Here is a 230,686-nt window from a genome sequence, read left to right on the forward strand (position 1 = left end):
GCAAAATCTACCAATGCCCCAATATTGGTAGTCAAAAGCAATATTCGCTTTTGGCTGGGCAGTGGTTATTGTACAGTGCGTATGATGTGTTCAATATTTTTACCAAACCTTAAGTTTCACGCCCAGACTATAAGAAAAGGATGACTATGGCCAACCTCAGTAAATCTCAAGCGCAGTCGCGGGCTGATCAGGTCCAGGCTTTTCGTGCAGAGCAAGAGTTTTTGAAAAACCAAGGCTTATTGCAGCTACCAGAGAGTACTGCTAACACTATTCGTCAATATCATGATGAGCTGCTTGACGAGTTGCAGCAGTCACAGGATGTTGATTTAAGTGATGGCGCTAAAAGCTTGTCTCTGGGTATGCAGATTGTGTCTTTTTTAGGCGCATCGGCATTGGCGGCGAGTTTGTTTTTTCTGTTTTATCAATACTGGGGTTACTTTTCTACTGCATCACAAGTGGCAGTTTTAGTTTCGGCGCCTTTGTTAAGCTTGGCTCTAGCACTGTGGGTGCGACGTTTGGATTCGTCAGGTTATTACGCTAAATTAGCCGCTTTGGTGTCTTTTTCGAGCTGGGTGTTAAACATTGTGATGCTCGGTAGCATTTTTAATATGACGCCATCGCCCAATGCTTTAGCGGTATTTGCACTTTATGGGTTTTTGCTCGCTTACCTCTTGCAGGTACGCTTATTGTTGGCCGCTGCGATGTTTTGTAGCTTTATTTTTATTGGGGCGCAGTTTGGAACCTGGATGGGCAGTTATTGGGTCTATGTTGGCGAGTTTCCTGAGCATATTTTTCTTCCTGCATTTTTGTTTTTTATTGTTCCTATTTTGATAAATCAAGATCGATTTCATGGGTTTTCGTCCATTTATCAAATCCTTTCGACCATTGCCTTTTTTATTGCATTACTTATTTTGGCCAATTGGGGTAGGGCTAGTTATTTACCTTGGTCGAACTCTGCTATTGAGGGAAGCTACCAATTATTGGGGTTTGTCGCGAGTGCGCTGTTGGTCATTTACGGTATACGTACTAATGCCACAAAACTGATGCTTACCGGAAATGTATTTTTCGCCTTATTCCTTTACACCAAGTTTTTTGATTGGTGGTGGGGTTGGCTGCCAAAGTATGTCTTCTTTTTATTGATTGGGTTAACGGCTATTTTAGCTATGGTGGTGTTTAATCGTTTGCGCAAATTACAGCAGCAGGGAGGCAGGTATGAAAACTAAAAAGATACTTGTTTTACTTAGTTTTGGCGTCATTATCTTGGTGAATGGCATTATTTTAGCTAAGGTGATTTTCAATCGCTCTGAGGTTGTCACTCAAATATCATTGTCTGAGCGGGAGCTTGAACTTCCATATCGTTATGGCTTTAAATCAGAGGATTCAAGCTTACGCTTATCTTTACAGTGGCGTACGCCAGCAGCAGAGCCTTTATCCTCTGATGTTAAATACTATGGTTGGCACTCTGATCGGGCACTGACTTTATCGGATGTTCATTTTTTCAGCTTTCAATTCCCTAGTTGCAGCAACGATAATCATCGTCGCCATAAAAAATCTGCTTGGGTTTTAGCCGAGTTTAACGGCCCGAGTTATGCTCGCCATGTTCAGCGCGTAGAGCAATATCATGCGCTAATCCATTCTCTTGTGGCAGAAGAAAACACCGAATCCTCTCAAAAGGAGCTGAACAACAAGCGTAAATACGCAGCCGACATGTTTAACGCTGCGAAAAACACCGATTCACGTTTATTTATTATTGATGCCGCCGCTGAGCGAGAACTGTTAGAGGCCGCACTGGAAGAGCTCAAGCCTGTAGGCACTGCAACGTATATGATTATTCCGGCAGAAGTGCAAAATGGATATTACCGCTGTGATAACAAACCACAAAAGGCCAATTCAATCCGGGTGAATAAACTTGCTGTAAATTCGCTTTATGTCCCTAAAGATTTAGCAGTAACTTTGGCACCAAGTAAAGACTCCAGTAAGGTTAATTTTGAAGCGATGATTAATTATGGTCGCCTGTATGAACCTTGGTTAAGTAAGCTCGAGCAATAACCGCAGCCTTGTAAGGACAGAAACTATCAGTTAATAAAATTTTGAATTTTACGCACATAGACTATGTAAAATGAGTGTATTGTGCGTGGAGGGCTTTCTAACAGCGAGATCCATTTAATAACTTTTGTCTGAAAGTAGAATTTTCCTATAATAATTTTTATAACAAACTCTACATAGTACTTCCTTGTGATTCCAACAAAATAGCTGCCACCATTCTCAAACATGCTAAATCAGCATTCTGTTTCCGATCTCATCGAGAAAAGAACATAAGCTCTGTTAACTCTCTCACATAATGAAAAAATAATTGGATTATATGGATGCCTTGGGTGATGTAACAACTCCTTCAAAAAGGAAATAGAAGAGGTATCGCTTCATTCAAAAATAGTATTTTGATCACCACCTTGTCGCAGCTACCATATAGTCACAGTGACCATATATGGAGGTTTATGGCTTGCTGGGGCGCATTAGGGTATTCGAACTAGATTTTAGCTGATCAGAAAAATAATCGAATTCGATTATTCTAAAACGCAAAACAACAGGCTAAAGGAGTAAAAGCCGACAACTGTCATCATCCGCGATACTGCGGATGTGATTCCCGAAAAAGGTACTATTATGAAAATTAACAATAAAAATAACGTTATCGCAATGGGTCTCGCCACCACGCTTCTGGCGTTATCTTCCACTGCCAACGCAGAGTTCATTAATACGAAATACGCTGGTTATCCTAGTGAAGGCGGCTATTTTGTCAGTCATTATGAGCAATATAACGACCAATGGGCTTGGGTTGACACCTCCGGTTACACTGAATCACACGTCAATTTCACAATAGCGGCTAATAATGTTGTGACTGGCCGGGGCTGGGAAACCGGCCAACGTAATCGCAAGATTAACTTTGTGATAAACGACTACCAACCTTGGTGGAATGAGCAGAAAATAGTGTTCGCGGTTTATGGTTGGACGCGCCAAGACCCCGCCAGCTATAACAGTACCAATGACCCTCATCGTAACGTGGTGGAATACTATGTGGTGGAAAATAATAAAGATTGGAATCCGTCTCATCAGGGTACCGACGGCAAGGGTGCTATTCATCTGAAAACGGCCACCGTAGATGGTGCGGAGTATAAATATTATTACTCCTTGCGAGAGAATCAACCCCATTATTATCAAAACAGCGAAAGTGATTTTGCCACCTTTAGGCAGTACTGGGCGATTCGCCAAAACTCGCGCAACTCGGGAGAAGTGGATATGGCGAAACACTTTAGTAACTGGGAAAACCCCAAAGCCGCTCAATCGGCCAATGCTTACCCCTACACCAATGACTGGGGCTATCAAATCTTCATGGTCGAGAGCTATCAAGTAGGTGGCTCGGTACGATTAAACGCTTGGGAATAAGCTGAGCCGTTCAAATTATATTAGACAATATCATTAACTAAAGGACGACTGGATCGTCCTTTTTATTGTTATTTGATGTGATCTTTTAACGCAATAACTGGGAAGGCTCCGATTAAAGGTGCCATTGGGTAACAGTGACATTGTTTCTAATTAGATGTATTTTTGTTGGGGCTGCATCTTAAAAAAAGGCCGGCTTCTAGGTAAGAAGCCGGCCCAAGGTTGCAAGGATAAATCGGATTAGTTTTCTAGCAATGATTGCGCGGCATGGGTTAAAAACAAATACCGGCTACCCATGGGGATAACGTATTCATTTTGTCCCCAAAAGAATGGCCAATTACTTTTGTTCTCTGGTAAGTCGGGCGCCAATACTAGAACACCCGGCACAACACCTCCTGGAATGTACGAGAAGTCTGCGCGGTTGTTACCGTAAGCGGCGGTTTGCGATTTTGCGCCGATGCCAGAGGCAAACGAGTAGTTGGAGTCTGGGTGGGTGCCGAAGATGTAATTTAGACTGCGGTACACCAACTCTTTTTCAACAATGTCAGGGAAAGCTTTGTGTAACCAGTAGTTGGTTATACCAAAACCCATAACTGAACCATTGCCAGCCCAGCCGCCACGAGTGATGGGCACACCATAGGGGTTCTCTTGTTCAATGGTGTTAATCTCATCGCGGTAGCTGCGGGTTAGCGCGGCCAATGCATCGGCGTAGGCGTCATCCATATAAGGCATTGCCAGTACTAACATGGCGACATTCTCACCACGGAAGTTATCTTTAACCGAATCGAACAGTTCACTAACAGCTTCTGCGTAACGCTTATCTTGAGTGCTTATCAGCAGTTCAACAGCGGTTTTAAGTTTCTCTTCCTCTAATTTACCGCCGGTGGTGTTGCCAAAGCGGTAAGTGTTGGGCTCACGATTGGCCTCGTACTGCCAAACTCTTTTTGCGGTGGCAAGACTTTCATCGGCAAGTTGTTGGTTGATGGGCCCCAATACTCGGCTAGCAGCGGCTAAAGCCGCGGCCGAACCGTAGTTAAGCGCGCTGGTGTTACTGGTAAACGCCCAACGATCATCAAAACGGCCACTGTGTGTGCCATTCTCAGGCATTAGGTCTTCACCAGCCGTTGGGTCTACCGTGGACGGCTCATACATTTTTCCCACGCTGCGCTCTTTTGCGTGTGGGTCCATGGATGCGTCGTAGACCATGTTGTCGGTTTTGGTTGAACCATCACCCAAGTGTGGGTACTGATACAAACGGCCCGCAACGATACCGGGAATAGCGTGGCCGATGGCGCGGTGCTGAGCGATCAGAGCTAAAGTACCGTGCTCGATTTGCTGCAACATATCTTGCTTGCCATCGGGACGATTGATCTGAGTAAACTTTTTCTCTTGGCTGACGGTGGTGTTGTCGCGCTCTACACCAAACTCTTCTACTGCGTGTACCAGTCCCTCGATGGTGTGGTACTGAGACTGGGTGCGAATATCGTAGTCGCCGGCATCGTACCAACCGCCGTAGTCTAAACCGTCAATATGCTGGAAGGGTTTAAAGTCGGTATCAAGCTCTTCACCGTGAGCGTAGAGGTCGAAGTGTTCGTAATTGGGCGGTGCTTGTAAAGCATCGTCCATGTGCGAGCGACCATGCCAAACGCGGTAGGCTTCGCGCACTTGCATGTGGTCCATTTGCACCGGAAAGAAAAAATCCAGTGTAGGTTGCCATACTTTGGCTAGCACTTCTTTGTCGATAGGGAAGGTGTCAGTAGTTTGATTACCGTAACGCAATTGGTATAAGCCGGGTTCATTCACGTCAGAGAAATCAAAGGTAACGTACTCGTAACGTAAATATTCGCCCCACGCTTTGGGCTTACCTGAGTGTGCCACCGTGGTGCTGCCATCGGCGTGTATCTTAAGTAGCTCTACGTTCGACTCCGGGGTATCGTTTGGATCTAATTCGATGACGGCACGTTTCGGTTGAGCTGGGTGGTAACCTACTTGCGAATAACCAATCACTGGCTCGCGAACCCAGCCGGGGATGGCACTGATGTCAAGTTTCCACTCCACGACTTTGCCTGTACGGCCGGCGGGAATCATATCGCGTACAACGTACCAACCATTTTGCGCTTTGGTGCGGCCATCAAACAACATCAGTTCGCCATCGCCTAAAGTTTCGCTAATTGTAACGCGTCGCTCGGGATCTGCTGGCGCCAGCACCAAGGTTTTACCTTGAGCAAAGGCCGTGGGCTCAGTTAGCCCTTGGTCATTCATAACCATGCCGTGGGTGGTCGAGGCCGAGCGGGGGAATTGCCCTGGCTTGCCATCCGCTAAGTAAGCTTTGTCCCAGTATTCGGCGGGTACAAACTCCATATTAAAGCCGGCCTTGCCTTCAAGCGCTTTAGGCAGCGGGCTGTCTAGATGCACACTGATCACCACGCCTTGATCGCTAGCGGTGGTTTTTACGCTGTAAGAGAAATCTAGCTCAGGGTAGGCGAGCTGGGTGGTGATGGTGCCGGTCTGTTTGTCCACTTCGCGAGCGACGAACTGGCCCATGCCGTCCCACTGTTCGGGGGTGTGTAATAGTCTTACATCGCCGTTGGTGGCGGTACGCTCACCGTGCTGCACAATCTCAATACCGGCGGTTTTTGAGTCAAAAAACAGTCCTCCAGGCTTACTGGAGAAGGCGAATACGTCCACAGCCGCCGAGTCGAAGTATTCTTTATCGTTTAGGACGAGTGCGTTTTGCGCGGTATTGTTAGGGGTGTTGACACAGGCAGCAAGCATTGTTGCTCCTGCTATGGCAGCCGCTAGTGGACGCCAGTTAAATGGGACGGACATGGGTTATTCCTTTGTTATGCTTAGGGCTCTAGTACTAAATATCTTATATTCAGAATGACCATTAGGTATGGTAACGATAACGCAAAATGAAAGAGTTTGCGATAGCTTGCTTAATTACAATAAAAAAACCACAGAGGCCCCATTAGTAAAGGGAGGCGGTGATGTTTTGTCGTCAGATGGAGGCTTTAGGTTTTGTAAATTTTTGTCACGCAAACGTAAGGGAGCTGTGATCAGAACGAAAAAGGCAAACCGTACTCTGGGCTGTAATAGGCCATAAACAGCTGTTACGGTCATTTATGGCAGCGCCTTTACTTTGCTATACTGCGCTCTCTCTCGATCTCGCATTACTTGGTTTTACACTGCCGTTTAAATCACCTACAGGTAAAAAGTCGACATTTATGCCTAATACGTCTTTAACTCGCCTAAATAAATACATTAGTGAAAGTGGTATTTGCTCGCGCAGAGATGCCGACCGCTTTGTTGAGCAAGGCAATGTATACCTAAACGGTAAGCGCGCCCAGGTGGGGGACCGAGTAGCGCCGGGTGATGTGGTTAGGGTAAATGGCCAGCTTATTGAGCCACAAGAAGCCGAAGATTTGATTTTTATCGCACTGAATAAACCCGTGGGTATTGTTAGCACTACCGAGAGCAGTGAGCGAGATAACATTGTCAGCTTTGTCCGTCACAGTACCCGAATCTTTCCTATTGGGCGCTTAGATAAAGATTCGCAGGGTTTGATTTTTTTAACCAACAATGGCGATTTGGTTAATAAGATACTGCGTGCAGGCAACAACCATGAAAAAGAGTATTTGGTCACGGTTAACAAACCGATTCGGGCTGATTTTATTGAAGGGATGAGTCAAGGCGTGCCAATACTCGGCACCATGACAAAAAAATGTAAAGTCAGTAAAGAGGCACCTACGGTATTTAAAATTACCTTGGTGCAGGGGCTAAACCGCCAGATTCGCCGTATGTGTGAGCACTTTGGCTACGAGGTGGTGCAGCTTGAACGTGTAAAAATTATGAACATCGGCATTAAAGGACTGCCGGTTGGTGAATGGCGAGACCTTACTGAAAAAGAGTTAAAAGTGTTGCTGACCTCCATCGAGGGCTCTTCGTCGGAAGCACCTGCTGGGCGTAAAAACTCACAGAAAAGTGCGCCTAAAAAATCGCCCAGTAATGGAGCAAAAAAACGCGGCACCCGCACAACTAAAGCCGGCGCTAAAGAATTTTCTACGACAAAGAAAAAACCCGCTGCAGCAGGCAGAAATAAACCCGCCGCCAAATCACCACATCATAAAAGTGGCCCTCAGGCGCGGGGCGCAGGTAAAAATAAGCCCGCAGCTAGCGCTAAACCGGGAGTGCGATCTAAACAGAAATCTGGCCGCTCCTCGGTACCTAAGAAGGGCCGTCGTTAAGCCGTGCGTTAGCCTTTAAAGCCTTTGGCGACAAAGTAAACTTCACGCGATCTAGGGCGTGAAGCGTCCGGCTTGCGAATCATCACTTTATCAAACGATGAGCGTACATCTTTTAAGTATTCATCTGAGCCTTCGCCCTGAAACACCTTGGTGACAAAACAGCCTTTAGGTTTGAGTACTTGGCGGGCCATGTCGAGTGCCAGTTCTATCAGGTACATCGACGAAGCTTGATCGGCAGCATTCACACCACTTATGTTGGGTGCCATATCTGAAATAACCAGATCCACTGGTGTGTCACCTACGGCGGCCATAATTTGTTCAAATACGGCATCCTCGGTGAAATCCCCCTGGATAAAGTCGACATCGGCCATAGAGTCCATTGGTAAGATATCAGACGCGATAACACGCCCGTTGACGCCGACTATAGGCGCTACAACTTGCGACCAGCCGCCTGGAGCACTGCCTAAGTCCATTACCATCATGCCAGGACGTACCAGCTTGTCTTTTTTGATTATTTCCAGCAACTTGTAGCTGGCACGTGAACGGTAGCCATCGACTTGGGCACGTTTTACATATGGGTCATTAACGTGCTCGCTAAGCCACTGATTACTGCTTTTAGATCTTGCCATGGTGCGCCTGCGCTGTGCCTAGTAAATAATAACCGCATTATACGCATTATGGGGCAGGCTCGTAACAGGGGTGCTGCTATCAGTACGATTGCTGCTAGCCGTTAATATAGCCTGTAAGCTTTCGAGAGTTAGCTTCGCATGCACATATTTCAAAGGTACAATAAGCCTATTGGGCGCCTCTGGCGTTTTTTTTAGCCCCTTTGCCGGAGACACCGGCCAGGTCTACTTTTTATGATCCGAATTACCGAGCTCGCCTTACCCCTTGATCACTCCGCCGAGGCTCTGCCTCAAGCTGTGGCTAAACGCCTTGGGGTGGCAGAACCCCAGCTGCAAAACCTAACCGTATTTAAGCGCAGCTACGATGCCCGCAAGAAAAACACCGAAATTAAGTTTATTTACATTATTGATGTGGCGGTTGTTAACGAAGATGCCGTGTTGCAGCGTCTTGCCGCTGACCGCCACATCCGACCGTCGCCCGACACTCAGTATTACCCTGTGGCCAAAGCCCCCGCTGAGTTGACAGAGCGCCCTGTGGTGATTGGCTTTGGTCCCTGTGGTTTGTACGCGGCGTTAATATTAGCGCAAATGGGTTTTAAGCCCATTGTGCTAGAGCGCGGTCGCGATGTGCGTACCCGTACCAAAGATACCTGGGCGCTGTGGCGCCACAACGTGCTTACGCCAGAATCGAATGTGCAATTTGGTGAGGGCGGCGCGGGCTTGTTTTCCGATGGTAAGCTTTACAGTCAAATTAAAGACCCTAAGTTTTACGGCCGTAAAGTCATGTACGAGTTTGTCCGCGCCGGTGCTCCAGAAGAAATCATGTTTGTGAGCAAGCCACATATTGGCACCTTTAGACTTACAGGTGTGGTGGCAGCTATGCGCGAAGAGATAATTGCGCTTGGCGGCGAAGTGCGCTTTGAAAGTAAAGTGGCCACTCTTGATGTGGTCGACAACAATGGGCAGGGCAAGCGTGTTAGCGGTGTTACTTTGGCTAATGGTGGGCAGATAAAGAGCCGCTATGTGGTATTGGCTGTTGGGCATAGCGCCCGCGATACGTTTCGCATGCTGCACGATGTAGGTGTGTATTTAGAGGCAAAACCTTTTGCAATTGGATTTCGGATCGAGCACCCACAATCATTGATTGATCATGCACGCCTGGGCAAATATGCCGGCCACCCTGACTTAGGCGCGGCCGATTACAAAGTTGTACATCACGCCAAAAATGGCCGAGCGGTGTACAGTTTTTGTATGTGCCCTGGTGGTACGGTGGTGGCGGCAACCTCGGAGGAGGGCCGTGTAGTCACCAACGGTATGAGTCAGTATTCACGCAATGAGCGCAACGCCAATGCCGGTATTGTTGTGAGCATTAACCCCGAGCAAGACTTCCCTGGAGGGCCTCTAGCAGGTATTGATTTGCAAGAAGCGCTGGAGGCTCACGCCTACGTTGCCGGTGGTGAAAATTATTGCGCGCCAGGACAGTTAGTCGGCGACTTCTTAAAAGCAAAACCTTCTACTAAATTTGGTGAGGTCGAGCCTTCTTACAAACCCGGCGTTACTTTGGGTGATTTATCATCAACCTTACCGAGCTACGCAATTGAAGCGATTCGTGAAGCACTGCCAGCTTTTGGCAAGCAGATTCGGGGCTTTGATCGCGCCGATGCGGTATTAACCGGCATAGAAACCCGCACCTCATCGCCGGTGCGTATCAGTCGTGATAGAGACACATTGCAAAGTGTTAATACCCAAGGTTTATATCCAGCAGGTGAGGGCGCAGGTTACGCCGGAGGTATTTTGTCGGCCGGTGTTGATGGGGTGAAAATTGCCGAACAACTCGCCAAAGCGATGCTGGATGATTTTGCGAGTGAGGCACAATGAAGCTCGACGACATAAAGAAACTGCATCAAAAAAAATACCGCGCCGAACTGGGCTGCTTTTTAGTCGAGGGCGAGCACCTTATTTTAGAGTTGCAAAAAGCCGCCAAAACAAACCCTTTACTCGCAGCGGCGACACTTTATGCCAGTGACAGTTATGGCGAGGTAGAAACAGATTTTGAGTTGCTGCGAATCTCTGACAAGCACATGCAAAAAATATCCGACACCAAATCGCCTCAAGGTATTGTTGCTGTAGTGCCTATGAGTGCTGTTGCGGCGCCGTTAAAAACCGCTGATGAAAAACACACAATTTATCTGCATGAGATACAAGATCCGGGCAACCTTGGCACTATCTTACGTACGCTTGCTTGGTTTGGTGGTTTTAAATGCGTACTTAGTCCCAGCAGTGTAGACCCCTACAACCCGAAAGTGGTACGCGCTAGCATGGGGGCGATTTTTCATGTCCCCATAGAGTTAGATATCTCGCTTCCTACATTACAGACACGCTTCGATGCATTCGCCTGTCTAGATACTGCCGGTACCGCGTTATCGGCCCCGCAATTTAGTCGCCACCAGTGTTTTGTGTTTGGCAACGAGGCTCGAGGCGTTCCCCGAGAACAGTTAGCCGAATTAGGCGCTGAATCTTTTTCTATTCAGGGTAACGGCGTTTTAGAGTCTCTTAATTTGGCTACTGCCGTTAATATGTGCGCCTATGAACTGAACCGTTCGCTCAACCTATAACTAAGGCCGCAACGTGGGTGAACCTTAGACAACACCCCAAGAGCCTGCGGTGACCCGAGTAAAGCAGGCAGATATCTCTCATCTAATACTTGGAAATGCATCAATAATACTGTATTTATAAGGTTGCCCACAGCTATATAACCCTATACTTCAGGGGATAATCATAAAAACTATAGTGAGTACCTGTATATGGAGCGCAATCTGCTACGCACTTTAGGCGATAACTCACATGATGTGATTTTTGCTAAGGATCGAGACGGGCGTTTTATTTTTGTTAGCAAAAGATTGGCCCGCTTAGCTGGTTTCTCTTCTGCCGATGATGTGCTTGGAAAAACCGATTTTGACCTTTTTCCCGCCGATTTGGCGCAAGGCTATCATGATGCAGACCAAGAAATCATGTTGTCCGGAAAAGGCTTGGTCGATTTTGAAGAGCTTTTGCTAGACGCAGAAACTAAAAAGACTCGCTGGCACTCTACGACTAAAATACCGCTTCACGACGAAAGCGGTAAGATAGTTGGCATTATCGGTATTACCCGCGATATAACTTTAACGAAAGATGCGGAAAAAAAAGCTCGCGAGTTAAACGTAGAGTTAGAAAAGCGTGTGGCCGAACGCACCCAAGAGCTAGCAGCAGCTAGTGATGCGCTGTCTAACGAGCGCAACTTAATGCGCAGCCTAGTAGATCTACTGCCCGATAATATTTTTGCTAAAGACACCCAAAGTAGATTTTTATTGGCTAATCAGGCTGTAGCACGCGGCATGGGTTCTACCGTCGACGAATTGCTGGGTAAAAATGATTTTGATTTTTTTCCCAAAGAAATGGCTCAAGGCTTTTTTGATGCAGAGCAAAAAGTTATTCGTGATGGAAAGCCAGTACACTTAGAGGAGCCCTACCTAAATCGAGAAAAAAACCAAGTTATTTGGCTTATGACCAGTAAGGTGCCGGTGCATGATAACAACGGAAAGGTTGTAGGAATTGTTGGTATTGGTCGTGACATCACCGAGCGGCGCGCCACTGAGAAAGCTCTGCGCGAAGGCGAAGAACGCTTTCGCAACCTCACCGAGCTCTCATCCGACTGGTATTGGGAGCAAAATAAAGATCTTGTTTTTATTAACTTAACCGACCCTAACGGAAAATCTGGATTTAGCGGTACTCAAGTGCAGGGTAAAACGATTAAACAATTGCCCAACACTGAAATCCTTAATAATGACTGGAGCGCACACGAACAGTGCGTTAACGCACACTTACCTTTTCGTGATCTAGAGCTTCGAGTGAGCCGAAGTCAGGATAAAACCTGCTATTTAAGCTTAAGTGGTTTACCTATTTTTGACAGTGCTGGAGTGTTTTCTGGTTATCAAGGCATTGGACGCGACATTACCGAACGGAAAACCGCTGAGGCTCACACGCATCACTTAGCCACACACGACAGTTTAACTGACCTGCCAAATCGGACAATGTTTTTTGATGTATTGGATGTAGCCATCGAATCAGCGCACCGTAACAAACGAAAGTTAGCGGTATTGTTTGTAGACTTAGATCGCTTTAAAAACATTAACGACACGCTAGGGCATGATGCCGGTGACGAATTACTGACTCAAATATCTGTCCGACTTTCCCATAGTTTACGTTCATGCGATGTGGTGGCACGATTAGGCGGCGATGAATTTGCTATATTAGTGCAAGAAATAAATGAACCAGAGCAGGCCGCTACCGTCGCACAAAAAATACTGAGCGCCGCCGTTAGTCCGGTAATGGTGTTGGGGCAAGAGTGTAGGGTGACGGCCAGTATTGGGGTTAGTGTTTTCCCGGACGATGCCGGCGACGCACAAACTTTAATGAAGAACGCCGATATCGCCATGTATCGCGCTAAGGATGAAGGAAAGAATACCTACCAGTTTTTCTCGGCCGATATAAAGTCTCGCTCTCTTGAACGACTGATGCTAGAAAATAATCTTCGGCTGGCGCTAGAGCGTAATGAGTTTTTTTTACAGTATCAAGCCAAGCGTGATCTGAAAACCGGAAAAATTGCCGGGGCCGAAGCACTAATACGTTGGCAGCACCCAGAGCTGGGGATCGTGCCGCCAGATCAATTTATACCACTGGCCGAAGAGACCGGTCTTATTGTCGCTATTGGTCGCTGGGTGCTAAAAACAGCATGCTGCCAAAGTATGGCTTGGCAAAAACAGGGCTTTGCACCAATTTGTATGGCCGTTAATTTATCGGTTAGACAGTTTTTTGACGAGAATTTGGTCGCCGATGTAACCACTGAGCTAGCTGAGTCAGGCCTGCGGCCAGAATTATTAGAGATGGAGATTACCGAAGGCATGGTCATGCAAAATGCCGAGCGAGCCATTAATATTTTACAGTCCATAAAAGGTCTTGGCGTACGCCTTGCTATTGACGATTTTGGTGTTGGTTACTCGTCGCTGGCGCAAATTAAACGCTTTCCCATTGATACGCTTAAAATTGATAGTTCATTTATTCACGAGTTGCCGAAAAACGCCGAGGATTGTGCAATTGCCGAGGCGATTATTGCCATGGGTAGAACCCTAAGTTTAACCGTGATTGCCGAAGGGGTAGAAACCGTAGAGCAGGAGAGCTTCTTGCGCGATCACGCGTGCGACCAATCGCAAGGGTTTTATTTTAGCCGGCCAATCTCTTCTAATGATTTCTCAAATTTAATGCGTGAACAAAGAGATAATCCGAGAGACTACCCTCAATAAAAACGTCTAAGCTGTAGCGCGAGGCTACTTTTATTAGTGAGACGAAATGCCACTTAAACACCTAATAATATCTAAGTAAAGGTGGCTACATTAAAGCGTTCAAAACGTTTTAAGTAAGAAACCTTCATACGCTGAAGCGTGGCAGGATTAATAGCTATCTGTTTTAAACTCTATAAGTGGCTAATTGCGTTTGTAAGCGTTTTGCGAGGGCAATAAGACTCTCACTGGCTTTGCGGGCCAAGTCAGCTTGACTGGAGGTTTCTTGTGCGCTGCTGCGTATTCGTTCGAGTGTGGTGTTAATTTCATCGGATACCTGACTTTGCTCTTCTGCAGCACCGGCAATGTCGGTGTTACGAGCGGCGATGTCAGTCATGGCGGCGGTCACGGCATTTATAGCAATACCCGATTCGGTAGCTTTATTCGATAAGTTTTCAGCTAGCGAACGATTAAGCTCCATTTTACGTGATGCGTCCTTAGATCCATTTTGCAAGCGTTCAATTTGTTCTCGAATATCACTAATAGAATTTTGCGTACGTGTGGCCAGCATACGCACTTCATCTGAAACAACAGCAAAGCCTCGGCCATGCTCACCAGCTCTGGCGGCCTCAATTGCCGCGTTTAATGCGAGTAAGTTGGTTTGTTCTGCTATTGCGTTAATCACATCAAGTACACCGCTAATGGCATCACTGTGTTTTTCTAACTCAAGCACTGTTTCTGCACATTCAAGCGTGCTTTGACTTAATTGACTGATGATGTCGATGGTGACGACCAGTGAAGTATGGCCCGTGCGTGCTTGTTCCGTGGCATCTTTAGCAGATTGGTCGGCGTTGGTTGCGCTCTCGGCGACACTTTGCGCGGTGAGCATCATCTGGTGCATGGCAGTTGCCACTTGCTCGGTATGTTCAGCTTGCTGATCGGTGTAGAGGCTGGATTGCTCTGCCGAGGCGACCATAGATTCTGCTGAATGGAGTAGCTCTAATGAGGATTTCCCAACTTCCTGAATGGTTGTTTGTACTTTTTCTAACAAACGGTTAAAGCCGTTCGCCACCTGACCAAATTCGTCTTTACTGGTGTTATTAAGCCTTACCGTAAGATCTCCTTCGCCTTCGGTAATATTGTTTATAGCGTTTATTAAGCGCGTCATTGGTTTTGCAATTACCAGGGTCACTAAGGTACTAACGGCTAAAATAATTAATCCACCTACGGCAGCAATAATGCCAGCGGTTGTAACTGTTTGTTGTGTAATTAGGGTTCCCAATTCATCTTCTGAGTATGCTGTCATTACTCTGTAACCCCACGGAGAAAATGAGGTTTCAGATAGAGTCCAACCAGGTTCTGAGCCATCGAGAACTCGTTGGATATAGTCGGCTGACTGATTGTTTGAATGCATGCGAATACGATTTTTGTTGTCTACAAGGGCGGTAAACCCTTGCGTAAAAACTTTCGATTGACTGACAGACTCCTCTAAGGCCGATAGATCTGCGGAATAACCTACATACCAAATACCCAGAATATTGCCGTTATGATCGCGCATTGGCTCATAGCCGGTCAGGTACGGAGAGCCTAATATATCCACTTGGCCATAATAAGCCTGACCTGCCTCGATGGCTTTAAAGGCTGCGCCTTGAGGGTTTAGAAGAGTGCCTGTAGCTCGTTCACCGGCTTTTTTAACATTGGTAGAAACGCGTACATAGTTTCGGTCGTCATACACAAATAGTGTGGCAGTGCCTGCTAGATCTTGCGTCAGTTCATCAACCAATTGGTAATCGTTACTTTGTTCTAACTCCCCTAAGTACAGCGAGGGCACTGTGTATTGGCCTACCTGTGTCGGTTGTCGTTGTTCTGGCGGCCCAAGTCTCTCCCCGCGTTTTATAAGCACTTTCATAGCGCCCTTTACCCGATCCATCATGAGTGAGTCGGTAACGGATAGTAAGTGTATGACTTCGACACTTTGGCTTTTTGCAAGCGAATCAGCCTCTTGCTGCAATTGCTTAGTGGCAGTCATGCTGGTGATTAATGTTCCCAGAATGACCATTACAATAATCACTGACAGTACGGAGAGAAAAAACTTCTTGTTCACGGACATAGTGTTAAGGCCAAAGAGAGACGAATTGATTACATATCTTTAGCTTATCGGCAGGGATAGAGATAGTTAAAGGGCTTTTAGGGCAGAAGGCGCAGAGAAAGGTGTTTATTTACGTTAAGACGGAGAGGGTTACGTAGGAAAAAGTGAATCTTTTGAATATTGCTCGTAGTGTCTTTATACCTTAGCCAACTCGTATTAGCACTTTCCTGAGCACTCCCTCCGCTTTTTAACCCCATGGAGATGCTATTTTTAGAGTCTGTCAGGGACGGGCTGTGTGCGCGACGGCCCATACGCTGGGGCCGTCGCGGTAAGGTATGTTAACGCAAGGGGACGATCTGTAGCTTTGATTCGGGCTTTACTGGATTCGCAAACATAGATAGGTCTTCGTCTGTTGCCGTTTCAGTACACTCGCCGTGAATAGTGACTCGATTTTTTTCCGGTTGCTCTTTAAGTGTCATATAACCTTCCCGGCAGTAGCCTGTGGCAGCAAGTTTTGCCTCTAGCATTTCGGTGGCTTGTTCCTGTACTTTATTAGATCGATCACGGTTGCCTTCAGGTGATTTTCCTCCGCCTTTTCGGCCTTCCCCTCTAGGTGACCGGCCACCACCTCTTTTACCTTTAGAGCTTTGACCTTCGGCACGTATAAAGCCGACCTCGTAGACAAATAGTTTAGAGCCATTAGCGGTTATTTCAGTTGAAAAATGTTCTACGGTATTCACATTACGCTCTGGCGCGCTGCTACAAGCGGTTAATAGCGCCGGTAAAAGAAGCATTAAGTAAGGTTTCATGACAAAAAGTTCGCCTAAGTGGAAGTAAGTTTAGTCGTTTAAGCCAAACACGGCCATCGCGAGTAATACCATGGCGCAACAGTTCTTTGCTGATAGCCGTGGCAACACAGCCTTAGCGTCTTGGTTCTGGCCGATCATTTGGCACGGCAACCAAAGCGCCATCTACCATTTGGCATGTGGCTTCTAAGGTATGGCCGTGGGGTGTTTCGATTGTAACGGCTTGGTTAAGTTCCGCATCAGCACAAGCTTTAATGGCTTCAGGTGGCGGGCCTTGTCTGTCTGAGTGTGATGGTGGTGCGGCAAATGCGCTAGAGATCATGGCGCTAAGTAACAGGGTAAGCATAATCTTGGTTGTGGCTGTCATTTGATTTCTCCCAGTAAGTTGAAACCTATATGGATTAAATGGCTATCGGTTTGATACAACAAGGATAGGTTATCAAGCGAATGTGCAGAACCGGTGCAATTTACAAGGAGAAGCCAGTCATTTTTTACAACCTTGTGGAGCTGTTCGTTATTGGCGGTATACTGCCAATATGAAGATTACACGCAAATTATTTTTTACCTTATTGGGCGTAACAACCTGTGTGGTTGTTGCCAACTTAGCCCTGGCTCGCTGGAGCTTTCAGCAAGGCTTTTTAGATTTTATTGGAGGTATAGAACAGCAACGCCTGAGCGAGCTCGGTGAACAGCTTACCCGTGAGTACGAATGGTCTGATAATAATTGGAAGTTTGTCGAAACGCTCGACTTTGAACAACTGTTACGCGAGCAGGCCCGAGCAGGAATGCGGCCATTGCCGCCTCACGGAGCGTCTGGTTCGCAAAGGGCTTTTAAGGGGCGCCCGCCAGGGAGTCCCGCTAGAGTAAAGCTGAGAACAATGGGGCCGCCCACGGTTTTATACGACCAAGTGGGGCAGCTGATCGCAGGTATCCCGCCAAACAATCAAGACTCTCCCAGTATCCGCGTGCCATTGTTGTCCAATGATATCCAGGTGGGTGAGTTACGAAGTTGGCCAGCTGGACCGTCTTATACGCCATTGGCAAGCCAATTTTCACGGCAACAGCTATGGGCCAGCTTGATGATTGGCTTGCTTAGCTTGGCCGCTGCAAGTGCAATCTCTTGGTTGGTCGCCAAAGCGTTATTGCGACCGGTTAAAGAAGTCTTGCGTGGCGTATCGGAATTATCTAAAGGAAATTATCAAGTCAGCTTTACTGAGTCGCGCCATGATGAACTGGGGCAGCTCATGAGTAATATTGCCGCATTAAGTAAAACACTCGATAAAAATCGCACGGCTAAGCAGCGCTGGTTTGCTGACATCTCCCATGAACTACGAACACCACTAACTGTTTTAAAAGGCGAAATAGATGTTCTTAAGGCCGGCATACGCCCCTTTGATGCCAAGCAACTAGCCTCCTTTGAGCAAGAAATCGACCTCCTTGCCCACCTTATTGATGATCTTTATCAACTCTCGTTATCTGACATGGGCGCATTGCGTTATCGCTTTGAAAAACAAAGCTTAACGGATATTGTAGCCGGCGTAACGGGTAGCATTAAGCGGCAAGTGGCGAATAAAGGCCTCACTTTTAGCCTAAATTGTAAGGAGGACATTTGGGCTAGCGTCGACAAACCTCGTATAGAGCAGTTGTTTTTAAATCTGTTTGCTAATTCTATGGCTTACACTGATTCACCAGGAACCATTCAGCTGGAAGTGTCTACACTGGATAATCTAGTTCAAATAACCATCGATGACTCGTCCCCTGGAGTGCCCGTGGCGGAATGTGATCTCCTGTTTGATCCGTTGTATCGTCAGGATTCCTCTCGAGAGCGGCGCTCTTCGGGGGCAGGCTTGGGCTTAACTATTTGCAAAAATATAGTTGAGGCCCACGGCGGGCGAATTGTCGCGGCGCCCTCTAAACTTGGAGGAGTGCAGATGTCGATACTAATCAACGCTTATCAAGGAAACCAGCCATGAGCGATCAGCCTTTGATTATAATTGTTGAAGATGAGCCTAAAATTGCTCAGATTTTGGTCGACTTCCTCTCGATGGATGGTTTTCAAACATTGGTATTACATGACGGCAAAGACGCGGTTGAAACCATTCAAAACAAAGCTCCAAGTGCGGTGATATTAGATTTAATGTTGCCTCATAAAAGCGGCTTGGTTATTTGTGAAGAGCTGAGACAGTTTTCTGATGTTCCTATTTTAATGTTGACCGCTCGTGTCGATGAGATCGATCGCTTAATGGGACTTAATATTGGTGCCGACGATTATGTTTGCAAGCCGTTTTCGGTAAGAGAGGTGGTCGCTCGCATTAAAGTTATTTTGCGGCGTCAAAACACTAACAACCACTCTCAGGGGCGCATATTACAATACAAAAAAGTATGCCTTGATCTTGAGAAACACACCTGCACACTAGCGGGTGAAATCATTGAATTAACCCCAGTGGAGTTTCGTTTGTTAACGGCTTTTATTAATAAGCCCGGTGCAGTATTTACCCGCGCAACACTTATGAGCTCTTGCTACGAAGATGATCGTATTGTCAGTGCCCGAACCATTGACAGTCATATGAAAAACCTCCGTGCCAAGTTGACCGATGCCGATAACGGCGAGTCTATATTCCAATCGGTTTATGGGGTCGGCTACAAAATCGGTTAAACCTCTGTATTTTCTAAATTGCGCAGCATCACCTTGGAATCTGCACAAGTCCTGCACGATGTTTGGTTAACATTACAATATCCAACACAGCAAGGGTGCAACTATCATGAAGTTTAACTATTTATTATTAAAGCCTAGCGTCATCTGTATGCTATGTGTGTTTCTAGGCGCCTGTGGTTCAGGCTCATCTAACGACTCAACAACCCCCCTTGATGATGACATTACCGATGAGCCGGTTAATACCGCACCCGTGGTAGTCGCAGGGGACGATGTATCGACCTCTGCCGGCGAGCTTGTAACGCTAACAGCCGTTGTAACAGATGATGACAATGTAACTATTAGCTGGAGCCAAACCAATGGCGAGACAGTAGAGCTAACTGACAGCACTGCCCGTTGTTAGTTTTATCGCCCCCTCCGCGACAGAAGATCAAACTTTAACCTTTAGTGTTAGCGTCAGTGATGGGGTCAACGACGCTGTTAGCGATACGGTATCGATTACCGTTAGCGCGGTGGCAGAGGAGCCGACGTTGAGTAACAATGTATGGCTGATCAACACAGATAACACTCGAGCGGCTCATATTTTAGAGTCGGATTCTGGCCTTGGCGTTTTGGTTAATGTGCAATCGGTATCGGAGCAAGCAGTCAGTGGTGAGGTTTTTACTGTTGTCACCTCCGAAGGTGTACCCGATTACAGCGTAACTATTACCGATGAGATGCTAGCACAACTGAATAATCGCCCCCGCGCTGCAACAGACTTTGCCGCAGGCGAAGCCGTAATTAACGTGGGAGACACTGTTGGGTTCGGCCAAGATATTGGTTACAACAGCAACTCTAATTGCGGCATGAATGCCGGTTTTGGTTATTGGCCGCCAGGACCAGAATGCCCAAGCCAAGCCACCCGCGAAGGGTATTTCACGCAATCGCCACAAAAGGCCGAAGACACCTGTGCCAATGGATTAGGCAAGGTCGGGCTTTGGGTTAACGGCTCCTCGGTATACAACTGGGGTGATGGCATGAGCTACAACAATGAAGGCGCATGGCAAAACCTAGCCCCCATTGCCGAGCAGTATGATGTTGATGTGTGTGGCGGTCACGCTGCCATGGGTGATTATCATCACCATTTTTACTCCACCTGTTTAGCCGACATGGTCGGTGATAAAGCAGACGGTCACTCACCACTGTACGGTTACGCCGCCGATGGTTATCCAATTTACGGGCCTTGGCAAGCTGAAGGCGAATTGGCGGCCAGCGCTTGGGCTGTGCGTGATTATTCTGCAGACTCAGCTACAGGCTGCTCAGATGGGACCCGTAGCTGTACTTTAGTAGATCCTTTTGATGTGAGCTTAGGCACCGAGTTTGTCGCATCTGGCCCAAGCTTTGACGATGTTGTTAGCACTTTATCGGGCAATCAATTAACCGCCTATAACGGTTACTACTACGAAGATTACTATTGGGATAGCAGCTTAACCGAACAAGGCGGCGCGTACCTTGATCAGTACAATGGTCATACAGATGAACAGCGGGGCTATCATTATCACATCACCGTAAGCGAGCAAGATGGGCAATTAACGCCGTCATTTCCATACATTATTGGAACTCGATTTGCCGGTGAGTTACCGGACAATTCTCTGGCGCAGTGCAGCACTGGTGCAGCCCCATCAGGACCACCTCCTGGCGCTGGTGGACCACCTCAAGCTGCCGCTAGTCCAGCACTTGATGCCGATAGCAATATTGTTGTGGCGCTAGAGGAATAAAGCGTGCGATTAAGTGCAATGGTGTTGTTGGTCATGATGGTGCTGGCAACGAGTGGTACAGCCGCAAGCGTTGAGATTCACGAGCACAAAACTAAAAGTATTGGCGAGTATCCAACACCAAAAATACACTTATCAGTATTCCGCGATGCCATGGACGGCATCAACATAAACGTAAAGGTTGAGAATTATCACCTCAACGCACCGAACTCGATAGCCTCAAGTGACTCGGCAACGGCGGCAACGCTGCAAGGCCATGCCCACGTTTTTGTTAATGGCATTAAACGCCAACGGCTGTACGGCAATGATTTACATATCCCAAATGAATGGTTGCAGTCAGGTGTAAATCAAATTGCTATTTCACTTAATAGTCACCAGCATGAAAATTGGATCGCCGCTGGACAAACCATTGTTGGCTCGGTGTTTGTCGATCTATCTCGCCAGCCTATCGTGCTGCATAATTTTAGCTCGCAACCTATTAACCATATACACGGTAAACACTAGTTGCTCAGTCAATATTACAACAGATTTAACCTAGGAAAACTTTGGTGACGATAAATCCCAGCAGGGCAGTCAGTCCTTCTCGTTGTTAGTATTCTCGCCCTCAAACCTAAAAAGCTACAGATTTTAAGTTTTCATATTATTTTTTGCGCCATTATGTTCGATACCACTAAATATGTCGCTCAAGTCTACACCTCTTGTTTGACAGGCTAGCTGCTCTCGGTGATTATCTAACACGAAAGTGTCAGCCTTACTCTACTATGCTTTCGCTCAACTTTTTAATCTAACGCTAACATCCGCAAAAGGATTTTTGTCATGGTACACAGCAGTTGCGATTTTGAATTTGAAGACGATTACAAACCCAGTGGTAAAGTCATGAAGTTTGACAACAAACCACTGGTATTACGATTTCCTCCTACCGCTTACCGCACAATAGAACCCGATGAAATAGAAGAATGGCGCAAAGAGGTCGCCGAGCGCCTTGGCTTAGACTTTGACATTGGACCAAATTCAGGCGGGACAGTATCTTTTTGCCAGCGTGGCGGGAGCGGTGCAGCTTACCGCTGCGATTCGGACCTTTCTCAGTCGAGTGATATTTACGGAGAAAGAGTACCTAAAGGTCGACTTGTGCCTTGGAACTCTACCCCCGTGGTGCTTAACTTTCCACCAACAGCCTATGAAGTTGTCACCCCCGAAAGAATGAAGGGTTGGCATGCTGACTTAAAAGAACGTTTTGGTCACAACTTTGATATTGGCGGCAGCTCTGGTGGCACAATATCTTTTTGTCGGCGCGGAGGTTCTGGGGCGGCTTATCGGTGCGACTCTGACATCAGTTAGTTAAATGCCAATGAGTATAGCTATTTTCACTTTCAGTGAAGACCTTCACGGGCATTTGGTGGCCGAGCAAATTGCACAGCTAGGTCATCGATGCCATTTGGTTTTTACCGATCAACTGGCTTTTAAGCCTTGGCTACAATGGCGCGGTTCGTCACCTGACGCGAGTTTGGTTGACCATAACAACACATTGTTTAATTGCTCCGAATTAACCACGATTTGGTGGCGAAGAGTTAACGCCCCACTCAGTAACAATTATAACTTGGCCGACGATGCCGCTTATAAACTTATTCCAGGCGAATGCAGGGCAGCCTTGCTAGGCGCTATGTTTACCGCTTTTACGGGGCGCTGGGTCAACGACCCTAGTGCAGAGCTGCGTGCGGACAATAAGCTGGTTCAGCTGCAAGCGGCGGCTCAAATAGGCTTTGAAGTTCCGAGTACATTAGTCAGTTGTATTCCAGATGCCATAAGAGAGTTTGTAGCCGAGCAGGGTGGCCAAGTAGTCGTTAAAGTCATCAGAGGGCTAGCTGAATTTTCGGTTCCGGCGCGAGTTATAACCGCCGATGAGATAACTGATATCGAGGCTCTTACTGCGTGTCCATCCATTTGGCAAGCGATTGTAGTTGGTGATACACACTTAAGAGTTCATGTGTTTGGCAGGCAAGTTATCGCAGTACAGATCACCTCAGAAAAACTTGATTGGCGACCAGACCTTTGCTCACCGATGACAGAATACCCGCTAAATAATTCGCTTAAAGCTCAGTGCCAGCAGTTAATAAAAGTACTGCAATTAACAATGGGAATTATCGATATAAAACTTAAGCCAGACGGCACTCCTGTGTTTTTAGAAGTTAATCCACAAGGTCAGTTTGCTTTTGTTGAAGCGATAACCGGCTTACCTTTAAGTCGCTATATGGCTGAGTTTTTAATTGATCGTTAGAGCTTATCTACACTTGATCCATCAAGTACATATAAATTACGCCCAGCACCCACGCCCGCCATCAACGCCACCAAACCAATCAAACCCAGAAAAACACCTGTAATGCTCCAACCATGAAATACATCGTGCAAAACACCGGTCAATAACGGGCCAAAGGCGGCGAGGGTATAGCCCACTCCTTGCGCCATACCTGATAAACGCGCGGCCGTATCAGCATCGCGCGCTCGTACCGCTAATAGCGTTAATGCCATGCTAAAAGTACCGCCTTGGCCCAAGCCAAGTACGATGGCCGACAACCAAACGAGATGAATCGGAGCGTAAATGCAGCCCGCCAAACCCAGCAACGTCAGCGATACCACCAGCGTGATCATAAATCGCTGATCACGCTGGTGGCTGGCAATCCAAGGCGCGGCAATGGCGGTAATAACTTGAACCATAATAGATGCCGACAACACCAAACCTGCGGTAACCGCATCGACGCCTCGGTCTTGTAAAATTGAGGGTAGCCAGCCAAATACGGTGTACGCCAATGCCGATTGCAGGCCCATATAAATGGTAACTTGCCACGCCAGTGCGTCGCGATACAGCGATTTTTTAGGGGCACTAACCGGCTTGGGAAAGTGCTTGGCGTTTAGTTGTGACCACCACACAAGTGCGGCAATAATGGCGGGCACCAACCAGAAGCCCAGAGCAGGGCGCCAATCATTGCCAAACAATAGGCGTAGTGGTTCGGTAGCGCCCGCCGCAATCGATGCACCAAAACACAGTACCGCTGTATAAAGCCCCGTGAGTAAGCTTACCGAATTAGGGAAGTCGCGTTTGACGAGGCCAGGTAAAAGAACCCCCATGACACCAATACAGGCACCGGCTGCGGCCGAGCCGATAAATAAACCGGCAGCGCCCATGTGTGGACGAGCCATAAGTGACAGTGCCAATAAGGCCACGGCGAGTAATACCGTACGCTCCATGCCCACTCTGCGCGCCACAATAGGTGCTAAGGGTGCCGCCAAGCCCAAAAACAACACCGGTAGAGTGGTGAGCACCCCTTGGCTGGTGGTGCTTAAGGCTAAATCCTCACCAATACGGCGCAGTACAGGTGAAACACTGGTTAACGCCGGGCGTAAGTTCAGCGCAACCAGCATTAAACCAAATAGTGTTAATACGGCATGCCGTAAAGGCACTGCTGTAGAGGTAAAGGCCATACGAAGGGGCACCTGTTAAGAGCAACCAAGGTAGCAAACGAGTAGAGCACACCATTGGTGGCGTGCTCTGTATTACATGAGGTTGTTCGATGTCATGCGGAGTTGTGATTATACCGGAGATTAACACCTCGGTGAGCTTGTCTGTGAGTAATAAAAAGCAAACCTCCGGCTAGCTTGCAGCCTTAATCATAAGCTCCAGCCGAGTAAGTTAGCTCGTAGCTATGGCTGTAAATTTCTAAAATATTGCCAAACGGATCTTCCATGTACACCATGCGGTAGGGCTTTTCACCGGGAAAGTACTCGCGTACAGGCATCCGTTGTTTACCTCCGGCGGCAACAATTTTTTCTGCCAGACCTTCTACGTCTGGATCTTGCACGCAAAAATGAAAGACGCCCGTTTTCCAGTATTCAAAATTATCGGCAGGTTTTTCGGCGTTTTTAAATTCAAAAATCTCGACCCCAATACGGTCGCCGGTCGACAGGTGAGCGATACGGAATGATCCCCAACCGGCACTAAACACATCGGTACACATTATGCCGATGGGACTGTTATCCTCTTCAATAGTGGTGGGTGGCATAATCAAATACCAGCCTAATACCTCGGTGTAAAATTTAACCGCTGCCTCTAAGTCTGTGACAGATAAGCCGATATGCGAAAAACTGCGGGGGTAAGTCATATTGTGTTGCCTTAAGTTGTTTCAGTTACCCCAGCGTAAACGCAATAAGCTATAATAAGAACCACTACCCACTTATGCCCTTGATAAGAATACCTTATGATTAATCCCCAATGGCTGCGCTCTTTTACTGTATTGGCCGAGGTTGGCAACTTTACCCGTACCGCAAACCGGCTTGGCGTAACTCAAGCGGCAATCAGTCAGCATATTGGCCATTTAGAGGAGCAGCTAGGGCCGCTATTAATTCGTCGTTCGCGGCAGATGGATCTAACCCCAGCGGGACATTCGTTGCTGGCCTACTGCCATGAGCTAGAGCAAGCACAAAAGCGGTTGCAGTTACGCCTATCCGAGGGCGAAAAAACCAAAGGTGAAGTGAGTTTAATTACCCCCGGAAGCAGCGGTTTGTTTTTGTACCCGCTGTTACTGAGTTTGCAGCAAGCGCATCCAGAGTTGGCGATGCGTCACCGTTTTGCTCCTAATGCAGATATCTTACAAGCGGTTTTGGATAACCACTACGAAATGGGATTAGTCAGCATTAAACCCGACAGCACACACTTAGTGGCTGAGCATTTTGCAGAAGAGCCGCTAGAGTTGATTGTACCTGCGGGCCACAACCCTCAAAGCTGGCAAGACTTACAGCAGCTTGGGTTTATCGATCATCCCGACGGCCACAATATGGCAACACGTTTATTAACCAGAGCTTACCCGGGCTTCCGCAGTATCTTAGATATCCCAACTCGCGGCTTTACTAATCAAGTAGGTTTGATCCTTGAGCCCGTGGCTCGGGGGCTGGGGTTTACAGTGTTACCTCGTTACGCGCGCAAAGCGTTTGCCCATAGCAGTGCAATAAAAGTGATAACACTTGAGTACAATACAATGGATAGCTTGTGGCTTATTTACCGAGCAGAATGGCCGTTATCGGCAAGAGCTAAATACGCAGTGGAGTATCTTAAGCAACAACTTGCGGCGATGGCTTTGGTTTAATAAGACAGGCTGGCGCACCGGCTATACGATAAAATATAAGTAGGGGTACAGGTGATAATAAAATTTATGATTAAGGCAGGGTGCACGCAATGAAGTTTATCCATACATCCGACTGGCATATAGGGCGACAGTTTCACAATGTCTCATTGTTGGATGATCAGCGTCATGTGCTTGATCAACTATTAGCCTATATTCAGCAAGAGCAAGTCGATGCACTGGTGATTGCCGGGGATATTTACGATCGCTCCGTTCCGCCGGCCACTGCCGTTGAATTATTAGATGACCTGCTTAATAAAATCTGCCTAGAAATGAAAGTTCCGGTCATATTGATTCCAGGTAATCACGATAGTGCGCAACGATTAGGCTTTGGTTCACGACAGTTAAGCCAGGCGGGCTTACATATTTTAAGTGATTTAAAAAAAATCACAGAGCCGGTAGTCATAAAGCATAAAGATGGCGATGTCGCCTTTTACGGCGTGCCCTATAACGATCCAGAAACCGTGCGCAACGTATTTTCTGAGCCCGTATCTACTTACGATCAAGCGCATACTTATTTAGTCGAGAAAATACTCGCCAATAAAATCTCTGGCGTTAGCAATGTATTAATCAGTCATTGCTTTATCGATGGGGCAGCGGAGTCCGACTCCGAGCGACCGCTGTCCATTGGCGGCTCGGATCGGGTTAGCTATCAGCCCTGCATCCCGTTTGACTATGTTGCTTTGGGCCACTTGCACAGCCCTCAGTACAAAGGCCGTGAGCATATTCGCTACAGTGGCTCGATTTTAAAATACAGCTTTTCTGAGCAACATCAAAAAAAGGGCGTATACCTTGTCGAGCTGGACGCAAGCGGTTTGCAAAACGTTAAACACTTACCGCTTAAACCGCTGCGCAATATGCGTGTTATTGAGGGAGAGCTAAATCGCATTATCGAGCAGGGTAAAACAGACCCACACAGCGACGATTACCTACTGGTAAGATTGACCGACCGCCACGCGATTTTAGAACCTATGAACAAATTACGCGCAGTTTACCCCAACGTATTGCAGCTAGAAAAGCCCGGTATGTTAGAGGTGGGCGAGCAACACATGAGCCGCGAAAAACTAAAACGTAATGAGTTGGACATGTTTTGTGACTTTTTTATGCAGATATCAGGGCAAGAACTAACCGATGATCAGCACACAGAAATCAAGCAAACCATAACTGAGATCCACAAGCAGGAACAGCCACTATGAAGCCACTAAAGCTGATCCTTCAAGCCTTTGGGCCTTTTGCAGGTTGTGAGCTAATCGATTTTACCCAGCTTGGGAAAAACCCATTGTTTTTAATCAACGGCCCAACCGGGGCCGGCAAAAGTTCTATCTTAGACGCTATTTGCTTTGCCTTGTATGGCCAAACCACCGGAGCCGAGCGTGACGCCACCCAAATGCGCTGCGACCACGCCGATGCCTCTGTGTTAACCGAGGTGATATTAGATTTTGCTTTGGGCGAGGCGCATTACCGTATTCGCCGTGTGCCACAACAAGAGCGCGCCAAATTAAGCGGGGAGGGCACCACCCGACAAACCCCAGAGGCGCAGCTGTGGTTGCTGGACGGTAGTACTGAAAGCCGACTGTTGGTCTCTAAAAGCGTTACCGAGGCCAGCGCTCAAATAAAAAACTTAATAGGCTTAGACGTTGAGCAATTTAGGCAGGTCATGGTATTGCCCCAGGGCAAGTTTCGTGAGCTGTTAATGGCCGATTCGAAAGAGCGCGAAAAGATATTTGGTCAGTTGTTTCAAACCAACATCTATCGGCGCATAGAAGATAAACTAAAAGACAAGGCCAGTGGCATTAAACGGGAGATGGAGGCTCATAACAACATAATTAAAGGCATTTTAGAACCCGCCGATGCCAGCAGCGAGGCCGAAATAAGCCAAGAGTTAGAATACTTACAGCCGCAAATAGACAGCGCTACACATAATAAAACCGCTGCCGATAAAAAGCTAAAACTGGCCACCAGCAATAAAGATAAAGCGCTTGATTTAAAAAATCGTTTTTCAGACTTGGCGTTACAGCGCACCGCTTTAACGTCGCTTAACGACCAACAGTCGTTAATGAACAGTCAAACAAAACGCTTGCAGCAAGCGCGGCAGGCGCAAAACATTCAGCACCACTTTGACAACCAAACCACACAACAGGCGCAGCTTAAACAGCTAGAGCAGCAGCTGGAGCAAAGCCGACAACAACTGGCCCAGGCAAAAGATGCCTACCAAAATGCCCATCAAGAGAGCGCGAACGCAAAACTAGCCCTACAGGGATTGGATGAGCTGAAACAACAACAAAATGATTTGCAGCGTTTTCAGCAGCAATTAACCAACCTAGTAAATGCCCGGGCAAGCAAGCAAGCCGCTGAGAAAAAATATCAAGCCAGTAGCCAAGCCTTGGAGGATAAAGCCCAGCATTATAAAAACCTACAGGCCGAACAAAGCTCAACTCAGGCCAAAGTGACGGCCTTAGCCGTGGCACTTGAGGCGTTACCAAGCCTGCAATCAAAGCTCGAAAACCTAAAGCACAAACAGCCAATGCGGGTACAACTTGAATCCTTAAGGCAAACCGCCAGGCGGCTAGACTCGCAGTTGCGCCAAGCTGAGCTGGAACAGCAGCAACAGCAAACCCAGTACGATCAAACTCGCGATAACGCCAACCGGCTAGAGCTGCAGTGGCACACAGGGCAAGCGGCTTTGCTCGCACAAGAGTTGCAACAAGGCGAGCCCTGCCCAGTGTGCGGAAGCGCTGAGCACCCAAAGCCCGCAGCGCCACAAGAGGGCGGGCAACTGATCAGCAAAGAGCGGGTAGACCAAGCTCGCACGGCACAGCAACACGCCTACGATGCATTAACCGCTGGTAACGACAAACTGCAACAGGTAAAAAACCAAACAGAATTAAACAAAAAAGAAGGGCAACAATTAAATGCCGCGTTAAGCGAGTATGCGCAAGTAACCCTCGATGCCATGGCGGCAGAGCTAGAGCAAGCCCATCAGCAAGTACAAAGCCTTTTGCAACAGCAGCGCGAGCGACAAAGATTAAACGCCCGTATGGTCGAGATCGAGCAAGAGTTGACCCTTACCCAAACGGCCATAACCCAGTGCGAGGCAATCGCCAAAACAGATCACCATCAAGTTACAAAAGTAGCCGCCGAGGTAGAACAACTAGAAACACAAATCCCCGAAGATTACCGCCAAGCCGACGTATTAACGTTGCAGTTAACAAAGCTGGCAGAGCAAATTCAAACCATCACGACACGGGCCGATACCGCAGAGCAAACGCTTAACGCTTGTCAATCGGCCTTAGATCGCGCCGACTCGACGTTAGCGGCACAAACACAACAGTTGCAAGACAACCAAATCAAATTACAAACGGCAACCGCCATCTGGCAACAAGCACTGACCAACAGCGACTTTGCCGATCAGCAAACGTTTAACAATGCCCAGTTAAGCGATGCCGAGCAACAGATCATCAGCGAAGAAATTGACGGCTTTAAAACGCGGCTAAGTAATATTCAGGCGGTTATCAAACAGCTAGAACAAGACTTAGCAGAACAACCGCTACCCGATATGGCAGCATTAGAGGCAACTTTAGCCGAGGCCACAGAGCAATTCCAGCAAGCCGATACTAGATTACAACAGTTAACAGAGCGGTTTAATTTACTTAAAAACGTACAAGACAGATTGCAAAAAGCACGCGATAAAAACACCTTGCTCGATCAGCAATACGCGGTTATCGGCACGTTAAGCGATGTTGCCAACGGCCAAACCGGCGATAAAATTAGCCTTAACCGGTTTGTCCTTAGTGTGCTGCTAGATGATGTACTGATTCAAGCCTCCCATCGCTTACATATCATGAGCAAAGGGCGCTACCGTTTAATACGTAAAGAAGATCGCGCCAAAGGCAACAAAGCCTCGGGCCTAGAGCTTGAAGTAGAAGACGGCAATACAGGGAAAACCCGCGCTGTGGCAACGCTATCGGGAGGCGAATCGTTTATGGCCGCGCTGTCGTTAGCGCTGGGGTTATCCGATGTTGTGCAGTCTTACGCCGGCGGCATTACGTTAGATGCCTTGTTTATCGACGAGGGCTTTGGCAGCTTAGACGCCGAATCCCTAGATGCCGCGATCCGTGTATTAATCGACTTACAACAAACCGGCCGAATGATCGGCATCATATCCCATGTCAGCGAGCTTAAAGAGCAAATGGCACTGCGGTTGGATGTGATTAGCGGCCAGTCGGGCAGCAGGGTGTTAATGAAGGTGTCATGATAAAAAGCCTGTATCCTGAGTCTTAATTGTTTGGCTAACATCTGTAAAACGTAACATTGGTGGGCGGTTAGCGCCTCCACCTTAAGTGGTGTCAATGCTCAAGAGCTCCATGCAACCATTGTAAAAACTGCGGGTAAGGTAGGGCGCCCGCTTGCTGAGCTACGCTTACTCCATTGCGAAAAAGCATTAAGGTGGGAATACTGCGAATCGAGAATTGTGCTGAAGCTTGTGGAGCTTGCTCGGTGTTGACCTTAATAAACCGTGCGATAGGCTCAAGCTCATTTGCTGCACGTACATAACTTGGCGCAAAAGTTTTGCAGGGGCCACACCAGTCAGCCCAAAAATCCACAACCATCGGTAGCTGCTCCTTACCTAGCCAATGTGCAAGCTGGCTATCATTGGCAGTAATTGGTTGACCTGAAAATATAGCCTTGTGACATTTTCCGCACTTGGGGTTATCGCTCAAACGATGTTCATCTACACGATTGGCGGTTAAACAGTGCGAGCAAAGTGTTTGAATAATTGACATAAGAATTTCCAGCAATATAAAGACGCGGTTAGTATAACAAGAATAGTCGATTGTTTTGGCTCAGAGAGCAGCGCATGGCCCATCCGCCAGTGCAGGGCTGTACCACCTGCGTATAATTCTTGAGCTGGGTTAACTCCAAGGTAGCCATAATAAAGCCCCTTTATACTATCTCGAAGCCCAAATTAGGCCATCATTCAGTCATATTTAGACATCAGCACATGTATTTTAAGCTCTATTCATAAGTTGTTATTTCAAGAGCAGAGGTGTAGATTTATGCCAGCAACGGTTTCAGTTGTGTACCTATACCAAAGGATTTGGAGCATAGCACATGAAATATCTATAAACTTACCCAGATATATCTTAGCCAGCACAAATAAAGTATAAAAATTAAGGTGACAGAAACTAGATGTTTTAAAAACAGCTAGATTTTTCACCCTAATAAGCGTTAAACACACACTTAAATCAAGGAAGAGATCATGAAAATATTACTGAAAAGTTTTCTTTTTATTACGCTCATCGTGAGCATAACAACTGTACAGGCATCTCAGTACCTTAGAAAAAATGCATCAACCGATGCGGCGAAAGAAGACCTTAAAGCTTTAGATGTTGCCTTAAAAAAGATGAAAGCGATGGGCTGTAGTGAGCCATTCAGCTGGTACTATCAAGGCGCAACTCATTCCATTCCTGATAAAATAGACAAAAATCCATTATGCCCGTCTTATACTAATAAGAAGGATCTAAAGTGGGCTTGGGATACATGCACCCACCAAGACGGCTCTGAAATTCACTTTCTTTTATGGCACCGGCTTTACATTGCACACTTCGAGAAAATTGTAAGAAAACTATCGGGAAAGTCGGACTTTGCTTTGCCTTACTGGAACTATATCGACCCTAGCAACAGAGTTATGCCTGCAGATTTTCGAGAAAGCAGCACGGCTCTATTTGAAACGTCTAGACTCCCATCGTTAAATAATGGAAACAAAATTGAATCGTTCATGGATAATAACTTGAACATTAATAATTTGATGAAAAATCGAGTTTTTTCAGTGTTTAACCGAAACATTGATTCAGCTCCTCATGGAGCAATGCATGCGTATATCGGGGGGGATTATGAAGGAAAAGAGATGTGGAACCCAATATTCCAAAGTGACAAAAACTATGGCTTGATGGCTCATGTACCATCGGCAGGTTTTGATCCAATATTTTGGTTGCATCACTCAAACATAGATTTTCTATGGCAAGCCTGGGAGTTGAGCCCAAATGGAAAAAGACCCTCTTTAGACGAGTTAAAAGCGGCACCGTGGCCCTATAAATTTTTCGATGAAAATGGTGTCAAAGTAGAATATACAATTGAAGAGGCGTACCAAGCAGCTTTCAAAATAGACTACCAATACGATCAACTACAATCGGCAATTGAAGCTTTCGACTCAGGGGAGCATAAATTACTCGTCTCAGAGAACACCCAGCAAGTTAAAAAGCTTATTTGGCAACAAAGCATTGAAAAGGCAACTAAAAATAACAAGTTAGTTATTGATACTCCAAAAATCCAAAACCAGAAAAACATGGAGCTAATGTTACTTGATCGTCCAGAAGCACTTGTAATAGAGGTGACTGTTAGCTTTGAGAGTCAACCCAAAGATACTTACAACGTATTTATAGTGGATGGTAGTGGAAACAAAACGCTAACAGGAGTTATGACATTCTTTGGTGCCGACCATCATATGCAAGGGCATAAAAACCATCAATCTTTGGGGAAAAAAAATTCACCTATGATATAAGCTCCGAAATCCCTGCCAGTGGTGACTATGATCTTGTGATAGAAAGTCAGCGAGAAAAAGGCGAATCACTGACCGTGCAAAGCATGGCACTTTATCGATACTAACCCGTAACAAAGCTAGCCAGTAGGGTACAGTAAACCTGAACCTTACTGGCTAGCGTCAGTGGTATTGAGTTAAAGATTCAATCATCTTACTTGGATCTGGTTATAGGGGTTACACCAATTGTCCCTTGAGTCGGGACCGTAAGCTCACACTCAAACTTGCATAAGGATAATACGACAATCCAAGTCAGACGATTGCATTTATAAACTAATGGCCGTCTCACATATTCAAAACCTTTTCTACACAGCCGGAAGTCTTGAAACATCCAGGTAGGTGGTCGAAATCCTCTGTTTAAGAAATTCCACACTTTAGCTGTAAACCGCCGATAAATTTCACACTTTGGTTGTAGGAATTTTCACTTTTGGTTGTTCAAACATCCAGTGGCTTATGCTCTGATCTGCCTCACCTTTTGGGTGCGCATAATGTATATTATGTTAAATTTGGTATTATGGCGGTACGCTAGTACCCTCAAGGTGGACAATGCTCTAAAGCCTTCGGTGTGGATGTAATTCTGTACGCGTACCAAAGCCCTCATAAGGGCTCATCTTTAGGAAGTACTTTATGCTTTACGATCGTTACAAGAAGGTCGACAAACCTCGCGTCACTTCTAAGTTCAGCTACCCATCAATGAATGCAAACCCTATCAACATCACAATCAGTGCCAATTGCAGCCCACCCGCACGAACACAAATATCTCTATCTTTTTCTGAAAACATATTTGTTTTAAAAAACCAAAATGGATTTGTGTGTAGATATTTAGCATGCTCAGATTTTTCAATTCTTCCTAAAGCTGTCGACCAACAAGCAATATACATCATCACTACGACACCAAAAGCTAGCATATAAATTATTTTAATCATGTAACCACTTTCAATATGGTAGGAGAATATTCGTCACCCGAAAACGTTCATTATACATGCCCGTAAAAGAGTGTCGAAAGATGTGGGCGATGACGGAGAAAATTTCGCCCGCTGATTCGTGCGAAATTGCGCCTAACCTCAAAAATAAATCTCAAGATCGGGATGGACTCGTTCTGTTTGACCGAGCGATGCAAGTCCCGTTTCGATGGGCTCGATAGGCATAAAAGCCGCTCACGACGAGGGGAAGTTGTATCTAATCCGGTGTTTTGCAGCATTCCCCCAGTTCCTTGGGTACGGGTGGCCTCGGGTTTATTCTGGCCGTTTGGCACAAATTTACACCCAAACGCCCCGCGACGCAAACCCCAGCAGCGCCCTGCCCGGTTGCCCCAAAATAGCGATAGCCGCGTTGCACATAAAGCTGCGGGTCAAGCTTTATACTTAAGGCCATAGTGTTAAGTCGGAGTCATACGGACGGAAATCGTCAAGCCGGATAGGCGAGCCAAAAAGCTACATTTATCAGCTACTCAGACACTGTTTTGGTCGCAAAAAATCATGACTCCTATAGCTGCGGATACAGCGGAGATTAAAGTAGAGCTTGGCAAGATTGATCACTTTCACTTTCTCGACTGTACTTTACTAAACTTTAAAAGGTGGCAATTAAATTATATTTCCCTCAATGTTTTTAAGGTGTTTTGAGTTGAATCACGGTAATGCTCGAGCTATCGCGTTTTCCACGATGCCTTCTGTAAGTAGCTGGGGCAATAATTCAGGCTCGCCGCCACCGACGGGATACATTAAATAAAGAGGTATTCCACTACGCTTGTACTGCGTTAAAAGTTTAGTTATTTCTGGATTTTTATTGGTCCAGTCACCCACCAACACAGTAATATCGTGCTGTTGGAATTGAGCTTTAATACTAGCGGTTAAAGCTATCTTCTCATTGACTTTACAGGTTAAACACCAATCTGCCGTGAGATCAACAAACACAGGCTTACCCTGCACTCTATAGCTTTCTAATCGCGCTTCGGTGTAGGTTTCATTCGTGTTGATCGAGCGATCATGCGGGCTCGAGCTCATACTAGCTGCAATCCATACTGCAGGTATTAATACGGTCAGAGCCATCCCGTTTTTTATTAGTTGAAAGCGTCGGCTATTGGGAGAGATGCCAAGCACCCAAAGCGCCAAAACGATTAGTAACATCCCCGTTAACGTTAAAATAACCATTTCATTGCTGGTTTGATGAGATAACACCCAAAGCAGCCAAATAACCGTTAAATACATGGGGAACGATAAGGCTTGTTTAAAATTTTCCATCCAGATCCCGGGTTTTGGTAGCCATTGCGACAGTGCCGGGCTGTAGCTCAGTGCGAGAAATGGCAGCGCCATACCAAAACCTAATGCAGAGAATATGACTAACGCGACTGGCGCCGATTGAGTGAGTGCCACACCTAGAGCTGTTGCCATAAACGGCGCTGTACAGGGGCTGGCAACGAGCGCAGCCAAAACACCAGTAAAAAATGATGACTTAAGCGAATTGCCCGAGGTCAGTTGTTGACCAAGCCCCATAAACGCCCCACCAAACTCGAATGCGCCTGAAAGTAACAAGCCCATCACGAAGAATAGATACGCCATCAAAGTGATAAAAATCGGGTGCTGCAGCTGAAAGCCCCACCCCAGCGACTGTCCAGTAGATCGAGCTACGAGGATAAAAATTGCTGCAAGAAGAAAAGAAGAAAGCACGCCTAAAGTGTAACTCCAACCATGACGACGATGTGCTTTTTTTGATTCATGCCCGCTGGCAAAGCTTAATGCTTTTAGCGATAAAACAGGAAAAACACATGGCATCAAGTTAAGAATCAAACCGCCCAAAAGAGCTCCTAGGATAGTAATACCAAGGTTGTAAGCTGTCGGTGAGCTGGAGTCTTTCTCTACTCGATCAGGTTGCGCTAAATCAATATTTTTAGTCCCACTACTCGTCATTACGCTATTTTTTTTGTCGATATTAAAATGATACGTCGTTGGCGGAAAACAAAGTCCTTTGTCTGCACACCCTTGTGATGTAAGCGTCAGATCAAAGGGCTTGCCCGCATATGCGCTGATATCGGAAATCAAGTTTACGGAGTCATGGTATGTCTCAACGTCAAGCTCGAAGAACAGATCATATTTTTTTTCACCGACGGGAATACGGTACTCAATTTTAGAGACATTGCCATTTTCAAATGTTGCTTCCACGGCAAACCCATGACGATATAAAAAGTAGTCTTTTGCAATGTACCAGTCCATCTGTAATTGATCGTCAACGATGGTAACGGATGGAATGAATGCCTCCTCTGAATCTAAAAAAGACTCTTTCGTATTCGCAAAGCTACTTGAAGATATGCAGATAAAGGCTGTGATAAGCCAAAAAGATAAGACGCAACGGGATAAAAAATTCACGGGGTGCTCCAATAAAGTACGCTTTGGTTGTAGCTTGGCATAACAACCTTACAGCAACCTTACGGGTGTCATAACGGTCATAAAAGAAGGTTAGCCAGCAATGATTATTGAGTAGTTAAATTTTATTAGTCTTGTAAGGTTTTGGTAAGGTTCGAATGCCATACTGTTCTCAATCAACAGCATTTTCGGTAGGAATTCACTATTCGACCGTGTGAATTAATTTAGAGGGCAGTAAATGTTCAAAAAATCCAGTTTTTCGTTATTCCTCTTACTTTTTAGTTTCTATGGGTGGGCAGATAACATATTGCCTCAAGAGACTTTCAGTGAAATCAAGCAATCTGCGGGGATGAAAGATGGCGATATTGTTTACGTTGATTTTTGGGCGTCTTGGTGCAACCCCTGCCGAAAGTCCTTCCCTTGGATGAACAAAATGGTCGATAAGTACGAAAGCCAAGGCTTTAAAATTCTTGCTATTAATGTGGACAAAGATCGGGCACTAGCAGAAAAGTTTTTAGCGAGTGTAGATATCACCTTCCCCATTTATTACGACCCTGAAGGAAACTTCGCCAAAACATTTAAATTAAAAGGCATGCCGTCGAGTTTTATCTTGGATTCTAATGGCGCGGTATTACAAACGCACAAAGGTTTTTTCGAGAATCAAGTGGACACCTATGAGAATGAAATTCAATCCCTACTCAAACACTAGTCTTGAGGACGTTTTAATGAAAAAGATAATCATGTTGTTTGCCGCCGTGGCAATACTAGGCGTTACCGGCTGCAGTTCACTCGGAGTTCAGCCTTGGGAGCGAGACTTATTGGCGACCGACGAAATGTCTTTAAGTGCTGGAGCGACCGATCTCGCCCTGGATGATCACATTTATTTCAGTAAAGAAGGTACCAGTGGTGGACGTGGATTTGCCGGAGGTGGCTGCGGATGCAACTAAATAAGACTGACCTAAAAAAAGCTTTATTTGCGGCATCATGCACCCTGCTTGCAGGCAACTCGGTGGCCCAAGATTGGGATTTTGATACCGCTATCATGTATTACGGTGAGGCCGATCGTGTTCAGGCTCTTGAAGGAATCTTTCAGGCTAAAAAGACACTTAAGGATGACAAAGAATTTAGCGCTAAGTTGGTCGTTGATTCACTAACCGGAGCGTCGGCCAATGGTGCCGTACAACAGGCCACCGCTCAAACGTTTACAACGCCCTCTGGCAATGGCCAATATACCGCTAACACGAGTGAAACCCCTTTAGACGATACTTTTTTAGACACCCGTGTTCAAATTTCTGCCCAGTGGTCACAACCTTTAGCTGAAAACTATGTGGTATCGACAGGCGCCAATGTGTCTAACGAATACGATTACCAATCTATCGCATTCAACGGCGTGTTAGGACGCTATTTCAACAACAAAAACACCACCGCTTCATTGGGCTTATCCTATGCGTTGGATTCCGTTGACCCAGTAGGAGGCCGCCCCGTCGGGTTATCCACTATGGTGGTGGATAATGGTCAATTTTCCGATGAAGCAGCGTATAGGTCCGCATTCGATGCCACTCGACAGACTGGCGGGGAAGATGGTAAAAATACAGTTGATGTTATATTGGGATTAACCCAAGTTATCAACCGACAATGGATTACGCAATTTAACGTAAGTCTCTCCGAAGTTGATGGTTACCTAACTGACCCTTATAAGGTGGTCAGTGAAGTTGACGCATCCGGTATGGCAACCCAGCAACGGTATGAAAACAGACCCGGATCACGCTCCAAACAAGCTTTTTTTGCGCAGTCCAAGTATCGCTTTGAGAGCTCAGTGTGGGATATTTCTTACAGGCTGACTAATGATGACTGGGGTATAAATAGTCATACCATTGAGTCCCGCTATCGTTTTTTGTTTGACAACAATAGCTACCTAGAGCCTCATATACGTTTGTATCAGCAAGGTGAAGCAGATTTTTATACGCCATTTTTACGCGAAGGCGACGCTGTACCTGAGTTTGCGAGTGCAGACTATAGAATTGGTAAGTTGAATGCTTATACCTTTGGTATTAAGTATGGCAAAAAACTGAAAAGTGGGCGTGAATATGGTGTTCGGTTAGAATACTACAACCAAGCGTCTCAGGATGTGGGCGTGGAGGCCCCCGGAGGGTTGAATTCGCTTGATCTCTACCCAAGCCTTGATGCCGTGATTTTGCAGTTTGACTATAAGTTTTAACGCTCGCTGCAATTAAGAGATTGTAGCTCAACGTACTGTAGGAGAATATCGTGGCAACTCTGGCGCAACAACATTATGAGCTCAGTGGCCACGATTCCTATATATCTGCTCGTTTCCAGGCGATGGCGAGTCCTTGCGAGTTTTTGTTCGATACCTTAGACAAATCGCTCGCGGATTCGCTTGCCCAGAAAGGTGTCGCGCAAGCGCGACGAATAGAGCAAAAATTCAGTCGTTACGCAAAAGATAACCTCTGTTTTGCCATTAATAATGCTGAGGGAGCTTCAGTCAAAATAGATGATGAGTGTTACCGCCTTCTGGCATTTGCTCAAACCTGTTTTGAGCTTTCCGATGGCATGTTTGATTTGACGTCTGGTGTTTTGCGCCGCGCATGGAAGTTTGACTGTAGCAGTCACATCCCCCAGCAACGACAGATTGATGCTTTACTACCTTTGGTAGGATGGGAAAAAGTTACCTTCGACCAGCACTCTATTCAAATGAAACCTGGTATGGAAATCGACTTTGGCGGCATTGGTAAAGAGTATGCTGTAAGCGCCATCGCCGATATCTATCGTATTCACGCGCCCGACATGTCAGTGTTGATTAATCTCGGCGGTGATATCCAGATCACCAAACCTCGGCAACACAAACTTCCATGGCGTGTGGGAATCGAAAACCATGAGCATGTGATTTCTATTGTTCAGGGTGCACTCGCCACAAGCGGTGACGCCAAGCGATTCATTCTAAGAGATGGTAAGCGTTACAGCCATATACTCAACCCCAAAACCGGTTGGCCAGTCGCGAACGCACCTTCGTCTGTTACAACACATGCACCATTGTGCGTTCAGGCAGGTTGCTTAGCGACCCTCTCTCTGCTCAACGGAAAGGATGCCGAACGTTTTCTACAGAATCAAGACGTGAAATATTGGTGCACACGCGTATGAGAATCTTATTGGTGGAAGACGATGAGCTGCTTGCCGAGGGTATTATGACAGCCCTGAGGCACTTTCAATATAACGTCGATTGGTTGTCGACAGGTGCAGCGGCTGTCAAGATGCTTAAACGAGCAGATCACGCACTGCTTATTTTGGATCTTGGGTTACCCGATATGGATGGCTTACAGGTCTTAAAACAAGCTCGTGAAAGCAAGTTTGATTTACCGGTACTTGTACTGACGGCAAGAGACCAGATCGATGAAAAAATCGCTGGACTCAATGCTGGCGCGGATGACTATATGGTGAAGCCTTTCGATATCAATGAGCTTGAGGCAAGAATACGATCATTAACACGTCGCGCAAATGGCCGTCGCACCGACCTGCTTGAAGTGGGCCGTGCAAGTCTGAACCTGAATGAGCGTGTAATGTTATTTAACGACACCTCGATCACTTTCTCGCGACGTGAGTTTTCATTAGTTCAAGCATTTTTCGAGCGACCACGGCAGGTATTTACGCGTGAAGTACTAGAGAGTTTGTCTTATAGCTGGGACGAAGAAATCGACAGTAATTCACTGGAGGTACATATTCACCGTCTTCGAAAGAAACTGGGTAATAACGGAATTAAAACGGTACGTGGCGTTGGGTATATGTTAGTTGAAGAGCATTTCTCATGAAATCTATTCGCTACAGAACTATCAGTTTTTTATTGGTTTCATTATTTTTTATTAACATTGTGTCAGGTTATTACATCTATCGTGATACCCAGGATGAGGTCGAAGAGCTATTTGATGCACAGCAAGCGCAGATAGCACGAACCATTGATCAGCTTATTACCGATACCGAGATATCAGATCGACAAACCACCTCCATAATCAAGGTCCCTAACATTGTAGAACAAAAAGATCACAACACGTTGGGGCATCATTATGAAAAAAAAATCGCCTATCAGATTTGGGATTTACAAGGCAATCTTTTACTTATGTCTGAGAACGCACCACTTCACCCGTTATCGGCTACAGCGCCGGGGTACAGCCGTACCGAATACGGCAATGAGAGTTGGTATATCTTTGCTTTGTATTCAAACTCCACCAAAAATTGGATATACACGGCACAAAAATCGGAAGTGCGCGATGAGCTAATCGAATTAATTACGCGGGACCAACTTATAAGTATGCTGGCGGTCAGCGTACTTATTATTTTAGTGGTTATTATCGGGGTTATGTTAGGCACAAGGCCGATCACAATATTAAGCAGAGAAATTGCGAGTCGTGATGGGAATAATCTTGAAGTCATTGCTATTTCAATGAGCAAGGAGCTTCTGCCAATTCAGCGAGGTGTAAATCGTTTACTCGAACGTATTGATGCTACGTTAAAACAAGAAAAGAGTTTTAACGCTGATCTTTCCCATGAGCTTCGAACACCACTGGCCAGTATAAAGGTACACGCACAAAACATTGAGCTTAAAGAGAGCTTGAGTGATGAGGGGCGCCTTTCAATAACACGAATGAGTCGCGGCATTGACAATATGTCAAAAACAATTGAACAACTCCTATTACTCAATAGTATCGATGCCAATAAGCGTGATCTCCTGCAAGAAGAGATAGGATTGTATGATTTAGCAAAAGAGGTGATCACCCTATTGCCTGTTGATATTCATAAAAAAAATGATATCGAACTGACGGGCAAAAACACTTTTACCGTGGGCAACCGCGCCCTGATGAGCACGTTATTAAGAAACTTAATAGAAAATGCATCAAAGTACAGCGAGAAAGGCTCGCCTATCGTCGTCAACACAGCTGAAACTGAAAAAAACGCGGTTATCGAAGTCATCGACAGCGGGCCGGGTATGACGCAAGAGCAAAAAGAAAATTCTGTGACACGGCATTATCGTGTGTCTGACACACAAAACTATGGCAGCGGAATTGGCCTTTCAATCGTAAAAAAAATTGTAGATTTACATTCCGGCTCGTTTGCCTTTGTAGACAAAGAGGACGTCGCGGGTTTAATTGCAAGGGTTTACATGGAAAAAATAAACACCACGGCGTAAGTGACCTTTTCTACAAGAGAAGATAACCCCTTCACATTCAATTTCATAGGGTTTTCTACCGACGATTATCGATCATTATCCTCTATGTCGCGACCGACTGAAGGCTTTACTTCAGCTTTAAATAACCGCAAACATTGGCCAACGACTTCTAGCTGGTTACAATGCTCGCCTTTAGCCACTCGCAATTACGGCCTGCTGTATGCACGACCAACCTCAAGTAATAGAACTTTTGTATCAGCGTGACAGCGTCGTGTATTTTATGGCACTTAAACAGCTGCCGTATCCGATATGGCTAGATAGCTGCCAACCTATGAGCCAGCAAGGCCGTTACGATATTATTGCCGCCGAGCCTAACTCCCGGATCATTACCTGCGGTAAAACAACCGTTATTGAGTGCGGCAACTCGACAACCGAGAGCTTAGAAGATCCGTTTGTTTTGTTGCAGCAGCAGCTTCCGAGCACTTGCACTAACGCTGTTTTGGATGGCGAGCCATTGCCGTTTTGCGGCGGCCTTTTGGGTTATTTTGGATACGACTTAGGCCGCCGTCTGGAGTCTCTGCCGTCTTGTGCTACAGTCGATATGACCCTGCCGGACATGCATTTTGGCTTTTATCCTTGGGCAATTGTTACTGATCACCAGCGCCAAAAAAGCGTTTTAGTAGCCCAGCCAGGCGTGGATACCGACCGTATCGTCAGCCTGATTAACGCCCGGCAGGAGTTAAAGTCAAATCTAGAAAAGGATGGAATTTCCTTTGAAATCAGTAAGTTTAAAGGTAATTCTAACAAACAGCATTACTTCCAAAAATTCGATCTGATCCAAAAACACATATTGGAGGGTGACTGCTATCAAATTAATTTTGCACAGCGGTTTAGCGCCCTTTACCGTGGTGATCCACTTGCAGGGTATTTAGCGCTAAGGGCGCAACTGCCCTCTCCTTTTGCCGGCTACATACCTTTAGATGAGGGTGCTTTACTGTGTATATCGCCCGAGCGTTTTATCGCCTGTGCGGACGGCAAAGCCACCACCAGCCCCATTAAAGGGACTATCGCACGAGGCGAAACGCTCGAGCAAGATCAGCACAATCGCGCAATATTGCAAAGTAGCGCCAAAGATCGCGCCGAAAACCTAATGATTGTCGATCTATTACGCAACGATTTGAGCAAAACTTGCCGCAAAGTAGCAACGCCCACCCTGTTTGAACTGCAAAGTTTTGCCAATGTGCACCATTTGGTCAGCACCGTAACCGGACATGTACGACCCAACACTGGCGCGCTAGACGTGCTGCGTGCTGCGTTTCCCGGCGGCTCTATTACCGGTGCACCTAAGGTGCGAGCCATGGCGATCATTGACGAGCTAGAGCCTTACCGGCGAGGCCCCTATTGCGGGAGTTTAGGCTACATTAGTGCCTGTGGCCGAATGGATACTAATATCGCGATACGCACGGTTATTTGCAATAAAGGGCAACTGCACTGTTACGGCGGCGGCGGCATTGTTGCCGATTCTGTTGCCGAGAGTGAGTATCAGGAGAGCATTACCAAGGTGGCGTTATTGTTGCGCACCTTGGAGAGTGAGTTCGGCACAGGCTGCAATCTACCAAATGGCGTAAGCGATCAGTAACAGCAATATGCCGATCACGATCCATTTACCCAAATAATAAGCCGTGCGGTTTTTGTGCTTGATGGATTTAAGTAACTTTTGATAAGCCAATAAGCCCTTGCCAAGCTTATTGCCAATGCCAGTATTGCTGGCGTCGACGTTATCGATTTTAAACAGACCGTTAAAAAAGCGTCCAAAGTACCAATAGCCCTTTTGCACAAAGCCAATTTTTAACGGACGATCAATGTCGGTCATTAAAATAATACGCGGAGTATCGGTGTCATTGTAGGCCGAGTGCAGGTAGGTCTCATCAAAAATGATGCTGTCGCCATCGCGCCAAGTGTACTTAAAGTCGTCGATCTGGAGGCCGCACTTCTCGTCGTTAGGCGTGCTTAAACCCAGTGAATAGCGCAGCGTATAAGCGAACGGGTCGTGATGCTGGTTGAGCTTTTTTCCTGGATTGAGTACGGCAAACAAAGCTAAATTGAGGTACGGCACTTGCTCTAATAGCGCCATAGTTTTGGGGGCTAGCTCGTAAGCTGAAGGTATTTGGTGATCGTAGAGTTTTAGGTAGAAGCTCGTCCAGCGATTATCTTTATAGAAACTACTGGCGGGCAAGTCGTCTTTAGCGGTGATATTGCCCGCTTGGTATAAGGCTAGCGCCTCGTCGCGAATAACTTCCCAGTTATCTTGAATAAGCGCCAACTCAGGAAAGTGTTCAATGCCAACGCGAGGGGTCGTTGGTACTTTAGACAAACCGTAGGCCGGTAGGTTAAAAGGCACCATAAAGGTCGAGAAATCGGATAACTGCCGAATCAGAGGGAAGGTTACTCGGTTGCGTATACGCACAAACACAATACATAAAATATAAACAACGATTAACCCAATAATTACCGCCATACCGACCTCGTAGTTGACCGCCGTTTAATGCTATTAACGGCTAAGGTTGCGTATCATACTTAAAACCTTAGCTACGACCAAATCTATTCGTCAGGCTCACTCTCAAGTAGCTCCTGTCGCTTTTTTGTATACTCTTCATAACTTATTGAGCTTTGCTCAAGGCATTCGCGTTGCTGCGTGAGTGGTAGTCTACGACAATCCCACTCTGTGTCTTGAGCTTGCTTGTAAACATACTGCTGGGTAAAGCACGACTGCAGCGCCATAACGACGGGCAGCAACAGAAATAATGCCCCTAGTTTCATCATCAATCTCACTTACGTTCCCAAATATGTGGCCTGTTAAGTTTGAGACAAAGGCTTTACCTCAAGTTTAGCCACTATCGATTTTATATAAAGCGACTCTGACATCACCCAGCCTTTATCTAATGCTGGCTAGTATACCAGTAGCGCGCCCCGTTAAGCATGGCGCGGCGCGGGCGGATGCTGTAATATGCGCGGCCACTCTTTATTTCACGCAGTTGCCAATATTTGCGGCTGCGCACCGGTCATACCACAGGATTTACCCTCTATGAGTTTTACCCAGCTGGGCCTATCAGCCCCGATCCTCAAAGCTATTGAAGAAAAAGGCTATACCGAGCCCTCGCCTATTCAGGCACAAGCAATACCGGCGGTATTGTCGGGCCGTGATGTTATGGCTGCAGCGCAGACAGGAACGGGTAAAACCGCAGGCTTTACTTTGCCGATCTTAGAGAAGCTAAGCAAAGGCACCCGCGCCGGCCCAAATCAGGCTCGTGTATTGGTGCTTACCCCAACTCGAGAACTGGCGGCACAAGTAGGCGAGAGCGTCGCTACTTACGGCAAGCACCTACAAATGCGCTCTACTATCGTTTTTGGCGGGGTGAAAATTAATCCGCAAATGATGAAGTTGCGTGGCGGCGTCGATGTGCTGGTTGCCACCCCTGGCCGATTGCTCGATTTATACAATCAACGTGCGGTTAGATTTGACCACCTTGAAGTGTTGGTCTTGGACGAGGCCGATCGCATGCTGGACATGGGCTTTATTCACGACATTAAAAAAATCATTGCGGCACTGCCTAAACAGCGTCAAAACCTGTTGTTTTCGGCCACGTTCTCGGACGAGATTCGCGCCTTAGCGAAAGGCTTGGTAAATGATCCTGTCGAGATTTCGGTTACCCCGCGCAACAAAGCGGCGCCTACGGTTAAGCAATGGATTTGCCCGGTTGATAAAAAGCAAAAAGCCGACTTATTAATCCGTTTAATTATGGATAACCAGTGGGAGCAAGTATTGGTATTTAGCCGCACTAAACACGGCGCCAATAAGCTTACCAAGCAGCTTGAGCTGGCCGGTATACGTGCTGCGGCAATTCATGGCAACAAAAGTCAGGGCGCGCGCACTAAAGCCTTGGCCGATTTTAAAGCCGGCGCAATAAGAGTATTGGTGGCCACTGATATTGCCGCACGCGGGCTAGATATCGATCAGTTGCCACAAGTGGTTAACTTTGACCTACCCAACGTACCGGAAGATTACGTTCATCGCATTGGCCGTACTGGGCGTGCGGGCTCGACCGGTCAAGCCGTATCACTGGTCAGTGCCGATGAATTTAAGCAGTTAAGCGATATCGAGCACCTGACTAAAACGCTGCTGGACCGGCAGATTGTTGCAGGTTTTGAGCCGATCCACGACGTACCAGAGTCAAGCCTAACGCGCCGCGCGCCAAAGCCTAAAAAATCCCCCCAGGGTGCAGCACCTAAGCGCCCCGGCGGTGGTCGTCAGCGCCGCGACGGATCTTCGCGCAGCGGCAAGCCTGCCGCTGTAGAAGCCAAAAGTGGACCTTTCGCCAAAAAAAGTGCACCAGCCAACCGCAGTCGTCGCCCTAACGGCAACCGTTAAACAGATTAGCCCCGCTGGCCGTCACACTTTGTGACGGCCAGCGGGGCTAATGATGGCTCGCGCCTACTACCTATTTACTGCTACCGTTTACTTACTCACTATACGCGCTCTAAAACTGCGCCCTTTTAGTTTGCCGACCGATAACTTTCGCAGCGCTTCATCGCTTACTTTACGCTTCACCGCGACAAATGCACTCTGGTCAAACATTTGGATCTTGCCAACGTCGGTACCGGCAATACCATCGGCACCGGTAAGCGCCCCTAAAATATCTCCAGGTCGTACTTTTTGCTTTTTACCGCCGTCAATTTGCAGCGTTATCATTGGCGGCAAATAGCTCGAGCTATCACGGCCGGCCTCAGGTAGCGCCTCGCAGCTGTATTCTTGCCCGGCATATTGGCCGATACGCTGTACTTTAAACGTCTCGTTTTCACCCACTAGGGTAACGGCGACCCCACTATTACCTGCCCGTCCGGTGCGGCCAATACGGTGTACATGAACTTCGCTGTCACGCGCGGGCTGATAGTTAATCACCGCATCCAGCGCTTCGATATCCAATCCTCGTGCGGCAACATCTGTGGCAACCAAAACAGTAAGGCTTTTGTTGGCAAACATCACCAGCGTTCGGTCGCGGTCTCGCTGCTCTAAATCGCCGTTTAAAGCCAGCGCGCTAAAACCTTTATCACGCAACAGTCCCGCCAGGGCGGTTGTTTCGCGCTTAGTATTGCAAAAAATAACGGCCGAATCAGGCCTATGATCACGCAGTAACTGAACAACCGCCTGATCGCGAGTTGAAGCGGTTACTTTGTAAAAGTGCTGCTCGATACTGGGGGTATCGTGTGTGCTCTCGACTTTTATCATAACTGGGTCGCGCATAACCCGACCGGCGACCTTGGCAATGCTATCGGGGTAGGTGGCGCTAAACAGTAATGTTTGGCGGTTTTCTGGTATTTCGGCAACGATCTCGTCTAAGGTCTCGGAAAAGCCCATATCCAACATGCGGTCGGCTTCATCGAGCACCAATGAGTGAACGTTAGACAGGATCAGGTTGCCTTTGCGTAAGTGGTCCGAGATACGCCCTGGGGTGCCCACCACAATATGTGCGCCATGGGCCAATGAGCCTACTTGAGGCCCAAATGGCATGCCGCCACACAGGGTTAATACTTTAATGTTGTGAATGCTGCGCGCCAGCTTACGGATCTCTTTGGCAACCTGATCGGCCAGCTCGCGCGTTGGGCATAGCACTAACGATTGCACGGCAAAGCGCTTAACATTGAGTCGCTCTAACAGACCTAAGGCAAATGCTACAGTTTTACCCGAGCCGGTCTTACCTTGGGCGATAACATCTTTACCGGCCAACGCCGCAGGCAGGCTCTCGGCCTGAATTACCGTCATGGCGGTGTAGCCCAGCGATGATACGGTTTGGAGTAACTCTGGACGAAGCGCCAAGGTGGAAAATTTCAATTCTTGCAATGCACAATACCTACTAATTGACTTACGTCAGCGATTAAAACAGACCGACAATAAAAAAAGGGTAGGACAAATGCCCTACCCTTTTTTTTAACCCACCCATAATGGCTGGGTTGCCGCCTAGGCGGCGAGTCTTGTTAAAGACTTAGATTACAGACCTACGATGTTTTCAGCCTGTGGACCTTTTTGGCCTTGAGTTACGGTGAACTCAACTTTTTGGCCTTCGGTCAAGGTTTTAAAACCTGAACCAACGATGGCGCTGAAGTGTGCAAACACGTCTGGGCCTGATTCTTGCTCGATAAAGCCAAAACCTTTTGCTTCGTTAAACCACTTTACGGTACCGGTAGTAGTAGACATAGTGTCAATCCTGTTCAATCAATGAGTAAGCCTCTTGATGAGGCGGTTGTGCGCTAAAAGTGTTGCTATTACTTATGACTAAACGGACCAGAACTAAAGGCGTACCAATACTTTGGTGTGGCATAAATATAAGACTTACTTTCAAGCAATGTCGAGTATACCCACCTCTTAATCCTTGTCAACTATAAATTATGCGTAGAATTAAAGGAGCCCGCATGCTCAGAAAACTGTTCCGCCACAGCTATTAAGTTGGCCGTGGTTTGTCTCGTCGAGCCTGTAACACGTAATAAATTCCACCTATCACTAAGGCACTACTAATAACCAAGCGAGTACTTAAATCTTCACTGACAAACAACACCCCGCCAATGGCAGCCAGCACCGGAACAGACAGCTGCACGGCCCCCGCCTGGGTGGCCTCGAGCCCAGTTAGTGCACGGTACCAAATGGCGTAACCAAGCGCCGAGGTAATGCTGCCTGAGATTAGCGCCAAGCAAGCGCCGGCCATATTGATTTGTATCGACTGCCCCGGAAGCAGCAGCGGAACGGCCAGCAGTAGGATAAGAAAGGGGGTGGCTTTTATAAAATTTCCACACGTGGTTAATAGCGCTGTTGTCGTATTGCGTGCCGCCAGGCTGTACAAGCCCCACCCTACGCCCGACAAGCACATTAATAGCACCCCAATAAGGTTGGGCCTGGCCGCGCCTGGCAGTAGCAATAGCAACAACCCAGCTAACGCCAGTAATAAACCTACAATTTCTTGTGTTTTTAATCGCTGCCCTGCCCTTAACGCGGCAAGCAACATAACCAGTTGCACAACACCAAATAAAATAAGAGCACCAACGCCAGTATCTAACTGAACATAAGCAAAAGAAAACGCCACAAGGTAGATAAGTAGCGTTGCAGCTCCATACCAAGAACCGGCCGACAGAGATAACCGATGCCCGCGCCACAAAACAATGAGCGCCAAGCTTATTGCGCCACTTAGCAACCGGATGACACTAAAGCTGGTTGGGTCCACCAGCGCTGCACTGTCTGGCGATAGTGCCAGCCGGCACAATACTGAGTTGCCGGCAAAGGCTAACATCGCTATTGCTGTAGTGAGCATTATTGAGGGCTGCAACATAAAATCGACTCTAGATAGTAGGTGGCTCGCGCAAAACGATTTAGGCAACACTAGGCGGGTTTAAGCAAAGTTAAAAAAAGGCCAAGCCTCAATGAGGTTGGCCTTTTTTAACTCACAGCTCGGGTTTATTATTTTAGCAACTTGCTAAGATCACGAGCTTGCCAGTGTGGAAAATGCTTACGCACCAATGCATTTAATTCCACTTCGAAATCGCTGTAATTTACATTTTGCGAATCGTCATTGTAATCCAGCGCATCAATTACCATGCCCGCGCCTACGGTGATATTGGTAAGTCGATCGATAACAATAAACGCCCCGGTTGCACGGTTATGATGATAGTTATCGACAATAACATTTTGACTTAAAGACACATTCGCCACGGCAATATCATTAAGCTCTAATGCCGTTGTTGGACGATGCTCTTGAGTATTTACATCTATTTGATAGTCGAGGCCGTCAAAATGACCGCTGATTGTGCGGCTGGCAAACTTAAACAAATACTCATCGCCAATTCTAGCGGCATTGGCATTCATCCAAACCACATGTGCTTTAAGGTTGTTGGTTTGCTTTACGTCATCTTGCGCCAGCACCAGCATGTCGCCACGACTAACATCAATTTCATCTTCAAGCGTTAGCGTGACTGCTTGGCCGGCAAACGCCTCGGTCAGGCTTTGATCGTGAATAATAATCGACTTAACCGTGCTGCTGGTGCCATTAGGCAATACCTTTACCGCGTCGCCAACCTTTACAACACCCGAGGCAACGGTGCCGCAGAAACCGCGAAAATCTAGGTTGGGACGGTTAACGTACTGCACCGGAAAACGGAAATCATCAAAGTTTTTATCGGCAGTAACTGGCACTGACTCTAAAATCTCCATTAAGGTCGGGCCGGCATACCAAGCAGAGCGTTCTGAGGCATTAACAACGTTATCGCCATCGAGTGCTGAGATAGGCACAAACTGTACATCTTGCATGCCGAGTTTATGGGCAAACGCTAAATAATCAGATTTGATTTTAATAAACGCCTGCTCATCAAAATCGAGCAAATCCATTTTATTGACGGCAACCACAATATTTTTAACGCCCAGTAATGAGGCAATATAGCTGTGCCTGCGTGTTTGCGTTACAACACCGTAACGGGCGTCGATTAAAATCACGGCCAAATCACAGGTCGAAGCACCGGTTGCCATGTTGCGCGTGTACTGCTCGTGGCCTGGGGTGTCGGCGATAATAAATTTGCGTTTTGCCGTCGAGAAATAGCGGTACGCCACATCAATAGTGATGCCCTGCTCGCGCTCGGCTTGCAGGCCATCTACCAGCAACGCCAAATCAATGGTATTACCGGTAGTGCCGTGTTTGGTGCTGGCTGAGCGCACGGCATCAAGCTGATCTTCGTAGATCATTTTTGAGTCGTGCAGCAAGCGGCCGATCAGTGTGCTTTTACCGTCATCTACGCTACCGCAAGTCAGTAGTCGTAAAAGTTCTTTGCGCTCGTGCTGAGCAAGATACTCATCAATATCGCTCGCGATAAGATCTGATTGGTGGGACATAAACTTTTAGCCTTTGGCGTTTTCGCAGCCTAACAAATTGGCAGCGCACAGCGCTGCCGATTTAATACAAATACTCTGGCGATGGTTTAGAAATAACCTTCTTGTTTTTTCTTTTCCATCGAGCCTGAGCTGTCATGATCAATTACACGCCCTTGGCGCTCAGACGTCGTGGTCAACAACATTTCCTGAATGATTTCGGGTAATGTGGTTGCGTCGGACTCGACTGCGCCCGTTAACGGGTAGCAGCCCAAGGTACGGAAACGCACCATTTTTTCTTGTATTTCTTCGTCGGGATCAATCGGCATACGATCGTCATCGACCATAATTAAAGTGCCGTCGCGCTCGACCACTGGACGCTTTGCCGCAAAATACAAAGGCACAATAGGAATGCCTTCTAAATGGATGTACTGCCAGATATCCAGTTCAGTCCAGTTAGACAAAGGGAACACACGAATACTCTCGCCTTGATCTACTCGGCCGTTATAAATATTCCACAATTCTGGGCGTTGGTTTTTTGGGTCCCAACGGTGATTGCGATCGCGGAACGAGTAGACTCGCTCTTTGGCCCGTGATTTCTCTTCATCGCGGCGAGCACCACCAAACGCGGCATCAAATTTGTATTTGTTGAGCGCTTGCTTCAAACCTTGGGTTTTCATGATGTCGGTGTGCTTGGCACTGCCGTGGGTGAATGGGCCAACGCCCATATCCACACCTTCTTGATTGATGTGCACCAGCAGATCCCAACCGAGATCTTTAATGCGCTGGTCACGAAACTCAATCATTTCGCGGAACTTCCAGGTGGTATCCACGTGCATTAATGGGAACGGCGGTTTGCCAGGAGCAAAGGCTTTCATCGCCAAATGCATCATAACCGCCGAATCTTTGCCTACCGAATAGAGCATAACGGGGTTATCAAACTCGGCCGCCACTTCGCGGATGATATGAATACTTTCAGCTTCAAGCTGTTTTAGGTGCGTCTGGGTGTATTGCTCGGACATGCCACTCACAATTTGTTGGTCAATTTGGGGGCCGATCTATTATCGGCGGCGCGTATTATAGGTGATCTGGAAACATTTCACTAATGCGTCCCGTCGGCCCTGCTATGCAGCTCATAGTTATGTAGCTGATAGTGCGGTGGCAACGGTAACGTTTTTCTATCTATTTGTTAAGAATCAATTACTTCTATGGATATACCCAACTGTTTGGCCTGGGTAACAAAATCGGGAAATGATGAGGCAATACACTCGGCATTATTCACAATAACGGCACCATCGGTGCGTAACCCGGCCAGCGCTAAAGCCATAGCAACTCGATGATCTCCCGCCGAATCGACCTCCGCACCACGCAATGGTGAGCCGGTAATGTGTAACCCGTCAGCACGGATGTCCACATTAACACCTAAAGCCGTGAGACCGGCCGCCATATTGGCCAGTCGATCGCTTTCTTTGACCCTAAGCTCGGCCGCACCAGATAGCTCGGTACAACCTTGAGCGCAAGCGGCAGCAATAAACAGCGCCGGAAACTCGTCAATCGATCGCGACACCAATTCTGTGGGAATGGTAATGCCCTGCAGCTCACTGTAGCGTACTCGAATATCGGCAACGGGTTCACCGCCTGCGGTGCCGAGATTTAACAGCTCTATATTGGCACCCATCAGCTTAAGGATATCCAGCGCACCGGTGCGTGAAGGGTTTACGCCAACATGCTCAAGTAGAATGTCGGAGCCGGGGGTAATACTTGCGGCGACAATAAAGAATGCCGCCGACGAGAAGTCACCTGGTACATCAACACGACAGCCTTGCAGCTCGGTGCCGCCGGTTACCGCCAGCCAGCCATCTTGACCACTGCGTACAGGGCAGCCAAAGCCACCCAGCATGCGCTCGGTATGGTCGCGGGTTATCTGTGTCTGGCGTACTCGGGTTATGCCATTGGCGTACAAGCCTGCCAACAACAAGCAGGATTTCACTTGAGCACTTGCCAACGGCAGCGGGTAGTCGATAGCAGAGAAACGTTTGGCCGAGCTAAAAGTTAACGGCAGGTTATCCGATTCGGAATGGATGCTAGCTCCCATCGCACGCAAGGGCTCAATAATACGCCCCATAGGCCGCGCCGATAGTGAGGCATCACCGGTGATTGTGGTGCTAAAGGTTTGCGCGGCTAAAATTCCGGACAACAACCGAGCGCTGGTGCCCGCGTTACCTAAATATAAAGGTTTTTGTGGCGCGCTAAGACCGCGCAACCCTACTCCGTAAATCGTCACGTGACCGTTAGCCGGACCGTCGATAACAACCCCCATATCGCGAAACGCTTGCAAGGTTGCCAGTGAGTCTTCGCTTTCAAGCAGGCCATCAATGACGGTCTTACCTTGAGCGATGGAGCCGAGCATAATAGCGCGATGTGAAATAGATTTATCACCCGGCACGCGCAAATGGTTTTGCAATGCCGCCCCGGGTTTAACGCAAATTTTACTCGCACTTAATGCGATGCTGTCTTTTAATGTGCTGCCTGCCAACATGCGGGTAAAGTGATCGCGCGCAGCTTTTGCGCGAGTAAACACACCGAGTAAATATTCGCCATCTTCGCGTTCAATGCCGTCACGTAAACGCAATAAATTGTCGACAAATTTATCCAGCGAATGCAATACCGCGCCCCGATTAGCGCGCATAATATCGTGCCACATAGTCGGGTCACTTGACGCGATCCGAGTGAAGTCGCGAAACCCGCCGGCGGCATAGCGAAAAATATTGGGGTTGCCAATATCATGCGCCAAGGTGTCAACCAGCGAATAAGCAATGGCATGAGGCAGATGACTGGTCGCGCCCAGTACCTCATCGTGCTCACTGACCGACATGGATAAAACTTCTGCCCCCAACGCTTGCCACATGGCTGTGACCCGGGCGATATGCTGCGCTCCAGTAGAGGTTTCTGGCGTTAAAATAACGCGGTGTTTTTGATATAAAGAGGGATTTGCGGCAGCCACACCGCTTTGTTCTGAGCCTGCAATTGGGTGGCCCAAAACAATATTGCTAGGAACCTCGCCAAAAGCGGCAATCACAGCATCGCGAACGCTGCCTTTTACACTGGCGCCATCAGTGACGGTAACAGCCGCGCTCACTTGGGCGCGAATATCGTGTAAAACAGACTCAACCGCCAAGGTGGGCACGGCAATAAAAATCACATCGCCCTCACCCAACTCTGCCGCCACCTCATTAAGAGATAGATAAGCCCGGTCTACAACTCCACGTTCAAGTGCCAAACTTGCAGTGACTTGATCGCGCACAATACCAATTGCCTCTTGGCATGCGTGCCGCTGCCGCAAGCCGGCACTGACACTGCCGCCAATAAGTCCAAGCCCGATAACAACGAGTTTGCGTACAGGTTGCTGACTAAACTCAGGCTCCGATATTGACGACATTCTTAGAGTACAGCCTTAGGGTAAGAGCCCATAACTTTTAGATCCGAAACTCGCGCCGCCACCTCATCCAAGGTCGTGCGAATAACGGGATCGTCGATGTGTCCGGTAAAGTCGACAAAAAATACATAAGTCCAAACCCCGGAGCGCGATGGCCGAGTTTCTACGCGAGTTAAATCAATGTTGTGGGCGTGGAACGGAGCTAACAAATTATGCAGCGCACCCGGTTGGTTACGCATGGCGATCAACAGAGAGGTTTTATCAATGCCACTGGCGGGCACCTCTTGCGTGCCGATAATTAAAAAGCGAGTGCTGTTGTCCGGCTGATCTTCAATTTTTTCGGCGACTATTTGCAGGTCATACAGCTCGGCGGCTTTTTCTGGTGCAATTGCGGCCGCATTCCACTCGCCTTTTAAGCGACGTGCCGCCTCGGCATTACTAGAGACAGCAATTCGCTCCGCCTTGGGGTAATGTGCATCTAGCCATTTACGGCATTGGGCCAATGACTGACCGTGCGAGTAAATACGCGAAATATTATTAACATCGGTTACCGATGACACCATTAAATTGTGGTGTACGCGCAACTCTACTTCGCCGCAAATTTTGAGGTTTGAGCTAATAAAATTATCAAGCGTGTGACTTACCACCCCTTCGGTAGAGTTCTCGACCGGCACCACACCGTAATTGACCGCGCCGGCTTCAACTTCACGAAAAACTTCATCGATGGCTGAGAACGGCATGACAACGGCGGAAGCACCAAAGTGTTTAAGTGCCGCCTGCTGGGTAAATGTGCCCTCTGGCCCCAGATAAGCCACTTTTATAGGGCGCTCCAATGCTAAGCAAGCCGACATAATCTCGCGAAAAAGGCGCGCCATCTCTTCGTCGCTTAACGGCCCGGCATTACGCGCCATAGCTTTGCGCAATACCTGAGCCTCGCGCTCGGGACGATAAAACAACACTTCTTCATCGGTTTTGGCTGATTTAACCTCGGCCACTTTTTGTGCGCAACGAGCGCGCTCAGAAATAAGCTCACCGATGTTTGCGTCGATCTCATCAATGCGATCACGCAGCGCTAGCAGTTGCTCGCGCTCGTTGTTGGTATCGCTCATAACGCCTTATTCCTCAGAATCTGATGTATCCGGTGTATCGGCAGCTGTATCGTCGCCGACACCTTCGAACTCATCTTCATCCGTCTCTTCGATGCGCGCCATGCCACTCATGTGCTCGCCTTTACGCAGTTTAATAAGACGTACACCCTGAGTATTACGGCTTAATACAGACACTTCATCAACCCGAGTACGCACCATAGTGCCTTGATCAGAGATCAACATAAGTTCTTCGCCATCAAGCACTTGTACCGCACCGACCAAGGCACCATTGCGCTCACTCGCGGTCATCGCAATAACACCCTGGCCACCGCGACCTTTGGCGGTAAACTCTTCGACGTCGGTACGCTTACCGTAGCCGTGTTCACTCACAGTCAGCACCTTGCCGTGTTCAACAGGTACGACCATACCAATGACCGACTGCCCTTCGTGCATACGAATACCACGTACACCGCGACTAATTCGGCCCATACTGCGAACCGCCGTTTCATTAAAGCGTGCCGCCTTACCATTGGAGGCAAACAAAATAATATCGCGTTCACCGTTGGTAATAGCCGTATACACTAGGCTGTCACCTTCATCCAAGGCAATTGCGCGCAAGCCCACGCTACGAGGACGTGAGAATTGATCCAGCGGTGTCTTTTTAACAGTGCCGTTTGCAGTCGCCATAAAGACAAACTGATCGGCGCCAAACTCTTTAACCGGGAGTATAGAGGTGACACGTTCGCCCTCCTCTAGCGGCATTAAATTCACCACAGGTCGGCCACGCGCTTGACGCCCAGCCACCGGGATTTGATACACCTTAAGCCAAAATACTTTGCCGGCACTGGTGAAACACAAAATGGTGTCGTGGGTGCTGGCGATTAACAAATGCTCGACAAAATCTTCGTCTTTAACCGCCGTTGCCGACTTGCCCATACCGCCGCGTTTTTGTGCTTGGTAATCGGCCAGTGGCTGGCTCTTGGCATAACCGCCGTGAGACAAAGTAACAACACGCTGCTCTTCGCTAATTAAATCTTCTTCGTTTAGGTCTAAAGTCGAGGCTACTATTTCGGTACGGCGCTCATCGCCGTAATCTTTAACGATAACTTCCAGCTCTTCACGAATCACTTCCATTAGGCGCACAAAGTTACCTAGGATTTCTAAGTACTCAGCAATCTGCAGCAGCTTCTCGTTGTATTCGGTGAGTAGCTTTTCGTGCTCCATGCCCGTTAGACGGTGCAGACGCAACTCCAAAATAGCTTGCGCTTGTGCGGGCGACAAATAGTATTTGCCGTCGCGCGCGCCATAGGTGTCGGCTAAGTCTTCTGGACGACAAGCATCTTCGCCTGCACGCTCTAAAAACGGCGCCATCTCGGCGGCATCCCAGCCTTTGGCAATCAAACCTTCTTTTGCATCGGCGGGCGATGGCGAGCTTTTAATAAGCTCAATGACTTCATCGATGTTAGCGATGGCAACGGCTAAACCTTCTAGGATATGACCGCGCTCGCGAGCTTTGCGCAACAAATAGACAGTACGACGCGTTACGACTTCACGACGGTGACGTACAAACGCCTCTAGCATTTGCTTTAGGTTTAGCACTTTTGGCTGACCATCAACCAGCGCAACAACGTTAATGCCAAAGACATTTTGCAATTGTGTTTGGCTGTAGAGGTTGTTGAGCAGAACCTCGCCGGACTCGTTGCGCTTTACTTCGATAACGACTCGCAGCCCGTCTTTATCAGACTCATCCCGCAGTTCGCTGATGCCTTCGATTTTTTTCTCTTTTACCAGTTCGGCGATCCGCTCTATTAAGCGCGCTTTATTAAGCTGGTAAGGGATTTCATGAATAATGATGGTTTCGCGGCCGGTTTTACTGTTGATCTCAACTTCGGCTTTGGCACGGATATAAATGCGACCACGACCCGTACGGTAGGCCTGCAAGATGCCAGCGCGGCCATTAATAATGGCGCCAGTGGGGAAGTCTGGCCCCGGAATGATTTCCATCAGCTCATCAATGGTGATGTCTTCGTTATCGATTAACGCCAAGCAACCCTTCACAACTTCGGTTAGGTTGTGCGGCGGAATATTGGTTGCCATGCCCACCGCAATACCGGATGAACCGTTAACCAATAAGTTCGGCACTCGGGTCGGCAATACTTCGGGGATTTGCTCTGTACCGTCGTAGTTAGGAATAAAATCGACGGTCTCTTTGTCTAGGTCGGCAAGCAATTCGTGCGAGATTTTTGCCATGCGAATTTCGGTGTACCGCATGGCCGCAGCGCTATCACCATCGACCGAACCAAAGTTACCTTGACCATCAACCAGCATATAACGCAATGAGAATGGCTGCGCCATACGTACAATTGTGTCGTATACCGCTGAGTCGCCGTGCGGATGGTATTTACCGATAACGTCACCGACAACACGAGCCGACTTTTTGTAAGCCTTGTTCCAGTCGTTATTCAACTCGTTCATGGCAAACAGGACGCGCCGGTGGACTGGCTTAAGGCCATCTCGCACATCGGGCAGTGCTCGGCCAACGATGACGCTCATGGCGTAATCTAGGTAAGATTGCTTAAGCTCATCTTCGATACTGACGGGTATTACTTCTTTCGCTAAATCGACCATGGATTAACGCTTTCCTTATTGTGTTGACTGCTGCCAGAGCCGGGGTGGCGCCCGCGACACACATATATCCCGCGACTGCGTATCGCGCGGGCTTAAAGGGCGCAATATTACCATAAAATCTAGCCTATAGGTGTGCTGAGAACGTTGTGTTTAACTAAGCGGCAAGCCTCACGCCAAATGTTAGGTTTGCGTTATACTGCGCGCCAATAGGCCGTATTGATCAATCAAGACCGTGTTATCGCCAAGGAGTCACTATGCCTGACCAGCAAGCCGTTCAATTAATGATCAAAGCCCGCTGGATAATCCCGATCGTACCCGCCGGGCGCGTGTATGAAGATTGCGCGATAATCGTTAACCAGCAAAAGATTGTAGCGCTATTGCCGGTCGCCGAAGCCGAGAAAAGCTATCGCGCAGAGCAGACCGTGTGTTTAGGGCGGCATGTGCTTATGCCTGGTCTGATTAACTCACACGGCCATGCGGCGATGTCTTTGCTGCGCGGCTTTGCTGACGATCAACCACTGGAAACATGGCTTAACGAGCATATATGGCCCGCCGAGGAGCGCTTTGTTGACGCTGACTTTGTGCGCGACGGCACCGAGCTGGCCGTGGCTGAAATGATCAAATCTGGCACCAGCTGCTTTGCCGACATGTACTTTTACCCAGAACAAACTGCCAAAGTTGCTCGCCGCGCCCATATGCGGGCACAAATTGCGTTTCCGGTAATTGATGTTGCGACCAACTGGGGCGATGGGCCGGATGATTACATCAATAAAGGTTTGGCGCTCCACGATGAGTATCGCGACGACGATCTCATTCGTATTGCCTTTGGCCCACACGCGCCCTACACGGTGTCGAACGACTCTCTGCAGCGCATTGGTGTATTAGCGCAAGAGCTCGAAGCCCCTATTCATATTCATCTGCACGAGACCGCCAACGAAATTGCCGACTCTATCGGGCAGCACGGTAAACGGCCGCTCGAGCGCTTACGCGAGCTCGGCGTGTTATCACCGCTGACCCAATGTGTACATATGACGGAGCTCGATGACAGCGATATTGCGACCCTAGCCAGTACCGGCAGCCATGTTATTCACTGCCCCGAGTCTAACCTCAAACTGACTAGCGGCTTTTCACCGGTAGCCAGGCTGTCGGCTGCCGGAGTGAATGTGGCTATTGGTACCGATGGCGCGGCCAGTAATAACGATTTATCTATGCTTGGAGAGCTCCAAACAGCTTCGCTACTGGCGAAAAACGTGGCGCAAGATGCCGCCGCCCTGAATGCACACCAAACGCTAATGATGGCAACGCTTAACGGTGCACGATCACTGGGAATTGACGATATCACCGGCTCTTTGGAACTTGGCAAAGCCGCGGATATTGTCGCCTTTGAGTTAGACGAGCTGTGCGCCGAACCTATTTATGACATTGCCTCAACGCTGGTTTACAACAATCGCGCGGTTAAGGCCACACACCTTTGGGTGGCAGGCAAAGCACTTATGTTATCGGGCCACCTGCAAACGCTCAATGAACGAGACATTGCCGCCAAAGCACGCCAGTGGGGTAAAAAAATCGTTCAAGAGTACCCACGGCCTAGCTGATCCTTAAACGCACCCAATAATTTGGAGCACATATGACACGACCTCATGGTGACAGCGCCGCAGTTAATGCTGATGCTGCCGAAATCGCCAAATTTGAACAACTGGCTGATAAGTGGTGGGATCTTGACGGAGAGTTTCAGCCTTTACATGGGATGAACCCGCTCCGGGCTAACTACATCGACCAACACTCGCCAGTGGCTGAGCGCGAGGTGTTGGACGTAGGTTGTGGTGGCGGTATTTTAGCCGAGGCCTTGGCCCAGCGTGGCGCGCGAGTAACCGGTCTTGATATGGGCGAAGCCCCGCTTGCCGTGGCTCGTAAACACGCCACCCAAAACGACTTAAATATTGATTACCGGCACGGCACCGCAGAGCAGCTGGCAGCCGAACAGCCCGGCCGCTACGATATTGTTACCTGCTTGGAAATGCTAGAGCACGTGCCTAACCCCGCCTCGGTTATTAGCGCTTGCGCGACACTGGTCAAACCCGGCGGAACAGTTTACTTTTCTACCATTAACCGCACCGCCAAAGCATGGGGGTTAGCCGTGGTTGGGGCCGAGTATGTATTGCGGCTATTACCCAAAGGCACCCACGACTACAAAAAATTTATTCGCCCATCCGAACTTGCCAGCTACGCTCGCAGCGCTGAATTACAACCTGAAGAGATAATCGGGGTTTGTTACAACCCTTTCACTAAGCGGTTTTCTTTGGCTGCCCACGATGTTGATGTCAACTACATCGCTCGTACTCGTAAAGCCCTCGATCTGCCCCAAACCTAACAAGCAGGAGATACTGTGAGCCAAAGCCCACTACCGATCCGCGCCATCGTGTTTGATCTTGACGGCACACTGCTCGATACCGCAGGCGACTTTATTGTCGCGCTCAATCATCTACGTCGCGAACACGACCTACCGGCATTAGCCGACGATATTATTCGTCGAACGGTATCAAACGGTGCCCGCGCGTTAATTGAATTAGGTTTTAAGGTCAAAGAGGGGGAGCCTGAATTTGACGCATTACGCAACCGCCTACTTGAATTGTATGCTCAACATATTGCCGTTTACACCCTGCCCTTTAATGGCATCATTGAGTTGCTACACGACATAAAGCGTTGCGGCTTAGGCTGGGGAATTGCCACCAACAAGCCCGAACTATACACCCATGCGCTGCTTGACCAGCTCGCATTAAAGCCGGCCCCCGACATTGTTATTTGCCCCGATAACGTCACCCACCGCAAGCCCGATCCAGAATCATTATTTTTAGCCGCACGTCACTTCAACTGCGAGCCCAGCCAAATTATTTATCTGGGTGATCATGTTCGTGATATCGACTGCGGCCGCCGTGCCGGCGCGATTACCATCGGCTGTGCTTACGGTTATATTGATGCCGATGACAATCCCGAGAATTGGCAAGCCGATCACTTAGTCAGTCACAGTTTTGAGCTAGCACCACTAATTGCCAATCTGATTCAACAGCGACAACCCATAGAGCAAGCACCATGAGCAACCCCACTGTAAATTCTGACACGCCATCTACACTGCCAACAGATTATCAGCCACCGGCTGATGCACTAGCCGATAAAATTATTTTGGTAACCGGTGCTGGCGATGGTATTGGCCGCACCGCGGCCATGACCTACGCCGCTTATGGCGCAACGGTTATATTACTGGGCCGCACTTTAAGTAAGCTCGAGCTTGTCTACGACGCCATCGAGGCGGCCGGACACAAGCAGCCGGCCATTTACCCAATGAACCTTGAAGGCGCAACTGAGAAAGATTACCGTGACATGTGTAATACGCTACACGATGAGTTTGGCAGGCTCGATGGCATACTACACAATGCATCGATACTTGGAGATCGAACTGGGATTCGCAATTATGCCGCCGACACTTGGCAGCGAGTGATGCAGATAAACGTTAACGCCCCCTTTATGATGACTCAGGCGTTACTACCGCTACTAGAAAAGCCCGAACACGCTGCCATAGTTTTTACCGGATCAAGTGTTGGCCGACACGGGCGCGCCTACTGGGGCGCCTACGCGGCCAGCAAAGCGGCGACAGAAAACATGATGCAAACATTGGCCGATGAGCTAGAAGAGATTACGACCATTCGTGTTAACAGCATTAACCCCGGGGCTACTCGCACGGCGATGCGAGCCGTCGCCTATCCCGCCGAAAACCCCAGCGAACTAAAAACGCCTGAAGATCATATGCCACTTTATGTATATTTAATGGGGCAAGATAGCCTCAAGATAACCGGGCAATGTTTTAACGCCCAGTAACACGGCTAATTTTTTATGCAGTGGTTACTCGCGACCAACAAGCATAGGTTGTCGTGAGTAATACCAGCTTATTAATGAGTTGTTATTGTTTTTGGCTCCGCAAGGCATCAAGCAAAGAGGTTTCGGCGCGTGACAAACCGCAGCGATTGGCGACCTCATCACGATCAACGCCGAGAGATAATAAATGCGTTGCCTCCGAGTAAGGCTTAAGTCGGGCCTCGCTACTGGGGGAGCCTGCTCGGGTATTTTTTGCTTCCATCGTGAGGATTCGCTGGCCCATGCCTTGAGCCCCGCTTTGCAGTAATACCAGCTCGCGCTCTAACCTTGTTAATCGTTGCTGCGTCTGCTCACTGTTGCGCGCCACTTTCTTTAAGACCCCGATTGACAAAACAAGTGCAAGCAGCGCTACGGCCAATCCAACACCGATTATTATCAAAATTTCATAAGGAGCCTCAGCAAGGGCGCTCATAGTAATCATTGGTGTACTCTAAATATCTTCGAGATCAGACCACTCTTCATTGGTCAGCAATTTATTCAGCTCAATCAAGATCAGTAGCTCGTCATTTTTATGACACACCCCCTGAATAAACTTAGCGCTCTCTTCATTGCCAACGTTGGGGGCCGTTTCGATCTCTGACTCGCGCAGATAAACCACCTCAGCTACGCTATCGACCAACATACCAATAACGTGGTTATCGGTCTCGATGATAACGATTCGGGTGTTGTCGGTAACCTCGCCTGCGGGCAGTGCAAAACGATGGCGAGTATCTATTACCGTAACCACGTTACCGCGCAAATTAATAATACCTAGTACATAGCTAGGCGCGCCCGGCACAGGGGCGATCTCGGAGTAACGCAGCACTTCTTGAACCTGCATAACGTTAATACCGTAGGTTTCACCATCCAGCCGAAAGGTTACCCACTGTAAAACCGCATCCTCGGCGTTTTGATGTTTATTGGCATTGTTTGCCATGGTCGCTCCTCGCACAAAATATTAGGCACTTGCCCAATATGCCACAATAATAAGCGGCACAGGTTAATTGGTTGCACATTACTTTATCTGCTGTAGTAAAGCGTATCGGCCATACTGCATATTTCTTCAGTGTAGGTTAAAAGATTCGCCACTGGGCCATCGCAAGACGCTGTTTCGCCTAAGTTTACTACAGCCTACCCAAACCACCTCGATTATAACGGCTCTATTTACGACTATTACGGTCGGCATCGGTTAACAACTTGCCCATCATCGGAATATCAAGCAACGCACACATGTGCTCTTTAACCGTTCCGGCCAACCAAGCCCGCTTAGAGCGTGAGCTACGCCATTTCACATCGTCGGGGGCGAGCCGCATGGGCTGCTCGACCTTGTCGACCGCCAGCCCCCACGGCACGCCATTAATGGAGACCACATATTGAGCTGTATCTACAAAGCTTGGATCATAACGTTCAGGCATAACAAATTTTGCGGTGTTAATGGTACGCACCTTACCCGAAGGGGTTGGCTGTAACCCCATAAACCAGTCGGCCTGACCAAACAATGGGGTCAGCTCATCGGTTAACGGTTGAATTTGTCCTAGCGTTATCAGCGGCACCGCTAAGGTTAAGCCGCTGACGGTAAAAAGGAGCACCTCAAAAGGCTCCTGCGCCCACACAGGCCGGCCATTTTCATGCCATTGCAACGCTTCGTCGAGGGCGGACTGATGCTCCGTTAGTGCTGTATCGCTAGCTGTATCTGCGATTAGATCGTTTGTCTCTGGCACATCGGACTTAACGCTAGGCGCGACAGCCGTTGCTGTTTTAACCGACGGCGCCACGACTTTAGGCGCGGTCTCGGGCTCGGCATGCTGCGCTACAGTTGCACGAGCACTGTACAGCAGCTGTTGTAATTGGTCGCGACGCTCGTTGTCATCTAGCAGTTGAGTTTTAGATTCAACAATTGGCGGCGTGTCCGGCGCTGCCTGCAGGGGTTTCTCTGCAGCCGCTTGCAATGGTTTCTGAGCGCGTCCGGTATGCGCGGGTACCGGCGGCTCGCTAAGCAGCTCATTGAGATAATCTTGTAAAATCCCACTGCTCACGGTGCAACTCCTGCCGCTTGTTTGGCGGCCGATGCTTGCCGCAATCTCAACCATTTATACAGTGAGCGATACGCTTCGACCCCACGACTTTGCGGCTCATAGATATTGGGGGGAACTCCCGCTTTGCTGGCATCGCGAAACTTAGTATCGATCGGGATCTTACCCGGCCAGGTGTGCTCGGGGTAATCATGCCGAATCGTGCGCATCGTGCTAACCGAGGCTTGAGTGCGCCGGTCAAACAGTGCTGGGACAATCGTATAGTTAAGTGTTTGACGTCTAGATTTACCCATCATATTTAAAGTGTTAACCATTCGCTCTAAGCCTTTCAGAGCCAAAAACTCGGTTTGCACCGGAATCAACAGCTCATCGCAGGCGGCCAGAGCGTTAACCATGAGTACGCCCAATAACGGTGGGGTATCAATAATCACTACATCGTAATCATCGATCAATAATTCTAGCGCACGCTTCACCACCAAGCCTAAGCCATCGGGGCCTAGCGCCCGCCGCTCTAATGTGGCTAACGCTGTGGATGCTGGCAACACGTCAATGTTGGGGTAATCGGTTGAGAAGATCAGTGATTTTACAAAACGGTGAGCATTAACTGGCGCATCGCTTAAACACTCGCGCTCCGCAAACAAGGTAAAAGCACTGCGAGTTAAAGTGTCGGGGTCTTGACGAAAATAACTGGTTAAAGAGCCGTGCGGGTCGAGATCGAGCAGCAGGACACGCACTTGCTCGGCAGCCAAGCCGCCGAGTGCCACGCTGGTGGTTGTTTTACCTACCCCACCTTTTTGGTTAGCGATTGTCCAGACTTTCACAACACCCCTCACAAATGCATTTAAAACGTCAATCTAACGTCATCTTAACGTTGATCGACACCGAGTATTTAACCTAGAGCAAAGATCGTGCCGCGTAGTAATAACGACGCCGAGAACTAGTTTATTGGCCGTTATTAGTACGCGGTAGGTCAGGGTCGCTACTGTAGAGCAACGCACCGCCGTCAAGTTCTACCGGCTTAATGTCGGCACTGGGCAAGGTCGGCTTGGGGTTGTCAGCGCTGTTAATGTTAGTGGTTATCGCTTGCGGTCGAACCCGGTGATCACGCGCAATCATAATGGCGACACGGCGGTTTTTCGTGCGTCCATCAGCGGTGTCATTACTGGCGACAGGTTGATACTTACCGTACCCTACAGCCGCTAAACGTGCTGGCCCTACTCCTGCGTCAATAAGCCATTTGACGATAGCCGCTGCCCGCGCCGCCGACAACTCCCAATTGCTTGGATAGCGACTAGTTTGAATTGGCACATTGTCAGTAAACCCTTCAATTTGCACAGGGTTATCCACGCTGGAGATAATCTCGGCAACACGAGTGAAGATTTCCCGCGCGGCATTACTTACATCGGCACTGCCGGATGAAAATAAAATACTATCGCGCAACTCCACCTGCAACCACATCTCATTGCTTGAAACCTGCATTAACTGGTCGTCGATCAGCTCAGCGAATTCTGATTTAAATGCCGCCTCAAGCTGATCAAGGTTACCTTTATGATCGCCTAATGGCGTGTTCGGAATTGGAGGTACTGCGGTGTTGTGCTGCCCTGTACCGAGTTTGGAGTGTGCCGTCCGCGGCGACGAATCAAACGCATCGGTTAAAGTGGATGACAATACCCGATATTTGCTTTCATTGACTTGTGAAATTGAGTACATCACCACAAAAAAAGCAAACAGCAACGTAATAAAGTCGGCATAACTCACCAGCCAGCGCTCGTGGTTGACGGTTAAGTCACGCGGGCGACGCCTAGGCATAACAACGCCTATTAATCGAGATAGCCACTCAATCGAACCTCTATAGCGCGGGGGTTTTCACCGTTGGCAATACCTAGCACACCCTCGATAAACATTTCACCATAACGGATCTCGCGATCAACACACATTCGCAATTTATTGGCGATTGGTAAAAACAGTAAATTTGCCAGTGCCACACCATAAATTGTTGCAACAAAAGCAACGGCAATGCCTGGGCCTAGTTGTTCGGGATCGGCAAGATTGCGCATGACGTGAATTAACCCCATCACCGCTCCCAAAATACCTATTGTGGGAGCGTAGCCGCCCATACTTTCGTAAAATTTTACGGCATCCAAATGATTTTGTTCCGAGAGTATTAAGTCACCCTCCATAACGCGACGAATGGTGTCAGGCTCATTACCGTCAACCAGAAGAGTCAACGCTTTTTGCGCTACAGGATCGGTTTCGTTATCGGCCAGCTTTTCTAACCCCAGCAACCCTTCTTTACGCGCGGTTATCGACCAAGCGGTGATTTTATCCATGCCTTGCTGATAATCCCACTGCGGTGGGCGAAACACCCAGATGATCATCCGTAAGGCACGCATCAAACACGTTTTGGGCGTTTGCAGCATAGCGGCACCAGCGGTTCCGCCAATAACAATAAATGCAGCGGGGAAATTACTCAGCGAGGCCAAGGTGCCGCCCTCGATAAAATTACCACCGATAATAGCGGCAAAACCAAGCAATACACCTACAATACTCAGTATATCCATCAGCGCACCTCAGCAGCCAATGCCGGCCCGATCTCTTTTAAACTTAACACTCGATCGGTTAGATTTTCGCGAGCAACTGCCATAGGCATACCGTAAATAACACAGCTGTCTTTATCTTGCCCCCAGATTTGTGCGCCGCGTTGTTTTAGCAGCCCGGCCCCTTTGCAACCGTCTGAGCCCATGCCGGTTAATACCACACCCAACACTCTGTCAGCGTAAGTATTGGCGGCAGATCCAAAAGTGATGTCTAGGCTTGGCTTGTAATTAACCCGCGCGTCATCGGCTAAAATTTTAACCACACCGCGACGATCAATCATCATTTGTTTGCCACCAGGAGCTAACAGTGCCAAGCCAGGCTTTATATGATCGCCATCGACAGCTTCTCGGACTTCAATAGCGCACTGTTTGTTTAAACGTTCGGAAAATGCACGAGTAAAATTTTCTGGCATGTGCTGCACCAATAAAATCGGTACATTAAAACTTGCCGGCAAACACGACAGCACCTCCATCAAAGCCACTGGGCCACCAGTAGATGCGCCAATCACCACTAAGTTAGGCTTTGGGTAGCTAACACGAGCTCGGGGATTTGAGTCTCTGGATGCCACTTTTTGAGTAAAATCAATCTCAGGGTATTGTATGGAGTCGGGAGTTTTTGGCGCACTATTAATTGCTTTAGTGCTGCCGCCAGACAATGCCAACAAACGTTCATGCAACTTTTGTTTTAGCACTATCGAGTTGCGCGACACCTCGGCAAAATCTTTTGGCAAAAAATCGACTGCACCAGCCGCCAAAGCATCAAGAGTGATGCGCGCACCTTCATAGGTTAATGATGAAAACATCAAAATTGGCACTGACCGCTCTGCCATAATTGTGCGCACAGCAGTAACACCATCCATCACCGGCATTTCAAAATCCATGGTAATGACATCAGGCTTTAACGATCGCGCCAACTCAACGCCCTGTTGGCCGTTACTTGCAATGCCAACCACTTCAAGCTGGGGATTTTGATTGATAATATCTTTAAGACGAGATTGAAAAAACTGTGAATCGTCTACGATTAATACCCGTACGGGCATGCGAGGTACTCCATCCGTTTTAAATTATCAATCAACCCGCAACCGCCAATTACACCATTGGTTGTTACGAATTAGAGTAGCGTGCAAGCAAGCTTGGAACATCCAATATTAACGCAATAGTACCATCGCCGGTAATCGTCGCACCGGCCATGCCGGGTGTTCCCTGTAGCATTTTACCCAAAGGTTTAATAACCACCTCTTCTTGACCCACAAGCTGATCGACGACAAAACCTATGCGTCGGGTGCCAACAGTAACGATAACAACATGCCCCTCACCCATCGAGCGCGCATCAACTTTAGGCCCGCGGACAAGCCAATTTTTTAAGTAAAAAATGGGAATGGCCTGATCGCGCACCGCTACACACTCTTGCCCATCCACGACGTGAGATTTGCGTAAGTTCATATGAAATATCTCATTCACACTTACCAACGGCAACGCAAAAGTTTGGTTTTCGAGCATAACCATAAGCGTCGGCATAATCGCTAGCGTTAGCGGCACTTTGATATTAATACGCGTGCCCTTACCCAGCGTCGATTGAATTTCAATAGAGCCGTTTAGCTGATTAATTTTTGTTTTGACAACGTCCATGCCTACGCCACGGCCGGAGACATCGGATATTTCAACTTTAGTTGAAAAGCCCGGTGCAAAAATCAAATCAAAAGCTTCAGCATCAGATAAACGCTGCACGGCATCTTGGTCATACAAACCTTTGTTAACCGCAATCTGACGTAATTTATCGGGGTCCATACCTGCGCCGTCATCGGTGATCGACAGCAGGATATGATCACCTTCTTGCTCAGCAGCCAATATAACGCTGCCCTGACGAGGCTTGCCGTTTGCTTCACGCACATCAGGTAATTCGATACCATGATCAACCGAGTTGCGTACCAAATGGACCAGCGGATCGGCTAGTGCTTCAACTAAGTTTTTATCTAAATCGGTATCTTCACCCATTAAATCTAGGCTAATTTCTTTTTTCAAACTACGAGCCAAATCGCGCACAACTCGAGGGAATCGCCCAAAAACCTTTTTAATAGGCTGCATCCGAGTTTTCATAACCGATGACTGTAAATCGGCGGTAACTACATCGAGGTTGGCGACGGCTTTACTTAACGGTTCATTCTGTGCGCTATCGCCAAGCCGAACTAAGCGATTGCGCACCAACACCAGCTCACCCACCATGTTCATAATTTCATCCAACCGCTGGGTATCTACCCGCACAGTGGTTTCGGCTTGCGCAGGGCTTTTTGAGTTGGAGTCTTGTGCTTGCATTTTTTCTGCCGGCTGCCGAGCTTGTGGTTTGGCTTGCGCGACAGGCTGGGCAGCCGGTGCGGCTTTTTGTTCCGGCTCTTTTTTGCTAACCGCTGGTGTCGAGGGTTTCGACGCAGGTTTGTCAGTGGCAGCAGTCACTGCAGGCGCATTACCTTTACCATGCAGCTGATCGAGTAACGACTCAAATTCATCGTCTGTTATTTCATCGCTTGTGCTGGCCGATGCCGTAGAAGATGTATTTGCTTGGCTTACGCCAACCGCTGGAGCTTTGCCTTTGCCGTGCAGCTCATCAAGCAACGCTTCGAACTCATCATCGCTGATATTGTCGTTCGTGCTGGCTGGCACTGGCGCAGCAACACCAGGCCCTTGGCCTTTGCCGTGCAACTGATCGAGTAGAGCATCAAATTCATCCTCGCTCATATCGGCACTCGATTCGGAGTCGTTTTCTGCACTGCCCTCACTGGTAGTGCTAGATTCCCCGTTCAGGGCATCGAGTAATGTTTCGAACTCATCGTCGGTAATATCATTGCCGGCACGAACAGTATTATTAGCGCTAGCATTAGCTGTGGTGTTGCTGGCATCGGCAATCTGTGTCGCAGCTGCGCTAGCTTCGTGCAGATCTTCACAGGCAACCAGACGCTCTAAGGTGGCAATCAACTCTGGAGCTGGAGCGGTAAGCGACTCACCTTTAGAGACGTTATCGAATTGTCGATTAATAACATCAAGAGCTTCCAGCACAACGTCCATCAGCTCTGAGGTTACGCTGCGTTTACCATTTCTTAGAATATCAAATAAGTTTTCTGTGACATGGCAGCATTCAACCATTTCTGTGAGCTGTAAAAAACCTGCACCTCCTTTTACCGTATGAAAGCCACGGAAAATAGCGTTGAGGAGCTCGGAGTCGTCGGGCTGACGCTCAAGCTGAACCAACTGCTCAGAGAGGTTTTCAAGTATTTCTCCCGCCTCGACTAAAAAGTCTTGGAGAATCTCTTCGTCTTCACCAAACCCCATTTATGAACCCCTCAAAAGCCGAGACTGGAAAGCAAGTCATCCACATCATCTTGACTGGAAACCACATCATTTTTACTGGTATCTATTTGCGGGCCTTCGCCATTAGGGCGATCGGTTACGCGAGCCTTACCTTCGTTATCGGCGTCTACTTGCAGACCTGTAATTTCTTCTACTTGTCCAGCAATTCGCACTAGGCTCACCAAGTCTTGTTCGACTTCGGCAATCAGTGCCATAACTCTTTTAAGAACTTGCCCGGTTAAATCCTGAAAACCTTGCTCTAGAATAATTTCTTGTAAATTGCGTCCCAGCAGTTCGGTGCCTGAGTCCATTTGCCCAAGAAAATCATCCATCCTCGAATACAGTGAGCGAAACTCTTCCGCATTCATATCGCCGCCTTTTAAGCGAACCCATTCTGTGCGCAAGGACTTGGCTTCCTGGCCAAGATTCATAGCAATAGGAGCAGCTTCTTCCACCATGTCCATGGTTTTGTCGGCAGCTTTTTGAGTCAGTTCGATAACATATTTTAAACGATCAGAAGCATCTCGGATTTCGGAGGTCTCAGCTGAAGGCTCACCATTAATATCACCATCGACATTAAAATTGACTATGGCACTGTGCAGTCCGCGAGTTAAACGGCCAACCGACTGATATAAATGTTTATTGCGAGATTCTGTAATGGATTCGATTAAACGCGAGGCCTCATCAAAGTCATTGCCTTGCAGTTTTTCGACTAACAGGCTGGCACTTTCTTTGATCTCTTTGACAAAAAACTCATTGTCCTTTTCTTGTGTATCAGAAGTCATCGCTGTGCCTTATTGTTGACAACGTAGCGGGTCGGATATTAACCAACTCGCTCGAAGATTTTTTCAATCTTTTCTTTTAGAGCCGCAGCTGTAAAAGGTTTTACCACATAGCCATTCACACCCGCTTGGGCGGCCTCAACGATCTGATCGCGTTTGGCCTCGGCGGTCACCATAAGTACAGGTAACGAGCCGAGCTTTTCATCGGCGCGCACTGCACGCAGCAGATCGATACCGCTCATGCCTGGCATGTTCCAATCGGTGATTAAAAAATCAAATCCACCACTTTTCAGCATAGGCAGCCCGGTAAGGCCATCATCTGCTTCTTGAGTATTGGTGAAGCCTAAGTCGCGCAATAAGTTTTTAATGATCCGTCGCATTGTCGAAAAGTCATCGACAATGAGAATCTTCATGTTTTTATCCAATGCATCCTCCGTCTACCCGCCCCGGGAGTGTATTTAACACAAGTTCGATGATACGCCGACACCGGCTCCGTAATGCTTTTACTAAAAACGGCTGCCTTATGTGCCAGCGAGCCGAGAAATTACTGGGAATTTGTCTATTGGTCAATCAGTTCTCCCCCAATCTGATAATCTTGCTCGCAGCCGCGCTGCTGCCTGAGAGTGTATCTGACTTACCCGCGACTCGCTAACGCCTAAAATTTGACCAATTTCTTTTAGGTTCAATTCTTGATCGTAATAAAGTGCCAGCACCATTTTTTCTCGTTCGGGCAATAAGGTTATCGCCTGCGCAAGCGATTGCTTTAGGCTTGATGAGGTAAAAGTTTCTTGTGGGTTGGCAAACTCACTGGTGGTGGCAATGTCGACGGCGTTGGCGTCATCGTCAAAGGTCTCTTCGTAGCTAAACAATCGGCTGGCATTGGTGTCGTTAATAATACTGTAGTATTCATCCAGCTCGACACCAAGTTCGGCAGCCACTTCGGCATCTTCGGCATCACGCCCTTCGCGGCCTTCTACTCGGCTAATAGCGTCAGAAACTCGACGGCTATTGCGATGTACCGAACGAGGAGCCCAATCTCCTCGGCGCATCTCGTCAATAATGGCGCCGCGAATACGAATACCTGCGTAGGTTTCAAAGCTTGCGCCTTTACTGCCATCGTACTTCTGCGCCGCCTCTAATAACCCGATCATTCCAGCTTGGATTAAATCATCCAGTTGTACGCTGGCCGGCATTCGCGCCATCATATGATAGGCAATTCGTTTAACGAGGTCCGCGTAGTCTTCAACGCGAATCGCACTTTCACGCTTTTCTGTCTCCGTGTACATAGCTAACCCGCTTGCTGCGTTCATGGACTAATACTCCGGGGTTGTTACCTGTAACAACCGTTCGACAAAAAACTCTAACCGGCCCGATGGACCGCTTGGCAAAGGCCAATTGTCGACTCTCTCGGCTAGCAATTTTATGGCTTGCGATACCTTGGAGTGTGGTGCGTACTCCAGTACAGCCTGCTGTCGCTGCACCGCTTTACGTACGGATTCATCAAAAGGCACCTGCCCTACGTACTGCAATGCGACATCCAAGAACCTCTCGCAAACACCGCTGAGTTTATTGTATAAATGCTGTCCTTCGACGCTGGTTCGCGTCATATTGGCCACCACTCGAAAGCGCTGCACACCGTATTCTTTATTGAGCAACTTGATCAAAGCGTAAGCATCTGTAATCGATGATGGCTCATCACACACGACGACTAAAATTTCATTGGCGGCGCGCGCAAAACTCACCACGGAATCAGATATGCCCGCCGCGGTGTCGATAATAAGTACATCTATTTGACTGCTTAGCTCGCTAAAAGCGGTGATCAACCCCGCGTGTTCGGCCTCGCTCAAATGAGCCATACGTTGCACACCTGAGGCTGCTGGGACAATTTTGACACCGCTGGGACCGGTGACCATCACCTCTTCTAATGAATGGGTGCCTGCAAGTACATCAGCCAGAGTAAATTTAGGGCTAATGCCTAATAGGACATCGACATTTGCCAGCCCCAAGTCAGCATCCATTAATACCACCCGACGACGTAATTGTGCCAGCGCAATACTCAGGTTTACCGATATATTGCTTTTCCCGACACCGCCTTTTCCACCGCTTACGGCGATGACTTGAACTGGGCGACTTTGGCTCATGTTATAGATCTCTTTGTCTGCTTAGGCCATACCATTACACCGACGGCCACTTTCGGCAAGTATTATGCGATAAAACGATTAGCTTTTTTAACCACGCGCTTGCGCACCATGTTGATTTTGTTGCGCCAATTGCACGGCCGCTGCGACGAGTTGATGACCTCGCGCAGGCGAAATGTCAGCCGGAATTTCTTGCCCGTTGGTAGTATAGGCGATCGGTAAGTTTGACCCTATTGCACAGCTCACCGCCTCTCCTAGGCTGGCAGTCTCATCCAGCTTGGTCAAAATACAACCACTTAATCCCGCGGCACTATAAGCATGACGCGATGCTTGCAGCATTTGCGCCTGACTGTTAGCCGGTAACACTAATAAGCTTTTGATTTTTGCAATTTCGGCCAGCTGCGCCATTTGTTGCTTCAGCTCGGGCGCGCCGTGGCGTAAACCAGGGGTGTCAATCAACACTAGTTCGCAGCGCCGTACAGAACGCAGCACACTCGATAGCGAGTTGTTCTCATCAACCACCCTGACCGGCACTTGTAAAATACTTGCCAGTGAGCGCAGCTGGTCGTGCCCAGCCAAGCGATAAGTATCAGTTGTTACCAGCGCCACTTTGTCGGCACCGTGCTCGAGCACATAACGTGCAGCAAGCTTGGCAATGGTCGTGGTTTTGCCAGCGCCGGTAGGACCAACCAAGGCGAACACACCACCTTGTGCGGTTAAATCTTGCTCTATGATCGGTACCGCTTTAGCCAAACGCGCCATGGCTTCGGGCCAGGCTTTTGCCAGCACTCGGCTTTTAAATGGTTGCTTTAGTAGCGACTCACAAACGCCAGCGGAAAATCCCATACGCTCAAAACGGCGGGTCAAGCTCGCAACTTGGCCACTGTTTGGGCCCGATGGAGGCGCACCAGCAAAACGGCTAAGCTGTTCTTCTAACAGCTCGCGCATCTGGGCGATCTCTTCGTGTAACTGGCCAATCTCATCATCGTCAGTTTTTGTTTTAGCACGGTGCGGAGCTTCATCAAGCAGGCCGTAACGCTCGGCCGCCGTTTGAATACGGGTAGGCGTAGCAGCTGGCTGAACGGCTTCGGGCGTTTCGCGTCGAGCGATACCCGCATTGATGACCTGGTTACTACCAAGGTATTCATCGGCCGATGCCGCCGCCTGTTGGCGGGCTATCCGTTGACGGTTAGCCATAGCAATTTCATCGTGAATCTCTTGCGCGCTAAGCGCCGATTTATGGCCACCGACACCAGCAAATACACTGCTGTCGGGAGCTGTAGGTTCTTGAGGGGAAGACGCTGCAGACATCGAGGTGGCCGTTGTTTGAGGGGCATCGGCTTGGGCCGCACTGGTCAAAATTTCTACGCCTTCGCGCACCCGGCGGCTCGACAAAATAATAGCATCGGAGCCCAGTTCCTGGCGCACCAGCTCAAGGGCGCGTCGCATATCTGTCGCAACAAAACGTTTAACTTGCATGTTATACCCTCTTCCCGCACTCAGCGATCGGCGGTTACCGACGCTTCAATCGAAATTTGTTTGTTGTCCGGTATCTCTGTGTAAGCCAGTACCGGCATATCTGGCAAGCTGTGGCGACAAAAGCGCGAAAGCATAGAGCGCAACGGTGCGGCGACTAATAATACCGCGGGCTTACCAGCAGCTTCTTGCTTGTGTGACGCCTCTTGCAAAGAACGCTGTAGCTTTTCGGCCAGAGCGGGTTCCACATACGCACCGTCATCCGCGCCAGCTTTTTGTGCCTGCACAACGGTATTCAGCAATAACTGTTCCAGTTCGGGACTTAAAGTGATAACTGGCACGCTAGGCGCCGTCCCCACTATGTTCTGGACGATTTGACGCCCGAGTGCGGCCCGCGCAGCGGCACTCAAAGCGGCGGGATCTTGACTCTTACTGGGATGGGCCGCCAATGCTTCGGCGATTGATCGCATATCCCGAATGGCGACTTTTTCACGTAATAGGTTTTGCAATACTTTAAGCAACGTATTCAGGCTTAGGGTGTTAGGCACCAGCTCCTCAACTAATTTGGGCGACGATTTAGCCAGCATATCCAATAACTTTTGAACGTCTTCGTGACCCAGCAGCTCGTGTACATGCTGTTGGAGAATTTGGTTTAAGTGAGTTGCCACCACGGTACTGGCGTCGACCACCGTATAGCCTAGGGTTTGGGCTTGTTCTTTTTGCGAGCTGGCAATCCACACCGCATCTAAGCCAAACGCAGGATCCTGGGTTTTAATGCCTTCAAGTTCGCCAAATACTTGACCCGGGTTAATCGCCAACTCCCGATCTGGATGCACTTCAGCCTCGGCGGCGGTAACTCCCATTAGCGTTAAGCGATAGCCGTTGGGCACCAGCTCTAGGTTGTCGCGGATGTGCACCGTGGGCACCAAAAAGCCCATGTCTTGCGAGAGCTTTTTACGCACGCCTTTAATCCGCCCAAGCAAAGCCCCGCCCTGACTTTTATCCACCATAGGAATTAGGCGGTAGCCCACCTCCAGGCCAATAATATCCACCGGCTGAACATCGTCCCAGTTAAGCTCTACCGATTGCTCACCGGGTGGCAAGGCTTTAGCGTGTTCCGCGATCTGAGCTTGCCCCCCCGCAGCAGGTGCATGAGCTGGGCGGCGGTCGTGACCTTTGGGAATATAATCTTCATCCAAGGCTTCTGGTTGGCCCTTACGCCAGTGAATATAGTAGGCCAAGGCACCGCATATGGCCGCAAGCCCCAAAAAAGCCACATGCGGCATACCGGGAATTATGCCCATAATAAACAAGATTGCCGCGGCTATTATCAGCGCCTTGGGCGAGTCAAACATTTGCGTCAGCACTTGGCTACGCATGTCCTGCGAGCTATTTACCCGAGTCACCAAAATGGCCGTTGCCGTTGACAGTAATAGCGAGGGTATCTGTGCAACCAAGCCATCACCAATAGTCAGTAACACGTATTTCTCTAGAGCATCAGAAAACTCTAGACTGTGCTGTACCATACCAATGCCGATACCGCCGATAATGTTAATCGCCAAAATCATAATGCCGGCAATCGCATCACCACGCACAAATTTACTGGCGCCATCCATTGCACCGTAAAAATCGGCCTCGCTGGCTACGTCTTCCCGGCGACGGCGGGCTTCTTCTTGCTCGATAAGCCCTGCGTTTAAGTCAGCATCAATCGCCATCTGTTTACCGGGCATTGCATCCAAGGTAAAACGTGCGCTTACCTCGGAGATCCGCCCTGCACCTTTAGTCACCACCACAAAGTTGATGATCATCAGGATTAAAAATACGACCAAACCTACGGCGAAATTACCACCAATAACCACCTCACCAAACGATTGAATCACCTTACCGGCGGCATCACCTCCCTCATGTCCCTTTAAAAGCACCACGCGGGTAGACGCCACGTTGAGCGCCAAACGCATCAAGGTGGCACCCAGCAAAATCGTTGGGAAAGCGGCAAAGTCCAGCGGCCGCATGGCGTAAATACCCACCAACAACACGACTATAGAAAGCGCAATATTGAATGAGAAGAAGGCGTCCAACAGAAATGCTGGGACAGGTAAAATCATCATGCCTAGTAGCATGATCAACAATATGGGGATACCGATATTGCCTTGACCAATGCCGCGCAATTGCAGCAAGGCATTCTTGCCGTTTTTTTTGTTAAATTGTCCGAGTGAAATGGCCATGTGTACGGTTTCTTGACGCCCCAAGTGATTTACACCTGGGGTATCGCAAGATCCGTACCCGTTTTAGCAAATAACCGTAAACTTTCGAATAACAGCTTATTTATTAATCGTATTGTAAGTCGCGCGGTACGTTAATCCGAGGGTACTGCGGCCGCTCACCACGGCCCCGGCGGTAATTACGCAAACCAAATACATAAGCCAACACTTGGGCAACCGCGACGTACAGGCCGGTAGGAATCGTTTCGTCGATATCTGTGGTGTGAAAAATCGAGCGTGCTAACATCGGCGACTCGATAATTTCAATCCCGTGTGCCTTGGCTATTTCGCGTATTTTAAAAGCGGTTTGATCCCCACCCTTTGCCACCATAATCGGCGTGGCCATTTTTTCGGGATCATATTTAAGGGCCACCGCATAGTGCGTCGGGTTAGTTATCACCACGTCAGCCTCGGGCACTTGCGACATCATTCGGCGCTGCGCCATTTCGCGCTGTAACTGCCTAATCCGGCCTTTAACTTCAGGCTTACCTTCACTGTCTTTACTCTCGTCTTTTATTTCCTGACGCGACATTTTTAATTTTTTACTGTGATCGGCAATCTGAAACGGCACATCAATTAATGCGATTATGATGGTTGCCGCCGCCATAATAATTGTGGTGACGCCACTAATATGTAACGACTCAGCCACTCCCATGCGCGTTTCTTCGCCAGCCAGCTGTAAAATGTCTTGCTGCCACACTTTAAGTGCAAAAATAGCAGCAAACATAATCGTAATGACTTTGCCCAAAGCTTTAAGCAGCTCGACCAGCGCCTTAAAAGCAAACATTCGCTTAAGGCCTGCGCCAAGACTCATGCGGCTCATTTTGGGCGCCATAGCTTTAGCGCTTAGCAGCCAACCACCCAACGCAATAGGCCCCACAACAGAGGCAATTAACAGCACCAAAAATAACGGGATAAGTGAGAATAGTCCCTCGGCAAAAGAGCTGGCTAGATGAGCAATCATCGCTTCGGGGTCGAACACTTCGGTACGACTAAGAGTGAAGTTGTGTCGTGTGAGCCCCATAATGCTGCCAGAGATCGACTCGGCAAAGGTATAAAGGCCAATGCTTCCTGCGAGTAAAATAAAGCTTGACGTCAAATCACGCGAGCGCGGTATTTGACCGTCCTCCCGTGCTTTCTCAAGTTTTCGCGGGGTTGCCTCTTCTGTCTTTTCCTGACTGCTCTCACCAGCTTCGGCCATTAGGGGAGCCTCAAAAGCTGTTCAGAAAAAATGGCCGCAGCGTTAAAAATAGAGCGGAAGTACGGCACAAACGCGGTTAGGCTCAGCCACATAAAAATTAAACCAAACACTAACGCGATCGGAAACCCGACGGTAAAAACATTAATTTGCGGTGCCGATCGATTCATGGTCCCAAATGCCATATTGATAACTAACAAGGCAGTAAACAGCGGCAGAACAAACACCAAGGCTGCGCTAAACATCCACGAGCCCATACCTACAATCATCCAAATGGCGTCATACCCTAATCCGGTACCGATGGGGATACTGGTAAAGCTGCGCACCACTAGGTCGATCACCAACAAATGGCCGTTAAAGATTAAAAATAATACGGTCGATAACAGCAAATAAAATTGCGATAACACCGTAACAGAAATGCCGTTACTCGGATCGTTCATCGAAGCGAAGCCCAAGCCCATTTTCATCGCCACCAGCTGCCCGGACAACACAAAAATATGCAGCACCACCTGAAAAACAAACCCCAACGACAACCCCACCAACACTTCTTGCATCACACGCAACATGGCCGGAACACCCAGCAGCTCAATCGCGGGGGCCGAAGCTAACATAGGACTTACGAGCATTGTAACCAACAGCGCCAACAGTATCCTCACTCGCGCCGGCACGGTGCGAGCGCCAATAATGGGTACCGCCATAAACATCGCGCCAATGCGAATAAACGGCCACAGATATTGACCAATAAATTGATAAAGCGCTGTCTCACTGAGTGCCAGAGGCTCCATTGTGCTAGCCTATTAACTGCGGTATGGCGTTGAAGAGACGATTAAATAAATCGCTAAGGCGAATTACCATCCAAGGCCCGGCCACCATAATGGTAATTAACATCACAATAAGGCGCGGCAAAAAACTCAAGGTTTGCTCGTTAATTTGTGTCGCGGCCTGAAACATACTCACAACCAAACCAACCATCAAGCTTGGCCCGACAATAACCAATACGATTAAAATCGTTAAGTACAAACCATCGGCAAACAAGCTAAGTGCTATCTCGGGCGTCATGTGTCCTCCTACACCCCAAAGCTTGCGGCCAAGGTGCCAATAATCATGGCCCAGCCATCGACTAACACAAACAGCATGATTTTAAACGGCAATGAAACAATTAACGGCGACAGCATCATCATCCCCATCGCCATCAAGACGCTGGCTACAACAATATCGATTACTAAAAAAGGAATAAATATAATAAAACCAATTTGAAATGCGGTTTTTAATTCACTGGTTACAAAAGCCGGCACCAGTATTGAAAACGGAGTATCTTGCGGCGTGGCAATCGGCTCGTTGCCGGCAATGCCGACAAACAACGCAATATCGCTTTCACGGGTTTGCGCCAACATAAAACTGTGGAATGGCTCGGCAGCCGAGGCCAGCGCCTGTTGTGCATTAACTTGCCCGTTAATGTAAGGCTGCAAGGCATTAGCGTTAACTTGCTCAAATACCGGCTTCATAATAAAGATTGTTAAAAATAACGACAGGCCTATTAGTATCTGATTAGACGGCGACTGCTGCAACCCGAGCGCTTGACGTAAAATTGAAAACACAATAATAATTCGAGTGAATGATGTCACCATCATTAACAATGCAGGCAAAAAAGTCAGCATCGTCATGATGCCAAGAATTTGTAGGGTTACCGAATACTCTTCGCTGCCATCGGCATTGGTTAACACCGTAAAAGCTGGCAAGCCAGGGATCGCTGGCAATGCACTAGCGGCAATATCGGTAGGTTGCGCAGGTGTTGGCTCCAGAGTGCTGGCTTGTTGCGCTTGCACTTGGGTGCTTATCAATAATGGCGCAAGGAGCAAAAACAACAACGCCTGACGACAAAAAAAGCGTAAAGAAAACAATCTTAGCAACCAACTAACGCTCATGGTCATGCCCTTGTTTATCATTATTACTGGCATATTTTGAATCTGTCTTTACGCCTGACTCAGGATCCAAGCTGGCCCCCTGCCCCCGCATAATACGCATAAGTTTTTGACTAAAATCCGAGCTCGCGCTGCCATCGACTTTGATAGCAGGTTCATCAAACACATGCAGCTGATTAATACTTTGTGCGGTCACACCCAACAAAATTTGGGTGTTGGCTATATCGACTACCAATAGGCGCTCGCGGGTGCCTAATGCCAAAGAAGCGACAACCTTCATATCGCCAGTGCGCGACCAACCACTTGCACCTGCGCGTTTTGCAAACCAAGCAAGGCCTAAAATTAACGCAATTATACCCAGCAAACCAAGCAGTACAGACAATATGGTTTCTGGGCCAACTGGGTTGATCGCAGCGCTCGAGGCAATGGTTGTTGCAACGGGTGAGGTGCTCGCCGTTAATGCCGCGTCATCAACCGAGTTGGCAGCCGCGACAAGTGTTAACGGCATGCTGCCGGCCAAAAACAAACCGACTCCGGCGGTTAAAAATAATATTTTTTTTTGCCTCATACTAACGCAACTTTTTAATACGTTCAGAGGGGCTAATGACATCGGTCATACGGATGCCAAACTTTTCATTTACCACCACCACTTCACCGTGGGCAATCAAAGTGCCATTGACTTTGACGTCCAACGGCTCCCCGGCCAAACGGTCGAGTTCGATAACCGAGCCTTGGTTTAATTGCAGCAAATTACGAATTGTAATAGCGGTGCTGCCTACCTCCATAGAGATATTTACCGGAATATCCAAGATTAAATCTAGTTCAGGTCCAAGCTCTCGGGGCGAACCCTCACTCTCTAATTCATCAAGGGCTAATGCACCACTGTCAGAGGCGGTAGAATCGACAATATCATCCACGGTTTCTTGCTCTTCCATGGCAGCAGCCCACTCATCGGCCATCGCCTGTTGGTCTAGCTCTTCACTGCCTTCTGTTTCGATATCATCTGCCATTGGGGCCTCCTTCGGCGACACTAACATTGTGTGCACTGCTATGATCAATAAATTCTTTAACTTTTAGTGCCAGATTGCCTTTATGCTGACCCAGCTCGGTTCGAAACACCGGCACCCCGTTAGCGGTGAGCACTTGATGAGGCGGAAACTCAACCGGAATAATGTCTCCTGCTTCTAGATCAACAATATCGCGCAAGGTGATCTCGCGGTTAACCACTTCACACTCAAGCTCAACCTTTGCCGACAACACATCTTCGCGCAGCGCCTTGACCCAGCGGTCATCTTTTTCATCTGAGTCACTCTGCAAACCCGCGTCAAGCACCTCGCGGATTGGCTCAATCATTGAGTACGGAATGGTTAAGTGCATTTCACCACCACCGCCATCCAGCTCGATATGAAAGGTGCTCACCACTACCACTTCACTGGGGCTCACGATATTTGCAAGCGATGGGTTAACCTCAGAATTAATGTATTCAAATTCAATCGGCATAACGGCTTTCCAAGCTTCGCTTAAATCGATAAACACTTGGTTCAGCACCATCTGCACAACACGTAACTCAGTTGGCGTAAACTCGCGCCCTTCAATTTTTGCATGGCGACCGTCACCACCAAAAAAATTATCTACCAACTTAAAGACTAAACGAGCATCTAGTATGATCAGTGCTGTGCCTCGTAACGGCCGAAACTTGACCATATTGAGGCTGGTGGGCACATACAAGGTGTGAACGTATTCCCCAAACTTTTGGATATTGATTCCGCCTACGGATACATCAGCCGTGCGCCGTAGCATGTTAAACATGCTAATGCGGGTGTAACGAGCAAAGCGCTCATTAATCATTTCGAGTGTTGGCATCCGACCGCGAACGATCCGATCTTGGCTGGTTAGATCGTACGATCGGACCTCACCGGGCTCTAAGTCATTATCGGTATCTATTTCGCCATCATCGACGCCATGCAACAACGCATCGATTTCATCTTGTGTCAGTAAGTCTTGCACCTGGCTCGCCTCTATTGCAGCACTAAATTAGTAAACAATACCTGCTCGATGACCGGCTCTCCGGTTTCCGCTTGCAGTACTTCGCGCACCGTATTTAAAGCTTGTTGGCGCAGTAACTCTTTGCCTTCTGGGGTTTGCAGCTCGGGGTAGATTTGGCCGCGCAGCAAAATCACCAACGAGTTTCTAATAGCTGGCATGTGCAGCTCTATATCGCCGATGGCACTGTTGTCGCGCAGCATTAAGCTCATTTCGACCTGCATAAAACGCTGCCGACCACGAACTTCAAAGCTGGTAACAAATTCGGGTTTGAGCGGAAAGTAAATCGCGGCCTCACGGGCAGGCTCTTCCGCCTCTGAGCCCTCATCGGCAGTTATCGCCGCATCCGGGCCACTCTCGGTATCGGTATCTGAACCCGACAACACCCACAGTGTGGCCGCCACGGAAACGCCCACCAACACCAGTAGCGCTAGCGCTAGCGCTAAAATGATCCACTTTTTTTTATTTTTCGCCGGTGCTGCCGCCTCGTCTTGCTCGCCGTCTGCTTCGGTGTTTTCGAGATCGTTTTCTGCCATGTCAAATATCCGTCATCTGCGTTGTTCTGTAAGGCTACGAGCAATAGCCGTGCCATGCAAGATAACACAGCTTGAGCCGCTAGAGATCAATGCCCAAAGCGATCATTACAAGTAGATCAAGTAAGTTCAAGCAGACAAGATAGATCACACGCAAAAACGGGTAGCTAGGCTACCCGTTTAGGAAGGACAAGCTAAGATGCTTATCGCGAGAAAATAGGGCTACCGACGTTAGGCATACTGATCTATTAACGACACAACCCCTAGCTGACCAACACTACCGGCCAAAGATCGCTCATCATCAGACATATCAGTAGTGCCTGCCTGCCCGCCGCTCGAGTGACCAGAGCCGCCCTCATCGCCAGCCCGAGAATCAGACTCTGCAAATGAACGCTGGTCAGACACATCAACATCCACTTGAGTCATACCCTGCTCAGCGAGCATTTCACGCAGCCGCGCCGAGTGCTGATCCAGTGCTTCGCGCACCACCGGCTGAGCGCTAGCGAAACTAACGTGGGCCTGATCGTTTTGGATTGTCACCCGTACATGAATCTTCCCTAGATCAGGTGGGTCGAGACGCAAATCGGCACTGGTAATGTTTTGCTTGGCCATCCAAAGTACTTTCTGGCCTACCGCATCGCCCCACCCGTTTTGATTAAAACCCGGCAACATCTGCGAGGCTACCCGTGGCGCCGATGGTGAAGCTAAAGTGCGGTTCGCCAACCCTAATGATTCTGTTAACGAGGTGATACTACTCGCGGTGGGGCGCTCGACCGACTCGGAGCGGCCCGCCAGCAAATTGTGCAGCTTGGCCGTCTCTAATAGCGCGCCCTGCTCACGTTGGCCGTCTAAACTTAATGGGGTATCTTTAGTCGCCATCAACTGAGGTTGGGCTGGCTCCATTAAACCCAATGTGGCGGCACTGTCTTTACTGCCATCGGCACTCACAGTGGCCGAGCTTGTGGCCGAATTAACCGCCGTTAATGCCTGTTTCAAGCTCGTTTGCAGCCCATCCAGACGACCAGCCAGCGACTCAGCGCTTGGGCCCGCGGTTTTTGCTCCCACGTTAAGCTGATCACTCAGCCAAGCCGCCAACTCAGGTGGAACCTGCCCAGACTCCACAGCTTGCTCAACCTGGGCCATTATCGATTCAACACTGGCGCCCGCCTGAGCTTGGTCAGTTAACGATTGCAACAGCGCCATCAACTGCTCTCGCAGCTGCGGGTCAAGTCGCTCCATAATCGCACTTAAGGACTCATCGCCAAGTCCGCTGTCGGCGCGATCGGCCAATTCGTCTAACACCTGAGCTTGAGTTGCCGTGGGCAGCGCCTCAATCACTTCACGCTGTTCTGGCTCTAAGCTCTCTAGTGTGTCTTGTTGGCGCGGACTTAAATTTGCCTGAGACTCATGCCGAGCCGCACGAGTATCGGCCAATTGCGCAGCACGTTCCTGAGCATTCGCCCTACTCTCCAGCTGGCGGGCTTGCCGATCATCATTCGTTGCCATCTGTTGCTGATTGCGATCTACACGAGAGTCAGCTAGCTCGCTAGTATCCGGCCGGTTACTGCGTATATCTTTATAGGCGGTATTGAGCGATTCGCTAAACAGCTGCGCGTCGCGACTGGCATCTACCCGCGTCTGAGTACTCTGTACTGCGCCTTGCGGACGTAACAGCATGCTGAGAAGTGTCGGTTCATTCGTTGCCATGAGTGCTCCTGTAAGCCATGGGCGGCAAGCATTTGCCGCTTGCGAACAAAATTTTTACTACAGGGTGTGAATAGCAAACACAGTGCCAAATCTGTGTTTAAGAGAAAAGTGGAGTAAAAAGAGGTTATACGAGGGCGATTACCATCCCCAAAATAGCGCCATACTGGCGCTAAACTTACCGCGTAGTACACAGAGGACCCTTTTGTGAGCTACTGATACCCAGCTAGCTGCCGGCGAACTTGACTGAACTCGCTGTGCAGCGTGACCAGCGACGTCTCCAGACCGATTAGCTGTTTATTAAGCGCGGCCTGCTCGATAAGCTGACACTGGGCGGCCAAAGTAGTCGCGCCAACGTTACTGCAGCTACCTTTAAAGCTATGAGCTGCACACCGCAATGCTTCTGCATCGCCACTGGCCAAGGCTTTTTGCATGGCGCTTAAACGGCCTTCCGAATCACTTAAGTAAGTTTCAATAAGCAACCCAAAATCATCGCCCATAACGTCTTGCAGGGTCGACAATATCTCGTGATCGATTAAATGATTATCGCTCATAGTCTCGTCCTAATGAGAGGATCATAGTGCAGTTTGCCTAGCAACCGGCAATCAATCATCGGTATGCCAGCAAAAAGTGGCCGCTACTATGTTTCCGTCGCCACGCACTTCCAATGTATCGCACAAAGATTGCACCAATTTTAAACCTCGGCCACTATAGTGTTTGTCATTTTTCTGAGTGTAATCTGCCAAGCTAAAACCACTACCACTATCAGCTACGATGATGGTCAAAGAGCCTCCATCGGCTTGCATCTTATGTGCGAGATCAATTTTTACAAAACCGTTTTGGATGGTTTGGGTTTTATCCCGTCGCAATTGATAGTAACGATCAAAACCATCGGGAGCATCTTTAATTGATGAATCTAAACCTAGCACTCCGTGTTCTAACGCATTAGTGTATAGCTCCGATATGACGGTATATAAGGTTCCACTGTGGTTACGTAGCCCCGGCACCTCAAGCAATACACTCAAAAGTAAAGGCAGAGGATCGAATATCGCAAAGCTCGACGGCTTAATCTCAAACGTCAAACCCCACTCGGCCAACTGCGACTGTGTGGTGACCACTTGGGAGTCGGGATTAACGTCTGCAATATCAACCGGCGCCATGAGCAACTCGACCAATGACAAGTCATCACTTTTCTCACTCAACCCAACAAAATGTTTAACGCTTTTAAGTAGGTCATCAAACAGCTCATCCGGCTGTTGATTGTTAGCAAATTCGGCCAACAGACGATCATCGCCATACATCTCGCCATCGAGATCACGGGCTTCATGAATACCATCGGACCACAGGTACAGCCGCTCGCCGTGCGCCATACTAATTAAGGCTGGATCTGATTTAAATTTTTTGTTGCTTAGCACCCCAAGCGGTAGATGTGATGATTTTATTTGCTCCACCTGTCCATCGTTACGGTGCAAATACGCCGCTGGCAAACCGCCATTCCAAATGCGTACTGTATTTTTACGAAAGTTCATTTCTACCATTGAGGCACAACAAAACAGTCCGACCGGCAAAATACTTTTTAATTTACTGTTAATTTCCGCCAAGATATCCGACATGGCGAAGCCTTTCTCGACCATGCCGTAAAACGTCGTCGCTAATGGCATTGCGCCAATAGCGGCGGGTAAACCATGGCCGGTAAAGTCGCCCAACAACAGCATTAAATTCCCTGCAGGTGTGGTAGAGGCTACCATAACATCACCATTAAACACCGCCAGCGGCGATAGGTAATAACGTAGGTGTTTACTGTCGACTTGACCGCCGCTGGTGATGTTATCGAACACCTGTTTGGCAACGGTTTGCTCTTGCAAGAAGTGCTCGTTGTGTCGGGCAATCTGATCGCGCTGCTCCAGCATAGTGCGCTGCATAGCGCGCATCCGAAAAAACGATCGAATCTTAGCTTGTAAAATAACTGGGTTGTAAGGCTTAGATAAAAAATCATCGCCACCGGCGTCTAGGCATTTAACCAGTGAGTCAGCGTCGGTCAGTGAGGTGAGAAATAAGATGGGAACCAGCTCTTCGCCAGCTAAGGTTTTGATTTGTCGCGCCGCAGCAAAGCCATCTAACTTCGGCATTAATGCATCCAGCAAAACAATATCAGGTCGCTCGGCCGAGTAAACCGCAACCGCTTGCTCACCGTCTTCGGCGCTCAGCACACGATGCCCCTGCTTGCGTAAAATAGCTTCGAGAATGAGACGGTCGGTGCTGGTGTCATCTGCCACCAAGACCGTGATTAAACGCTCGTCTTTACGAGATCCCATAGACTATTCGTTATTTTCGATGGTAAATAGCTGCTCGAAATTAGAGATGGCCAGTATTCGTTTAACATCACTACTGGCATTTTTAATGCTAATTTTTGCGGCATCGCCACCGGCGTAATCGCGTAATAATAACAACATGCCAAGAGCCGAACTATCTAAGTAGGCGGTGTCGGTCATATCAAGAATAAATTGCTCAGGCTTGCTGCTAAGTGTCTCGTAACTGCCGCGAAAATCCTGGTGTACGCTAAAGTCAAACCGCCCTTTAATCACAATGGTCAGTTCGCTTCCATCGTCACTTGCCATTGACGTTACTGTCATAATTCGCCTCGTTTATTTAACGGTAATCCATGCTTAGGTCAGTGTTATAAGAGTGCCACGCAACGGGCATAAAAACCATGCCGGTAACGATTGATTGACTTAGAGAATAGACTATTTTGCGCGTTAACAATAGCGGCTTTAATGATAGGGCGGGCTTTGGCGATTAAGGCCGGCTAACTCATCCAGCTCTTTTTGCAGCTTGTACTCTAGCTCAGAGTTCTCGGTTGCTCGTAAACGTTCGATCAATGACTCTAACGACTTGCGCTTTTGGCGCCGTTGTTGCCAATATTGCTGAACCTTATCGCACTGCTCGCGGGCGCTGGCGACTTTGCGTACTTGCTCGTCAATAGCCCCCACTAAACGGCGGATAAAATCGCTATAGCGGGTCATATCGGCCGCGGTATGCACCGCCGAGATATCACCATACTCACGCAAGTAATTACCGCGATACTCTTCTAGCTGCTCTAACTGTAAACGTTCGGCGGCCAGCTGTTGCTGGTATTTAGCCAAGTACCCCGCCGCCTCGCGCTCGTGGTGTTCGGCTACTTTAAGGACCACATTAAGTCGCTCAGAGCGTCGTTTCGCCATCTATCAGCCATCAACTCGGCCATGTTCGGCCGCCAGTGGACTTTTTCGGCCCGCCGGAGCCGTCGGTTGCAGTAAATCGGCTAAACCTTTGTGGGCCTCGGTTAGGCTCACAGCTTCGGTAAGTGATTGTTGGACAAATTGGCGTAACTTGGGGAATTTTTCGATCGCTTCATCGGTTTGCGGGTCGGAGCCGGCGTTGTAGGCGCCAATCGCCACTAGATCGCGGTTTTGCTCATAGCGTGCCAATAACTGTTTAAATTTTTGCATGCGCGTCAGGTGGTTCGCCGACACAATCTGCGGCATTGCCCGGCTAATGGACGCCTCTACATCAATAGCGGGATAAACCCCCTCTTCGGCCAGTTGCCGTGAGAGCACGATATGGCCATCTAAAATAGCTCGGGCAGCATCGGCAATAGGGTCTTGCAGATCATCACCTTCAGTCAACACGGTATAAAATGCCGTAATCGAGCCCTCGCCCTCGGCCGCATTACCAGCCCGTTCAACCAGCTCGGGAATACGAGCAAATACTGACGGCGGATAGCCTTTAGTCGCCGGTGGCTCACCAATCGCTAACGATATCTCCCGTTGCGCTTGGGCAAATCGAGTCAGAGAATCCATTAACAGTAAAACGTTTAGGCCTTGATCGCGATAGTACTCGGCGATCCGACTACACAATTGTGCGGCACGTAAACGCATCAGCGGCGCATCATCGGCCGGCGAGGCCACAACAACAGCGCGCGCCATGCCTTCTGGGCCTAAAATTTGATCGATAAACTCTTTAACTTCGCGACCGCGCTCACCCACCAAGCCCACCACCACGACATCGGCGGTGGTGTATTTTGTCATCATCCCCATCAATACGCTCTTACCGACACCACTGCCGGCAAATAAACCCATCCGCTGACCGCGCCCTACGGTAATAAGACCATTGATGGCACGAATACCAACATCTAATGGCTCATGAATGGGATGACGTTTTAAAGGATTAATTTCACTGGGGGCAAAATCAAGAAAGTCACTACCTTGCAGCGCGCCTTTGCCATCGAGCGGTTGCCCTAAGCCATTGATAACTCGCCCTAATGTTTGCAGACCGACTCGCATCGCCGCACTGTGGGCCAGCGGTACGACGCGCGCGCCAGGCTCTAGACCCTCGACACGCTTTACCGGCATTAAAAATACGCTTTTACCAGAAAATCCGACCACTTCGGCTTCGATCCGACGCCCATCACGGGATAACAATACGCATTGACGACCGACAGAAAGGTTTAGCCCAACAGCCTCTAACGTCAATCCGACCGAGCGCACCAAACGCCCTTCGGCCTCCGGCACAATGGGCACAGGATCGGGTAAATAAGGACGTAGCCGGTACCAGAGGTCACGACGCTCAGACACTTGGATTGCCCTCAATATCAACGCTGTTATGGTCGGTAGAATCAAATGCGTCGGGCGTGCTATCGAGAGCGGCATTAAGCTCGGCTTCAGGGGTTGTTCCAGACGCTAGCTCGTCCGGCGCAAACGCTTCTTCACTTACGTTCTTGTCGCTCAGAGGTTGAGGGGCATCCCCTGCCGCTGGTTCGACAGGATGTTCGCGCGCTAGTAATTGTTCGTCACTTGTCGTTTCGTCTAAATCTTGGCGTTGGGCAAAGCGTTCGATAGTTTCATCGAAACGCCGCTCAACAGTGTTATCAACCACACTATCTTCGGTGCTAACACGTACACCACCGGCACTGATATCGGGGGTGACCTGCAGTTTCCAATCGTGACCGTGCTCTGCCGCGTAGCGTTGTACACAATCGTGATCGGCCAAATTTAAATGTAACGTAACATTATTGCCGGGGGTCGGCAGTGCGGCAATAGATTGGCGAATTAACGGAATAATATCAACCGGCTGGGTGATCAAATCGCGCTCGATTACAGCTCGGCTAATGCGCTCGACAATAGTCAGCAGTAACATTTCGAGCTTCTCATCTTGCTCATCTACCGGCTCTTTTAACGCTTGAACTAAGCTGGCAAACGTTTGTTGCTCGGTACTCAACAGTTGTCGAATATCCTCTGCACCACGCTCTTGGCCTTGTTGGTAACCTTCTTCATAGCCCTTCTTCTGTGCTTGTTCAAACCCTTGGGCATAACCTTCTTGTTCGGCCGCCTGGACAATCTCAGACATTTGCTCGGCAGTTAAACCCGTGCCGGTTAAACCCTCGACCTCGATATCTTCTATTGTTTCGCCACTCTCGGGAGCACCTTTAGCGGCCGATTTTGATTGGCTTTTACCTTTAATAATACCATCGCCCCGACCAACACTGGGTAGCGCCCAAGATTGCCAAGCATCACTTTGGTCGGCGGGAATACGATTAGCACTAGCTTTGGGTTTATCTACCATAATTACTCAGCGTAAAAAGCCACTTTACAGTAGCTGCTCGCCAGTGCCCCCAAGAATAATTTCGCCGGCATCAGCCATGCGCCGCGCGGTAGTAAGAATTTCTTTTTGCGCCTGCTCCACTTCAGACACACGCACCGGACCTTTCACCTCTAAGTCGTCGCGCAGTAGCTCGGCGGCGCGCTTAGACATATTGGTAAATATTTTTTCTTGTAATGTCGCATCGGCGCCTTTAAGTGCAACAATCAACACCTCAGAGGACACTTCACGTAATAGCATTTGAATTCCGCGATCATCCACATCTTTAAGGTTTTCAAACACAAACATCAGATCTTGGATCTGATTGCCCATATCCTCGTCGACCTCTTTAATAGAATCCATCAGCTCAGATTCAATACTGCCGTCAAGGTTGTTCATGATCTCGGCCGCGACTTTGTAACCGCCCATCGCTTTATTTTGTGATCCGGTTTTACCCGAGAATTGTTTTTCTAGAATATCGTTTAGCTCTTGCAAGGCACTGGGTTGAACCATATCCAGCGAGGCTACGCGCATCATAATATCGATACGTACTTTTTCGGTAAAATAACCTAAAATTTCGGCAGACTGATCGGCATCTAAATAAGCGATAACAATCGCCTGAATTTGCGGGTGCTCGTTACGAATAATGTCAGCCACCGACCGCGGATCCATCCACTTAAGGGTATCGAGCCCGGTGGTGTTTCCGCCCAGCAAAATACGGTCGACTAATGAGCTGGCTTTATCTTCACCTAATGCAGTAATCAGCATATTGCGAATGTAACTATCGGCGCCCATACCTAGGCCCGTTAAAGTGCGCGCTTCATCCAAAAAGTTTTGCATCACCATTTGCACGTCGCTTTGCTGCACATTCGCTAAGGTTGCCATGGCGGCGCCAATGCGCTGTACCTCTTTTGGCCCCATGTGCTTTAGCACCTCGGCCGCATCTTGCTCACCCAACGACATCAACAAAACAGCCGCCTGATCAACAGCGCTCATTTCGATAGTAGATACTGTTTTTTGCTCGGCCACGGCAGTTTACTCGTCTTTGTTGATCCAGGATTTTACGACTTGCGCCACCCGACCTGGGTCTTCTGCTACCAGGCCTTTAATCGCATTTAATTGTTGCTCATACCCCTCTTCAGGGCCCGGCAACGCAACTGCACCGCCGGTTAAAGTGACCGAGTTGGCTGAATCGCCGCCGAGTCCCGCAGCCTCAAGTGCCGCCAACTGGCGCGCCTCCTCTTCATCGGCTGAGCGCGAACCTGTGCGGGCGATGGTTTTTAACACCGGCCGCAGCAAGCCAAAGATAAGCGCCATAATCAGTAAAAAACCCACCATCGGTTTAATGTAAGGGGTTAACCAAGGTTGCTGCCACCAAGGAACTTCCAGCGTATCAAATTCAGTCGGTTCGCGCTCAATAAATGCCGAATTAATCACATTAACACTATCGCCCCGCGCGGCCGAAAAGCCCACTGCATCGCGCACCAAAATACCAAAGCGCTCTAGCTCCGCATCGCTCCAAGGCTCGCTTGTGGTCTCACCCTCGGCATTAATGGCCCGCTTATTATCGAGAACCACCGCAACACTTAGTCGCTCTATGTTGCCCTGTTGCCGACGAGTGTAGCTAATAGTGCGATCTACTTCGTAATTGCGGGTAATATTCTCGCGATTATGTTGTGGCACGATCGTACCACCATCGGCCGTTGTTGCAGGTTCAGCCACTTGAGGCGCTTGACCATCAACCGGCGGCTGGTTACTTAGCGCTCCAGGGATACCCCCTATTGAGCTATCACCTAAACGAGTTTCATTTTGAGTTTGCTCACTCCGCAGTACCGGCTCGGCGTTATCAAACGCCTCCGCTGCCTGCTCTACGGCGGTAAAATCGACATCGGCACTGACTTCGGCATGAAAATTACCAGCGCCAACCACAGGCGCTAAAATACTGCTAACTCGGTTTGCCAGTTTATCTTCTAAGTTTAAAGTGTACTGACGCTGTTTGTCCGCCAAAATTAATTCTGGTGACTCTTCACCCACCGAAAGCAAATTACCATACTGATCAACCACGGTAACGTCTTCGCTTTGCAGTTCGCTAATACTGGAGGCCACCATATTGGCGATAGCTTTTACTTGTTTGGGGTCAACATCACGCCCAGGAAACACCTCTAAAAATACCGAAGCGGTAGGTTTTCTGGCATCGCGGACAAACACAGAGCGTTTAGGTGTCGCCAAGTGAACCCGTGCGGAGCGCACCGAGTGAATGCTGGTGATGGTACGAGCTAACTCACCCTCTAGGCTACGTTGATAGCGAGCGTTCTCGATAAACTGACTGGTGCCCAATGCCTGCTCTTTTTCGAGCAACTCAAAGCCCACCGATTGGTTCTGGCCAATACCTACCTCAGCCAACTTTAAACGCGCCGTATGGATATTGTCGCTGGTCACCAGCAATGCGCCCGTGGAGGGTTCAATTTTATAGGGTATTTGGTTTTGCTCTAATATCGATACCACTTCGGCCGAGTCTAAACGGTCAAGGCTGCCATACAGTGGGCGATAGTCCTCACCTTGGCTCCAAAGTACAATATAAAAACCAATTGCCACAGAGGCCGCCAAACCTAGCATCAGGCCAACTTGGCGCAATAGCGTTAAACCGCCAAAACCTTCAATTAAGTCGCCACCGCGCGAGGCTTTATCTTTGCCGCCGGTTTTGAATTCGGGGTCCATTGTTGCCGTATCTGTTTGTGCCATAGCTTATTACCCGCCCTTATTATTAAATGGGCATGTTCATGATATCGCGGTAGGCTTCTACCAATTTATTACGTACCTGCACCGCCGCCTCAAACGAGACACTGGCCTTTTGCGAGGCGATCATCACATCGGTGATGTCGACGTTAGCGTCGCCACGCTGAAAAGACTCAGCCATGGTACCCGCTTGCTTCTGCAAACCGTTAACCTTATTCACCGCCTCGCTCATCACATCGGCAAAACCCGGCACTTTGGTGGTCGATTGAACCTCGCCCAATTTAACGGGACGATTAATATCATTGAGCGCCTCAGGCTTCTGAAAGGCATTGGTTTGCGCTTTAAGCGTTCGCATCTCGGTCAGTAAATTACTGATATCGACCCGGTTACTCATGCTCTTACTCGCTATTTGGGTTGATGAACAAGCGACAAGTTTTTGGCGTTTTTCACTTTTCAGTCGCGTTTATAACGATTAGTGCACAAAGTGGGCCAAAAAGCCTATACGGTTATTGGCCGCATTAACGTGGCAGCACTTAGGTCCGTCCCCAACCATATACCCCAGAAACAAAACTGGCCGCAGAGTCACCCCGGCGGCCAGTAGTAAAAAGCAGTTAACACCTAAATGTTTAGGGCAAAACCCTCGTCTTTAAAGCGCGCAAGTTTATAGCGCAATGTTCGAGCACTGATACCCAAGCGCTCGGCGGTGTTTTTACGGCTACCACGCTCGGCGCGCAAAGCCTCGGCGATAATCTCAAACTCATGACGCCGCAAATCACTGCCAAGCTCGGCTGGAGCTGACTCAGCTAATGACTCATCAAGCACACGGGGCTCTGAGTGATGCATTTGAGCATTCAGCGGCGTGCTGGATGCGCTAACCACTGTCGACTCACCAGGTGCTACTGAGCTGTCCAATAAGCTGGGCTTGTCGCTGTACTGCGAGCTGGTGTGCAAACCCAAGTCCGCCGCACAAATAGTTGGCCCCGCCTGTAAAATAAGTGCGCGCTGCATAATGTTGTCAAGCTCGCGCACATTACCCGGCCAACGGTATGCCCGCAGTGCTTGCTTAGCAGAGGCATCGAGTACTACTCGGCCGCGTTTTTGTTTGCGCGCGTGGCGCTCAAGCAGTTTAAGCGCCAGAGGCTCAATATCCTCTACCCGATCACGCAATGGCGCCCACTCAAGTGGCAGCACACTTAAACGAAAGTACAAATCTTCGCGAAAACGCCCCGCTACAACTTCGGCGCGCATATCACGGTTTGATGTGGCGATAACTCGCACATCTAAAGCGATCGTTTTACGCCCACCCACACGCTCGACCTCGCGCTCTTGCAAAACTCGCAACAGCTTGGCCTGTAAACCCACATCCATTTCTGATAGCTCATCTAACAGTAAGGTGCCGCCATTGGCTTGCTCAAACTTACCTGGAGCGCTTGTGTGGGCGCCGGTATAGGCGCCTTTTTCATGACCAAACAGGGTCGCCTCTAGCATGTTCTCGGGAATCGCCGCACAGTTAATCGCGACAAAAGGCTTGTCGGCGCGCGGTGAGTGGTCGTGTACGTAGCGGGCCAACACCTCTTTACCGGTACCTGATTCGCCGATAATTAGCACGGTAGATTCTGACTGAGCGACTCGCTGTGCCAATTGCAGCAGTTGCTTGCTGCCTGGCGCCTCAGCTACCGGCTGATCTTTAACACTGACAATACCACCCACATGGCGTGCCACGGTTTCCAACAAAGCCTCTGGCTCAAAGGGTTTAACCAGATAATCTACCGCCCCCTCTTTAATCGCACAGACTGAGTCAGCAATACTGGCATAGGCCGTTATCAACAACATAGGAATCTGTGGGTAATCGGTCTTCACCTGCTTGAGTAAATCGTAACCACTCATTACGCCCATATTAACGTCCGAGACAATCATACCTACCTGAGCGCCGGCTTTTAATTGCGCGATAGCAGATTCCGCGCTATCGGCCTCGACTACGGGGTAATTGGATAACACTAAAGTGTCTACGAGTGCTTCACGCAGGTTTGGGTCGTCTTCAACCACCATAACGGCGGGAGCAGTCGCTTGATTAAGTCGCATGGCTGTATTGGACATAGTGCAGTCTCCGATGGACTTTAAATAAGAGTAAGGCGAGTCGGCGCAATAGCCGGCAATAACATAAGCGCTTGAGCGCCCTCACCTTTGATAGAACGTAAATTAAAACGCCCCGCGTGGGCACGCGCTACCGCATGCACCACCGCCAAGCCCAAGCCGGTACCTTGGGCTTTGGTAGTCACAAACAGTTCGCCTAACGTGGGCAACAACTCGGCGTCTATGCCGGGGCCGTGGTCACAAACTTCAATCGCTAACCAGTGGTCTTCAGCAAGCTGCTGCGGGCTGATAGTGATATCAATAGTGGCATCGCGCCCAGATGCCTGAATCGCGTTATTGACCAAATTTAATAAGGCGCTAACCAACGCATCACGATTACACGACAGCTGATAATCGCCCCCTGTGACATTCCAATTAACAGTGCTATTTGAGGTGAGCACCATCGCCTCCATCGCCTCGGCCAACTCGTTGTGTAGCTCTGCCACACAGAGGTTGTCACTAATCGGTAAGTCGCCTTTCACAAACAGCAACATGTCTTGTATTTGCCGCTCCATGTGATTGAGTCGACTAGAGACTTTCTCGGCAAATTGACGGCGCTGCTCTAGTGGTAGCTGCTCTTTACGCAAGTGACCGCAGTACAACATAGCGGCCGACAGAGGGGTACGAATTTGATGCGCCAGCGCCGACACCATTTTACCCAAGGCTGATAACCGTTCGTGCTTACTCAGCTCGCTCTGCAAACGGCGAGTTTCGGTCTGATCTGTTAATAAGATAATTTGTCCGTCACTGCCTTGGTTGCGTGTAGCGATGCTGATACGCCGACCATCGTGCAGAGAAATTTCATGACCGTCGTCTTGACGCGGTGCAAAGGAGCGCTCAATAACGTCGCGCCACAACTCCCCCTCTAATGGCTCGCCGAGTAAATCCAACGCCGCAGGATTGCAATCACGTACTCGGCCTTTATTGTCTAACACCACAACCCCGCCCGGCAGCACACTTAACAAACTCTCAAGTCGATTAGCAATGTGCTCTTTTTCGGCAAGTTCATCCAAGCGCTGCTGGGTAACCTCGGTTAACTCATCGTTTAAATCAGCTACTTGGCGTTCGAGGGCACGGTACGAGGTGGTCAGCTGGTCAGACATCTGTGAAAAAGCTTCAAATGCATCGGCCAAGGCGGCGGCTTTATCGGGTGCGGCTTTGCCTTTACCTATTTGCTCTATATTTAAGACGTCAGCTTTGAGCGTCATAACAGTACCTTTTAGCTCGGTTCGGTGTTGTTGTGTAAACAATCTAAACAACAGAAACCCATCGTTTAAGCTTACTTACATAGGCTAATTGCAATCTCAATGCCAAAATAATTATTCAATATAAATCAAAGACTTAGAAAACAAAAAAAAGGGGGGAGTCAAATCTTTGGCATATAATCAACTATTGCGCGTTAACCGAGCATAAACGACAACAAATTAAACCAACGGAGATAAGGACACAAAAGGCGGGGAATATAGACAAGGCAGGATATTGAACAGCACAGTAAACAACATTCAAGGCCGGCAAACACCGGCCCGTAAATCACTAGCGCTGCAAATCGTATTTGCGCATTTTTTCGACTAGCGTGGTACGTCTAATCGATAATTTATCAGCGGCGCGCGCAACTACACCACCGCAATCATTTAAGGCCTGCTGGATAAGGTCACGCTCTAAATTGGTCAAGTACTCACGTAAATCAATGCCCTGCTCTGGCAGCAGTGCGGTATCGTGCAAACTGACAACTGCGGTACCTGGGGCCGAGTCATCAAGGGTAAAGGATTCATCACCGACCTCTACATGACGATATTTTGCCGGTAAGTCTTGCACCCCTACCACACCTTGCGGGTGCATAATGGCCATACGTTCAACTAGGTTGGCCAACTCGCGAATATTGCCCGACCACGTATGCGTACATAACGATAAAATAGCGGCTGAATTGAATCGAATCGAGCCTCGCTTTTCGTTCTCCATGCGCGACACCAGCTCATTTATAAGCAAAGGGATGTCTTCAGAGCGATCTTTTAACGATGGCAGCTCAATAGGAAACACATTGAGTCGATAATATAAGTCTTCGCGAAAACTGCCCTCCTCAATCATTGACTCAAGGTTACGGTGAGTGGCCGCGATAATACGCACATTGGTATCTACTGTACGGTTGCTGCCCACGCGCTCGTAACATTTCTCTTGTAAAACACGCAAGATTTTAACTTGCATATTAAGTGGCATATCACCGATTTCATCCAAAAACAAGGTGCCGCCTTCGGCCAACTCAAAACGTCCTGCTCGGGCCGATATAGCACCAGTGAAGGCGCCTTTCTCGTGGCCAAACAGTTCGCTCTCTAGCAGCTCGGCCGGGATCGCACCGCAGTTAACTGGGACGAACGGTTTGTCGCGTCGATCCGAGTGGTAATGCAAGTTACGAGCAACTACCTCTTTACCGGTACCGGACTCACCCGTAATAAGTACCGACACCTCTTTGTCGGCTACCTGAGTCATCATGTCACGTACCGTCTGTACCTCGCGACTGGTGCCAACCAAAGAGCGAAACAAATGCACGGGACGGCGTTGCGCTCGCTGTTTGTTAGCTTGCTGAGCGTCACCAAACAGACGCGCGCGATGTAAAAGGTTGATTAGCGGCGAGTAGCTGATGGGATTGGAAACTGCTCCCACCACTTTAATGCGCAGCTTAGGAGCGTAATCATCAAGCAGTGGTAAACGTGCTTTACCCACTAACATCACCGCCACTTCGTCGTTCCACTGCTCTAACCTCTCTAGCAGTGGCTCGCCCCAGCTATGGCATTGTTCACCAATCACCACCAACATAAATGACTTGGCCTGAGGGGCATCGGCCAATATGGCCTCTAAACCATCCGAGTTGGTACTGCAGGTTACTTCTTCTAGAAAGGTGAGAATCGTCGCCAAATCAGCGCGGCTTGCATCGTTATCATCAACGATTAAAATTTTATTGTTTTCGCACATAACCCAACCTTAAAGCACTCATTCGGTAGCTTGCGCTAAGAGCGGCTCAGCACAGATAGAGCCACATAACGCATAATGGTATATAGATAACGGGTTTAATGGCATTAGTCAAACATTTGACGCCAGTATTTACAAAACCAGATAAAACAACGTCTTATAGCAAGCACTTAATGCAACAGATTAGCCATAAAAAAAGCCTATAAATCTATCACTATAGATTTATAGGCTTTTTAACGCAGCTAGAGTAAAGAGGCTAGCGATACATGGAGTGTATTAACACACCTGCGCTGGACGCATCTGGCACTCAGATAGAAGATCTGCGTACAGTTGTTTTACATCTTGCATCATTTGCAGTAATGCACCGGGACGCTGATTATTCAGCGCTATTAACTTATCCAGCATTACTGCACAGGTATTATCCAGTTGGCGTACCCGCGCGTAATCGCAACGACTTAGAGCATCGCGCATATCGGCTTGTAACTGATGCAGCTGGCTGACGCCGCCCTCACCGGCCAAACTTGGCGGCTGAGTGCTTGTTAAGTTGGCAGCTGGCAGCCGAGCGGTTGGCTTCACAGGTAAGCTCCGGCCATTGGTGCAGGGCTTGTATGACTTAGCATTTGGTCCCAGCCCATTTTAACTTCACCTAACAAGCGGGCACATTCATCAAGCTTGGCAATGCTGTTACTTTGGTTGGCTTGAATCAAGGTGCGTACCACATAGTCATACAGCTCATCTAGATTGGCCGTTAATTCGCCACCTTCTGTATCACTCAGACTGCCCTGCAGGCCTTGAACAATATTAACCGCCTTGGTGATACGCTCAGACTTTTGCACAAAGCTACCGCGTGCCAATGCTCCTTTTGCTTGAGCAATACGCTCTAACGCGCCCTCAAACAACATCTGAATAAGCCTATGAGGAGAAGCGTCAACAACACTCGATTGAACATTCACTTGCTGGTAATTCTGAATGGCGCTAAAAGATTTCATAAATAGGTCCCGATCGCTAACTCAGATTATCTTAAGGCGTTACCGCCTGCGTTAATAAGCTGTCGGCCTTGCGGCTCGAAACTTTACCTAAACTCGGCACTTTTTTACGGAATATGCGAGATATCATAGATTGCCAACTAAACTACAGCAAACCAAAACTATCACCCTATCAAACAAAAACCCCATGCAATTAAGTATTACATGGGGTTAAGTAGCTGACGTAACTAACAGACTTCATTTGCCATAAAACAATTAATTTTGAGACGTAAACGGCAGACGATCATTAATGCCATCCAAAAACGATTTGGTATTGTTTAAGTTATTAACGATAAGCTCCATTGCTAAAAACTGGCTTTCTAAGCGTGCCCGGTATGCATCAGAACGGCGCTCAACCTCGGTACGATCATCAGCAATATCAACACGATCGGTCTCAAACTTAGTCTCTCGCTCAGCAATCAGCCCCTTAGTGTCCAAATAGTTATTAATCAGGCTGGACATACCACCGGCAAAACCGCGCGAGAAGTTTATATTGGCTGTGGTGGCGCCGTCCTTGATAATAAATTTCAGCCCCTCTGCATTGGTGTTAATGGCCGGCAACAGTACATTACCAAACCCGAATGCTGCCACACCATCGACTGTTCCTGCCACATCTAAGCCGTTAGTGCCAGTTGCGACTTGCAAGCCTAAATCAGCGGTATCGGCACCCACGGCTTTAATCGCAATTTTACTGTCTTTGCCGTAAGTGTCAGAGACAAAACTAAGCGCCCCACCATCTACCGTTACACTTACCAAAGAGCGACTTTGCTGGATATTAGCATCAAGGTTAATCAGCGATTGGATCTCTGTGGCAACATCGGCCAGTGAGTTATAAATCACCCCGTCCGGCAAGGTGATACTAGCATCAACCCCGTTAACCGCGATATCAAAGCTGTAATCCTTACCCGTGGTATCAAGTGGGAATCCCGCTGCGGCGGTACCTGTAAGCTCGCCTTTAGTGGCATGCTGGGTGATTACCACCTCGTAATCGCCGGGGGAGGTTTGCGCACTAAAACCCGTCACCTCGATCTTACTGCTGTCCGAGCTAACACTTGGTGTAAATAACGCTTTAACTAGATCAAAGTTAGCACCCATTGCCGCGGTAAAGTTGGTGTTAGCGCGTTCAGGGTCTTCGTTAATTTCCAAAGTGCCATCTAGCTTAGTTTGTATTCCTAGGTTAGCCAAGTTGGTAAAGCCGTCCCCAATGCCAGGCACGGCAGCGCCAATAAAATTACGTACAGAATCGACCAGATTATTAGCCAGCGAATCATTGCGTAACGAGCCGTACTCGGCAGAATCTTCGTTGTAACCAACAAGCTTTTCAGTTTCAGCCAAAAAGGTGTTATAAGCGGCTACAAAATCTCGCACGCCTGTTTCGGCCAAGCTGCGGTCAGCGCTAATCGAAATACTCACTGTCTCGGTGACTGAAGCGCTAAAAATATCAAACTCCAATCCTTGAATCACATCATTAATATTGTTGCTGTCGCGCTCGACCTGCAACCCATTCACACGTAAACGAGCGTTTAAGCCTTCTTGCTGCTGAGTTAAGGACTGGCTTACTTCGGTAAAAGCGAAATCACTAAGTCCTGCTATATTGCCATCTTCGGCGACACTAATTTCCAGCTCATTGGTTGCGCCGCTAGGACTGGTGAGCAATAAACGGTATTGTCCACCATCACTCACAACTGAGGCCTGCACACCTATGTCGGCACCGTTTATAGCGTCTCGCAAACCTGCCAAGGTGTTGTTTGTTTCGTCAATAATAATACTGGCGCCGGTTTTTTCGGCATCTACCGCAAAGGTATCTAATGCCCCGTTCCAAGCGCCAAAACGCAAGGTTAACTCGCCCGTGCCGATTTCTGCATCGGCGGTAGCATAACCGGCACTACTAAGTGATTGCGATTGCGCAACCTGCTCGACTTTAATTTGATAGTTACCGGCTGCGGCACTCGACTCAAGCTTGGTGAGCGCTAGTAAAGAGGTATCTGGAACAGACACAGCCTTAGCGTCAAAAGTATCGGGGCTAGAGAGCTGGGCAATAGAAGACTCTAATGTGCTCAATGCGCTGCGCAACAAGCCATAATCGGAGATTTGCGCGTCCAGTAGAGCCTCGCGGCTATCTAAGCGCTGCTCTTGGGGCAAATCATTGATTGTCACCAAATCATTAATCAGTTGCGAGCTATTAATACCCGAACCCGAACCAATGGTGTTGATGATATCGTTGCCAATCATAGCTGCTCCACCTAATTGATGATCTAAAAGCCAAAGTATCCGTATATCTATCTAGCTATCGGCAGTGTTAGGTTAAACTTTAGTCGCCTAAGTCACAATACTCAGCACAAAAAAGGGGCGCCTTAACTGGCGCCCCTTTATCTGTTTGCGTCGGCCTAGTAATTAGGCTTGAGCAGACAATAGCTGTACCGGTTCATCTGCATTCAATTTGCGGGCCAACTGTAAGAAAATCTCATCGGGGATTTGGCGTATTACCTCTTGTGTGGCGCTATCCAAAACTCTCACTATCGTGTCACCCGTGTCACTATCGTAGCTGAACTGTAAGTCGCGCTGACTAGCCTGTATGAACTTATTCATGTGGGCTACTGCTTCTTGGACACTACTTTGAAAATCTTTCCCTCTTGGGGTTTTCTGCGAGGCCGGTTCAGACACCTCAGAGATTGCCGATGGCAAACTCTTGCCGTCTGTACGTGTTTCGCTGTTGGCGGTTGCTGATGAAGCCGTCACCGATGTAACAGGGATACTAGCCCCTTTGGTGCTTGCATTTACGTCAATCATCGCTTGACCCTCAATCAGAAAATCCCGCCGGTTACCCGGCGGGATGACTTAGCCCTTACTGCAGCAAAGATAACACTTGCTGTGGACGCGAGTTGGCCTGAGCCAGCATCGCAGTAGCAGCCTGTTGTAACACCTGAGAGCGGCTCAAGCTAGCTGTTTCAGCCGCGAAGTCAGCATCGGTGATCCGTGAACGGGCCGCCGAGGTTTTTTCGCTGACGTTTGACAGGTTAGATACGGTGAAGTCAAGACGGTTGTTAACCGCACCTAGGTCTGCACGAGTGTCACTCACCTGGCTAATCGCTTTGTCGATAATGCCGATAGCTTTTTGTGCGCCTGCGGCAGTTGAGATATCAATACTAGCAACTGAACCAGAGCTGCCTGCAGCATTACGCTCCTGCAAGCCAATAGCGGCTAGAAGATCCGCTGCAGTAGCAGAGTCGCCAGCTTCGATTGAAATTTCTTCGCCGTTGGTTGAGCGCAAAGCCAAGTTACTGGTACCGTTGCCAGCAAAGGCTACAACACCTGTCTCAGCTGATGATTCGTTGATTACCTTGATGGCCTCTGCCAATTGGGTTGCCGCTGTTGCAGTACCCGCTTGGTCATTGATCTCACCGATAGCAACGCCGTTGATGATTAAATCGCCTTCAGCCAATATGGTGCCGGTAGCAACAGTATTACCTTGAAGGTTACCGTTATCGTCTTGAGCGTCAATACCCAATGCTTGCAGTTCAGCAATGGTGGCTGTGCCCTGCTCGATTTTTACGCCACGACCATCAGCGGAGGTGTCGTTAAATACCATTGAGAAGTTAGTTGTAGTCGCAGCCAAACCAGAGTTGGTTAAAGCATCACCTGTGCCTGCAACTGCAACAGAGGTAGCACCTTCACCGCTAATTTCTAAACGGCCTGCATCGTTAATACGAGCATCCAAAGAGGTTTCGTCGTTAATTTTAGCAGCTAACTCCTCAAGGGTTTTAGTGCCACTGATTTCAGTCGCTTGAGTTTCGCCGTTACCATCGGTAACTGTAAGAGTCAGCTTGTCAGTACCAGTCACCAATGTGCCGGAGCCAACGCTAGTGCCTTCGACGTTAACGATGGCAGATGCTTCTGCACCCTTGCCGTCTAGATCAGCATTGATAGTTGCTAAGGCTTCATTCAAAGTGGTTGCTGCATCTAGTGCGCTGATATCGGTATCGTTAATTACCAAATCACCTGCAGTATCCAAGGCAGTCAAATCTGTCAAACCACCAGCGGATGCTTCACCAACGATATCTCCAGATGCGCCACCGAGTGAGCTAGTGCTGAATGAACCTACCGAGATAGTAATAATTTGGTTTTGCTCTGACCCTACTTGTAGGTCAGCGGCTTTCAAGCTGCCATCCAACAGGTTTTGACCGTTGAAGGTAGTCTCTTGAGAGATACGGTTCAATTCGGCTTTTAGCTGTTGTGACTCAGCATCTAGGGTGTTGCGGTCGGCGTCGGAGTAAATTCCGTTAGCAGACTGTACCGATAGTTCACGCATACGTTGCAGAATGTTGGTGGCCTCTTGCAAGGCGCCCTCTGCGGTTTGAATCATCGACACACCGTCGTTGGCGTTACGTACGGCTTGGTCTAGACCACGAATTTGCGAGGTCATGCGGTTAGAAATCGCAAGGCCAGCCGCATCATCTTTGGCCGAGTTAATACGGTTACCGGACGACAGACGTTCGGTGGCTTGATCGAGCGCATTGCCTGATTGCAACAGCTGGCGCTGTGTATTCAGGGAGGCAACGTTGGTATTAATTACTAGAGCCATGAGTAATCTCCTAAGTTTTATTCCTGTTCACAGTCTTGCCAGATGTGATCAGCCGGTTATTGAAGTTGCGCATTTGCAGCACTTCTGTGTAGGTTATCGTCCGGTGGTTTGATTGCTTTAGGCTTTTTTTACAATATCCGCCAACAAAATTATTATTTTTATATATTTCATAGACTTACAAAAACTTAGGTTAATCTTTAATCTGACAATATGAACTACTTCAGGGGGGTAATTGCGCCAACCAGCTGTTGTTACGAACTGAAAAGTCGTAAACCCGACACTAATCGAGCATATTTTATCTTTCAGCCACCTTTTTTAACGCAACAATTCTATATCTAACTTGCGACTAGCCTCATACCTCAGCATGTTGGGCTCTTGGCGAAAGCTAACGGTATACCTCATAACCAACCAAGGTACGCATTGGCAGCCCAGCAAAAATAGATAAAAGTTAAGTTGTACTGAAACGAGGCGACGAATATAACCGCGCTAGGGTTTGCTGTAGGCATTAACGGCTTTACGCGCGCCACGCTCTTTTGCCAAGTCGGCGACTGTAGCGTTTTTACGGGATTCTGCAATAGTTAATAGCTGATCATTTAGCTCGCGTAGCTGCTGTAGTTTGCCACCAATTAATTTGGCATCCTCACCTGATAGCGGCAACAGGCGTGTCACCTCGGCATCTATAGCGTGCAATAAGCTATCGCGCTGACGAAACTGCCTCTCGAAATCTTGCCAATGATCGGCCTCGGCCAATACTTGCAGCTCTTGCGAAGCTTTAATAGCCAGTGACAGCTGCTTAGCAAGCTCAGTACCTGGGGCAGATTGAATACTCATAAAGATGACTCATTAACGGGAGGCGTCGTAAGCTATAACTATTAAGTGTAGCCACTGTGTGCGGCTATAGGTACAAATGATCCATGTTAACGATTAAGCTATAAGAGGAACATTATAAATAATTAAACAATGACAGCTGACTGACTTTAGAAAAACTCTGTTGCGCCGCACTAAGCACTAGCTCTTGCATTTTTAATCGCGTCGTTGCTTCAGCGTAATCCAAGCCTTGCAGTGAGCCTAGCACCTCTTCGGTATAAAGTGCGCTATCGGCATTTAAATTACGTGTTGAATCAAGTGTGTTTAATCTAGCCCCCACCTCACTTTGCACCTCACCAATCCGAGTTACTGCATTGTCTAGCGTCCCCAATGTTTTGGCCACAACATCAGCCAATGCAGCTTTGCTTTCAGTGCTATCGGTTACACTCAGCATCGCATCGCGGAAATCGGTAAGGGTTTGTAAAATGCTGGACTCTTCCGGGGTTATATTCAGAGCAATATCATCCCCGTCATTAATGACAAAGCTAATCCCGGCAACATCCACCGTATCTGTTGGTGATGCATAGGTTATTGAACTTGGCACCGGAGGCACTGGATCCCCGTTAATGTCAGTGACGGATAAAACACCTGCAGCCGCATTCAAATAGAGGGTATTACCTCCAACTTGATCCAACTCATGCTGGTTTGTCACGGTAAAAGTGGTTATCGGGTTATCTGCCACTAAATCGTAAGCGGTAAATGTGTTGTGTGAGGTGCTGATACCTTCAAATATTTTACGCCCTGGATCGGTCGCCTGGATTGTGACACTCTCAGACACTTGCAGTGATATCGAGCCATCATCACCTTGGTAAACAACACCTCCGCCCTGCTCAGCATAAGCCGCTTGCGAGCTTTGGTAGCCGGCAAAAATATACTGGCCCGATGAGTCTTTAGTGTTTTGCAGATTAAGCAGCTCTTTAATACGGCTGTCTACCACCGAAGCCATAATTTTATATTCGGATTGCGTTAACGTCGCGGTGTTACCCGCACTTACCGCCAACTCTTGCATGCCCTGCACTAGCGAGGTCACACCTTTTAGGGCGACCTCCTCTAACGATAATTTGTTCTCGGCAACATCGATATTTTTATTAAACTGCTCAAGTCTACTAAGCTGCTCGGTAAGTTGTAGTATTTGAGTCGCAGCCACTGGATCATCGGCAGGGGTTAACACTCGCTGGCCCGAGGCCATTTGCGCGCTGGTGTTATTAATCGCGGCTTGCGCATTGCGCATACCGATATTGGCGATGGTATATATTTGTGAGGTTGATACTCGCATTTAGGCTACCTGCTTTACGCTAAACAGCGTTTAAAAGCGTGTCAAAAAGATCTCGGGCAATGCTTATCACCTGAGAGTTGGCATTATAGACTTGCTCAAACTTGATCAAGTTGGCCGCCTCTTCATCGAGGTTAACCCCCGAGATACTGTCGCGTAACGATTGAGTTTGCTCTAAAACACTCTGCGCCGCATCGGTGTTCATACGCGCCAGATTTGCCTTAGCCCCAATTTGCTCAACCATTTGGCCATAAGCTTCATTAATACTTAAACCACCCGAAAAGGTAATAGCCGAATCGAGCGCTGCCATTTTAAGCGCGGTACGGTTGTCGTTAACCGCATCTTGGTTAAAGCTAATAGTAAAGGTATCGCCCGGTGCCGGATTTCCTTGAATAGTAAATTCATACGCCGTGCCAGCGGGCCCCACAGGGGCCTCAAGGTAGATCGATGACCCCGCAGTATAAGGATAAACAGGCCCTGGCGCCGGTGTCGCCAAATCATTACCAGCGCTATCGACAAACTTATACTGAGTTGACGAAATAAACTCTATGCTAACGTCATTATAGGTTGCCGGGGGTGTCGCGGGAGAATCGATAATTAACGGAACCACAGGAGTGCCCGGGTTTAGCTGTACATTGCCCGCACTAATAACGCCACTACCGGCATTGGTAGCGACAGCTTCGGTACGCACTGGTCCTGCCAACGCTAAATCTTGTGGCGTTAATTGATTAACCGCAATGCTGCTGGCGTTAAGAGCCAAATTAGTATCGAGCCGAAAGCTATCGCCGTTAGCAGAACCTGTAGCATCAAAGCTAATACCGTCAACGACATGAGGCCCCAGCCCCACAAGTGCAGATGCAGCGCCGTCGGATAGGCGTGTAATAGTAACATTACCGCCCGCCACAACGACGTCATAATCACTAGCAACCAACTCGCCTGCATCTGTTACGTCTACGGTGAAATTACCAGCACCAACAACATTGGTTAGAGCTCCGGCACTAACGGGGGTAAAAATGTTTTTACCGTACTCACCATTAAGATCAACCCCTTGCGCTTGCAAGCTGTTAATCTCAAACGATACCACGGCCGCTAGCTTGCCTAACTGCTCTTGTGCCGGCTGCAACACATCTGTATTAAATTTTAGCAAACCACCCAATTTACCGCCCGAAACTTGTGCAGTTACATTGGTAAGGCCCGCAGTGGAGCCCAAAAACACATCGCCCTGGCCGTTGCTACTAACCTCGGCAGCGCTGTTACCCACCACCAACGGTTGGCCACTGCCCATGTAAACATTCATCTCACCGCCATCTTGCGTCACAACACTGATCGACACCAACTCGGACAATTGCCGAAGTGCTTCGTCGCGCTGATCGAGCAAATCATTAGGCTCTGCGCCATTGGCGCCACGCAACTGAATGATGGCTTTGTTAAGCTCGGCAACACTATTAGCTAAGCCGTTAATTTGCTCGGCAATGGTGTTAATTTCACCCTCTACGCCGTTTTCTATCGAAGTAAAACGATCGTATAAATTATTGAAACGCGACGCCAAACCTTTGGCCTGTTCTATTACAAGCTGTCGAGCCGGTGTTGACGATGGATCATCGGCGGCGCTTTGCAATGCCGCATAAAAACTTTCGAGGCCGCCAGACAACCCTGTATTGGAGTTAGCGAGTAAGCTATCGATTTTTCCGGTGTTAAGGTTAAAAGTATCAAGCTGATTAAAAGTCGCCGTGTCGAGCCTTAATTGCGTTAATATAAATTGATCAACGGTGCGTGAGATTGCCTCGGTGCTAACCCCACTCCCGATGTAACCGGCACTGCCAATATTTTGTGGCGGCCGAGTACCAAACGATACATTTTGCCGACTGTAACCGTCAGTATTGGCGTTGGATATATTATGCCCTGTTGTGCGCAGTGCATTCTGGCTTGCCTGCAAGCCAGAGATAGCGTTAGATAATAAACCGGCCATTATGGATTACCCACATGTTGTTGATAGGCGGCAAGAGCCGTACTGCTTGCAAAATTTTCACGCTGCATAATAGCTTTGATTTTATCGGCATAGTGTGGGTCGGTGGCGTAACCGGCTTTTTGTAATTGCTCTACATAGCCGTGCGCATCCGTCCCCTGCGCTAGGGCTTTTTGGTAACGTGGTTTTTGCATCAAAGCAACGTAATCGGCAAAGCTGTCCTGCAAAGATCCGTAACGTCTAAAAGGGGCATCCACACTTTGTGCTTCACCCTCTATATACTCGGTAGTATTCACAGTAACCGACTCGCCAGCCCAGCCCTTACCCGCTTTAATATTAAATAAATTAAAACTGCTACCAGTCTCATCGCGCACTAAGTGTTTACCCCAGCCGGTCTCTAACGCCGCTTGCGCCATAAGGGCCTCGGGGGCAACGCCTAATGTTTGTGCCGCCCAAGTAGCGTAGGGTTTAATTGCATCGATAAAGCCTGCCGCCCCATTACTGGCCAACGAGGTAGGTGCAACTGCTGCCGAGACATTAGCGAGCGTCTCTGTTGGTGTTACTGTCTGTGTTACGCGCGAGCTAACTCTGCGTTGATCAAAATCTAACGTCGCCTCTTGCAGTTTGCTATCTAACGTAGGCTGATCATCGGCGCTATCTTCGCCCGGCAAATATTGGCCGTAACTTTTCAACAACTGCTGGTACAAAGTATCGGCTAAGCCCATGCCCTTACCTTTAGTTAGCTCTAGCGACCATTGCTGATCGAGCATATCGCTATAAAACTGGGTGTCGGAGCTGTTCATATAACTGTCTTCCGAGAACGACTCGGACGCAGCTCGCATACTTTTAAGCATTTGCTGTACGAACAGCGATTCAAACTGACGAGCCATTTGGCGCAAGGCTTCTGGGTCTTTATCGCGACCCATTTTTTTCACCGCTTCAAGCCCTTTACTGCTTAAGTAGGTATCTTGGGCAATACTAGCGCCAGGGTTTGTGTCAAATCCATTCATTAGATCACCAACAGCTCAGCTTTAAGGGCGCCTGATTGTTTTAGCGCTTCGAGAATCGCCATTAAATCAGAGGGGGAAGCCCCCACATTATTTACCGAACGCACGATATCTTCTAACGTAGTGCCTGGTGCAAACTTAAACATCGGGTTAGTTTCTTGCTCGATATCAATATTGCTATTCGCGGCAACCACCGTTTGACCATTGGCAAATGCACCAGGCTGACTTACATCGTAATCTTCCGAAACCGACACAGTCAGACTACCGTGGGTAATGGCTACAGGCGATACGCGTACATGTTGCCCCACCACGATAGTGCCGGTGCGCGAGTTAATCACCACTCGAGCGGCCGCCTCACCAGGATTAACCTGAATATTTTCGAGCAACGCCATAAAATCAACTCGATGCGCTGGATCTTGTGGCGCCTTAACCGCAACGGATACAGCATCTATCGCCGACGCGACATCGGGGCCAAGCATGTCATTAATCGCCGTTGCCAAACGATTAGCCGTGGTAAAGTCGGCTCGATTAAGATTAAAGACAATGGGCTGATTACCCGAGAAATTATTAGGCACACTTCGCTCTACAGTAGCCCCATTAGGAATACGTCCGACGCTGGGTATGTTAACGGTAATGTTAGAGCCATCGCCTGCGTTTACGCCAAAACCACCTACCACTAAGCTGCCCTGTGCAATCGCATAAGTATTGCCGTCTATGCCTTTTAGTTTTGACATCAACAAAGTGCCACCACGTAAGCTTTTAGCATTACTGACTGACGATACGGTAATATCTATGGCTTGCCCAGGCTTGGCAAAAGCAGGAAGCTCTGCGTGAATCATAACAGCGGCGACGTTTTTCATTTGCATGCGAGTGCCCTCTGGTACGTTAATACCAAACTGCTTAAGCATGTTGCTAAATGACTGAGTCGTAAACGGGCTTTGGGTAGTTTGGTCACCTGTGCCATCTAGCCCCACCACCAAACCGTAGCCAATAAGTTGGTTAGAACGCACCCCCGCAACCGAAGCGAGATCTTTAACACGCTCAGCACTGGCAGTGACACTAAACAAAAGCGCGGTAAATAATGCCACCAACAATAAACCTGGTATCTTTTTCATATCATTCCCTTAAAAGGGCCAATAGGCGCTGTTAAAAAAGCGCGATAGCCAACCCATAGATTGCGAGTTGGCAAGTTCACCTGTACCACCGTAAGAGATTCGGGCGTTGGCAAGCTTGGTTGATGCTGCAATGTTTTGAGGCGAGATATCATCGGGACGTAAGATTCCGCTAATGCGAATGTATTCGTCACCGCGATTTAATGTCATCCATTTTTCACCTCGTACAATTAAGTTACCGTTAGGTAAAACATCGGCCACAGTAACTGCAATAGAGCCACTTAAGCTATTGCTTTGATCGGCGCCGGCGTCGCCTTTAAATTCACGTTCTTGGCTAATATTGGTATCAAAAGCCACGCCATTTAACGTCGGGGTCATGCCTAATATAGAGCCGCCGGGCAAGCTGGTTTCACTGTCTTTGCTGACGTTAACACCCGAACTTTTACTCGATACTGTGCGCTCGGTTAGCATGATGGTAATAATATCGCCCACATTACGTGCCTTCGAGTCTGTAAATAAACTCATACCACGCTCGTGATACAAAGAACCCTGAGTTTGCACCGGCTGCTGATAAGCAGTCGAGGTCACTGGCGCATAATGCGGATCACCTGGTGCCGGTGGCGTTAGTGCAACGCAACCGGTCAACCACAGCAGTGCCACGGCCCAAGCTATGTGTTTGATATTGTTCATCATGAGCTTACCTATTGCCTTTAACCGTTGATTTTTATTACAACGTTTGCGTTATGTATTGCAGCATTTGGTCGGCTGTCGACACCACTTTAGAGTTAAGCTCGTAAGCGCGCTGAGTGCTAATCATATCGACCATCTCTTGCACAATTTCGACGTTTGAACTCTCAAGCATGCCCTGTTGCAAACTGCCTAAACCATTTTCAGAGGGCGCGCCCACTAACGGATTACCGCTGGCAACCGACTCTAAAAATAAATTACCGCCTACCGCTTGTAAGCCTGCTGGGTTAACAAAATCGGCCAGCATAATATCACCCAACTGTTGCGGATCGACCTCACCTTCAACGTAAGCGTTAACCACACCATCTTTACTGATAGTAATGTTGCTAGCATTCTCTGGCACGTTAATAGCCGGCTCCAACAAAAAACCATCGGCATTAACCAACTGCCCTTCGCCATTAATTTGCAGTTGGCCATTACGGGTATACGATACCGAGCCATCGGGCCGTAGAATTTGCAAAAAACCTCGCCCATTAATAGCAACATCTAACGCTTGATCGGTTACCTCAAGGTTGCCCTCGGTAAATTGTTTTTGTGTACCCACAACTCGCACACCCGTACCCAGCTGCAAACCCGATGGTAGCTGCGTATCTTGGGTCGATTGTGCACCGGGCTGACGCTGTGTTTGATAAAGTAGATCTTCAAACGTTACTCGGTCACGCTTAAAGCCCACCGTGCCAACGTTAGCAAGGTTGTTTGAAATGGTGGTCAGTTGTTTGTCCTGCGCCGTAAGGCCGGTTTTACTGACATAAAGTGCCGCGTGCATGGCGTTATCCTCTAGTCTTTAGCGAACGGATCAAGACATCTGCATCAGGCGTGCAGAGCTTTCGGAATTTTGCTCTAAGGTTTTCATCAGTTTCACCTGCATTTCATACTGGCGAGATAAACTTAAAATATCGGTAAATGCGTCGACAGCATTGACGTTACTACCTTCCAATGCACCGGAGGTAACGCGAACATCCGCATCGGCAACAAGGGGGGCGCCGTTTAATTGGCGAAATAAACCATCAGCCGATTTTTCCAGCGAACCGTACTCAGGCTTAACCAGCTTTAAGCGATCTATCTCGACTAAGGTTTCTGGACCGTCACCCTGCCCTTGTATCGAAATGCTACCGTCATCGCCAATACTGATTTTGCTAGATGGCGGCAAGGCGATGGGGCCATTATTACCCATCACAGCTAAACCCTCGGCGCTGCGCAATATGCCATTGGCATCCAAGCTTAAATTGCCTGCGCGGGTATAAGCTTCGGTACCGGTAGGTGACTGCACCGCCAAAAAGCCATCACCATTAATGGCAACATCTAAATCGCGACCAGTTTGCTGAATTGGGCCGGAGCTGAAATCGGAAGCGGGAGACTCAGTCATGGCGTAGGCACGCGTTGGCTGGCCGTCGCCGTAATACACGCCCATGCTGCGGGCTACCGCGTAATCGGCTCTAAAACCGGTGGTATTGATGTTAGCCATATTGTTCGCGTGACTGGTCTGCGCGATCATGTTGTGCTTGGCACCGGTCATTGCGATATAGAGAGCTTTATCCACAACAGACTCCGTTGGTTTATTGGCAGTTGAACTTACTTAGCAGAAGTATTGCAACCGTTGTGCCAACATCAAACACCCTGCTATAGCTGGGCTACAAGACACTTTCAAGAAACGGCAAATAACACGCACAAAAAAGCGGCAAACCGCTTCCGCCGTTTGCCGCCGCAAAAAAATGCTGTTTGCACCCGCAGGTGCAACTTGTTAACGCAGATTAATAATGGTTTGCGTGGTCTGGTTAGCCGTCTCAATAGTCTTAGAGTTAGCCTGAAAGTTACGCTGAGCAATAATCAAGTTAACCAACTGTTCAGACAAATCAACGTTGGACTCCTCCAACGCGCCAGCTTGAATATCACCAAACGAAGCCGAACCTGGAGCACCAACAATTAACTCACCGCTGTCGGCAGTTTGCCCCCAGAGGGTTGAGCCGACAGGCTTAAGCGCCTCTAAATTATTAAAATTAGCCAACGCTACCTGACCAATAACTTGTGCTTCGCCGTTGGTGAAACGAGCAAAAATAAGACCTTGCTCATCGATATCAATACCGGCTAAGCGACCCGTGGTGTAGCCATCTTGACTGAGGGTTTCAACCGAGAAGCCACTACCGTATTGAGTAGAGCTGGCAAGATCAACGTTTATGTTCATAGGCGCCGCGCCGTTAGTGGGCGTCCAAGCAATATCAAACACATCACCCGCCACTAATGCGCCCACGCTATCAAACGTTACATTCCGTGCAGAGGGGTTCGCAGGAACCGTCGGCACACCATTGGTTATAGCAACATCTTCGCCGTCAATCTGCACATAAACATCCCACTCATTCGCCTCGGCAGGTGTAGGAGCAGGGTTAAGATCGTCGTAACGTTTTACAAAATACTGACTGAGTGTATGCGGGTTACCCAAACTATCGTAGACAGTCGCCGATGTGGCATTGTTATAACTGGCCGGATCATCTGGATCAAAAGGCGTCACCAAGGGCACAGCTTTACGGGCATCCAAATTAAAGGAGATATCCAGTTCAGTAGTCACATTTGGCGGCTGATTATCAACCTCCACTTGTAAATCCTCGAGAATGCCGCCAACATTACCCGCATCATCGGCAACAAATCCTTGCAAGTTAGAGCCGGTGTTATTGACGATATAGCCGTCCTTATCCAAGCCAAAGGTACCATCGCGACCGTAAAGTTTATCGCCAGCGTTATCGAGAATAAACATCCCCGCCCCATTGATAGCCAGATCCAGTTGGTTTTCAGTGAAGTTCAGGTTGCCCTGGCTAAACTGTTGGCGAATTTTTTGTAAGTTGACCCCCGAGCCCGGTGTGTTAGAGCCGCTGCCAAGCAATGAGCTAGCGTATACATCACCAAATTCAGCACGCGAATTTTTAAAGCCGGTAGTGCTGGCATTGGCAATGTTATTACCAGTCACCTTTAGATCAGTATTGGCGGCGCGAATGCCGCTAAGAGCAGTATTAAAAGGCATTGTTCGCTTCTCCTGTTAATGCATACCGGCTGTCGGCGTGCAATTTTTTTAATTAATTAAATTGTTTAATTTCAGAAATATTAACCGCACCAACCCCGGCTAGGTTTAGAACAATACCTCCGTCATCGGCAAGCGTCACACTGTTTACATTCGCACTTAGTGAGGTTGCAAGCGATTCAGTTTTACCGTCGATACTGGCGTTAACTGTAAATGTATAATCGCCTGGCGCAAATGGCTCCTCACCGGCGGTCCAATTTGTTAACTCGCCGTCGACCTCCATATACATGCCATCAAAACGAAACACCGCCTCGCCTGCCTCGCGTGCCCCAAGTGGGATTTGTCCCACCAAAGCGCCACTGGTGTCGTAAATACTCACCTGCACATTGGCGCTTGCCTGCGGTAGATCAACCGAACCGGCAACAATACCGCCCTCGGCTAAGTAGGTTGTATCGGTTGGTACTGTCACCGAGCGGCCTACCAGCGATGAAGCTTGCAGTGCTTGGTTAGACATAAAGCTACCGCTAAAATCTTCAAAGCTGGTGTTTAAACGCTCCAGCCCCTCTACCGAGCTAAACTGCGCCAACTGGGCAATAAATTCGGTGTTATCCTGTGGGCTTAACGGGTCTTGGTTATTCATTTGAGTAATCATCAACTCTAAAAATGCCGTTTGCCCCAGCTCATTGGTCTTAGTCTCGGGCTCTTTTTTGTTGATGCTCAGGTTGCTCAAAATATTGCTCGTCGAGCTTGTTTCATTGACTGCTGTCATGGCGTTACCCTACTGTCCCAGCGTTAATACACGTTGCGCCATTTGCTTGGCGGCATTCATTACTTCAACATTTACCTGAAACGAGCGCGAGGCCGAGATCATATTGGTCATCTCTTCAACCACGTTAACGTTGGGGTAGTAGACATAACCGTCTTCGTCAGCGAGTGGATGGGTGGGTTCAAAACGTTGCTGATACGGCGCATCACTCTCAACCACCCCTAACACCTGCACTCCAGCGCTGGCATCTTGGTCGTTGCCATCCATTGCCGTTGCGCCAAACGCCATCGCATCACGAGCCATAGCGGCAAATACTGGCTGACGAGCGCGATACACATCGCCCGCGCTAGATGAAGCTGACTGCGCGTTTGCCAAATTACTGGCCGTGGTATTTAGGCGTAAACTTTGCGCGTTCATGCCCGAGCCTGCTACGTCAAATATGTTTCCAATCGCCATGGGGTATCTCCAACGTCGAATTTGTTATTACCGGTTTACTGGCCAGTAATGGCGCTAGATAAACCTTTAAATTTTTTGTTCAACAGCATAAAGCTGGCCTGAAAATCTAATGCGTTTTTCATAAAGGCCGCGTGCTCTACTTGGTCTTCAACAGTGTTGCCGTCAATAGAGCTTTGATTCGGAATTCGAAAACCCAGCGCTACATCGCCACCAGCTAAGCCGTTGCCATCTAAGTGGCCCGATTGGGTCTTGCTGAGACTTACATTTGACGAGCTACCCGCAGGGCGAGCAATACGGTCAAGTTCGGCCTTAAAATCCATATCGCGAGCTTTAAAGCCTGGGGTGTCGGCATTTGCTAGATTGTTGGCCAACACCTCAGCGCGACGTGACCTTAGCTGTAGCGCTGGTTCATGAATGCCTAATGCGTCGGAAAAGGAAATGGCCATTTTCAATTGCTCGCTGTGCGTAATTAATTGCGTTACAAGCAATAAAGCACAGGCCGTGCCAAAAACAAGAGAAAAACATAACTAATTGTTTTTATTATTGTTTTTTTTAAATAAACTCTGATTGCAAGCGAACAAAGAGGAAAACACTAAGGGCAAGGCGGCAAGGCGTTACCGCTGCCAGTTGCCGCTTGCCTGCCGCAATTAAAGAGGTAATAAAGAAGAATGAACAGAGAGGTTTAAGCTCGAAGCTTACAGCGCGCGATATAAAATACCCGGCTCGCAACGAATCATCTCAAACAAATGGGAGGCGCCAGCAACCCCTTCGGATGAGCCTAGGAACACGATGCCTCCAGGCTTGAGACTGGCGTGGATTTTTTCTAGGATCCGTGTTTTAAGCGCTGCGTCAAAATAAATAAGCACATTGCGACAAAAGACTATATCGAAGCGTCCAAGTGCTGCGTATGAATCCAGCAGATTAATAGCTTTAAACTCGATGCATTCACGCAACTTAGGCTTTACTTGCCAGCGGTCACCATCGAGTGGCTCGAAGTAAGCGTCGCGCCGCTCTTGCGATAGGCCGCGCATCACCGAAAGCTTATCGTAAATACCTTGGCGCGCTTGCTCGAGCACGATGGACGATAAATCGGTTGCCACGATTTGCACCGGTCGCGCTAACGCCCCCATAGCGCGTCGCCGATACTCATCAACTGTCATACTTAAAGAGTACGGCTCTTGCCCTGATGAGCACGCCGCCGACCAAACCCTAATTGGCCCAAACATACGTTTCGATGGCTGCATTAAGTCAGGTAATATAGTCGATTTAAGATATTCAAACGGATAGTTATCGCGAAACCAGAATGTTTCGTTGGTAGTCATTACATCGATAACTTGATCGCGCAAGCGACGGTTTGAATTACGCTTTAAGACCCCGACCAACTCAGAGAACGACTCTAAGTTGTGCTCTTCTAGCAAACGCCGCACACGATTAGTTACCAGATATTGCTTGTTCTCCCCTAGTGAGATACCACAGGCGTCCTGCAAAAACTCGCGAAAGTGATCAAACTCGACTTGCGCCAGTGTTCCGCCTTGGGCGGTACGGTCAGTTGTCATACCCGTCCTTTCATTGTGCCGTTACGGCAAAAGCCTGATCTCAACAAGTGCATTAAATACTCATAGTATCATATTGATTTTACTCGAGTTTATCTAGCAGGTTCTCGCCTGATATAGCCAGTACCCGATCGTTAACCCGCTGCGCCAACTCATCGGGATGGAACTTCGCCAAAAAGTCATCGGCACCCACTTTTTTAACCATCGCGGCGTTGAAAACACCGCTAAGCGAGGTGTGCAACACAATATACATTTTATTTAGCGTACTATTTGCTCGAACCTCGGCGGTAAATGTGTAACCGTCCATCTCGGGCATTTCGATATCCGAGATAATCATAATAAGCTCTTCTAGCGGATTTAAGCCCTCTTTCTCCATATCGAGCAAATAGTTCATCGCCTCTCGGCCATCTTTTTTAAGTGTAGTGCGAATCCCCATGGACTCGACTACGCGCTGAATTTGCTTGCGTGCAATATTTGAGTCATCAACGATCAATACATGTTTTTGCACGACTCGCTCGGCAATACCGTCATCGACAACACCGGCGCTAACTTGCTCATTAACAGGCGCCACTTCAGCTAAGATTTTTTCTACATCAACAATCTCGACAAGCTTTTCGTCAACCTCTGTCACCGCAGTTAAGTAGTGCGCCTTACCGGCCCCTGATGGTGGCGGATGGATATCGCTCCAGTTCATATTCACAATGCGGTCTACACCACTCACCAAAAAGCCCTGTTGTGTGCGGTTATATTCGGTAATGATCACAAAACAATCTGCGAGATTATCCAGTGGCTTACGGCCGATAGCTAGGTTCATATCAAGAATAGGAATGGTGCCACCACGAATATGTGCCACCCCGCGTACCACGGCGCTTCGCCCTGGTATTTCATTAAGTGGTGGGCACTGCAGCACCTCTTTCACTTTAAAGACGTTTATGCCGTACAGCTGTTGGCCGCGAAGCCGAAACAGCAATAGCTCGAGCCGATTTTGCCCGACCAATTGTGTTCTTTGATTGACACCGTCTAACACGCCGGCCATAGATACCTCTCCAATCAAGCGCAAGTTGAATCTAGCGCGATATTATCAATACTTTACGCCAAGTATTTAAATTAAAACACTGGACGCCAGCCTATAGCCATTACTTCTGCCAGCTTAAGCTTAGAAGTAACCGCAGGCCTGGCCGTCACCCGCTATATACTTTGTTGCACTGCTCGCTGCCGGCACGGTCTTTGCTCTGTTAGCTCTATACTAGGTTAACGGCTGATTTTTGACGCACTTTAATCACCGACTTAAATATAGTCTAAACGGCGGCCTTATGACGCGTGTTTTATTGAGCCGCCCTAAAAAACCTTAACCGCTCTTAACAGGAAGTATACACATGACCCGAGCACGCTTGCTCCTCACAAACCTGACATTAGCGCTTGCATTGCTCGCAGCTGGTGCCGTGGTTGCTGCCACCGAGCAGCAGGATTTAAGCGAGCTAAAAACTCAAGCAACGCTGTTTCTACAGGAGCGTTACGCCCAGCAGCTACAAGCATCAACCGATACTAGCGAAGTCACAGTGGCCGCCCCAGACCCGCGTCTACGGCTGGCTAAATGCAGCCAAGCATTAACCTTTAGTGCTAGAGATATGGGCAACGACGGCGGGGCCATTAGTGTTAAAGCCATATGTGACGGGGAACAGCCTTGGTCACTTTATTTAAGCGCGCAAGTCGATGTTTATCGTAATGTGCTGGTAACCGCCATCCCGCTAGCGCGTGGAGCCGTAATAGATATGGCCGCCATTAGTCAGCAACGGCTGAATACTAGCAGCCTGCGCCAAGGTTATCTTACCCTGCCCGATCAAGCCTTAGGGCTATTGGTGCGCCGCTCACTGGACGTAGGTGAGCCACTACGCACTGGCGTGCTAGAGCAGCCTTTAGCGGTTAAACGCGGTGATATCGTGACACTTGAGTCTACTAATGGCGCGATTATAGTAGCCACCCAAGCGGAAGCACTTAGCAACGGCCGTGTGGGGGAACAAATTCGCGTAAAAAACACCAGTTCGAAACGTGTCGTTAGAGCTAATATCTTGGGCGAAGGTCGCGTTGGCGCCAATTTTTAGACGGTTTGTGGCTCAATGTGAACTAAATCGCAAAAAAGTGACAGAAAATACTAAAGTTGTACGCCTGCCCGCCGAAAGCGGATGTAGACGAGTTGCATGTAACGCTACGGCGAGCACGCACTCTGTGTATTGGCAAGTACCGAGGCTACCTCGGCATCAGGCAACGTTGGGAACATACTATGGTTATTGATACTTCAAATACAGTAAAAACAAATACGGCCAACAGCGGACGTACAACGGCTACCGCCGGTAATGCACGGGCGGATAAAACTAGCCCGCAAGCTCAAGGACAAGCGAGCAGTGGCGCTGACAGCGTCGCACTAAGCCCGGAGGCGCAAACCATTAGCCATTTACGTGAGGCGATAGACAATGCCTCAGGCGTAGACAGCGAACGCGTTAATAGCATTAAGCTGGCGATTGCAGAGGGACGATTTGAAATCAACCCAGAGCGCTTAGCTCAAGCCATGCTGGCGCAAGACGATTTATTAAGCTGATACAGCTTTAAGACTTAAACTGGTGTCGAGTCCATTTGCCTGAGCTCGTCATCGGCTACTGCCCTGCCGATTAATGCATTGACTGGCAGGGTGCTGGGTTTACCCCTAGCATTGCCAATACACACTCATACAGAGGTTTGTCATGTCCGCCAATCCACAGCTGGTACGTGAAATGCTCAACCGCGATTTACACGCGGCGCAACGGCTACAAGAACTACTAATCGAAGAGCGTGGATTACTGCAAACACGTAATCACGAAGCCCTAGTCACGCTTATCAGCGAGAAAAACTCCCACCTCACCTTACTTGAAGGCCACGCAAAAGAACGCGCAGCGCTATTACAAGCATTACAGCTAGATGACAACCCTCAAAGCTGGCAGGAATTTTTAGCCTCTGATGCACACTTAACTGAGCTGATTCCTTTGTGGCAGCAGCTGCACAACGAAGTGAGCCAATGTAATGAGCTTAATAACCTTAATGGCAAATTAGTGGCCCGCTCGCAGCAAACCCTTAAACGGCTACTCGATCTAGTCCGCGGTAAAACATCCACCGCGGGCTTATACGATGCCAGCGGCAGCGCCACCAACAGCTCATCAAGCAACACACTAACTCGCGCATAACGGATCTGGGAATTTAATACACTCTTTTCTTGGATTATTGCAGTAAAGTTTCTACAATGGCGCCTCGCAAAAGCCCCGGTAGCTCAGCTGGATAGAGCAGCCGCCTCCTAAGCGGCAGGTCGGACGTTCGAATCGTCTCCGGGGCGCCATTTATTACAGCCTATTTATGAACCTAATCCTATTATTTGCCGACGATTTTGACTCTCACGGTTTTGCCGTACTACGCGACCCTCGCCGTATAGAACATATTTGTCAGGTTCACCGCGCCAAACTGGGTGACACGTTACGTGTCGGTCAAGTAGATGGATTAATGGGCAACGGTAAAATAGTACAACTACAATCGCAGCAAATCACTTTAGAGCTCAACCTAACCGAGCCACCGCCACCGCCGTCTAATATTCACCTGATTCTTGCTTTGCCGCGTCCGCCAATGCTTAAACGGACGCTGCAAACCATCGCCACACTTGGTGTAAAGCAACTCACATTGCTACAAAGCGCACGGGTCGAGAAAAGCTATTGGCAATCGCCACAACTGCAACCACAAAAAATACACTCCGAGTTGCTGCTTGGGCTTGAGCAGGGTTGCGACACTCAGTTTCCGGTTATTCATACCGCCAAACGTTTTCGACCGTTTGTCGAAGATCAGCTGCCTGAACTAATACGCGACCACGACGCCATACTGGCACACCCTTACGTAGATGCCCCCTGCCCCACAACCACCAGCCGGCCAACATTACTCGCGATTGGCCCAGAGGGCGGCTTTATTGATAACGAAATCAATATGCTAACTAAGGCTGGGTTTAAAGGTGTGACACTGGGACGGCGCATTATGCGAGTAGAAACTGTGGTGCCCTATTTACTGGGGCACCTTGGTGGCTAAAAGACAAGGCATCTAAACTTAGCTTTTGGGCTTTAAGAAAGCTTCAAACTGAACCGCCGGCACGGCCGGGCTGAAGTAAAATCCTTGGTAGGTGTGGCAATTATAAATATTCAGTATTTCCAATTGCTCGGCCGTTTCAACGCCTTCAGCCACCACATTTAAATCAAGCAAACGGGCCATGGTAATAATCGTTTCCACCAGCACTCTATCGTTGCGGTCATGGCTTAAATCTTGGACAAAGCTTTTATCTATTTTTAAGGTCGATACCGGCAGGCGCTTTAAGTAACTAATAGATGAATAACCGGTACCAAAATCATCCAACGAAAAGCTCACATGATGCGCAGCTAAGGTCGACATAATATCAATCGCCTCATCAACACGCTGAATAATAATACCTTCTGTAATTTCAATATCGAGTGCACCGGCAGGCACATCATAACGCTGCAAAGCGCTTATGACGTCGGGCACAAAGCTCGCACCGCGAAATTGACGCGGGCTAACATTAACACTCAACGTCATCGCAGGCCCCCACAAACCTTTAGCGGTCCAGTCTTTTAAACTTTGACACGCCTGTTCGATAACCCACCGGCCGACTTCAATGATTAACCCCGATGTTTCTAGCACAGGAATAAAATCCATCGGCGAAACCTGCCCTTTTTCTGGGTGCATCCAGCGCAACAATGCCTCAGCCCCCACAACTTCACCGCTAGCGACATCAAGTTTTGGCTGGTAATACAGCACAAATTGTTGCTGCTCTAATGCCTTGTGTAAATCAGCCTCCATTATCAGCTGTGCACTAACCTTGTCGGCCATATCTTTATTAAAAAACTCGATAGAATCTCGACCTTTCTCTTTTACGTGGTACATGGCCGTATCGGCATAACGTAACAATTCGTCTACGATATTATTTTTATCGGGATAAACCACCACACCAACACTACAGGTAATACGCAACTCCATTTTATCGTGCTTAATTGGCTGCGATACCACCGTGCGTATTTTTTCTCCCACTTCCCCGGCTTTAAGTGCCGCCACATCAAGGGTGTGGTCAAGCACCGTGAGCACCACAATGAATTCATCACCACTTAACCTTGCCACTAAGTCTTCTTCGCGCACCGTGTGCTTCAAACGTCGAGCAACTTCTTGCAAGACTAAGTCGCCCACTGGGTGACCAAGTGAATCATTAATATTTTTGAATTTATCAAGATCAATAAACAATACGGCACCAAAGTAGCCATGGCGCTTGGCGCGGCGCACCTCGTGCTCTAACCGCTCGACCAACTGGAGCCGGTTGGGCAAACTAGTTAAGGCGTCGTGATGTGCCATATACTGCATTTTTTCTTGAGCGGTTTTACGCTCAGTAACATCAACAGACAGAACTAACGACACCACCTCGTCATAATAATCCAGTGGAATCATATGAGTTTGTAAAAACAGCTGATTACCATCGGCACGCACAAAACCCTCTTCAATCAGATCCAACTCTTCACAGTTATCGATTACCCGCGCATCGTTGGCAAGTACTTGATCAATATTATCAACTGAGTGTTTTAGTAAACTGCGCACATGAGTAGTACACATTTGCTCTGGGGTATAACCTAACGCATCGGCCAATGCATGATTGGCAAACAGGTAATAGCCCTGTTTATTACGGGCACCAATAAGTACTGGCAGGCTATCGACAATTTGTCGCAAATGTTCTTCACTTTTACGTAATGTCAGCTCTATCGCGCGGCGCTTGGTCAAAGACAATTCGACAACATCAAGCAACTGGTTGGCACTACTGATAACCCTAGCCAGCTCATCTTTACGCGGCCCGGGTAATGGCGTTAAACGTTTTACGCCAGGTTGGTCAGGGTCGATTGTATTAATTTCTTGAGATAGACGAGCAAGAGGCTTAGTAAGCTTTACGTAAAAAGCAATAAACAATAAAACAACCAGCGCCAAATTGCGCAGCACCCCCGTCACTAAGTTCAGCTCTGAGCGGCTGTAAAAGCTCTGCAATGCCTGACGCTTATCAACCCGCAACGATATCTTACCCGTAGAGTATTGTATCCCCCCCGGAACGACTAGCTCTGCAGTATATTGAAGTAGGTTGTTATCGATGGTTTTGATAAGCCAGCCAGATGTATGCTCGATAGGGGTTCGTATCGATTCGGCTAAAATATTGCCTCGCTCATCGTGAATGGCTACCTCGTAGATAAAGTCGTAATTGAACAAGCCATTTACCACCTCGGCTGCTAGATCATCATCAAGAGTGTGTACTGCACGTGCAGCCGGAGGAGTGGCGACTTGAATCACACGATCAACAAGCTTATCAAACTCACGCGATTGGGCATGATAATCAAGGTAAATCTGCCCTAAGCTCATGGAGAAGCTTAATACAAATACGAGAATAATCCCGATCTTTGCAAGCTGGAATGAAATCCCTTCGGAGAAGGTTGGTCCTTTATTATGCATTCGTCGATAATTCCCCAGCGGGGTTTTTATTATCACTCGATAAAATAGGCGCATCACGCTTGCAGTGCGTCATTTAACCGACCACCCTTTCAACTACTGTAGTGCTTTTTGGCTGATGCCGCCACCGCTAGATGTATAATTTTAAGGCTATTTTGCACAAGAAAATGGCTCTGATGCCTCCATTGGCATCAACACCTCTGCCGCCGAGCGCTGACGAATAACATCTGTATTTAACGTAGCATTAGTACTTTCAGGCTCCGCCAAACTAAACCAAGCTTAAATGTAAGAGCTAAACTGAACGTTAAATCTCGTAAGCTTGAATCGTATTGTTAGAGTTTTGCGTTTCTAGTTTGGGGGTTAGCGCCATAAAATCGAACAAATTTCGATCAGCCAATTGCGAAGGGGCAACATTACAAATAGCCGAGAAAATAGTCTCTAAGCGACCCGGATGTGATTGATCCCACCCCTGTAGCATATCTTTAATAACCTGGCGTTGGAGGTTATCTTGCGAGCCGCATAAATTACACGGAATAATAGGAAAGCCGCGGTGTTCAGCATACGCCGCTAAGTCTTTTTCTTTGCAATAAGCCATTGGCCGGATAAGTACATTACGGCCATTATCGGCCAGTAATTTAGGTGGCATCGCTTTGAGCTTGCCGCCATAGAACATATTAAGAAACAAAGTTTCAATAATGTCGTCGCGATGATGACCCAAGGCGATTTTAGTGGCTCCAATTTCGTCGGCAAAACTGTAGAGCGTGCCGCGCCGTAGACGTGAGCAAAGCCCGCAGGTGGTTTTCCCCTCAGGGACTAACTCAGTGACAATGCTGTAGGTGTCTTTTTCGACAACATGATACGCGACACCAAGCTTCTCCAAGTACTCTGGCAACACATGCTCAGGAAACCCAGGTTGCTTCTGATCCATATTTACTGCGACTAGATCAAACTTAATAGGGGCCGTTTTTTGCAAACCCAGTAAAACATCAAGCATACCGTAAGAATCTTTACCGCCCGATAGGCACACCATGACCTTATCGCCTTCGACAATCATATCGAAATCGGCAATCGCAGTCCCCACTTGACGACGCAGCCTTTTTTGCAGTTTATTCAACTCCAACTTTTGCTTGCGTGCGGGGGTTATATCTTGCTCACCAGTTACCTGCTTTACAGTGCTCGTCGCTGTGCCGGGGTAAATAGATACCGAATCATTCATGCTTACAACCTACCAATTATGACTTGAGCCCAACGAATTTATTTTTCATTCAATATAGCGCCCATTAAAAGAACCAAGGCCGACACACACAAGGCCTAGATAACCGTTAGCTAATCGGGCGCTATTGTACGGATATTAAGCAGCTATGCGAAGTCTTTTGCCGTTTACCGGCAGTGCTTTGCCGCTCGTCAACAGAAGCTGCCACGGCAGTACCCTAGCCTTTCGATAGAGACCTCGTATTTAAAGGGTTAGCCGACAACACTAGTAGTGGCACGAGGATTGCTCTGATCACGATGAAAACTGAATTTTATAACTACTTTTAGAGGATGATATCGTGAAGCAGAACTTATGGCGCCAGCTCACTCGCCCGTTCAAGGAGCTTACGCGTAAATCACCTCTCTCTGCCCCCCACGAGCCCACTCAAAATCAGGCGAGTGCAGCCTGCATTGAAACCCTCGCGCAATGGCAGCAAGCACGTCGCATCTTAAATGTAGAATCCAACCAGTGGCCGAATTTAGGGCAAAGTTTAATCTTAGCCATAGACGCCAAACGTGAACTGCTTTGGTTGGATGATGTATTCCCCGCACAGGATTCATTAGCTGAAGGGCAATCACTGCGCGTCAGCTTACGTCAAGGCTTTGAGCGCTGCTATTTTACCTCTACGGTTATCGCTATTGTCCACAAAACCCAAGGACGTATGATTGCCCTGTATATACCTGCTGAAATACATCGCGCCCCGCGACGTATTCAACCGCGATTTATTCTGCCGGGTCCAACCCTCAACGCTAAAATTCGCGCCGCCGGTTTGCACCCAGAAAGCTGTCAGGTAATTAATATTAGTGCAGGAGGAATGCGCGTCGCCCTTAATGGCAATTTACTTAAGCATTACCGACCAGGCAGCGTATTACCTTATTGTCATTTTGCCTTAAGTCCCGATATTATAATTACCTGTAGCGGTATCATAAAAGCCGCCACTCTCGATAAAAGCATAGGACGTAAGACTAAAGTTAGCCTTAGTTTTGCCGATATAACTTTTGGACAACGTCAACAAATTACTGCCTACCTGCATAAGCTACAAATACTTGATGACTACCGCGAGGTTGCCATCGGCGCTTAAGCTCGGCAGCAAAGCCTAAGAGATCTTTTAAATGCGCAATAATGGTCACGTCACCAATAGGGAAGTCCCAGTTCAGCCAAAGGAAGAAATCGTTTCATCAACTGACACCCAAGGTAAACTGACATATTGCAATGAAACCTTTTGTAAAATATCAGGCTATTCACTTGATGAGTTAATTGGCCAGCCTCATAACATCCTGCGCCACCCCGACATGCCCGCCGAAGCGTTTGCACAGCTTTGGCAAGCGCTAAAGCAAGGTAAACCTTGGTTAGGAATGGTTAAAAATCGCTGCAAAAATGGCGATTATTATTGGGTTAGCGCTTACGTCACCCCAGTAGGTAAACATGGCACGACTCACGGCTATGAATCAGTCCGAGTACGCGCCGATGCAGAAGTGACCAAACGTGCTGAGGCTGCTTATAAGCGCTTAAATGCAGGAAAGTCTGCTTGCCCTCCGCTTACTGCATTGTATCAACGCAATCAAACTGCATTATTTATCACCTTGGCATTGTTGCTGGTAACAACCATTTATGGTTTGCTGACAGCACATCAATTACAGAGTTACATTGCCGGTGGTGTGTTATCCGTTTTTGCTGGCGCGCTCGCGCAATGGGGCCACAAAATAACACTAAAATCAGCTCTTGAGCGAGCTCATGCCAGCCATTATGACCCAGTGGCAACTTATATATATACCGGACGAGCAGATGACACCGGAGATGTGGAGCTAGCGCAAATAGCATTAGCAGCACGTTTGCGCACAGCGTTAGGGCGTTTTCAGGAGTCGGCAGCAGACCTTAAAAGTCAGGCGATTTCCGCGCAGCAGCAAGCTGACACTACACTGCACCGAATGGCCAAACAGCAAACAGAAACAACTCACGTTGCTCATGCAATGAGCCAAATGTCACAGGCGGTACAAGAGATCGCACAAGGGGCGAGCGATACATCGATCAGCACCCAAGAAGCCATAAAAGAAGTAGACCGCGGCAATCAGGTGATCGAGCATGCCAACAATGCTATCAATGAACTATCAAGCACGGTCACCTCACTTAATAATGTAATGACACGTTTAACCGAAGGCAGCGGTAAAATTGCCAACGTTGCCGAAGTCATCCGAGCCGTTGCCGAACAAACCAACTTACTTGCCCTCAATGCGGCCATCGAAGCCGCTCGTGCTGGCGAGCAAGGACGAGGTTTTGCGGTAGTTGCCGATGAGGTTAGAACCCTCGCACAGCGCACCCAGCATTCGACCGAGGACATTCAAGCCATTATTGGCGAGCTATCGCAGAGCACACAACTTGCCGGCGACAATATGACACGTTGCCAAAATCTTGTGGATCGCAGTGTTAGCGAAATGGTTAATGTCAGCGATGCCTTGGCGGCCATCACCGGCGCCGTTAACGCCATCGATAGCTTATCGCAGCAAATAGCCGCAGCGGCAGAAGAACAATCGGTCACCGCTGCCGACATTGATAACAACACCCGCACTATTATTCAGATCAGCGACGAAACCAAGTCTGTCACCGAGGCAACCAGTCGTGCAAATAAAAGCATGGCCGAGAGCGCCGGACAGCAATTTGAGCTGGTGGAGCGGTTTAGCTAATCACACCTATAAATTGCCAAATTTAATGCTGCGTTGGCTGATATTCATCTGCGCATAAGCCTCAAGACTTGCTAAAAGTGATCAAAACCCGTAGCTTTGGCCGCTTTTAGCAAGTACAGACAAGGGGTACAACATGGCGCTTAGCAACGATGATATTTTGGCCGGTGATCGCGCTCACGTTTGGCACCCCTACTCTTCGTTTTTAACACCATCACCCATTTACGCTGTGCGCAGCGCCAAGGGCGTAACCATCACCCTTGCCGATGGGCGTGAGTTGCTCGATGGCATGTCATCTTGGTGGAGTGTCTTACACGGCTACAATCACCCGCGCATGAATGCCGCACTTATGGCACAAGCCGAGCAAGTCAGTCATGTTATGTTCGGCGGTTTAACCCATGAGCCCGCAGTGACTTTATGTCAAAAACTGGTCGAGTTAACACCGGCAGGACTCAACAAAGTCTTTTTATCCGATTCGGGCTCTGTCAGTGTCGAAGTGGCCATGAAAATGGCACTGCAATACTGGCACTCGCAAGGACGGCCAGAAAAGCATCAGTTTTTAGCGTTAAAAAAAGGCTATCACGGTGACACTTTTGGGGCGATGAGTGTATGTGACCCGGTCACCGGCATGCACCATTTATTTCGTGATAATTTAATGCAGCAGCGCTTTGCTGAGCCGCCCAATAGCGATTTTTTTGGTGAGTTTAAGGAATCAGACTTAGACAGCATAACCGCACACCTACAACACCACGAGCAACTGGCGGCGATTATCTTAGAGCCGATTGTCCAAGGCACCGGCGGCATGCGCTTTTACTCACCGGTGTACTTACAAAAAGTACGCGAGCTGTGCGACGAGTACAATGTGCTGCTGATCGCCGATGAAATCGCCACCGGCTTTGGTCGCACCGGAAAACTGTTTGCCTGTGAGCACGCCGGCATCAGTCCAGATATTTTATGCTTAGGTAAAACCCTCACCGGCGGCTATATGACGCTCGCCGCCACTTTGTGTAATGACAAAATTAGCAACGGCATTTGTCAGGGCGAAGCCGGTGTTTTTATGCACGGCCCAACCTTTATGGGCAACCCACTAGCGTGCGCTATGGCCAACACCAGTATCGACTTACTGCTGGAAAACAACTGGCAACAACAAGTCGCGGCACTAGAGATAGGTCTAACACAAGGGCTTGAGCCCTGCCGTCAACTGCCCGCGGTAGCCGACGTAAGAGTGCTTGGCGGTATTGGTGTAGTTGAGCTGCATAAAGCGCAAACACTCGATGATTTACAACCGGCCTTTGTCGCCGAAGGTATTTGGGTGCGGCCGTTTGGTAAGCTCGTGTATGTGATGCCGCCGTATATTATGTCAGCGGCCGAGCTGAAAAAGCTCACCCAAGGGATTTTTAATGTGGTCGCGGGACTGTCGTAAAACGGGACGAATTTAACCTAACTGACTTACGCAACAGCCGGCGCATCATCGACACCGGCTGTTGCGCTTACTTACTTTCAAATAAGTTTTAACTCATAGGTTTTAACCCATAAGTTTTAACCCATGGCCTTTAAGCCAACGGCCGAGCGCAACTGCTCGATAGCAGGTTTGCTATACTCCCGCGCACGACTTGCGCCCTGCTGTAGAATCTCTTCGATATCCGCAGGCCGCGCCATTAAATCCTCATAGGATTCACGCGCCTCTCCAAGCTGGCCGTTAACCAACTCAAACAATTGACGCTTAGCCTCGCCCCAAGCGATACCTTCGGCAAATTGACTGCGCATGGTTTCGACTTGCTCTTTAGAGGCAAACGCTTCCCATATTTGAAACACAGTCGAGGTGTCGGGATCTTTTGGCTCGCCCGGCTCTAACAAATTTGTTTTGATTTTATTGATGTGTTTTTTTAATTGTTTTTCGGGCAAAAATAACGGGATAGTATTGTTGTAACTCTTGCTCATTTTACGACCATCAAGGCCCTGCAATACGGCAACTTTGTCATCCACTTGTGCCTTTGGTAAAACAAAGTGCTCGCCATAATGATGATTAAAGCGGCCAGCAATATCGCGCGCCATCTCGACGTGTTGAATCTGATCTTTACCGACCGGAACGATATTCGCGTTAAACATAAGGATATCGGCAGCCATCAGCACCGGATAACCATACAAACCCATGGTTACTCCGTAATCCGCGTCTTCACCGGCTTCGATGTTCGCTGCGACCGCCGCTTTATAAGCGTGGGCTCGATTCATTAGCCCTTTGGCCGCCATACAGGTAAGCAACCAACATAGCTCCGGTATTTCGGGGATATCCGATTGACGATAAAACACTGCTTTATCGGTATCGAGCCCCAAAGCTAGCCAAGTGGCGGCGATTTCACGGCGGGATTGTTCTATGCGCGCGGGATCATCGCACTTTATCAGCGCGTGGTAATCGGCCAAAAAGTAAAACGATTGCAGCTCGGGATCTTGACTTGCGGCAATAGCTGGCCGAATCGCGCCGACATAATTACCCAAATGGGGCGTTCCAGTGGTGGTAATACCGGTTAAAACACGTTGTTTGCTCATGGATACTGGCTCATGAAGGATTCTTTAATGTTAATACTGAGAGGTGCTTAGGTGCCTATGATACAGGTTCACTTAATGCCTGTGTAGCGCGCTAAGCTCACGCAATAGTTGTTGGTATTGCGAGCCACCTGCGGCCCACTGCAAAGCAGACAAATCTACTGTCGCTGGTCTTTTGATTGGATCTAGGCGTGCTTTGATCGCTGTCGCAAACGCTTCGGCATCAGCATTCAGCTCACCGCTTAGCGGATAACAAGCCGATGCACCAAACCACTCGGGATACGCCTGGTGATTAGGCACCACCGGCACAGCGCCGGCAGCCACAGCTTCGAGTACCGAGAGTCCCTGAAAATCGTGGTTAGCGCTGGAGAGCACGAGATCACAACTTGCGAGTAGCTGACGATATTCTGTACCGGATAAATACCCCCACTGCCCTAGCCCACCGGCATCGGACAACAGTTGTTTTATCGCCGCGAACTCGACCGGCACCTGACGAAATGATTGCCCCACCACGTGCAGGGTAAACGGCAACTCAGCACCATACTCGGCACACAACAACTGTAGCGCGCGCAATAAAAGTGCAGGGTTTTTATCGTACTCCCAGCGATGATTCCAGATTAATTGCGCGCGTCCATTACACTTAGGCACCGCCTCGCGAGGTAAAAAACAGGTGTCTTCCAACAGTACTGGAATCACACTCGCGCGGCTTTGTAGTTGTTTAATGATTCCCGCTGGCACTAAGTCCGGCAGCTTGCGCAGTAATTGCTCTGCTCCGGTAAAAAACGAATCGTGATTGAACGCTGTATTAAACACCAACCGATCGGCGCATAGCGCGCTGTAAAGCGTTACAATTTGTGGCTCAACCGAGGCATACGCGGTGCGACTTTTAGGGTAGGAAAATTGGTTTTCATGAAAATATAATACCGTGGGCAAGCGCGCTAACGCCGGCACCATACCGCGCAGGGCTGACAAATCCACCATGCTAGTCGCCAGCAATACATCGTAGTCCGCCTCAAGCGTCTCGCGATGCAACCCAGCAAAACTTAAACTATTGCCCCGAATACGCCAGCTAAAGTGTCGCGGCGGCAGTGCTAACTGAGTAAAGTCAAACTCTGACAAATGCTCGGCCAGTCCTTTGCGCCAGCGCTGGTGGCTGGCGGCATCGTAACCGGACAAGAGTAAAACACGGTGGTTCAAACGCTACTGCCAAGACGCAATGGGCGGCGATAAAAAAGCTCTAACACTTGTTTTAACGCAACAGCATCATCACTACCAGCCAGCTCGCGAATAGAGTGCATAGCAAACGTCGGCACGCCAACATCAATAGTGCGCACACCCACTTCAGCGGCACTAATAGGGCCGATAGTGCTACCGCACTCCATGTCCGTGCGCGAAACAAAACTCTGCACCGCAACACCGGCCTCCTCACATAACAATCGAAACATGCCACTGGTTTCGCTGTTGGTGGCGTAGCGCTGATTGGCATTCACTTTAATCACCGGGCCGCCGTTTAACATCGGGCGATGCTGCGCATCGTGCTTTTGTACAAAATTTGGATGAACACCATGAGCGTTATCAGCAGATACCATAATAGAGCGCTCCAAGGTGCGCATCCGATCGTTAACATCTGGAATCAAGCGTTGCAGAAATTGATCGAGCATTGGGCCTTTTGCACCACACGCCGAAGCACTGCCGACCTCTTCGTGGTCGGTACAGATTAGCAGCCGATGTTGATCGCCGTCAGCGGCCAATAACGCTTGTAAACCCACATAACAACTCAGCAAGTTATCGAGTCGTGCACTGGCAATAAATTCACGTTTTAAACCCACCAAGGCAGGCTTTTGAGTGTCGTACAAACACAGCTCATAATCGAGTATGTCGCTAGCATTAATAGTCGCCCCCTGCTCGGCCAACTGTTCACTCAGCAGTTGTTTAAACGTCGTGGTTTGATCATTTTTTGGGGTCAGCATTAACAGCGGCCGGATATCTTCTTGCGCGTTAATGGAGCTATTGCGGTTAGCCTCGCGATCGAGGTGGATAGCCAAACTCGGCACCACGGCAACCGGAGTGGTAAAGTCTATCAAGCGGCTGCACGGCTCAGAGGCTGTGTCTTTATAAGTGATTCGGCCGGCGATCGATAAATCTCGGTCGAACCAAGTGTTAAGCAAGACACCGCCATACACCTCCACGCCAACTTGGCTATACCCGACGCTCTGCACATCGGCGTGGGGTTTTACCTTTAAGCAAGGGCTATCGGTATGCGCGCCCACCATACGAATACCGCTTTCGGCAAGTGCTTCGCCGGTATATACAAAAGCTAAAATAGAGGAGTCGTTACGAGTAACAAAATAACGCCCACCGGCTTGCAACTGCCACGAGTCAGCCTCATGTATGCGCTCAAAGCCAGCCTCAGTCAACCGACGTGCCATTTCGGCGGTAGCGTGAAACGGCGTTGGACTGGCTGCGATAAACTGTAATAAGTCGTCGTTAAATGGTCTTGTTACTGCATCATTCATCATTTTGCTCTCGCGTAATCAACTTTTATAGGCGATCTTTTACTGTGCTTCGAGCCGATGCCCTATACCTGCGAGCGAATTCGCTGGCGCTTTTTCCAGGTAATTTCGTTGCGTAAATACACCGGCTGTACCTGATCGACCGGTAATGCGGCTCCGGTTTCGTAATACATCGCAGCCAATTGCACGATATCTCGGGCGCTGGGATAAACATCTATTTGAAACTGATCCGTCAGTGCCGCTAATGGCTCATAACTCCAACCACTACCGACCCCCACAAACGGTGAATCTTGCGGTACAAAGTCAGCTACAGAGTCCGGTGCAGCCACACGATCGGCACAAACAGCAAGCGGGATACTGGTAGGACTTGTACATTGGTATAAACCCCAATAGACCTCGCCCATTCTTGCATCAAGCGCACTCAGCACCTGGGTTACTGGGGCCGTTGCATCACGGAATGTGCGGCCATACGCCATAGCCATTAAGGTGGACACCGGCAACACCGGTACATCAGCACCAAAGGCTAACCCTTGCACCACACCCAAACCAATTCTCAGCCCCGTAAAAGAGCCCGGGCCCGCGCCAAAGGCAATGGCATCAAGTTGCTTTACCTTAACTCCAACATCGGCCAGCAGCTCTGCCACCATCGGCAAGACCCGCTGAGTATGGCTTTTAGCCGCAAGCTCATAGCGATCAATCAGTTGCTTGCCATCGCTATAGGCAACCGAGCAGGCATCGCTCGAGGTGTCCAGCGCAAGAATTTTAGCCATAGGGATCATCACAGCAGAGTTATAAGAGGCGCCTATTTTGACAGCTGTCACCTATCGCCTCAACTATCTTCTGTAGCGCGGGCACTGTCAGCACATAGATCAAGCTTAAGCACTTTATGCACTTAGGCATTTACGTGCTATTTTCCACAACTTATAGCGATAAAACTCTCTTAAATTTTATGTAAAAGCAGGCATATTTTTCAGTTACAACAAACCATAAAAGCTGATTATTTTTATTATTAGATTTTTAAATATGCCGAGGTAACGGTGGGGTTTAAATTGTAATAGCCCGTATCTGTTGATGCTTTATTTAACCGACCAAATATGGCAAGGCGAACTAAACACCTTACTAAAAACTATCTGGCAACAAAAAAGGCCCCAAAGGACCTTTTTTGTTGCCAGATAGTAGCTACATAGAACTAATCGGCTAGCACAGCAAATAATTGACTGCGGATACTGTCTACACTGCCCACTCCCGACACACGGGTAAAGTTAGGAGCGTTGCCACCTTTGGCCTCTAAGGCTTTATAGAATTCAACCAAGGGTTCAGTTTGCTCATGATAAATCGACAGTCTTTTACGTACGGTATCTTCTTGGTCATCTTCACGCTGCACCAAAGGCTCAGAGGTTTCATCATCTAGACCAGGTGTTTGGGGTGGGTTGTGCTCTATATGATATATGCGGCCGGATGCCTCGTGTACACGACGACCACTTAACCGACTCACAATATCTTCATCCGCCACATCAATTTCAATAACATAATCGATATCGATGCCCGCTTCTAACAGCGCCTCAGCTTGAGGAATTGTGCGAGGGAAACCGTCAAACAAAAAGCCTTTCTTGCAATCAGCAGCGGTAATACGCTCTTTAACCAAGGCGATAATCAGGTCATCCGAAACTAAGCCACCTGCGGCCATGATATCTTTGGCTTGCAAACCCAACGGCGAACCCGCCGTTACCGCAGCGCGTAACATATCGCCGGTAGAGATTTGCGGAATACCAAACTTATCCATTATCATTTTTGCCTGAGTGCCTTTACCTGCACCCGGTGCCCCCAATAATATGACCTTCATTTACAACACTCCTGAATAAAAAATAATAGACCCAATGGGGCCCGAACGGTCACTTGGCGTTCTATACCGCCTTAGTACAGCACTGCTTATTAATCACAGTTGCCGCCCGTATACCGTTACGATTAGCGCTCACCATAGCCCGTCCCGCGAGCCGACACTTACGCCGGAAAGCCTCTAAATCGAAAACCTATAATGAATAAATATTGTCCATAAAAAAGGCGATACAATACACCCCTGCCCCGACAATCACAAGACAGCCCCATTTTTGGGCCAGAAGAAAACCATAAGCTATTGTTTTACATGAAGTTAATGATCTAGCAGGAAGGCCCGCACCATTTAAAGGCATCCCGCTGGACACCTACAGACACAAGCAGACAGACAAACGAGGAAGCAAAAAGCAGGGCCTACCTAGATCTTTTGTATTTTATTTAACCGATAAAGATACATGAGATAGGCTTAGCTCTAAGCGTCTTTATCCGCGTACTGACCGCCCTCTTCGTAAATAACCTCACTCACTATTTGTGCAGGTGTTTTACCACGACAGTCGATCGTTATATTGGCATGGCGCTGATATAGCGGCTGCCGCTCCGCGTATATATCGGCCAAATTTTGACCTTCGGGACTTGCTATACCACGGGTTGAAAAGTTTTCTACTCGCGTCTCCACATCAGCCAAAGGCAAGTCAAGAAAGACCACCTGCCCGAGCGACTTAAGATGCTGCATCGCGGTATCGCTATAAATCACGCTACCGCCGGTGGCAATAACATGACGGTCACAGTTCAAGGTAAGTATTGTCGCCTCTTCGAGCTGACGCAGGTGGCGGTAGTCCGATTCGTACACAATGTCTTGCAGTGTTTTTCCGGCATCAACCTGAATAAGCAAATCAGTATCAACAAACTCACGCGCCAGCTCTTTTGCCAACAAAACCCCAATTGTGCTTTTCCCGGCACCAGGCATGCCAATAAAAACAATACTTTCACCATGTACGGTCACAACAACTCCTATTAAACTTTGAAGCTACCCACCAACTGACGTAAATTGCCGGACAACCGACTTAACTCAGCACTCGCTTCCGCCGTTTTACTCGCACCATCTGACGTATTCATCGCCAGCTCATTAATTTCTACTAAGTTTTTATCAATTTCGGCAGTCACCGAGCTTTGCTCTTCAGCTGCAGTAGCAATTTGAATCGCCATATTGGTAATGGTGACAACCGCCTCGCTAATGCTCGTCAATGATTCACCACCGGCATTGGCCGAGGCCACAGCCTCACCGGTCATATCATTTGCGTGCGCCATCGCTTGTACCGCCCCCTGCACACCGGTTTGCAACTGCACCAACATCTGCTGAATATCCTCAGTAGACTCTTGAGTGCGGCTTGCCAAGGTGCGCACTTCGTCGGCCACTACCGCAAAACCGCGGCCTTGCTCACCAGCTCGGGCGGCTTCAATAGCGGCGTTTAGTGCCAGCAAGTTAGTCTGCTCCGCGACTCCCCGAATAACATCAATCACAGAGGTGACGTTTTTAGCTTCATTTTCGAGCTTACTCATCACCTCGGCAGTATCTTTAATACGCGCCGACAGCTCCTCTACCCGTGCAACCGCAGTACGAATACGCGCCTGACCGGTCTCGGTAACAGTGCTGGCATTCTTAGCACTTTCAGCCGTCTCGTTAGTGTTTTGCGCAACCTCTTGAATCGCCATCGTCAATTCATTTACCGCCGTCACCACCATCGTAATCGCATGACATTGCTCATCGGCAGCCGTTTGACCACCACTGGAAACGTTTAATAGCAAGTTGGCCGACACCGCAACGTCTTCGGTATTCGTTCGAATTTGACTTATCAGTGACTGCAATTTGTCCATAAAGGTATTGACATGGGCTGCCAGCTCTCCAAGTTCATCATGGTGATCGGCCTCTAAGCGAATGGTCAAATCGCCATCCCCCTCCGCAATATTATGGATCCGGTTACCAATCGCTTTTAACGGACGAATGACCATCATAGGCAGCAACAGCGCCACCGCCAAAGTAATCAGTAAGCAAATAACGGCTATAACAATGAGCTTGGTCGCGATTGTTTGCGCGTCAGATTCGATTTGCTGGGTGAAGTTATCGACATGAACTAAGCGTCGCTCACCGACTAAATCTAAATGCGATCGTACCGCATCAAAATACCGAAAGCTTGTTTCAAATCCATCGATTTCAATGGCATCAATCGCCATTGGGTCGCCTAAGCTTGCTTGCTGTAAAAGATTGCGACTGTATTGATACCAAGTATCGTATAAACGCAAAAACTCTTCGCGCTCGGCAGAGGTATTGCTGTTTGATAACTCTAATGACTGTAGAAAACGCGTTTTTGCTTGTGACGCGTTCTCTTCAAACTCGCGCTCTAGCTCCGCAATGCTGGCACCACTAACGCCGCTAATAAACATGGTTCGTTCGGCGGTCAACGCCTGATACAAGTCACGGTCGGCCTGCAGAATAAGCTGTAGCTCTTGAAGGTTAACTTTAGCAATGGTGCTGGCATGAGAAGACAACTGATTGGCCGAACGCACCGAATACCAGCTTGAATACAAAAACAACAGTGCCAGCAACAATAACGGTAAGGTGAGTTTCCAGCGAAAACTCATATTGTGAAACCAAGCAAACATGTGCATCCCTCTCAATATTGCCGGCGCCACCTTTGGCGGTAGCACCTTATTATTTTTGTATCGGCCGCAAACCAGTTCTCTTAAATTATCTTTTGTGTTGAACCGCTACAGCACGGCCTTGTGGAAAGGCGACAAGAGCGAGCTTGGGGTGCATTAACGATCAAGTTTCAAGCTCACCTTGGTGACTTTTGCATCACGCATATCCAGCACCACAAATTCAACATTGCCCAGCCGTACGCGGTCACCGACTACAGGTTGCTTATAACGCTTATAAATATAGCGGCCAATACTCCAATTCGCCATTTCATCGGGCACATCAAAGTTGTACAGCATGCCCAAATCGGCAAGCTTTGCCAGAGGTGAAAAGACAAAATCGCCAAAAAACGCCTGAGCATTAAGTCGATCTGGCTCAAGCTCACCCACTAAGGTTTTATCTAAGGCTTTTAAGTCCGTCGGCCTAGCCAAGAAATACACATGATCATTAGCCAACAGCGCTGGAGTGTCTTGCAGCGGTACCGGCACCTCCTCACGCATTATGCACAACAACTGGGCTTGATCCGGCAAGAGCAAACTTGCCAGATCCATTTTTAACGCCGGCGACCCTTGCGACAGCTTATAGCCGACAAACTCAAATCCGGCCTGCCCCGGCACGCCCAGCTCAACCCGCTGCACCCGAGATGAGCTGGTAGGTACATCTAACTTTAGCCAGCGCGCCAAAGGGGCAACTGTCCAGCCCTGCAGCACCAGTGATATTAGGACGATAAAAAATGCAATATTAAAAAAGAATGGCCAGTGATCAAGCCCTGCCAGCCAAGGGAACATCGCCAACACGATGGGAACCGCGCCGCGCAACCCAACCCAGGAAATAAACAGTGTCTCACGCCAAGAGAACTGAAAAGGCAGCAGTGAAATCGTCACAGCTAAGGGACGAGCAATAAAGATTAAAAACAACCCCACCAGCAGTGCACTAGAGGCGTAAGAAACTAACTCGATCGGCGATACCAACAACCCCAGCATCAAGAACAAACTTATTTGCGCCAACCAAGCAATACCGTCGTGAAAGCGCTGAATATTGTATAGACCGCGTGAAACCCGATTGCCGACCATGAGGCCGCCCAAATACACGGCTAAAAAACCACTCGAATGCAGAACTGCTGCCACACCAAAGATCGAGATACCGCCAAACAAAGCGAGCAATGGATAAAGCCCTGGACTCAGCTCGAGCTTGGTAACCCCCCAAGCTAATACTCGCCCGCCAATCAAACCGACAGCAGCCCCAACACCCATCTGCCAAACAAAAGCCAACAGCATAGATGCGTGGAAACCGGATTCACCTAAGCGAATAAACTCGACTACGGTAATGGTTAAAAAGATAGCCATCGGGTCGTTTAGGCCCGATTCGATCTCAAGGGTGGCACCAACTCTTGTTTTAAGTGCCAGGCCTTGCATATTGAGTACTGAGAATACAGCCGCGGCATCGGTGGAGCCAACAATAGCGCCTATCAACATGCCGTCAATCCAGGGTAAATCCAGCATCCACGAGGCAAATGCGCCGCAAATAGCGGCGGTCAGAATCACGCCAAACGATGCCAACACTAAGGCCGGACGCAACCCCACCCGAAAGCTGGCAATATCGGTACGCAAACCACCATCAAACAAAATGACCGCAAGTGCGAGTGTGCCTAAAAAAAGCGCCGACTGGACATCGTCATAGGCGATTTTGCCAATGCCGTCCTCTCCCCCGAGCATACCGACCAATAAAAACACCAACAATAGTGGCATTCCTACTCGCGGAGAGAGGGCGCTGGCCAAAATGCTGATCAAAAATAAAACAGCACCAAACAATATTAACTGATTAAGTAAATCCATGAGGTAATAATACACCAGCTAAGCATGCAAATAGACGGCTCAAGCAAAAATAGTTAAACCAGCCACTACAGCGCGAGCCATTAATTCCTGTTATCATGCGCCCTATTCTCATGCCCAGATCAAGTTGTCATTCATGCTCAGTAAAGATGCTATCTCTCAGCTTTCGCAGTTAAAGTCATCCATTGTCTCTGATAAAACCTACGCCGAGGGCACAGTTCGCCCCACCGCCAAACGCTTTGGCTTTGTGCGCTTAGACGACGGTCGTGACGCCTTTCTTAACCCTGATCAGATGCTCCGAGTTCTGCCTGGCGACCGCGTAAAGGTCAGCCTGACCGAGAACAGTAAAAAACAACTAGAAGCAACACTGGATACCCTACTTGAAACACCACTAACAACATTTGTTGGCCGCTATGTCCGCAAAGGGCCTGCACATTTTGTCGAGCCCGACTTGCCACCGTTTAACCGCTGGCTATTTATCCCGCCCCACGAGCGCACCAATTGTACAGAAGGCGATCTGGTCGCCTGCGAATTGGTCAGGCACCCTTTTAAACACGAAGGCAAAGCGCAAATTCGCGTTATTAATCGTATTGGCCGACCCGATGAAATCGGTATAGAAGGCCGCTATATTGCAGCCAAATTTAATTTGCCTAGCGAGTGGAGTGAAGCTGCACTTGAGCAAAGCCAAAACATCAAAATAGATAATCTGGACGACACTAACCGCATAGATCTAACACAACTGCCACTGGTCACCATCGATTCGGAGTTTACCCGAGACATGGATGATGCCGTGCATGCGGTAGGTACCGGCGAAGGCTGGACGCTTACCACTGCCATCGCCGACCCAAGTGCCTTTATCCGTTACGGCTCAGCGCTTGATGATACTGCGCGCACCCGTGGCAGCACGCTTTATTTACTAGGCCACCCTATCACCATGCTGCCCACCGAGCTGTCCCATGACACCTTCTCGCTGATGCCAGACGAAGTGCGGCCGGCCTTAGTGTGTGAGATACAGGTAGATAGCAGTGGCAACATTACCGACTATCGCTTCCAGCAAGCTCTTATTAAATCGCATCATAAATTAAGTTATCAAGCCGTAAGTGACCTGCTGGACCAAACGGAAGGGAGCGACGACAGCTACGCAACACTCCCCGATACTGTCCGTGAGAGCCTTAACGCATTACGTGAATGTGCGGCTGCGCGGCTTAATTATCGCCGCGAACATGCATTGGTCATGGAGGATCGTGCCGACTATCAATACTGGTTAAACGATCAGAAAAAAATAGAACGTATTGAGATGCGCCAGCGCAATATTGCGCAAAAGATTGTCGAAGAGGCGATGCTGGCCACCAACATTTGTGCTGGGAATTTGTTCAAAGAGCACCCCAATACTGGCCTATACTCCGGCCATGTGGGCTTTCGGCCCGAGCGCTTAGAAGATGCTAAGCAATTAACCTGTGAGCATTTACCCGAGTTTTCTGCGCAGGATCTTGCGCAATTGCCACACTTTCAGGCTCTATTTAAACATTTACGCGATCAAGCACCACAAAGCCCAGAGCTGAATGTATTGCTATCACTGCTTCAACGCCTGCAGCAAGCGGGTAGCTTAAGCGCTGAGCATCAAAGTCATTTCGGCTTAGGCTTTGATGCCTACGCAACCGTAACCTCGCCCATTCGTCGCTATCAAGACTTGTTTAATCACTACGCACTCAAAGCTATTTTAAACAATCACGAGCTAGCTGTTGCCCCAAGCGAGCTTGCCGAGCAACAACAAAAAATATTAATTCGTGGCCGCCAAGCCAGCCGCCAATTAGAGCATTGGCTACTCTGTCAGTACTTGGCCGAACAAGTCGGAACTGTACATTTTGGCACCATCACAGGGGTTAGCCCTAACGGCATAAACGTTCGACTAAACGACATCGGCTGCGATGGCTTTGTATTGCTGTCTGAAAAAGGTAAACCACGACCTAAGTTTGACAGTAGACGCCTGCAGTTGACGACTGAAACAACTGTCTACACCCTAGATGAAACCATCGCAGTAAAAATATCGGCGGTAGATGTAGACACACGGCGTATTAGCTTAGAGTTGGTCAACCCCGCAATTGCTGAACGCTTACAAGCGTTTGAGCCAGCGCCATAACCCAAAGCTAAAAGCAGCAAGTAAGCTCGAGATTGACCGATGACTCAATACTGGTTATTTAAAACTGAGCCTGACTGTTACAGCATTGACGATCTTGCGCGCGAATCCCATCAAACCACTCGCTGGGATGGGATTCGTAACTATCAGGCACGTAATTTCTTACGCGACCAAGTCGCAATGGCCGACAGAGTATTTATCTATCACAGCCGCTGTAAACCGATGGGGATTGTCGGCACCGCCACCATCAGCCGCGCCAGTTACCCCGACCCGCAACAATTTAACCCGCAAAACCCCTACTTTGATGACAAAGCCAGCATGGATACCCCGCGCTGGTTTTGTGTTGATGTGACCCTGACCGAAAAATTTCCGCATATCATTACGCTTGAACAAATAAAACACATACAAGCATTAGACACTATGATCTTACGCAAACAAGGCCGCCTATCGATTCAGCCGGTAACAGAATACGAATGGAAGACAATCACACAACTTTCACGCATGTAGCTGATAGCACGCCACAGCTAAAAACTCATAACCATGCATCAAAATGCCTGGGACATTATTAATATGGTTGTGACACTATTAAAACCTAATACAATTTCACGCCGTGCGCGCCGCATAAATCAAACCTTTGCTTGAGCATTAAAATAAAACTTTAAACCCCGCCCCTAGCTTTAATTTCTATTCTTAATTACACAACAGCGCTGTAAAATCTACACAGCTAAGCGCGAGCACCGATCATTTCCTAAGCCACATTAATACAAAACCGAGCTTTATGTGCGACACCGCACATAAGTTTGCAAGAGCACCCTATTTGGCAAAATAATTGCAACACTCCAAACAGCGTTTTATCAGTCCGTTTGCACAAACATCCACAGGAGTATAAAAACATGGCTTTACCTGTTAACACTACACGCTTGGCTATAGCCGCCGTTGTTTTTTCAGTCGCCAGCGGCAATGCTTATGCCGATCGCAGTGCCGCATTAAAAGACGCCTACGTAAGCTATAACAACGCCGGCTTACACTATATCGAGCAAGATTTAGACGACTACAACTGCAACCAAGATGGACTGCGCGCATACGCTAGCGTCGATATTGATGGGCATTGGTACGCTCTAGGCTCGGTAACCGATGTCAGCGGCAATCATGGCTGCGGCTCAAGCACACTGGCAGCTGGGGCTGGTTATCGCACGGCATTTAGCCCGAGCTTTGATTTGTATGGTACGTTAAGCGTTGAACATACCTCCCCCGACAACGGCTCAAATGACACAGGGCTTATTGCCGCAGCGGGCCTGCGCGGCATCATCTACAACAACATTGAAGGTAAAGCCGAAATTGCCCATCACACCGCCTTTAGAGACACTACGGCATTAAATCTGGGCGCCAATTACTGGTTTACTCGGACGATCGCCGCGACATTGGACACATCACTCTCAGACGAAGGTAACTCAATTGCCGCAGGGGCTCGTATAAACTTCTAACCACGCAGTATTTAGCTCGACAAAAGCAGGCGGTGCTTAGGATATTAACTAAGCACCGCCTGCTTTATTTTTATAGACGCGTTACAATCGCCTTTTTTGCTTAAGGCGACTTAACTATGGCCCACATTGGCCGCTATGCGACCCTTCCCATTGTTAAACTGGTAGATTTTGGCGCTTATCTTGATGCCGGTGAGCTGGAAACTGTATTGCTCCCCAAGCGCTACCTGACTCCCGAGATGACTATCGGCACCGAGGTAGATGTATTTCTTTACCTCGACTCCGACGATATTCCGGTTGCCACCACCCTCAAACCATTTACCCAAGTAGGCGAAACCGCCCTGCTAAAAGTAGTTGATATTAACGACGCTGGAGCCTTTTTAGAATGGGGACTACCCAAACACCTATTGGTGCCCTATAAAGAGCAGCACAAGCGTTACGAGCTAGATAAATCTTACGTAGTCACTCTGTATCTAGACCAATACTCGCAACGCATTGTCGGCTCTTCTCGTCTTAGCCGTCACCTAGAAGAGGACGGCCGCCACCTTAAGGTAGGCGAAAAAGTCGACCTGTTAATTTGCGGCAAAAGTGATATGGGCTTTAAAGCGGTTATAAACCAAGAGTATCTCGGTTTAATTTTTCGCGATGATGCTTTTAAGCCGCTGCGCTACGGGCAAAAAACAGATGGCTATATTAAGGCCATTAGGCCCGACGGAAAAATAGATTTATCGCTGCAACCGATGGGCGACAAAGGCCGAGATCGCCTACAACAAAAGATTCTGGATCATTTACAGCAGTCAGGGGGGAGCTCTACCCTTGGCGACAAGTCTGACCCGGCCGAGATCACCAAACAGTTTGGGGTAAGCAAAGGAGCTTACAAAAAAGCATTGGGTACATTATACAAGCAACGTGCAATTAGCATTACGCCAGATGGTATTCACCTGACAAAATAAGACGAATTATTTACGCCGAATAAATTCGGCGTAAACTTCAATAACAACGGCATCGCCAATCAGAGGGATGTAACTATCCATTCCAAATTCAGAACGCTGAAAGTGTAGCTTGGCATCAAACCCAATCACCTCATCCCCCGTTAAACGATTGGTCGTACTCCCACGTAACGTAACCTGCAATTGGGCATCAGCGGTTACTCCACGAAATTGCAGTTTGCCAGGAAATCTTAGCTCTTGCCCTGTCACCTCGGCATTGGCACTAGAACTGAAGTAAGCCTTAGGGTATTTTTTAGCACACAGCCAATCGCAGCTGGTTAAAGTGTCGGCAAAGTCTGGCCGATTGACATCTAAAGAGGCTAATTCCACTTCGGCACGAATCTCACTAGCCGCCGGATTTTGCGCGTTATAATCCAGTTGCGCATCTGCGCGATTAAAACGCCCGACAAAGGATGACACACCTAAATGATCCACTTTAAACAGAACAGTCGTGTGGTGAGGGTCGAGCTGATAATTACCGGGGGTAAAGCGATGAATATCGGTTTGAACGGGAGCGGACAGCAGCTGGCCGCAAGCGGCCAGCGTCAAACAAGTCAACAATAATCCAAAGCGAATAAGGTAAGCCATATAGCCTACAAGCTTATTCCCACTCGATGGTGGCAGGCGGCTTACTGGATACATCGTAGGTTACACGAGACACACCGGAGATTTCATTGATAATACGATTAGAGGTTTTCTCTAGTAACTCATAGGGCAAATGCGCCCAGCGAGCTGTCATAAAGTCAACGGTCTCTACCGCGCGCAGAGCAATAACCCACTCATAACGACGGCCATCACCGACCACGCCAACGGATTTAACCGGCAAAAATACCGCAAATGCCTGACTGGTTTTATGATACCAATCGGCCGCGCGCAACTCTTCTAAGAAAATCGCATCGGCTTCGCGCAAGATATCGGCATACTCTTTTTTCACTTCACCTAAAATGCGTACCCCCAAGCCTGGTCCTGGGAACGGATGGCGATACACCATATCGTAAGGTAATCCCAACTCTAAACCGATAGCTCGCACTTCATCTTTAAATAATTCACGCAGTGGCTCTACCAACTCTAGCGCCATATCATCGGGTAAGCCGCCAACATTATGGTGTGACTTAATGACGTGCGCCTTGCCAGTTTTACCTGCCGCCGACTCGATAACATCGGGGTAAATGGTGCCTTGTGCCAACCACTTAACATCGCGAATTTTAGTCGCTTCTTCATCGAACACTTCGATAAAGCTATTGCCAATAATTTTACGCTTTTTCTCTGGGTCATTTTCGCCACCTAGACGCGACAAAAATAACTCTTCACGATCAGCACGAATCACTTTAACGCCCATGTTTTTAGCAAACATGTCCATTACTTGATCGCCCTCAAACTTACGCAGCAAGCCGTTGTCGACAAACACACAGGTAAGCTGATCGCCAATCGCTTTATGCAGTAGCGCGGCAACTACAGAGGAGTCCACCCCGCCCGACAAACCTAGTAAGACTTTATCGGTGCCTACTTGTTCACGAATTTTTACCAGCGCATCATCGACAATATTAGCCGGTGTCCACAGTGCTTTACAGCCGCACAATTTAAGCACGAAGTGCTCAAAAATACGCTTGCCTTGCAAGGTGTGGGTCACCTCAGGATGAAACTGCAAACCGTAAAAATCTTTCTCATCGCAGTACATACCAGCAATCGGACATGACGGCGTAGATGCCATGACCTTAAAGCCTTCGGGCAAAGAGATCACTTTATCGCCGTGACTCATCCAGACATCTAACAGGGTATTACCTTCGGCGTCGACGTGATCTTTAATATCGTCGATCAACGGGCCTTTGCTATCAATTTTAACTTGGGCGTAACCAAATTCTTGTATCGCCGAGCCCTGCACCGCACCGCCTAATTGCTCGGCCATGGTTTGCATCCCGTAGCAGATACCCAACACCGGCACACCCAGTGTAAATACCACCTCGGGCGCACGTGGCGAGTTGGCCGCAGTAACCGACTCGGGCCCCCCCGCGAGAATAATACCACTGGGGTCAAACTCACGAATTTCTTCCTCGCTCATATCAAAAGCGCGAATGATGGAGTAAACCCCCACCTCCCGCACACGGCGAGCAATCAACTGAGTGTATTGAGAGCCAAAATCGAGAATAAGAATACGCTGAGCGTGAATATCCTGGGTCATAGGGTTTCCGCAAACGGTTAAAGTAAAAATGAAAAACCCCTGCACATTGTGGCAGGGGTTCTTTGCCTGGCTGCCGGGTTAAGGCGGCCTAGGCAAGCGTTATCGGGTCAAGAGCGCCGAAAAAACTAATGCCCGCTAATGGGGTAATTAGGTGCTTCTTTGGTGATCTGCACATCGTGCACATGGCTTTCGCCCATACCTGCCGAAGTGACTCGAACAAATTTTGGCTGGGTGCGCATTTCATCGATATTTTGACTACCGGTATAACCCATCGCCGAGCGCAAGCCACCCATCATCTGATGCACAATAACATGCAATGGACCTTTGTAAGGTACACGACCTTCAATGCCTTCTGGTACTAATTTCTCAGCGCCAGCACTGGCATCCTGAAAATAACGATCAGACGAACCTTGAGTTTGCGCCATGGCACCCAACGAGCCCATACCGCGATACGCTTTATAAGTACGTCCTTGGTACAGCTCAACCTCACCTGGCGCCTCTTCTGTACCAGCAAACATCGAGCCCATCATAACGCAATGCGCACCAGCCACCATGGCTTTGGCAACATCGCCAGAAAAGCGCACACCGCCATCAGCGATAACAGGTACACCTGTATCTTTTAACGCCTCGGCAACATTGGCAATGGCGGACACTTGCGGCACACCCACGCCACTGACTATACGAGTGGTGCAAATAGAACCTGGCCCAATACCTACTTTAACGCCATCAGCGCCGGCGTCTACCAACGCAAGTGCAGCCTCTGCAGTCGCGATATTGCCGCCAATAACCTGTAGGTCTGGGTGCTGTTGTTTAATGGCACGAATACGATCGAGGACATTTTTTGAGTGCCCATGAGCGGTATCTACCACCAACACATCAACACCGGCCTCTATTAATGCCGCCACCCGAAGATCAGTATCGGCGCTGGTGCCAATGCTCGCACCTACCCGCAAACGCCCTTCTGGATCTTTACTGGCGCTAGGAAACTGCTCAGCTTTGTTTATATCTTTAACGGTAATCATACCGGTCAATTCGAACTTATCGTTCACAATCAACACTTTCTCAATTCGGTGCTTATGCAGCAACGCGCGTATATCGGCGGCCGAGGTACCCTCAAGCGCGGTAACAAGCTTTGCTTTAGGTGTCATAATACTGGCTACAGTCGCATCAAAGTTGCTTTCAAAGCGAACATCTCGGCGGGTCACAATACCCACCAAATCGCCGTTTTCCAGTACCGGAACACCCGATATATTGTGGGCTTGGGTCAATTGCAGCAGCTGACTAATAGTCGCGTTCGCCTCGATAGTGATGGGATCTTTCACCACCCCAGCTTCGTACTTTTTAACAGCGCGAACTTGCTGCGCCTGATTTTCAATTGACATACTTTTGTGGATAATACCAATACCGCCCTCTTGAGCTATCGCAATAGCCAAGCGCGCTTCTGTAACAGTATCCATCGCCGCAGAGATCAACGGGATATTGAGCGAAATCGTGCGTGTTAAGCGAGTTTTTAAAGACACGTCTTTAGGGGTAACCTCGGAGTAACCGGGCACCAGCAAAACGTCGTCAAACGTGAGAGCCTCTTCAGCGATCCGCAACATAGCTATCCAACCTTTGGCCATTAGAAAATAAGCGCGGCATTATACCTTATAATTGGCCCGTCAGTAAACTAAGGCAAGCCCCCGCCGGCCCCCTAACCGCCTGATATTCTTTTATATTTACGACTAAAAAAACACAGCCTTACAATAAAGCTTATCGGGCGCCTAACGTAGCCAGCATTAACCCCCCGTTTTTAACGTAGCTTTGTTACAATCGCCCCATGACCAATACCCTAACCAACACCGCAAACAATCCCACCCGTAAAATCCACAGCGTCACAGCCCTTAATCGCCTGAGTCGCCAACTGCTGGAACCCCACCTGCCAATGGTGTGGGTCGAGGGTGAGATCTCTAACTTTGCCAAGCCAAGCTCTGGGCACTGGTACTTCACCCTAAAGGACGATGCCGCTCAAGTGCGCTGCGCTATGTTTCGCTCGCGCAGCAGCGGCCTGCGTTTTACTCCACAACAAGGCGAACAAGTGCTGTTGCGTGCGCGGGTTAGCTTGTACGAAGGTCGCGGCGACTATCAGCTGATCGCCGAACACATGGAGCCGGCCGGCCACGGCGCGCTACAACGTGCCTACGAACAACTTAAAAACAAACTCGCCAGCGAAGGCTTGTTTGAGCCCGAACGCAAACAAACATTGCCCGAGTTACCGCGCCATATTGGCGTGATCACCTCACCCACCGGCGCCGCGATTCGCGATGTGCTATCGGTACTGCAACGGCGCTACCCAGCCATTCCCGTCACGGTTATTCCAGTGCCGGTGCAAGGCACCGAGGCTGCGCCCGCGATTGTTCGCGCGCTCGCATTAGCGGCGCGCAGCAAACTATTTGATGTATTGCTGGTAACCCGAGGGGGCGGCTCCTTAGAGGATTTATGGCCCTTTAACGACGAGCGTGTGGCGCGGGCGATTTCACTCTGCCCTATCCCCATTATTAGCGCCGTGGGGCACGAGGTCGACACCACCATTGCCGATTACGTCGCCGATGTACGCGCGCCAACCCCATCGGCCGCCGCCGAACTGGTCGTGCCCGACATGGCCGAGCAACTCACCCGCTTGCAAGTGCGAGAACACCACCTAGGGCAAGCCATCCAGCGCCGCCTACTAAGCTACAGTGAGCAACTAAAGCACCTTCAAAAACGCTTGCGTCATCCAGGCGACAACCTTAAGCAACAAGCGCAGCGACTCGATCAGCTAGAGTTACGACTCAATCATATTATGGCTCGGCAGCTAGAACGAAACCGCCAAAAACTAGCCAACCTAAAGGCCCGCCAACCAAACCCGAGCCGCGCCTTGCAAGAAATAAAAACGCGGCTAACTTGGGCCAATAGCGCATTATTACAACAATGGCAAACAAGCCATCAACGCGCCTCGCAACGGCTGAGCGAAAATGCCCACCTACTGCAAAGCGTCAGCCCGCTTAGCACCTTAGGCCGTGGCTACGCTTTAATCACCGATGCCCAAGGCGTAATTGTGCGCGACAGCAACGACGTGCAAAGCGGCGATACCGTGACGGCAAAGTTAGCCCAGGGTGAGCTGCGCTGTCGGGTGCTTGAGCGATAGCAGTAGACGAGTATTGTTCTGGCGATACGGTAAGACACTGTATTTAAATGTGGCGGCAAACAAACAACACAGCGATATCAAACAAAAAAAGCCTCAACGCAAAACGCTGAGGCTATTTAATAATGTTGCAGCTAGCTGCCTTTGCGCGGCGAGTGGCGCACACGTGTACTGCGTGGCGCCGATGGATTAGGTTTTTTACGATCGGAGAATGGATTTTCACCCGACTTAAATTCAACCCGTACCGGTGTGCCGCGCAACTTTAACGCGGTGCGGTAGGTTTTCTCTAAGTAGCGTACATAGTGCGCTGGTATTTTGGTGGTTTGATTGCCATGAATAATAATAACCGGCGGATTGCTACCACCTGCGTGAGCATAGCGCAGCTTAATACGGCGGCCATTAAACATGGGCGGCTGATGCTCGCTAACAGCGGCTTGTAACACTTGGGTTAAAAAGCTGGTCGAGAGCTTATCGGTTGCCGAGGAGTAGGCCTGCTCAATCGACTTATACAAATCACCTACGCCGGTACCATGCAGTGCCGAGATAAAATGAATGTTAGCAAAGTCGATAAAACGCAAGCGACGCTCTAGCTCATTTTTAACATATTGTTTATGGCTATCTTCTAGACCATCCCATTTATTAAGGGCAACCACCAACGCACGGCCGGCATCAATAATAGAGCCAAGCAAGTGCAAATCTTGATCGACCACACCTTCGCTGGCGTCCATCACCAAGATGGCAACGTTGGCATCATCGATCGCCTGCAAGGTTTTCACAATCGAGAACTTCTCAACTGTCTCTGATACGTTTTTACGGCGTCTAACACCTGCGGTATCGATAATGGTGTAAGGCTTATCAAAACGTTCGTACTGTATATAAACGCTGTCTCGAGTGGTACCTGGCAAGTCGTACACCACAACTCGGTCTTCACCCAACATACGATTTACCAATGTCGACTTACCCACATTGGGGCGCCCAACTATGGCCATTTTAATGCCAGTTGAGGTGGCGATAGGCTCTTCTTCGGCCTCGGGCAAGTCCTCAAACACTGTTTCCATTAAACTTTTCACACCGCGCCCGTGGGTCGCGGTAGTGGCATAAACCTCACCAACGCCCAGCTCGTAAAATTGCGAGGCGACCATATCTGGGTCCATACCGTCAATTTTATTGGCAACCAAGTAAACTTTTTTGCCCCCCGTACGCAAATGGTTGGCAATGGCAAAATCACCGCTGGTTACGCCATCGCGACTCGACACCATAAATAACACAATATCGGCTTCCTCAATCGCCTGCAGCGATTGCTCGGCCATGGCTTTATCAATACTGACTTCTTCGCCGGTAATACCACCGGTGTCGATCACCATAAAGCGACGACCATCGTACTTTCCCTCGCCGTATTTACGGTCGCGGGTAAGACCCTCGTAATTGGCCACGATGGCATCTCGAGTGCGTGTCAGGCGGTTAAACATCGTGGACTTGCCCACATTGGGTCGTCCGACAAGGGCGATGACTGGAATCATAATTTTGAATCTTGTGTCCGGGGTGCGGCCCAATAAGGGCCACAGGGGTATGGGTGCAATCAGTGCTTGGCGATCGCGTAGGCCGCCAGTGTACCATCATTGGCCAAAACGTATAGAAGTTCGCCATCGCTCCACAGCGGTACACGAACACCCGACCTGTCGATACGTACGCGCGCCGCAAAACGACCGTCGCTAGTGTTTAAAAAGTGTACATAGCCATCTTCATCTGCCACCGCGGCATAATCACCCAACACGGCTGGCCCTGTGAGCTGGCGGCGTAGCATTAGCTCATTGCGCCACAATTCAGCACCACTTGCAGCGTTGTATGCGGCAACCGCGCTGTTGTCCTTGGCAAGGTACAAAGTATCGCCGAACAAGCCAATCTCTTGGTAACTGGACGAGTCAACAGCCCACAACGGACGGCCATTAGAACGACTGATAGCAAGCAAACGACCCTGATACCCACTAAGGTACAAAATACCATCACGCAGCAACGGCGAGGCGTGAATATCGACCATTTTTTCTAGGTCCGAGCGACCTTTTGGCATCGCGACCCGCTGCTCCCATAAAATAAGACCATTTTGTGGGTTAAACGCCATCAACCGACCGCTGGAAAAACCCGCATAAACGGCGGCATTAGTAATAACCGGCGATGGTCGACCACGTAAGGTCAACTTAGGAGGCGGGTTATCGTAAAACCATAGCACCTCACCATTCGTCGCATTTAGCACGGTTAGACGGCCATCAAGTGTTTGCGCCGCCACAATGTTTTCATCACCGGTAGGAACCGACATCACTTCGCCGCTTAGCTGTGTGCGCCATAACTCACGACCATCTTCGGAATTAAGAGCTAACACCTCGCCCTCATCGGTGCCAAGCAGCAGTTGCTCGTGTCCTAGACCAACCCCACCCGATAAGGTGATATCTAACGCTTTAGTCCACTGCACTTTACCCGTCCGACGATTTAGCGCATAAAGCTCGCCCTGATAATCGGCGGCGTACAATGTATCGCCGTTAACAACTGGGGTGATTCGGGTATAGCCATCACCTTGACCACTGCCAATACTGCGCCGCCAAACCTGCTCGATCTTAACGGTAGGTTCAAAATCAACCAACTCCATCGGCTCGGTGCCATCATCTTTGCTAAACAAAGAGCAACCAGACAGACCAATCACCAGCCACAGCAGTGCTAGATATCTCATGCAGAGGGCTCCTCGCTATTGTTAGCCGGTTTGAGATTATCAATTTTCATTTGCAACACTAACTGACGTTGCTGCTGCTCGGGTCCAACTTTTTCAATGGCACTTTGATAAGCGGTCAAGGCCGCGGCACTGTCGCCGTTTTGACGCAAAATATCACCACGCACTTCAGCTTGCTCAGCGGCAAAACCGCTAGCAGGCTGATTAGCCACTAACGATAAAGCTTTGTCGTAATTGCCCTCTGCGGCCAACACTCGCGCCAAACGCAAGCGTGCTATCTCCTGCAACGCGGGGCTATCGCTGGTATCGATCACCCAGCTAAGCTGGCCTTTAGCGGTTTCTAAATCGTTGGCAGATAGCGCAGCTTGGGCTGCATACAACGCGGCTTGTGCGGCATAAGCGCTGTTTTTGTCTACGTCTTTAATCTGTTGCGCCAAATGGCCAATAGTGGCCCGGTGCGCCTCATCGGCCAAATCGCCCTCGCCTGCAGCTGTTACCAGCTGCTCGTAAAAATCTGAGGCCATTTCGGCCTTAGCCTGCTGCTGATCTTGCCAAAAATTCCAGCCAAAATAGCCGCTAGTCGCGACTGCGACACTGACGATAATAGTCGAACCGTACTCTTTCCAGAGGCGTTTTAAATTTTCTATTTGTTCTTCTTCGGTTAGATGTTCGCTCACGAGTTGCTCCTAACGGGTCTGTCTTATGTTTTGTCTAAAATAAATTCCACCGCGCCAATTAGCGCGGCGGACAGTAATCTGCCAATACAGCAGCCAGCTCAGTACGAGCCAGACTTTGCTGGGGTTTATCTTCGCGCAAGTACTTTACCACGACACAATCGTTAGCGGCTTCATTCTCACCCAAAATCAACGCCACAGCAGCACCGCTTTTATCGGCCTTTTTAAGCTGGCTTTTAAAACTGCCAGCACCGCAATGCATCATCAGGCGCAAATTGGGTAATGCTTCACGTAAAAATTGCGCTAAAGTTAAGGCGCTGACCTGAACCTCACCTACCGCAGCTAAATAGACATCAAGCGGCTTCTCGGCTTCAGCCGGCACTACCTCTTGCGCCTGCAGCAACAACACCAAACGCTCTAGGCCCATAGCAAAACCCACCGCAGGGGTTGGCTTGCCACCTAATTGCTCGACTAAGTTGTCGTACCGGCCACCGGCACACACGGCACTTTGAGCACCCAGTTTATCGGTCACCCACTCAAAGGCGGTGCGGCCATAGTAATCTAGCCCGCGCACCAAGCGTGGGTTGACCCGGTATGGGACACCAACGGCGTCCAACAGTTGCTTTAATGTATCAAAATGCGTTTTAGATTCGTCATCAAGAAAATCCAGTAACGAGGGGCCACCATCCAGTAACGCTTGTGTGGCCGCCACCTTGCTGTCTAAAATCCGCAGCGGATTGCTACCAAGGCGACGCAAACTATCCTCATCTAACGCCTCTTGGTGCTCGCTAAGATAACTAACCAAAGCCTCTCTAAAGCTTGCCCGCGCGACATCGCTACCTAAAGAGTTAATCTCAAGGGTAACGCAATCGTCTAACTTCAGCGCCTTAAACAAGCTGTGACTTAGCAGCAACAGCTCAGCATCAATATCTGGGCCGTCCAAACCATAGGTCTCAATACCTATTTGGTGGAATTGGCGGTAGCGTCCTTTTTGTGGCCGCTCGTAACGAAACATGGGCCCCATATACCACAAACGCTGAGTTTGGTTGTAAAGCAAGCCGTGTTGCTCGCAGGCGCGCACACAGCTGGCGGTACCTTCTGGACGTAAGGTGACACTCTCACCACTGCGGTCATCAAAGGTGTACATCTCTTTTTCAACAATATCGGTCACTTCACCAATAGAGCGTTTAAACAGATGGGTTTGCTCCATAATGGGAAAGCGGATTTCCCGATAACCAAAGCGCGCCAAGGTTTCTGTGACGGTTTTTTCTAAATATTGCCAAGCGGCGATATTATCGGGAAGAAGATCATTCATCCCCCGGATTGCTTGAATTTTTTTCAATGGTTTGCCTTACATTTATCTAAATGACAGCCAAAGCACACAGCGTATGCTTAACTTTTGGCGATAATATTTTTTTCGGCGCGCAGCTTTTCATCAGCTTTAGCTCGGATCAAGCGCTCAAGGTTGTCGACTAAATTGTCATTGCCAAATTTGGTACTGGGCTGACCGTCGACATAAACTAAGTTACTCGGTGATCCCCCCGCCAAACCAAGATCGGCTTCTTTGGCTTCGCCGGGACCATTCACCACACAACCAATAACTGCAACATCGAGAGGAACGGTAATGTCTTCAACCCGCATTTCCAGCTCGTTCATGGTTTTAATAACATCAAAGTTTTGTCGCGAGCAACTTGGGCAGGCAATAAAGTTTACGCCTTTACTGCGCAATCTTAAGCTGCGCAGTAAATCCCACCCCACTTTAACTTCTTCTACCGGATCGGCCGCCAAAGAAATACGAATAGTATCCCCAATGCCATCAAGCAGCAGCGCGCCCAATCCCACCGATGACTTTACCGTGCCCGAGCGCAAGCCACCGGCTTCGGTAATACCCAAGTGCAACGGTTGATCAATTTTTGTTGCCAGTAATCGGTACGCCGCAACCGCCATAAAAACATCCGACGCTTTTACACTGACTTTAAAGTCGTGGAAGTTTAGCTTGTCGAGAATATCCACATGACGCATAGCCGATTCGACTAAAGCCTCGGGGGTTGGCTCACCGTATTTTTTTTGTATCTCTTTCTCTAACGAACCGGCATTAACACCGATACGAATCGGAATGCCTAAGTCGCGGGCTTTATCGACAACCGCGCGAATACGCTTATCACGACCGATGTTACCCGGATTTATACGCAGGCAGTCTACGCCTAAATCGGCAACTTTAAGTGCGATACGATAATCAAAATGAATGTCTGCCACTAACGGCACGGTGACAAGCTTACGAATCTCACCAAAGGCATCAGCCGCCTCTAAAGTGGGCACCGATACCCGCACAATATCGGCTCCGGCATTTTGCAGCCGCGTCACTTGTTCAACGGTAGCTGCGACATCATTGGTATCGGTGTTAGTCATGCTTTGCACAGCAATCGGGGCATCGCCGCCCACAGGTACATTGCCCACCATAATTTGGCGTGATTTACGCCGTACAATAGGAGATTCACTGTGCATAACTAGGTCTCGGTGTTAACGTCAAAACGAACCACTTTGTCGGCGCCCGCGGCTTCTGGGATATTCACGCTGTCGCCATTAAGAGCTATCTCAACGCCTTCAGGGTTGCCCAGTTTGACATCGAATGGTGCCACACCATGCAGAGTAACGCTGGTGCCTTGACGCTGTAAGTCGGCGGCCAGAGAATCCCCATTGGCATCGTGAACCTCTAACCAACACTCGCCATCAAAGCTAATCACTAGCTCATCCAGCATCGGCTCAGCAGCCATAGCGCTGCTTGCCACATCAACCTCGACTGAGCTGACGTCACCAATCGTCAAGTCACTAACAACCTTGCTCGACTCTGCATCGCCCTCAGGCTCGCTCATAGTGGAGCTCAAGCCAAGCGCTACTGATTGCTTTATTTCAGCGATTGGCGCGTTATCGTTTTGCTCACTAATATCAGAGCGAGTCTCGTTAGCCGGCGTTTTATGCGCGGCAAAATACCAATATAAAACCCCTAGCAACAGCAACAACACTATCGCCATGGCAATACGGGCAGGCCAAACAGGTCGACTGCTGTTGATTTTCACATTAAGCGATTCACTCTGCGTTAGCGGGTCTTCTGCAGGCGCAAAATTAGCATCAAAATCGCGCACCAACATATCCTCATCTAAGCCAAGGTATTTACCATAACTGCGCAAATACCCTCGAGCAAAAACAGGCGAAAACAACTTTTGATACTGGTCAGTCTCAAGTGCAACAATTTTATCTAGCTGAATATTTAACACGCTAGCAATTTGTTCGCGGGATTTTCCTTGCCGCTCTCTGGCCTCAACCAATTTGGCACCAATGCTTTGATTTGGGCTTAACGTTGAATCCATATTTGTTTCATCAGACATAAATAACTCGTCTACTCTTGCTCTTGCGTTATTTGCTTGTACTCGAGATATTCTTGCGAGTACGGATATTTATTTTTTAGCGCCATTACATAGCTAGCTTCGCGGTCTTTGTTGCCAAAAATTCGCTCAAGTTTAATCCCCAGCAATAACGTTTGTGGCGCAGGACGGGCGATTTGCCCGTAAGCATCTAAATAGCGTTTAGCCGAAGCATAATCGCCCTGCTCAAAATAAAGCGCCGCCAGTTCATACTTAACAGCGGGCATACCGGCATTAATACGGTTCGCGCGTTCGAAGGCCTCTTTGGCTTTTTCAGGCTCGTTTAACTTAAGCGCGGTACGCCCTAAATTAACCATAACCTCAGCCCGATTGTCATAATCAAGCGCCTCAGACGCCCTATAAAATTGATCATAAGCTTCAGCATAACGCTCGCGCCCAAACAAAAAAGCACCATAGTTATTGCGCGCACGGGTGTAGCCGCTATCTTGCCGCAAGGTTTTTTTAAAGTACTCCTCTGCAAGTTTAGGCTCGCCCTCCAGCTGATAAAGCATCGCCGTTGCAAAAGTTGCGTCCAACGAGTTACTGTCTAATTCAAAGGCTTTACGCAGATGATGACGCGCCGACTCACGGTTTTTACTTTCTATATATTTAAGCGCTAACTCCACATGACTGCTTAGGGCTTTATCTTCATCAACCTGATACTTTGATGCGGGCACTGTACTCACGCAGGCAGAAAGCACTAGGGCACATAAAACACCTATAAACACACTCAGCAATCGTCGCACCGCACACAAGGCCGTCATGGTAGAGGACACATTGAGGGCCTCAGCTTTGGCTATCATTTGTTTGATCGTATTTAACGTAAACATGCTATGTTCATCGGAGCCTTGCATCAAAACACCTCTTTGATTACTTACGATTCGCTTACATTCCTTCGAAGCTTTCAATATTAACGCCACTCGATTAAAGAGTATTTAAGCTTTAGCCACTTGAAAACTGAACAGGCAGTTAACTTACAAAAGTCACTGGCTCGTCTTTTACAAAATTAGCTCGGTATCGCTCTGAGCGTTTAGTGAGATCGTTTACGGTGCCAGCCAACTGACCACAAGCCGCGTCAATATCATCACCACGAGTCGTCCGCACGGTGGTAATAAAACCCTCTTCAATCAAAATATCCTGAAAACGCCGCAAGGCGTTATTACTAACACGTTTATAGTTAGACAGATTAAAAGGATTAAAAGGAATTAAGTTGATTTTTACTGGCACTTCGCGCAGCAACTGTGCCAGCTCACGAGCGTGTTCGGGCCGATCATTAACGTGATCGATCAAGGTGTACTCAATCGTAATTTTACGGTGAGTATCAGGCAAACCGGCAATGTAACGCTGAGCGGACTCGAGCAACATGGCGATAGGATACTTGCGATTAATGGGTACTAACTCGTTACGCAGCGCATCGTTTGGAGCATGCAGTGAAATGGCCAAGCAGGCGTCAGTGTATTCACCCAGACGATCTAACTGTGGTACTACGCCCGATGTACTTAAAGTGACACGGCGCTTAGAAATCCCATAAGCGTTGTCGTGCATCATCAGGTTCATTGAATCAACAACGTTGTCGAAGTTCATCAACGGCTCGCCCATGCCCATCAGCACTACGTTGGTAACTCGGCGCGGCGCACCGGCTACCGTTTGGCCAAACGACTTAGCCGCGATCCATACTTGGCCAATAATTTCGGCAGCGGTTAGATCGCGGTTAAAGCCTTGCTTACCCGTCGCACAAAAGCTGCAGTCGAGTGAGCAACCCACTTGCGAGGAGACACACAAAGTGCCGCGCTCGCCCTCGGGAATAAATACAGTCTCGACCACACTGCCGCCGGTTACGCGAATCAAAAACTTGCGGGTGCCGTCACTCGAGTCGAGTTGTTCTAACACTTCGGGCGCAACAATCTCACAGCGTTCTTTGAGTTTTTCACGCAGAGGCTTGCTGATGTTGGTCATCTCATCAAAATTATCAACACCTAATTGATGAACCCACTTGAGCACTTGAGCGGCGCGAAAGCGCTTCTCACCCATGGATTCAAAAAAAGCAATCAGCTTAGACTCAGGTAACCCCAAGAGGTTGATCTTGTCTATTTGGGGAGCACTTATCTCTACGCTTTCGTCTGACATAACCTTACCTGCGCTAATTAGCGCGAATGAATTTCCTCGGCGGAAAAGAAGTACGCAATTTCACGTGCCGCAGCTTCCGGCGAATCAGAACCGTGTACCGCATTAGCGCTAACCGCTTGGGCAAAATCGGCACGGATTGTCCCGGGGGCCGCATCAGCTGGATTAGTGGCACCCATCAGTTCGCGATTTTTAGCAATCGCGTTGTCGCCTTCTAGCACCTGTACACAGACAGGGCCCTGCACCATAAACTCTACTAATGAGGCAAAAAAGGGTCGCTCTTTATGCTCGGCGTAAAAACCTTCCGCTTGCTCTTGCGTCAGTTGAATGAGCTTAAGCGCCGCAATTTTTAACCCAGCCGCTTCAAATCTTTGGATAATCGCGCCAATGTGGTTATCACCAACCGCATCGGGCTTAATAATTGACAGTGTCCGCTCTTTACTCATGCATTACTCCATTCGCTCAACTTGTGGGCAATTAAGCCCCTCTTATACCCAAAACCCGCGAATTATACGCGGGTTTTGGGTTATTTTATATCAATACCTAATGGGCTGCTTAGCTCGCCTCGTGCGCGGTACGCTGAATACGCTGCACCATAGATTTCAAACCGTTGCCTCGAGTCGCGCTGAGGTGATTTAACAAGTTTAACTCAGCAAAATAGCCGTCAATATCAAATGCAGCTACCTCGGCCGGAGTTTTACCATTGTAAGCCGCCAGCACTACAGCCAACAGCCCCTTAACAATAAAGGCGTCGCTGTCGGCGACAAAAAATAGCGCGCCATCGCGTGACTCGCTGCGCAACCACACCGGGCTCTGGCAGCCCCGCACGATGTTCTCATCGGTTTTGTAGCGTTCATCCAGTGCTGGCAGCTCTTTGCCCAGATCGATAATATACTTGTAACGCTCTTCCCAGCCATCAAAAAAACTCAGCGTATCGATAATATCGGCGCTAGTGATCTCTGTACCAAATTCACTCATTTACTGTCCTAATGTGTTTACCGCCACAATCAAAAAAACATGCCGGTTTCTAGCTGTGCCTCTTCGCTCATCATATCGCGGCTCCAAGGTGGATCAAACACCAGCTCAACCTCAACTTCCTGGACATTGGGCACCTTGCTGACCCGATATTCTACGTCGCCCACCAATACCGGCCCCATGCCGCAAGCCGGTGCTGTCAATGTCATGGTAATGCCCACATGACCACGAGCTTGATCTATATCTAGGGTATAGATTAGGCCCAAATTAACCAAGTCAACTGGGATTTCGGGGTCAAAGACAGTTTTTAACGCCTCCCACACCTGCTGGTCACTGATCTGGCCATCACCTGCGTCAGTAAAGTGCAGCGCCTCGGGCTCTTTGCCCAGCGCAGCGGCATCTAAGCCATCTACCCGCACCATTTGGCCGTGATAGCTGAGAGTATAATTCCCCCCCAGCGCTTGGGTGATAGTTACAAAAGTATCTTTAGGGATGGTTACCGGGGTGCCATCAGGCACTCGCCGAGCAGGACAATCGGCCTGCATCACCACCATTTCACGCTCTGTTGCCATAATAAACGCTCGAGTGTGCGGGCTTAACCCACGTTAAAGCTTTCACCACAGCCACAGTGATCTTTGGCGTTGGGGTTTAAGAAGGATAGCTGCCGATTAACACCCTCGGTGACGTAATCGATCTTGGTGCCTCGAATTACGTTTTCACTCGCTTCAGCAACATACAAAGTCACGTCGTCTTGCAGCACAATCTCACGATCATCTGCCGTACCTTTAGCCACTAAGTCCAACACATACATAAAACCCGTGCAGCCACTTTCTTTAACCGACAAGCGCACAGCTGTCGCCGTTTTGTCAGCCGCTAACTGTTGACTAAAATGCTTAATCGCGGCCGGTGTCACCTCAACCAACGCAGTTTGAGCGGGATTAAATTGTTCAACACTCATGCTATTCTCCAAAGGTAATGCGTGTACTGCGTACATAGCATTACGGTCTAGTTGCGCGTTTATTAAGCTAAAAACATTTTGGCTTTTTTTAGGGCGGCCATGAGCTTGGCAACATCGTCTTGATTATTGTACAAGCTAAAGCTGGCGCGCACTGTGCCAGGTATTGCAAATTGATCCATAATCGGCTGCGCGCAATGATTACCCGTGCGCACGGCAACCCCCTGCTGGTCAAGAAGCATACCGACGTCTTGCGGGTGCGCAAAATCACACACAAAACTCATCACCGCTGTTTTATTTGCCGAGGTGCCAACCAACTGATAACCACCCAACTCAAGCAACTGCAGTTGAGCGCTGTTTAATAACTGTTGCTCGTGGGCATCGGCGGCACTGCGATCAAACGATTGCAAAAAATCCACCGCCGCCGCTAAGCCAATGGCACCGGCGATATTGGGTGTGCCCGCCTCAAATTTATACGGCAGCTGGTTGTAGACTGTACCGGTAAAACTTACCGACTCGATCATCTCGCCGCCACCTTGATACGGCGACATTGCTTCTAGCAGATCACGCTTACCGTACAGTGCACCAATTCCTGTGGGACCAAACATTTTGTGGCCAGAGAACACTAAAAAATCACAATCCAGCGCTTGTACATCAATTGGCAAATGGGCAATCGACTGCGCGGCATCTATCAACACCTGTGCGCCCTGCGCGTGGGCTAAAGCAATAATTTCTTTGATCGGGTTGATACTACCCAACGCATTAGACACATGGCCCACAGCCACCATCTTCACGCGGGCATCTAGCTGCGCGGCAAAAGCATCCATATCAATAGTACCGCTCGCATTAACAGCGATTGGCTCTACCGTCGCACCGGTCAACTCTGCCACCATTTGCCAAGGCACGATGTTCGAGTGGTGCTCCATGGCTGACACCAGTACGCGATCACCCGATTTAAGGTTGGCGCGCCCCCAACTGGCAGCGACTAAATTTATCCCCTCCGTGGTGCCTCGTGTCCACAGCAACTGCTCTTTTGTCGGCGCGTTAATAAACGCTGCCAACTGAGCGCGAGCGAGCTCAAATTTCTCCGTCGCACGATCACTTAACGCATGCGCGCCACGGTGTACATTACTGTTGTCATAGCGATAATAATTAGCAATCGCGTCAATCACCGAGTTGGGCTTTTGGGTAGTCGCCGCATTATCAAGGTAAACCAATGGATGGCCGTTTACCTCTTGCGCCAATATCGGAAACTGAGCGCGAATACTCGCCGCATCAAATTGAGTCAAGATCATCTCCATCAAACAACAACAAATCGACATCGCGACCAAACTGATGCGCCAGCTCGGGCAGCAAATAGCCAAGCACTGCTTGATTTTCAAGCTGTTGAATCAACTCATTAATAAAACCAAAACTCAACATTATTCGCGCTTGATCTTTGTCGACACCGCGAGCTTGCAGATAATACAAGGCATCATCGTTAATTTGACTAACAGTGGCGCCATGGGCGCAGCGTACGTCATCGGCGTAGATTTCAAGCTCAGGCTTGGTGTCTATCTCGGCTTTATTTGAGGTTAAAAGATTTTTATTGCTAAGCTGGGCCAAAGTTTTTTGCGCATCTTTGTGGATATGGATACGACCATTAAACACAGCCCGAGCCCGATCGCCGATAATGCCGCGAAACACCTCATTGGTGGTGCAATGCGGTACGCAATGTTGCACATTGGTGTGGTAATCAACCAATTGTTTATTGCGCGGTAGATACACACCATTTAGCTCAACATGAGCGCCGGCACCGCGGTGCATCAAACCGTAATCGATCCGAATCAACTCAGCGCCTTTAGCAATAGCAAAGCCGTCAAAATTAGCGTCGCGATTAAGCTCGACAAACACACCACCTACGTGATGAATCGCCTCGCCTTCTAGGTTTAAACGGTAGTGCTTAAAGCGTGCGTTATCGCCAATAACCACTTCGGTCTGGGCATTAACAAAACCTTTCGTAGCGTCGGTCGCGGTTGCGTAATGCTCAACCACCTCAGCTTCGGCACCCTGCTCTAGCACCACCAACAAGCGAGTGTTGACTAATGGTGCAGCCGTCTCGCTGATTCGATTAACAAGATACAACGGTTTATCAAGCTTAACGCCTGCCGCCACATGCAGTAGTACGCCCTGCTGCAACAGTGCTTCACTCATGGCCGCAAACAGGTGCTGTTCGCTATCAGCTAAACGACCTAAATGCGCCTCAATAATCTTGCTTTGCGCATCGTCAGCATCGGCAAACAGAGTCAAGGCTGCGGGCAACTCACCGCAAGCTGCCGTATCAATAACGCCATCGGTAATCACTAATCGGTAGGCGTCGGCATCAATCCAGGCATCGACCGGAAAACTCGCTGGGTCGCCCTGATTGGCCGCCCCAAAAGATGCCACCTTGCCTAACGCGGCAAGTGATGTGTACTTCCAGCTCTCGGTACGGCGACTAGGCCAATCAACGGCCTGAAACCGTTGGCTGCCGCGCTCGCGCAGGTTTTGAAGCCATTGCGGCGTCGTTAAATCTTGCTCAGGCAGCTCTTTGGCCAGCGACAAAGCTTGCCGCTTAAAATCATTCATTACGCCACCCCGCCTTCCAGCCAACCGTAACCTTTAGCCTCTAACTCTTTCGCTAAGCTTTTATCGCCCGACTTAACAATTTTTCCGTCGGCTAAAACATGTACGTAATCTGGCACAATATAATCAAGCAAACGCTGGTAGTGTGTAACCACAATAAAGCTGCGATCTTTGTTGCGCATAGCATTTACACCATCGGCAACAGTTTGCAGCGCATCAATATCTAGGCCCGAGTCTGTTTCATCCAAAATGCATAAGCTAGGCTCAAGCAGCATCATTTGTAAAATTTCGTTGCGTTTTTTCTCGCCCCCCGAAAAGCCTTCGTTAACACCGCGTTTTAAAAACGCTTGATCCAGTTTCACTTTTTGGCTGGTAGTACGTGCCAGCTTCATAAACTCTACCGATGACAGTGCAGGCAACCCTTTGTGTTTACGCACAGTGTCAACCGAGACTTTTAAAAATTCCATATTGCTGACGCCGGGTATTTCTACCGGGTACTGAAACGCCAAAAACACCCCCTCACGTGCCCGCTCTTCAACCGCAAGGTCAAATAAGTTTGCGCCTTTAAATTCAACTGTTCCGCTACTGACCTCATAACCATCGCGCCCCGACAACACATTGCCTAGGGTGCTTTTACCGGCGCCATTAGGCCCCATAATGGCGTGCACTTCACCAGGCTTTATCTCAAGGCTTAGGCCTTTAAGAATTTCTTTGTCTTCAACGCTGGCGTGGAGATTGTTTATGCGTAACATAGTTCGGTTCTCTCAATCATTAAATTTTGTGGCGGTTAAGCGATACGTCGACCGTCATTAACCTACCGAGCCTTCAAGGCTAACCTCGAGCAGCTTGCCGGCCTCAACCGCAAACTCCATCGGCAACTCTTTAAACACCTCACGACAAAAGCCGTTGACGATCATCGACACTGCCTTTTCAGGATCTAGGCCGCGCTGTGCGCACAAAAACATTTGATCGTCGCTAACTTTTGAGGTGGTCGCCTCGTGCTCGATAACCGCACTGGGGTTTTTGCTTTCAATATAGGGGAAGGTATGGGCACCGCAGCGATCGCCAATAAGCAGCGAGTCACACTGAGTAAAGTTACGCGCCCCATCGGCGCCGGGATTCATCCGCACTAAGCCGCGGTAGCTGCTATCGCTACGCCCTGCCGAAATACCTTTAGCAATTATAGTAGAGCGCGTATTTTTACCAATGTGGATCATTTTAGTACCGGTATCGGCTTGCTGAAGATTATTAGTCAACGCCACCGAATAAAACTCACCAACACTGTTGTCGCCACGCAATATGCAACTGGGGTATTTCCACGTTATCGCTGAGCCTGTCTCAACTTGGGTCCAGCTAATTTTTGCACTTTCGTGACAAACACCACGCTTAGTCACAAAATTATAAATACCGCCTTTGCCCTCGGCGTCACCAGGATACCAATTTTGTACGGTCGAATATTTGATTTCTGCGTTGTCGCAAGCAACCAGTTCAACCACCGCTGCGTGCAATTGATTTTCATCACGCATCGGGGCAGTACAACCTTCAAGATAGCTCACGTGAGAGCCCTCTTCTGCGACAATCAAGGTACGTTCAAACTGTCCGGTGTTTTGCTCATTAATTCGAAAATAGGTTGACAGCTCCATCGGGCAGCGTACACCTTTAGGAATAAATACAAACGATCCATCCGAGAATACGGCTGAGTTGAGCGCGGCAAAATAATTATCTTTTTGCGGCACAACCGAGCCTAAATATTTTTTAATAAGCTCAGGGTATTTTTCAATCGCTTCGCTAATACTGCAAAATATCACTCCAGCCTCAAGTAACTTTTCCCGAAAGGTGGTTACCACGCTGACCGAATCGAATACCACATCCATTGCGACACCGGCAAGTACCGCCTGCTCATGCAGGGGAATGCCAAGTTTTTCATAAGTGGCGAGCAGCTCGGGATCGACCTCATCTAAACTTTGTGGGCGCTCATCCATACTTTTAGGGGCGCTGTAGTAGGAGATAGATTGAAAGTCTACCGGCGGGTATTTAACTTTTGCCCAATCGGGAGATTCCATTTCTTGCCAAGCGCGAAACGCTTGCAGACGCCAGTCGAGCATCCACTCGGGCTCATCTTTTTTAGCCGAAATAAAACGCACCACATCTTCGTTAAGACCGGGTGGCAACGTTTCAGATTCAATAGCGGTATGAAACCCCGCGGCATACTCTTTACTGATTAGGTGCTCTACCTGTTCAGACATTTCTCACCTCTTTCTTCGCTGTGGCGAAGTGCTCAGGAATTACCCGAATGACTAATCACATGCCGCCATAGCGACATTCGATGCGGCTTGGGCGCCGTCTTGTTTGTACTTAACTGACTTTTGCTGTGAGCTTACCGACCACCGTATTAATGTGAGCAATCGTGCGTTCGACTTCGTGCTCGGTGGTGTAGCGCCCCAGTGAAATACGCAAAGTCGCCAACGCCTCGGCATCACTTAAACCAATCGCCTTTAAAACGTAACTGGGCGCCATGCTGGCTGAGGTGCAGGCAGAGCCCGTCGACAAAGCCAGCTCTCGTAGTGACAACAACAACAGCTCGCCATCGAGCTCACCAAATGTCACGCTTAAATGGCCACAGGCACGCGCGCTCGGATGACCATTGACACGAACACCCGGCAAACCCGCAATACCAGCCCAAAGTCGATCGCGCAATTGTGCAACCTGCTCTGGGCTGTTTTTTTGTTCGGAGCCTCGCTCCAGCTCAGCGCGAGCTAAATCGGCGGCCACACCAAAACCCACGCACTGATGAGTCGCCAAGGTGCCAGAGCGCATACCGCGCTCGTGGCCACCTCCGTGGATTTGCGCGGCCAGCTTGAGCGCCGGACTACGACGCACATACAAGGCGCCCACACCTTTGGGACCATAGAATTTATGCGCCGACAGTGACAGCAAATCGGCGCCTAACTCGGTAACGTTTACCGGCATTTTACCCAGCGCCTGCGCGGCATCGACATGCAATAAACAGCCGTGCTCGCGGCACAATTGGGCTATCTCGGCAATTGGGTTAATGGTGCCCAGCTCGTTATTAACCAACATCACGCTCACCAAGCGAGTATTGCTACGCAAGACACTCGCAACCGCTTGAGCTGTAATCCTGCCGCTGCTATCGGGGGCAATCAAACTCAACTCATGCCCCTGCTCGGCCAGCCATTGAGCTGGGTCGAGCACAGACTTATGCTCTATGGCACTTACCGCCAAATGCCCTACATCTTTGCCCGCCGACTCAAACACTCCCTTTAATGCCAAATTGTTTGATTCGGTCGCACCACTCGTCCAAACGATCTCGCGAGCATCGGCGCCAATAAGCTCAGCAATCTGCCCGCGCGCCGTCTCAACGGCCTCTTCGGCTTGCCAACCGTACCGGTGTGAACGTGATGCAGGGTTGGCAAAGTTACCATCAAGCGTCAGGCACTGCGCCATGGCCTCTGCAACCTCGGGGGCAACCGGCGTGGTCGCAGCGTAGTCTAGGTAGATGGGTGTCATACTACTGATCTCAATCCCAAGCGACGCCTAATGGCGGTCACTGCAAACAATGTGTTTTGGCAGAGGCTCGGGTTCTAAATTGGCGCCACGGCGCTCATCTTGACGTTTACAAACCACTTGAATATCTCGCCGCTCCACTAGGTCGGCTAGCGTGATACCACTTAAAAACTGATGGATTTGACCACTTAGGTCCTGCCACAGATGATGGGTAATGCAGATTTCACCGTCCTGACAATCGCCTTTGCCTTTGCAGCGAGTCGCATCCAGCGACTCGCTTACGGCATCAACAACCTGCACGATGGAGATTTCGTTAGCCGTGCCGGCCAAGCAATAACCACCGCCTGGGCCGCGCACGCTGCGCACCAAAGTTTCACGGCGCAGCTTGGCAAACAACTGCTCTAAATACGATAACGAGATTCCCTGACGCTCGGAGATGTCAGCAAGACTCACAGGCCCACACTCACCATGAAGTGCAAGATCCAGCATAGCGGTTACCGCATAGCGGCCCTTGGTGGTCAATCTCATTTGCTTACGGCTGCCCCCAATGCTGGTTAAATCGTCGATCGGTACTCGTCAATATCGCTAATCGTGCCCAGTTGCGCGTAAAAAATAACGCCAAACCAAATGTCCGACCATTTTACTCAACTATTGCACATATTCCAAGCACCGTAAGGCGGCGGGCGACTTAAGCGCAAGGATTCTCGCACTTAGGCCTCAGAATCATCAGCTGACAACGCTTTAATTTCATTGCGAGAGCGAAAGATGTAGTTCTGGGTACTGGTAAGTACACCGCGCAAAATACTCAGCTCCATTTCATCCATACGAATACGCCCGTACAAGCGGCGTAAACGTGTCATAGTTTGGCGCGGGTTGTCCGGCTCTAAAAAGCCCAACTCTTCTAGTGTTTGCTGTAGGTGGTCGTAGTAGCGCTCAAGGCCGTCCACCTTGGCTGGCGGTACATCCCAATCATCGAAGGTTGGTGCTTTACCTTCCTGCCACGTTAAGTGGGCCATGCGCAACTCATAGGCAATCACCTGTACTGCGCACGCTAAATTAAGCGAGCTGTAATCATCGTTGGCCGGTATGTGTACATGGTAATGGCACTTGTGCAGCTCTTCGTTGGTGAGGCCACGATCCTCGCGACCAAAAATTACCGCCACTTCGTGCTCGCCCGCCTCGGCGATAGCTTTGGTGCCACACTCACGTGGGTTGACCAACGGCCAGGGGATTCTACGCTCGCGAGCACTGGTGCCAACCACTAAGCCACAATCGGCAATAGCCTCATCCAATGTCTCCACCACAATCGCATTGTCTAGAATATCTTGGGCGCCAGCAGCGCGCCAAACAGCTTTTTCGGCGGGAAAATCTTTAGGTGCAACTAGGTATAGCTTTGTCAAACCCATGTTTTTCATGGCGCGTGCAGCACCACCTATATTGCCTGGGTGGGAGGTATTCACCAGCACAATACGCAGGTTATTTAATCGGTTTTCGCTCATCAACGCACCCTTGGATAAGATTGCCCATGCACTGGGCTAACTAAAAGGGCGGCATTCTAACAAAATCAGCCGCAAAGGAGTACATTTGCGGCTGATTGTACTGGTTTAGCCGGTATGTGGTTGCTATAATCGCCGGTTCTGGCCACTCCCCTTCGCGGTGACGCTCCGTTCTTTACTGACTCTGACTTGTTGATGGTGCCCCATGGAACCCATGCTGAATATTGCTTTGCGTGCTGCGCGCAAGGCCGGCGAACTGATCGAGCGCGCATCTGAGCGCGTTGACCTTGTTTCTATCGAGGAAAAAGATCGCAATGATTTCGTTACCGAGGTGGATAAAGCCGCCGAGAAAGAAATCATCTACCACCTAAGAAAGGCTTTTCCAGATCACAGCATCATCGGCGAAGAAGGCGGCTCTCAGCCGGGCAGCAACACCGATGTTGAGTGGATTATTGACCCTCTGGACGGCACCACTAACTTTATTCACGGCATCCCACACTACTCAGTTTCTATCGCCTGCCGCATCAAAGGCCAGCTAGAGCACGCGGTAGTATACGACCCCATCAAGCGCGAAGAATTTACCGCCAGTCGCGGCCGTGGCGCAACCCTTAATGGTCGCCGTATGCGCGTTAGTAATCGTCGTGGCTTAGCCGGCGCCCTTATCGGCACTGGGATTCCTTTTAACGGTTACGCGCTAGAGAACATCTCCCCCTATTTAGCCGCACTGCAAGAAATTGCTGGGCAAACAGCGGGCATTCGTCGCGCCGGATCGGCCGCACTCGACTTAGCTTACGTGGCTGCAGGCCGCTTTGATGCCTTTTGGGAAATGAACCTAAATAGCTGGGATATGGCTGCAGGCATCTTATTGGTAAAAGAAGCCGGTGGTCTGGTGAGCGATTTCCATGGCGCACACAATTACATGGATAACGGCAATATTATTTGCGGCGGCCCTAAAGTGTTTAAGCCAGTATTACAAATTGTGAAAAAACATATGGAACACATCCGCTAGCACGCAACAGCCAAGCTCCAAGCATTAAGTTACAACTATAAAAAGGCGGATGAGTTTACTCATCCGCCTTTTTATTATTAACCGCCAGGCACTTACTCTTAGGCACGTAGGTGTTGACCACTAACCCTCAGGCTGCGCTGGTACACTCGGGGAAATCAAAGCCGCCGCTTCGGTTTCGCCAGCCAATTGATTTAACGCCAACACCAACTGATTAATTTGCAACGGCTTGCTTAAGTATTGATAAAAGCCCGCAGTACGGCCTTTTTGCTCATCAATACACATAATATTAGCCGACAAACCGATAATCGGGATTAATGCCGTAGCCGGATCCTTTTGTAAAACCTTCAGTACCTCATAACCGTCCAAGCCGGGCATATCAATATCCAACAAAATAACATCCGGTCGACTGTTGCGCGCGTGATAAATCCCCAAAAATGGCTCTTCTGCCACCTCGAGCAAGTAGTTATCGTAACGACTTAAAAACTGTTGTATTAATCGAATATTGGCGAGATTATCTTCGATATAAAGCATTCGGCACGAACGCTTATTGATCAGCGTATCTGCGCTAGCTAAATCAACCTCCACTACATTTTTAGGGGTCTTATTAACCGCTTTACCGCAGTGCTCTAAATCCAACCAAAAGCAGGTACCCGAATCTACCTCACTGGTAAAACCGATGCGACCGCGCATAATTTCAACCAACTGCTTAGTAATTGCCAGCCCTACTCCCGTCCCTTCAACACCGCTCAACTCGGCGTGTAAACGATTAAAAGGTTGAAACACACTGTCGTATAAATGCGGCGCAATACCAACACCGGTATCGCGCACACTTATACGTAAAAAATGATCCTCACGCGCGGAAAGACTTACCTCCACCTCACCACCTACGCGATTATATTTTATCGAGTTACTGAGCAAATTAAGCAGTGCTTGCTTAAGCCTTCCTGGATCGGCAGTCACGCAGGCATCATCTAAGTTTTGATACTTGGCATGCAAAAAGATACCGCGCGCGTCGGCCTGATGCCGCACCAACGTAAAACAGTCGGCGATCACTCGCGTCACCAGCACTGGCTGCAACTCAGCATCTATATTGCCCGATTCAATTTTCGCCAAATCGAGAACATCATTAATCAAACGCAATAAATGAGCTCCGGCCGAGCGAATCTCTCGTAAATTGTCTTTTTGCACCGCATGGAGATTATCATCGTATTCAAACAGCTGGGTGTAACCCAATATAGCGTTTAGCGGAGTGCGCAGTTCGTGACTCATGCTGGATAAGAAATCACTTTTTGCACGATTGGCTTTTTCAGCGTCTTCTTTTGCCTGCATCACCCGCTCTTCGGCGCGCTTAATGCTGGTAATATCCATATTGGTACCCGACATTCGAGTCGGTTGACCTTGCTCATCAAAACAAGCCCGACCACGGGCACGTATCCAGCGAGTTTCACCCTGTTTAGTATTAACTCGATATTCGATATCAAAAGCGCCCCGCCCCAACATATGTTTGCGTAGGGTGTGATCAAACTTAGGCAAGTCTTCTATATGAATATGGTCACGCCACTGCGACAATCGATCCTGTCCGCGAGTGACTATATCGTCGTTTTCGTTGTAACCTAGATGCTCCCAACAACGATTAGAAAAATGAAAACTATCATCCTCAGCATACCACTCCCAAATACCATCTTTTGAGGCTTGAATAATACGCACTTGGCGCGCTTCGCTTTCGCGCAGCGCCTGCTCGACATTTTTTAATTCGGTAATATCAAAATTGAGACCCGAGATATAACGCGCGCGACCTTGATCATCGCGAATTGAGTCCGCGAGCACTTGAACCCAAATGTACTTACCGGCTTTATTGCGAATCCGATAACAAATGCGCAAAGGCTCAGATGAGCGTAGATGTTCCCGCACCGCCTCGAACATAATGTTGCGATCATCAGGGTGAATATAACTTGGCAGCTGATTGGCATCGTAAAAGACCTCTTTATCAAGCTCGGCATAACCAAGCTGCTGCCAAAAAGCCCCCGACCAATTGATGTGGTTTGTCTCAAGATCCCACTCCCAAAAACCGTAACCACAGCCACAAAATATACGCTGGTAGCGGTAGGCTATCTCGCGCAATTGATCGGTTGTTAAGTTGGTCAGATCTTGGGTAATACTGACATTAGGTTCTTTAATAATCATGCGGCTCTCATAGCGGCTTGCTTAACGACAGCATACCCTGCTTTTATCACAAAAAAAAAGCCCACCGGAGTCCGGTAGGCTTTTCGTCAACAATGCCAGCTAATTGCAACAAAAGCTTAAGGCATTTCGTCTATCTCACTGCCCTCTTTGACCGGCGGCATCAAATCTTCCTTCACGATACGCAGCCACATCAGGGTATTACACGATACATAAATAGATGAGTATGTACCCACGACAATACCGACGATTAATGCCAAAGCAAAACCGCTAATCAGCTCACCGCCAAAAATAAACAACATCATCAATACCAACAACGTTGTTAACGAGGTAATCAGCGTTCGCTCTAAAGATTGCGTTAATGAGGTGTTGATTACCTCAACAGGCGAGCTTTTACGCATTCTGGGAAAGTTTTCCCGAACACGGTCAAACACCACAATGGTATCGTTAAGCGAGTAACCGATAACAGCCAGTACAGCCGCTAATACGGTCAAATCAAAGTCTATTTGAAACAGTGCAAAGAACCCCAACACGATAATAACATCGTGCACCAAGGCCAGCACCGCTCCCACAGAGAACTTAAACTGGAACCGCACCGCCACATACATCATGACCACAGCCAACGCCAAAAGCATGCCCAGGCCGCCTTCATCACGTAGCTCTGCGCCAATCTGCGGGCCCACAAACTCGCTGCGACGCAGCTCTACATCGGTGCCAGTTTTGGCCGCCAACACATCTAAAAGCTCGTCCGTGTATGCGGTATCCAGCGAGTTTTCTGTCAATGCGACAACATTGCTTCCGGCACTGCTTACCTCGATCGAGCCAAAATACTTAGCCGGCAGGACTGAATCGTTAATATCGGCAGCGCTAACGCCACTAAACGTTAACGATTGCGCGTAGTTACCACGATCGCGCGGAGCGCGATCTACAGACACTAACGCCGCATTCGCCGACACACCGGCTAAACGGCGAGCCAAAGACGTCTCGCCGCCATCGGACATAGCACCTTGCGAGCGAATTAACACTTCGCTATCAGAGCCAAACAATACCGCTACGGGATTTACCAAGCCTTCATCGTTTAAAATTTTGCGTATTTCGGGGATATCGGCAGGCTGTGAGAAGCTCACCTCGACCTGCGCACCACCGGTAAAATCTAAACCAAATTTTAAACCGTTCACGGTCAGTGCCGTGATGGATGCTATCAGCAAAACAACAGACAACACTGTTGCTGGCAAATAAGCGCCCATAAAGTTAATTGTTTTGTTTCCTGCTTGTTCGCTAGACATCGTTGACCCCATTAGATCCAAAGCTTCTTGAGATTTTTACGACGGCCGTAAACCAGATTGACCAGCGCGCGTGTACCCATGATGGCAGTAAACATGGACGTTAAAATACCGATAGACAGGGTAACGGCAAAACCTTTGACCGGGCCGGTGCCGATCGCGTAAAGAATAACCGCCACAATTAAGGTGGTTAGGTTGGCATCTAAAATAGTGGTGAAAGCACGATCGTACCCAGCCGAGATTGCCGTATGCGGACTAGCTCCAGCTTTTAGCTCCTCTCGTATTCGGGCAAAAATCAGCACGTTGGCATCCACCGCCATACCCACGGTAAGTACAATACCGGCTATACCGGGCAACGTTAAGGTAGCGCCCAGCAGCGACATAACCGCCACCAGTACTAATACGTTAACGGCCAACGCAATATTGGCAAACACGCCAAACAAGCGGTAGTAAATGATCATAAACAACAACACTAGGCCCATGCCCCACTGCACCGACTTAACACCCAACTGGATGTTTTCGGCACCTAGCGATGGCCCAATAGTGCGCTCTTCGACAAAATACATAGGGGCGGCAAGTGCTCCCGAGCGCAACATCAACGCAAGCTCAGACGCTTCACCTGGGGCATTCAGACCGGTAATCCGAAACTGTACACCCAACGCGCCCTGAATGGTCGCCAAGCTAATCACTTTGTTTTCTGTGTATTGCTCCGGCACTTCGATCTGCTCACCCTGAGCATCAATCTCTGTATTCATGCGGGTTTTGTATTCGATAAACAACACCGCCATGCGACGCCCTATATTAGAGCGAGTGGCGTGATTCATCTTAGTGCCGCCCAGGCTATCAAGGGTGATATTCACTTGCGGTGTATTAGTGTCTGGGTCCAAAGAAGTGGTGGCATTAGCCACATGGTCGCCAGTCAAAATTACTTTGCGCTCCAGCCACGCAAGACGACCTTGATAGTCAAACCGCTCTTTAGCCGCGGCCAATGCGTCGGGCGCGGCCTCTAAACGAAACTCTAAGTTGGCGGTTTTACCAATAACACGTTTTGCTTCGGCGGTATCTTGTACCCCTGGCAGTTGCACAATAATACGGTTGCGCCCTTGGCTTTGCACAATTGGCTCGGACACACCCAGCTCGTTTACCCGCTTGCGCAAGGTCGTTAAGTTTTGGCCTAGTGCGTACTGCTCGATCTCACGCACCGCAGCGTCACTTAACACCGCATGAAACGCAACATCGGCGGTATCGTTTGGCAGATCGGTATTAAACAACATTTGCGGATATTCACCGCGCAACTCTCTCAGTGCGGCATCACGTAATTCAGTCTCACGAAACTCGGCAATAATGGTAGTGCTTTCTACCTCGACCGAACTATAGCGGATACGCGCATCACGCAGCTTATCCTTCATTTCATCGGCGCTGGTTTCTTGGCGTTTTTTAATCGCTGAATCGGTGTCTACTTCAAGTAAGAAGTGCACCCCGCCACGCAAATCCAAACCCAGCTTCATGGGCGCACCGCCCATCGAGACTAACCAATCGGGGGTTGTGGGCGCTTGGTTAAGGGCAACCACGTAATCACTGCCAAGAGTCTCGGCAATCACGCTTTTACCGTGCAACTGAGCCTCGCCATCGTTAAAGCGTAACTTGGCAGACGAACCGTCTTGCTCGGCAGAAAAGTAGCTAATGCCGGCATTGTCGAGCGCTTGCTCGACTTTTTTGAGCACTTTTTCATCGACGGTCATACCGCTAGATGAGCCAGATATCTGTACTGCATCATCGGGCGGGTACAAATTAGGCACAGCGTAAACAAAGCCTAAAATTGCCACGGCGATAATCAGCAGATACTTCCAAAGGGGATAGCGGTTTAACATACGATCATCCGAAACTGGGCCCTGACTTACCACGAAGGCAGGCATCAGGCGTGTTATACATTTATGTCCCGTGCCTATATGGGTCCAAATCCGAACAACTCAAGTGTCCGAGCCTTAATTAAGACGGCAAAAGGCAAACAGGGGCGGATTATACCGAAACTGAGGCCAACAACAATGCGCGCACCTACGCTTCTGGCGCAGGTGGCACGGCTAGGCCTTGACGACCATAAAAATCTTGTAAAAAAGCCTCCAGCGCATCGTTATCTAATGCGTCACGCAACCGGCTCATCACATTTTGGTAGTAACGCAGGTTATGGATAGTGTTGAGCTGAGCACCCAAAATCTCATTACATTTATCCAAATGGTGCAAATAACTGCGGCTAAAATTTTGGCAGGTGTAGCAATCACAGCGCGCATCCAGTGGCGAGGTATCGTGACGATGACAGGCGTTACGAATTTTAATCACCCCTTCATCAACAAATAAATGCCCGTTGCGAGCATTGCGCGTAGGCATCACGCAATCAAACATATCAATGCCGCGACGTACGCCCTCGACAATATCGGCAGGCTTACCAACCCCCATTAAGTAGCGCGGCTTGTTTTTCGGCATTTCGGGTGTCAATGCTTCTAACACTCGCAGCATATCGTCTTTCGGCTCACCCACCGACAAACCGCCAATGGCGTAACCATCAAAGCCTATCGACTCTAAGCCGGCCATCGACTCGCGACGTAGATCTTCGTACATGCCGCCCTGCACAATACCAAACAGTGCTGCTGGGTTATCGCCGTGAGCGGCTTTAGAGCGTGCCGCCCAGCGCATAGACAACTCCATAGAGGTGCGCGCCTCGGCGGGTGTCGCCGGATATGGCGTACACTCATCAAAGATCATCACCACATCCGAGCCCAAATCACGCTGTACTTGAATGGAGATTTCTGGGTCCATAAACACTTTGCTGCCGTCAATCGGCGAGCGAAATGACACCCCCTCTTCTGTGATTTTGCGCAATTTGCCTAAACTAAATACCTGAAACCCACCAGAATCGGTCAGGATAGGCCCGTCCCAGCGCATAAAATCGTGCAAATCACCGTGGGCTTTAATCACCTCAGTGCCCGGACGCAGCATTAAATGAAAGGTGTTGCCCAAGATAATCTCAGCGCCTATTTCGCGGATTTCACGCGGCGCCATACCTTTAACCGTGCCGTAAGTGCCCACCGGCATAAACGCCGGCGTTTGCACTTTACCGCGCGGAAAGCTCAGCTCGCCGCGACGGGCCCGCCCCGACTCCGAGGCGAGCTTAAACTGCATAAAGCATTCACGCTCGCTAGCGTCGGGTGCTTGTTCTGTGACGGCGGCAGATAAAGAATCGGTGGACGAGGTATCGCTAGTCATAGGTAGCTCGGCTTGGCTTTAAGGAGTGGCGCCGGGCAAGTCATCGCCGGCACTAAGATTTTGGGTAATAAACATTGCATCACCGTAACTAAAAAAGCGGTAGTGCTCGGCGACCGCAGCACGGTACGCCGCCATGGTGTGCTGATAACCTGCAAAGGCCGATACCAGCATCAACAACGTAGATTCAGGCAAATGAAAGTTAGTGAGCAACGCATCAATAACCTTAAATTTACAGCCGGGGTAAATAAAAATATCGGTATCGCCCTGCATCGGCGCAATCAGCTCACCCGCCGGCGCTTGTCGCGCGGCACTTTCTAGGCTGCGCACACTGGTGGTGCCTACCGCGATCACTCGCGAGCCACGGGCTTTGGCGGCGCGTACCGCTTGGCACACAGACTCATCGACATCAATCACTTCGCTGTGCATTTTATGATCGGCAATATTATCAACTCGAACCGGCTGAAAAGTCCCCGCGCCTACGTGTAATGTTACAAATGCCAGTTCAACGCCGCGCTCACGCAACTGCGCTAATAGTGCATCGTCAAAATGTAACCCAGCCGTTGGCGCCGCTACTGCACCCTGCTTTTCGCCATAGACGGTTTGATAGCGCTCACGGTCAAGCGCATCGTCTGCGCGATCGATATAAGGTGGCAATGGCATATGGCCGTGCTGCTCTAGTACTTGTAGTACTGGTTCAGGAAAGGTGATCTCAAACAATGCATCTTGCCGTCCGGTCACCTGCAAACGCGTGCCGTCATCCAACACTAATTCAGAGCCGGCCTTGGGCGATTTACTGGCGCGAGTGTGGGCCAATACGTTGAACTCCCCTAGTACCCGCTCGATAAGCACTTCAACCCGTCCGCCGCTGGGCTTATGTGCAAACATCCGCGCGGGGATAACGCGAGTATTGTTAAACACCATTAAGTCTCCCGTTTGCAGCTTATCCAGCAGATCGGGGAATTGCCGATGCTCTAGGCTACCGGTGGGTCCATCCAGACACAGCAAACGGCTACCGCGCCGTTCAATAGCGGGAGTGCGGGCGATTAATTCGTCGGGTAAGACGTAGTCAAAGTCTTGGCGCTGCATAACAGAGAGATCAGAGTTTTTGAAGGCCGGCAAGGTTAGCCCAAAATGCGTTAATTTGCCAGTCAGAGCAAAGCACAATCCAAAGACAACAATAAAAATTTTGCATCAGTGGTTGACGATGGCAAACTCGCTGCTATAATCACGCCCTCTTGGCCAGTGTGGTGAAATTGGTATACACAGGGGATTCAAAATCCCCCGCCCTTAAAAGCGTGCCGGTTCGAGTCCGGCCACTGGTACCATTATTGTTAAACTCGCTGATTATCACCGATCAGAGAGTAAAAAAGCGCAGCTAAACACTGCGCTTTTTTTGTGGGCGCTCTTTTTGTTTGTGGGCGCTCTATTACCTCAGACAGCCTATTTCAAGATCATTCTTAAATAATGCCGCGCTGCACTTGGTATCGCATCAAGTATCACCCGCCTTACTTACCCCAGCCCACACAAGACGATCACCGCAAACTTTTGCACTTGTTAACAACAAAAGTACTCGCCAGATCACAGCCACGCCTTTAAATAGACTTAAACCTGTCCTATGCTGATCACTTAGATGTCGGGGAAACTCTATGCTGCATGAGCAACAAACATTAACAAACACCGAACTGCTGCAATGGTATGACGCGGTTCGCCAGCGCACCGTGGCTCTGACCCATGGTTTGAGCGCCGAGGATATGATGCTGCAGTCTATGTCCGACGCCAGCCCCACCAAATGGCACTTAGCTCATACCAGCTGGTTTTTTGAAACTTTTGTACTAAAACCCTACGCCGCAAACTACCGCGTTTATAATGCGAGCTTTGAATACCTGTTTAACTCTTACTACGATAGCATTGGCGAGCGTCACCCACGCCCTGTGCGCGGCTTACTCTCTCGCCCCTCACTCGAGCAAGTTTTAGCCTATCGCCGTTATATTGATGACGCCATGCAAACGTTTATAGATACGCAGCCAACAGGCGCGTCTATTACAAGCGTGATTACCACCGGCCTGCACCACGAGATGCAACACCAAGAACTGATCCTTACCGATATCAAACACGCGCTGGCGCAAAACCGCGCCGCGTTCAAAGCAGACTGCCGATCTGTCAGCTCTGCGGCACCTGAAGCTCAAGCCAGCCACACAACACCAATGTTCAGCTCCTTTCCAGAAGGCACTTATTGGATTGGCGCCGAGCCTAACGGCTTTAGCTACGATTGCGAGCGCAGCCGTCACCGTGTGTTTTGCAACGCTTTTGCTTTAAGCAACTGCCCGGTTAGTAATGCTCAGTGGCTTGAATTTATGGCGGCCGGCGGCTACCAAGACCCCACCTGGTGGTTATCCGATGGCTGGAGTTACCAGCAACAACACCAATGGCAAGCACCGTTGTACTGGCAAAAGATCGACAACGAATGGTTTGAATTGCGTTTTGATGGCTACCACCGGGTCAACCTATCTGCCCCCGTTTGCCACATTAGTTACTTTGAGGCCGACGCCTTTGCCCGCTGGGCAAATTGTCGTCTGCCCACCGAGTTTGAGCTGGAAGTGGCGGCCGCGCAAAATCCGCTGCAAGGTAACTTTGCCGAGTCGAATCACTGGCACCCACAACCCAAAACACCGCACACCGGCTTACAACAGATTTACGGTGACGTTTGGGAGTGGACCTCGAGCAGTTATGCCCCCTACCCTGACTTTAATCCAGAGCAAGGCGCGCTGGGCGAGTACAACGGCAAATTCATGGTTAATCAGTACGTGTTGCGCGGTGGCTCTTGCGCTACGGCTCAGGCACAGATGCGCCCGAGTTATCGCAACTTTTTTTACCCTCACCAGCGCTGGCAATTTAGCGGCTTGCGTCTTGCCCATTAACATCACTCACAAGGAGAGCTGAGTTATGACTACCGCACTAGCAACGGACAAAACCAAGCCCGCAACCGCGCCACAAAATCAAGAATTTCTTGCCGATGTACTCAGCGGCTTGGCGCTACAACAAAAACAGCTAGCCCCAAAATATTTTTACGATGAGAGAGGTTCGCAGCTGTTTGACGACATCTGCGCACTCGATGAATATTACCCTTATCATGTCGAGCTTGATCTGTTACCCAAAGTGGCTGCAGAGCTAAGTCATTTTTTTCACACCGAACAAGCGGGCGATTTATCCGTGGTTGAGTTTGGCGCGGGCTCGTTACGTAAAATCACCCCTTTGCTGAAGCGCATCAACACCGTTAAAAACCTTACCGCCATCGATATCAGCCAAGAGCATCTGTTAAATTCTTGCGCAGAGCTACGCCATCAATTTAAACATCTAGACGTCACCGCTAAGGTCCATGATTTCACCCAGCCGCTAAGTCTAGACAAAACCGGCTTAACTCGCATGGGCTTTTTCCCAGGCTCCACCATTGGTAATTTTGACCGCATCCAAGCACTGGATTTTTTACGCAGTGCTGGGCAAACCTTGGGTAACGGCGCTTACTTACTGATTGGTGTCGACACCAAAAAACCTAACGATATCCTGCACCATGCCTATAACGATGCTCAGGGCGTGACCGCGCAATTTAACAAAAACATTTTAACGCGTATTAATCGCGAGCTTGAGGGCAACTTTGAGCTCCAACATTTTGCCCATCACGCGTTCTATAACCCCGATCAGGGACGTATTGAAATGCATCTACGCAGCTTGCGTGAGCAGCATGTCCGAGTGGCTGACCACGAGTTTTACTTTGCCAAAAACGAAAGCATACACACCGAAAACTCTTACAAATATCACGCTGCAGAATTTACAGACTTAGCTCAAAAAGCCCACTGGTATACTCGTCAGGTATGGATGGCGCCCAACGATTTATTTGCCATTAGCTTACTGCAGCACCAACCGAGTAACGCAAGCAACAATGATTGTTGATAGTTTTTGCGGGCCGCGTGCGTTAGGTAACCGACACTATATTGTTGTTCTTGAAAAGTTCACATTAGCGCAAAACGCCGATCATATTCCACAGCAAGTCATTCAGCCGCAAGCCAACACAGTCGTCTTATGGCAACAACGCGGCTCTTGGCATGTACGATTTTTTGATAAAGGCCAACCAGTACGGCGTTGCGGCTCTGGCAATATCGCCATCGCTGCTTACATGCATAACCGATATCAACGACCGTTTACTCAAACACTGCAAACTATCGCTGGCACTGTGGTTTTAGGCGTAGATACTACCGGTGCCTATTACCGCGACCGCCCCGGCCAGATAATACCAATAAAAAATCTGGCGCACTGGGAGCACTTATGCCAAACCCCGCTAACAAGTGCCGCACAAATAGGCGGCCGACAAGATTACACTCTGGTATTGCTGCCCAACAGCGAGGCATTATTACGCTTAAAGCTACGCAGTCATGCACTTAAGTTGTACAGCGCCCGCTCGGTGATCGCCCTAGCACCCGCTCCGCGGCACTGGCAATTACGCTATTTTGCACCGCAATATGGCGTACCCGAGGATGCCGCTACCGGCTCTGCCTGCGTGCAGGCCAGTGGTTATTTGGCCAAGAAAACCAATAAGCACCATTTTAACTTTATCCAACGCTCACCCGCCGGCGGTATTATTCACACCGAGCATCGCTCGCAACACACTATCGTCCGTGGAAACTATCAATTAATCAGCGATTAGCGGCCCCAATTTAGTTCTGACAAGTAAAAATCTGCCAACACACATAAACCCGCTGACTGCCGGACAACACGGCACTAAAGCTTGTGTTTAGCAGTGCCGCCTAAGCTCCCCAATGTGTATAATTGCCAAAACCCCGAACCAGAGTGCCGCAATGTCTGCCCAGCGCGAAATACAAGCCGTGATGTTTGCCGATGTGTCTGGCAGCTCCCGCCTCTATAAAAAGCAAGGTAACACTCAAGCTAAAGACCTTATTGATCAGACCTTAAGTATGAGTCGCCGTGTGATCGAGCGCCACGCAGGGGTGGTCGTTAAAAATATTGGCGACGAAGTTATGGCACGTTTTTCCAGCGCTACCGACGCCTGCCAAGCAGCCCTTGAGTTACAGCGTCAATCGCGCAACTTAAAACTGCAGGCATTGCGCATTGGTATTGCTTACGGCGCCACCTTACTCGATTCACAAGGCGACGTTTTTGGTGACGTGGTGAACGAGGCCGCCGAGGTTTCGCACATCGCTCGCGCTCGTCAAATTGTGATTAGCCACGCGGTAATAGAACAACTTAGCCCACTTATGGCGCAACAATGCGACGCGTTTGATCATGTGGTTTTAAAAGGGGCCGAGCAAACTTGCACAGTGTATCGCCTGCACTGGGAAGCCCCCAGCGTTACTCACAGCGCCACTGCGGTAATGGATGTTCGCGAGCTGCACAAAGAGCTCGAGCGCCATCGGTTATATTTGCGCGCCATTGAGCGCGACAGCAACTACACTCCCGAGCAACTACCACTAACCTTTGGTCGCGAGCATAGCCGTGTACACTGGCCGATCAACTCCGTCCGCGCCTCACGTGAGCACGGCAACATTATGTTTCGGCGCGGAAAATATATTTTAGTCGATCACAGCACTAACGGCACTTATATGCAAAATGATGATCAAGCAGAGATAATTTATTTACGCCGCGAAGAGATTCCGTTAACCGGCAGCGGCCGCATTAGCTTTGGCTTACCACTCGATGCAGCAGACAGTTACGTTATCGAGTTCTCTATCGGTGGCGGCACTAATTTGCAGAATTAATCGCTCCGACATCAAACCAGCGAAACATTTCACGGCATTTATTCTTAATCGATAAATACCCACACAACGATATTAAAACCGGTAACGCTACATGTCCCGCTCAAAAACACCCACACAACCGACGACTAAAAAACTTGTTGTTACCACCGCAGGCGTACTAAAGCGCTTAGCCGCCGGAGTTTACGACAGCCTATTAATTATGGCGCTAAGCCTTGCTTATAGTGCCGCCGTGCTGGCAGTAAATACTCTACTGCTAGGCGATACGCTAGCGCCTGGAGAAAAGGCCAACATGGGGGTTTTAGGGTTTATCGGCTGGGTGGCTATTTGGATTGGGTTTTACATTGTGTTTTGGCAGCGTTTTGGACAAACATTAGGCATGAAAGCTTGGCGCCTAAAACTAACCAATGCCGATGGTGGAAAACCCAGTATTAAACAATGCTTATTACGATGCTTGTTTGGCAGCTTATCACTTGCACTTTTTGGCTTGGGGTACTTTTGGCTATGGTTCGACTCCGAGCGCCTTACGCTGCACGATCGGCTCTCGGGAACCCGCGTGGTACAGCTGCCTAAAGGCCACTAAGTGGTGGCCTTAGCAGAATAAAATATTGTTAAAGCAAGCGCTCGAACTATGCAGCACGACGCAACAGCACTACCCCGAGCAAAAAGCATATAGCAATTGGCACCAAAACCGCCACTAACGGCGGAAAACCAAACACAATACTGGAAGGCCCCAATAAACTTTGCACCAACCTAAAGACAATACCAAAAGCCACACCGGTAAAAATTCGCTGCCCCATTGTTACCTCGCGCAGCGGACCAAACACAAACGAGATAGCAATTAACACCAAGCTTGCGGTTGCTAACGGTTGTAACAATTTTTGCCAAAATGCCAAAGTATATTCACTGCTTTCTAGGTTTTGCTCATTCAAATACTCTACATATTCGTGCAAGCTTTCTATCGACTGCGCCTCGGGCGGGACCGCCACAATGTCTAACAACTTAGGTGTCAGCTCGGTGTGCCATTCACGCTCAGGCAATCGCCGAGTAGTTAATGTATCGCCAGTAAAGTTAGTAATCAATACCGTTTCTTCGTGCCATACGCCGTCACGATACTCAACGTTTTGAGTGAAACTTGCCTCTTCGAGCTTGCCGTCAGCAAATCGATAACGACTAACCCCACGCAGATTTCCGCCCGGCTGGACAACATTAAACTGTATAAACTCATTGGATTCCCGATGCCAGACACCGCGTCGAGTTTGTCCTTCATCACTGTAACCTAAAGCAATGGCGCGACGGCTTTCAGAAACTTGATCGGCGTAAGGAATAACATACTCACCCAGTGCAATGCCCATTAAAATAAACAACAACACCGGCTTAAGTACCATCCAAACAATGCGGCCAACCGACACACCCGCTGCCCGCATTACCACCAACTCACTCGATCCGGCCAAGTTGCCAAGACCGATTAAGCAACCAATTAAAACCGCGTAAGGCAAGTATTCATAAGCGCTGCGAGGCAAGCCCCATAAAATATAAATCAGCGCCTCGACCAAGGTATAGCCCTGCCTTAACTTATCCAACTGATCAACGAGCTTGCCAATAAAATCAAGCCCCAACACCAGCAGTAAAACCATTGCCACCGCGCCAACGACCGCACGCGTCACATAACGATTAAGCTTTGACACGCTTACTCCCCAACCGATTTATCAAGTTGCTAGGCCCAACAAAGATTAACCACGCTATGGCAATAAATACAGCATGTACAGACCACAGCCCCGGTAAAATAGGAAACTTGCCCGCCTCCATCTCGGAGCGTACCGAGCTGAGCGCCGCCAAATAAACGAGGTACAGAATAATCGCGGGCAACATTTTTAAATATCGACCTTGGCGCGGATTAGTATGACTAAGAGGCACCGACATAAACGCCACGACTAATACCAGTAAGGGCATCGACAACCGCCACTGTAGCGTTGCCCTGGCCGATAGGCTTTCGTCCTTTAATAAGTCGCGAGTTGGCCGGGCATCGGCCTCTATGTCGTAAGCGGCCGACACCTCGGGCTCAGGAATGTGCTGAGCCAGCTGGTCAAACTCGGTAATTTGATAATTGGCAGAACCCGGCCGGCCTTGATAACGAATTCCATTGTGCAGCTCAAGGTAACGCTCACCAAATTCGCTGTTGTAGCGCTGTTTACCTACCTCGGCAATCGCCACCGAGGTGGGAGTACCTATTTGGGTAAGAAACAATTGGTTCAGTTGAGTTCGGTTGTCACTAATAGACTCAACGTAAGCCACCACCTTACCGCCGTTGAATGGCTGAAAATGACCGGATCTTAATGTGGTAAATTCACTGCGTGAACGCTGCTCGGCAAAAAGCTTTTGCGTTTTAGCCGCGCCCCAAGGACTTACCCACAAACTCATCGCACCAACGATTAACGCCACCATCAATGCTGGAACAGCGGTAATAAGCAGTAATTTCTTTTGGCTCATACCACAGGCACTAAGCACTACCATCTCACTGTCCATATGCAGGCGACCATAGGCCAGTAATATGGCGATAAAAAATCCCAGCGGTACAATCAGCTCTAAAAAGCCTGGTAACCGATAGGCCATAATCGTAAACAGTAAATCAACGGCGATTTTGCCCGAGGCGGCATCGCCTAAGTACTTTACAAAGCGGCCGCTCATAATAATCAGCAGTAAAGTCGTGCTGACGGCGAGCGTCGTCACTAACACTTCACGCGACAAATAGCGAAATACGATCAAAATACAACCATCCTTACAAATTGAGGCGGTTTAACAGACCCTTAATGGGGGCACATGCACGGTAACAACCAAAGATTTTGGCTCCTCGCCCGCTGATGACGTAAACTAGGCGGCATTATCCCGTAACCGAGGCCATTTGTCTCGATATCTGGTTAAGCCAAGCGATAGACCGTACCGCGGCGCTGTTCGTTCCAAGATCTGTAGGCCGACTTCCATAAGCCTGTTGCCTCAGACCCGTATAGCGCACATCGATTATCGCTAACTGCTCGCAATACAAAATCTATTAGGGGTCATACATGCAATTTCAAGCTAAGTCATTCGATGCTGCCAGCCATCGCAGCCCGCTTCTTGTGGTAGGCGTATTTTCCAATACAACTCTAACCCCCGGAGCCCATCTGATCGACCAAGCAGGCAAAGGCCAGCTAAGCAAGTTACTAACCCGCGAGAAATTCACCGGCGCTCGCGGCACCAGCCTAATGCTGCATCACAGTGTGGGCCAAACCGCCGAGCGGCTATTAATTATCGGCTTAGGCCCGCTCGAAAAAAGCTCGATTGAACCTGCAGCGATAAATGCCGCCCTTAATGCACTGCAAAACGTAGCAAAAAGTGCCACATACAAAAGCCTCAGTATCGATCTGACTGGAGTTTCAGTTAGCGGCCAAGCCAGCAGCTGGTTAGCGAGCCACATTGCACAAACATTAACCACCGGGTTATGGCAATTTGATCAACTTAAAAGTCAAAAATCCAACAAGCTTAATATCAACAAAATTACTGTTAACACCGACGGCAGTGCAGCTACGATAAAAAAATCGCTAGAACAGGGGCAGGCATTAGCCGACGGCATGAACTACGCCCGTGAGCTGGGCAACCTGCCCGGCAATATCTGCACGCCAAGCTACTTAGCCAACCAAGCCCGTGCGATGGGTCGCGGCCAAAGCAAGTTAAAGGTAAGCGTACTCACCGAAAAACAAATGCAAGCCGAGGGCATGGGTTCGCTCCTGTCAGTATCAGCTGGCAGCGACGAACCCGCCAAGTTGATTGTCATGGAGTACCGAGGCGCGGCTAAATCGCAAGCACCCAACGTGCTCGTAGGTAAGGGTATTACCTTTGATACCGGCGGCATCAGCCTTAAGCCTGGCGCCGGTATGGACGAGATGAAGTTTGATATGTGCGGTGCCGCCAGCGTATTTGGCACCATGAAGACGCTACTCGCACTGCAGCCCAAAATAAATGTAGTGGCTATTGTGGCGGCGGCCGAAAACATGCCATCGGGCGGCGCCACCAAGCCTGGCGATATTGTCACCTCTATGTCGGGACAAACTATCGAGGTGCTAAATACCGATGCCGAAGGCCGATTGGTGCTGTGCGATGCATTGACCTACTCCAAGCGCTTTAAACCCAAAACAGTTATCGACATTGCTACGCTCACCGGCGCCTGCGTTATCGCTTTAGGCAGTCACGCACATGGCTTGTACAGCAACGACCAAGCATTTGCCGATCGACTTTTAGACGCAGGTATCGAAGCAGGTGATCGCGCTTGGCAAATGCCGTTATGGGATGAATACCAAAAACAACTCGACAGCAATTTTGCTGATATCGCCAATATTGGCGGTCGCGAGGCGGGCAGCATCACCGCCGCCTGCTTCTTATCGCGCTTTACTAAAGATCTTTGCTGGGCACACTTAGACATCGCCGGTACAGCGTGGAAATCTGGTGGCGCAAAAGGCGCTACCGGCCGCCCGGTACCTTTGTTAGTACAATATTTACTCAACAATAAATAAACCCATGACCGAAGTAGATTTTTACATCCTTAGCAGCGATGAAACAGATAAGCAGCTGGCGTTTGTCAGCCGCTTATGCCAAAAGGCCATCAACAATGGCTTGCGGGTGCTTATCGCAGCCAATGACGAAGCCCAACTGCAGTCAGTCGCGCAGTATTTAACTCATGAACGTCCCGAGAGTTATCTGCCGTGGCGTCACAGTGATGCCACCGACCGCGGCGAGCCCATCGCCCTTGATTGCAAGGGCGAGTGCGGCAATCATAAAGATGTACTGATAAACCTATGTGCGCAGCTACCAGAATACTTCAGCCGTTTCAGTCGAATGGCCGAGGTAGTCATTCAAACCGATACCGTACTTGCACACACCCGCCAGCATTGGAGTTTTTTAGGCGAGCGAGGCTACCCTATTCGGCATCACAAAATGGGACGTGGTTAAGGTTAACGACATGAGCGATACGCCCGAGAAAACTCGCAGTGAATTATTAAACGAGCTGGAATCTATTCAAGGGTTACTGGATGACGATGAGATTCCGGTACTGCAAGAAGTAATAGAAAGCCTTGAAAAACACCACAATAATGCACTGGGGCTGCATGAGGTCAATTACGAATTGGACTTGGGCAATAGCGCGTTAACCGCTGAGCAAGCCAACAGCCACGAACCCGCCGAGAAAAACACCACCAGCCGCGCACAACATAATACGGCTCAGGGTGAGAATCCTTTTTTACCACAGCATATTCGCTCCCGTTTACGAGGCAACCGCGCGGGTGATTTTGCTACCGAGGCAAGTGATTTAAAAAATACCGCACGACAACAACTGATTGATGACGTTATTAACGATTTACTGCCACAATTAAAAGCCACTTTACACACAAAGTTATCCGTTTTAACCGATGCCCAGCTGCAAGCGCTAAACAGTCAAAGCGATTAACCTACTTTGCAGCCTCAGCTACGATTGTGGTCTAAAATTCTTACCGCCTCGCACCAGCATAAACAAACCGCCCGCAATAACCACCAACACCATATTGGCTATAAACACACTTAAATAACCGTAAGCTTCAGCCACACCGCTAATCAATACGCTGCTTAGCAAAGTCCCCACATGGGTGGTATTGGTGTACAGCGCCGAAGCACTCCCTGCCCGCCCCGGCAACATCTCTTGCACCACGGATACGCCTAAGCCTGCCAGCACACCAACAAACACCGCGTTAGCCAACTGTAAGGCAAATAACTGCCATAGCTGATCAGCCCAGTAAACCCCGGCATACAACACTAAACCGGCCAAAGCGCTGGCACGCACTAAAGTTAAAGGGTTCATTCGCGCCGCCAACACCCCAGCTAACAACATTACCGGAACCTCGAGCCCTGCGGCAGCCCCCATAATCCAACCGACCCAACTGATTGAAATATCCAGGTTGCGTGTTAAGTGCAAAGGTAAGCTAATTAAATAGGCGTTATTAACACACCACATCAATGAAAATGCTAAGACACACAACGCCAAAGACCAGCGCGAGCGTACATCTAACCCACGCCACAAACCCGATTTAAGCTCGGCCACATCACCCGAGTGGTTCTCGACTTTTAAAGCAGGCAACATTTTTGGACTGACAATCGCCACCGCCGCAAACAACCCCGCCGCTACCGAGTACAAGCTGGTAAAGCCCCAATGACTGGCAATTAAAAAACCAGCTGGAGGGCCGGCCACCCAAGCAAACGCAATTTGAGCCCGCACCACGGCATTAAACAAGGCAATACGCTCTAACGGCAAACTGCTCTCGGCGTACTCTAAGCTATAAGCCAATATCTGTGAGAACGCCACCATCGCCAAGCTCAGCAAAAATATCGCCGATAAACACGTCAGCCAATAATGACGCGACAGTGCAAACACCAGGCAACCCAGCACGCCAACTACACACAATGCCACCACCAACATACGCCGATCTTTAAGTGAATCAGACCAAGCACCAATCAGTTGATTGTAAACGATACTGCCAATTGCAATGCCCGCGTATGGAATGCCGACCCAAAACGGGCTCACACCCACCTCATCGGCAAAAAAGATGCTCAGCGTCGGCAGCAACAATGCCCCCACGACGCCCATCGCAAAGGTCAAAAAATAAATGCCCAGCGCTACCGGAGTAAACAGCATCGTATTTCTTAAAAGAACGTTCACTCTCACCTCAAGTTATAATTGGGCATTATGTTATGCCCGCTAATATCAATGACCCAATGCAAAACCCCAGCCTGAGCAAGCTCAGGCTGGGGTTTTATAATATTGCTAAGTCTACACCAGAATTCGATGACAACAGAGAAAGAAGCGTAAAGTCCGTTAGACTAGAGCCGCCACAAGATCCTAGCAGACACTATGTAGCTTACTGTGATCCATTGAAAAGACAATATCACTCACCGTCCAGCTTGGCCTTTAAGTCGGCAAACGGGTTGTAAGTCGCAGGTTTAATTTTGCTTTCCGTGGTACTGCCGTAGCGCACCAAGTTCTCAAATTTAGTGTGCTCTTCATCGTGGCAATACAAGCATAGCAACTCCCAATTACTGCCATCGCTGGGGTTATTGTCGTGGTTATGATCTCGGTGATGCACGGTTAGTTCGGACAAATTCTTGTGGGTAAATTCACGAGTACAGCGACCGCAAATCCACGGGTAGAGCTTTAACGATTGTTCACGATAGCCCGATGCCCGCTTATTGTTGTACTCCAACTGGGCCGCACGCACTTTATCAAAATTACTGGGGGTACTCATAAAAGCCTCACTCCTGTTCCGTTAGAGCATAAACCAAAGCTGTTATCAGGTATAGGCTCCTGTGTGGGGCTCTACCCCACAATAGCTAGCCACCCCCCAAAGCCACTGCAATACCGTAGCCTGCGGCGTACAAAGTTTTTGAACCGCTCCACGCGGCAAAAACATAGGCAGGGATAAACAACAAAGCACAACTTATTGCCCTGCCAGTAAACAAATAAACCAACGCTAAAAATGTACACGCCGCCACAGCAACCCCCTGTATGCTGCTAATACTTGAGGAGTATTCAATTTGACTTTGCAGATACAGCGAAATTAACGCGACCAGATACGCCGCAACCACCAATAAAAATTTCATACTTTTGCCCTAAGCCCTGTAAAACATAAGTTCGCCCCTAACAGGCATATTACAAATGGAGCTAACACGCAAAAGGCCCGTCAGGCTAAAAGCCTACGAGTGTTTTTAAATATCGAAGATTGCACCGATGAGATTTGATAAATAAAATAAAAATCCATTTAAGAGCTTCCGTTATATTCTTGCGCACAAACTACTGAGTGCTACTTAAACTTAATATTATCCCACAACGATTTAGATGCCAAGCATTCAGGCACGCGCACTTAATAATCAGCGCTGACAACCACAGTTTTTATTTAACCATTAAAAAAGCCCAGCTTGATCGCTCAAGCTGGGCTTTTAAACACGACCAATTTACCCTTACAGCAAAAGACGACGTACGTCGGCAATTACAGCCGTTAGGTAAGTAAAGAAGCGTCCGGCATCGGCACCATTGATGGCGCGATGATCGTAAGATAACGCCAGCGGCAACATGTTGCGCGGGATAAACTCACTACCGTTCCAAACAGGTTTCATTTGTGCGCGTGAAACCCCCAAGATAGCCACTTCTGGCGCATTAACAATGGGCGTAAAGCCATTGCCACCCATAGCACCCAAGCTTGAGATAGTAAAACAACCACCTTGCATATCCGCAGCGGTTAGTTTGCCATCACGCGCTTTTTTAACCAAAGCGGTAAAGTCGTCGGCTAATTCCCACAAGCCTTTTTTATCGACATCGCGAATCACTGGCACCATCAAACCGTTAGGGGTATCTACAGCAACCCCAATGTGCACATATTTTTTCTGCACAATGTGCTCGCCATCGTGATGCATCGAGACGTTAAAGCTCGGCTCGGCGACCAATGCGGCGGCACAAGCTTTTAGCAAAAATGGCAGGGGCGATAACTTGCTACCACGCTTTTCGGCTTCGGCTTTAAGGCCTTTACGGAAGGCTTCCAGCTCGGTGATATCAGCATCATCCCACTGCGTAACGTGCGGAATGTTAAGCCAGTTACGCACCATGTTGTTAGCGGTGAGCTTTTTAACTTTGCTCATTTTTACGGTTTCGATCTCGCCAAACTTGGCAAAATCGACCGCTGGAATTGCAGGAATTCCACTACCAGCTGCAGTCGCACCATTACCTGATTGGCTAACGGCTACGATGTTTTTGACGTAGCTGCGAACATCGTCTTTGTTAATACGGCTGCGCGGACCACTGCCTTTCACTTGCTTAAGATCAACGCCTAACTGACGCGCCAATTTGCGCACAGAAGGACCGGCGTAAACCTCGGACGAGTTAACCACTGCGACGTTGTCGGCTGTTACCGGTGATCCGGCTGAAGTGGTCGGAGTGTTCACCGGGGCGCTTGGTGCTTGAGGCGCGGCCTCAATTTTAGCTGCAACCGATTCAACTTCCATTTCACAAATGGCGTCACCCTGAGAAAGCTTGTCACCCTCTTTGGCGATAACCTTAAGCACTTTACCGGCACTAGGTGCTGGAATTTCCATCGAGGCCTTATCAGTCTCCAGCACGATCATGGTGTCACCTTCACCAATTTCATCGCCAGCACTGATGGATATTTCAATAACTGCAGCGCCTTCAGAGCCGCCAATATCTGGCACAGCAACAGTCTCAACCGAACTGCCAGCAACCGCTGGAGCTGCAGCACTGGATTGCTCAGGAGCGGCCTCAGCCACCTCTGACGCAGCACCAGTCATTACACCCAACTTATCGCCTTGCGACACTTTGTCGCCTTCTTTTAAGTCGATGCTAATAATTTTACCGCTAGCCGGCGCTGGAATTTCCAGTGAAGCTTTATCGGTTTCTAACACGACAAGCGAATCGCCTTCATTAACTTCATCGCCAACAGCGACACAAACCTCAATCACATCAACGTTATCTGAACCGCCAATATCAGGGATAGTAATCGTTTGTTCGGCCGATGCGGCAGCAGGTGCAGCTTTAGGGGCCGGCTCACTTTTAGCCGGTGCCGCTTGCTCAGCACTTGCACTCGCTTCTGTTTCGATTTCAAAAATCACATCGCCTTCAGAAACTTTATCGCCGTCTTTAACTTTAATAGCCGTGATTTTTCCGGCAACAGTACTCGGTATTTCCATCGAAGCCTTATCGGTCTCTAATACCAACAGCGAGTCATCGACTGCAACGGTATCGCCAACGGCGACCGATATTTCAATGACATCTACATTTTCCGAGCCGCCAATATCAGGGACTTTAATCGATTCAATTGCCACGGTAACTCCTCGCTACTTTTTTAATCCGCCCCAGCTTGTGGCTGTGACTTACGTTATCCAATGATCTTGCAGGGCGTCTCTTAGACGCCCCACTTATCGCGGGTAGGCGACTATACGGTCAAAGGATCGGCTTTTTCTGGATCAATACCAAACTGTTTGATGGCTTTAGCAACAACGTCGGCTTTAATTTTGCCTTGGTCAGCTAAAGATTTAAGCGCTGCGATCACAACAAACTCGCGGTCAACTTCAAAGAAGTGACGTAGTTTTTTACGTGAATCACTGCGACCAAAGCCGTCGGTACCCAGCACTTGATAATCGCCAGGAATAAACGCACGCAATTGTTCTGCGTAGTTTTTCATGTAATCGGTGGCGATAATAAATGGCCCTTCTTGAGCTTCAAGAACCTCAGTCACAAAGGCCTTACGTGGTGTTTCAGTTGGGTGCAATAGGTTCCAACGAGCGGTTGCCTGACCTTGACGGGTCAACTCGTTAATACTGGTCACACTCCAAATATCCGCTTCAACACTAAAGTCGTTGCGCAGAATTTCGGCCGCCGCAATTACTTCATTCAAGATAGTGCCCGAGCCCATTAACTGAACGCGATTTTTCTTTTTACCGGCGCCTTTCTCAAGCTGATAAATACCCTTAATAATGCCCTCTTCTACGCCCTCTGGCATATCGGGGTGAGCATAGTTTTCGTTCATCAGGGTAATGTAGTAGTAACAGTTCTCTTTGTCCTGATACATACGTTTCAGGCCATCTTGAACCAACACCGCCACTTCATAAGAGAAGGTTGGATCATAGCTGCGACAGTTAGGAATAGTATTAGCCAAAATGTGGCTGTGACCATCCTGGTGCTGCAGGCCTTCACCATTAAGTGTCGTACGTCCAGCGGTACCGCCTAGCAAAAAGCCTCGCGCTTGAGCATCGCCAGCCAACCAAGCTAAATCGCCAATGCGCTGGAAACCAAACATAGAGTAGTAAATATAAAACGGCAGCAACGGTTGTGCATGGTTGCTGTAAGAAGTCGCTGCGGCAACCCAAGCTGCCATAGCACCGGCTTCGTTAATACCTTCTTCTAAGATCTGGCCTTTCTCATCTTCTTTGTAATACATGATCTGGCCGGCGTCTTGCGGGGTGTACTTTTGGCCAAGAGCCGAGTAAATACCCACTTGACGGAACATACCTTCCATACCAAAGGTACGCGCCTCATCCGGTACAATCGGCACCACTTGCTTGCCAATCTGCTTGTCTTTAAGCAGTGTGTTTAATACCCGAACAAAGGCCATCGTGGTCGAGATTTCACGCTCGCCAGTTCCTTTAAGCTGCGCTTTAAATGCATCTAGCGCAGGAATTGGCAGCGACTCAAAATCTGATTTACGCGAAGGCAAGTAACCATTAAGAGTGCGACGACGCTCTTGCAAATATTGCATCTCGGCGCTGTCATCGGCTGGACGATAGTAAGGAATATTAACCAGCTCTTTATCGTCGATTGGGATATTAAAGCGATCACGGAAAGTTTTAAGCGCTTCTATGTCGAGCTTTTTAACTTGGTGAGCGTTATTAACCGCCTCACCTGTTGGCCCCATACCATAACCTTTAACGGTTTGCGCCAAGACAACCGTAGGCTGACCTTTGGTATTAACCGCATTGTGGTAGGCGTTGTACACTTTGTGCGAATCGTGACCGCCGCGCGCCAGATGCAGAATTTCGTCATCAGACAAATCTTTAACCAACTCCAACAACTCTGGGTACTTACCAAAGAAGTGTTTGCGCGTGTAAGCGCCACCGTTGGCTTTGTAGTTTTGCATCTCACCGTCAACCACTTCGTCCATGCGCTTTTGCAGCAGGCCGGTGGTATCTTTTTCCAGCAGGGCATCCCATCCGCCGCCCCACAGAACTTTAACAACGTTCCAGCCAGCGCCACGGAATACACCTTCAAGCTCTTGTACGATTTTACCGTTACCGCGTACAGGGCCATCTAGGCGTTGCAAGTTACAGTTGATGACAAAAATCAAATTGTCGAGCTGCTCACGGCCGGCCAAGGCAATAGCGCCCAAGCTTTCTGGCTCATCACATTCGCCATCGCCCAAAAAGGCCCAAATCTTACGGTCGCCTTTTTCGATCAGCTCACGCTGATCCATATAGCGCATAACTTGCGCTTGATAAATCGCGCCAATAGGACCAAGGCCCATCGATACCGTGGGGAACTGCCAGTAATCGGGCATCAACCAAGGGTGCGGGTAAGACGACAAGCCTTTGCCATCAACTTCGCGACGGAAGTTATCTAACTGATCTTCAGTCAGACGACCTTCAACATAAGAGCGCGCGTACATACCAGGAGAGCTGTGCCCCTGGAAGTAAATCAAGTCGCCCGGCTTATCGCCATCGTTACCACGGAAAAAGTGATTAAAGCCCACTTCATATAACGTCGCGGCCGAAGAGAAAGAGGCGATATGGCCGCCTAATTCGTCATCATTTTTATTGGCACGCACCACCATCGCAATAGCGTTCCAGCGAATAATCGAACGAATTTTACGCTCAATATAATAATCGCCAGGGCTTTGAATTTCTTTAGAGGGCGGAATGGTGTTGCGGTACGGGGTGGTGATAGCCGAAGGCTGATCAATACCGTGGTCTGCTGCAGACTCGGATAAGCTCTTCAGAAGAAATGCGGCACGCTCTTTCCCCACGTGACGAACTACAGAATCGAGGGCTTCACGCCACTCCCGGGTTTCCAGAGCATCAATATCTTCTATCATCTAATTCTCCTCAGTCATGCGCCTTTTGAGCACATTTGGACACAGCGTTAACACCAACGCAGACCGTACCTGGCAGGATAGCTACCAGTGGCCTCGCCCCATTACGTGTGACTATATTAGGGTTAAACGTGGCTATTACCCCAATACTGGGGCCCAAAAATGCGCGAATTTTTACATATTTACGGCTTTTTTGCTAGTCCTGCGTTATAAGGCTCGGGAGCCGTCGCGATCGGTATGCATTTTGCTCAGACAGGCTAAATTTCAGGCAAAAGCAATCGGCACGGGTTCTACTAACGACACTTTAAGGCAAAACCGGACCGTTTAATAACTGCTTTTGCAATCGTCCCCAGTGACTAGCTTGCTCTTTTGACTGGGCCTCGGGGGTATCTATATCGGCTTGACCTTCAAGCACTAACGCGTTGGCGACTCGCTCGGCCAGCGTTTGCCGATACTTTTTAATCGATGCCGGCGTCGCATCAGCAACAGCGGCCATCACTGCCGCGTTGGGTGCATGGGCGTCTACCAACTCGTGCCACAGCGCGACACTTGCTTGGCGCTGACCACTGGCGTGGTTATTTGCTAATCTTTGGCCAACCAACGAGCGCGCCTCGGCCAACTCGGCCGCCGACCAATCACGGGCAAGCTGCTGATGCACAAAAGCGCGCAACTGCTGAGCATCCACCGGCTCGCCAGTCTCGGCATTAGCGTAATAAACCACTATCGCTGGTCGGCCCGCTAAGCGCCAATCAAACACCACAACTTGTGCGGGCTGAATAGCAGACACAACCATCGCTGGCGCATCATTTGACTCAATCTGAGCTTCGGTATCGCTTGCTAAGCCAGCGCTATGCATTGCGGTTTCGATTTGCGAATCGGCAATGGGCGAATTCGTGGTTGCCGCATCAGTCGCGGCATCGCTTGCCAAAGGTATCGCCGCGTCAACATCAGTCACATCATCAGTCACGCCATCAACGGTCAGTTGAGAGGCAAAATCTTCGATGGTATTGAACGGCTTGGTTAGCCGCTGCTGTTTTAACGATTGACGCAACAGCTGCGCGGCGAGCTGGACGTAGGCGTAATCGGCAGCGCTAGCGCCCTGCCCTTGCAAGTACAGCGCAAGACCAGAATCATCAGTCGTGGGCATCGCTACAGCTGGCTCATCTGCCGCAACCAACAATCCATAAGTGGCAGGGCGCGGCGCGGCGCTATCGTTTTCTAGCAGGTAATGCTCTGTTAACGCCGCCAACCGCTGTGCCTCTTGGCGGTACAAGTTACCGTAAAGTAAAACACTTAAACGCGACACTCGATAATGCACGTGTTCAAACTCGCGTAACTGTCCAAAGCTGATACTAGGCAATGCTTTGGCGCGCTCCGAGCGGCTCCAACTAGGCCGATAATGCAGCCCATTTAAATGTTCACTTAAACGGCTATCAAGAGTGTTCTGCGGCGCGTTTAAACGATCGAGCACAATTTTTTTCGCTCGATTAAAGCGTCGCTCGGTAACCTTTAACTCGTCTACGGTTTGAGCTATCCGGGTAAGCAACAAGCCTAGCTGCGAATTGTAACCATGGGTATAAATATCCAACCCTAGCGGATGCGCCGTTACACTAAAATCAACTCCGGCCAAATGTGCCGCATAGGCATTTTCATTAAGCTCCTGACGAATCAACTCGGCCACCAGCTCGGCGGCCACCGCAGCGCGAGCACTGGCTCCGGCGGCAGGAACCTCTAGTCGCAATAACGCCGAGGCGACTGGGCTTGTCGTTTCGGCTCGACTAAACCAAGCCTGAAAACGCGGCTTACTAAACAGCGTTACGCGCTCATCAATACCCGTTTTTTGCGCGCTGGGTAGCATCGAAGCTTCTTTAGTACTCAAGCGCCTAGGAATAAAATTATTGCGCTCAGGAAAATCTAAACGTCTGCGTACCGCAATCTTAATATCCGGATGCTGTTCGATTGATTTAGCCACTGAGAACGGTGTCAGCAACACTGGGCTGCGCTGCTCACCGTCCACCGCCGTCTTTGACGTCAGACTAATTAAAACATTATTACTGCGTAAAAAATCCAAATAGCGTCGTGTCAGGCGCTCATTAAAATCATTAAAACGATAAGGCCCGTACAGCACATCACGCGGCGCGTAGTAATGTAAAGCATGCACCAGTTGCGCCGGATCACGCACGGCCGTGGCGTCACGATAACGAAAGTTAAGCGCCGCTGCGCGAGCTAGCTCGTCGTGACGCCAAGCGCGTAAGCCTCGCGCCCGAATTTGATCGAGCATGTAAAACACCAGCGCAACCACTTGATCTTGCGCGCGCAGTCCAAGCTCGGTTAAATCAATCCGCACTTCGTATAAGCCGTCAAAGCGTGACTGCATTCCCATACCCGTATCGATGGCATCGGCCCAACCCAAGTCTTTTAACAGTGCCAACAAACTACCGGGCCCACCATCGGCTAACAGCCTTGACACATCGGCCAACGGTTTCTCGGCGTACAGTGCCAACGGGTTGGGCACAGGGAACAACAACTGCAATTGCGGTTTAGGAATATCAGCTTGAATTTGCACCATGAGCGGCAGCACTTGCGGCGCAAATAACGGCGGATACTCCCCCTTACGCAGATTGCCTGGGGCTTTATCGCTCAGACGACTCAGAGTATTGGTTACCAATTGCTGCTGTTGCTTAAGTGGCAGATTAGCCACAAGCGCAAGACGCATACGCGCGGGAGTATAAAATCGGTTGTAATTATCTTGCAGCGCCTTAGCCACCACCGGCAACTGCGCAATACTGGCGGATACGCCCTGGCGCCGCGCCATCGGGTGCTTGGCATTAAACAGCGCACTAAAAACATCCTCGCGCCGATCGGTTAATGTAGCACCCAGCCCCGAGCGAATATTACTGGCTAATAAATTTTGACCAAGCGCTATTTGCTCATCGGACAAGTCGTCACCGCGACTAATTTGCTCGACAAAATGCTCCAGTGCTCCAGCCAATTGGCCAACTGGCACAGACAAACGATACTCTGTGTGCTCGGACTGCACCGCGATATCAGCGGCAGGATCGTTGTACAGCACTAACGCCAAGAGGTTATTAAGCTCTGGCAGTGTGACTGGATCTTGGTTGGCGCCGGCCAGCACACTAAAGGCCCAATCGGCCTCGGTTGCAGCTGGGTCGTTAACCAGCAGTACCTGCATGCCATTATCGTAAACCAACGCGCGATACCGACGCGGATCTTCGGGACTGGCAATCACCTCTTCGACTCGATAGCGCGAAGATTTTTGCGTTATTTGTCGAGCTGAGTCAGTTGCCGTTTGCGCGGCCGAGCTGGCGTCCAAAACCGCACCAAAATTAGACGTGGACTCCGGTGCGGCAGCCACACCCACGGGCAACAAACCCAGTACAATAAAGCTCAATACAGCCGTAAACGATGCCGCATTACGCAGCCAGCACCGCACAATCATTACAAAGACTCCGAAGTGTCTGATAAATGCTTTTCGTGCGCTTCGGCGCGGATCCCCATAGGCCATGCATAGAGAATGGCTTTGACTAAAGTGGCTAACGGTATGGCAAAGAACACCCCCCAAAAGCCCCACAAGCCTCCAAACACTAAGACCGCCATAATAATGGCTACCGGGTGCAAGTTAACCGCCTCCGAGAACAGCAGCGGCACTAATACATTGCCATCTAAGCCTTGGATAATGGTGTACAGCAGCATTAGGTAAAAGAACTCTGAGCCCCACCCCCACTGAAAAAAGCCAATCATGGCAACGGGTATTGTCACCACCGCTGCGCCGATATACGGAATCACTACCGACAAACCCACCGCGATTCCCAGCAACGCGGCGTAATTAAGGCCCAGCAATGTAAAGCCCACATACGACACCGAGCCAACAATTAAAATCTCGATGGTTTTGCCACGCACATAATTGGCAATTTGTTGGTTCATTTCAGCCCAGATTTTAGTCATTACCGGACGCTTATGAGGCAAAAAACTTGCGATCCAAGAAGCAATTAGCGAGCTATCTTTTAAGAAAAAGAACACCAAGATAGGCACCAAAACAAAGTACACCAGCACCGTCATTAATATGGGCAAGCTGCTTACCGAGAACGTCAGCACATTTTGCCCCATGCGGCCCAGCTCGGCGGTGGTCGCCGCAATAAGGTTTTCTACCTGAGTGTGTGTGACTAAATTGGGGTAGTTGTCGGGCAACAGCAGCAACACGCTTTGCCACTCGCTTAGCATTCGCGGAACCTCGGCAAAGAGCCGGCCAGTTTGCTGCCACAGCACTGGCAACAGCACTAAAAGCACCGAGGCAAGCATGAGCAACAGCAAAATAAAGGTGAGACTAACCGCCAACCAATGCGGCGCGCCCCAATCGCGCAGCCGCACCACCAAACCCTGCATTAAAAACGCAATAATAATACTGGCGATCATAGGCGCCAACACCAGCCCCATGGTTAAAATAACCAGTAAGCTAACGGCGATCATCACTACCAGCAGTACCGCTTCTTCATCCGAGAAGTAACGGTCGACCCAGCTGCGGACTATTTTCAGCATTGTTGTATAACTCTCCAAGTACCCACTAAGCCGAACCACCCTTTTCAATCACATAAATATATTCATCACCGGCATCGATAAATTCGATCAACCGATGTTGGGCAAGCTGTACAAAGGCATGAAAATCTCTGACCGAGCCAGCATCAGTAGCGCGTACGATAATGCGCTCGCCCACCGCCAAATCGCGCATAGCCTGCTTTGCCCGCAACAGTGGCAAAGGGCAACGCAACGTTCGAGCATCTACTGATACCGCACACTGGAGGGAACTGCTCGGATCAACCTTTGTCATACCACCTACAAACTCACATCAGACCCGCCGGCGCATCGCCAGAAGTGACCCGACATGCTAGTTAACATTACCGGCGTACACAAGTAGCAGACGATACGATTACACTTGTAATCACGGCATTAATGATACTATGCCCCACTGTAATTCTATCTGTCACCCTGCGGCCTTTAGGGCCAAAAGAGAAAAAAACGCCGTGAACAAAGCTTTATCATTAGTGCTGTCATTGCTATTGAGCCTTCCAGTAAGTCTTCCTGCCTTGGGTCGCACCAATGATTTAAATCTACCAGATTTTGGCGACACCTCGTCTGGAATTGTCTCCTATCAAGAAGAAAAACGTCTAGGCCAACTGTTTATGCGCAGCTATCGCGCGCAAGTACCCACCTCTGACGACCCCCTACTGATTAACTACTTACGTGAATTGATCGGTCGTTTAGCGCAACACAGCCAGCTTAACAATCGCAATTTTGAGCTGATCATCGCCGAAAACGCGAGCATGAACGCCTTTGCCGCTCCCGGCAACGTCATCGGCGTACACACGGGCTTATTTACCTACTCGCAAAATGAAGCACAGCTGGCATCTGTACTAACCCACGAGCTGGCACACTTAAGCCAACGTCACTACGCGCGCCGACTAGAGCAGCAGCGCAATATGACCATCCCCTTTTATACCGCCTTGCTGGCAAGCTTAGTGTTAGCTGCCAGTGGCAGTGATGGCGGTATCGCCGCCATGGCCGCAACCCAAGCAGCCGCCGCTGATGCCAGTTTGCGTTTTAGCCGCCAAAACGAGCAAGAAGCCGACCGCTTAGGCATTGATACACTGATAGACGCCGGATACGACCCTTACGCCGCACCGGATATGTTTGAGCAAATGCTAAGGGCCTCGCGCTACTCTCGCCGCCCACCCGATTTTTTACTGACCCACCCGGTAACCGAGAGCCGTGTCGCCGATGCACGCGCACGCGCCATGCGTTATCCGCGCAACGGCAACACCCAAGACTCGCTCGACTTTCAACTAATGAATGCCCGAGTACAAGTGCTGCAAGCCGAAAACGCGCAACAAGCTGTCGATATATTTAAGTCCGAGCTGGCGGGCGATAACCATACCCCCGAGGCCAGCCGCTACGGCCTGGCGCTGGCTTACAGCAAAATGGGCGACGCCGAGGCCGGCGCTAAAGCTCTCGCCCCGCTGCTAAAGCAAGACCCCAACCGACTGGTGTATCAAGTCATGGATATCGACATCGACTTGGCCGCCAAACGCTACGATACCGCCCTAAAAAAGCTGCGCACAGGCTTGCAACACCTGCCCAACTACTACCCATTTAACGTGCGCTACGCCGAGGCATTAATGAACTCGGGTCACTATCAAAGCGGCGCTGAGTTTTTAAGCCAATACGTACGCAAAGACACCGAAGACCCCTACATGTGGTACTTGCTGGCCGAGGTAAGTGGTCTGGCGGGCGATGTACTTGGGGTACACGAAGCGCGAGCCGAGTATTTTATTCAGGTGGGAGTGTATGATCGCGCTATTGTGCAGCTGCGTAATGCGTTAAAACTAGCGCCAAAAGACAAGCATCGCAGCGCCATACTGCAAGAGCGGCTGCGTTACGTCGAACGCTTATTGTCGGAGCTGGATTTTTAGCCGTTAAACTACCTGCTTAACTACCTGCTAATAGTGCGGCGGGCGCTCATCGGCGGTTGAGCCCCCCTGATCACGATCAAAGGTAGCCTCATCAAATTTACGCGCCAAACTGCTCAACTGCTTGGTCAAAGCTTGTAGCTGACGGTCTTGCCGCGCCACAATATTGCTTAGCTCGTTAATTGTGTCCTCCTGAAAACTCAAACGGCTTTGCAGCTCGATCAACTCGTCTTGCGACACTTCAGGCTGTGAGCCTGCGCCCGCCACTATAGGGTCTTGCGACATCCTGCTAACCTCAAAATAATTAGAAAAAGCACACCACTAGGCCCGCCTTAAGATACTAACGGCGCCAACTGGGCAATCAACCGCTGCGCGCGTGCATCGATCAACAAGTTTTGCCCTAAACGCGCCGTGACATACGCAAACCCCAAGCCCGACTCCGGATCGGCAAAACCAACGCTGCCACCGGCCCCAGGGTGGCCGTAGCCGGCAAGGCTACCAAATAAACAATCGTCAACCGGGCGCGAGCCCATAAACCCCAAACCAAACCGCAGCGGTACACCCAGCACTTTATCGGGCTCGGCCGAACGCGCCTGGGTAAACTCAGCCAGCGTCTGTGCGCTAACGCCCACACGTTTAGCACCGGCCGCTAACTCACCGTAAAAGCGTGCCAACCCTAAGGCACTGGCGTGGCTGTTAGCCGCGGGGATGCACGCGCTGCGCCATTGCGGGCTGTTGGTCGAATTCATTAGCGTTTGCGGGTTGCTAAAAGCGCGGTTTATCACGCCGCGTGGGTCGGCCTTCATAAGCTGCCCCAGTGCAGCGCTATTGGCACCGGGGCTAGCACTGCCCATGGCGCCCAACGGTTTTTTTAGCGGTGCAACGTCGGCCAGCTCACTTTGCCGTGCATCGGGCACACCAAAGTGCACGTTAAGAGATAACGGCTCGGCCCAGTAGTGTTTAAATAAATCGCTAAAAGTACGGCCGGTTACCTGTTTCGCCAGCTCGGCCAGTATCCAGCCATACAAAAAAGGCGAGTAACCTTGCGCGCTACCCGGTGTCCACCAAGGTTCATCGTACTCCAGTAGTTTGCTAACCGAATCGGCATCAAAAATCACTGGGTCTTTTAATCTTGGGTGAAACGCACTCATACCACTGCGATGGGCCAACACCTGACGTACGCTAATATGTTCTTTGCCCTTGCCAGTAAACGCCGGCCAATAAGCGCTAATAGGCTTATCTAAAGCAATCTCGCCGCGCTCGACCAAGGTCATTATAAGAGCCGCCACTAATGGCTTACCCGCCGAAAAAACATTAACGCAGGTATCCTCTGCCCAAGCGCGGGTACGGCCTTTATCGCGAGTACCCGCCCATGCGCTGACCAAGACTTTATTGTCACGCACCACAGCAAGCGCTGCACCTTCTTCGGCAAAGCGTGAAAAATTATCACTAAAGGCGGCAATCAGCGGTTCGGCTTCGGGCTGCCAATGGCCGTGTACCTCAATCATTGCCACAACCTTAAATCGTGCGCATTACTCATAGCTACTCTCCCTGAATGGCAAAATAAGCCGCTAGGTGCTGCATATCAGTATCCGATAAGCTCGCCACCATAGAGTTCATCATGGGGTTTTTACGCTGCCCAGATTTAAAGTCACGCAACTGCTCTAATAAATACTCTCGTGGTTGTCCGGCTAATGAAGGGTAACTGGCCACGCGCGACACTCCGCGCGGTCCGTGGCAACTCATGCAAACCCGAGCCTTGCGCTCACCAAGGGCAATGGGATCTTCAACAATCGGCTCACCATTATCACCTTGGGGTTTATCGCAACCGGCCAGCAGGGCTATTGATAATAGTGCCAGCAACGGGCGAGCAAAAGCAGTGATCATAGGCAAGCATCCGTATAATAAAAGTCGTGGCGTATTCTAGCGCCTGTGCCGCCCCAGCGCACCTCAGTTATACTGTCAGACAAGCAAAACCCAACCCAAAGGAGCCCCATGTGAGCAAAAACAGTCGACTTGTATACTCTACCGACGGCGGCCGCGTCAGCGATAAACCTAAGCCACCCGAACCCCCGAGCGGTGACGGCATTGTGCGCATACAACGCTCTAGCAAAGGCCGTGGCGGCAAAACCGTCAGCGTTATCAGCGGTGTACCACTTGCAGGCGATGAACTAAAAAGCTTGGCTAAAAAGCTAAAACAGGTGTGCGGAACCGGCGGCGCATTAAAAGATGGCAACATCGAGATACAGGGAGATCACCGCGACACACTAAAGGCCGCACTGGAAAAACTTGGCTATAACGTTAAATTGGCCGGGGGTTAATGCCCCTACCCAACCGTCAATCAGCTGGCTTGGTTATTGCTTTAAGCCAACCGGAGCTTTAAAACTGACAATTAACTGACGGTGAGGCAAATCCGTGGACAGCACGATCACATATGAAATTATCGACACCGCGTTTAAAGTCGCCATTGGCGGCATCGTCGCACTCGCCAGCGCTTGGTGGTGGGACCGGCGACAAACGGTCATTGGCCCACGTACGCTACGGGAACAAAAGCGGCTCGATATTTTTGAAGATATCTCGGCATTTGTGGGCGAAGTAACCCATATGTTTAGCAAGTACGCGTCGCTGGCGGCAGAGTCTGTAGAATTTGGCGAGCGCTGGCCCGCCGAGCGCAAGCAAGAGTTAATTCGCATTACCGAAGAGCTCGTAGAATCTTTCGGCAAAATGTCGGCCGCCGAGGCCAAGCTGTTAATCTTGGGTGAAAAGAACTTAGAGCGCAGCCTAAAAATATACGCGGGCCAAATAGTCGCGTTTCGGCGGCAGGTTTACAGTGGCCGCAAAGACATTACCACCGATCAAATAAATGCCCTAAAACAAGGGGTTTTACAGGCCCGCGAGAGTTTTTACGATATGCTAAGCCGCAAGTACGATCAAACCCTCGCCGGCGCTTAAGCGTCCCTTAAGCAAATAGCAGCCATAAAAAAACCGCCACTTTCAGGCGGTTTTTTTATGGCTAACAAGTACAGCAACACAACTATTCCATAGCGTGATTAATTACCGTAACTCATTAAACGCTCGTAACGCTTATCGATAAGCTCATCCAGTGGAATCTCACTTAACTGTTCCAGCTGTTCGCTCAGACGCTCACGTAAGGTGTCGGCCATGGCATCGATATTACGGTGCGCGCCGCCCAGTGGCTCGGGAATGGTCTCATCAACAATGCCCAACTCCTCAAGCACGGTAGAGGTCACCCCCATTGCCTCGGCGGCCAACGGTGCTTTATCGACGGTCTTCCAAATAATATTGGCGCAACCTTCAGGCGAAATAACAAAATAGGTGGAGTATTGCAGCATGTTTAGCTGATCACCCACACCAATGGCCAGAGCACCACCGGATGAACCTTCGCCAATCACAGTACAAATAATAGGCGTTTTTAAACGTGACATAACCGCCAAGTTTTGTGCGATAGCCTCACTAATGCCCCGCTCTTCTGAGTCGATACCAGGGTAGGCCCCAGGGGTGTCAATCAGAGTTAAAATGGGCAGCTTAAAACGCTCGGCCATTTCCATTAAGCGCAAGGCTTTACGGTAACCTTCGGGCTTAGGCATACCAAAATTGCGCTGGACTTTTTCAGTCACGCCACGGCCTTTTTCTTCGCCAATCACCATCACTGGTATGCCGTTTAAACGGGCAACGCCCCCGATAATCGCACCATCGTCACCAAAGTGACGGTCGCCATGCAGCTCGTCCCAATCGGTAAAAATACGTTTGATGTAATCGGAGGTATAAGGTCGTTGCGGATGCCGCGCGACCTGTACAACCTGCCAAGAGGTTAAATTAGAATAAATATTCTCGGTCAGTTTAGTGCTCTTTTCTTTGAGCTTACCGATTTCTTCATTGATATTGAGGTCGTTATCATTACCAACCAATTGCAGCTCCTCGATCTTACCTTCAAGGATGGCAATAGGCTGCTCAAAATCTAGATAGTTCAGGTTCATAGTCACAGTAACGTATTGGGGGGCTTGATTTACCCAAGCGCCCGAAAATTGATTAGGGTTTAACCAACCATTTAAAAGGCTTTTGTGGCAACGGCGCAGGGAAACAAACAAAAATACGGCTACTTACTCTATAAACGCGCATTTTTAGTTTTATTTAGACGCTGCGGCGACCTCAAATAACGTTTTTAACACTCGGCTAGGTTGCCATAAGATACGCGAAACTGGCTCGTTCGTCGACCTTTACAGCGCCCCAATCTCAGGCGGCGTTCGGAATATTCAGCTCAACTTTAAACAAGTACAAAAAAGGCGGCCCAATAGGCCGCCTTAATTACAGCACCTTAAAAGCTTAAGGTTGCAGCACCTCAAGGGTAACCGAATAGCTGTAGTAACGCTTGGCGATCTCATTGCCCTTAGGCATCTCAATCTCAGCACCCACTTCAATCAAGTAGCGGCCAGGAACACTCCAATTAACCTCGGCAGCACCTTTGTCATCCAAGGTATAAGACACGGTTCCCTCTTCATCGCGATAACGAGTACCATCGGGCGTTACCTCTACCGTTAAACCCTTAGCGGGCTTGCCGTTTAGGTTAAACACAAAGCGCGATGGCTCATCGGCGTATAGCGTATTGGGGTGAGCACCGCCCACCAGCTCGATGCCCTGTCCGCTTTTACCAAAGTTGTCGCTCGGGGCACCTAGGGTAATGTAAGTTTCCAGCAAGCTAATAGACTCAGAGAACTTAACATCGGTGGCGTTGGCTGGAATCTTAGCCTTTAGCTCATCTAATGCACCACGGCCACGGCTTGGCTTTTCTTCGCCCGGCACTTGGAACGATGAAAAGTACATTGGCTTGCCACCGGACATTACGCGGTAAGTGCCTTCTTTCTCGATATCAACATCAAACACCGAGCGGCGCTTACGCTTTACCGGGTTAATAGGCTTATGCACTTCACCGGCCGGATCAATAATCTCAACGCCATCCATCGACATGCCTTTATCGACGTAAAACAAGTTGTTTGAGGCGGTAAAATCAAAGCTCACTTGCTCGGCATCGCTCAAACTAAAATCAGTAGGCAACAACCAACGCTTATGGGCATCGGCCACCAAAGGCCATCCCATAACAGATACGGTTAACGCGACAATCATCTGCTTCTTCATACGTACTCCTTTAAATTAAATAATTAGGCTTTTAAGTGCCAGAGGCATTACGGGGCAATGGTTGCCGCAATCAGGCCAAGCTCTTTCGAACCTTTCACTTCTACTTTACCGTTATGGTTTGCCGGTAATGGCAAGCGTATATGCTCGCGGCCACCCACCTCGCGTACCGCCTCAACGTTTAGGGTTAGCGCACCTTCGGGTAAATCGCCGTCCCACGTTAAGGTATATGTACCGGGCTTACGGGTTGCACCAGAGACACCATCAATGGGCAACTCAGTTTGCGAGCCACCACGACGCCACCAACTGCGCAAATCACGCCACCACTTTTCTTGCTCGACCCAAACAGCCACATGCTCAACTATTTGACGACTGTCATCGCTAACCCATACCGCAATATAAGGGCGGTGATATTCCGCCACATCCATTTCGGGGATGTTTAGCTCTACCGTTAAAGTCTCGGCCTGGACAAAACTTGTCGCCGCCATCAATGCCGCAACGCCTACCAACTTGCGCATACACGCTCCTGTAAAATTACGCCCCGGCTAAGGGACAAAAACAAAATAGATAGCCAGTGGAACCACAAACCCCAGCCCCACCAAAGGCCAAGTTGTGCTGCGTTTGGGCGCATAAAGCACCAACAGCAAGATCCCGGTAATAGACATAAATATGCCTAAAATTGCCGATATATCGATAAACAATGACCAAGCAGCACCACTGTGGCGGCCTTTATGCAGATCGTTAATTAAGGCGACCGAACCGTCCGAGGTAGATTCAAACAACAACTCCCCCAGCTCGACATCAAAAATCACCGAATCCACGCCGCCCGGCCTCTGATAATCAAAAAACCATTCCATGTCATCGCGGTCGATTTGACGCGGCACTCCCAAGCCAAACTCTTGGTCTATCACACCCAACAACACCTGCAGCTGTTCGGTTGCGCCACTGCTTTGCCAATGGCTATGAGTGTCTGCCGGTAGCGTTGCCACTCGGCTTATCGTTTCTCGGTCGGCCTTAAACCAGCTGGGGTGGTTAAGAGTGATACCCGTAACAGAGAAAAACAGTAACGCAACCAAGCCAATGGCCGAGCTGGTCCAGTGCAACGTTCGACTCCAACGCGCCCACTGACTCTTCTTACTGTTTTTTTTATCAGCCGTTTTTTTGTATTTACCGCGTTTAGAGCGATGCGCCTCACTCTGCCCTGGCACCGATGCCACACTCACATTTACCGCCCTATTGATTTAACCAAAGGCGGTAATGATAATTATTACCATTATATTTGGCAAGCACTATCAACAGATGCGCCTGAACTTAAGGCGTGTAACGCTATAGAGGGAGTACAGAAATTGAGGAGTACAGAAACTGGAGAGTACAGAAATTAAAGTAGCGCAGCTAAGTTACAAACTTGCGCGCAACGCTGCCGAAAACGCCCAGCGTGCCCACTGCAGCGCTTCATCGGGGTCATCGTAGATAGAATCCGGGGCCCGCCTATAGGATAAGCGGATAGATTTAATGCCTTTTTGGTAAGTGAAAGGCTCACACTCTAACTCATCAAACCAAGGGTCGGTTTGCTTATCGGCTTTTAAATAGAGGGTATTATCAGCCACTAAACCAAACATCAGGCCATCGTGATAAACACCATACCCTCCAAACATACGACGGGTGGTTATGGCACCAAAGGGCGCCAACACCTCATGCAAAAACTCGACAAATTCACCCACAGAAATAACCGTGCTACTGTATTTGCTCTAACTGTTTACGGCGCGCTTCATCGGCTTTTTTCAGCTCGTCCTCAACGCCACGAGCTTTTTCTAACGCCTCCACCTGGCTATCGGTATAGGCCTCAAATACGCCTTTCTCGGCCACTTCCGGCTCACTGCTGTCTTGCCCACAACCGCTTAGCGCCAATGCTAGGGTTGCTATCATCCACCACTTCATATCATGCTCCGTTGTTGTTTGTTGTGCGTAAGCATAAACCATCAACGCGCCGCTGTAGATAACCCATAACCATTTAAGCGGCCCGCCTTAAAAACATTAGCCACCGGCTTAAAACCACGCGTTAGGCTAATTGACCGCTCGCCCCATTTGTTTAAGCGCCGCTAAGCGCACCACATAGCCCAACTTGAATACTGCCGGAAACACTATCAGAGCGATATGCCCTGCAACAGTAGCGGGCAATGGCAGCACCAATGATTGCGGCGCGCCGTACAACACATACACCACCAATAACGATACAGTGCCACATACAGCCATACCGCCATGAGCGGCTCGTAAGAGATAATCCGGTGCCATAGCAACCTCCAGATGAATTAAACATGGCCCACAAAATAAGATGTATTTTATATACATCTATTATATAGTGTATTTTTAAAACATCTTCAAGCTTATTTTTTAAACAACTGTTAGAGGCTTACCGTGACGCTAACCACACGACTACAAACCTTATTTGCCTACCCCTTCAGACTGTTTTTTTTGCTGACTGGCCTTTACGCCGTAGCAATATTAATAGGTTGGCTGGGCTTTTTGCTGGCAGGTTGGCCCCTGCCGGTTGGCTTTAGTCCGCTGCAGTGGCATAGCCACGAAATGCTGTACGGTTTTGTCAGCGCCGCCATTGCCGGTTTTTTGTTAACCGCCATCACCAACTGGACCGGCTGCCAACCGTTGCGCGGCGGCAAGCTCGCCTTATTAGCTGGCGCATGGCTGGCTGGCCGCTTGGCATTTTGGCACTTAGCCAGCCTCCCCCCAGCGCTGGTGGTGGTTGCCGACTTATCTTTTTGGCTGTTTATGTTGGTTTATGTGGTGCACGTATTAAAGGCCAGCAACAACCTGCGCAACGCACCCATCGCCGGTGTCATATTGCTGCTCAGTATCGGCAACGCGCTAATGCACTGGGGCTTTATAACAGGCAACACGCACTTATTAAGCTTGGGGCAAAACTGGGGGCTAGATTTAATCTTACTGCTCATTGCCATTATTGGCGGGCGAATTATCCCAGCCTTTAGCCGTAACTGGCTTGTCAGTCATGGCGCCAATGGCACAGCGGTGCAGCAAAACCCGTGGCTAGATCGCGCCGCCCTGCTGATTATCTTACTGCTCATCATCGCCCATACCGCAGGCGCATCCAGCGTGGTTATTAGCGCAATAGCACTCACTGCCGCCGCCCTGCACAGCGCCCGCCTTTACTTTTGGCGCGGCTGGCGTTGCCTGCGTGAGCCACTGTTGTGGAGTTTACATTTAGGCTATTTATGGCTGGTTATTAGCTTGTGGCTACGCGCGGCCAGCCCTTGGTTAGAGCTACCGGCCAGCTTATGGCAGCACACCCTAGCCGTAGGCGGCATAGGCACCCTGATTCTTGCCGTTATGACCCGTGTTAGCATGGGCCACACTGGCCGAACAATGGCGTTAGCTCGCGGGGCGATATGGATTTTTATTGCCATCACCGCCGCAACTGTTGTGCGCCTGTTGGTTGCCGTAGGCTTACTGCCCTTTACCACAGGCTTAACAGCATCGGCCGGTTTATGGGTCATAGCGTTTGGCTTGTTTGTGCTAATTTACGTCCCTATATTAACGGCCTACCGCGCCGATGGTCGCCCCGGTTAATATGGCCGCTGCAGCATTAAACGATAGACCATCACGTGAGCAGGCAATAACAGCAAAAGGTAAAGCATGAAAGTTACCCGTTATACCGATTACGCCCTGCGGGTTTTAATGTGCCTTGCCGTGTGTGAAAAGCGCGTCACCATCGCCGAGATCGCCACGAGCTATGGCATATCCAAAAACCACCTAATGAAAGTCGTGCAGCAACTCAACCATTTGGGCTACATCGACGCGGCGCGCGGCAAAAATGGCGGCTTACAACTGGGCCGCCCGCCCAACCAAATAAACCTAGGCGCACTGATCCGCGATACAGAGCAAGACCTAGCGCTAGTAGAATGCTTTAACAGCGACACAGATACCTGTACTCTTACCCCCGCATGCCAGCTAAAAGGTATCTTTGCCGAAGCGTTGGCTGCATTTATTGCGGTGTTCGATAACTACACTCTGGCAGATTTAACACCCAAAACAAAACATCAATCCCAACTACTTAGGTTGTTAAACTTATGAGCTACATGGCCCTTAAACACTCTCACCTGATGCTCGTCGCACTCTCCATCGGCTTATTTGCCCTGCGTTTTATTGCGCGCGAAGCCGGCGCCCGCTTTGTGCAGGCTAAGTTTTTTAAAATAGCCCCCCACATTATCGACACCTGCCTGCTAATCAGCGGCTTCGCCTTAATGTTTACCGTCGGCTACTCACTCTGGCCCATCAACTGGCTCAGCGTTAAATTGCTACTGGTTATCGCCTACATCGTCACCGGCGTTATCGCCATGAAAGCCACCAGCAAATGCAAACGCTGGGCAGCCGGCGCATTAGCGTTTGTGTGGATTATGGGCATTTTGCATTTGGCGATGAGTAAAGGGTTTTAAGGTAGTAGTGGTTTAAATAGCCTGCCGGAGGTGGAAGCTGGGGTTAAGCCAAGAGGCGTTGGCAGAAGCCACCGGCGTAACCGTGGAGACGATCAGCCATATCCAGCGTGGGATACATGGGCCTAGGTTTGGGTTGATTGAGAAGCTTGAGATGGTACTGGATGTTAATACGGAAAGTTTTTTTAAAAATAATTTGCTATCGCCGTGCTAAGGGGCGGCGCGTTTTATTGCCGTCCCGCTGAGCCGAAGGTGAAGCAAACTTTGGCGCCTTGTTATGCCTATTCAAAACGCTTCATATCTATGAGTTCAAAACCCTGCATTGAATTAAATATTTCTTTATTTTCAGGCCAAAGTTCCTCTAATGTACCGGCGATCATGACAACCGCAAGGTCTATACCATTACCCCAAAAAAGGGAATATTGTATTCGGAATTTCTTACCTTCTCCGTGCTGAGCTGCGGGTTCGATTGTTTCTAAACATATTCGAGTAAATATACCCTGATCTTGGGCTTTACACTGGCTTATAACTTGAACTTCTTCTTTTTTACTTTCGACGAATTCTCGAAGAAAAGTTTCCGGGGTTTTTCCAGTCTTTTCTTCAACCCCCATTATTGATTGGACTCTCACTCCAGTTATATATGGCCCTTTTTCAAGGTCTTCTTTTGAGAGTATCCAAGTATACGATTGGCTACTATGGCGTTCATTGTAATGCCATTCTTTTGGTACCTCTATTTTTCCGCCAGTAGGTTCGAGTATTTGAGTTCGAAAGCCTTCGGATTCAATACCAAAACATGTAAAAGATAGCGCGCATAATAAAGAAGTAATAATTAATTTCATTGTGGGCCAAAAGGCATAACGCCCATGTCTGTTGCATTTTGGTTGTAGTGGAGCTTTGGGGTAAAGTGGCGAAACCACCCCAAAACGGAACGAAAGCCAAAGCGCCGACAGGACATGCTTGTTAAGTTTTTGTTTACTGTTCAATTATTTTCTCTCTGTACGACTCAACTGGGCAATCGATAGGGTCAGAGTCGTTGATTCTGAGTTACATCATCTATTTCAGCGACTCTGACCCCATTGATTTTGAAATTTGTCCGATGCAGCCGTTTTTTAGCTATGGGTTGATCGCCCTTTCGATACATTCTAGGACAGCCACACAGTCTTCAAAGTAGTTCTCTACGTTAGAAAAAGTTATTGAAGGTGCCCCCCCATGTGCAAATGCATTTCTTGCTTGATTTAGTGAATCAAGGGAATCCTTTATTCTACTTTTATGCTCTTTACCAGCCATTTCACTTTTAAAATTATTAGACCAAGAGTCATCGAAGCTGGCTAAACTGCTGCAGATATTTGAGTAACTTGGATTCAAAGAGCTATTTCGAAATTTTTTATCTATAAAACTTTTAACCTGATTTGATTGACCCTCTGAATTCGCATCAGAAATAATAGTTTTAAAGCCAAATTCAATAGCGCCGCATGCCCTAACGATTGAGTATCTAGTCAAATACGGTACCGGGTGGCTCATTGCACCCATACCCTCAATAATACTTTTGATCTTAAAGAATTCATCTAAGCAGGACTCAATCCTTTCAGATACTGAGCCGTTACTTATATTGAATTCCATACATCACCTCAAGAACATGTGAAATTCTACCGTGGATGCTATCTGCTTGCATTGTACCTTCACTTGTAAATTTTCTATACTCTTCTATTTGCAAAAGGTCCAATCTCTTTTCTTCAAGATTAGCTATGGGGATATCATCACCTAAATGCTCTAGCGCAATAGTAGTGCCTACCATTATTGAATCAAAAATAGTAGGATAGAAACGCTTCCTAATCTTACTTCGGTCACCTGAAACAATATTGTGAAACGCATCATCACCAATATTATTTCGAACAAATGAAATAGTCCGAGCAAAGGTTTCCTTCAGACTTCTCACCTTTTCATCTGTATTGTTCTGTTCATCTCCCATGTATTCATTCAGCAATTTTTTCAGAGAAATATTTCCTTTTTGGGCATTCTTTACCTTATCGGTGTTTAATGCTAAATATCTTAAGATAAATTCCATATCTTTCATGCGAGAGTCAACATCCCCCCCCATGAAGTATCTCCAATCTTCATTTCTATTTGCATCTATCAGCATTGAGTTTAGATTTCCTTGGTAGACACAATTTCTAATTTCTTGCGCCGCTAGAGCACGGCCACCAGTATTAATTCTTTCAAATATTTGATAAAGGCTAGTATCATTCTCTTTTGGTTTTGTTTGCTCGAATACAATAGCGTGAATTGTAGTGCTTCTTATTTTTCTTTGTTCTGCTGAAGAAAGTTCGCCGAATGATTTCCCTTTCCATCTCTCATTTATTTTGTCACTATTTGATAATCGAAAGACACGGCCATCTTTTGTCCAGATACCCTTAACAAAATCATAAACAGTCATGATTCTCTGATATCCATCCACAATTAACTTATAATCATCTGAGGTATTCGCTAGAAATATACTTGGCACAGGAAGGCCAAGAAGCAACGATTCTATAAATCGACTGGCCTCAACCTTATCCCACACATAGTGCCTTTGAAGTTCCGGCTTGATCAGCTCATCCTCTTCATACATTGTGATTAATTCACGAAATGACAGGTCAGCACCCCAAGACGTAATATTGTAAATATCATCATTGGAATAAGAGTCTTCATTCTCTTCTGGTAAATTTTCAATTTCCTGGTCTGTCATGATTACTCCATCAATGATAAAAAGTATTAATAATCAATAGCAATCGATAGGGTCAGAGTCGTTGATTCTGAGTTACATCATCTATATCAGCGACTCTGACCCTATTGACCTCTTGATTGCTTATTAAGCCTGCTTTCTAATCCAACATATTCCAGACTTCAGGTAGCCTGAAGCAAGTATAGCTTTGAATTGAATTCTTAAAGCGTTCCATTTCGTTAACAAGTATATTTATTTCTGCAGATGATATTTCTCTTTCTTCAACTTTTGGCCTGCTAGATTTTAATATATCCAGACAGCCCGACTTTGCATATACCCTACCGTGAACAATAACGTTTCTATCTTCGAATATTTCTTTACAAAGCTTTAAATCAGAAATGATAGACCTGAAATCATTTTTAGTTTGTCGCTCAAAAAACTTTCGTGCGTGATCTATTTTGGAACTTATTTGAAAGCCGCCTTTATATGGAGATAATGATTCAATAGAATAAAGTAGTAGTTCTATTTGTTCTTCCAGATAAGCTCCATATAACGTTAAATAGCCAACAGATTTTACAACATCATCACCATCTCTCATTTTTTATTTTACTCTTTACTTAACGCCTACCAGCATGTGCGGCTACGGAATGAGGGCGAAGCCGAATCAATAGGGTCAGAGTCGTTGTTTCTGAGTTACACCATCGATCTCAGCGAATCAGCCCCACTGATTACAAATTTTTGCACTCGAACCCACTTAACCATCATCACTAAAAAAGTCAGAATCTATCGTTTTGATTTGGTAGGTCTCTTTTACCGTAACACCCAGGTTATGCTTAATCATTAACTCGGCCAGTTGTTGGCCATCTATTAAAACTATCTTTTTTTCGATGAGCTTAACGTATTCCAATGCGTCACGACTGAAGGCCGATGTGGTTATAAAAACACCTTTCTTGGCGCGCTTCATTTCTAGTGCGCCAACAAAACCTTGTATATCTGGCCTACCAATAGAGCCACTGGTATACCTTTTAGCTTGTAGATAGATGGTATCTAGCCCTAACGGATCTTCGTTAATTATGCCGTCAATGCCACCGTCTGCCGTATATTGGGTCGCCTGACCGGAGTCTTTACTCCAACCGCCGTAGCCCATGGCTTGCATCAGCTCCACGACTAAGGTTTCCAAAAACTGGGGAGACTGCTCCTTAACGGTAGCAAGCACCTCTTCTATAAGCTCTTGCTGAATTTCGCTATGGGCTTGCTCTAGACGCTCCGTAGGGTCTGTTTCGCTTTCGACATCGGCTTTAGCCACTACGGAGTGATCTGCCGTGGATTCACTTTTGGGTTTAGCCGTATAAAACTCAACGAATTCTGGAAACTGCTTGAGGAATTTTACATTGATACGCTCTGGCTCTTGCTTTAACGCAGCCAAACCACGTTGAGTGATTTGCAGTTGACTCCGCCCAGGAGCCATCATCAACCCGGCCTTATTCATATAGGTGCGAGCCCAAGCGGTGCGATTGCGAATAACGGTTTGCTTACCAGACGGGAGTTTTTCGGCTCGCTCTTCACAGGTCAGTTTGAAATGTAAGCAGACCTGCTCAAATGCTTCATTGAATTTATGTATTTGGCCATCTTCAATGGCCGCCAAAAGCGGCCTCATACAGCGTTGAAAATCTGGAATCATGATGTTCCTTATCGACTATTAACTTTCCTACTTAACTTTGACGACCTCAAAACTAAGGTACACACAGACCTAACGACGAGCTATAGCGTTAACCACACCAAAAGCAACAAAGTATTAATAAGCGACAATAAGCCAATATGCCCCAAGGCTCAAGAGCTTACAGGTAACTTTAAAACACGACCTAGACGGGGCAAACTTGCTAAAAGTTAAGCGAGGCCACCTCACTGAAGACTAAGCCATGTTAATTCGTCAATTGCGCCACCTGGACACCCAGCACTTTGGCGGCTTTTACTAGGGTGCGCTTTTGTGGCTTGGCACCGGCTTTTTCTAGCTACGCTACGGCGGGCTGGGTTACGCCCATAAGGTTAGCCAGCTCAGTCTGGCTTAAGCCTTGAAGGGTACGCCACACGGCGATAAGGTTTAAGCCTTTTTCAATGCACAGGCCTACTACCTCATTGGATAAATAAACGGCCACAACTACAGGTGGTGCAGTTTTTTAAGGTCGTTATCCAGTCGCGTTTGCCAGCCTTTACCGCTATCGCGGTAATGGGCCAATACCACCTCAGATAAACGCAGGCTTACCGGGGCTTTGGTGGGCGCTTTTTGTGGGCCGCGGGTTTTAGGCTTTAGCATTTGCGCGGCCAGTTTTTTGGGGAATATTTCTGGCAGCACGTCGCGGGCTGGACGGGCACGAGCAAAATCGGCATCGGTCCATTCGGGGTTGTCGTGGTCTGTCATTTCAGGGTTGGGTTGCTTGCTCATAGCGTGTTATCTCCCGCTGATTGGCTTTGCGAAAACTGATGACCCGAATACCACCCGGCACGGGCGAAAATACGAGCATGTGAACACGACCGGCCACTAGACCTAACGCCTGAAAACGCCGCTCTGTGTAGGTGTGGCGGGTGTCTTCTACGATGCTGGCACCGCTAAAATCAAACTCGGCCACGCGGTCAAAGGCTAAGCCGCGCTGGCGTATGTTGTGGTCGTTTTTGGCGGTATCGTATTTTATGATCACAACTATATTGTAATGACAATATAGTTGACTAGCAAGGTAATAAACGGGGCGGCGGTGAATGAGCCGATAAAGTTGCCGTCTTGATCTTGCAGGGTTAGGCCGGCGCTGTGGTAGGCGGCTAGCTGCTGGGGGGTTAGTACGACTTCATCGTTGGTGTGTTGGGTGGTTGCTGATTTGACCATCATCGCACCTCTTTTTACACACGAAGAATGGCCGAAACCGCAGTGTTCCGATATCGCCGGCGCTTGAGCATAATATTGTTAGAGGTATGCGCATTTAGCGCCCGAACATCTTACCGAGGCTCGATACTAAATCGCTGAACCCGCTGGTGGTAGGAATAAAACAAATTGCAGCACGAGCGTAGACAGTTTGTGGAGACTTTCGGGGATGAAGCAAAAATACGGCCGTTTAAAAAATAGCGATGGCACGCTAAGCCGTTGAAATATATAGATAAAAAATGGTGCCCGGGACCGGAATTGAACCGGTACGACCGTTAAGTCGGCAGATTTTAAGTCTGCTGTGTCTACCAATTCCACCACCCGGGCATTTAGGGGGGCATTTTTTATAGTAGAGATTGGCTCCCTACTTGTAGCTTTTGCCAGCCAAACACTGTGGCCTTACTGGCGCTTTATTTTTACTTTACCCTAAGGCTTAGTAAAAATAAATGGAGGCGCGACCCGGAGTCGAACCGGGCTAGCTGGATTTGCAATCCAGAGCATAACCGCTTTGCTATCGCGCCGTTTTGAGGCCGGCATTCTAGCGTAAAAAACCAAAAAAACCTACTCTATTTCACCCTTTTAGGATGTTTTTATTTTGTAAATGATTGATCTATAAACAGTTAGTGCGGTTTTTACTCGTCGTGGGTGCTGGTGCCGGCCATTAAGAAGGGCCAAGCCGCCTTAAGGTACAGTATCATCGACCACAAGGTTAGCGCCGCTGCAGCCACCATGGCGATGTAACCCAGCCACAGTAGCACTGGAATATTTGCGAGTAAAACAATGATTGCCACCATTTGCAGCGTGGTTTTAATTTTGCCGATATAAGATACCGCGACGCTGGCGCGCTGGCCCAGCTCGGCCATCCATTCGCGCAAGGCCGATATAACGATCTCGCGACCAACAATTACGCAGGCACACACGGCAAACCAGGGTGCAGAGTGCAAGGTAACCAGTAAGACTAGCGCGATAACCACCATCAGTTTATCGGCTACTGGGTCTAAAAATGCCCCTAGCTTGGTGCTTTGATTGTACTTACGCGCCACATAGCCATCGGCCCAGTCGGTAATGGCGGCGATACTAAAAATAATAGCGGCGGTAATATGGGCCCCTTTAAAAGGCAGAAAAAACACTAGAACAAATAAGGGAATAAGCCCAATACGAATAAGGGTGAGCTGATTGGCTAATGTCATAGATGGCTTCTTTTACTGCATTTTGGTACGGCGATTAGGGCAACTCGATTGAGCTCCCACATAAGGGCATGATAATACACTACCCACGCAACGGCTGTAAGCGATCAGCGCGCATTTATGTGGCAAGTCAGGCACGATACTGCCGGCAGCTGGTATTAATCGGGGTGAAAGTAACCGTAGATGTCTTCGGCAAGTTTGCGGCTTACGCCATTAACCCGCGCCAGGTCATCTACGCTGGCACGCTGAATATCCGGCAAGCCGCCAAAGTGACGCAGCAGCTCGCGCCGCCGAGTGGGACCAACCCCAGGCACGCCCTCTAGGGATGATGTTTTACGCTTTTTATCGCGTCGATTTTTATGGCCGGTAATGGCAAAACGGTGCGCTTCATCGCGAATGTGCTGGATCACATGCAGCGCGGGTGAATCGCTGCCCAGCACGATCTCTTTGCCGGTGCCGCTGTGGTAGAGCGTCTCAAAGCCGGCTTTGCGGGTTGTGCCTTTGGCTACGCCTATCAGCAGTACGTTGTTAACCCCAAGCTCGGCCATGACCTTCTCGGCCACGCCCAGCTGGCCTTTACCGCCATCGATAAACAAAATGTCGGGCAACTTGCCCTCGCCTTTTTGCAGCCGGGTATAGCGGCGGGTTAACGCCTGCGCCATGGCCGCGTAGTCATCGCCACCGGTAATGCCATCGATATTAAAACGCCGGTAGTCCGACTTGGCCGGCCCTTCTTTATCAAACACCACGCACGAGGCCACGGTTAGCTCACCGCTGGTGTGGCTGATATCAAAGCACTCCATGCGCGCGGGTGTCTCATCTAACCCCAGCACCTCTTGCAGCGCTAACAAACGGTCGGTAACCGACTTGCGGCTGTTGATGCGGGCAATAATGTTTTGCTCGGCCGCCTGACGCGCCATATCGATCCAGCGGGCGCGATGAGTACGCACTTTATGAGTTATTTGCACTCGCGCACCGCGAGATTCAGCCAGCGCGCTCACCAACAGCTCGCTCTCTGGTATTTCACAATCGGTCACGATGGCGGCCGGAATGTCGCGGCTGCCACCTAAGTAAAACTGCGGTAAAAATTCGCTGAGGACATCGGCGACGTTTTCGGCCAAGCCTAGTTTTGGGTAGTAACTGCGGCTGCCCAAAATACGTCCTTGACGAATAAACAGTACATGCACGCACGCCGTGGCGCTTTGGACGGCAGCGGCAATAATATCCATATCGGCATTGCCCTCCTCTACCGACTGCTGCGATTGCACGGTACGCAAGGCGCTGATTTGATCGCGCACGGTGGCGGCGCGCTCGTACTCTTGTGCGGCGGCGGCGCGCTCCATTTCATCGGCCAGCTCGCTCATTAACTGATCACTTTTGCCCAGCAAAAACATGCGAGTGTGGTGCACATCGCGGGCGTAATCGTCTGGGCTAATTAGATCGACACAGGGGCCGGTGCAGCGATCAATTTGATACTGTAAACACGGCCGCGAACGATTGCGAAACACGCTGTCTTCGCACTGGCGAACCTTAAAGGTTTTTTGTAAAAAGCTCAGGCTGTCTTTTACCGCGCTTACATTGGGGTACGGGCCGTAGTAATCACCGCGCTTCTTTTTTGCACCGCGATGAACACTGATGCGCGGATAAGGCTCACCCGATGACATAAATACATAGGGGTAAGATTTATCATCGCGCAATAAAATGTTGTACGGCGGCCGGTTGGCCTTAATTAAATTTTGCTCAAGAATGAGCGCTTCGATTTCACTGCTGGTGACCGTGACCTCGACCTGAGCAATCCGCGATACTAATGCCGCTGTTTTAAGCGATAAACCACTCGCGCGAAAATAACTGGCAAGCCGTGCTTTAAGGTTTTTGGCTTTGCCGACGTATAAAATATCGCCAGCGCTGTTAAACATCTGGTAAACGCCAGGGGCGCGAGTTTGGCTAGCTAAAAAACGCTTAGCGTCAAACTCGGGCGGTGGGGTATTGTTACTGTGGGTATCGGACATGGCTGGCATTATAACGCGCTAGTGCATAGCTTTTGTAATATCGGAGCAAATCAGCAGTATGGGGCCACTTATTAATTGACTAATGCCGCCGGGTCTAACAAATCGTACTTTACCGCCAGCAGGGCCAACTCTACGTCCGATTGAATATTGAGTTTTTCGAATATTCGATAGCGATAGGTATTAACGGTTTTAGGGCTTACCGAAAAGGTCAGCGCGATATCGTGTGGGCGACGGCCGCTGGCTATCAGCATTGCGGTTTCTAGCTCGCGCTGGCTTAAGCATTCAAATGGTGAGGTGTTTTGTGTGCCCGATGCATTGCGCAGCGCCAACTGCTGGGCAATGGCGCTGCTCATATATTGCCGGCCACGCACCACTGTATCTATCGCGGTGGTGATATCACTAAAACCTGTGCCTTTGGTGACATAACCCACGGCACCGGCTTGTAATAGTCGTGCGGGATACAAGGTGTCGTCACAGGCAGTAACAGCGATAATTTTAACCGTTGGGTTTACCGCGAGCATTTTTCGGGTGGCTTCAAGCCCGCCCATACCAGGCATTTTTACATCCATTAGTACAACATCAGGGCTAAGATCACGGGCAATAACGATGGCATCTTCGCCGCTTTTAGCGTCGCCCACAACGTGGTAGCCCACCACATCATCCAGCATACGGACGATGCCCATGCGCACCAGATCGTGATCATCTACCACTAAAATATTGGTCACTTTACCCCCTTGGTGTGGCCACCAAGTGCCGACACAAGGCCGTTTTTTTGTTGTATTGCGGGTGAAATGATCCTTTTATTATTTTAAAGGAATCTTTCAGCTCGCCCCATACTAGCAGAATTATTTTTTTTTACGATAGCACTGCAACTGCCCTAGCCTAAAACACGCCGATAGGTCAGGTTAATACGTGGCCCCAGTGGTACGTTGGCCTTGGGTAGCTGGTGCTGCCAACAGCGCTGCAAGCGACCAGACATTATCAATAAATCACCCGCGTGCAAGGTTACCCGCAATTGCCGCAGGCTTTGTTTGTGGCGCAAAACAAAATCGCGCTCTGCGCCTAAACTTAACGATGCAATGGTTGGGGTTGGCCCCAGCTCGTGCTCGTCGTCACTGTGCCAGGCAACGCTGTCTCGCTCATCGCGGTACAGGTTAGCCAGTACGCTGTTAAAACGCGCCTGTGCCACCGGTTGTAACTGCTCGCGCAGCACTTGCAGCGCATTAACCCAAGGGTGCGGGGCAAAGTGGGCGCCACTATAACTGTAAAAACTGCCCGCATCACCATACCAAGCATTAAGACGTGGTATGGCGATGCTTTTACCGTACATTTGCAGGTGGGTTTGCTGCCACGCCAATGTAGCGCTTAGCTCTGTAAACAATTCAGCGCTGCGCTCGGGCTTCAACCAAGAGCGATGCAAAACCGCGCAGCCGTCTTCGTTAGTAATAACTTGGGGGTGGTTACTGGCAAACAGATCGGCTTGTAGTGACATAAAGTTGCGGCATAAAGTAGCAGTAAGACATTTAAACTAGCGTGCGCTTGGGTAAACCCGCGGCTCTAGTTGCAACACTACACCGTATTGCTCGCGTACAGATTGCGTGATTTTATCGGCAAGTGCCAATACATTTGTCCCTGCACCGCGACCAGGGTTGGTAACAACCAGCGCTTGCTCGGCATGCACTGCCACATCACCCTCACAATAACCACGCCAGCCCGCCCTATCAATCAGCCAACCGGCAGCCAACTTCACGCTGCCGTCGGGCTGCGGATATGCAACCACATCGGCAAAGCGTTGCCGCAGCAAGTCAAATTGTTCTGCGCTGATAATGGGATTTTTAAAAAAGCTGCCGGCATTGGGGGTGATGGCCGGATCGGGTAATTTTTCTTGCCGCACGGCAATAACCGCAGCGGCTACTTGATCGGGCGTAATAGCCGTATTTAGAGCGGAATCAGACAGCTGCAACTGCTGCAATAAACTTGGGTACTCAAGCATGACCTTGGCAACACGATCTAGCTTAAAGGTGACGCTGGTAATAATGTACTGATCGCGGGCGCTGTGCTTAAACACGCTATCACGATAAGCAAAACCACAGCTGTCGGCGGTAAAGGTAACGGCAAGCCCCGAGCGAATATCAATCGCCGATAATTCAGCCACCCGGTCTTTTAGCTCGACCCCATACGCACCAATATTTTGAATGGGCGCGGCACCCACAGTGCCGGGTATTAACGAGAGGTTTTCAAGTCCGTAACAGCCCATTGCCAAGCAATGTTGCACAAACTCATGCCAGTTTTCACCGGCGGCGGCACGTACCCATACCGAACTGTCGTCTTCCGCAACCTGCTCGATGCCATGCAGTTTTATATGCATAACCAAACCTGGGTAATGGTCGGCTAACACAATATTACTGCCACCACCCAACGGTAGCAGAGGTAACTTATGCTCTGCGGCAAAGGCAAGCGCCTCTAGCACTTCGGCATGATTGGTTACCGCCACATAAAAATTTGCCCGCGCGGGAATCGCTAAAGTATTAAATCGCTGAAGATCAAATTCGGGTAGAAACAGCGCCACTGTCAACCTCGGCCAAATGGTTCTTTTGAATATCGGCCAGCAGGCCGGTGGCAGCTTGCTCGACTAAATCGAGCACATGAGCAAAACCTTCGGCACCGCCGTAGTAAGGATCTGGCACTTCACACTCTGGCGCATTAACAGCAAAGTCTAAGTACAAGCAACAGCGCCCCGAAAAATCATCGGGCTGAAAACTTTTTAGATCGACCAGATTAGCTTCATCCATCGCTAAAATATAATCAAACTCAGAAAAATCGTTGCCGGTGACTTGGCGTGCACGCAAACCGCTGATATCGATACCACGCTCAGCCGCTGCCGCAATGGCGCGAGCATCGGGGGCTTTATCGACGTGCCAACCAGCAGTGCCCGCCGAATCGGTTAACACAGCATGCTGTAAGCCCTGCTCTTTTAAACGCGCCTTAAAAATTCCTTCGGCCGTAGGCGAGCGACAAATATTTCCGAGGCACACAAACAACACTTTGACAGACATTAACTTTGCTCCTGCAATAACATCCTAACCCGGGCCAAATCGGCATCGGTATCAACTCCACCGGGAACCTTACAACAAGCTTCGGCTAAATGAATCTGTTCACCATAGGCCATCACTCGTAACTGCTCTAGCGATTCGGTTTGCTCAATTAAAGCCGGCGCCCAAGTCACAAAACGATTAAGCAGCGAGACTCGGTACGCATAAATACCAATGTGGCGACGTGCCGGAAAATCATCAGGCACTGCCAATTCACTTAACACATCGGCGTTATCGCGCGGCCACGGAATGGGCGCGCGCGAAAAATACAACGCCAGCTGATTGTGATCATACACGACCTTTACGGCATTGGGGTCGCGGAACTCTCGATAACTAGCCAGAGGTTCGCACAAGGTCGCGACACTGGCGTTATGGCAATGCGCTAAGTTGGCAGCCACTTGATTGATTACCTCGGGAGGAATCAACGGCTCATCGCCCTGCACATTAACGATAATGTCGTCATCGGCCATGTGCTCGAGCGCGGCAACCTCTTGCAAGCGATCGGTGCCCGATACGTGGTCGGCGCGTGTTAAACAAACATTGCCACCAAAGTGTTTAACCGTATTGGCAATACGCTCATCGTCGGTGGCGACAATCACCCGAGTTGCGTTACTTTGACTGGCGCGACGGTACACGTGCTCGATCATTGGTCGACCGGCAATATCGGCCAATGGTTTACCCGGCAACCGGGTAGACGCGTAACGGGCAGGAATAACAACGGTAAAACTCATGAACTCACTCGCAGGGTTTTTAACGTAATAGTAACGGATTATTCATACGGGAATAGCGCTTCTAACGCGTGTTCAAAAGCGGGCCAAAAACGTTTTTCTAATACCGCCTCAACCTCTAACGCAAGCCATTCTGGCTCGGCAAACGTTTGGCACTTAACCGCATCTTTGCTTGTCATTACCACCGGCAAGACTTGGCGGAACTGAAAGTTTTCACGCGTAAAAGTATGGTGGTCGCGATAAATATGGCATTCGGGCGTTAAGCCTAATTTACCAAGGGTAGAAAAAAATCGGTTGGGGTTACCAATGCCGGCGACCGCGTGCACATGAGTGCCGGCAAGCAAATGATCCAGCGGTAAATGTGTTAAATCTTTTACTTTAAACCAGTGCTGGGGCTGCAGACGCATATTGTAATAATCGCGTTTGTAAACAATATCGGATTCTAAAGAGGTTTGATTGACAACCACAAAATCGACACCCTTTAAGCGCGAGCGCGGTTCACGCAACGGCCCAACCGGCAGGCAATGGCCATTACCAAAACCACGCGCGGCATCAATCACAGCTATTTCTAGGGTGCGCCCCAAACGGTAGTGTTGTAAGCCATCGTCACTTAGCAACACGTCGCAGCCAGCGTTTTTTAAAATTCGCGCGGCGGCCACGCGATCGGCATCTATACACACGGCGCAACCCGTTGCGCGCCAAATGCTTAGAGGCTCATCGCCCGCCTCTGTCGCACTGGATGACTCGGACACCACGTAAGGATACTGCGGCGCAGCCGAGCCATAACCGCGGCTTATAACACCCACTTTTAAGCCGCGTTTTTGCAAGCGATTAACCAGCGCGATAATAAGCGGTGTTTTACCGGTACCGCCAACACTTATGTTGCCCACTACAATTACCGGCAAGCCAATATTTTTTTGCAGCCAGCGCACCGTAATGATGCGCCGCACATACGACAGCAGGCGGAACAATCCCTCGAGCGGCAACAGCGTATACACCCAGCGCTTTTTGCCGTACCAAGCAGTCAGCCATTTTGCTTCACTGTTTGAGCCTTGGCTCATAATATCACTCAGACTCCGGGTGGCGCGTGGTAATACTCATGTTCACAAACCCAATCTGGCCGGCGCTATCCATCGCGCGCACCACAGCTTGATGTGGTGCTTTGGCGTCCGCCGTAATAATTAGGCTGCGGGAGGTGTCACTGCCGCCCAGCTCAGTTAACGCCGAGCGCAAAGTAGCAGCTTTATTGTTTATTAAACTTTGGCCGTTGACCGCGTAATCGCCGGCGGCATTAATGATTATCTCCAGCGGGTCTTCGGCTTCATTGCTCGGCTCACCTACCGCCTCGGGTAAGTCGATTTCTAAATGAGTTTCTTTAGTAAAGGTGGTAGACACCATAAAAAAGATCAACAGCAAAAAAACCACATCAATCAATGGGGTTAAATTAATACTGTCTTCGTCTCGGGGTTGACGTCGAAATTGCACAGGTGGCCTCCGGTTACTTTTTCACTTTCACTTCGACCCGACGGTCGCTGTGCAGTGCATCAACCAATTTAATAGCCTCTTCTTCCATCGTCACAACGAGCGTATCGATACGGCGCTGAAAGAAGCGATGAAAGATCATCGCCGGTATTGCCACGCATAAACCCGCGGCGGTAGTGATCAGTGCCTGCGAGATACCGCCCGCTAACACGCCGGCATTACCCGTACCTTTGATCATGATGGCGTTAAACACTTCGATCATGCCAAATACTGTCCCCAATAAACCCAGCAAAGGTGTGATAGCGGCAATCGTGCCCAACACACCGATAAAGCGTTCCATTTCATGAATAACTTTATTGGCAGCCTCTTGAATACTGTCTTTCATAATTTCACGACCGCTGCGTGAATTACTCAGCCCTGCCGATAAAATCTCACCCAAAGGTGATGATTGTTTGAGCTCTTTGAGTCGCGCGGCGTCTAATTGGTTGTTTTTAATCCAACCCCAAACTTGTGCCAGCAAATGACGCGGAGCAATCTTTGCGGGGTTAAGGCTCCAATAGCGCTCTGCACTAATAGCCAACACAGCAATCGAACAAAGTACAAGCGGCAGCATTAACCAGCCGCCGGCGGCGATAACTTCAAACACGGGTGGATTCCTCTTTTACAGGCCTCGGCTGAGCCTATTTTTATGGTGCCTACTGTTAAATTAGCGGCTGTTAAAAACGCTGTACACTACCACAGATATAAGCGTTTGGGTTAGTGGGGTTAAGCTAATGTGACCTGTAACAAGCGCGTGGCTAATCGCGCCACGGCCGTCGCACTAGCTGGCGTTGCGCACGGCTGTGTGACACACCCGCCGGATCTATATAAAAGCTTATCGCACCATCGACTGCCGTGTTATAAATTTGGCTGCCCACGCGCTGATAACGCGTCACCACCTCGGCATGAGGGTGACCGTGACGATTATTAAAACCCGCACTAAACACCACGGTAGCGGGCATAAGTGAGTTGACCAACGCTGCACTAGAGGAAGTTTTACTGCCGTGATGTGGCGCCACTAACAGGTCAACATTTGTTACGCCAAGCTCTGCCAATACTGCCACAATTTCGGCTTCAAGTGGCCGCTCGATATCGCCTGTAAGCAACAAACGATAACCTTGATAGTCAATCAGCAATACACAAGATGCACTGTTGCCACGCAGAGAATGCTGGCTTGGTAACGTTAAAAAACGAAACTCTACCGCCCCCCAGCGCCAACCCCGAGGGATTTTATCGCCGGCCAAGTTATCGTCACGGCTACTTTTTGTATGACGCGCAACAGTTGCACCACCGCACGGCATTGCACGCGCGGTATCTTCGAGGCTTAACGCCGCCAAAGGTTCACCCAAATAAATTGTCGCGCTTGGCAGTACCTCTAATAAACCAACCGCGCCGCCGGCATGATCGGCATGCGCATGCGAAACAACCAAGGTATCAAGCCGGCGTGTGCCCTGCTCTTGCAACCCTTGTTTACGTAAAAAAGGCGCAATGATATCAGCGCCGGCATCAAAGTTATCGCTGTAGCGTGGGCCTGCGTCGTACACCAAACTGTGATTGCCAGCCTGTACAACAACAGCCAAGCCCTGCCCTACATCCATCACTGTCATCGCCAGCAAGGGCGGCTTTGGCGGCGGCACGGCAAGCCCTAGCACTGCCAACAGTAATCCGGTGGTGCGTAATTTAAGTGATTGGGGAAGCAACAACAACACAGCGCTTAAAGCTATTAACAACAGGGCCACAGGTTGTGGCTGCCAAGCGACGCTGATCGGCCAGTTGTAATCGGTTTGCGTCCGCGCCAGAGACTCCAACCACCACCAGAAACCGTCCAATACCCGGTCGGCCAACCACAATAAGGCTCCGGCGACACTATCGTTAAGCCAGCTGCTGATCGCAGCGGCAAATAATAACGGCACAACTAAAAGGCTAACCAACGGAATGGCGACAAAGTTAGCCAGTGGCGAAATTAACGACACTTGGCCAAAGAACACACCCAAAGGCACCAGTAGCGCCACAAAAACAACCAACTGCGGAAGCCAGAGCGACTGCCAGCGATGGGCATCGGTAATAAGTCCGTCATATATCAGTATTAACGATGCGACTGCGGTAAATGACAACCAAAAACCGGCATCGCGCGGACTTAACGGGTCGAGCGTACACACCAACAAAGCTGCAGCTGCCAAAATAACACCACCGCCATAATGCTTACCCAGCACCCGAGTGCAGTACAGCAACACCAGCATAGCTAGCGCGCGCTGCGTCGGCAGACTAAAGCCTGCCAACATACTGTAGCCCCAGGCCGCCAATGCCGCGCCGACAAATGCCACAATATGCGCCCGCCAAGGTATGACTGCGGCCAATAATTTACCCATCAGCAGTGCCAAAAGGTAACCAAAGGTGGCGGCGAGCCCAATGTGTAAACCCGATATGGCAATAAGATGACTGGTGCCGGTGCTTTGCAGTAACTGGCGTTGGTTATCGGTAAGATCGCCGCGCTGGCCCAATAACAATGCGCCAATTAAGCCATCATTAGTCGGTTGCTGCCGTTTTAACCACAGCCCTAACGATACTCTGAGCCCAGCTGGAGCCGTGTGTGCGAGACGCTGGTTGTTGGCATCGGCCCGCACATATCCCACCGCCCCAACACCACGTCGCAACTGCCATAGCTTATAGTCAAAACCAACCGGATTAACAAAGCTGCGCGGGCGTTTAAGCCGCACTTTAAGCGCAACGTGATCGCCTAATGTTAAGGTTTCGGCCCAATCGGGCGCCCGATACCAGCTCACTTGTATACGCCGTGGTAAATCTGTATCGCGGCCTTTTATGGCATCGTGGCTTGGGGTTAACAGCATCTGCACACGAGCGTGATCATGCTTAACTGGCGAGTCGATAACCCCTTGCAGCAGCACATCCTGCCCTTCAAGCGCGGGATCAAGTTGATTTGCCAGCAGCATTTGCAAGCTCCAGCTACCCCAAACAAACCCCAAGTTAAACAACAGAGCTATAAGTAATACCGCGGCAGGGCTTTGATAGCGCCGACGCACCAACAACCATACCGCACACAACAGCAGGGCCAGAATGGTTATTGCGCCAAGAGGCAGCAACCAGGGTAAAAAACTGGGCAGAGTTAAGCCGGCAACTAGGGTAAATAGAATGCGGTACATGACACTCCTGTGGCAGTTCGTCCTTGCGTAATATTGCTGTCACTATTCAGATCGCACCCCAAGCTGCGCTGAACGGTGTTGGGGTATGATCAAGCACGGCGGGATAAATCTTGCCGCTATTGGCCAGTGTAGCAGGCCACTTTATTAGCAATTGAATTTATGCCCGTTAGGCGTGGTTAAATCGTGCTTTTATGGGCATAATGTGCGCTCTTTCTTTGATGTCGTAGTGTAACCAACCAGATGGCGCGTAAGTTAATCAGACGTTTTTTACCCGACGCCACAACGGTAAAGAACAAGCCGGCTTTACAGTTCTTGGGGACTCTGCTGCACGACCCTAACCTGTTCCACTTAAACCGACACTCTGTGTCGCTGGCTTTTTTCTTTGGGATTTTTCTCGCCTTTATGCCGCTGCCGGGGCAAATGGCGCTCGCCGCCCTGTGTGCGTTATGGGTGCGCTGTAACCTGCCCATCACTATGACGCTGGTCTGGATCACCAACCCGCTGACTATTTCTCCTATTTTTTTCTTTACCTACCAACTTGGCCGCTGGATTTTAGAGTCCCCCAAAGTCACCGCACCGACCCACTTGTCGTGGGCATGGCTGGCAGAAGAGTTTGGCTTAATTTGGAAGCCATTACTGCTAGGCTCGGTACTGACGGGCTTTGTGTTTGGCGGACTTGCGTACATTACCATGCAGCTGTATTGGCGCTGGCACGTAACCCGAAGCTGGAAGAAAAGGTGCCAAGAGCGACTGCAGCGCTCCGACTAAGCAAGCTATGGCCTCGCCCACTTAATATTGCGCACGCCAAAAGAGGTCTATAGTGAAACAATTCATAAAAATTCTTACCACCGCCCTACTATTGATGCCCATATGCTCGATAGCTAAAGATAATATTAATAAGGATATCGCTATGTCAGTATCGGGAACCTTTACCGTTAAGCTCGAGACACACCACGATGAGTCTGCACCCGCAGGCAGAATGACCCTATTAAAAGAGTACTCCGGCAGCCTTACAGGCAACGGTGTAGGCCAAATGATCAGTAAAAGAACCACTGGCGGGGCTTCTGTTTACTCGGCGATAGAAGAATTTGAAGGCAGCTTAAATGGTAAAAAAGGCGGCTTTACGCTGTTCCATAATGGCTTTATGTCTAGCTCAAAACACGAGCTAAACATTATAATCATAGAGGGTTCTGGCAGCGGTGAGCTGGAAGGAATAGAGGGTAAGCTATCTATCACTCAAGAAAATAATGCTCATCAATATGAGCTGCAATATAACTTATAAACGCAATATGGTTTATAAGCATAACCTACAGAGCCAATAACCCGCCGCGCCGGCTCACACCCAGCGCAAATACATTTGCGTTATTCGTGCCGCAATGCCTCGGCGGGTAAAACTCTAGAGGCGCGCCACGCCGGATAAACACTTGCCATAAAACTTAAGACCAATGCCGCCCCGGCAATATAAAGCACATCGCTTAACAACAGCTCGGCAGGCAGATAACTTACTGGGTAAACGTCAGAATGCAAAAACTGAAAGCCGATCAAGTGCTCTAACCCAGCAACTGCCGAGGTTACCGTGTAGGAAAAAACTACCCCCAAAACAACACCAATAAAAGTTCCGGTGACACCGATATAACCGCCCTGCACCAGAAAGATTCCGACAATATCTGAACTGCTCGCCCCTTGCGTTCGTAAAATGGCAATATCAGATTCTTTGTCGACCACCACCATAATTAAAGTTGTCACTAAATTAAACGCGGCAATACCAATTAACAAAATCAACAACAGCCCAACCAGTTTTTTTGACATATGTATCGCCTGATACAAATTGCCATGACTGCGAGTCCAATCGCGGCCATAAATATTGGGCGCCAAATTAGCGGTCACTTCATACATGGTGGTTGGCGCGCGAAATAAATCTCGCAGTTTAAGACGCACGCCACTAACGCTACCGGGGTAAGCGGTAAGCTTAGAGGCAGCCGCCATATTCATTAGCGCAAGATTATTATCGACTTCGGTACCCGTCGCTAAAATATCAACAACTTCTAGCGTCCAAATACTGGGGCTGCTACGCCCCGCGCCCGCCCGTGGAATCACCAGTGTTAAACGATCGCCCACTTCTGTCTGTAAGCTGTTAGCTAAAGTACTGCCTAACACCACCGCATGGGCGTTATCGGTAAGTTCGTTTAACCTGTTGTGAATTAAATACTGATCGACCCCAGATGCTTTCACCTCCAGCGCGGGGACAATACCAAACATCCCCACTGGCGCTACATTTTTACCTTTGGCCAGTAAACCCTGCAAGCTAACAAAGGGGGCGGCGGCTTCGACTTCTGGATGTTGCAGTGCTTGCGCCATAACCGCCGCCGGATCGTGAATACCGTCACGACTGTAAAGTGTGCCTTGCGGCATAACCTGCAAAATTCGCTCGCGCAGCTCTCGGTCAAAGCCATTCATAATAGCCATCACCAAAATCAATAACGCGACCGAGATAACCAAGCCGATGACCGACATACGGGAAATAAAGCTAACCAAATGGCTCCCCTGGCGCGCCGTGGCGTAACGCCGCCCCAACGTTAGGGTGAAGCGATTAAACACCCGCAGACTCCGCCGCGACAAGCTCAGTTAACTGGCCATCTATTAATTGCAGCGTGCGATCCATTTTAGCCGCGAGCGTTAAATCGTGGGTCACCACTACAAAGCTGGTGCCAATACGGGTGTTTAAATCAAGCATTAACGCCTGAATATCGGCGGCGGAATGCGAATCAAGGTTTCCTGTCGGTTCGTCCATCAAGACGCACGCAGGCTCGGTAACCAGTGCTCTGGCAATGGCCACGCGTTGACGCTCGCCACCAGACAGCTCGGATGGTTTATGAGTAATACGCGCAGCTAGCCCCACTTGCGCAAGCATATCGCTAGCGCGAGCATTAGCGGTGGCACTATCTAGGCCGCCAATTAACAATGGCATAGCGACATTCTCTAAGGCGGTAAATTCGGCTAATAAGTGATGGAACTGATAAACAAAGCCCAGCGAACGGTTACGCAATTTACCCCGCGCATCGGCTCCAAGCGCCGATAGCGCTTGCCCTGCTACCACCACCTCGCCCGAGTCGGCTAAATCTAAACCACCCAATATATTCAACAAGGTCGATTTGCCCGAGCCCGAAGCCCCAATCACCGCAACCCGCTCGCCGGTTAACACCTCAAGCTCAATATTACGCAACACGCTGACCGCTTGTGGCCCTTGGGTATAGGCTTTATTAACGCCGTGGCACTGCAACACAGCAGCAGAAGATAAATCACTCATAACGCAGGGCCTCTGCAGGTTGAATTCGTCCGGCTCGCCAAGCGGGGTAAAGCGTAGCTAAAAAACTTAATAGCAATGCTACAGAACAAATAGTCGCGACATCGGCCCACTGCAATTGTGAGGGCAAATGACTAATAAAATACACATCGGCATCAAACACTTGCTGGCCGGTTAAGGTCTCAAAAAAAGCGACGACGGGGCTGATATAGTATGCCAATAGCACTCCAGCTAGCGCCCCCACGGCGGTGCCAATCACCCCGACACCACAACCTTGCACCATAAAAATTCCCATGATTTGACGGGCATTTAGGCCAAGAGTACGCAGTACCGCAATATCCGAGCGCTTGTCGGCCACCATCAACACCAAGCTTGAAACAATATTAAAAGCCGCCACGGCGATAATAATACTGAGCAACACCCCAATAACAATTTTTTCCATTTTAACCGCTTGAAACAAACTGCCTTGAGTTTGGCTCCAGTCGTGCAGCTGGTAATCGCTGCCCAAAGTTTGCCGCAAGCGACTGGTAATAGCGCCCGCTTGATAGATATCGGTAAACTTTAACTGCAGCCCCATGGGTGCTTGGGTGCGGTACAATTTTTGTGCATCGGCAATATGAATAAGTGCCAACTCTTGATCAACCGGTGCATTAACCTCAAATATACCGACCACCGTAAAACGCTTAACACGCGGAAAAACACCAGCGGCAGTAATGGCGATATCCGGTAGTGTAAGAGTTAGTTTGTCGCCCGTAATAACTCGCAGCTGGCGCGCCAACACTGCACCCAAAACGATGCCAAACTGCCCTTCTTGTAAACTAGACAGCTCCCCAATCAGCATATTATCGGCCACCGCAGAGACATCGCCCTGCAGCTCTGGGTCAATGCCCGACACTTGCACCGCTTGTATCTCAGAGCTGAATCCGGCCAGAGCAAAGCCCTCAACAAAAGGCGCTGCGGCGATAATATCGGTATTTGTTAACAGCTGTGTACGCATTGCTTGCCAGTTTTGCATGGCCGGCTCTTGGGTGATAAAGCCGTGTGGGATCACCCGCAATAAACGTTGTTTCATCTCGCGATCAAAGCCGTTCATTACCGACATGACCACAATCAGCGCCATAACCCCCAGCGCCATGCCCAATAGCGAAAAGCCACTGACAAAGGAGATAAATTGATTGCGGCGTTTAGCGCGGATATACCGCAAACCAATGGCCAAAGGGATGTTTTTTAGCATGTGCGCATTTAACCCCAACGCCCTACGGACTACAAGAGCAGCGATAGCTGGCTACCGGCTTTACACAAGACAAATGCCCTAACCCCGAGGGTGTGCTATCGTTCAGAAATATCTGTTATCAAGACCACGAGAGCCCTATGGACGAACGACGCAATTATTTTCGTTTACAGCTAAATGCTAAAGTCGAGCTTATCCCGCTGGAAACCCAGCCGACCGCCAATTCCGAGGCGAGCTCGCACTTTAGCAGCAGCGGTATCTTACAAACGATGGCAGAGCTTAAGCGATTAGAGGTAGATGGCAATCAACTACAGCAACAAATAAAAGACACCGATCGCGCACTGGGCGAGTTTTTAAACATTCTCACGCGTAAAATCGATGTTCTGGCCCAATTTTGTCTAAGCTTGCAAACCACTGACAGCGCCAAATCTCAAACCATTGATCTAAGTGAAGGTGGCCTGGTGTTTGATTACCCCAGCGCGCTACCCGAGCAACAATGGTTTGCCCTAATGTTGCGTTTTGACTCCCCCATAATGGCCACTGCGATTTACGCCCAAGTGATTCGATGTGAACCGGATCGCGGCAATGGTTGCCGTATTGCGGCAGAATTTAGGTACTTAAACGCAACCGAGCGCCAGCAAATCAGTCAACAAATTATGCGGGCACAAATGGAGTCTGCGCGGCGTAAACCGCAATAACCGCTGGGCTCCACTCGGCAACCAAAACTGCCCACCGGCAAGCAAGGATCACCATGAAACCTGTTATCGCTGTTATTCTTTTCGCTCTAACCTGCCAACTGCAAGCCGAGACATTACGTATCCCGATTGGACAGCAAGAAAAAACGGGGGAATACCTAACCACTCCAGCCACTGGCGTGACCAAAACCCACGTTAAAGACACTTATGGCGAACCGATCAAACAATCAGGGCCGGTGGGTACCCCGCCAATTTACACTTGGGTCTATAATGATTTTGTTGTGTACTTCGAGAGTGACCGAGTGATCCATTCCGTCATCAAGTTCACCCCTAAAGTTAAACCAACCACACCAGAGGAACTTTCGGGAAACTCTTAAATCGCTGCAATTAACCACAAAAAACGCCACCTTAAAGGTGGCGTTTTTTGTGGCAATACACACTAACAATATTATTGCTCGCGTGTTTACTTTTTGTTCATACGGCTTATACGGTTTGTACGATTAGTACCATCCAATGCCGCCAAAC

General features: G+C 49.1%; 215 protein-coding genes and 4 tRNA genes (1 of these 219 only partly in view). 64 read left to right on the forward strand and 155 right to left on the reverse strand.

What is annotated here, in order from left to right; genetic code table 11:
* Window positions 1–146: 146 nt before the first annotated feature.
* From GILYN3_RS04535 to GILYN3_RS04545, 3 genes are all read left to right on the forward strand, one after another.
* Window positions 147–1,223, forward strand: coding sequence for a DUF2157 domain-containing protein (locus tag GILYN3_RS04535; RefSeq protein WP_049721742.1), 1,077 nt, complete (start codon window positions 147–149; stop codon window positions 1,221–1,223).
* Window positions 1,213–2,049 (forward strand): DUF4824 family protein, encoded by an 837-nt coding sequence (locus GILYN3_RS04540; RefSeq protein ID WP_049721743.1) that lies wholly within the window; start codon window positions 1,213–1,215, stop codon window positions 2,047–2,049. The genes GILYN3_RS04535 and GILYN3_RS04540 overlap by 11 nt, the downstream gene beginning before the upstream one ends.
* Before the next feature lie 612 nt (window positions 2,050–2,661).
* Window positions 2,662–3,441, forward strand: a complete 780-nt coding sequence (locus tag GILYN3_RS04545) for a glycoside hydrolase family 11 protein (RefSeq protein WP_049721744.1) — start codon at window positions 2,662–2,664, stop codon at window positions 3,439–3,441.
* A gap of 237 nt (window positions 3,442–3,678) precedes the next feature.
* On the opposite strand, the gene GILYN3_RS04550 is transcribed toward GILYN3_RS04545, so the two are convergent.
* Window positions 3,679–6,267 (reverse strand): glycoside hydrolase family 9 protein, encoded by a 2,589-nt coding sequence (locus GILYN3_RS04550; protein WP_049721745.1) that lies wholly within the window; start codon window positions 6,265–6,267, stop codon window positions 3,679–3,681.
* Window positions 6,268–6,665: 398 nt separating this feature from the next.
* Between GILYN3_RS04550 and rluF the strand changes: the two genes are divergently transcribed.
* Window positions 6,666–7,685: a 23S rRNA pseudouridine(2604) synthase RluF gene (gene rluF, locus GILYN3_RS04560; protein WP_049722562.1), complete on the forward strand. Its 1,020-nt coding sequence runs from the start codon at window positions 6,666–6,668 to the stop codon at window positions 7,683–7,685.
* An 8-nt stretch (window positions 7,686–7,693) separates the two neighbouring features.
* On the opposite strand, the gene rlmE is transcribed toward rluF, so the two are convergent.
* Window positions 7,694–8,314, reverse strand: a complete 621-nt coding sequence (gene rlmE / locus GILYN3_RS04565; protein WP_049721747.1) for a 23S rRNA (uridine(2552)-2'-O)-methyltransferase RlmE — start codon at window positions 8,312–8,314, stop codon at window positions 7,694–7,696.
* Window positions 8,315–8,545: 231 nt separating this feature from the next.
* On the opposite strand from rlmE, the gene GILYN3_RS04570 reads away from it, so the two are divergent.
* The 3 genes from GILYN3_RS04570 (at window position 8,546) to GILYN3_RS16985 (ending at window position 13,650) form a co-directional block, all read left to right on the forward strand.
* Window positions 8,546–10,189, forward strand: coding sequence for an NAD(P)/FAD-dependent oxidoreductase (locus tag GILYN3_RS04570; RefSeq protein WP_049721748.1), 1,644 nt, complete (start codon window positions 8,546–8,548; stop codon window positions 10,187–10,189).
* Window positions 10,186–10,926, forward strand: coding sequence for a TrmH family RNA methyltransferase (locus GILYN3_RS04575; protein WP_049721749.1), 741 nt, complete (start codon window positions 10,186–10,188; stop codon window positions 10,924–10,926). The genes GILYN3_RS04570 and GILYN3_RS04575 overlap by 4 nt, the downstream gene beginning before the upstream one ends.
* A 189-nt stretch (window positions 10,927–11,115) precedes the next feature.
* Entirely contained in the window at window positions 11,116–13,650 is a 2,535-nt protein-coding gene (locus GILYN3_RS16985) for an EAL domain-containing protein (protein ID WP_084005098.1), read from the forward strand.
* A 163-nt stretch (window positions 13,651–13,813) separates the two neighbouring features.
* On the opposite strand, the gene GILYN3_RS04585 is transcribed toward GILYN3_RS16985, so the two are convergent.
* The 3 genes from GILYN3_RS04585 to GILYN3_RS04595 form a co-directional block, all read right to left on the reverse strand.
* A complete protein-coding gene (locus tag GILYN3_RS04585) occupies window positions 13,814–15,736 on the reverse strand; it encodes a methyl-accepting chemotaxis protein (RefSeq protein WP_049721750.1) in 1,923 nt (640 codons plus the stop codon).
* A gap of 317 nt (window positions 15,737–16,053) precedes the next feature.
* Window positions 16,054–16,524, reverse strand: a complete 471-nt coding sequence (locus GILYN3_RS04590; RefSeq protein WP_049721751.1) for a hypothetical protein — start codon at window positions 16,522–16,524, stop codon at window positions 16,054–16,056.
* A 112-nt stretch (window positions 16,525–16,636) separates the two neighbouring features.
* The gene (locus tag GILYN3_RS04595) at window positions 16,637–16,888 is read right to left on the reverse strand and encodes a hypothetical protein (protein WP_049721752.1); all 252 of its coding nucleotides are present in this window, start codon (window positions 16,886–16,888) and stop codon (window positions 16,637–16,639) included.
* A 169-nt stretch (window positions 16,889–17,057) separates the two neighbouring features.
* On the opposite strand from GILYN3_RS04595, the gene GILYN3_RS04600 reads away from it, so the two are divergent.
* The 7 genes from GILYN3_RS04600 to GILYN3_RS04625 all read left to right on the forward strand — a co-directional run bounded on the left by GILYN3_RS04600 (window position 17,058) and on the right by GILYN3_RS04625 (window position 23,203).
* Window positions 17,058–18,494 (forward strand): ATP-binding protein, encoded by a 1,437-nt coding sequence (locus tag GILYN3_RS04600; RefSeq protein WP_049721753.1) that lies wholly within the window; start codon window positions 17,058–17,060, stop codon window positions 18,492–18,494.
* Window positions 18,491–19,177: a response regulator gene (locus GILYN3_RS04605; protein WP_049721754.1), complete on the forward strand. Its 687-nt coding sequence runs from the start codon at window positions 18,491–18,493 to the stop codon at window positions 19,175–19,177. The genes GILYN3_RS04600 and GILYN3_RS04605 overlap by 4 nt, the downstream gene beginning before the upstream one ends.
* A 106-nt stretch (window positions 19,178–19,283) precedes the next feature.
* Window positions 19,284–19,577 carry a hypothetical protein gene (locus tag GILYN3_RS16700; RefSeq protein WP_198147284.1) on the forward strand — a complete coding sequence of 98 codons (294 nt, stop codon included), beginning with the start codon at window positions 19,284–19,286 and terminating at the stop codon, window positions 19,575–19,577.
* A 127-nt stretch (window positions 19,578–19,704) separates the two neighbouring features.
* Window positions 19,705–20,931, forward strand: a complete 1,227-nt coding sequence (locus GILYN3_RS04610; RefSeq protein ID WP_198147285.1) for a YHYH protein — start codon at window positions 19,705–19,707, stop codon at window positions 20,929–20,931.
* Between the two features lie 3 nt (window positions 20,932–20,934).
* Window positions 20,935–21,432 carry a hypothetical protein gene (locus tag GILYN3_RS04615; RefSeq protein WP_198147286.1) on the forward strand — a complete coding sequence of 166 codons (498 nt, stop codon included), beginning with the start codon at window positions 20,935–20,937 and terminating at the stop codon, window positions 21,430–21,432.
* A 312-nt stretch (window positions 21,433–21,744) separates the two neighbouring features.
* Complete coding sequence (locus tag GILYN3_RS04620) at window positions 21,745–22,266, forward strand: hypothetical protein (protein WP_049721756.1); 522 nt, start codon at window positions 21,745–21,747, stop codon at window positions 22,264–22,266.
* A gap of 10 nt (window positions 22,267–22,276) precedes the next feature.
* Window positions 22,277–23,203 (forward strand): ATP-grasp domain-containing protein, encoded by a 927-nt coding sequence (locus GILYN3_RS04625; RefSeq protein WP_049721757.1) that lies wholly within the window; start codon window positions 22,277–22,279, stop codon window positions 23,201–23,203.
* Here GILYN3_RS04625 and GILYN3_RS04630 read toward each other — a convergent pair.
* A complete protein-coding gene (locus tag GILYN3_RS04630) occupies window positions 23,200–24,405 on the reverse strand; it encodes a CynX/NimT family MFS transporter (RefSeq protein WP_049721758.1) in 1,206 nt (401 codons plus the stop codon). The genes GILYN3_RS04625 and GILYN3_RS04630 overlap by 4 nt on opposite strands.
* 182 nt (window positions 24,406–24,587) lie before the next feature.
* Entirely contained in the window at window positions 24,588–25,082 is a 495-nt protein-coding gene (locus GILYN3_RS04635) for a lactoylglutathione lyase family protein (protein ID WP_049721759.1), read from the reverse strand.
* A gap of 96 nt (window positions 25,083–25,178) precedes the next feature.
* On the opposite strand from GILYN3_RS04635, the gene GILYN3_RS04640 reads away from it, so the two are divergent.
* The 3 genes from GILYN3_RS04640 (at window position 25,179) to GILYN3_RS04650 (ending at window position 30,354) form a co-directional block, all read left to right on the forward strand.
* Complete coding sequence (locus GILYN3_RS04640; RefSeq protein ID WP_049721760.1) at window positions 25,179–26,063, forward strand: LysR family transcriptional regulator; 885 nt, start codon at window positions 25,179–25,181, stop codon at window positions 26,061–26,063.
* A gap of 89 nt (window positions 26,064–26,152) precedes the next feature.
* Window positions 26,153–27,295 (forward strand): exonuclease SbcCD subunit D, encoded by a 1,143-nt coding sequence (locus GILYN3_RS04645; RefSeq protein ID WP_049721761.1) that lies wholly within the window; start codon window positions 26,153–26,155, stop codon window positions 27,293–27,295.
* On the forward strand, window positions 27,292–30,354 hold the full coding sequence (locus tag GILYN3_RS04650; protein WP_049721762.1) for an AAA family ATPase: 3,063 nt from the start codon (window positions 27,292–27,294) through the stop codon (window positions 30,352–30,354). Before GILYN3_RS04645 ends, GILYN3_RS04650 begins: the two co-directional genes overlap by 4 nt.
* Before the next feature lie 91 nt (window positions 30,355–30,445).
* On the opposite strand, the gene trxC is transcribed toward GILYN3_RS04650, so the two are convergent.
* Complete coding sequence (trxC, locus tag GILYN3_RS04655) at window positions 30,446–30,883, reverse strand: thioredoxin TrxC (protein WP_049721763.1); 438 nt, start codon at window positions 30,881–30,883, stop codon at window positions 30,446–30,448.
* Between the two features lie 476 nt (window positions 30,884–31,359).
* Here trxC and GILYN3_RS04660 point away from each other — a divergent pair, with 476 nt between their 5' ends.
* Window positions 31,360–32,661 (forward strand): tyrosinase family protein, encoded by a 1,302-nt coding sequence (locus tag GILYN3_RS04660; RefSeq protein ID WP_049721764.1) that lies wholly within the window; start codon window positions 31,360–31,362, stop codon window positions 32,659–32,661.
* 719 nt (window positions 32,662–33,380) lie between these two features.
* Here the strand turns inward: GILYN3_RS04660 and GILYN3_RS04665 are convergent.
* Together GILYN3_RS04665 and GILYN3_RS04670 are read right to left on the reverse strand one after the other, a co-directional pair.
* Window positions 33,381–33,623, reverse strand: a complete 243-nt coding sequence (locus GILYN3_RS04665) for a hypothetical protein (RefSeq protein WP_049721765.1) — start codon at window positions 33,621–33,623, stop codon at window positions 33,381–33,383.
* A gap of 702 nt (window positions 33,624–34,325) precedes the next feature.
* A complete protein-coding gene (locus tag GILYN3_RS04670; protein WP_049721766.1) occupies window positions 34,326–36,059 on the reverse strand; it encodes a protein-disulfide reductase DsbD family protein in 1,734 nt (577 codons plus the stop codon).
* 235 nt (window positions 36,060–36,294) lie between these two features.
* Between GILYN3_RS04670 and GILYN3_RS04675 the strand changes: the two genes are divergently transcribed.
* The 7 genes from GILYN3_RS04675 to pabB all read left to right on the forward strand — a co-directional run bounded on the left by GILYN3_RS04675 (window position 36,295) and on the right by pabB (window position 42,871).
* The gene (locus tag GILYN3_RS04675) at window positions 36,295–36,765 is read left to right on the forward strand and encodes a TlpA disulfide reductase family protein (protein WP_084005102.1); all 471 of its coding nucleotides are present in this window, start codon (window positions 36,295–36,297) and stop codon (window positions 36,763–36,765) included.
* A gap of 16 nt (window positions 36,766–36,781) precedes the next feature.
* The gene (locus GILYN3_RS04680; RefSeq protein ID WP_049721767.1) at window positions 36,782–37,003 is read left to right on the forward strand and encodes a DUF4266 domain-containing protein; all 222 of its coding nucleotides are present in this window, start codon (window positions 36,782–36,784) and stop codon (window positions 37,001–37,003) included.
* A complete protein-coding gene (locus tag GILYN3_RS04685) occupies window positions 36,994–38,274 on the forward strand; it encodes a DUF3570 domain-containing protein (RefSeq protein WP_049721768.1) in 1,281 nt (426 codons plus the stop codon). Before GILYN3_RS04680 ends, GILYN3_RS04685 begins: the two co-directional genes overlap by 10 nt.
* A 50-nt stretch (window positions 38,275–38,324) precedes the next feature.
* Complete coding sequence (locus GILYN3_RS04690; RefSeq protein ID WP_198147287.1) at window positions 38,325–39,215, forward strand: FAD:protein FMN transferase; 891 nt, start codon at window positions 38,325–38,327, stop codon at window positions 39,213–39,215.
* Entirely contained in the window at window positions 39,212–39,880 is a 669-nt protein-coding gene (locus tag GILYN3_RS04695; RefSeq protein WP_049721769.1) for a response regulator, read from the forward strand. The genes GILYN3_RS04690 and GILYN3_RS04695 overlap by 4 nt, the downstream gene beginning before the upstream one ends.
* Window positions 39,877–41,253: a sensor histidine kinase gene (locus GILYN3_RS04700; RefSeq protein ID WP_049721770.1), complete on the forward strand. Its 1,377-nt coding sequence runs from the start codon at window positions 39,877–39,879 to the stop codon at window positions 41,251–41,253. Before GILYN3_RS04695 ends, GILYN3_RS04700 begins: the two co-directional genes overlap by 4 nt.
* A gap of 199 nt (window positions 41,254–41,452) precedes the next feature.
* Complete coding sequence (pabB, locus tag GILYN3_RS04705) at window positions 41,453–42,871, forward strand: aminodeoxychorismate synthase component I (protein WP_049721771.1); 1,419 nt, start codon at window positions 41,453–41,455, stop codon at window positions 42,869–42,871.
* On the opposite strand, the gene GILYN3_RS04710 is transcribed toward pabB, so the two are convergent.
* Window positions 42,845–43,750 carry an aspartyl/asparaginyl beta-hydroxylase domain-containing protein gene (locus GILYN3_RS04710; RefSeq protein ID WP_049721772.1) on the reverse strand — a complete coding sequence of 302 codons (906 nt, stop codon included), beginning with the start codon at window positions 43,748–43,750 and terminating at the stop codon, window positions 42,845–42,847. The two genes, pabB and GILYN3_RS04710, sit on opposite strands and share 27 nt — an antisense overlap.
* 567 nt (window positions 43,751–44,317) lie before the next feature.
* Between GILYN3_RS04710 and GILYN3_RS04720 the strand changes: the two genes are divergently transcribed.
* Window positions 44,318–45,661 carry a DEAD/DEAH box helicase gene (locus GILYN3_RS04720; RefSeq protein WP_049722565.1) on the forward strand — a complete coding sequence of 448 codons (1,344 nt, stop codon included), beginning with the start codon at window positions 44,318–44,320 and terminating at the stop codon, window positions 45,659–45,661.
* 87 nt (window positions 45,662–45,748) lie between these two features.
* Here the strand turns inward: GILYN3_RS04720 and dbpA are convergent, their stop codons facing one another.
* The 8 genes from dbpA to gyrA form a co-directional block, all read right to left on the reverse strand.
* Window positions 45,749–47,131: an ATP-dependent RNA helicase DbpA gene (gene dbpA, locus GILYN3_RS04725; RefSeq protein ID WP_049721774.1), complete on the reverse strand. Its 1,383-nt coding sequence runs from the start codon at window positions 47,129–47,131 to the stop codon at window positions 45,749–45,751.
* Between the two features lie 147 nt (window positions 47,132–47,278).
* Window positions 47,279–47,485, reverse strand: a complete 207-nt coding sequence (locus GILYN3_RS04730) for a cold-shock protein (protein WP_041523209.1) — start codon at window positions 47,483–47,485, stop codon at window positions 47,279–47,281.
* 244 nt (window positions 47,486–47,729) lie between these two features.
* Window positions 47,730–48,608, reverse strand: coding sequence for a DMT family transporter (locus GILYN3_RS04735; protein WP_049721775.1), 879 nt, complete (start codon window positions 48,606–48,608; stop codon window positions 47,730–47,732).
* A gap of 128 nt (window positions 48,609–48,736) precedes the next feature.
* Window positions 48,737–50,158: a sulfate adenylyltransferase subunit CysN gene (gene cysN / locus GILYN3_RS04740; RefSeq protein WP_049721776.1), complete on the reverse strand. Its 1,422-nt coding sequence runs from the start codon at window positions 50,156–50,158 to the stop codon at window positions 48,737–48,739.
* 86 nt (window positions 50,159–50,244) lie between these two features.
* Window positions 50,245–51,156: a sulfate adenylyltransferase subunit CysD gene (gene cysD, locus GILYN3_RS04745; RefSeq protein WP_049721777.1), complete on the reverse strand. Its 912-nt coding sequence runs from the start codon at window positions 51,154–51,156 to the stop codon at window positions 50,245–50,247.
* Window positions 51,157–51,323: 167 nt separating this feature from the next.
* Window positions 51,324–53,573, reverse strand: coding sequence for a bifunctional prephenate dehydrogenase/3-phosphoshikimate 1-carboxyvinyltransferase (locus GILYN3_RS04750; RefSeq protein ID WP_049721778.1), 2,250 nt, complete (start codon window positions 53,571–53,573; stop codon window positions 51,324–51,326).
* A 2-nt stretch (window positions 53,574–53,575) separates the two neighbouring features.
* Complete coding sequence (gene pheA / locus GILYN3_RS04755; RefSeq protein WP_049721779.1) at window positions 53,576–54,679, reverse strand: prephenate dehydratase; 1,104 nt, start codon at window positions 54,677–54,679, stop codon at window positions 53,576–53,578.
* Window positions 54,680–54,685: 6 nt separating this feature from the next.
* On the reverse strand, window positions 54,686–57,286 hold the full coding sequence (gyrA, locus tag GILYN3_RS04760) for a DNA gyrase subunit A (RefSeq protein WP_049721780.1): 2,601 nt from the start codon (window positions 57,284–57,286) through the stop codon (window positions 54,686–54,688).
* Window positions 57,287–57,540: 254 nt separating this feature from the next.
* Between gyrA and GILYN3_RS04765 the strand changes: the two genes are divergently transcribed.
* Genes GILYN3_RS04765 through GILYN3_RS04780 form a run of 4 tightly spaced genes read left to right on the forward strand, consistent with a single transcriptional unit; the run spans window position 57,541 to window position 61,159 of the window.
* On the forward strand, window positions 57,541–58,881 hold the full coding sequence (locus GILYN3_RS04765) for a TRZ/ATZ family hydrolase (RefSeq protein ID WP_049721781.1): 1,341 nt from the start codon (window positions 57,541–57,543) through the stop codon (window positions 58,879–58,881).
* A 32-nt stretch (window positions 58,882–58,913) separates the two neighbouring features.
* On the forward strand, window positions 58,914–59,657 hold the full coding sequence (gene ubiG, locus GILYN3_RS04770) for a bifunctional 2-polyprenyl-6-hydroxyphenol methylase/3-demethylubiquinol 3-O-methyltransferase UbiG (protein ID WP_049721782.1): 744 nt from the start codon (window positions 58,914–58,916) through the stop codon (window positions 59,655–59,657).
* A gap of 15 nt (window positions 59,658–59,672) precedes the next feature.
* Complete coding sequence (locus GILYN3_RS04775) at window positions 59,673–60,380, forward strand: HAD family hydrolase (protein ID WP_232305505.1); 708 nt, start codon at window positions 59,673–59,675, stop codon at window positions 60,378–60,380.
* Window positions 60,377–61,159 carry a YciK family oxidoreductase gene (locus GILYN3_RS04780; protein WP_049721783.1) on the forward strand — a complete coding sequence of 261 codons (783 nt, stop codon included), beginning with the start codon at window positions 60,377–60,379 and terminating at the stop codon, window positions 61,157–61,159. Before GILYN3_RS04775 ends, GILYN3_RS04780 begins: the two co-directional genes overlap by 4 nt.
* A gap of 82 nt (window positions 61,160–61,241) precedes the next feature.
* Here GILYN3_RS04780 and GILYN3_RS04785 read toward each other — a convergent pair whose 3' ends face one another.
* The 54 genes from GILYN3_RS04785 to GILYN3_RS05050 form a co-directional block, all read right to left on the reverse strand.
* The gene (locus GILYN3_RS04785; protein ID WP_049721784.1) at window positions 61,242–61,637 is read right to left on the reverse strand and encodes a DUF2802 domain-containing protein; all 396 of its coding nucleotides are present in this window, start codon (window positions 61,635–61,637) and stop codon (window positions 61,242–61,244) included.
* A 9-nt stretch (window positions 61,638–61,646) separates the two neighbouring features.
* Window positions 61,647–62,132, reverse strand: a complete 486-nt coding sequence (locus GILYN3_RS04790) for a chemotaxis protein CheW (protein ID WP_049721785.1) — start codon at window positions 62,130–62,132, stop codon at window positions 61,647–61,649.
* 223 nt (window positions 62,133–62,355) lie between these two features.
* Window positions 62,356–63,231: a chemotaxis protein CheW gene (locus GILYN3_RS04795; protein ID WP_049721786.1), complete on the reverse strand. Its 876-nt coding sequence runs from the start codon at window positions 63,229–63,231 to the stop codon at window positions 62,356–62,358.
* Window positions 63,228–64,049, reverse strand: a complete 822-nt coding sequence (locus GILYN3_RS04800) for a ParA family protein (protein ID WP_049721787.1) — start codon at window positions 64,047–64,049, stop codon at window positions 63,228–63,230. The genes GILYN3_RS04795 and GILYN3_RS04800 overlap by 4 nt, the downstream gene beginning before the upstream one ends.
* A 121-nt stretch (window positions 64,050–64,170) precedes the next feature.
* On the reverse strand, window positions 64,171–65,037 hold the full coding sequence (gene motD / locus GILYN3_RS04805) for a flagellar motor protein MotD (protein WP_049721788.1): 867 nt from the start codon (window positions 65,035–65,037) through the stop codon (window positions 64,171–64,173).
* Window positions 65,038–65,048: 11 nt separating this feature from the next.
* On the reverse strand, window positions 65,049–65,789 hold the full coding sequence (locus GILYN3_RS04810) for a flagellar motor protein (protein WP_049721789.1): 741 nt from the start codon (window positions 65,787–65,789) through the stop codon (window positions 65,049–65,051).
* Window positions 65,789–66,865 (reverse strand): protein-glutamate methylesterase/protein-glutamine glutaminase, encoded by a 1,077-nt coding sequence (locus GILYN3_RS04815; RefSeq protein WP_049721790.1) that lies wholly within the window; start codon window positions 66,863–66,865, stop codon window positions 65,789–65,791. The genes GILYN3_RS04810 and GILYN3_RS04815 overlap by 1 nt, the downstream gene beginning before the upstream one ends.
* A 64-nt stretch (window positions 66,866–66,929) precedes the next feature.
* Window positions 66,930–69,149, reverse strand: a complete 2,220-nt coding sequence (locus GILYN3_RS04820) for a chemotaxis protein CheA (RefSeq protein ID WP_049721791.1) — start codon at window positions 69,147–69,149, stop codon at window positions 66,930–66,932.
* Between the two features lie 11 nt (window positions 69,150–69,160).
* Window positions 69,161–69,952: a protein phosphatase CheZ gene (locus GILYN3_RS04825; protein WP_049721792.1), complete on the reverse strand. Its 792-nt coding sequence runs from the start codon at window positions 69,950–69,952 to the stop codon at window positions 69,161–69,163.
* A gap of 38 nt (window positions 69,953–69,990) precedes the next feature.
* Complete coding sequence (gene cheY, locus GILYN3_RS04830) at window positions 69,991–70,374, reverse strand: chemotaxis response regulator CheY (protein WP_049721793.1); 384 nt, start codon at window positions 70,372–70,374, stop codon at window positions 69,991–69,993.
* 141 nt (window positions 70,375–70,515) lie between these two features.
* Window positions 70,516–71,259, reverse strand: coding sequence for an RNA polymerase sigma factor FliA (locus tag GILYN3_RS04835; protein ID WP_049721794.1), 744 nt, complete (start codon window positions 71,257–71,259; stop codon window positions 70,516–70,518).
* Window positions 71,260–71,262: 3 nt separating this feature from the next.
* The gene (locus GILYN3_RS04840; protein ID WP_049721795.1) at window positions 71,263–72,090 is read right to left on the reverse strand and encodes a MinD/ParA family protein; all 828 of its coding nucleotides are present in this window, start codon (window positions 72,088–72,090) and stop codon (window positions 71,263–71,265) included.
* Window positions 72,091–72,177: 87 nt separating this feature from the next.
* Window positions 72,178–73,566: a flagellar biosynthesis protein FlhF gene (gene flhF, locus GILYN3_RS04845; RefSeq protein WP_049721796.1), complete on the reverse strand. Its 1,389-nt coding sequence runs from the start codon at window positions 73,564–73,566 to the stop codon at window positions 72,178–72,180.
* A gap of 20 nt (window positions 73,567–73,586) precedes the next feature.
* Window positions 73,587–75,788, reverse strand: coding sequence for a flagellar biosynthesis protein FlhA (flhA, locus tag GILYN3_RS04850; RefSeq protein ID WP_049721797.1), 2,202 nt, complete (start codon window positions 75,786–75,788; stop codon window positions 73,587–73,589).
* A 103-nt stretch (window positions 75,789–75,891) separates the two neighbouring features.
* Window positions 75,892–77,025, reverse strand: a complete 1,134-nt coding sequence (gene flhB, locus GILYN3_RS04855) for a flagellar biosynthesis protein FlhB (RefSeq protein ID WP_049721798.1) — start codon at window positions 77,023–77,025, stop codon at window positions 75,892–75,894.
* Complete coding sequence (gene fliR, locus GILYN3_RS04860; RefSeq protein ID WP_049721799.1) at window positions 77,025–77,807, reverse strand: flagellar biosynthetic protein FliR; 783 nt, start codon at window positions 77,805–77,807, stop codon at window positions 77,025–77,027. The genes flhB and fliR overlap by 1 nt, the downstream gene beginning before the upstream one ends.
* Before the next feature lie 4 nt (window positions 77,808–77,811).
* Window positions 77,812–78,081, reverse strand: coding sequence for a flagellar biosynthesis protein FliQ (gene fliQ, locus GILYN3_RS04865; RefSeq protein WP_049721800.1), 270 nt, complete (start codon window positions 78,079–78,081; stop codon window positions 77,812–77,814).
* Between the two features lie 8 nt (window positions 78,082–78,089).
* On the reverse strand, window positions 78,090–78,947 hold the full coding sequence (fliP, locus tag GILYN3_RS04870) for a flagellar type III secretion system pore protein FliP (protein ID WP_049721801.1): 858 nt from the start codon (window positions 78,945–78,947) through the stop codon (window positions 78,090–78,092).
* Window positions 78,937–79,512, reverse strand: a complete 576-nt coding sequence (gene fliO, locus GILYN3_RS04875; RefSeq protein ID WP_049721802.1) for a flagellar biosynthetic protein FliO — start codon at window positions 79,510–79,512, stop codon at window positions 78,937–78,939. Before fliO ends, fliP begins: the two co-directional genes overlap by 11 nt.
* A 1-nt stretch (window position 79,513) precedes the next feature.
* On the reverse strand, window positions 79,514–79,954 hold the full coding sequence (gene fliN, locus GILYN3_RS04880) for a flagellar motor switch protein FliN (RefSeq protein ID WP_049721803.1): 441 nt from the start codon (window positions 79,952–79,954) through the stop codon (window positions 79,514–79,516).
* A complete protein-coding gene (fliM, locus tag GILYN3_RS04885; RefSeq protein WP_049721804.1) occupies window positions 79,944–80,951 on the reverse strand; it encodes a flagellar motor switch protein FliM in 1,008 nt (335 codons plus the stop codon). Before fliM ends, fliN begins: the two co-directional genes overlap by 11 nt.
* 11 nt (window positions 80,952–80,962) lie before the next feature.
* Entirely contained in the window at window positions 80,963–81,523 is a 561-nt protein-coding gene (locus tag GILYN3_RS04890; protein ID WP_049721805.1) for a flagellar basal body-associated FliL family protein, read from the reverse strand.
* Window positions 81,524–81,751: 228 nt separating this feature from the next.
* Window positions 81,752–83,227 carry a flagellar hook-length control protein FliK gene (locus tag GILYN3_RS04895; RefSeq protein ID WP_084005108.1) on the reverse strand — a complete coding sequence of 492 codons (1,476 nt, stop codon included), beginning with the start codon at window positions 83,225–83,227 and terminating at the stop codon, window positions 81,752–81,754.
* A 209-nt stretch (window positions 83,228–83,436) separates the two neighbouring features.
* Window positions 83,437–83,778, reverse strand: a complete 342-nt coding sequence (locus GILYN3_RS04900; RefSeq protein ID WP_049721807.1) for an Hpt domain-containing protein — start codon at window positions 83,776–83,778, stop codon at window positions 83,437–83,439.
* A gap of 51 nt (window positions 83,779–83,829) precedes the next feature.
* The gene (locus tag GILYN3_RS04905; RefSeq protein WP_049721808.1) at window positions 83,830–85,539 is read right to left on the reverse strand and encodes an ATP-binding SpoIIE family protein phosphatase; all 1,710 of its coding nucleotides are present in this window, start codon (window positions 85,537–85,539) and stop codon (window positions 83,830–83,832) included.
* A gap of 3 nt (window positions 85,540–85,542) precedes the next feature.
* Complete coding sequence (locus GILYN3_RS04910; RefSeq protein WP_049721809.1) at window positions 85,543–85,857, reverse strand: STAS domain-containing protein; 315 nt, start codon at window positions 85,855–85,857, stop codon at window positions 85,543–85,545.
* A gap of 138 nt (window positions 85,858–85,995) precedes the next feature.
* Entirely contained in the window at window positions 85,996–86,445 is a 450-nt protein-coding gene (gene fliJ, locus GILYN3_RS04915; protein ID WP_049721810.1) for a flagellar export protein FliJ, read from the reverse strand.
* 3 nt (window positions 86,446–86,448) lie between these two features.
* The gene (fliI, locus tag GILYN3_RS04920; protein WP_049721811.1) at window positions 86,449–87,837 is read right to left on the reverse strand and encodes a flagellar protein export ATPase FliI; all 1,389 of its coding nucleotides are present in this window, start codon (window positions 87,835–87,837) and stop codon (window positions 86,449–86,451) included.
* A complete protein-coding gene (locus tag GILYN3_RS04925) occupies window positions 87,830–88,825 on the reverse strand; it encodes a flagellar assembly protein FliH (protein WP_049721812.1) in 996 nt (331 codons plus the stop codon). Before GILYN3_RS04925 ends, fliI begins: the two co-directional genes overlap by 8 nt.
* Window positions 88,826–88,849: 24 nt before the next feature.
* On the reverse strand, window positions 88,850–89,836 hold the full coding sequence (gene fliG / locus GILYN3_RS04930; RefSeq protein ID WP_049722567.1) for a flagellar motor switch protein FliG: 987 nt from the start codon (window positions 89,834–89,836) through the stop codon (window positions 88,850–88,852).
* A gap of 39 nt (window positions 89,837–89,875) precedes the next feature.
* On the reverse strand, window positions 89,876–91,582 hold the full coding sequence (gene fliF / locus GILYN3_RS04935) for a flagellar basal-body MS-ring/collar protein FliF (RefSeq protein WP_084005114.1): 1,707 nt from the start codon (window positions 91,580–91,582) through the stop codon (window positions 89,876–89,878).
* A gap of 22 nt (window positions 91,583–91,604) precedes the next feature.
* On the reverse strand, window positions 91,605–91,970 hold the full coding sequence (gene fliE, locus GILYN3_RS04940) for a flagellar hook-basal body complex protein FliE (protein WP_049721814.1): 366 nt from the start codon (window positions 91,968–91,970) through the stop codon (window positions 91,605–91,607).
* 224 nt (window positions 91,971–92,194) lie between these two features.
* Complete coding sequence (locus GILYN3_RS04945; RefSeq protein ID WP_049721815.1) at window positions 92,195–93,673, reverse strand: sigma-54-dependent transcriptional regulator; 1,479 nt, start codon at window positions 93,671–93,673, stop codon at window positions 92,195–92,197.
* A gap of 20 nt (window positions 93,674–93,693) precedes the next feature.
* Window positions 93,694–94,917, reverse strand: a complete 1,224-nt coding sequence (locus GILYN3_RS04950) for a sensor histidine kinase (protein ID WP_049721816.1) — start codon at window positions 94,915–94,917, stop codon at window positions 93,694–93,696.
* A gap of 325 nt (window positions 94,918–95,242) precedes the next feature.
* Complete coding sequence (locus GILYN3_RS04955) at window positions 95,243–96,676, reverse strand: sigma-54 interaction domain-containing protein (RefSeq protein ID WP_049721817.1); 1,434 nt, start codon at window positions 96,674–96,676, stop codon at window positions 95,243–95,245.
* A 273-nt stretch (window positions 96,677–96,949) separates the two neighbouring features.
* Entirely contained in the window at window positions 96,950–97,249 is a 300-nt protein-coding gene (locus tag GILYN3_RS04960) for a hypothetical protein (protein WP_049721818.1), read from the reverse strand.
* Window positions 97,246–97,662 (reverse strand): flagellar export chaperone FliS, encoded by a 417-nt coding sequence (gene fliS, locus GILYN3_RS04965; protein ID WP_084005116.1) that lies wholly within the window; start codon window positions 97,660–97,662, stop codon window positions 97,246–97,248. The genes GILYN3_RS04960 and fliS overlap by 4 nt, the downstream gene beginning before the upstream one ends.
* Window positions 97,663–97,914: 252 nt before the next feature.
* The gene (gene fliD / locus GILYN3_RS04970) at window positions 97,915–99,930 is read right to left on the reverse strand and encodes a flagellar filament capping protein FliD (RefSeq protein ID WP_049721819.1); all 2,016 of its coding nucleotides are present in this window, start codon (window positions 99,928–99,930) and stop codon (window positions 97,915–97,917) included.
* A gap of 162 nt (window positions 99,931–100,092) precedes the next feature.
* Window positions 100,093–100,488: a flagellar protein FlaG gene (locus GILYN3_RS04975; RefSeq protein ID WP_049721820.1), complete on the reverse strand. Its 396-nt coding sequence runs from the start codon at window positions 100,486–100,488 to the stop codon at window positions 100,093–100,095.
* A 55-nt stretch (window positions 100,489–100,543) separates the two neighbouring features.
* On the reverse strand, window positions 100,544–102,280 hold the full coding sequence (locus tag GILYN3_RS04980) for a flagellin N-terminal helical domain-containing protein (protein WP_049721821.1): 1,737 nt from the start codon (window positions 102,278–102,280) through the stop codon (window positions 100,544–100,546).
* Between the two features lie 486 nt (window positions 102,281–102,766).
* Window positions 102,767–103,111, reverse strand: coding sequence for a flagellar protein FliT (locus GILYN3_RS04985; RefSeq protein WP_049721822.1), 345 nt, complete (start codon window positions 103,109–103,111; stop codon window positions 102,767–102,769).
* A 112-nt stretch (window positions 103,112–103,223) separates the two neighbouring features.
* Window positions 103,224–104,423: a flagellar hook-associated protein FlgL gene (gene flgL, locus GILYN3_RS04990; RefSeq protein WP_049721823.1), complete on the reverse strand. Its 1,200-nt coding sequence runs from the start codon at window positions 104,421–104,423 to the stop codon at window positions 103,224–103,226.
* 19 nt (window positions 104,424–104,442) lie between these two features.
* Window positions 104,443–106,389, reverse strand: coding sequence for a flagellar hook-associated protein FlgK (flgK, locus tag GILYN3_RS04995; RefSeq protein ID WP_049721824.1), 1,947 nt, complete (start codon window positions 106,387–106,389; stop codon window positions 104,443–104,445).
* Window positions 106,389–107,396 (reverse strand): flagellar assembly peptidoglycan hydrolase FlgJ, encoded by a 1,008-nt coding sequence (gene flgJ / locus GILYN3_RS05000; protein ID WP_049721825.1) that lies wholly within the window; start codon window positions 107,394–107,396, stop codon window positions 106,389–106,391. The genes flgK and flgJ overlap by 1 nt, the downstream gene beginning before the upstream one ends.
* Window positions 107,396–108,508, reverse strand: coding sequence for a flagellar basal body P-ring protein FlgI (locus GILYN3_RS05005; protein WP_049721826.1), 1,113 nt, complete (start codon window positions 108,506–108,508; stop codon window positions 107,396–107,398). The genes flgJ and GILYN3_RS05005 overlap by 1 nt, the downstream gene beginning before the upstream one ends.
* Before the next feature lie 9 nt (window positions 108,509–108,517).
* Entirely contained in the window at window positions 108,518–109,198 is a 681-nt protein-coding gene (flgH, locus tag GILYN3_RS05010; RefSeq protein WP_408606303.1) for a flagellar basal body L-ring protein FlgH, read from the reverse strand.
* Window positions 109,199–109,232: 34 nt separating this feature from the next.
* Window positions 109,233–110,018, reverse strand: a complete 786-nt coding sequence (gene flgG / locus GILYN3_RS05015; RefSeq protein WP_049721828.1) for a flagellar basal-body rod protein FlgG — start codon at window positions 110,016–110,018, stop codon at window positions 109,233–109,235.
* Between the two features lie 30 nt (window positions 110,019–110,048).
* On the reverse strand, window positions 110,049–110,792 hold the full coding sequence (flgF, locus tag GILYN3_RS05020; RefSeq protein WP_049721829.1) for a flagellar basal-body rod protein FlgF: 744 nt from the start codon (window positions 110,790–110,792) through the stop codon (window positions 110,049–110,051).
* Window positions 110,793–110,993: 201 nt separating this feature from the next.
* Window positions 110,994–112,265, reverse strand: a complete 1,272-nt coding sequence (gene flgE, locus GILYN3_RS05025) for a flagellar hook protein FlgE (RefSeq protein WP_049721830.1) — start codon at window positions 112,263–112,265, stop codon at window positions 110,994–110,996.
* 52 nt (window positions 112,266–112,317) lie between these two features.
* Window positions 112,318–113,031, reverse strand: a complete 714-nt coding sequence (locus tag GILYN3_RS05030) for a flagellar hook assembly protein FlgD (protein WP_049721831.1) — start codon at window positions 113,029–113,031, stop codon at window positions 112,318–112,320.
* 9 nt (window positions 113,032–113,040) lie between these two features.
* Window positions 113,041–113,484, reverse strand: coding sequence for a flagellar basal body rod protein FlgC (flgC, locus tag GILYN3_RS05035; protein WP_049721832.1), 444 nt, complete (start codon window positions 113,482–113,484; stop codon window positions 113,041–113,043).
* Between the two features lie 35 nt (window positions 113,485–113,519).
* On the reverse strand, window positions 113,520–113,930 hold the full coding sequence (gene flgB / locus GILYN3_RS05040; RefSeq protein WP_049721833.1) for a flagellar basal body rod protein FlgB: 411 nt from the start codon (window positions 113,928–113,930) through the stop codon (window positions 113,520–113,522).
* A 249-nt stretch (window positions 113,931–114,179) separates the two neighbouring features.
* Window positions 114,180–115,040, reverse strand: a complete 861-nt coding sequence (locus GILYN3_RS05045; protein ID WP_049721834.1) for a CheR family methyltransferase — start codon at window positions 115,038–115,040, stop codon at window positions 114,180–114,182.
* A gap of 79 nt (window positions 115,041–115,119) precedes the next feature.
* Window positions 115,120–116,073, reverse strand: a complete 954-nt coding sequence (locus GILYN3_RS05050) for a chemotaxis protein CheV (RefSeq protein ID WP_049721835.1) — start codon at window positions 116,071–116,073, stop codon at window positions 115,120–115,122.
* A 340-nt stretch (window positions 116,074–116,413) separates the two neighbouring features.
* Between GILYN3_RS05050 and flgA the strand changes: the two genes are divergently transcribed.
* The 5 genes from flgA to GILYN3_RS05075 all read left to right on the forward strand — a co-directional run bounded on the left by flgA (window position 116,414) and on the right by GILYN3_RS05075 (window position 119,132).
* The gene (gene flgA / locus GILYN3_RS05055; RefSeq protein WP_049721836.1) at window positions 116,414–117,139 is read left to right on the forward strand and encodes a flagellar basal body P-ring formation chaperone FlgA; all 726 of its coding nucleotides are present in this window, start codon (window positions 116,414–116,416) and stop codon (window positions 117,137–117,139) included.
* A gap of 179 nt (window positions 117,140–117,318) precedes the next feature.
* Entirely contained in the window at window positions 117,319–117,633 is a 315-nt protein-coding gene (gene flgM, locus GILYN3_RS05060) for a flagellar biosynthesis anti-sigma factor FlgM (RefSeq protein WP_049721837.1), read from the forward strand.
* A gap of 142 nt (window positions 117,634–117,775) precedes the next feature.
* Window positions 117,776–118,252: a flagella synthesis protein FlgN gene (locus tag GILYN3_RS05065; protein WP_049721838.1), complete on the forward strand. Its 477-nt coding sequence runs from the start codon at window positions 117,776–117,778 to the stop codon at window positions 118,250–118,252.
* A gap of 72 nt (window positions 118,253–118,324) precedes the next feature.
* A tRNA-Arg gene (locus GILYN3_RS05070) sits at window positions 118,325–118,401 on the forward strand.
* Between the two features lie 17 nt (window positions 118,402–118,418).
* Window positions 118,419–119,132 carry a 16S rRNA (uracil(1498)-N(3))-methyltransferase gene (locus tag GILYN3_RS05075; RefSeq protein WP_049721839.1) on the forward strand — a complete coding sequence of 238 codons (714 nt, stop codon included), beginning with the start codon at window positions 118,419–118,421 and terminating at the stop codon, window positions 119,130–119,132.
* A gap of 18 nt (window positions 119,133–119,150) precedes the next feature.
* Here GILYN3_RS05075 and GILYN3_RS05080 read toward each other — a convergent pair whose 3' ends face one another.
* Entirely contained in the window at window positions 119,151–121,592 is a 2,442-nt protein-coding gene (locus tag GILYN3_RS05080) for a putative bifunctional diguanylate cyclase/phosphodiesterase (RefSeq protein WP_049721840.1), read from the reverse strand.
* Between the two features lie 301 nt (window positions 121,593–121,893).
* Window positions 121,894–122,805 (reverse strand): tRNA 2-thiocytidine(32) synthetase TtcA, encoded by a 912-nt coding sequence (gene ttcA, locus GILYN3_RS05085; RefSeq protein ID WP_084005119.1) that lies wholly within the window; start codon window positions 122,803–122,805, stop codon window positions 121,894–121,896.
* Between the two features lie 334 nt (window positions 122,806–123,139).
* On the opposite strand from ttcA, the gene GILYN3_RS05090 reads away from it, so the two are divergent.
* The 3 genes from GILYN3_RS05090 to bioA all read left to right on the forward strand — a co-directional run bounded on the left by GILYN3_RS05090 (window position 123,140) and on the right by bioA (window position 126,942).
* Window positions 123,140–123,922 carry a flagellar brake protein gene (locus GILYN3_RS05090; protein WP_049721841.1) on the forward strand — a complete coding sequence of 261 codons (783 nt, stop codon included), beginning with the start codon at window positions 123,140–123,142 and terminating at the stop codon, window positions 123,920–123,922.
* 31 nt (window positions 123,923–123,953) lie between these two features.
* Window positions 123,954–125,522, forward strand: a complete 1,569-nt coding sequence (locus tag GILYN3_RS05095) for a methyl-accepting chemotaxis protein (RefSeq protein ID WP_049721842.1) — start codon at window positions 123,954–123,956, stop codon at window positions 125,520–125,522.
* Between the two features lie 133 nt (window positions 125,523–125,655).
* Window positions 125,656–126,942, forward strand: a complete 1,287-nt coding sequence (gene bioA / locus GILYN3_RS05100; RefSeq protein ID WP_049721843.1) for an adenosylmethionine--8-amino-7-oxononanoate transaminase — start codon at window positions 125,656–125,658, stop codon at window positions 126,940–126,942.
* A 116-nt stretch (window positions 126,943–127,058) separates the two neighbouring features.
* Here the strand turns inward: bioA and GILYN3_RS05105 are convergent, their stop codons facing one another.
* The 8 genes from GILYN3_RS05105 to GILYN3_RS05140 form a co-directional block, all read right to left on the reverse strand.
* Window positions 127,059–128,066, reverse strand: coding sequence for a tryptophan--tRNA ligase (locus GILYN3_RS05105; protein ID WP_049721844.1), 1,008 nt, complete (start codon window positions 128,064–128,066; stop codon window positions 127,059–127,061).
* Between the two features lie 72 nt (window positions 128,067–128,138).
* On the reverse strand, window positions 128,139–129,260 hold the full coding sequence (locus GILYN3_RS05110) for a tRNA-queuosine alpha-mannosyltransferase domain-containing protein (RefSeq protein ID WP_049721845.1): 1,122 nt from the start codon (window positions 129,258–129,260) through the stop codon (window positions 128,139–128,141).
* Window positions 129,257–130,579, reverse strand: a complete 1,323-nt coding sequence (locus tag GILYN3_RS05115; RefSeq protein WP_049721846.1) for a M18 family aminopeptidase — start codon at window positions 130,577–130,579, stop codon at window positions 129,257–129,259. Before GILYN3_RS05115 ends, GILYN3_RS05110 begins: the two co-directional genes overlap by 4 nt.
* A 62-nt stretch (window positions 130,580–130,641) precedes the next feature.
* A complete protein-coding gene (tsaB, locus tag GILYN3_RS05120) occupies window positions 130,642–131,397 on the reverse strand; it encodes a tRNA (adenosine(37)-N6)-threonylcarbamoyltransferase complex dimerization subunit type 1 TsaB (protein WP_232305506.1) in 756 nt (251 codons plus the stop codon).
* 368 nt (window positions 131,398–131,765) lie between these two features.
* A complete protein-coding gene (adk, locus tag GILYN3_RS05125) occupies window positions 131,766–132,419 on the reverse strand; it encodes an adenylate kinase (RefSeq protein ID WP_049721847.1) in 654 nt (217 codons plus the stop codon).
* A 462-nt stretch (window positions 132,420–132,881) separates the two neighbouring features.
* Entirely contained in the window at window positions 132,882–133,412 is a 531-nt protein-coding gene (locus GILYN3_RS05130) for a shikimate kinase (RefSeq protein ID WP_232305507.1), read from the reverse strand.
* A gap of 11 nt (window positions 133,413–133,423) precedes the next feature.
* Window positions 133,424–135,070 (reverse strand): methyl-accepting chemotaxis protein, encoded by a 1,647-nt coding sequence (locus GILYN3_RS05135; RefSeq protein WP_049721848.1) that lies wholly within the window; start codon window positions 135,068–135,070, stop codon window positions 133,424–133,426.
* A gap of 153 nt (window positions 135,071–135,223) precedes the next feature.
* Complete coding sequence (locus GILYN3_RS05140) at window positions 135,224–136,939, reverse strand: potassium/proton antiporter (RefSeq protein WP_049721849.1); 1,716 nt, start codon at window positions 136,937–136,939, stop codon at window positions 135,224–135,226.
* Between the two features lie 133 nt (window positions 136,940–137,072).
* On the opposite strand from GILYN3_RS05140, the gene GILYN3_RS05145 reads away from it, so the two are divergent.
* From GILYN3_RS05145 to GILYN3_RS05160, 4 genes are all read left to right on the forward strand, one after another.
* On the forward strand, window positions 137,073–139,076 hold the full coding sequence (locus GILYN3_RS05145) for a VacB/RNase II family 3'-5' exoribonuclease (protein WP_049721850.1): 2,004 nt from the start codon (window positions 137,073–137,075) through the stop codon (window positions 139,074–139,076).
* Between the two features lie 39 nt (window positions 139,077–139,115).
* On the forward strand, window positions 139,116–139,580 hold the full coding sequence (locus GILYN3_RS05150) for an EVE domain-containing protein (protein ID WP_049721851.1): 465 nt from the start codon (window positions 139,116–139,118) through the stop codon (window positions 139,578–139,580).
* Between the two features lie 386 nt (window positions 139,581–139,966).
* The gene (locus GILYN3_RS05155) at window positions 139,967–140,557 is read left to right on the forward strand and encodes a porin family protein (protein ID WP_049721852.1); all 591 of its coding nucleotides are present in this window, start codon (window positions 139,967–139,969) and stop codon (window positions 140,555–140,557) included.
* Between the two features lie 116 nt (window positions 140,558–140,673).
* Window positions 140,674–141,507 (forward strand): CvfB family protein, encoded by an 834-nt coding sequence (locus GILYN3_RS05160; protein WP_049721853.1) that lies wholly within the window; start codon window positions 140,674–140,676, stop codon window positions 141,505–141,507.
* 6 nt (window positions 141,508–141,513) lie between these two features.
* Here GILYN3_RS05160 and GILYN3_RS05165 read toward each other — a convergent pair whose 3' ends face one another.
* From GILYN3_RS05165 to guaB, 3 genes are all read right to left on the reverse strand, one after another.
* On the reverse strand, window positions 141,514–142,131 hold the full coding sequence (locus GILYN3_RS05165) for a YceI family protein (protein WP_049721854.1): 618 nt from the start codon (window positions 142,129–142,131) through the stop codon (window positions 141,514–141,516).
* Window positions 142,132–142,144: 13 nt separating this feature from the next.
* Window positions 142,145–143,722, reverse strand: coding sequence for a glutamine-hydrolyzing GMP synthase (gene guaA, locus GILYN3_RS05170; protein ID WP_049721855.1), 1,578 nt, complete (start codon window positions 143,720–143,722; stop codon window positions 142,145–142,147).
* A gap of 125 nt (window positions 143,723–143,847) precedes the next feature.
* The gene (guaB, locus tag GILYN3_RS05175; protein ID WP_049722572.1) at window positions 143,848–145,323 is read right to left on the reverse strand and encodes an IMP dehydrogenase; all 1,476 of its coding nucleotides are present in this window, start codon (window positions 145,321–145,323) and stop codon (window positions 143,848–143,850) included.
* Window positions 145,324–145,541: 218 nt separating this feature from the next.
* Here guaB and xseA point away from each other — a divergent pair, with 218 nt between their 5' ends.
* On the forward strand, window positions 145,542–146,888 hold the full coding sequence (xseA, locus tag GILYN3_RS05180; protein ID WP_049721856.1) for an exodeoxyribonuclease VII large subunit: 1,347 nt from the start codon (window positions 145,542–145,544) through the stop codon (window positions 146,886–146,888).
* 131 nt (window positions 146,889–147,019) lie between these two features.
* On the opposite strand, the gene der is transcribed toward xseA, so the two are convergent.
* The 19 genes from der to trmJ form a co-directional block, all read right to left on the reverse strand.
* Window positions 147,020–148,405 (reverse strand): ribosome biogenesis GTPase Der, encoded by a 1,386-nt coding sequence (gene der, locus GILYN3_RS05185; RefSeq protein WP_049721857.1) that lies wholly within the window; start codon window positions 148,403–148,405, stop codon window positions 147,020–147,022.
* Window positions 148,406–148,464: 59 nt separating this feature from the next.
* Window positions 148,465–149,607: an outer membrane protein assembly factor BamB gene (bamB, locus tag GILYN3_RS05190; RefSeq protein ID WP_049721858.1), complete on the reverse strand. Its 1,143-nt coding sequence runs from the start codon at window positions 149,605–149,607 to the stop codon at window positions 148,465–148,467.
* Complete coding sequence (locus tag GILYN3_RS05195) at window positions 149,604–150,281, reverse strand: YfgM family protein (RefSeq protein WP_049721859.1); 678 nt, start codon at window positions 150,279–150,281, stop codon at window positions 149,604–149,606. Before GILYN3_RS05195 ends, bamB begins: the two co-directional genes overlap by 4 nt.
* A 58-nt stretch (window positions 150,282–150,339) precedes the next feature.
* Complete coding sequence (hisS, locus tag GILYN3_RS05200) at window positions 150,340–151,620, reverse strand: histidine--tRNA ligase (protein WP_049721860.1); 1,281 nt, start codon at window positions 151,618–151,620, stop codon at window positions 150,340–150,342.
* 50 nt (window positions 151,621–151,670) lie between these two features.
* A complete protein-coding gene (gene ispG, locus GILYN3_RS05205; protein WP_049721861.1) occupies window positions 151,671–152,783 on the reverse strand; it encodes a flavodoxin-dependent (E)-4-hydroxy-3-methylbut-2-enyl-diphosphate synthase in 1,113 nt (370 codons plus the stop codon).
* A gap of 2 nt (window positions 152,784–152,785) precedes the next feature.
* A complete protein-coding gene (locus GILYN3_RS05210; protein ID WP_049721862.1) occupies window positions 152,786–153,664 on the reverse strand; it encodes a RodZ domain-containing protein in 879 nt (292 codons plus the stop codon).
* Between the two features lie 11 nt (window positions 153,665–153,675).
* Window positions 153,676–154,503, reverse strand: a complete 828-nt coding sequence (gene pilW, locus GILYN3_RS05215) for a type IV pilus biogenesis/stability protein PilW (protein ID WP_232305508.1) — start codon at window positions 154,501–154,503, stop codon at window positions 153,676–153,678.
* 166 nt (window positions 154,504–154,669) lie between these two features.
* Window positions 154,670–155,827 (reverse strand): 23S rRNA (adenine(2503)-C(2))-methyltransferase RlmN, encoded by a 1,158-nt coding sequence (gene rlmN / locus GILYN3_RS05220; protein WP_049721863.1) that lies wholly within the window; start codon window positions 155,825–155,827, stop codon window positions 154,670–154,672.
* A gap of 17 nt (window positions 155,828–155,844) precedes the next feature.
* Window positions 155,845–156,270 carry a nucleoside-diphosphate kinase gene (gene ndk, locus GILYN3_RS05225; protein ID WP_049721864.1) on the reverse strand — a complete coding sequence of 142 codons (426 nt, stop codon included), beginning with the start codon at window positions 156,268–156,270 and terminating at the stop codon, window positions 155,845–155,847.
* A 109-nt stretch (window positions 156,271–156,379) separates the two neighbouring features.
* Window positions 156,380–156,802: a SufE family protein gene (locus GILYN3_RS05230; protein ID WP_049721865.1), complete on the reverse strand. Its 423-nt coding sequence runs from the start codon at window positions 156,800–156,802 to the stop codon at window positions 156,380–156,382.
* A 29-nt stretch (window positions 156,803–156,831) separates the two neighbouring features.
* Entirely contained in the window at window positions 156,832–157,371 is a 540-nt protein-coding gene (sufT, locus tag GILYN3_RS05235) for a putative Fe-S cluster assembly protein SufT (protein WP_232305509.1), read from the reverse strand.
* Between the two features lie 23 nt (window positions 157,372–157,394).
* Complete coding sequence (locus GILYN3_RS05240; protein WP_049721866.1) at window positions 157,395–157,757, reverse strand: HesB/IscA family protein; 363 nt, start codon at window positions 157,755–157,757, stop codon at window positions 157,395–157,397.
* Between the two features lie 62 nt (window positions 157,758–157,819).
* Entirely contained in the window at window positions 157,820–159,076 is a 1,257-nt protein-coding gene (locus GILYN3_RS05245; protein WP_198147288.1) for an aminotransferase class V-fold PLP-dependent enzyme, read from the reverse strand.
* Entirely contained in the window at window positions 159,030–160,361 is a 1,332-nt protein-coding gene (gene sufD / locus GILYN3_RS05250) for a Fe-S cluster assembly protein SufD (protein WP_049721867.1), read from the reverse strand. The genes GILYN3_RS05245 and sufD overlap by 47 nt, the downstream gene beginning before the upstream one ends.
* The gene (gene sufC / locus GILYN3_RS05255) at window positions 160,361–161,101 is read right to left on the reverse strand and encodes a Fe-S cluster assembly ATPase SufC (RefSeq protein ID WP_408606307.1); all 741 of its coding nucleotides are present in this window, start codon (window positions 161,099–161,101) and stop codon (window positions 160,361–160,363) included. Before sufC ends, sufD begins: the two co-directional genes overlap by 1 nt.
* Window positions 161,102–161,167: 66 nt before the next feature.
* Window positions 161,168–162,604, reverse strand: a complete 1,437-nt coding sequence (gene sufB, locus GILYN3_RS05260; protein ID WP_049721869.1) for a Fe-S cluster assembly protein SufB — start codon at window positions 162,602–162,604, stop codon at window positions 161,168–161,170.
* 109 nt (window positions 162,605–162,713) lie between these two features.
* Window positions 162,714–163,886 (reverse strand): cysteine desulfurase family protein, encoded by a 1,173-nt coding sequence (locus GILYN3_RS05265; protein WP_049721870.1) that lies wholly within the window; start codon window positions 163,884–163,886, stop codon window positions 162,714–162,716.
* 27 nt (window positions 163,887–163,913) lie between these two features.
* Window positions 163,914–164,411, reverse strand: a complete 498-nt coding sequence (gene iscR, locus GILYN3_RS05270) for a Fe-S cluster assembly transcriptional regulator IscR (RefSeq protein ID WP_049721871.1) — start codon at window positions 164,409–164,411, stop codon at window positions 163,914–163,916.
* Window positions 164,412–164,593: 182 nt separating this feature from the next.
* Entirely contained in the window at window positions 164,594–165,382 is a 789-nt protein-coding gene (gene trmJ, locus GILYN3_RS05275) for a tRNA (cytosine(32)/uridine(32)-2'-O)-methyltransferase TrmJ (protein ID WP_049721872.1), read from the reverse strand.
* A gap of 202 nt (window positions 165,383–165,584) precedes the next feature.
* Here trmJ and GILYN3_RS05280 point away from each other — a divergent pair, with 202 nt between their 5' ends.
* Window positions 165,585–166,388 (forward strand): inositol monophosphatase family protein, encoded by an 804-nt coding sequence (locus GILYN3_RS05280; protein ID WP_049721873.1) that lies wholly within the window; start codon window positions 165,585–165,587, stop codon window positions 166,386–166,388.
* A 120-nt stretch (window positions 166,389–166,508) separates the two neighbouring features.
* Here the strand turns inward: GILYN3_RS05280 and GILYN3_RS05285 are convergent, their stop codons facing one another.
* The 5 genes from GILYN3_RS05285 to queA all read right to left on the reverse strand — a co-directional run bounded on the left by GILYN3_RS05285 (window position 166,509) and on the right by queA (window position 174,199).
* On the reverse strand, window positions 166,509–168,572 hold the full coding sequence (locus GILYN3_RS05285; RefSeq protein ID WP_049721874.1) for a PAS domain-containing protein: 2,064 nt from the start codon (window positions 168,570–168,572) through the stop codon (window positions 166,509–166,511).
* A 116-nt stretch (window positions 168,573–168,688) separates the two neighbouring features.
* Window positions 168,689–169,855: a protein translocase subunit SecF gene (gene secF, locus GILYN3_RS05290; RefSeq protein ID WP_049721875.1), complete on the reverse strand. Its 1,167-nt coding sequence runs from the start codon at window positions 169,853–169,855 to the stop codon at window positions 168,689–168,691.
* An 11-nt stretch (window positions 169,856–169,866) separates the two neighbouring features.
* Complete coding sequence (gene secD, locus GILYN3_RS05295) at window positions 169,867–171,723, reverse strand: protein translocase subunit SecD (RefSeq protein ID WP_049722576.1); 1,857 nt, start codon at window positions 171,721–171,723, stop codon at window positions 169,867–169,869.
* A 184-nt stretch (window positions 171,724–171,907) separates the two neighbouring features.
* Entirely contained in the window at window positions 171,908–173,029 is a 1,122-nt protein-coding gene (gene tgt / locus GILYN3_RS05300; RefSeq protein WP_049722577.1) for a tRNA guanosine(34) transglycosylase Tgt, read from the reverse strand.
* A gap of 102 nt (window positions 173,030–173,131) precedes the next feature.
* Window positions 173,132–174,199: a tRNA preQ1(34) S-adenosylmethionine ribosyltransferase-isomerase QueA gene (gene queA / locus GILYN3_RS05305; protein ID WP_049721876.1), complete on the reverse strand. Its 1,068-nt coding sequence runs from the start codon at window positions 174,197–174,199 to the stop codon at window positions 173,132–173,134.
* 152 nt (window positions 174,200–174,351) lie between these two features.
* Here queA and GILYN3_RS05310 point away from each other — a divergent pair.
* The 6 genes from GILYN3_RS05310 (at window position 174,352) to GILYN3_RS05335 (ending at window position 179,461) form a co-directional block, all read left to right on the forward strand.
* Window positions 174,352–174,438: transfer RNA gene (locus tag GILYN3_RS05310), tRNA-Leu, on the forward strand.
* A 321-nt stretch (window positions 174,439–174,759) separates the two neighbouring features.
* A complete protein-coding gene (egtB, locus tag GILYN3_RS05315) occupies window positions 174,760–176,031 on the forward strand; it encodes an ergothioneine biosynthesis protein EgtB (protein ID WP_049721877.1) in 1,272 nt (423 codons plus the stop codon).
* Between the two features lie 25 nt (window positions 176,032–176,056).
* The gene (gene egtD, locus GILYN3_RS05320) at window positions 176,057–177,061 is read left to right on the forward strand and encodes an L-histidine N(alpha)-methyltransferase (RefSeq protein WP_049721878.1); all 1,005 of its coding nucleotides are present in this window, start codon (window positions 176,057–176,059) and stop codon (window positions 177,059–177,061) included.
* Window positions 177,051–177,812 (forward strand): PhzF family phenazine biosynthesis protein, encoded by a 762-nt coding sequence (locus GILYN3_RS05325; RefSeq protein ID WP_049721879.1) that lies wholly within the window; start codon window positions 177,051–177,053, stop codon window positions 177,810–177,812. The genes egtD and GILYN3_RS05325 overlap by 11 nt, the downstream gene beginning before the upstream one ends.
* Window positions 177,813–177,963: 151 nt before the next feature.
* Window positions 177,964–178,881: an adenylate/guanylate cyclase domain-containing protein gene (locus GILYN3_RS05330; protein WP_157484856.1), complete on the forward strand. Its 918-nt coding sequence runs from the start codon at window positions 177,964–177,966 to the stop codon at window positions 178,879–178,881.
* Window positions 178,882–178,972: 91 nt separating this feature from the next.
* A complete protein-coding gene (locus GILYN3_RS05335; protein ID WP_084005123.1) occupies window positions 178,973–179,461 on the forward strand; it encodes an RDD family protein in 489 nt (162 codons plus the stop codon).
* A 46-nt stretch (window positions 179,462–179,507) separates the two neighbouring features.
* On the opposite strand, the gene lptG is transcribed toward GILYN3_RS05335, so the two are convergent.
* On the reverse strand, window positions 179,508–180,566 hold the full coding sequence (gene lptG, locus GILYN3_RS05340; RefSeq protein ID WP_049721881.1) for an LPS export ABC transporter permease LptG: 1,059 nt from the start codon (window positions 180,564–180,566) through the stop codon (window positions 179,508–179,510).
* Complete coding sequence (gene lptF, locus GILYN3_RS05345; RefSeq protein WP_049721882.1) at window positions 180,553–181,644, reverse strand: LPS export ABC transporter permease LptF; 1,092 nt, start codon at window positions 181,642–181,644, stop codon at window positions 180,553–180,555. Before lptF ends, lptG begins: the two co-directional genes overlap by 14 nt.
* Before the next feature lie 296 nt (window positions 181,645–181,940).
* Between lptF and GILYN3_RS05350 the strand changes: the two genes are divergently transcribed.
* From GILYN3_RS05350 to GILYN3_RS05360, 3 genes are read left to right on the forward strand one after another with little or no spacing between them, the layout of a single operon-like run.
* On the forward strand, window positions 181,941–183,425 hold the full coding sequence (locus tag GILYN3_RS05350; RefSeq protein ID WP_049721883.1) for a leucyl aminopeptidase: 1,485 nt from the start codon (window positions 181,941–181,943) through the stop codon (window positions 183,423–183,425).
* A 4-nt stretch (window positions 183,426–183,429) separates the two neighbouring features.
* Entirely contained in the window at window positions 183,430–183,861 is a 432-nt protein-coding gene (locus tag GILYN3_RS05355) for a DNA polymerase III subunit chi (protein WP_049721884.1), read from the forward strand.
* 10 nt (window positions 183,862–183,871) lie between these two features.
* Window positions 183,872–184,354 carry a hypothetical protein gene (locus tag GILYN3_RS05360; protein WP_049721885.1) on the forward strand — a complete coding sequence of 161 codons (483 nt, stop codon included), beginning with the start codon at window positions 183,872–183,874 and terminating at the stop codon, window positions 184,352–184,354.
* Window positions 184,355–184,372: 18 nt separating this feature from the next.
* Here the strand turns inward: GILYN3_RS05360 and GILYN3_RS05365 are convergent, their stop codons facing one another.
* The 8 genes from GILYN3_RS05365 to GILYN3_RS05400 all read right to left on the reverse strand — a co-directional run bounded on the left by GILYN3_RS05365 (window position 184,373) and on the right by GILYN3_RS05400 (window position 196,368).
* Window positions 184,373–185,572 (reverse strand): sugar efflux transporter, encoded by a 1,200-nt coding sequence (locus GILYN3_RS05365; protein WP_049721886.1) that lies wholly within the window; start codon window positions 185,570–185,572, stop codon window positions 184,373–184,375.
* A 250-nt stretch (window positions 185,573–185,822) separates the two neighbouring features.
* Window positions 185,823–186,179 carry a YajD family HNH nuclease gene (locus tag GILYN3_RS05370; protein WP_049721887.1) on the reverse strand — a complete coding sequence of 119 codons (357 nt, stop codon included), beginning with the start codon at window positions 186,177–186,179 and terminating at the stop codon, window positions 185,823–185,825.
* A gap of 85 nt (window positions 186,180–186,264) precedes the next feature.
* A complete protein-coding gene (locus tag GILYN3_RS05375; protein ID WP_049721888.1) occupies window positions 186,265–186,534 on the reverse strand; it encodes a hypothetical protein in 270 nt (89 codons plus the stop codon).
* 357 nt (window positions 186,535–186,891) lie between these two features.
* Window positions 186,892–188,763 (reverse strand): pyruvate dehydrogenase complex dihydrolipoyllysine-residue acetyltransferase, encoded by a 1,872-nt coding sequence (aceF, locus tag GILYN3_RS05380; protein WP_049721889.1) that lies wholly within the window; start codon window positions 188,761–188,763, stop codon window positions 186,892–186,894.
* Window positions 188,764–188,873: 110 nt separating this feature from the next.
* Entirely contained in the window at window positions 188,874–191,525 is a 2,652-nt protein-coding gene (gene aceE, locus GILYN3_RS05385; RefSeq protein ID WP_049721890.1) for a pyruvate dehydrogenase (acetyl-transferring), homodimeric type, read from the reverse strand.
* 301 nt (window positions 191,526–191,826) lie between these two features.
* Entirely contained in the window at window positions 191,827–194,982 is a 3,156-nt protein-coding gene (locus GILYN3_RS05390; RefSeq protein WP_049721891.1) for an insulinase family protein, read from the reverse strand.
* On the reverse strand, window positions 194,982–196,079 hold the full coding sequence (locus GILYN3_RS05395) for an AI-2E family transporter (protein WP_049721892.1): 1,098 nt from the start codon (window positions 196,077–196,079) through the stop codon (window positions 194,982–194,984). The genes GILYN3_RS05390 and GILYN3_RS05395 overlap by 1 nt, the downstream gene beginning before the upstream one ends.
* A 25-nt stretch (window positions 196,080–196,104) precedes the next feature.
* Window positions 196,105–196,368 carry a sulfurtransferase TusA family protein gene (locus GILYN3_RS05400; protein ID WP_049721893.1) on the reverse strand — a complete coding sequence of 88 codons (264 nt, stop codon included), beginning with the start codon at window positions 196,366–196,368 and terminating at the stop codon, window positions 196,105–196,107.
* Between the two features lie 193 nt (window positions 196,369–196,561).
* Here GILYN3_RS05400 and GILYN3_RS05405 point away from each other — a divergent pair, with 193 nt between their 5' ends.
* On the forward strand, window positions 196,562–198,007 hold the full coding sequence (locus GILYN3_RS05405) for a M48 family metalloprotease (RefSeq protein WP_049721894.1): 1,446 nt from the start codon (window positions 196,562–196,564) through the stop codon (window positions 198,005–198,007).
* A 27-nt stretch (window positions 198,008–198,034) separates the two neighbouring features.
* Here GILYN3_RS05405 and GILYN3_RS05410 read toward each other — a convergent pair whose 3' ends face one another.
* From GILYN3_RS05410 to GILYN3_RS05420, 3 genes are read right to left on the reverse strand one after another with little or no spacing between them, the layout of a single operon-like run.
* Window positions 198,035–198,289: a SlyX family protein gene (locus tag GILYN3_RS05410; RefSeq protein WP_049721895.1), complete on the reverse strand. Its 255-nt coding sequence runs from the start codon at window positions 198,287–198,289 to the stop codon at window positions 198,035–198,037.
* A gap of 47 nt (window positions 198,290–198,336) precedes the next feature.
* The gene (locus tag GILYN3_RS05415) at window positions 198,337–199,512 is read right to left on the reverse strand and encodes a serine hydrolase domain-containing protein (protein ID WP_049721896.1); all 1,176 of its coding nucleotides are present in this window, start codon (window positions 199,510–199,512) and stop codon (window positions 198,337–198,339) included.
* A gap of 34 nt (window positions 199,513–199,546) precedes the next feature.
* The gene (locus GILYN3_RS05420; RefSeq protein ID WP_049721897.1) at window positions 199,547–199,891 is read right to left on the reverse strand and encodes a c-type cytochrome; all 345 of its coding nucleotides are present in this window, start codon (window positions 199,889–199,891) and stop codon (window positions 199,547–199,549) included.
* A gap of 110 nt (window positions 199,892–200,001) precedes the next feature.
* Here GILYN3_RS05420 and yciH point away from each other — a divergent pair, with 110 nt between their 5' ends.
* Both yciH and GILYN3_RS05430 read left to right on the forward strand, forming a co-directional pair.
* The gene (gene yciH / locus GILYN3_RS05425; RefSeq protein ID WP_049721898.1) at window positions 200,002–200,325 is read left to right on the forward strand and encodes a stress response translation initiation inhibitor YciH; all 324 of its coding nucleotides are present in this window, start codon (window positions 200,002–200,004) and stop codon (window positions 200,323–200,325) included.
* Between the two features lie 94 nt (window positions 200,326–200,419).
* A complete protein-coding gene (locus GILYN3_RS05430) occupies window positions 200,420–200,956 on the forward strand; it encodes a hypothetical protein (protein WP_049721899.1) in 537 nt (178 codons plus the stop codon).
* Between the two features lie 98 nt (window positions 200,957–201,054).
* On the opposite strand, the gene GILYN3_RS05435 is transcribed toward GILYN3_RS05430, so the two are convergent.
* The 7 genes from GILYN3_RS05435 to GILYN3_RS05465 all read right to left on the reverse strand — a co-directional run bounded on the left by GILYN3_RS05435 (window position 201,055) and on the right by GILYN3_RS05465 (window position 205,447).
* Window positions 201,055–202,002, reverse strand: coding sequence for an acetyl-CoA carboxylase carboxyltransferase subunit alpha (locus GILYN3_RS05435; protein WP_049722578.1), 948 nt, complete (start codon window positions 202,000–202,002; stop codon window positions 201,055–201,057).
* Window positions 202,003–202,348: 346 nt separating this feature from the next.
* Window positions 202,349–203,158 carry a DUF4198 domain-containing protein gene (locus GILYN3_RS05440; protein WP_049721900.1) on the reverse strand — a complete coding sequence of 270 codons (810 nt, stop codon included), beginning with the start codon at window positions 203,156–203,158 and terminating at the stop codon, window positions 202,349–202,351.
* 47 nt (window positions 203,159–203,205) lie between these two features.
* Window positions 203,206–203,673 carry a DUF2271 domain-containing protein gene (locus tag GILYN3_RS05445; RefSeq protein WP_049721901.1) on the reverse strand — a complete coding sequence of 156 codons (468 nt, stop codon included), beginning with the start codon at window positions 203,671–203,673 and terminating at the stop codon, window positions 203,206–203,208.
* A gap of 27 nt (window positions 203,674–203,700) precedes the next feature.
* The gene (locus tag GILYN3_RS05450; RefSeq protein ID WP_049721902.1) at window positions 203,701–204,378 is read right to left on the reverse strand and encodes a PepSY-associated TM helix domain-containing protein; all 678 of its coding nucleotides are present in this window, start codon (window positions 204,376–204,378) and stop codon (window positions 203,701–203,703) included.
* A 174-nt stretch (window positions 204,379–204,552) separates the two neighbouring features.
* Window positions 204,553–204,876, reverse strand: a complete 324-nt coding sequence (locus GILYN3_RS05455) for a TfoX/Sxy family protein (RefSeq protein ID WP_049721903.1) — start codon at window positions 204,874–204,876, stop codon at window positions 204,553–204,555.
* Between the two features lie 13 nt (window positions 204,877–204,889).
* On the reverse strand, window positions 204,890–205,093 hold the full coding sequence (locus GILYN3_RS05460; protein WP_157484857.1) for a hypothetical protein: 204 nt from the start codon (window positions 205,091–205,093) through the stop codon (window positions 204,890–204,892).
* Between the two features lie 126 nt (window positions 205,094–205,219).
* Window positions 205,220–205,447, reverse strand: a complete 228-nt coding sequence (locus GILYN3_RS05465; protein ID WP_049721905.1) for a hypothetical protein — start codon at window positions 205,445–205,447, stop codon at window positions 205,220–205,222.
* 123 nt (window positions 205,448–205,570) lie between these two features.
* On the opposite strand from GILYN3_RS05465, the gene GILYN3_RS05470 reads away from it, so the two are divergent.
* From GILYN3_RS05470 to GILYN3_RS16450, 4 genes are all read left to right on the forward strand, one after another.
* Window positions 205,571–206,755: an NnrS family protein gene (locus GILYN3_RS05470; RefSeq protein WP_049721906.1), complete on the forward strand. Its 1,185-nt coding sequence runs from the start codon at window positions 205,571–205,573 to the stop codon at window positions 206,753–206,755.
* A 66-nt stretch (window positions 206,756–206,821) separates the two neighbouring features.
* Window positions 206,822–207,259: an RrF2 family transcriptional regulator gene (locus GILYN3_RS05475; RefSeq protein WP_049721907.1), complete on the forward strand. Its 438-nt coding sequence runs from the start codon at window positions 206,822–206,824 to the stop codon at window positions 207,257–207,259.
* Window positions 207,256–207,621, forward strand: a complete 366-nt coding sequence (locus GILYN3_RS05480; RefSeq protein WP_049721908.1) for a SirB2 family protein — start codon at window positions 207,256–207,258, stop codon at window positions 207,619–207,621. The genes GILYN3_RS05475 and GILYN3_RS05480 overlap by 4 nt, the downstream gene beginning before the upstream one ends.
* Window positions 207,622–207,637: 16 nt before the next feature.
* Window positions 207,638–207,832: a helix-turn-helix domain-containing protein gene (locus GILYN3_RS16450; protein WP_084005131.1), complete on the forward strand. Its 195-nt coding sequence runs from the start codon at window positions 207,638–207,640 to the stop codon at window positions 207,830–207,832.
* A 67-nt stretch (window positions 207,833–207,899) separates the two neighbouring features.
* On the opposite strand, the gene GILYN3_RS16610 is transcribed toward GILYN3_RS16450, so the two are convergent.
* From GILYN3_RS16610 to GILYN3_RS05585, 21 genes are all read right to left on the reverse strand, one after another.
* A complete protein-coding gene (locus GILYN3_RS16610; RefSeq protein WP_157484858.1) occupies window positions 207,900–208,601 on the reverse strand; it encodes a hypothetical protein in 702 nt (233 codons plus the stop codon).
* Between the two features lie 130 nt (window positions 208,602–208,731).
* The gene (locus GILYN3_RS05490; protein WP_049721910.1) at window positions 208,732–209,238 is read right to left on the reverse strand and encodes a HEPN domain-containing protein; all 507 of its coding nucleotides are present in this window, start codon (window positions 209,236–209,238) and stop codon (window positions 208,732–208,734) included.
* Window positions 209,219–210,343 (reverse strand): DUF262 domain-containing protein, encoded by a 1,125-nt coding sequence (locus tag GILYN3_RS05495; RefSeq protein ID WP_049721911.1) that lies wholly within the window; start codon window positions 210,341–210,343, stop codon window positions 209,219–209,221. The genes GILYN3_RS05490 and GILYN3_RS05495 overlap by 20 nt, the downstream gene beginning before the upstream one ends.
* 136 nt (window positions 210,344–210,479) lie before the next feature.
* A complete protein-coding gene (locus GILYN3_RS05500; protein ID WP_049721912.1) occupies window positions 210,480–210,917 on the reverse strand; it encodes a hypothetical protein in 438 nt (145 codons plus the stop codon).
* A 156-nt stretch (window positions 210,918–211,073) separates the two neighbouring features.
* Window positions 211,074–212,000, reverse strand: coding sequence for a restriction endonuclease (locus GILYN3_RS05505; RefSeq protein ID WP_049721913.1), 927 nt, complete (start codon window positions 211,998–212,000; stop codon window positions 211,074–211,076).
* A gap of 477 nt (window positions 212,001–212,477) precedes the next feature.
* Window positions 212,478–212,762, reverse strand: a complete 285-nt coding sequence (locus GILYN3_RS05510; protein ID WP_049721914.1) for a BrnA antitoxin family protein — start codon at window positions 212,760–212,762, stop codon at window positions 212,478–212,480.
* On the reverse strand, window positions 212,740–213,015 hold the full coding sequence (locus GILYN3_RS05515; RefSeq protein ID WP_049721915.1) for a BrnT family toxin: 276 nt from the start codon (window positions 213,013–213,015) through the stop codon (window positions 212,740–212,742). The genes GILYN3_RS05510 and GILYN3_RS05515 overlap by 23 nt, the downstream gene beginning before the upstream one ends.
* Window positions 213,016–213,017: 2 nt before the next feature.
* Window positions 213,018–213,200 carry a hypothetical protein gene (locus GILYN3_RS05520; protein ID WP_049721916.1) on the reverse strand — a complete coding sequence of 61 codons (183 nt, stop codon included), beginning with the start codon at window positions 213,198–213,200 and terminating at the stop codon, window positions 213,018–213,020.
* 273 nt (window positions 213,201–213,473) lie between these two features.
* Window positions 213,474–213,560: transfer RNA gene (locus GILYN3_RS05525), tRNA-Leu, on the reverse strand.
* A gap of 120 nt (window positions 213,561–213,680) precedes the next feature.
* Window positions 213,681–213,754: transfer RNA gene (locus GILYN3_RS05530), tRNA-Cys, on the reverse strand.
* Window positions 213,755–213,865: 111 nt separating this feature from the next.
* Window positions 213,866–214,423: a CDP-diacylglycerol--glycerol-3-phosphate 3-phosphatidyltransferase gene (pgsA, locus tag GILYN3_RS05535; RefSeq protein WP_049721917.1), complete on the reverse strand. Its 558-nt coding sequence runs from the start codon at window positions 214,421–214,423 to the stop codon at window positions 213,866–213,868.
* A gap of 155 nt (window positions 214,424–214,578) precedes the next feature.
* Window positions 214,579–216,438, reverse strand: a complete 1,860-nt coding sequence (gene uvrC / locus GILYN3_RS05540) for an excinuclease ABC subunit UvrC (protein WP_049721918.1) — start codon at window positions 216,436–216,438, stop codon at window positions 214,579–214,581.
* 62 nt (window positions 216,439–216,500) lie between these two features.
* The gene (locus tag GILYN3_RS05545; protein ID WP_049721919.1) at window positions 216,501–217,154 is read right to left on the reverse strand and encodes a response regulator; all 654 of its coding nucleotides are present in this window, start codon (window positions 217,152–217,154) and stop codon (window positions 216,501–216,503) included.
* Between the two features lie 152 nt (window positions 217,155–217,306).
* A complete protein-coding gene (locus GILYN3_RS05550) occupies window positions 217,307–217,921 on the reverse strand; it encodes an alpha-ketoglutarate-dependent dioxygenase AlkB family protein (RefSeq protein ID WP_084005133.1) in 615 nt (204 codons plus the stop codon).
* Between the two features lie 36 nt (window positions 217,922–217,957).
* Window positions 217,958–218,998: a UDP-N-acetylmuramate dehydrogenase gene (gene murB, locus GILYN3_RS05555; protein ID WP_049721920.1), complete on the reverse strand. Its 1,041-nt coding sequence runs from the start codon at window positions 218,996–218,998 to the stop codon at window positions 217,958–217,960.
* Window positions 218,973–219,485, reverse strand: a complete 513-nt coding sequence (locus GILYN3_RS05560) for a low molecular weight protein-tyrosine-phosphatase (protein WP_049721921.1) — start codon at window positions 219,483–219,485, stop codon at window positions 218,973–218,975. The genes murB and GILYN3_RS05560 overlap by 26 nt, the downstream gene beginning before the upstream one ends.
* Window positions 219,485–220,252: a 3-deoxy-manno-octulosonate cytidylyltransferase gene (gene kdsB, locus GILYN3_RS05565; RefSeq protein ID WP_049721922.1), complete on the reverse strand. Its 768-nt coding sequence runs from the start codon at window positions 220,250–220,252 to the stop codon at window positions 219,485–219,487. Before kdsB ends, GILYN3_RS05560 begins: the two co-directional genes overlap by 1 nt.
* A 38-nt stretch (window positions 220,253–220,290) precedes the next feature.
* Window positions 220,291–221,310, reverse strand: a complete 1,020-nt coding sequence (gene lpxK, locus GILYN3_RS05570; RefSeq protein WP_049721923.1) for a tetraacyldisaccharide 4'-kinase — start codon at window positions 221,308–221,310, stop codon at window positions 220,291–220,293.
* Between the two features lie 4 nt (window positions 221,311–221,314).
* Window positions 221,315–221,734 (reverse strand): ExbD/TolR family protein, encoded by a 420-nt coding sequence (locus tag GILYN3_RS05575; RefSeq protein ID WP_049721924.1) that lies wholly within the window; start codon window positions 221,732–221,734, stop codon window positions 221,315–221,317.
* 13 nt (window positions 221,735–221,747) lie between these two features.
* A complete protein-coding gene (locus tag GILYN3_RS05580) occupies window positions 221,748–222,377 on the reverse strand; it encodes a MotA/TolQ/ExbB proton channel family protein (protein ID WP_049721925.1) in 630 nt (209 codons plus the stop codon).
* A 151-nt stretch (window positions 222,378–222,528) separates the two neighbouring features.
* A complete protein-coding gene (locus GILYN3_RS05585) occupies window positions 222,529–224,931 on the reverse strand; it encodes a DNA internalization-related competence protein ComEC/Rec2 (RefSeq protein WP_049721926.1) in 2,403 nt (800 codons plus the stop codon).
* Between the two features lie 240 nt (window positions 224,932–225,171).
* Here GILYN3_RS05585 and GILYN3_RS05590 point away from each other — a divergent pair, with 240 nt between their 5' ends.
* Window positions 225,172–225,699, forward strand: a complete 528-nt coding sequence (locus GILYN3_RS05590; RefSeq protein ID WP_049721927.1) for a DUF2062 domain-containing protein — start codon at window positions 225,172–225,174, stop codon at window positions 225,697–225,699.
* Between the two features lie 142 nt (window positions 225,700–225,841).
* The gene (locus tag GILYN3_RS05595) at window positions 225,842–226,213 is read left to right on the forward strand and encodes a DUF3224 domain-containing protein (protein ID WP_049721928.1); all 372 of its coding nucleotides are present in this window, start codon (window positions 225,842–225,844) and stop codon (window positions 226,211–226,213) included.
* A gap of 80 nt (window positions 226,214–226,293) precedes the next feature.
* Here GILYN3_RS05595 and GILYN3_RS05600 read toward each other — a convergent pair whose 3' ends face one another.
* From GILYN3_RS05600 to GILYN3_RS05610, 3 genes are read right to left on the reverse strand one after another with little or no spacing between them, the layout of a single operon-like run.
* A complete protein-coding gene (locus GILYN3_RS05600; protein WP_049721929.1) occupies window positions 226,294–227,529 on the reverse strand; it encodes a lipoprotein-releasing ABC transporter permease subunit in 1,236 nt (411 codons plus the stop codon).
* On the reverse strand, window positions 227,522–228,238 hold the full coding sequence (gene lolD / locus GILYN3_RS05605) for a lipoprotein-releasing ABC transporter ATP-binding protein LolD (protein ID WP_049721930.1): 717 nt from the start codon (window positions 228,236–228,238) through the stop codon (window positions 227,522–227,524). Before lolD ends, GILYN3_RS05600 begins: the two co-directional genes overlap by 8 nt.
* Window positions 228,231–229,469: a lipoprotein-releasing ABC transporter permease subunit gene (locus tag GILYN3_RS05610; protein ID WP_049721931.1), complete on the reverse strand. Its 1,239-nt coding sequence runs from the start codon at window positions 229,467–229,469 to the stop codon at window positions 228,231–228,233. The genes lolD and GILYN3_RS05610 overlap by 8 nt, the downstream gene beginning before the upstream one ends.
* 137 nt (window positions 229,470–229,606) lie before the next feature.
* Between GILYN3_RS05610 and GILYN3_RS05615 the strand changes: the two genes are divergently transcribed.
* The gene (locus GILYN3_RS05615; protein ID WP_049721932.1) at window positions 229,607–230,164 is read left to right on the forward strand and encodes a PilZ domain-containing protein; all 558 of its coding nucleotides are present in this window, start codon (window positions 229,607–229,609) and stop codon (window positions 230,162–230,164) included.
* A gap of 53 nt (window positions 230,165–230,217) precedes the next feature.
* A complete protein-coding gene (locus GILYN3_RS05620; RefSeq protein ID WP_049721933.1) occupies window positions 230,218–230,538 on the forward strand; it encodes a hypothetical protein in 321 nt (106 codons plus the stop codon).
* A gap of 86 nt (window positions 230,539–230,624) precedes the next feature.
* On the opposite strand, the gene sthA is transcribed toward GILYN3_RS05620, so the two are convergent.
* Window positions 230,625–230,686, reverse strand: the end of a protein-coding gene (gene sthA, locus GILYN3_RS05625; protein ID WP_049721934.1) for a Si-specific NAD(P)(+) transhydrogenase. Its footprint extends 1,354 nt past the window's final position; 62 of the gene's 1,416 nt are visible here — the last part of the coding sequence; its start codon lies off the right edge, out of view; its stop codon occupies window positions 230,625–230,627.

It is taken from the genome of Gilvimarinus polysaccharolyticus, from assembly GCF_001187555.1.
Taxonomy (GTDB): Bacteria; Pseudomonadota; Gammaproteobacteria; order Pseudomonadales; family Cellvibrionaceae; genus Gilvimarinus; species Gilvimarinus polysaccharolyticus.

Excerpts from the sequence above, each read along its gene's own strand:
- GILYN3_RS05620 (WP_049721933.1), top strand. The coding sequence starts at position 230,218 with ATGAAACCTGTTATCGCTGTTATTCTTTTCGCTCTAACCTGCCAACTG.
- fliS (WP_084005116.1), bottom strand. The coding sequence starts at position 97,662 with ATGAAATCTTTTAGCGCCATTCAGAATTACCAGCAAGTGAATGTTCAA.
- GILYN3_RS05520 (WP_049721916.1), bottom strand. The coding sequence starts at position 213,200 with ATGATGGTCAAATCAGCAACCACCCAACACACCAACGATGAAGTCGTA.
- der (WP_049721857.1), bottom strand. The coding sequence starts at position 148,405 with ATGATTCCAGTCATCGCCCTTGTCGGACGACCCAATGTGGGCAAGTCC.
- GILYN3_RS05160 (WP_049721853.1), top strand. The coding sequence starts at position 140,674 with ATGGCCCACATTGGCCGCTATGCGACCCTTCCCATTGTTAAACTGGTA.
- GILYN3_RS04950 (WP_049721816.1), bottom strand. The coding sequence starts at position 94,917 with ATGACGCTCAAAGCTGACGTCTTAAATATAGAGCAAATAGGTAAAGGC.
- GILYN3_RS05400 (WP_049721893.1), bottom strand. The coding sequence starts at position 196,368 with ATGACAAAGGTTGATCCGAGCAGTTCCCTCCAGTGTGCGGTATCAGTA.
- GILYN3_RS05460 (WP_157484857.1), bottom strand. The coding sequence starts at position 205,093 with ATGAAGTGGTGGATGATAGCAACCCTAGCATTGGCGCTAAGCGGTTGT.
- GILYN3_RS05145 (WP_049721850.1), top strand. The coding sequence starts at position 137,073 with ATGCTCAGTAAAGATGCTATCTCTCAGCTTTCGCAGTTAAAGTCATCC.
- GILYN3_RS04815 (WP_049721790.1), bottom strand. The coding sequence starts at position 66,865 with ATGCCCGTACGGGTATTAATCGTAGACGATTCACAGTTTTTTCAATCT.
- flgM (WP_049721837.1), top strand. The coding sequence starts at position 117,319 with ATGGTTATTGATACTTCAAATACAGTAAAAACAAATACGGCCAACAGC.
- GILYN3_RS05355 (WP_049721884.1), top strand. The coding sequence starts at position 183,430 with ATGACCGAAGTAGATTTTTACATCCTTAGCAGCGATGAAACAGATAAG.
- flgB (WP_049721833.1), bottom strand. The coding sequence starts at position 113,930 with ATGGCCATTTCCTTTTCCGACGCATTAGGCATTCATGAACCAGCGCTA.
- GILYN3_RS04975 (WP_049721820.1), bottom strand. The coding sequence starts at position 100,488 with ATGATTGACGTAAATGCAAGCACCAAAGGGGCTAGTATCCCTGTTACA.
- GILYN3_RS05365 (WP_049721886.1), bottom strand. The coding sequence starts at position 185,572 with ATGCTGTTTACTCCGGTAGCGCTGGGCATTTATTTTTTGACCTTTGCG.
- GILYN3_RS05350 (WP_049721883.1), top strand. The coding sequence starts at position 181,941 with ATGCAATTTCAAGCTAAGTCATTCGATGCTGCCAGCCATCGCAGCCCG.
- GILYN3_RS04790 (WP_049721785.1), bottom strand. The coding sequence starts at position 62,132 with ATGGCAAACAATGCCAATAAACATCAAAACGCCGAGGATGCGGTTTTA.
- GILYN3_RS04635 (WP_049721759.1), bottom strand. The coding sequence starts at position 25,082 with ATGACTTACCCCCGCAGTTTTTCGCATATCGGCTTATCTGTCACAGAC.
- GILYN3_RS05390 (WP_049721891.1), bottom strand. The coding sequence starts at position 194,982 with ATGATTGTGCGGTGCTGGCTGCGTAATGCGGCATCGTTTACGGCTGTA.
- GILYN3_RS04955 (WP_049721817.1), bottom strand. The coding sequence starts at position 96,676 with ATGTGCGAAAACAATAAAATTTTAATCGTTGATGATAACGATGCAAGC.
- flhA (WP_049721797.1), bottom strand. The coding sequence starts at position 75,788 with ATGGCCATTTCACTCGGACAATTTAACAAAAAAAACGGCAAGAATGCC.
- GILYN3_RS04985 (WP_049721822.1), bottom strand. The coding sequence starts at position 103,111 with ATGAGTATTCAATCTGCCCCAGGTACTGAGCTTGCTAAGCAGCTGTCA.
- GILYN3_RS04680 (WP_049721767.1), top strand. The coding sequence starts at position 36,782 with ATGAAAAAGATAATCATGTTGTTTGCCGCCGTGGCAATACTAGGCGTT.
- GILYN3_RS05440 (WP_049721900.1), bottom strand. The coding sequence starts at position 203,158 with ATGAAGAAGCAGATGATTGTCGCGTTAACCGTATCTGTTATGGGATGG.
- GILYN3_RS04905 (WP_049721808.1), bottom strand. The coding sequence starts at position 85,539 with ATGGGATCTCGTAAAGACGAGCGTTTAATCACGGTCTTGGTGGCAGAT.
- GILYN3_RS04825 (WP_049721792.1), bottom strand. The coding sequence starts at position 69,952 with ATGACTTCTGATACACAAGAAAAGGACAATGAGTTTTTTGTCAAAGAG.
- GILYN3_RS05080 (WP_049721840.1), bottom strand. The coding sequence starts at position 121,592 with ATGCATAATAAAGGACCAACCTTCTCCGAAGGGATTTCATTCCAGCTT.
- GILYN3_RS05585 (WP_049721926.1), bottom strand. The coding sequence starts at position 224,931 with ATGTACCGCATTCTATTTACCCTAGTTGCCGGCTTAACTCTGCCCAGT.
- GILYN3_RS04640 (WP_049721760.1), top strand. The coding sequence starts at position 25,179 with ATGATTAATCCCCAATGGCTGCGCTCTTTTACTGTATTGGCCGAGGTT.
- ubiG (WP_049721782.1), top strand. The coding sequence starts at position 58,914 with ATGACACGACCTCATGGTGACAGCGCCGCAGTTAATGCTGATGCTGCC.
- rlmE (WP_049721747.1), bottom strand. The coding sequence starts at position 8,314 with ATGGCAAGATCTAAAAGCAGTAATCAGTGGCTTAGCGAGCACGTTAAT.
- GILYN3_RS04590 (WP_049721751.1), bottom strand. The coding sequence starts at position 16,524 with ATGAAACCTTACTTAATGCTTCTTTTACCGGCGCTATTAACCGCTTGT.
- GILYN3_RS05490 (WP_049721910.1), bottom strand. The coding sequence starts at position 209,238 with ATGGAATTCAATATAAGTAACGGCTCAGTATCTGAAAGGATTGAGTCC.
- GILYN3_RS05410 (WP_049721895.1), bottom strand. The coding sequence starts at position 198,289 with ATGTCGCAAGACCCTATAGTGGCGGGCGCAGGCTCACAGCCTGAAGTG.
- GILYN3_RS05210 (WP_049721862.1), bottom strand. The coding sequence starts at position 153,664 with ATGTCTGATGAAACAAATATGGATTCAACGTTAAGCCCAAATCAAAGC.
- GILYN3_RS05415 (WP_049721896.1), bottom strand. The coding sequence starts at position 199,512 with ATGATTGAGGTACACGGCCATTGGCAGCCCGAAGCCGAACCGCTGATT.
- flhB (WP_049721798.1), bottom strand. The coding sequence starts at position 77,025 with ATGGCCGAAGCTGGTGAGAGCAGTCAGGAAAAGACAGAAGAGGCAACC.
- GILYN3_RS05075 (WP_049721839.1), top strand. The coding sequence starts at position 118,419 with ATGAACCTAATCCTATTATTTGCCGACGATTTTGACTCTCACGGTTTT.
- bioA (WP_049721843.1), top strand. The coding sequence starts at position 125,656 with ATGGCGCTTAGCAACGATGATATTTTGGCCGGTGATCGCGCTCACGTT.
- GILYN3_RS05095 (WP_049721842.1), top strand. The coding sequence starts at position 123,954 with ATGCGCAATAATGGTCACGTCACCAATAGGGAAGTCCCAGTTCAGCCA.
- GILYN3_RS04890 (WP_049721805.1), bottom strand. The coding sequence starts at position 81,523 with ATGGCAGAAAACGATCTCGAAAACACCGAAGCAGACGGCGAGCAAGAC.
- secD (WP_049722576.1), bottom strand. The coding sequence starts at position 171,723 with ATGTTAAACCGCTATCCCCTTTGGAAGTATCTGCTGATTATCGCCGTG.
- GILYN3_RS04780 (WP_049721783.1), top strand. The coding sequence starts at position 60,377 with ATGAGCAACCCCACTGTAAATTCTGACACGCCATCTACACTGCCAACA.
- GILYN3_RS05245 (WP_198147288.1), bottom strand. The coding sequence starts at position 159,076 with ATGTCGATTTGTTGTTGTTTGATGGAGATGATCTTGACTCAATTTGAT.
- GILYN3_RS05155 (WP_049721852.1), top strand. The coding sequence starts at position 139,967 with ATGGCTTTACCTGTTAACACTACACGCTTGGCTATAGCCGCCGTTGTT.
- GILYN3_RS05465 (WP_049721905.1), bottom strand. The coding sequence starts at position 205,447 with ATGGCACCGGATTATCTCTTACGAGCCGCTCATGGCGGTATGGCTGTA.
- GILYN3_RS05105 (WP_049721844.1), bottom strand. The coding sequence starts at position 128,066 with ATGAGCAAACAACGTGTTTTAACCGGTATTACCACCACTGGAACGCCC.
- GILYN3_RS05615 (WP_049721932.1), top strand. The coding sequence starts at position 229,607 with ATGGACGAACGACGCAATTATTTTCGTTTACAGCTAAATGCTAAAGTC.
- GILYN3_RS05480 (WP_049721908.1), top strand. The coding sequence starts at position 207,256 with ATGAGCTACATGGCCCTTAAACACTCTCACCTGATGCTCGTCGCACTC.
- flgK (WP_049721824.1), bottom strand. The coding sequence starts at position 106,389 with ATGGCCGGTTTATTATCTAACGCTATCTCTGGCTTGCAGGCAAGCCAG.
- pgsA (WP_049721917.1), bottom strand. The coding sequence starts at position 214,423 with ATGACATTAGCCAATCAGCTCACCCTTATTCGTATTGGGCTTATTCCC.
- GILYN3_RS04685 (WP_049721768.1), top strand. The coding sequence starts at position 36,994 with ATGCAACTAAATAAGACTGACCTAAAAAAAGCTTTATTTGCGGCATCA.
- GILYN3_RS04765 (WP_049721781.1), top strand. The coding sequence starts at position 57,541 with ATGCCTGACCAGCAAGCCGTTCAATTAATGATCAAAGCCCGCTGGATA.
- sufD (WP_049721867.1), bottom strand. The coding sequence starts at position 160,361 with ATGAATGATTTTAAGCGGCAAGCTTTGTCGCTGGCCAAAGAGCTGCCT.
- GILYN3_RS05435 (WP_049722578.1), bottom strand. The coding sequence starts at position 202,002 with ATGAACCTGAACTATCTAGATTTTGAGCAGCCTATTGCCATCCTTGAA.
- GILYN3_RS04895 (WP_084005108.1), bottom strand. The coding sequence starts at position 83,227 with ATGGCAACGAATGAACCGACACTTCTCAGCATGCTGTTACGTCCGCAA.
- GILYN3_RS04925 (WP_049721812.1), bottom strand. The coding sequence starts at position 88,825 with ATGGTAGATAAACCCAAAGCTAGTGCTAATCGTATTCCCGCCGACCAA.
- GILYN3_RS04535 (WP_049721742.1), top strand. The coding sequence starts at position 147 with ATGGCCAACCTCAGTAAATCTCAAGCGCAGTCGCGGGCTGATCAGGTC.
- fliD (WP_049721819.1), bottom strand. The coding sequence starts at position 99,930 with ATGATTGGCAACGATATCATCAACACCATTGGTTCGGGTTCGGGTATT.
- GILYN3_RS05495 (WP_049721911.1), bottom strand. The coding sequence starts at position 210,343 with ATGACAGACCAGGAAATTGAAAATTTACCAGAAGAGAATGAAGACTCT.
- GILYN3_RS04675 (WP_084005102.1), top strand. The coding sequence starts at position 36,295 with ATGTTCAAAAAATCCAGTTTTTCGTTATTCCTCTTACTTTTTAGTTTC.
- pabB (WP_049721771.1), top strand. The coding sequence starts at position 41,453 with ATGCACGACCAACCTCAAGTAATAGAACTTTTGTATCAGCGTGACAGC.
- aceE (WP_049721890.1), bottom strand. The coding sequence starts at position 191,525 with ATGATAGAAGATATTGATGCTCTGGAAACCCGGGAGTGGCGTGAAGCC.
- GILYN3_RS05370 (WP_049721887.1), bottom strand. The coding sequence starts at position 186,179 with ATGAGTACCCCCAGTAATTTTGATAAAGTGCGTGCGGCCCAGTTGGAG.
- fliG (WP_049722567.1), bottom strand. The coding sequence starts at position 89,836 with ATGAGCGCTGTTGATCAGGCGGCTGTTTTGTTGATGTCGTTGGGTGAG.
- flgE (WP_049721830.1), bottom strand. The coding sequence starts at position 112,265 with ATGCCTTTTAATACTGCTCTTAGCGGCATTCGCGCCGCCAATACTGAT.
- GILYN3_RS05330 (WP_157484856.1), top strand. The coding sequence starts at position 177,964 with ATGTCTGCCCAGCGCGAAATACAAGCCGTGATGTTTGCCGATGTGTCT.
- GILYN3_RS05550 (WP_084005133.1), bottom strand. The coding sequence starts at position 217,921 with ATGTCACTACAAGCCGATCTGTTTGCCAGTAACCACCCCCAAGTTATT.
- fliP (WP_049721801.1), bottom strand. The coding sequence starts at position 78,947 with ATGAGCGTTAGTTGGTTGCTAAGATTGTTTTCTTTACGCTTTTTTTGT.
- GILYN3_RS04910 (WP_049721809.1), bottom strand. The coding sequence starts at position 85,857 with ATGACAGTAACGTCAATGGCAAGTGACGATGGAAGCGAACTGACCATT.
- GILYN3_RS05140 (WP_049721849.1), bottom strand. The coding sequence starts at position 136,939 with ATGGATTTACTTAATCAGTTAATATTGTTTGGTGCTGTTTTATTTTTG.
- GILYN3_RS05335 (WP_084005123.1), top strand. The coding sequence starts at position 178,973 with ATGTCCCGCTCAAAAACACCCACACAACCGACGACTAAAAAACTTGTT.
- flgC (WP_049721832.1), bottom strand. The coding sequence starts at position 113,484 with ATGGCGATTGGAAACATATTTGACGTAGCAGGCTCGGGCATGAACGCG.
- GILYN3_RS05595 (WP_049721928.1), top strand. The coding sequence starts at position 225,842 with ATGTCAGTATCGGGAACCTTTACCGTTAAGCTCGAGACACACCACGAT.
- GILYN3_RS05505 (WP_049721913.1), bottom strand. The coding sequence starts at position 212,000 with ATGATTCCAGATTTTCAACGCTGTATGAGGCCGCTTTTGGCGGCCATT.
- fliE (WP_049721814.1), bottom strand. The coding sequence starts at position 91,970 with ATGAGTAACCGGGTCGATATCAGTAATTTACTGACCGAGATGCGAACG.
- GILYN3_RS04785 (WP_049721784.1), bottom strand. The coding sequence starts at position 61,637 with ATGATTACTATGAGCGCCCTTGCTGAGGCTCCTTATGAAATTTTGATA.
- GILYN3_RS04945 (WP_049721815.1), bottom strand. The coding sequence starts at position 93,673 with ATGTCCAATACAGCCATGCGACTTAATCAAGCGACTGCTCCCGCCGTT.
- lolD (WP_049721930.1), bottom strand. The coding sequence starts at position 228,238 with ATGAGTGATTTATCTTCTGCTGCTGTGTTGCAGTGCCACGGCGTTAAT.
- GILYN3_RS05500 (WP_049721912.1), bottom strand. The coding sequence starts at position 210,917 with ATGAGAGATGGTGATGATGTTGTAAAATCTGTTGGCTATTTAACGTTA.
- egtD (WP_049721878.1), top strand. The coding sequence starts at position 176,057 with ATGACTACCGCACTAGCAACGGACAAAACCAAGCCCGCAACCGCGCCA.
- cysN (WP_049721776.1), bottom strand. The coding sequence starts at position 50,158 with ATGTCCCACCAATCAGATCTTATCGCGAGCGATATTGATGAGTATCTT.
- gyrA (WP_049721780.1), bottom strand. The coding sequence starts at position 57,286 with ATGGTCGATTTAGCGAAAGAAGTAATACCCGTCAGTATCGAAGATGAG.
- GILYN3_RS05420 (WP_049721897.1), bottom strand. The coding sequence starts at position 199,891 with ATGATCACTGCTTTTGCTCGCCCGTTGCTGGCACTATTATCAATAGCC.
- fliN (WP_049721803.1), bottom strand. The coding sequence starts at position 79,954 with ATGGCAGATGATATCGAAACAGAAGGCAGTGAAGAGCTAGACCAACAG.
- GILYN3_RS04645 (WP_049721761.1), top strand. The coding sequence starts at position 26,153 with ATGAAGTTTATCCATACATCCGACTGGCATATAGGGCGACAGTTTCAC.
- GILYN3_RS16700 (WP_198147284.1), top strand. The coding sequence starts at position 19,284 with ATGAAGTTTAACTATTTATTATTAAAGCCTAGCGTCATCTGTATGCTA.
- GILYN3_RS04660 (WP_049721764.1), top strand. The coding sequence starts at position 31,360 with ATGAAAATATTACTGAAAAGTTTTCTTTTTATTACGCTCATCGTGAGC.
- GILYN3_RS04695 (WP_049721769.1), top strand. The coding sequence starts at position 39,212 with ATGAGAATCTTATTGGTGGAAGACGATGAGCTGCTTGCCGAGGGTATT.
- GILYN3_RS04810 (WP_049721789.1), bottom strand. The coding sequence starts at position 65,789 with ATGGATATACTGAGTATTGTAGGTGTATTGCTTGGTTTTGCCGCTATT.
- GILYN3_RS05045 (WP_049721834.1), bottom strand. The coding sequence starts at position 115,040 with ATGACAACTGACCGTACCGCCCAAGGCGGAACACTGGCGCAAGTCGAG.
- flgH (WP_408606303.1), bottom strand. The coding sequence starts at position 109,198 with ATGATGAACAATATCAAACACATAGCTTGGGCCGTGGCACTGCTGTGG.
- secF (WP_049721875.1), bottom strand. The coding sequence starts at position 169,855 with ATGTCTAGCGAACAAGCAGGAAACAAAACAATTAACTTTATGGGCGCT.
- GILYN3_RS04630 (WP_049721758.1), bottom strand. The coding sequence starts at position 24,405 with ATGGCCTTTACCTCTACAGCAGTGCCTTTACGGCATGCCGTATTAACA.
- GILYN3_RS05005 (WP_049721826.1), bottom strand. The coding sequence starts at position 108,508 with ATGAAAAAGATACCAGGTTTATTGTTGGTGGCATTATTTACCGCGCTT.
- GILYN3_RS04545 (WP_049721744.1), top strand. The coding sequence starts at position 2,662 with ATGAAAATTAACAATAAAAATAACGTTATCGCAATGGGTCTCGCCACC.
- GILYN3_RS05360 (WP_049721885.1), top strand. The coding sequence starts at position 183,872 with ATGAGCGATACGCCCGAGAAAACTCGCAGTGAATTATTAAACGAGCTG.
- GILYN3_RS05135 (WP_049721848.1), bottom strand. The coding sequence starts at position 135,070 with ATGTTTGCTTGGTTTCACAATATGAGTTTTCGCTGGAAACTCACCTTA.
- sufB (WP_049721869.1), bottom strand. The coding sequence starts at position 162,604 with ATGTCTGAACAGGTAGAGCACCTAATCAGTAAAGAGTATGCCGCGGGG.
- trmJ (WP_049721872.1), bottom strand. The coding sequence starts at position 165,382 with ATGAGCGAAAACCGATTAAATAACCTGCGTATTGTGCTGGTGAATACC.
- fliQ (WP_049721800.1), bottom strand. The coding sequence starts at position 78,081 with ATGACGCCCGAGATAGCACTTAGCTTGTTTGCCGATGGTTTGTACTTA.
- uvrC (WP_049721918.1), bottom strand. The coding sequence starts at position 216,438 with ATGCCAGCCATGTCCGATACCCACAGTAACAATACCCCACCGCCCGAG.
- GILYN3_RS04840 (WP_049721795.1), bottom strand. The coding sequence starts at position 72,090 with ATGAGCCAAAGTCGCCCAGTTCAAGTCATCGCCGTAAGCGGTGGAAAA.
- GILYN3_RS05375 (WP_049721888.1), bottom strand. The coding sequence starts at position 186,534 with ATGAAATTTTTATTGGTGGTTGCGGCGTATCTGGTCGCGTTAATTTCG.
- GILYN3_RS05325 (WP_049721879.1), top strand. The coding sequence starts at position 177,051 with ATGATTGTTGATAGTTTTTGCGGGCCGCGTGCGTTAGGTAACCGACAC.
- GILYN3_RS04720 (WP_049722565.1), top strand. The coding sequence starts at position 44,318 with ATGAGTTTTACCCAGCTGGGCCTATCAGCCCCGATCCTCAAAGCTATT.
- GILYN3_RS04735 (WP_049721775.1), bottom strand. The coding sequence starts at position 48,608 with ATGTTGCAGCCCTCAATAATGCTCACTACAGCAATAGCGATGTTAGCC.
- GILYN3_RS04570 (WP_049721748.1), top strand. The coding sequence starts at position 8,546 with ATGATCCGAATTACCGAGCTCGCCTTACCCCTTGATCACTCCGCCGAG.
- cysD (WP_049721777.1), bottom strand. The coding sequence starts at position 51,156 with ATGTCCGAGCAATACACCCAGACGCACCTAAAACAGCTTGAAGCTGAA.
- flgJ (WP_049721825.1), bottom strand. The coding sequence starts at position 107,396 with ATGAATGGATTTGACACAAACCCTGGCGCTAGTATTGCCCAAGATACC.
- pilW (WP_232305508.1), bottom strand. The coding sequence starts at position 154,503 with ATGATAGCCAAAGCTGAGGCCCTCAATGTGTCCTCTACCATGACGGCC.
- guaA (WP_049721855.1), bottom strand. The coding sequence starts at position 143,722 with ATGACCCAGGATATTCACGCTCAGCGTATTCTTATTCTCGATTTTGGC.
- GILYN3_RS04600 (WP_049721753.1), top strand. The coding sequence starts at position 17,058 with ATGAAGATTACACGCAAATTATTTTTTACCTTATTGGGCGTAACAACC.
- trxC (WP_049721763.1), bottom strand. The coding sequence starts at position 30,883 with ATGTCAATTATTCAAACACTTTGCTCGCACTGTTTAACCGCCAATCGT.
- fliJ (WP_049721810.1), bottom strand. The coding sequence starts at position 86,445 with ATGGCGAAACGACGCTCTGAGCGACTTAATGTGGTCCTTAAAGTAGCC.
- GILYN3_RS04650 (WP_049721762.1), top strand. The coding sequence starts at position 27,292 with ATGAAGCCACTAAAGCTGATCCTTCAAGCCTTTGGGCCTTTTGCAGGT.
- flgL (WP_049721823.1), bottom strand. The coding sequence starts at position 104,423 with ATGCGAGTATCAACCTCACAAATATATACCATCGCCAATATCGGTATG.
- ndk (WP_049721864.1), bottom strand. The coding sequence starts at position 156,270 with ATGAGTAAAGAGCGGACACTGTCAATTATTAAGCCCGATGCGGTTGGT.
- tgt (WP_049722577.1), bottom strand. The coding sequence starts at position 173,029 with ATGCAGTTTAAGCTCGCCTCGGAGTCGGGGCGGGCCCGTCGCGGCGAG.
- flgA (WP_049721836.1), top strand. The coding sequence starts at position 116,414 with ATGACCCGAGCACGCTTGCTCCTCACAAACCTGACATTAGCGCTTGCA.
- GILYN3_RS04665 (WP_049721765.1), bottom strand. The coding sequence starts at position 33,623 with ATGATTAAAATAATTTATATGCTAGCTTTTGGTGTCGTAGTGATGATG.
- GILYN3_RS05115 (WP_049721846.1), bottom strand. The coding sequence starts at position 130,579 with ATGAATGATGCAGTAACAAGACCATTTAACGACGACTTATTACAGTTT.
- GILYN3_RS04820 (WP_049721791.1), bottom strand. The coding sequence starts at position 69,149 with ATGGGGTTTGGTGAAGACGAAGAGATTCTCCAAGACTTTTTAGTCGAG.
- GILYN3_RS05510 (WP_049721914.1), bottom strand. The coding sequence starts at position 212,762 with ATGAGCAAGCAACCCAACCCTGAAATGACAGACCACGACAACCCCGAA.
- flgG (WP_049721828.1), bottom strand. The coding sequence starts at position 110,018 with ATGCACGCGGCACTTTATGTCAGTAAAACCGGCCTTACGGCGCAGGAC.
- GILYN3_RS04605 (WP_049721754.1), top strand. The coding sequence starts at position 18,491 with ATGAGCGATCAGCCTTTGATTATAATTGTTGAAGATGAGCCTAAAATT.
- ttcA (WP_084005119.1), bottom strand. The coding sequence starts at position 122,805 with ATGAATGATTCGGTATCTATTTACCCCGGCACAGCGACGAGCACTGTA.
- GILYN3_RS05560 (WP_049721921.1), bottom strand. The coding sequence starts at position 219,485 with ATGTCTGTCAAAGTGTTGTTTGTGTGCCTCGGAAATATTTGTCGCTCG.
- fliF (WP_084005114.1), bottom strand. The coding sequence starts at position 91,582 with ATGGCACAAACAGATACGGCAACAATGGACCCCGAATTCAAAACCGGC.
- GILYN3_RS04700 (WP_049721770.1), top strand. The coding sequence starts at position 39,877 with ATGAAATCTATTCGCTACAGAACTATCAGTTTTTTATTGGTTTCATTA.
- pheA (WP_049721779.1), bottom strand. The coding sequence starts at position 54,679 with ATGAGCGATACCAACAACGAGCGCGAGCAACTGCTAGCGCTGCGTGAT.
- GILYN3_RS05030 (WP_049721831.1), bottom strand. The coding sequence starts at position 113,031 with ATGACAGCAGTCAATGAAACAAGCTCGACGAGCAATATTTTGAGCAAC.
- fliO (WP_049721802.1), bottom strand. The coding sequence starts at position 79,512 with ATGAGGCAAAAAAAAATATTATTTTTAACCGCCGGAGTCGGTTTGTTT.
- GILYN3_RS05265 (WP_049721870.1), bottom strand. The coding sequence starts at position 163,886 with ATGACACCCATCTACCTAGACTACGCTGCGACCACGCCGGTTGCCCCC.
- lpxK (WP_049721923.1), bottom strand. The coding sequence starts at position 221,310 with ATGAGCCAAGGCTCAAACAGTGAAGCAAAATGGCTGACTGCTTGGTAC.
- GILYN3_RS05610 (WP_049721931.1), bottom strand. The coding sequence starts at position 229,469 with ATGCTAAAAAACATCCCTTTGGCCATTGGTTTGCGGTATATCCGCGCT.
- GILYN3_RS04620 (WP_049721756.1), top strand. The coding sequence starts at position 21,745 with ATGGTACACAGCAGTTGCGATTTTGAATTTGAAGACGATTACAAACCC.
- GILYN3_RS04595 (WP_049721752.1), bottom strand. The coding sequence starts at position 16,888 with ATGACAGCCACAACCAAGATTATGCTTACCCTGTTACTTAGCGCCATG.
- sufT (WP_232305509.1), bottom strand. The coding sequence starts at position 157,371 with ATGGCAACAGAGCGTGAAATGGTGGTGATGCAGGCCGATTGTCCTGCT.
- GILYN3_RS05280 (WP_049721873.1), top strand. The coding sequence starts at position 165,585 with ATGGAACCCATGCTGAATATTGCTTTGCGTGCTGCGCGCAAGGCCGGC.
- xseA (WP_049721856.1), top strand. The coding sequence starts at position 145,542 with ATGACCAATACCCTAACCAACACCGCAAACAATCCCACCCGTAAAATC.
- adk (WP_049721847.1), bottom strand. The coding sequence starts at position 132,419 with ATGAAGGTCATATTATTGGGGGCACCGGGTGCAGGTAAAGGCACTCAG.
- GILYN3_RS04750 (WP_049721778.1), bottom strand. The coding sequence starts at position 53,573 with ATGTCGTCAATATCGGAGCCTGAGTTTAGTCAGCAACCTGTACGCAAA.
- GILYN3_RS05445 (WP_049721901.1), bottom strand. The coding sequence starts at position 203,673 with ATGCGCAAGTTGGTAGGCGTTGCGGCATTGATGGCGGCGACAAGTTTT.
- GILYN3_RS04625 (WP_049721757.1), top strand. The coding sequence starts at position 22,277 with ATGAGTATAGCTATTTTCACTTTCAGTGAAGACCTTCACGGGCATTTG.
- fliR (WP_049721799.1), bottom strand. The coding sequence starts at position 77,807 with ATGGAGCCTCTGGCACTCAGTGAGACAGCGCTTTATCAATTTATTGGT.
- GILYN3_RS04835 (WP_049721794.1), bottom strand. The coding sequence starts at position 71,259 with ATGAACGCAGCAAGCGGGTTAGCTATGTACACGGAGACAGAAAAGCGT.
- guaB (WP_049722572.1), bottom strand. The coding sequence starts at position 145,323 with ATGTTGCGGATCGCTGAAGAGGCTCTCACGTTTGACGACGTTTTGCTG.
- GILYN3_RS04980 (WP_049721821.1), bottom strand. The coding sequence starts at position 102,280 with ATGGCTCTAGTAATTAATACCAACGTTGCCTCCCTGAATACACAGCGC.
- queA (WP_049721876.1), bottom strand. The coding sequence starts at position 174,199 with ATGCAGCGCCAAGACTTTGACTACGTCTTACCCGACGAATTAATCGCC.
- ispG (WP_049721861.1), bottom strand. The coding sequence starts at position 152,783 with ATGCACAGTGAATCTCCTATTGTACGGCGTAAATCACGCCAAATTATG.
- motD (WP_049721788.1), bottom strand. The coding sequence starts at position 65,037 with ATGCCTAGGCGTCGCCCGCGTGACTTAACCGTCAACCACGAGCGCTGG.
- GILYN3_RS05475 (WP_049721907.1), top strand. The coding sequence starts at position 206,822 with ATGAAAGTTACCCGTTATACCGATTACGCCCTGCGGGTTTTAATGTGC.
- GILYN3_RS04550 (WP_049721745.1), bottom strand. The coding sequence starts at position 6,267 with ATGTCCGTCCCATTTAACTGGCGTCCACTAGCGGCTGCCATAGCAGGA.
- GILYN3_RS05240 (WP_049721866.1), bottom strand. The coding sequence starts at position 157,757 with ATGAGTGTTGAACAATTTAATCCCGCTCAAACTGCGTTGGTTGAGGTG.
- GILYN3_RS04540 (WP_049721743.1), top strand. The coding sequence starts at position 1,213 with ATGAAAACTAAAAAGATACTTGTTTTACTTAGTTTTGGCGTCATTATC.
- iscR (WP_049721871.1), bottom strand. The coding sequence starts at position 164,411 with ATGAGATTGACCACCAAGGGCCGCTATGCGGTAACCGCTATGCTGGAT.
- GILYN3_RS05165 (WP_049721854.1), bottom strand. The coding sequence starts at position 142,131 with ATGGCTTACCTTATTCGCTTTGGATTATTGTTGACTTGTTTGACGCTG.
- kdsB (WP_049721922.1), bottom strand. The coding sequence starts at position 220,252 with ATGAGTTTTACCGTTGTTATTCCTGCCCGTTACGCGTCTACCCGGTTG.
- GILYN3_RS05050 (WP_049721835.1), bottom strand. The coding sequence starts at position 116,073 with ATGGCCGGCGTGTTAGACGGTGTCAATCAAAGAACACAATTGGTCGGG.
- GILYN3_RS05395 (WP_049721892.1), bottom strand. The coding sequence starts at position 196,079 with ATGCTGAAAATAGTCCGCAGCTGGGTCGACCGTTACTTCTCGGATGAA.
- GILYN3_RS05230 (WP_049721865.1), bottom strand. The coding sequence starts at position 156,802 with ATGAGTGAATTTGGTACAGAGATCACTAGCGCCGATATTATCGATACG.
- GILYN3_RS04575 (WP_049721749.1), top strand. The coding sequence starts at position 10,186 with ATGAAGCTCGACGACATAAAGAAACTGCATCAAAAAAAATACCGCGCC.
- GILYN3_RS04585 (WP_049721750.1), bottom strand. The coding sequence starts at position 15,736 with ATGTCCGTGAACAAGAAGTTTTTTCTCTCCGTACTGTCAGTGATTATT.
- GILYN3_RS05150 (WP_049721851.1), top strand. The coding sequence starts at position 139,116 with ATGACTCAATACTGGTTATTTAAAACTGAGCCTGACTGTTACAGCATT.
- GILYN3_RS04710 (WP_049721772.1), bottom strand. The coding sequence starts at position 43,750 with ATGGCGGTAATTATTGGGTTAATCGTTGTTTATATTTTATGTATTGTG.
- rlmN (WP_049721863.1), bottom strand. The coding sequence starts at position 155,827 with ATGTCAGACGAAAGCGTAGAGATAAGTGCTCCCCAAATAGACAAGATC.
- GILYN3_RS04730 (WP_041523209.1), bottom strand. The coding sequence starts at position 47,485 with ATGTCTACTACTACCGGTACCGTAAAGTGGTTTAACGAAGCAAAAGGT.
- GILYN3_RS04900 (WP_049721807.1), bottom strand. The coding sequence starts at position 83,778 with ATGAGCGATAATCATTTAATCGATCACGAGATATTGTCGACCCTGCAA.
- GILYN3_RS16985 (WP_084005098.1), top strand. The coding sequence starts at position 11,116 with ATGGAGCGCAATCTGCTACGCACTTTAGGCGATAACTCACATGATGTG.
- rluF (WP_049722562.1), top strand. The coding sequence starts at position 6,666 with ATGCCTAATACGTCTTTAACTCGCCTAAATAAATACATTAGTGAAAGT.
- GILYN3_RS05065 (WP_049721838.1), top strand. The coding sequence starts at position 117,776 with ATGTCCGCCAATCCACAGCTGGTACGTGAAATGCTCAACCGCGATTTA.
- GILYN3_RS05590 (WP_049721927.1), top strand. The coding sequence starts at position 225,172 with ATGGCGCGTAAGTTAATCAGACGTTTTTTACCCGACGCCACAACGGTA.
- GILYN3_RS05285 (WP_049721874.1), bottom strand. The coding sequence starts at position 168,572 with ATGATTATTAAAGAACCTAATGTCAGTATTACCCAAGATCTGACCAAC.
- flhF (WP_049721796.1), bottom strand. The coding sequence starts at position 73,566 with ATGCAAGTTAAACGTTTTGTTGCGACAGATATGCGACGCGCCCTTGAG.
- egtB (WP_049721877.1), top strand. The coding sequence starts at position 174,760 with ATGCTGCATGAGCAACAAACATTAACAAACACCGAACTGCTGCAATGG.
- bamB (WP_049721858.1), bottom strand. The coding sequence starts at position 149,607 with ATGAGATATCTAGCACTGCTGTGGCTGGTGATTGGTCTGTCTGGTTGC.